This is a genomic window from Ketobacter alkanivorans, from assembly GCF_002863865.1.
Classification (GTDB): domain Bacteria; phylum Pseudomonadota; class Gammaproteobacteria; order Pseudomonadales; family Ketobacteraceae; genus Ketobacter; species Ketobacter alkanivorans.
In genome coordinates, this window is sequence record NZ_CP022684.1 from 4,342,153 (window position 1) to 4,572,838 (window position 230,686).

198 protein-coding genes and 3 pseudogenes (2 of these 201 running past the window's edge) are annotated in these 230,686 nt (G+C 50.4%); 124 read left to right on the plus strand and 77 right to left on the minus strand.

What is annotated here, in order from left to right; genetic code table 11:
• On the plus strand, positions 1 to 667 hold the 3' portion of the coding sequence (locus Kalk_RS18565) for an AraC family transcriptional regulator (RefSeq protein ID WP_101895673.1). It extends 332 nt beyond the left edge of the window; 667 of the gene's 999 nt are visible here — the last part of the coding sequence; its start codon lies beyond the left edge, outside the window; its stop codon occupies positions 665 to 667.
• A gap of 103 nt (positions 668 to 770) precedes the next feature.
• Here the strand turns inward: Kalk_RS18565 and Kalk_RS18570 are convergent, their stop codons facing one another.
• Positions 771 to 2,195: a 3-oxoacyl-ACP reductase gene (locus Kalk_RS18570; protein WP_101895674.1), complete on the minus strand. Its 1,425-nt coding sequence runs from the start codon at positions 2,193 to 2,195 to the stop codon at positions 771 to 773.
• A gap of 340 nt (positions 2,196 to 2,535) precedes the next feature.
• Between Kalk_RS18570 and Kalk_RS18575 the strand changes: the two genes are divergently transcribed.
• The 8 genes from Kalk_RS18575 (at position 2,536) to Kalk_RS18610 (ending at position 12,505) form a co-directional block, all read left to right on the plus strand.
• A complete protein-coding gene (locus Kalk_RS18575) occupies positions 2,536 to 3,816 on the plus strand; it encodes an acetyl-CoA C-acetyltransferase (protein ID WP_101895675.1) in 1,281 nt (426 codons plus the stop codon).
• Between the two features lie 207 nt (positions 3,817 to 4,023).
• The gene (locus tag Kalk_RS18580; RefSeq protein WP_101895676.1) at positions 4,024 to 6,036 is read left to right on the plus strand and encodes an NADPH-dependent 2,4-dienoyl-CoA reductase; all 2,013 of its coding nucleotides are present in this window, start codon (positions 4,024 to 4,026) and stop codon (positions 6,034 to 6,036) included.
• A 183-nt stretch (positions 6,037 to 6,219) separates the two neighbouring features.
• On the plus strand, positions 6,220 to 6,894 hold the full coding sequence (locus Kalk_RS18585; protein WP_101895677.1) for a thermostable hemolysin: 675 nt from the start codon (positions 6,220 to 6,222) through the stop codon (positions 6,892 to 6,894).
• A complete protein-coding gene (locus tag Kalk_RS21720; protein ID WP_101895678.1) occupies positions 6,878 to 9,007 on the plus strand; it encodes an AMP-binding protein in 2,130 nt (709 codons plus the stop codon). Before Kalk_RS18585 ends, Kalk_RS21720 begins: the two co-directional genes overlap by 17 nt.
• Positions 8,994 to 9,794 carry an SDR family oxidoreductase gene (locus tag Kalk_RS18595; RefSeq protein WP_101895679.1) on the plus strand — a complete coding sequence of 267 codons (801 nt, stop codon included), beginning with the start codon at positions 8,994 to 8,996 and terminating at the stop codon, positions 9,792 to 9,794. Before Kalk_RS21720 ends, Kalk_RS18595 begins: the two co-directional genes overlap by 14 nt.
• Positions 9,795 to 9,797: 3 nt before the next feature.
• Positions 9,798 to 10,442: a tetratricopeptide repeat protein gene (locus Kalk_RS18600; protein WP_158643581.1), complete on the plus strand. Its 645-nt coding sequence runs from the start codon at positions 9,798 to 9,800 to the stop codon at positions 10,440 to 10,442.
• A gap of 9 nt (positions 10,443 to 10,451) precedes the next feature.
• A complete protein-coding gene (locus tag Kalk_RS18605) occupies positions 10,452 to 11,111 on the plus strand; it encodes a response regulator (protein WP_101895680.1) in 660 nt (219 codons plus the stop codon).
• Positions 11,111 to 12,505 carry an ATP-binding protein gene (locus Kalk_RS18610; protein WP_101895681.1) on the plus strand — a complete coding sequence of 465 codons (1,395 nt, stop codon included), beginning with the start codon at positions 11,111 to 11,113 and terminating at the stop codon, positions 12,503 to 12,505. Before Kalk_RS18605 ends, Kalk_RS18610 begins: the two co-directional genes overlap by 1 nt.
• A gap of 31 nt (positions 12,506 to 12,536) precedes the next feature.
• Here Kalk_RS18610 and Kalk_RS18615 read toward each other — a convergent pair whose 3' ends face one another.
• The 6 genes from Kalk_RS18615 to amrB form a co-directional block, all read right to left on the minus strand.
• The gene (locus Kalk_RS18615; RefSeq protein ID WP_101895682.1) at positions 12,537 to 14,108 is read right to left on the minus strand and encodes a PQQ-binding-like beta-propeller repeat protein; all 1,572 of its coding nucleotides are present in this window, start codon (positions 14,106 to 14,108) and stop codon (positions 12,537 to 12,539) included.
• Positions 14,109 to 14,296: 188 nt separating this feature from the next.
• Entirely contained in the window at positions 14,297 to 15,499 is a 1,203-nt protein-coding gene (locus tag Kalk_RS18620; protein ID WP_101895683.1) for an acyl-CoA dehydrogenase family protein, read from the minus strand.
• Between the two features lie 26 nt (positions 15,500 to 15,525).
• Positions 15,526 to 16,833, minus strand: coding sequence for an acyl-CoA dehydrogenase family protein (locus tag Kalk_RS18625; RefSeq protein ID WP_101895684.1), 1,308 nt, complete (start codon positions 16,831 to 16,833; stop codon positions 15,526 to 15,528).
• A 179-nt stretch (positions 16,834 to 17,012) separates the two neighbouring features.
• A complete protein-coding gene (locus Kalk_RS18630) occupies positions 17,013 to 17,855 on the minus strand; it encodes a DMT family transporter (protein WP_101895685.1) in 843 nt (280 codons plus the stop codon).
• 59 nt (positions 17,856 to 17,914) lie between these two features.
• Positions 17,915 to 18,469, minus strand: coding sequence for an AmmeMemoRadiSam system protein A (amrA, locus tag Kalk_RS18635; protein WP_101895686.1), 555 nt, complete (start codon positions 18,467 to 18,469; stop codon positions 17,915 to 17,917).
• The gene (amrB, locus tag Kalk_RS18640; RefSeq protein ID WP_101895687.1) at positions 18,466 to 19,296 is read right to left on the minus strand and encodes an AmmeMemoRadiSam system protein B; all 831 of its coding nucleotides are present in this window, start codon (positions 19,294 to 19,296) and stop codon (positions 18,466 to 18,468) included. Before amrB ends, amrA begins: the two co-directional genes overlap by 4 nt.
• Positions 19,297 to 19,434: 138 nt before the next feature.
• Here amrB and Kalk_RS18645 point away from each other — a divergent pair, with 138 nt between their 5' ends.
• On the plus strand, positions 19,435 to 20,394 hold the full coding sequence (locus tag Kalk_RS18645) for a cation diffusion facilitator family transporter (protein ID WP_101895688.1): 960 nt from the start codon (positions 19,435 to 19,437) through the stop codon (positions 20,392 to 20,394).
• Here the strand turns inward: Kalk_RS18645 and Kalk_RS18650 are convergent.
• Entirely contained in the window at positions 20,357 to 20,872 is a 516-nt protein-coding gene (locus tag Kalk_RS18650) for a CBS domain-containing protein (protein WP_101895689.1), read from the minus strand. The genes Kalk_RS18645 and Kalk_RS18650 overlap by 38 nt on opposite strands.
• A 105-nt stretch (positions 20,873 to 20,977) precedes the next feature.
• Here Kalk_RS18650 and Kalk_RS18655 point away from each other — a divergent pair, with 105 nt between their 5' ends.
• Genes Kalk_RS18655 through hypE form a run of 7 tightly spaced genes read left to right on the plus strand, consistent with a single transcriptional unit; the run spans position 20,978 to position 28,446 of the window.
• Positions 20,978 to 22,543, plus strand: a complete 1,566-nt coding sequence (locus tag Kalk_RS18655; protein ID WP_158643582.1) for a bifunctional aminoglycoside phosphotransferase/ATP-binding protein — start codon at positions 20,978 to 20,980, stop codon at positions 22,541 to 22,543.
• Positions 22,544 to 22,596: 53 nt separating this feature from the next.
• Positions 22,597 to 22,929, plus strand: coding sequence for a hydrogenase maturation nickel metallochaperone HypA (hypA, locus tag Kalk_RS18660; protein ID WP_267892404.1), 333 nt, complete (start codon positions 22,597 to 22,599; stop codon positions 22,927 to 22,929).
• Positions 22,929 to 23,690, plus strand: coding sequence for a hydrogenase nickel incorporation protein HypB (gene hypB, locus Kalk_RS18665; protein ID WP_101895692.1), 762 nt, complete (start codon positions 22,929 to 22,931; stop codon positions 23,688 to 23,690). Before hypA ends, hypB begins: the two co-directional genes overlap by 1 nt.
• Entirely contained in the window at positions 23,665 to 26,073 is a 2,409-nt protein-coding gene (gene hypF, locus Kalk_RS18670; RefSeq protein WP_158643583.1) for a carbamoyltransferase HypF, read from the plus strand. The genes hypB and hypF overlap by 26 nt, the downstream gene beginning before the upstream one ends.
• Positions 26,073 to 26,330: a HypC/HybG/HupF family hydrogenase formation chaperone gene (locus tag Kalk_RS18675; protein ID WP_101895694.1), complete on the plus strand. Its 258-nt coding sequence runs from the start codon at positions 26,073 to 26,075 to the stop codon at positions 26,328 to 26,330. The genes hypF and Kalk_RS18675 overlap by 1 nt, the downstream gene beginning before the upstream one ends.
• Positions 26,327 to 27,427 (plus strand): hydrogenase formation protein HypD, encoded by a 1,101-nt coding sequence (hypD, locus tag Kalk_RS18680; protein WP_101895695.1) that lies wholly within the window; start codon positions 26,327 to 26,329, stop codon positions 27,425 to 27,427. Before Kalk_RS18675 ends, hypD begins: the two co-directional genes overlap by 4 nt.
• Positions 27,424 to 28,446: a hydrogenase expression/formation protein HypE gene (hypE, locus tag Kalk_RS18685; protein WP_101895696.1), complete on the plus strand. Its 1,023-nt coding sequence runs from the start codon at positions 27,424 to 27,426 to the stop codon at positions 28,444 to 28,446. The genes hypD and hypE overlap by 4 nt, the downstream gene beginning before the upstream one ends.
• Positions 28,447 to 28,596: 150 nt before the next feature.
• Here the strand turns inward: hypE and Kalk_RS18690 are convergent, their stop codons facing one another.
• The 10 genes and pseudogenes from Kalk_RS18690 to tssI all read right to left on the minus strand — a co-directional run bounded on the left by Kalk_RS18690 (position 28,597) and on the right by tssI (position 38,492).
• Positions 28,597 to 29,112 (minus strand): hypothetical protein, encoded by a 516-nt coding sequence (locus Kalk_RS18690; protein WP_101895697.1) that lies wholly within the window; start codon positions 29,110 to 29,112, stop codon positions 28,597 to 28,599.
• A 22-nt stretch (positions 29,113 to 29,134) separates the two neighbouring features.
• On the minus strand, positions 29,135 to 30,646 hold the full coding sequence (locus Kalk_RS18695; protein ID WP_101895698.1) for a hypothetical protein: 1,512 nt from the start codon (positions 30,644 to 30,646) through the stop codon (positions 29,135 to 29,137).
• The gene (locus tag Kalk_RS18700) at positions 30,639 to 30,824 is read right to left on the minus strand and encodes a hypothetical protein (RefSeq protein ID WP_101895699.1); all 186 of its coding nucleotides are present in this window, start codon (positions 30,822 to 30,824) and stop codon (positions 30,639 to 30,641) included. Before Kalk_RS18700 ends, Kalk_RS18695 begins: the two co-directional genes overlap by 8 nt.
• Before the next feature lie 34 nt (positions 30,825 to 30,858).
• Positions 30,859 to 31,131 carry a hypothetical protein gene (locus Kalk_RS18705; protein ID WP_101895700.1) on the minus strand — a complete coding sequence of 91 codons (273 nt, stop codon included), beginning with the start codon at positions 31,129 to 31,131 and terminating at the stop codon, positions 30,859 to 30,861.
• A gap of 28 nt (positions 31,132 to 31,159) precedes the next feature.
• Positions 31,160 to 31,678, minus strand: coding sequence for a hypothetical protein (locus Kalk_RS18710; protein ID WP_101895701.1), 519 nt, complete (start codon positions 31,676 to 31,678; stop codon positions 31,160 to 31,162).
• Between the two features lie 10 nt (positions 31,679 to 31,688).
• Entirely contained in the window at positions 31,689 to 32,897 is a 1,209-nt protein-coding gene (locus Kalk_RS18715; RefSeq protein WP_101895702.1) for a hypothetical protein, read from the minus strand.
• Positions 32,810 to 33,640: a hypothetical protein gene (locus tag Kalk_RS18720; protein WP_158643584.1), complete on the minus strand. Its 831-nt coding sequence runs from the start codon at positions 33,638 to 33,640 to the stop codon at positions 32,810 to 32,812. Before Kalk_RS18720 ends, Kalk_RS18715 begins: the two co-directional genes overlap by 88 nt.
• A pseudogene (locus Kalk_RS21820) lies at positions 33,534 to 33,866 on the minus strand (bacteriophage T4 gp5 trimerisation domain-containing protein); the annotation flags it as partial. The pseudogene Kalk_RS21820 and the gene Kalk_RS18720, both read right to left, overlap by 107 nt.
• A 133-nt stretch (positions 33,867 to 33,999) precedes the next feature.
• Positions 34,000 to 34,536: a hypothetical protein gene (locus tag Kalk_RS18725; protein ID WP_101895704.1), complete on the minus strand. Its 537-nt coding sequence runs from the start codon at positions 34,534 to 34,536 to the stop codon at positions 34,000 to 34,002.
• Positions 34,533 to 38,492, minus strand: a complete 3,960-nt coding sequence (tssI, locus tag Kalk_RS18730) for a type VI secretion system tip protein TssI/VgrG (RefSeq protein ID WP_101895705.1) — start codon at positions 38,490 to 38,492, stop codon at positions 34,533 to 34,535. Before tssI ends, Kalk_RS18725 begins: the two co-directional genes overlap by 4 nt.
• A gap of 155 nt (positions 38,493 to 38,647) precedes the next feature.
• Here tssI and tagH point away from each other — a divergent pair, with 155 nt between their 5' ends.
• From tagH to Kalk_RS18765, 7 genes are all read left to right on the plus strand, one after another.
• The gene (tagH, locus tag Kalk_RS18735; protein WP_101895706.1) at positions 38,648 to 39,979 is read left to right on the plus strand and encodes a type VI secretion system-associated FHA domain protein TagH; all 1,332 of its coding nucleotides are present in this window, start codon (positions 38,648 to 38,650) and stop codon (positions 39,977 to 39,979) included.
• A 1-nt stretch (position 39,980) separates the two neighbouring features.
• Complete coding sequence (gene tssJ / locus Kalk_RS18740) at positions 39,981 to 40,442, plus strand: type VI secretion system lipoprotein TssJ (protein ID WP_101895707.1); 462 nt, start codon at positions 39,981 to 39,983, stop codon at positions 40,440 to 40,442.
• Between the two features lie 119 nt (positions 40,443 to 40,561).
• Positions 40,562 to 41,896, plus strand: a complete 1,335-nt coding sequence (tssK, locus tag Kalk_RS18745) for a type VI secretion system baseplate subunit TssK (RefSeq protein ID WP_101895708.1) — start codon at positions 40,562 to 40,564, stop codon at positions 41,894 to 41,896.
• A 39-nt stretch (positions 41,897 to 41,935) separates the two neighbouring features.
• Entirely contained in the window at positions 41,936 to 42,904 is a 969-nt protein-coding gene (gene icmH / locus Kalk_RS18750) for a type IVB secretion system protein IcmH/DotU (RefSeq protein WP_101895709.1), read from the plus strand.
• 17 nt (positions 42,905 to 42,921) lie between these two features.
• Positions 42,922 to 46,452 (plus strand): type VI secretion system membrane subunit TssM, encoded by a 3,531-nt coding sequence (tssM, locus tag Kalk_RS18755; protein WP_101895710.1) that lies wholly within the window; start codon positions 42,922 to 42,924, stop codon positions 46,450 to 46,452.
• 8 nt (positions 46,453 to 46,460) lie between these two features.
• A complete protein-coding gene (locus Kalk_RS18760) occupies positions 46,461 to 47,201 on the plus strand; it encodes a PP2C family protein-serine/threonine phosphatase (protein WP_101895711.1) in 741 nt (246 codons plus the stop codon).
• 8 nt (positions 47,202 to 47,209) lie between these two features.
• Positions 47,210 to 49,699, plus strand: coding sequence for a bifunctional serine/threonine-protein kinase/formylglycine-generating enzyme family protein (locus Kalk_RS18765; RefSeq protein ID WP_101895712.1), 2,490 nt, complete (start codon positions 47,210 to 47,212; stop codon positions 49,697 to 49,699).
• 19 nt (positions 49,700 to 49,718) lie between these two features.
• Here the strand turns inward: Kalk_RS18765 and trhP are convergent, their stop codons facing one another.
• Complete coding sequence (trhP, locus tag Kalk_RS18770; RefSeq protein WP_101895713.1) at positions 49,719 to 51,044, minus strand: prephenate-dependent tRNA uridine(34) hydroxylase TrhP; 1,326 nt, start codon at positions 51,042 to 51,044, stop codon at positions 49,719 to 49,721.
• Positions 51,045 to 51,408: 364 nt separating this feature from the next.
• Here trhP and Kalk_RS18775 point away from each other — a divergent pair, with 364 nt between their 5' ends.
• On the plus strand, positions 51,409 to 51,924 hold the full coding sequence (locus tag Kalk_RS18775) for an Hcp family type VI secretion system effector (protein WP_101896396.1): 516 nt from the start codon (positions 51,409 to 51,411) through the stop codon (positions 51,922 to 51,924).
• Positions 51,925 to 52,028: 104 nt separating this feature from the next.
• Here the strand turns inward: Kalk_RS18775 and Kalk_RS18780 are convergent, their stop codons facing one another.
• The 5 genes from Kalk_RS18780 to Kalk_RS18800 all read right to left on the minus strand — a co-directional run bounded on the left by Kalk_RS18780 (position 52,029) and on the right by Kalk_RS18800 (position 55,270).
• A complete protein-coding gene (locus Kalk_RS18780) occupies positions 52,029 to 52,781 on the minus strand; it encodes a hypothetical protein (RefSeq protein ID WP_101895714.1) in 753 nt (250 codons plus the stop codon).
• A 79-nt stretch (positions 52,782 to 52,860) separates the two neighbouring features.
• A complete protein-coding gene (locus tag Kalk_RS18785; protein WP_101895715.1) occupies positions 52,861 to 53,562 on the minus strand; it encodes a DUF6901 family protein in 702 nt (233 codons plus the stop codon).
• A gap of 58 nt (positions 53,563 to 53,620) precedes the next feature.
• The gene (locus Kalk_RS18790; protein WP_101895716.1) at positions 53,621 to 54,472 is read right to left on the minus strand and encodes a M48 family metallopeptidase; all 852 of its coding nucleotides are present in this window, start codon (positions 54,470 to 54,472) and stop codon (positions 53,621 to 53,623) included.
• Between the two features lie 2 nt (positions 54,473 to 54,474).
• Positions 54,475 to 54,918: a YbjQ family protein gene (locus Kalk_RS18795; protein ID WP_101895717.1), complete on the minus strand. Its 444-nt coding sequence runs from the start codon at positions 54,916 to 54,918 to the stop codon at positions 54,475 to 54,477.
• Positions 54,919 to 54,922: 4 nt separating this feature from the next.
• Positions 54,923 to 55,270 (minus strand): YbjQ family protein, encoded by a 348-nt coding sequence (locus tag Kalk_RS18800; protein ID WP_267892406.1) that lies wholly within the window; start codon positions 55,268 to 55,270, stop codon positions 54,923 to 54,925.
• A 134-nt stretch (positions 55,271 to 55,404) separates the two neighbouring features.
• On the opposite strand from Kalk_RS18800, the gene tssA reads away from it, so the two are divergent.
• The 7 genes from tssA to Kalk_RS18835 all read left to right on the plus strand — a co-directional run bounded on the left by tssA (position 55,405) and on the right by Kalk_RS18835 (position 63,996).
• The gene (gene tssA, locus Kalk_RS18805; RefSeq protein WP_101895719.1) at positions 55,405 to 57,003 is read left to right on the plus strand and encodes a type VI secretion system protein TssA; all 1,599 of its coding nucleotides are present in this window, start codon (positions 55,405 to 55,407) and stop codon (positions 57,001 to 57,003) included.
• A 39-nt stretch (positions 57,004 to 57,042) separates the two neighbouring features.
• Positions 57,043 to 57,528, plus strand: coding sequence for a type VI secretion system contractile sheath small subunit (gene tssB, locus Kalk_RS18810; RefSeq protein WP_101895720.1), 486 nt, complete (start codon positions 57,043 to 57,045; stop codon positions 57,526 to 57,528).
• Positions 57,529 to 57,572: 44 nt separating this feature from the next.
• Positions 57,573 to 59,042 (plus strand): type VI secretion system contractile sheath large subunit, encoded by a 1,470-nt coding sequence (gene tssC, locus Kalk_RS18815; RefSeq protein WP_101896397.1) that lies wholly within the window; start codon positions 57,573 to 57,575, stop codon positions 59,040 to 59,042.
• A gap of 60 nt (positions 59,043 to 59,102) precedes the next feature.
• Positions 59,103 to 59,519: a type VI secretion system baseplate subunit TssE gene (tssE, locus tag Kalk_RS18820; RefSeq protein WP_101895721.1), complete on the plus strand. Its 417-nt coding sequence runs from the start codon at positions 59,103 to 59,105 to the stop codon at positions 59,517 to 59,519.
• A gap of 2 nt (positions 59,520 to 59,521) precedes the next feature.
• Positions 59,522 to 61,309: a type VI secretion system baseplate subunit TssF gene (gene tssF / locus Kalk_RS18825; protein ID WP_158643586.1), complete on the plus strand. Its 1,788-nt coding sequence runs from the start codon at positions 59,522 to 59,524 to the stop codon at positions 61,307 to 61,309.
• The gene (gene tssG, locus Kalk_RS18830) at positions 61,273 to 62,289 is read left to right on the plus strand and encodes a type VI secretion system baseplate subunit TssG (protein WP_101895723.1); all 1,017 of its coding nucleotides are present in this window, start codon (positions 61,273 to 61,275) and stop codon (positions 62,287 to 62,289) included. Before tssF ends, tssG begins: the two co-directional genes overlap by 37 nt.
• A gap of 120 nt (positions 62,290 to 62,409) precedes the next feature.
• A complete protein-coding gene (locus Kalk_RS18835; RefSeq protein ID WP_158643587.1) occupies positions 62,410 to 63,996 on the plus strand; it encodes a sigma-54-dependent Fis family transcriptional regulator in 1,587 nt (528 codons plus the stop codon).
• Positions 63,997 to 64,055: 59 nt separating this feature from the next.
• Here the strand turns inward: Kalk_RS18835 and Kalk_RS18840 are convergent, their stop codons facing one another.
• On the minus strand, positions 64,056 to 65,642 hold the full coding sequence (locus Kalk_RS18840; RefSeq protein WP_101895725.1) for a hypothetical protein: 1,587 nt from the start codon (positions 65,640 to 65,642) through the stop codon (positions 64,056 to 64,058).
• 135 nt (positions 65,643 to 65,777) lie between these two features.
• Here Kalk_RS18840 and Kalk_RS18845 point away from each other — a divergent pair, with 135 nt between their 5' ends.
• The 14 genes from Kalk_RS18845 to Kalk_RS18910 all read left to right on the plus strand — a co-directional run bounded on the left by Kalk_RS18845 (position 65,778) and on the right by Kalk_RS18910 (position 80,414).
• Positions 65,778 to 66,518 (plus strand): hypothetical protein, encoded by a 741-nt coding sequence (locus Kalk_RS18845; protein ID WP_101895726.1) that lies wholly within the window; start codon positions 65,778 to 65,780, stop codon positions 66,516 to 66,518.
• A gap of 80 nt (positions 66,519 to 66,598) precedes the next feature.
• Entirely contained in the window at positions 66,599 to 67,120 is a 522-nt protein-coding gene (locus Kalk_RS18850; RefSeq protein ID WP_101895727.1) for a hypothetical protein, read from the plus strand.
• Positions 67,121 to 67,135: 15 nt separating this feature from the next.
• Entirely contained in the window at positions 67,136 to 68,686 is a 1,551-nt protein-coding gene (locus Kalk_RS18855; RefSeq protein ID WP_101895728.1) for a type II secretion system protein GspD, read from the plus strand.
• Between the two features lie 3 nt (positions 68,687 to 68,689).
• A complete protein-coding gene (locus tag Kalk_RS18860; protein ID WP_158643588.1) occupies positions 68,690 to 69,571 on the plus strand; it encodes a hypothetical protein in 882 nt (293 codons plus the stop codon).
• 1 nt (position 69,572) lies between these two features.
• Positions 69,573 to 70,046, plus strand: a complete 474-nt coding sequence (locus Kalk_RS18865; protein ID WP_101895730.1) for a hypothetical protein — start codon at positions 69,573 to 69,575, stop codon at positions 70,044 to 70,046.
• Positions 70,047 to 70,054: 8 nt separating this feature from the next.
• Positions 70,055 to 70,522 carry a type IV pilus biogenesis protein PilP gene (pilP, locus tag Kalk_RS18870; protein WP_101895731.1) on the plus strand — a complete coding sequence of 156 codons (468 nt, stop codon included), beginning with the start codon at positions 70,055 to 70,057 and terminating at the stop codon, positions 70,520 to 70,522.
• Positions 70,523 to 70,527: 5 nt separating this feature from the next.
• Positions 70,528 to 72,294: a GspE/PulE family protein gene (locus tag Kalk_RS18875; protein WP_101895732.1), complete on the plus strand. Its 1,767-nt coding sequence runs from the start codon at positions 70,528 to 70,530 to the stop codon at positions 72,292 to 72,294.
• A gap of 36 nt (positions 72,295 to 72,330) precedes the next feature.
• Positions 72,331 to 72,858 carry a type II secretion system protein gene (locus Kalk_RS18880; protein ID WP_158643589.1) on the plus strand — a complete coding sequence of 176 codons (528 nt, stop codon included), beginning with the start codon at positions 72,331 to 72,333 and terminating at the stop codon, positions 72,856 to 72,858.
• Positions 72,859 to 72,864: 6 nt separating this feature from the next.
• The gene (locus Kalk_RS18885; RefSeq protein WP_101895734.1) at positions 72,865 to 74,034 is read left to right on the plus strand and encodes a type II secretion system F family protein; all 1,170 of its coding nucleotides are present in this window, start codon (positions 72,865 to 72,867) and stop codon (positions 74,032 to 74,034) included.
• Positions 74,034 to 74,555, plus strand: coding sequence for a prepilin-type N-terminal cleavage/methylation domain-containing protein (locus Kalk_RS18890; protein ID WP_101895735.1), 522 nt, complete (start codon positions 74,034 to 74,036; stop codon positions 74,553 to 74,555). Before Kalk_RS18885 ends, Kalk_RS18890 begins: the two co-directional genes overlap by 1 nt.
• A complete protein-coding gene (locus Kalk_RS18895) occupies positions 74,545 to 75,369 on the plus strand; it encodes a type II secretion system protein (RefSeq protein ID WP_101895736.1) in 825 nt (274 codons plus the stop codon). The genes Kalk_RS18890 and Kalk_RS18895 overlap by 11 nt, the downstream gene beginning before the upstream one ends.
• Positions 75,356 to 76,234: a hypothetical protein gene (locus tag Kalk_RS18900; protein ID WP_101895737.1), complete on the plus strand. Its 879-nt coding sequence runs from the start codon at positions 75,356 to 75,358 to the stop codon at positions 76,232 to 76,234. The genes Kalk_RS18895 and Kalk_RS18900 overlap by 14 nt, the downstream gene beginning before the upstream one ends.
• 11 nt (positions 76,235 to 76,245) lie before the next feature.
• Positions 76,246 to 78,279, plus strand: coding sequence for a hypothetical protein (locus Kalk_RS18905; protein WP_101895738.1), 2,034 nt, complete (start codon positions 76,246 to 76,248; stop codon positions 78,277 to 78,279).
• A gap of 116 nt (positions 78,280 to 78,395) precedes the next feature.
• A complete protein-coding gene (locus Kalk_RS18910) occupies positions 78,396 to 80,414 on the plus strand; it encodes a hypothetical protein (protein WP_101895739.1) in 2,019 nt (672 codons plus the stop codon).
• Positions 80,415 to 80,484: 70 nt separating this feature from the next.
• Here the strand turns inward: Kalk_RS18910 and Kalk_RS18915 are convergent, their stop codons facing one another.
• Entirely contained in the window at positions 80,485 to 80,775 is a 291-nt protein-coding gene (locus Kalk_RS18915; RefSeq protein WP_101895740.1) for a PAAR domain-containing protein, read from the minus strand.
• Positions 80,776 to 80,910: 135 nt separating this feature from the next.
• On the opposite strand from Kalk_RS18915, the gene Kalk_RS18920 reads away from it, so the two are divergent.
• The 26 genes and pseudogenes from Kalk_RS18920 (at position 80,911) to Kalk_RS19045 (ending at position 104,903) form a co-directional block, all read left to right on the plus strand.
• The gene (locus tag Kalk_RS18920) at positions 80,911 to 81,174 is read left to right on the plus strand and encodes a DUF4404 family protein (RefSeq protein ID WP_101895741.1); all 264 of its coding nucleotides are present in this window, start codon (positions 80,911 to 80,913) and stop codon (positions 81,172 to 81,174) included.
• 55 nt (positions 81,175 to 81,229) lie between these two features.
• Positions 81,230 to 83,077 (plus strand): flagellar hook-length control protein FliK, encoded by a 1,848-nt coding sequence (locus Kalk_RS18925; RefSeq protein ID WP_101895742.1) that lies wholly within the window; start codon positions 81,230 to 81,232, stop codon positions 83,075 to 83,077.
• A gap of 292 nt (positions 83,078 to 83,369) precedes the next feature.
• On the plus strand, positions 83,370 to 83,864 hold the full coding sequence (locus tag Kalk_RS18930; RefSeq protein ID WP_101895743.1) for a flagellar basal body-associated protein FliL: 495 nt from the start codon (positions 83,370 to 83,372) through the stop codon (positions 83,862 to 83,864).
• 2 nt (positions 83,865 to 83,866) lie between these two features.
• Positions 83,867 to 84,829 (plus strand): annotated as a pseudogene (gene fliM / locus Kalk_RS18935) (flagellar motor switch protein FliM); the annotation flags it as partial.
• 261 nt (positions 84,830 to 85,090) lie between these two features.
• Positions 85,091 to 85,348, plus strand: a pseudogene (gene fliN, locus Kalk_RS21825) (flagellar motor switch protein FliN); the annotation flags it as partial.
• A 5-nt stretch (positions 85,349 to 85,353) separates the two neighbouring features.
• A complete protein-coding gene (fliO, locus tag Kalk_RS21395) occupies positions 85,354 to 85,899 on the plus strand; it encodes a flagellar biosynthetic protein FliO (RefSeq protein ID WP_199767963.1) in 546 nt (181 codons plus the stop codon).
• Positions 85,892 to 86,653: a flagellar type III secretion system pore protein FliP gene (gene fliP / locus Kalk_RS18950; protein ID WP_101895746.1), complete on the plus strand. Its 762-nt coding sequence runs from the start codon at positions 85,892 to 85,894 to the stop codon at positions 86,651 to 86,653. Before fliO ends, fliP begins: the two co-directional genes overlap by 8 nt.
• A 50-nt stretch (positions 86,654 to 86,703) precedes the next feature.
• Positions 86,704 to 86,973: a flagellar biosynthetic protein FliQ gene (locus tag Kalk_RS18955; protein ID WP_101895747.1), complete on the plus strand. Its 270-nt coding sequence runs from the start codon at positions 86,704 to 86,706 to the stop codon at positions 86,971 to 86,973.
• Positions 86,974 to 86,975: 2 nt separating this feature from the next.
• The gene (gene fliR, locus Kalk_RS18960) at positions 86,976 to 87,749 is read left to right on the plus strand and encodes a flagellar biosynthetic protein FliR (RefSeq protein WP_199767964.1); all 774 of its coding nucleotides are present in this window, start codon (positions 86,976 to 86,978) and stop codon (positions 87,747 to 87,749) included.
• Between the two features lies 1 nt (position 87,750).
• Entirely contained in the window at positions 87,751 to 88,887 is a 1,137-nt protein-coding gene (gene flhB / locus Kalk_RS18965; RefSeq protein WP_101895749.1) for a flagellar biosynthesis protein FlhB, read from the plus strand.
• Positions 88,888 to 88,990: 103 nt separating this feature from the next.
• Positions 88,991 to 91,111, plus strand: coding sequence for a flagellar biosynthesis protein FlhA (gene flhA / locus Kalk_RS18970; RefSeq protein ID WP_101895750.1), 2,121 nt, complete (start codon positions 88,991 to 88,993; stop codon positions 91,109 to 91,111).
• Positions 91,112 to 91,153: 42 nt separating this feature from the next.
• Positions 91,154 to 92,653 carry a flagellar biosynthesis protein FlhF gene (flhF, locus tag Kalk_RS18975; RefSeq protein WP_101895751.1) on the plus strand — a complete coding sequence of 500 codons (1,500 nt, stop codon included), beginning with the start codon at positions 91,154 to 91,156 and terminating at the stop codon, positions 92,651 to 92,653.
• A gap of 31 nt (positions 92,654 to 92,684) precedes the next feature.
• Entirely contained in the window at positions 92,685 to 93,506 is an 822-nt protein-coding gene (locus Kalk_RS18980; RefSeq protein ID WP_101895752.1) for a MinD/ParA family protein, read from the plus strand.
• A 41-nt stretch (positions 93,507 to 93,547) separates the two neighbouring features.
• A complete protein-coding gene (locus tag Kalk_RS18985; protein WP_101896399.1) occupies positions 93,548 to 94,258 on the plus strand; it encodes an RNA polymerase sigma factor FliA in 711 nt (236 codons plus the stop codon).
• A 168-nt stretch (positions 94,259 to 94,426) separates the two neighbouring features.
• Positions 94,427 to 94,813 (plus strand): chemotaxis response regulator CheY, encoded by a 387-nt coding sequence (cheY, locus tag Kalk_RS18990; protein WP_101895753.1) that lies wholly within the window; start codon positions 94,427 to 94,429, stop codon positions 94,811 to 94,813.
• Between the two features lie 35 nt (positions 94,814 to 94,848).
• Entirely contained in the window at positions 94,849 to 95,619 is a 771-nt protein-coding gene (locus Kalk_RS18995) for a protein phosphatase CheZ (RefSeq protein WP_101895754.1), read from the plus strand.
• Between the two features lie 12 nt (positions 95,620 to 95,631).
• Positions 95,632 to 97,935: a chemotaxis protein CheA gene (locus Kalk_RS19000; protein WP_101895755.1), complete on the plus strand. Its 2,304-nt coding sequence runs from the start codon at positions 95,632 to 95,634 to the stop codon at positions 97,933 to 97,935.
• A 41-nt stretch (positions 97,936 to 97,976) separates the two neighbouring features.
• A complete protein-coding gene (locus tag Kalk_RS19005; RefSeq protein WP_101895756.1) occupies positions 97,977 to 99,113 on the plus strand; it encodes a protein-glutamate methylesterase/protein-glutamine glutaminase in 1,137 nt (378 codons plus the stop codon).
• 4 nt (positions 99,114 to 99,117) lie between these two features.
• Positions 99,118 to 99,861, plus strand: coding sequence for a flagellar motor protein (locus Kalk_RS19010; RefSeq protein WP_101895757.1), 744 nt, complete (start codon positions 99,118 to 99,120; stop codon positions 99,859 to 99,861).
• Between the two features lie 16 nt (positions 99,862 to 99,877).
• The gene (motD, locus tag Kalk_RS19015) at positions 99,878 to 100,861 is read left to right on the plus strand and encodes a flagellar motor protein MotD (RefSeq protein ID WP_101895758.1); all 984 of its coding nucleotides are present in this window, start codon (positions 99,878 to 99,880) and stop codon (positions 100,859 to 100,861) included.
• Positions 100,862 to 100,870: 9 nt separating this feature from the next.
• Entirely contained in the window at positions 100,871 to 101,674 is an 804-nt protein-coding gene (locus Kalk_RS19020; protein WP_101895759.1) for a ParA family protein, read from the plus strand.
• A gap of 46 nt (positions 101,675 to 101,720) precedes the next feature.
• A complete protein-coding gene (locus Kalk_RS19025) occupies positions 101,721 to 102,680 on the plus strand; it encodes a chemotaxis protein CheW (protein WP_101895760.1) in 960 nt (319 codons plus the stop codon).
• 119 nt (positions 102,681 to 102,799) lie between these two features.
• Positions 102,800 to 103,282: a chemotaxis protein CheW gene (locus Kalk_RS19030; protein WP_101895761.1), complete on the plus strand. Its 483-nt coding sequence runs from the start codon at positions 102,800 to 102,802 to the stop codon at positions 103,280 to 103,282.
• Positions 103,283 to 103,374: 92 nt separating this feature from the next.
• Positions 103,375 to 103,857, plus strand: a complete 483-nt coding sequence (locus Kalk_RS19035; RefSeq protein WP_101895762.1) for a chemotaxis protein CheW — start codon at positions 103,375 to 103,377, stop codon at positions 103,855 to 103,857.
• 12 nt (positions 103,858 to 103,869) lie between these two features.
• Positions 103,870 to 104,280 (plus strand): hypothetical protein, encoded by a 411-nt coding sequence (locus Kalk_RS19040; protein ID WP_101895763.1) that lies wholly within the window; start codon positions 103,870 to 103,872, stop codon positions 104,278 to 104,280.
• A gap of 167 nt (positions 104,281 to 104,447) precedes the next feature.
• On the plus strand, positions 104,448 to 104,903 hold the full coding sequence (locus tag Kalk_RS19045) for a rhodanese-like domain-containing protein (RefSeq protein ID WP_158643590.1): 456 nt from the start codon (positions 104,448 to 104,450) through the stop codon (positions 104,901 to 104,903).
• Between the two features lie 108 nt (positions 104,904 to 105,011).
• Here the strand turns inward: Kalk_RS19045 and Kalk_RS19050 are convergent, their stop codons facing one another.
• The 3 genes from Kalk_RS19050 to Kalk_RS19060 form a co-directional block, all read right to left on the minus strand.
• Positions 105,012 to 105,338, minus strand: coding sequence for an EscU/YscU/HrcU family type III secretion system export apparatus switch protein (locus Kalk_RS19050; RefSeq protein WP_101895765.1), 327 nt, complete (start codon positions 105,336 to 105,338; stop codon positions 105,012 to 105,014).
• Complete coding sequence (locus tag Kalk_RS19055; RefSeq protein ID WP_101895766.1) at positions 105,335 to 107,161, minus strand: flagellar hook-length control protein FliK; 1,827 nt, start codon at positions 107,159 to 107,161, stop codon at positions 105,335 to 105,337. The genes Kalk_RS19050 and Kalk_RS19055 overlap by 4 nt, the downstream gene beginning before the upstream one ends.
• A gap of 64 nt (positions 107,162 to 107,225) precedes the next feature.
• Complete coding sequence (locus Kalk_RS19060) at positions 107,226 to 107,981, minus strand: sulfite exporter TauE/SafE family protein (RefSeq protein WP_101895767.1); 756 nt, start codon at positions 107,979 to 107,981, stop codon at positions 107,226 to 107,228.
• Positions 107,982 to 108,154: 173 nt separating this feature from the next.
• On the opposite strand from Kalk_RS19060, the gene ccmA reads away from it, so the two are divergent.
• From ccmA to ccmE, 5 genes are read left to right on the plus strand one after another with little or no spacing between them, the layout of a single operon-like run.
• Positions 108,155 to 108,814 (plus strand): cytochrome c biogenesis heme-transporting ATPase CcmA, encoded by a 660-nt coding sequence (ccmA, locus tag Kalk_RS19065; protein ID WP_233716720.1) that lies wholly within the window; start codon positions 108,155 to 108,157, stop codon positions 108,812 to 108,814.
• Positions 108,799 to 109,524: a heme exporter protein CcmB gene (gene ccmB / locus Kalk_RS19070; RefSeq protein ID WP_233716722.1), complete on the plus strand. Its 726-nt coding sequence runs from the start codon at positions 108,799 to 108,801 to the stop codon at positions 109,522 to 109,524. Before ccmA ends, ccmB begins: the two co-directional genes overlap by 16 nt.
• 3 nt (positions 109,525 to 109,527) lie before the next feature.
• Positions 109,528 to 110,292, plus strand: coding sequence for a heme ABC transporter permease (locus Kalk_RS19075; RefSeq protein WP_233716724.1), 765 nt, complete (start codon positions 109,528 to 109,530; stop codon positions 110,290 to 110,292).
• 2 nt (positions 110,293 to 110,294) lie between these two features.
• Entirely contained in the window at positions 110,295 to 110,474 is a 180-nt protein-coding gene (gene ccmD / locus Kalk_RS19080) for a heme exporter protein CcmD (RefSeq protein ID WP_101895769.1), read from the plus strand.
• The gene (gene ccmE, locus Kalk_RS19085; RefSeq protein ID WP_101895770.1) at positions 110,471 to 110,914 is read left to right on the plus strand and encodes a cytochrome c maturation protein CcmE; all 444 of its coding nucleotides are present in this window, start codon (positions 110,471 to 110,473) and stop codon (positions 110,912 to 110,914) included. The genes ccmD and ccmE overlap by 4 nt, the downstream gene beginning before the upstream one ends.
• Before the next feature lie 54 nt (positions 110,915 to 110,968).
• Here the strand turns inward: ccmE and Kalk_RS19090 are convergent, their stop codons facing one another.
• Complete coding sequence (locus Kalk_RS19090) at positions 110,969 to 111,982, minus strand: putative solute-binding protein (RefSeq protein ID WP_101895771.1); 1,014 nt, start codon at positions 111,980 to 111,982, stop codon at positions 110,969 to 110,971.
• 328 nt (positions 111,983 to 112,310) lie between these two features.
• Between Kalk_RS19090 and Kalk_RS19095 the strand changes: the two genes are divergently transcribed.
• A complete protein-coding gene (locus Kalk_RS19095; protein ID WP_101895772.1) occupies positions 112,311 to 112,982 on the plus strand; it encodes a GntR family transcriptional regulator in 672 nt (223 codons plus the stop codon).
• A 28-nt stretch (positions 112,983 to 113,010) separates the two neighbouring features.
• Here the strand turns inward: Kalk_RS19095 and cysZ are convergent, their stop codons facing one another.
• Positions 113,011 to 113,832: a sulfate transporter CysZ gene (cysZ, locus tag Kalk_RS19100; RefSeq protein ID WP_101895773.1), complete on the minus strand. Its 822-nt coding sequence runs from the start codon at positions 113,830 to 113,832 to the stop codon at positions 113,011 to 113,013.
• A 192-nt stretch (positions 113,833 to 114,024) separates the two neighbouring features.
• On the opposite strand from cysZ, the gene smc reads away from it, so the two are divergent.
• The 6 genes from smc to Kalk_RS19130 all read left to right on the plus strand — a co-directional run bounded on the left by smc (position 114,025) and on the right by Kalk_RS19130 (position 122,547).
• A complete protein-coding gene (gene smc, locus Kalk_RS19105; protein ID WP_101895774.1) occupies positions 114,025 to 117,528 on the plus strand; it encodes a chromosome segregation protein SMC in 3,504 nt (1,167 codons plus the stop codon).
• Positions 117,529 to 117,655: 127 nt separating this feature from the next.
• Positions 117,656 to 118,684, plus strand: coding sequence for a cell division protein ZipA (zipA, locus tag Kalk_RS19110; RefSeq protein WP_101895775.1), 1,029 nt, complete (start codon positions 117,656 to 117,658; stop codon positions 118,682 to 118,684).
• Positions 118,685 to 118,797: 113 nt separating this feature from the next.
• Positions 118,798 to 120,852: an NAD-dependent DNA ligase LigA gene (ligA, locus tag Kalk_RS19115; protein ID WP_101895776.1), complete on the plus strand. Its 2,055-nt coding sequence runs from the start codon at positions 118,798 to 118,800 to the stop codon at positions 120,850 to 120,852.
• A 28-nt stretch (positions 120,853 to 120,880) separates the two neighbouring features.
• Positions 120,881 to 121,498 (plus strand): hypothetical protein, encoded by a 618-nt coding sequence (locus Kalk_RS19120; RefSeq protein WP_101895777.1) that lies wholly within the window; start codon positions 120,881 to 120,883, stop codon positions 121,496 to 121,498.
• Positions 121,482 to 122,324: a polyphosphate kinase 2 family protein gene (locus Kalk_RS19125; RefSeq protein WP_101895778.1), complete on the plus strand. Its 843-nt coding sequence runs from the start codon at positions 121,482 to 121,484 to the stop codon at positions 122,322 to 122,324. The genes Kalk_RS19120 and Kalk_RS19125 overlap by 17 nt, the downstream gene beginning before the upstream one ends.
• On the plus strand, positions 122,308 to 122,547 hold the full coding sequence (locus tag Kalk_RS19130) for a YheU family protein (RefSeq protein WP_158643592.1): 240 nt from the start codon (positions 122,308 to 122,310) through the stop codon (positions 122,545 to 122,547). Before Kalk_RS19125 ends, Kalk_RS19130 begins: the two co-directional genes overlap by 17 nt.
• A gap of 12 nt (positions 122,548 to 122,559) precedes the next feature.
• Here Kalk_RS19130 and Kalk_RS19135 read toward each other — a convergent pair whose 3' ends face one another.
• The 3 genes from Kalk_RS19135 to mnmC all read right to left on the minus strand — a co-directional run bounded on the left by Kalk_RS19135 (position 122,560) and on the right by mnmC (position 127,252).
• Positions 122,560 to 124,734: a two-component system response regulator gene (locus Kalk_RS19135; protein WP_101895780.1), complete on the minus strand. Its 2,175-nt coding sequence runs from the start codon at positions 124,732 to 124,734 to the stop codon at positions 122,560 to 122,562.
• A gap of 87 nt (positions 124,735 to 124,821) precedes the next feature.
• Positions 124,822 to 125,211 (minus strand): rhodanese-like domain-containing protein, encoded by a 390-nt coding sequence (locus Kalk_RS19140; protein WP_101895781.1) that lies wholly within the window; start codon positions 125,209 to 125,211, stop codon positions 124,822 to 124,824.
• A gap of 16 nt (positions 125,212 to 125,227) precedes the next feature.
• Positions 125,228 to 127,252, minus strand: coding sequence for a bifunctional tRNA (5-methylaminomethyl-2-thiouridine)(34)-methyltransferase MnmD/FAD-dependent 5-carboxymethylaminomethyl-2-thiouridine(34) oxidoreductase MnmC (mnmC, locus tag Kalk_RS19145; RefSeq protein WP_101895782.1), 2,025 nt, complete (start codon positions 127,250 to 127,252; stop codon positions 125,228 to 125,230).
• Between the two features lie 29 nt (positions 127,253 to 127,281).
• Between mnmC and Kalk_RS19150 the strand changes: the two genes are divergently transcribed.
• Complete coding sequence (locus Kalk_RS19150; protein ID WP_233716726.1) at positions 127,282 to 128,190, plus strand: AEC family transporter; 909 nt, start codon at positions 127,282 to 127,284, stop codon at positions 128,188 to 128,190.
• Here the strand turns inward: Kalk_RS19150 and Kalk_RS19155 are convergent.
• Positions 128,187 to 129,041 (minus strand): hypothetical protein, encoded by an 855-nt coding sequence (locus tag Kalk_RS19155; RefSeq protein WP_158643593.1) that lies wholly within the window; start codon positions 129,039 to 129,041, stop codon positions 128,187 to 128,189. The two genes, Kalk_RS19150 and Kalk_RS19155, sit on opposite strands and share 4 nt — an antisense overlap.
• A gap of 295 nt (positions 129,042 to 129,336) precedes the next feature.
• Here Kalk_RS19155 and Kalk_RS19160 point away from each other — a divergent pair, with 295 nt between their 5' ends.
• The 3 genes from Kalk_RS19160 to Kalk_RS19170 all read left to right on the plus strand — a co-directional run bounded on the left by Kalk_RS19160 (position 129,337) and on the right by Kalk_RS19170 (position 134,888).
• Positions 129,337 to 131,223 carry a diguanylate cyclase gene (locus tag Kalk_RS19160; protein ID WP_101895785.1) on the plus strand — a complete coding sequence of 629 codons (1,887 nt, stop codon included), beginning with the start codon at positions 129,337 to 129,339 and terminating at the stop codon, positions 131,221 to 131,223.
• A gap of 56 nt (positions 131,224 to 131,279) precedes the next feature.
• Positions 131,280 to 133,928 (plus strand): phosphoenolpyruvate carboxylase, encoded by a 2,649-nt coding sequence (gene ppc / locus Kalk_RS19165; protein ID WP_101895786.1) that lies wholly within the window; start codon positions 131,280 to 131,282, stop codon positions 133,926 to 133,928.
• Positions 133,929 to 134,015: 87 nt separating this feature from the next.
• Positions 134,016 to 134,888, plus strand: a complete 873-nt coding sequence (locus Kalk_RS19170) for a hypothetical protein (protein ID WP_101895787.1) — start codon at positions 134,016 to 134,018, stop codon at positions 134,886 to 134,888.
• An 80-nt stretch (positions 134,889 to 134,968) separates the two neighbouring features.
• On the opposite strand, the gene Kalk_RS19175 is transcribed toward Kalk_RS19170, so the two are convergent.
• A complete protein-coding gene (locus Kalk_RS19175; protein WP_101895788.1) occupies positions 134,969 to 135,190 on the minus strand; it encodes a hypothetical protein in 222 nt (73 codons plus the stop codon).
• Between the two features lie 422 nt (positions 135,191 to 135,612).
• Between Kalk_RS19175 and Kalk_RS19180 the strand changes: the two genes are divergently transcribed.
• The 4 genes from Kalk_RS19180 (at position 135,613) to amrS (ending at position 141,716) form a co-directional block, all read left to right on the plus strand.
• Positions 135,613 to 136,824, plus strand: a complete 1,212-nt coding sequence (locus Kalk_RS19180; RefSeq protein WP_101895789.1) for an acetyl-CoA C-acetyltransferase — start codon at positions 135,613 to 135,615, stop codon at positions 136,822 to 136,824.
• Between the two features lie 17 nt (positions 136,825 to 136,841).
• On the plus strand, positions 136,842 to 138,986 hold the full coding sequence (locus Kalk_RS19185; RefSeq protein WP_101895790.1) for a 3-hydroxyacyl-CoA dehydrogenase NAD-binding domain-containing protein: 2,145 nt from the start codon (positions 136,842 to 136,844) through the stop codon (positions 138,984 to 138,986).
• 160 nt (positions 138,987 to 139,146) lie between these two features.
• Positions 139,147 to 140,571, plus strand: a complete 1,425-nt coding sequence (locus Kalk_RS19190; RefSeq protein ID WP_101895791.1) for a tetratricopeptide repeat protein — start codon at positions 139,147 to 139,149, stop codon at positions 140,569 to 140,571.
• Between the two features lie 56 nt (positions 140,572 to 140,627).
• Positions 140,628 to 141,716 (plus strand): AmmeMemoRadiSam system radical SAM enzyme, encoded by a 1,089-nt coding sequence (gene amrS, locus Kalk_RS19195; protein WP_101895792.1) that lies wholly within the window; start codon positions 140,628 to 140,630, stop codon positions 141,714 to 141,716.
• On the opposite strand, the gene Kalk_RS19200 is transcribed toward amrS, so the two are convergent.
• Positions 141,706 to 141,987, minus strand: coding sequence for an acylphosphatase (locus Kalk_RS19200; RefSeq protein WP_101896402.1), 282 nt, complete (start codon positions 141,985 to 141,987; stop codon positions 141,706 to 141,708). The genes amrS and Kalk_RS19200 overlap by 11 nt on opposite strands.
• Before the next feature lie 127 nt (positions 141,988 to 142,114).
• Here Kalk_RS19200 and Kalk_RS19205 point away from each other — a divergent pair, with 127 nt between their 5' ends.
• Positions 142,115 to 142,873, plus strand: a complete 759-nt coding sequence (locus tag Kalk_RS19205; protein WP_158643594.1) for an SDR family oxidoreductase — start codon at positions 142,115 to 142,117, stop codon at positions 142,871 to 142,873.
• 41 nt (positions 142,874 to 142,914) lie between these two features.
• Here the strand turns inward: Kalk_RS19205 and Kalk_RS19210 are convergent, their stop codons facing one another.
• A complete protein-coding gene (locus Kalk_RS19210) occupies positions 142,915 to 143,760 on the minus strand; it encodes an SDR family oxidoreductase (protein ID WP_101895794.1) in 846 nt (281 codons plus the stop codon).
• Between the two features lie 369 nt (positions 143,761 to 144,129).
• Between Kalk_RS19210 and Kalk_RS19215 the strand changes: the two genes are divergently transcribed.
• Positions 144,130 to 145,404 carry an alginate export family protein gene (locus Kalk_RS19215; protein WP_158643595.1) on the plus strand — a complete coding sequence of 425 codons (1,275 nt, stop codon included), beginning with the start codon at positions 144,130 to 144,132 and terminating at the stop codon, positions 145,402 to 145,404.
• A gap of 56 nt (positions 145,405 to 145,460) precedes the next feature.
• On the opposite strand, the gene can is transcribed toward Kalk_RS19215, so the two are convergent.
• The 10 genes from can to Kalk_RS19265 all read right to left on the minus strand — a co-directional run bounded on the left by can (position 145,461) and on the right by Kalk_RS19265 (position 156,938).
• Positions 145,461 to 146,105 carry a carbonate dehydratase gene (can, locus tag Kalk_RS19220; RefSeq protein ID WP_101895796.1) on the minus strand — a complete coding sequence of 215 codons (645 nt, stop codon included), beginning with the start codon at positions 146,103 to 146,105 and terminating at the stop codon, positions 145,461 to 145,463.
• A 94-nt stretch (positions 146,106 to 146,199) separates the two neighbouring features.
• The gene (lon, locus tag Kalk_RS19225; protein WP_233716913.1) at positions 146,200 to 148,566 is read right to left on the minus strand and encodes an endopeptidase La; all 2,367 of its coding nucleotides are present in this window, start codon (positions 148,564 to 148,566) and stop codon (positions 146,200 to 146,202) included.
• A gap of 180 nt (positions 148,567 to 148,746) precedes the next feature.
• On the minus strand, positions 148,747 to 149,655 hold the full coding sequence (locus tag Kalk_RS19230) for a MerR family transcriptional regulator (RefSeq protein WP_101895798.1): 909 nt from the start codon (positions 149,653 to 149,655) through the stop codon (positions 148,747 to 148,749).
• Between the two features lie 39 nt (positions 149,656 to 149,694).
• A complete protein-coding gene (locus Kalk_RS19235; RefSeq protein WP_101895799.1) occupies positions 149,695 to 150,444 on the minus strand; it encodes a hypothetical protein in 750 nt (249 codons plus the stop codon).
• 40 nt (positions 150,445 to 150,484) lie between these two features.
• Positions 150,485 to 151,744 (minus strand): SAM-dependent methyltransferase, encoded by a 1,260-nt coding sequence (locus Kalk_RS19240; RefSeq protein WP_233716728.1) that lies wholly within the window; start codon positions 151,742 to 151,744, stop codon positions 150,485 to 150,487.
• On the minus strand, positions 151,741 to 152,493 hold the full coding sequence (locus Kalk_RS19245) for a DUF1365 domain-containing protein (protein ID WP_101895800.1): 753 nt from the start codon (positions 152,491 to 152,493) through the stop codon (positions 151,741 to 151,743). The genes Kalk_RS19240 and Kalk_RS19245 overlap by 4 nt, the downstream gene beginning before the upstream one ends.
• Complete coding sequence (locus tag Kalk_RS19250; RefSeq protein ID WP_233716730.1) at positions 152,463 to 153,767, minus strand: NAD(P)/FAD-dependent oxidoreductase; 1,305 nt, start codon at positions 153,765 to 153,767, stop codon at positions 152,463 to 152,465. Before Kalk_RS19250 ends, Kalk_RS19245 begins: the two co-directional genes overlap by 31 nt.
• A complete protein-coding gene (locus Kalk_RS19255; RefSeq protein WP_101895802.1) occupies positions 153,757 to 154,527 on the minus strand; it encodes an SDR family NAD(P)-dependent oxidoreductase in 771 nt (256 codons plus the stop codon). Before Kalk_RS19255 ends, Kalk_RS19250 begins: the two co-directional genes overlap by 11 nt.
• Positions 154,524 to 155,948, minus strand: coding sequence for a cryptochrome/photolyase family protein (locus tag Kalk_RS19260; RefSeq protein ID WP_101895803.1), 1,425 nt, complete (start codon positions 155,946 to 155,948; stop codon positions 154,524 to 154,526). The genes Kalk_RS19255 and Kalk_RS19260 overlap by 4 nt, the downstream gene beginning before the upstream one ends.
• Positions 155,949 to 155,972: 24 nt before the next feature.
• A complete protein-coding gene (locus tag Kalk_RS19265) occupies positions 155,973 to 156,938 on the minus strand; it encodes a YbgA family protein (protein ID WP_101895804.1) in 966 nt (321 codons plus the stop codon).
• A gap of 596 nt (positions 156,939 to 157,534) precedes the next feature.
• On the opposite strand from Kalk_RS19265, the gene Kalk_RS19270 reads away from it, so the two are divergent.
• From Kalk_RS19270 to Kalk_RS19280, 3 genes are read left to right on the plus strand one after another with little or no spacing between them, the layout of a single operon-like run.
• On the plus strand, positions 157,535 to 157,831 hold the full coding sequence (locus Kalk_RS19270; protein ID WP_101895805.1) for a PepSY domain-containing protein: 297 nt from the start codon (positions 157,535 to 157,537) through the stop codon (positions 157,829 to 157,831).
• Between the two features lie 6 nt (positions 157,832 to 157,837).
• The gene (locus Kalk_RS19275; RefSeq protein ID WP_101895806.1) at positions 157,838 to 158,512 is read left to right on the plus strand and encodes a response regulator transcription factor; all 675 of its coding nucleotides are present in this window, start codon (positions 157,838 to 157,840) and stop codon (positions 158,510 to 158,512) included.
• Between the two features lie 12 nt (positions 158,513 to 158,524).
• Positions 158,525 to 159,838, plus strand: a complete 1,314-nt coding sequence (locus tag Kalk_RS19280; protein ID WP_101895807.1) for an ATP-binding protein — start codon at positions 158,525 to 158,527, stop codon at positions 159,836 to 159,838.
• Here Kalk_RS19280 and Kalk_RS19285 read toward each other — a convergent pair.
• Complete coding sequence (locus Kalk_RS19285; RefSeq protein WP_101895808.1) at positions 159,827 to 162,226, minus strand: hybrid sensor histidine kinase/response regulator; 2,400 nt, start codon at positions 162,224 to 162,226, stop codon at positions 159,827 to 159,829. The two genes, Kalk_RS19280 and Kalk_RS19285, sit on opposite strands and share 12 nt — an antisense overlap.
• A 296-nt stretch (positions 162,227 to 162,522) precedes the next feature.
• Here Kalk_RS19285 and Kalk_RS19290 point away from each other — a divergent pair, with 296 nt between their 5' ends.
• Positions 162,523 to 163,116, plus strand: a complete 594-nt coding sequence (locus Kalk_RS19290; RefSeq protein ID WP_101895809.1) for a hypothetical protein — start codon at positions 162,523 to 162,525, stop codon at positions 163,114 to 163,116.
• A gap of 20 nt (positions 163,117 to 163,136) precedes the next feature.
• Positions 163,137 to 166,076 (plus strand): Dyp-type peroxidase domain-containing protein, encoded by a 2,940-nt coding sequence (locus Kalk_RS19295; protein WP_101895810.1) that lies wholly within the window; start codon positions 163,137 to 163,139, stop codon positions 166,074 to 166,076.
• Positions 166,077 to 166,085: 9 nt separating this feature from the next.
• On the opposite strand, the gene Kalk_RS19300 is transcribed toward Kalk_RS19295, so the two are convergent.
• The 6 genes from Kalk_RS19300 to Kalk_RS19325 all read right to left on the minus strand — a co-directional run bounded on the left by Kalk_RS19300 (position 166,086) and on the right by Kalk_RS19325 (position 174,847).
• Complete coding sequence (locus Kalk_RS19300; RefSeq protein ID WP_101895811.1) at positions 166,086 to 169,307, minus strand: adenylate/guanylate cyclase domain-containing protein; 3,222 nt, start codon at positions 169,305 to 169,307, stop codon at positions 166,086 to 166,088.
• A gap of 163 nt (positions 169,308 to 169,470) precedes the next feature.
• Complete coding sequence (locus Kalk_RS19305; RefSeq protein ID WP_158643596.1) at positions 169,471 to 169,680, minus strand: hypothetical protein; 210 nt, start codon at positions 169,678 to 169,680, stop codon at positions 169,471 to 169,473.
• A gap of 326 nt (positions 169,681 to 170,006) precedes the next feature.
• Positions 170,007 to 171,218, minus strand: coding sequence for a GAF domain-containing protein (locus Kalk_RS19310; RefSeq protein WP_101895813.1), 1,212 nt, complete (start codon positions 171,216 to 171,218; stop codon positions 170,007 to 170,009).
• A gap of 123 nt (positions 171,219 to 171,341) precedes the next feature.
• A complete protein-coding gene (locus Kalk_RS19315; RefSeq protein WP_158643597.1) occupies positions 171,342 to 173,012 on the minus strand; it encodes a M12 family metallo-peptidase in 1,671 nt (556 codons plus the stop codon).
• Between the two features lie 50 nt (positions 173,013 to 173,062).
• A complete protein-coding gene (tcdA, locus tag Kalk_RS19320) occupies positions 173,063 to 173,869 on the minus strand; it encodes a tRNA cyclic N6-threonylcarbamoyladenosine(37) synthase TcdA (protein WP_101895815.1) in 807 nt (268 codons plus the stop codon).
• Positions 173,870 to 174,049: 180 nt separating this feature from the next.
• The gene (locus Kalk_RS19325; RefSeq protein WP_101895816.1) at positions 174,050 to 174,847 is read right to left on the minus strand and encodes an alpha/beta hydrolase; all 798 of its coding nucleotides are present in this window, start codon (positions 174,845 to 174,847) and stop codon (positions 174,050 to 174,052) included.
• 226 nt (positions 174,848 to 175,073) lie between these two features.
• On the opposite strand from Kalk_RS19325, the gene Kalk_RS19330 reads away from it, so the two are divergent.
• Positions 175,074 to 175,397 (plus strand): ArsR/SmtB family transcription factor, encoded by a 324-nt coding sequence (locus tag Kalk_RS19330; RefSeq protein ID WP_199767965.1) that lies wholly within the window; start codon positions 175,074 to 175,076, stop codon positions 175,395 to 175,397.
• On the plus strand, positions 175,397 to 176,674 hold the full coding sequence (locus tag Kalk_RS19335) for a serine hydrolase domain-containing protein (protein ID WP_101895817.1): 1,278 nt from the start codon (positions 175,397 to 175,399) through the stop codon (positions 176,672 to 176,674). Before Kalk_RS19330 ends, Kalk_RS19335 begins: the two co-directional genes overlap by 1 nt.
• A 16-nt stretch (positions 176,675 to 176,690) precedes the next feature.
• Here the strand turns inward: Kalk_RS19335 and Kalk_RS19340 are convergent, their stop codons facing one another.
• Positions 176,691 to 176,927 carry a TM2 domain-containing protein gene (locus Kalk_RS19340; RefSeq protein WP_101895818.1) on the minus strand — a complete coding sequence of 79 codons (237 nt, stop codon included), beginning with the start codon at positions 176,925 to 176,927 and terminating at the stop codon, positions 176,691 to 176,693.
• Complete coding sequence (locus Kalk_RS19345) at positions 176,917 to 177,492, minus strand: DNA-3-methyladenine glycosylase I (protein ID WP_101895819.1); 576 nt, start codon at positions 177,490 to 177,492, stop codon at positions 176,917 to 176,919. The genes Kalk_RS19340 and Kalk_RS19345 overlap by 11 nt, the downstream gene beginning before the upstream one ends.
• A gap of 468 nt (positions 177,493 to 177,960) precedes the next feature.
• On the opposite strand from Kalk_RS19345, the gene Kalk_RS19350 reads away from it, so the two are divergent.
• Positions 177,961 to 178,701, plus strand: coding sequence for a response regulator (locus Kalk_RS19350; protein ID WP_101895820.1), 741 nt, complete (start codon positions 177,961 to 177,963; stop codon positions 178,699 to 178,701).
• 36 nt (positions 178,702 to 178,737) lie between these two features.
• On the plus strand, positions 178,738 to 180,363 hold the full coding sequence (locus tag Kalk_RS19355; RefSeq protein WP_101895821.1) for an ATP-binding protein: 1,626 nt from the start codon (positions 178,738 to 178,740) through the stop codon (positions 180,361 to 180,363).
• Here the strand turns inward: Kalk_RS19355 and Kalk_RS19360 are convergent.
• The 4 genes from Kalk_RS19360 to Kalk_RS19375 form a co-directional block, all read right to left on the minus strand.
• Positions 180,360 to 181,289, minus strand: a complete 930-nt coding sequence (locus Kalk_RS19360; protein ID WP_101895822.1) for a LysR family transcriptional regulator — start codon at positions 181,287 to 181,289, stop codon at positions 180,360 to 180,362. The two genes, Kalk_RS19355 and Kalk_RS19360, sit on opposite strands and share 4 nt — an antisense overlap.
• Positions 181,290 to 181,372: 83 nt before the next feature.
• A complete protein-coding gene (gene glpD / locus Kalk_RS19365; RefSeq protein ID WP_101895823.1) occupies positions 181,373 to 182,971 on the minus strand; it encodes a glycerol-3-phosphate dehydrogenase in 1,599 nt (532 codons plus the stop codon).
• A 211-nt stretch (positions 182,972 to 183,182) separates the two neighbouring features.
• Positions 183,183 to 185,429, minus strand: a complete 2,247-nt coding sequence (locus Kalk_RS19370) for a multiheme c-type cytochrome (protein ID WP_101895824.1) — start codon at positions 185,427 to 185,429, stop codon at positions 183,183 to 183,185.
• 137 nt (positions 185,430 to 185,566) lie between these two features.
• Complete coding sequence (locus Kalk_RS19375; protein WP_101895825.1) at positions 185,567 to 187,105, minus strand: arylsulfatase; 1,539 nt, start codon at positions 187,103 to 187,105, stop codon at positions 185,567 to 185,569.
• 263 nt (positions 187,106 to 187,368) lie between these two features.
• Between Kalk_RS19375 and arfB the strand changes: the two genes are divergently transcribed.
• From arfB to Kalk_RS19405, 6 genes are all read left to right on the plus strand, one after another.
• A complete protein-coding gene (gene arfB / locus Kalk_RS19380) occupies positions 187,369 to 187,782 on the plus strand; it encodes an alternative ribosome rescue aminoacyl-tRNA hydrolase ArfB (RefSeq protein WP_101895826.1) in 414 nt (137 codons plus the stop codon).
• 163 nt (positions 187,783 to 187,945) lie between these two features.
• Positions 187,946 to 188,350, plus strand: coding sequence for an ectoine synthase (locus tag Kalk_RS19385; RefSeq protein ID WP_101895827.1), 405 nt, complete (start codon positions 187,946 to 187,948; stop codon positions 188,348 to 188,350).
• Between the two features lie 213 nt (positions 188,351 to 188,563).
• The gene (locus Kalk_RS19390; RefSeq protein ID WP_101895828.1) at positions 188,564 to 189,790 is read left to right on the plus strand and encodes an ATP-grasp domain-containing protein; all 1,227 of its coding nucleotides are present in this window, start codon (positions 188,564 to 188,566) and stop codon (positions 189,788 to 189,790) included.
• A 54-nt stretch (positions 189,791 to 189,844) separates the two neighbouring features.
• Positions 189,845 to 191,842: a hypothetical protein gene (locus Kalk_RS19395; protein ID WP_101895829.1), complete on the plus strand. Its 1,998-nt coding sequence runs from the start codon at positions 189,845 to 189,847 to the stop codon at positions 191,840 to 191,842.
• 155 nt (positions 191,843 to 191,997) lie between these two features.
• Entirely contained in the window at positions 191,998 to 193,584 is a 1,587-nt protein-coding gene (locus Kalk_RS19400) for an ABC-F family ATPase (protein WP_101895830.1), read from the plus strand.
• 32 nt (positions 193,585 to 193,616) lie between these two features.
• Positions 193,617 to 194,159 (plus strand): DUF2058 domain-containing protein, encoded by a 543-nt coding sequence (locus Kalk_RS19405; RefSeq protein WP_101895831.1) that lies wholly within the window; start codon positions 193,617 to 193,619, stop codon positions 194,157 to 194,159.
• Positions 194,160 to 194,169: 10 nt separating this feature from the next.
• On the opposite strand, the gene pdxH is transcribed toward Kalk_RS19405, so the two are convergent.
• Together pdxH and Kalk_RS19415 are read right to left on the minus strand one after the other, a co-directional pair.
• Positions 194,170 to 194,805 (minus strand): pyridoxamine 5'-phosphate oxidase, encoded by a 636-nt coding sequence (pdxH, locus tag Kalk_RS19410; RefSeq protein WP_101895832.1) that lies wholly within the window; start codon positions 194,803 to 194,805, stop codon positions 194,170 to 194,172.
• An 18-nt stretch (positions 194,806 to 194,823) separates the two neighbouring features.
• Complete coding sequence (locus Kalk_RS19415) at positions 194,824 to 195,762, minus strand: radical SAM/SPASM domain-containing protein (protein ID WP_101895833.1); 939 nt, start codon at positions 195,760 to 195,762, stop codon at positions 194,824 to 194,826.
• A 312-nt stretch (positions 195,763 to 196,074) separates the two neighbouring features.
• On the opposite strand from Kalk_RS19415, the gene ubiT reads away from it, so the two are divergent.
• A complete protein-coding gene (ubiT, locus tag Kalk_RS19420; protein WP_158643598.1) occupies positions 196,075 to 196,581 on the plus strand; it encodes a ubiquinone anaerobic biosynthesis accessory factor UbiT in 507 nt (168 codons plus the stop codon).
• Here ubiT and Kalk_RS19425 read toward each other — a convergent pair.
• Genes Kalk_RS19425 through Kalk_RS19435 form a run of 3 tightly spaced genes read right to left on the minus strand, consistent with a single transcriptional unit; the run spans position 196,578 to position 199,977 of the window.
• Positions 196,578 to 197,540, minus strand: coding sequence for a U32 family peptidase (locus Kalk_RS19425; RefSeq protein WP_101895835.1), 963 nt, complete (start codon positions 197,538 to 197,540; stop codon positions 196,578 to 196,580). The two genes, ubiT and Kalk_RS19425, sit on opposite strands and share 4 nt — an antisense overlap.
• On the minus strand, positions 197,465 to 198,463 hold the full coding sequence (gene ubiU / locus Kalk_RS19430) for a ubiquinone anaerobic biosynthesis protein UbiU (RefSeq protein WP_101895836.1): 999 nt from the start codon (positions 198,461 to 198,463) through the stop codon (positions 197,465 to 197,467). The genes Kalk_RS19425 and ubiU overlap by 76 nt, the downstream gene beginning before the upstream one ends.
• The gene (locus Kalk_RS19435) at positions 198,454 to 199,977 is read right to left on the minus strand and encodes a UbiD family decarboxylase (protein WP_101895837.1); all 1,524 of its coding nucleotides are present in this window, start codon (positions 199,975 to 199,977) and stop codon (positions 198,454 to 198,456) included. The genes ubiU and Kalk_RS19435 overlap by 10 nt, the downstream gene beginning before the upstream one ends.
• Before the next feature lie 100 nt (positions 199,978 to 200,077).
• Here Kalk_RS19435 and Kalk_RS19440 point away from each other — a divergent pair, with 100 nt between their 5' ends.
• Positions 200,078 to 200,692: a UbiX family flavin prenyltransferase gene (locus Kalk_RS19440; RefSeq protein WP_101895838.1), complete on the plus strand. Its 615-nt coding sequence runs from the start codon at positions 200,078 to 200,080 to the stop codon at positions 200,690 to 200,692.
• Complete coding sequence (locus Kalk_RS19445; protein ID WP_101895839.1) at positions 200,679 to 201,800, plus strand: NAD(P)/FAD-dependent oxidoreductase; 1,122 nt, start codon at positions 200,679 to 200,681, stop codon at positions 201,798 to 201,800. Before Kalk_RS19440 ends, Kalk_RS19445 begins: the two co-directional genes overlap by 14 nt.
• Before the next feature lie 7 nt (positions 201,801 to 201,807).
• Here the strand turns inward: Kalk_RS19445 and Kalk_RS19450 are convergent, their stop codons facing one another.
• Positions 201,808 to 202,599 carry a DeoR/GlpR family transcriptional regulator gene (locus tag Kalk_RS19450; RefSeq protein WP_101895840.1) on the minus strand — a complete coding sequence of 264 codons (792 nt, stop codon included), beginning with the start codon at positions 202,597 to 202,599 and terminating at the stop codon, positions 201,808 to 201,810.
• 164 nt (positions 202,600 to 202,763) lie between these two features.
• Here Kalk_RS19450 and glpK point away from each other — a divergent pair, with 164 nt between their 5' ends.
• Together glpK and gss are read left to right on the plus strand one after the other, a co-directional pair.
• Complete coding sequence (gene glpK, locus Kalk_RS19455) at positions 202,764 to 204,251, plus strand: glycerol kinase GlpK (RefSeq protein ID WP_101895841.1); 1,488 nt, start codon at positions 202,764 to 202,766, stop codon at positions 204,249 to 204,251.
• 25 nt (positions 204,252 to 204,276) lie between these two features.
• On the plus strand, positions 204,277 to 206,184 hold the full coding sequence (gene gss, locus Kalk_RS19460; RefSeq protein ID WP_101895842.1) for a bifunctional glutathionylspermidine amidase/synthase: 1,908 nt from the start codon (positions 204,277 to 204,279) through the stop codon (positions 206,182 to 206,184).
• Positions 206,185 to 206,188: 4 nt separating this feature from the next.
• Here the strand turns inward: gss and Kalk_RS19465 are convergent, their stop codons facing one another.
• The 5 genes from Kalk_RS19465 to Kalk_RS19485 form a co-directional block, all read right to left on the minus strand.
• Complete coding sequence (locus Kalk_RS19465) at positions 206,189 to 207,079, minus strand: radical SAM protein (RefSeq protein ID WP_101895843.1); 891 nt, start codon at positions 207,077 to 207,079, stop codon at positions 206,189 to 206,191.
• Positions 207,080 to 207,163: 84 nt separating this feature from the next.
• Entirely contained in the window at positions 207,164 to 208,972 is a 1,809-nt protein-coding gene (locus tag Kalk_RS19470; protein WP_101895844.1) for a methyl-accepting chemotaxis protein, read from the minus strand.
• Between the two features lie 68 nt (positions 208,973 to 209,040).
• Complete coding sequence (locus Kalk_RS19475) at positions 209,041 to 210,093, minus strand: ABC transporter ATP-binding protein (RefSeq protein WP_101895845.1); 1,053 nt, start codon at positions 210,091 to 210,093, stop codon at positions 209,041 to 209,043.
• A 6-nt stretch (positions 210,094 to 210,099) separates the two neighbouring features.
• Positions 210,100 to 211,014: an ornithine carbamoyltransferase gene (gene argF / locus Kalk_RS19480; protein WP_101895846.1), complete on the minus strand. Its 915-nt coding sequence runs from the start codon at positions 211,012 to 211,014 to the stop codon at positions 210,100 to 210,102.
• Positions 211,015 to 211,044: 30 nt separating this feature from the next.
• Positions 211,045 to 212,226, minus strand: a complete 1,182-nt coding sequence (locus tag Kalk_RS19485; protein WP_199767967.1) for an aspartate aminotransferase family protein — start codon at positions 212,224 to 212,226, stop codon at positions 211,045 to 211,047.
• A 252-nt stretch (positions 212,227 to 212,478) separates the two neighbouring features.
• On the opposite strand from Kalk_RS19485, the gene Kalk_RS19490 reads away from it, so the two are divergent.
• The 3 genes from Kalk_RS19490 to grxD all read left to right on the plus strand — a co-directional run bounded on the left by Kalk_RS19490 (position 212,479) and on the right by grxD (position 216,634).
• Positions 212,479 to 214,095: a hydantoinase B/oxoprolinase family protein gene (locus tag Kalk_RS19490; RefSeq protein ID WP_101895847.1), complete on the plus strand. Its 1,617-nt coding sequence runs from the start codon at positions 212,479 to 212,481 to the stop codon at positions 214,093 to 214,095.
• A gap of 42 nt (positions 214,096 to 214,137) precedes the next feature.
• Positions 214,138 to 216,234: a molybdopterin oxidoreductase family protein gene (locus Kalk_RS19495; RefSeq protein WP_101896406.1), complete on the plus strand. Its 2,097-nt coding sequence runs from the start codon at positions 214,138 to 214,140 to the stop codon at positions 216,232 to 216,234.
• Between the two features lie 76 nt (positions 216,235 to 216,310).
• The gene (gene grxD / locus Kalk_RS19500) at positions 216,311 to 216,634 is read left to right on the plus strand and encodes a Grx4 family monothiol glutaredoxin (protein ID WP_101895848.1); all 324 of its coding nucleotides are present in this window, start codon (positions 216,311 to 216,313) and stop codon (positions 216,632 to 216,634) included.
• Positions 216,635 to 216,712: 78 nt separating this feature from the next.
• Here the strand turns inward: grxD and Kalk_RS19505 are convergent, their stop codons facing one another.
• The gene (locus tag Kalk_RS19505) at positions 216,713 to 219,094 is read right to left on the minus strand and encodes a putative bifunctional diguanylate cyclase/phosphodiesterase (protein WP_158643600.1); all 2,382 of its coding nucleotides are present in this window, start codon (positions 219,092 to 219,094) and stop codon (positions 216,713 to 216,715) included.
• Between the two features lie 202 nt (positions 219,095 to 219,296).
• Between Kalk_RS19505 and Kalk_RS19510 the strand changes: the two genes are divergently transcribed.
• The 3 genes from Kalk_RS19510 to Kalk_RS19520 all read left to right on the plus strand — a co-directional run bounded on the left by Kalk_RS19510 (position 219,297) and on the right by Kalk_RS19520 (position 222,205).
• Positions 219,297 to 219,605, plus strand: coding sequence for a hypothetical protein (locus Kalk_RS19510; RefSeq protein WP_158643601.1), 309 nt, complete (start codon positions 219,297 to 219,299; stop codon positions 219,603 to 219,605).
• A 96-nt stretch (positions 219,606 to 219,701) separates the two neighbouring features.
• A complete protein-coding gene (gene asnS, locus Kalk_RS19515) occupies positions 219,702 to 221,102 on the plus strand; it encodes an asparagine--tRNA ligase (RefSeq protein ID WP_101895851.1) in 1,401 nt (466 codons plus the stop codon).
• A 176-nt stretch (positions 221,103 to 221,278) separates the two neighbouring features.
• The gene (locus tag Kalk_RS19520; protein WP_158643602.1) at positions 221,279 to 222,205 is read left to right on the plus strand and encodes an alpha/beta fold hydrolase; all 927 of its coding nucleotides are present in this window, start codon (positions 221,279 to 221,281) and stop codon (positions 222,203 to 222,205) included.
• 5 nt (positions 222,206 to 222,210) lie between these two features.
• On the opposite strand, the gene Kalk_RS19525 is transcribed toward Kalk_RS19520, so the two are convergent.
• The 3 genes from Kalk_RS19525 to tpx all read right to left on the minus strand — a co-directional run bounded on the left by Kalk_RS19525 (position 222,211) and on the right by tpx (position 225,155).
• Positions 222,211 to 223,818 (minus strand): flagellin N-terminal helical domain-containing protein, encoded by a 1,608-nt coding sequence (locus tag Kalk_RS19525; RefSeq protein ID WP_101895853.1) that lies wholly within the window; start codon positions 223,816 to 223,818, stop codon positions 222,211 to 222,213.
• 70 nt (positions 223,819 to 223,888) lie between these two features.
• Positions 223,889 to 224,641 (minus strand): class I SAM-dependent methyltransferase, encoded by a 753-nt coding sequence (locus tag Kalk_RS19530; protein ID WP_101895854.1) that lies wholly within the window; start codon positions 224,639 to 224,641, stop codon positions 223,889 to 223,891.
• Between the two features lie 19 nt (positions 224,642 to 224,660).
• A complete protein-coding gene (gene tpx / locus Kalk_RS19535; RefSeq protein ID WP_101895855.1) occupies positions 224,661 to 225,155 on the minus strand; it encodes a thiol peroxidase in 495 nt (164 codons plus the stop codon).
• Between the two features lie 225 nt (positions 225,156 to 225,380).
• Between tpx and rluF the strand changes: the two genes are divergently transcribed.
• The 3 genes from rluF (at position 225,381) to Kalk_RS19550 (ending at position 228,804) form a co-directional block, all read left to right on the plus strand.
• The gene (gene rluF / locus Kalk_RS19540) at positions 225,381 to 226,322 is read left to right on the plus strand and encodes a 23S rRNA pseudouridine(2604) synthase RluF (protein WP_101895856.1); all 942 of its coding nucleotides are present in this window, start codon (positions 225,381 to 225,383) and stop codon (positions 226,320 to 226,322) included.
• 160 nt (positions 226,323 to 226,482) lie between these two features.
• Positions 226,483 to 227,598 carry a ferredoxin reductase gene (locus Kalk_RS19545; RefSeq protein ID WP_233716732.1) on the plus strand — a complete coding sequence of 372 codons (1,116 nt, stop codon included), beginning with the start codon at positions 226,483 to 226,485 and terminating at the stop codon, positions 227,596 to 227,598.
• 18 nt (positions 227,599 to 227,616) lie between these two features.
• On the plus strand, positions 227,617 to 228,804 hold the full coding sequence (locus Kalk_RS19550; RefSeq protein ID WP_101895857.1) for a fatty acid desaturase family protein: 1,188 nt from the start codon (positions 227,617 to 227,619) through the stop codon (positions 228,802 to 228,804).
• A gap of 80 nt (positions 228,805 to 228,884) precedes the next feature.
• Here Kalk_RS19550 and Kalk_RS19555 read toward each other — a convergent pair whose 3' ends face one another.
• Complete coding sequence (locus Kalk_RS19555; RefSeq protein WP_101895858.1) at positions 228,885 to 230,285, minus strand: SDR family NAD(P)-dependent oxidoreductase; 1,401 nt, start codon at positions 230,283 to 230,285, stop codon at positions 228,885 to 228,887.
• 150 nt (positions 230,286 to 230,435) lie between these two features.
• Here Kalk_RS19555 and Kalk_RS19560 point away from each other — a divergent pair, with 150 nt between their 5' ends.
• Positions 230,436 to 230,686: the 5' end (the start) of an alpha/beta fold hydrolase gene (locus Kalk_RS19560; protein WP_101895859.1), read on the plus strand. The gene runs 730 nt beyond the window's last position; only the first 251 of its 981 coding nucleotides appear in the window; it begins with the start codon at positions 230,436 to 230,438; the stop codon falls past the right edge of the window.

A 230,686-nucleotide genomic window follows, 5' to 3' on the forward strand; every position in this document is an offset into this window, starting at 1 on the left:
GAACGCCACGTTGGAAGAAGATGAAATCGGCTTGTATGTGGGCAATATCAGCTTCACCGGCGGGTTTCGTCATCTGACCGAATGCGTGGTCATAGCGGTCATCAAATTCTTCAATTATGTGACAGAAGGGGCTTTTCAGCCTTTGGAAATCCATTTTGAACATGCCATGGGCGATAACCTGGAAGAATATAAGCGCGTGTTCCCATGTCCGGTGAAATTCGAGCAGGCCGGCAACCGCATTTATTTTACCCCAGAGAGCCTGAAGGTGCCTTCCAGTCACGCACAGCCCGAGTTGCTAAAGCTGCATGAGCAGTTGGCGAATGAGCATGTGGCCAAGCTGGAAAAGCAGGATTTCATTGATCAGGTGAATCGTTTGATCGGTGAATTGCTGGAATCCGGAAACGCAAATTTAGAGACAGTGGCGGAGCGTCTTGGTATTAAACCCCGTAGTTTGCGAACCAGGCTGGCGGAGGTTGATACCAACTTCAATCAGCTGTTAGCCGATTATCGATGCAACCTGGCTAAAAAACTGCTGGCGAGAACGGATGAGTCCATTGATGAAATCGTCTACTTAACCGGTTTTTCAGAGCCCAGCACTTTTTATCGCGCCTTTAAACGCTGGGTAGGCCAAACGCCAGTGGAATACCGCAAAGCCAAGCAGAGATGATAAAAAGATGTATTAGAACCACAAAAAAGCCGACGTGTTATGTCGGCTTTTTTGTGGCTGATAGCTGTTAAGCGTTTGGGCGCCAGCAAGCGCCCGGCAGGAATTACGCCCCCAGCAGGTTCTGGCCACATACGCGAACAGTATTGCCGTTTACACCAGCAGAGGCTGGGCTGGCGTAGAAGGCAATTGCCTCTGCCACGTCAACGGGTTGTCCACCTTGCTTCAGCGAGTTCAGGCGGCGTCCGGCTTCGCGGGTAGCAAACGGAATCGCAGCAGTCATCTGGGTTTCAATAAAACCAGGAGCAACGGCATTGATGGTGATGTCTTTCTTGGCCAGGATCGGTGCGTACGCATCAACCATACCGATAACGCCAGCTTTGGATACGGCGTAGTTGGATTGGCCAAAGTTACCGGCAATACCGCTCATGGATGAAACGCATACGATACGGCCGCCTTCTTTCAATACTTCTTTTTCCAGCAGTGCTTCGTTGATGCGCTCCTCTGATGACAGGTTGATGTCGATAACCATGTCCCACAATTTTTCTGGCATTCCACCCAGAGTTTTATCGCGGGTTACACCTGCGTTGTGAACAACCACGTCTACACCGCCGTATTCTTTCTGCAGGGTGTCTGCAATGGTGCCCGGTGCCGCAGGGTCGGTGATGTCGATGGCAATCATGCCACCGTTCAAGCGATCTGCTACTTTTTGCAAATCTTCTTGGGCTTGGGGCACATCCAGGCATACAACTTTAGCGCCGTCGCGGGCCATTACCCCGGCAATGGCCTCACCAATGCCGCGTGACGCTCCAGTCACCAGAACCACTTTATCCTTCAGAGGCTGGCTCCAGTTGAAATCAGCTTCTACGGATTTGGCTTTGCTGACGCGCAATACTTGAGCGTCTACAAAAGCAGATTTAGGCGACAGGAAGAAACGCAGTGCAGATTCTGCTGCTTTTTCAGCTTGTTTGGCCACATACACCAGGTTGCAGGTTGCGCCCTTCTTGCCGATTTCCTTCGCTACTGAGCGAACAAAACCTTCCAGTGCGCGCTGAGCAATTTGTTGGCGTGGGTTGGATTTGCAGGATTCGGGAGGCAAACCAATAACAACAACCCGAGCGCAGTCGTTTAACTTGCGAATGACGGGGTGGAAAAAATTGTGCAGTTCACGGGTTTGCTCGCTGGTTTCGATGCCGGTGGCATCAAATATCAGAGCTTTGAACTTAGCGGCTTCAGCGGAGGAGTCCACAGCGGTAAGCGTAAGCTCCGCTTTTTCTCCGGCGGCTTGGATTTCTGCCAGGGCGCTGCCATTATTTGGGGTTTGAACCGTGGCGTTGCTGGCCTTCAATGTGCTGGCAATGGACTCAGCCATGCGGCCACCGGGGGCTGCGCCAACAAGAACGTTTCCGGTTACGAATGAAGTTTGAGCCTGTGAGTGACGTTCCAGTTGGGTGGGAACGGGCAGGTTCAAAGAAGAAAGAAGAGAACGTCCAACGTTGCTGCTGAGCATGGATTCGTAAACATCGGCCATCGGTCAGATCCTGTGTGTTTGTGCGTTATATGGTATAGTTTCGCCCCTTCGCGATCAGCTATTGCCTGATTGATCAGGTAATAATCGGCGACTTGGCTTGGTAGTCGGCACGTATATTAAAGTAGTTGCGTTGAAAATTGAATTGACCCGCATTAAGAGCCTGCAGGTCAGTTGTGCCAATGCGAGACAGATTAGTCTGGGTAGACTAGCCTCCCACGAAGTTTGCGTACGTTGACGACGGCTTCCAAGCCGATTGTAGCCCAATGCGATTTCTTAAATTGTAAGCAACTCAACACGTTATGCTCCCTGATGAGGAGCGCATTCAACAGGAAGCCATTCCATGAAAGTAGATAAAGTTCGTAAAGTAGCCATTATTGGCGGTAATCGAATTCCTTTCGCCCGTTCCAACTCGGCCTATTCTCATGCTAGCAACCAGGACATGCTGACCGCAGCACTGAATGGATTGGTGGATCGTTACAATCTGTCGGGCGAACTGCTGGGCGAAGTTGTGGGTGGCGCTGTAATGAAGCATTCCCGCGATTTCAACCTGGTGCGCGAATCTGTTCTGAGCACCCAGTTGGCACCGGAAACCCCTTGTTATGACATTCAACAGGCCTGTGGCACCGGTTTAGAAGCCGCCATCCTGGTTGCTAACAAGATTGCACTGGGTCAGATTGATAGTGGTATCGCTTGTGGAACCGATACCACGTCCGACGCGCCTATCGGTGTGAGCGAAGGTTTGCGTAAAATTTTACTGGAGTTGAATCGCGCCAAAACCACTCAGGATCGACTGAAGCTGATCGGTAAGATTCGCCCCAAGCACCTGATGCCTTTGATTCCTGCCAATTCCGAGCCGCGTACTGGTTTGGCCATGGGCGATCATTGCCAGATCACCGCTAAAGAGTGGAATATTCCCCGTGATCAGCAGGATGAACTGGCGTTTAACAGCCACAAGAATATGGCGAAAGCCTACGAAGAAGGCTTCTTCGATGACATGCTGACGCCATTTATGGGGCTTGAGCGTGACAACAATATGCGTGGCGATACCTCGTTAGAGAAGCTGGCCTCACTGAAGCCTTGCTTTGATAAAGAAAATGGCACCATGACGGCTGCCAACTCCACACCACTGACCGACGGTGCTTCTTCTGTGCTGCTGGCCAGTGAAGAGTGGGCAAAAGAGCGCGGCCTTCCGGTGCTTGCGTACATCACCTTCTGCGAAACAGCCGCGATTGACTTCGTTGGTAAAAAAGAAGGCCTGTTGATTGCGCCTGCTTATGCCGTACCCCGTATGCTGGATCGCGCTGGTATCAAACTGCAGGATTTCGACTTCTATGAAATCCACGAAGCGTTTGCTGCACAAGTACTGTATACCTTGAAAGCCTGGGAGGATGAAAAGTTCTGTAAAGAGCGCCTGGGTCGTGACGGTATTCTGGGTAGCATTGATCGCAGCAAATTGAACGTCAAAGGCTCCTCGTTGGCCGCAGGTCACCCCTTTGCTGCCACCGGTGGCCGTATCATTCATACACTGGCCAAGCTGTTGAATGAGAAAGGCTCCGGTCGCGGTCTGATCTCCATTTGTGCTGCAGGTGGTCAGGGCGTGACAGCCATTTTGGAGAAGTAATACTCTTCAGGGTAAGTAAAAAAGGCGGCTGTAAAGGCCGCCTTTCTTGTATCTGGGGGTTACATTTCCCCGGAGCAGCTTGAATTTTACGTTCCGCAAACGAAAGCAAGCAGACTGTTCAGTCGGGTTACTATTCCTGGCTACCGAATTCAGATAGGTGCGCTAGGATTGCATCAGCACTTACGAAAGCCTGTTTCAGGAGATAACATGAACAAGCACTATCCTCACATGCTTCAACCATTGGATCTGGGATTCACCACGTTGCGCAATCGCGTCTTAATGGGATCCATGCACACCGGGTTGGAGGATCGTTTCTACCATATCGACAAACTGGCTAATTACTTTGCCGAGCGCGCCCGTGGTGGGGTGGGGATCATTGTTACCGGTGGTTATTCACCAAACCGCCGGGGTGACCTTCTGCCCTACGGTTCCAGCATGAATAGCAAGGTGACAGCAGTGCTGCATCGCCACGTGACCGGTAAGGTTCACAATGAAGGCGGTAAGATCGCACTGCAATTGCTGCACGCCGGTCGTTACGGTTATACCCCCTACAGCGTTTCTCCCTCTGGTATTAAATCGCCCATTACGCCTTTCAAACCGGCAAAGATGAGCGCTAAAGGAGTGCAGGGCACTATAGATGATTATGCCCGAGCTGCTGAGTTGGCTCAGTTTGCTGGCTACGACGGTATAGAGATTATGGGCTCGGAGGGCTACCTGATTAACCAGTTCTTGGCCGAGCGCACGAACAAGCGTACTGATAAATGGGGCGGCAGTGCTGAGAACCGCATGCGTTTCCCATTAGAAGTCGTGCGCGCAATTAGAAAAGCGGTAGGTTCCCATTTCATAATTATCTACCGCATTTCTCTTATGGATTTGGTTGAGGGAGGGCAAACCTGGGATGAAGTGGTCGCCCTGGCCAAATCTTTGGAAGCAGAAGGGGTCAACATTTTTAATACGGGGATCGGTTGGCATGAAGCGCGCGTACCCACCATTGTGACGTCGGTGCCTCGTGGTGCTTTTGCCTTTGCCACGGCAAAACTGAAGCAAGCTGTGACCATTCCTGTGTGCGCCAGTAACCGCATCAATACACCGGAGCTGGCTGAAGAAATCATAGCAAATGGTCAGGCCGATATGGTCTCCATGGCTCGCCCAATGCTAGCAGATGCATTCTTTGTTGCTAAGGCAGAAGCGGGCAAGGCCGATGAAATCAACACATGTATCGCTTGTAATCAGGCCTGTCTGGATCACACCTTTAAAAATAAACGGGCCAGCTGTCTGGTCAACCCTCGTGCCTGCCATGAAACCGAGCTGCGTTATATTCCTACTCTTAATAAGAAAAAGTTGGCAGTAGTGGGTGCCGGGCCGGCGGGCCTGGCAGCGGCAACAGTCGCGGCAGAGCGAGGCCACGATGTAACGCTATTTGATGCCGATGATAAAATTGGTGGCCAATTTAACATTGCCAAGCAAATTCCCGGTAAGGAAGATTTCGATGAAACCTTGAGATACTTCGGCGTCATGCTGCAGAAGCATAATGTTAGCGTCAAGTTAAGCTCATATGTTCAGGCTGATGATTTAGCTGAATTTGATGAAGTGGTTGTGGCAACCGGTATTGTGCCTCGTACTCCTGCCATACCGGGCGTGGATCACGCTAAAGTGTTGTCTTATCTGGATGTGATTGCTCACAAGAAACCGGTAGGAAAATCAGTCGCTATTATTGGCGCAGGCGGCATCGGCTTTGATGTGGGGGAATACCTCACCCACAGTCATACCGACGACGATAAACAGCAGTGGTATAAAGAGTGGGGTGTGGATACAGCGTTGGCACACCGCTCAGCCATGGTGGAGCCGCAGGTTGCCGCCAGTCCGCGTCAGGTATATCTATTACAGCGTAAGGATTCGGCCTTGGGCAAAAACCTGGGTAAAACCAGCGGCTGGGTGCACCGCGCTCAGCTGAAAAAGAAAAATGTGGAAATGCTGGCGGGTGTCAGTTATGACCGTATTGATGATCAAGGGCTTCACATTACCGTAAAAGGTCAGTCGCGCATACTCCCTGTGGATAACGTTATTCTGTGTGCCGGACAGGAACCCCAACGGCAACTTGCGGACGCGCTCAAAGCCAAAGGCAAGCCCGTGCATATAATTGGTGGTGCTGATATTGCCGCAGAGCTGGATGCCAAGCGAGCCATTCGTCAGGGGTCGGAACTGGCCGCCCAGCTGTAGCCCCCATACGCAGGGGGCCCCCTGTAAGCCACACTGAAAACATGAGTCGGATCACGTAACTACACTGATTCGGTTCATGTTTTTTTGCTTTTAATGGCCCCTTAAGGTTGCCTTAAGTTTTCTTAAGTTTCAGTTAAGCATGTCCATCTAACCTGACAGTACTTAAATAGCGAGGGTACTGTTGTGGTTGCTGCTGTATTTCCCGATCAAATCTTTGCACAACTTTCTGTGGGCGAGGTTCCTCTTCGTGTAGTGGGTTATCTGGCCTGGCACGATGGCAGGGCTCGAGTTGAACGCTTTATAGCCCATCGTTTTCAAGAACAGCATCAAGCTAAGATCAGAGCTTTTCTTCCTATGTTGGTTGCGCTGGAATCAGTCAGTGGTGAAATCTACGCTGCCATAGGTGTACGCAGCGCCAATGCAGAAAAGCTATTTCTAGAGCAATACCTTAATAACCCAATTGAAGCAGAGATTGCACGATACAGCCGCACTGAATGTGGCCGTAAAGATGTTATTGAAGTGGGTAACTTGGCAGCAGGTCAGCGCGGTATCAGTCGTTACTTTTTTGCCGTGTTGACAGACGTATTGTTGCAATGGGGAGCGCGCTGGTTGGCTTGTACTGGTACTCCGGATGTGGTGAATGTGTTTCATCGCCTGGGTATGCAACCTCTGGAAATTGCTGGTGCTAACCCTGACTGTCTACCGGATCGTGGATCCCAGTGGGGCTCCTATTACAGCCATAACCCGATTGTTATGGTGGGCGAAGTGGCTCGTGGTCATGCTCTGATTCAGAAATCTGGGTTCTTGCAGCGCTGCAATTATAGGCGCTCGGAGGTGAGCGATGTCCTTATTGCTTAAGCGCGTGGCTTGCTTGTCTGAATCAGTGCCTGAGTCCATTGCACTACGAGATGCTACCTGTGAGATCTCCTACGCAGGATTGCTGAAAGTACTGAATGCATTAAGAACGGAGTTTTCACCCCTGGAGGGCGCCTCTGTAGCTTTGGTTGGCGATAACTCTTTAGCTTGGGCTGTTGTGGATTTGGCATTGCTGGCGTTGCCGGTAAGGCTGGTTCCAATACCCGCCTTTTTTAGTGCCGAACAGGTACGGCATGTATTCCAGCAAGCAAGTGTTCAGTTTGTTTTGGGTACAGCAGATTCAGTTATGAAATACGGAGATGCATGCCGGTTACTGTCCGATCCGGACGTTGCTTTGTGTGCTGTGGGGGCGGCAGGTGAAGCGATCAGTCAGTATGAAAAAGTCACATTCACCTCTGGTAGCACGGGTAGCCCAAAAGGTGTGCGGCTTGCCTTATCTACTTTGGAGCAGACGGCGCAAGCAATAGCAGCAGCCATGTCTGTAGTGAACGTGGATTCTCATCTTAGTGTATTGCCTTATGCCACGCTGTTGGAAAATGTTGCAGGTCTTTATGCGCCGCTATTGCAGCAGGTCACCATCAATATTCGCCCTTTGCAACAGTTGGGTTTTAACGGCGCGAATCAGTTTAACGTATTTGCGCTGTTGCAGCAGTTGCAGTCCGTCCAGCCCCAAGCATGTATTTTGGTGCCGCAACTGATGATGGCATTGGTTCTTGCCTGTGAAAAAGGCTTCCCGGTTCCACATCATTTCAAATTCATTGCAGTGGGTGGAGGCAAGGTTTCAGTCGATCTTTTGAATCGCGCTGAGGCTCTTGGGCTGCCGGTATATGAAGGTTATGGGTTGTCTGAATGCGGATCGGTTGTGTGCCTGAATCGCCCTGGAGCAAGCCGTATTGGTAGTGTGGGTAAGCCTTTGTCCCACGCGCACGTCCACCTTGGTGATGATGGCGAAATATTGGTGTCTGGCAGCACCATGCTGGGATATCTGGGTGACGTGAACAATTTGGATGTCATCGCAACGGGTGATCTTGGTTGGCAAGATGAAGATGGTTTTATCCACATTTCCGGCCGTAAGAAAAATATGTTTATTACCGCATTTGGCCGCAATGTTAACCCCGAGTGGGTGGAAGCAGAATTGATTGCATGCCCTGCCATTGCGCAGGCAGCCGTGTTCGGCGAAGCCATGGTGGAAAACGTGGCCATCATAACCGTGCGCCATGGCTTTCAATGGTCGGATGTTGAAGAGGCTGTCGCTTTGGTCAATCAAGGTTTGCCTGACTATGCGCGGGTCTCACGAATTATTCGCTCCAGCGAACCGTTTACGGTTGGAAACCAGATGGCAACCGCTAATGGTCGTAACCGCCGTCTGGTAATAGAGCAGCACTATTTAGCTGAAATATCTAAAGGAGAACAATCCGTGGCATTTTTTGATGTGCTTAATGAGCAAACCGCTGAATCTCGAGAATACTTGCTATCTGCCCCGGTTATTGCCGCGGTACCTGAAGGTCGTTTTCTTGTAGCTGGATATGAATACTTTCTTGAGCAAGCTTTTCATCATGTGAAACATACTGTTCCTCTGATGATGGCCTGTGGAGGCCGTTTACCTCAAGAGAAAGAGTGGGTAAGACAAGCATTAGCCGAATATATTGAGGATGAATATGGGCATCAGGAGTGGATTCTGAATGACATCGCAGCGTGCGGAGGTGATAAGGAATCTGTGCGCACAGGGCAGCCCCATTTTTCCATCGAGCTGATGGTGTCATTCCTGTACGACCAGATTCAGCGTAAGAATCCTATGGCATTCTTTGGCATGGTGATGGTGTTGGAAGGCACCAGTATTAAGCTTGCTACACAGATGGGCAGGATCGTCCAGCAGAAGTTAGATCTGCCAAACAATGCCTTTAGCTATTTGTATTCGCATGGTGAATTGGATGTTGATCATTTTGAGTTTTTCCGCAAGCTGATGAACAGAGTTGAAGATCCAAAGGATCAAGAGGCGATCATTCATGGTGCCAATGTAGTCTATCGGCTATATGGCGATATGCTCCGCAGTGTCCCTCTACAACAACAGGAGCCCGCACATGAAGCTGCATAGTAAGAAAGTGTTATTGACCGGTGCATCTGGTGGAATTGGGCGTGCAGTTGCAATATCCCTTGCACGGCAAGGCGCTAGGTTATTGCTGGCCGGTCGCGATATGGCGGCCCTTGAAAAGCAGAAAGTAGCCATGGCGGGAGCCGATGTCAGTATTGAATTAGTAGAGCTGGATCTGGCATCAATTGAATTAAGTGAACAGGTCGATCAGTTAATACTTAAGCATCCAGATGTGGATGTTCTGATCAATTGTGCTGGAGTGAATCTGTTCAAGGCATGCGATGCGATGAGTTCGGAACAGATTTCCCAGATGCTTGATGTTAATTTAAAAGCTGTTTTGGTGCTGACATCAGCATTGCTGCCGCTATTGAAGAGGCGCCCGCAGGCGGCAGTTGTGAATGTCGGATCTACGTTCGGCAGTATTGCCTATCCAGGTTTTGCTGCTTACAGTGCAAGTAAGTTCGGTGTACGTGGATACACGGAGGCTCTGCGCAGAGAATTGGCGGGAAGCAATGTTCAGGTGTTCTATCTCGCTCCACGAGCAACCAAGACCACCATGAATGAAAGAGCTGTCCTGGAAATGAATCAAGAGCTGGGTAACGCCATGGATGATCCTGCATGGGTGGCAGATCAGTTAGTCAAGGCTATAGAGCGGGATCGCTTTAAGCTATTTTTGGGGTGGCCGGAAAAACTGTTTGTGGTTATTAACAGTGTGTTTTCAGTGCTAGTTGATAGAGCATTGATAAAGCAACTACCTACTATTCAAACCTATTTGAAACGGGAGATCTAAGGCATGAAGATAATATTTAGATTGTGTTTGATGTTGTTGGTAGTCAGTGCCAATTCCTGGGCTTTGCCAAGTTATGATCAACAACTATTGATCTTGCAGGAAAACTGGGCCCACGTGAACTATGAAATGCCGGAAAAAGAGCAAGAGAAAGCCTTTGAAAGCTTGGCTGCTGAGGCTGAGCGGTTTGTTCAGGCGCATCCTAACCGACCAGAACCATTGATCTGGAAGGGCATAATAGTGTCCACATGGGCGGGAGCCCGTGGGGGGTTGGGCGCACTCGGATTGGTGAAGGAGGCAAGGTCATTGTTCGAAAAGTCAATTGATCTGGATCCAAATGCGCTGTCCGGTTCAGCATACACGTCTCTGGGCAGTCTGTACTATCAGGTGCCCGGTTGGCCAATAGCATTTGGTGATGATAAGAAAGCCAGAGAATTATTGGAGCACGCTGTAAAAATTGACCCAAATGGCATCGACAGCAATTATTTTTATGCCGATTACTGGCTGGAAGAGGGCGACTATAGCAAAGCTAAAGTATACTTTGAAAAAGCGATGCAAGCCGACCCAAGAGCGACCCGGCCCATTGCAGACAGAGGTCGCAGGAATGAGATACTGGCCAAGCTGGATGCGGTAGAGAAAAAATTACACTAAGGCGATTTGATGCGGCTGCTACTGATTGAAGATGATGCCATGCTAGGACGTGCGGTATTAGGTGGATTAAAAAAGGAAGGTTACTCGGTGGATTGGATGTCCGCTGGGCAGAGTGCCCTCCAGTGCCTGGAGGAAGAAGAATACGATCTTGTGGTTCTGGATTTAGGGTTACCGGATATGGATGGCACGGATGTACTGAAGCTTATGCGTATGGCCGGAACCACAACCCCAGTAATCATCCTTACTGCCCGTGACAGCATTGCAGACAGGGTCGGTGGATTGGATCTGGGGGCGGATGATTACCTCGCCAAGCCATTTGACCCTGATGAGCTAATGGCCCGTATCCGTGCGCTTCTGCGTCGGCGCAGCGGGCGGGCCGATAAGATTATTCACTATCGTGATATTACGCTTTTTCCTGATTCCATGCGGGTAGAGTATCAAGGGGTGGATGTTGTTCTATCTCGTAGAGAGTATGTATTGCTTCAAGAGCTGCTCACCAATACTGGCCGTGTTTTAACGCGAGATCAACTTGAAGAGGCTGTGTATGAAATGGGGCAGGATGTGGCCAGCAATACTATAGAGGTCCATGTCCATCATTTACGCAAGAAATTCTACAATGATTTGATTCGTACTGTTCGTGGTGTTGGCTATCTGGTTGAGAAGGCCTGATGAAATCCATCCGCAGTTATTTGATGATCGCCGTTTCTATTGTGCTTGTGACAACCTTTGTCACAGCGATGGCAATCAGCTATTTCGAGGCGCGCCACGAAGTGGATGAGTTGTTTGATGCTGAGCTGGCCCAGACTGCACGATTGCTGAAGTTCTCCTACCTGAAAGTAGGTGGGCTAGAATCTCCGACGGTGGGAGATTCCCGTACTAAGCCTCATTCACCGGACCGGCTGCCTGATATTGACTCCGATCTGGAGCGTACGCTCTATGGCCATCGTTACGAACGTAAAGTCATGTTTCAGGTTCGGCAAGGGGGGCGGGTTTTGTTCGAATCGGAACATGCCAGCTTTGCTTTGAATTCAGCGCCTGAGGTTGGATTTAGCGAAGTGGTTGTCGATGGGCAGCTATGGTATTTGTTTACTTTGAAAGAGGGCGGTTTGAGTTTCACTGCGGGAGAGAAAGCAGATATTCGTGACGAGCTGGCCGAAGAAATTCTGAGTAGTTATATGATCCCGTTGGTAGTCTGTTTACCACTCGTTCTGGTTTTAACGCTTTGGGTGTTGACCCGTGGATTAAAGCCTCTCCAGGAGCTTGCAAATAATATTGGTAAAAGGGGTGAGAATAATCTTGCGCCAATTATTATGGAGGATACTCCTGAGGAAATCAGGCCGGTACTCAGTGCTTTGAACCATCTCTTTGATCAGGTTCATAATTCTATTGAAATGGAGCGGCGTTTTACCGCTATGGCATCCCATGAAATGCGGACACCCATTTCAGTTCTTAAAGTTAATGCCCAAAATGCACTAAAGGCTACCTCGGAAGAGGAGCGTCAGCTTTATTTGAATGATCTGGATAAAGGGGTTGATCGAGCCAGCCGCCTTATGGAGCAGCTTTTGACTCTGAGTAAATTAGAGCAAACAGAGTTGGCATATGAGCGACAAATTATCGACCTTCTGCCTTTGGTGCGGGAGGAAATTGCGGCAATGTACCCGTTGGCAGCGGGGCGGGGTGTTCAGGTTAGTCTTGATTGCGGTCTAGATACGGCAGAGTTGAAATCAGTTCCCCAGTTGGTTCCTGTTGTGGTGCGTAACTTGATTGAGAATGCAATCAAATATGCGCCAGATGGAGGCGAGGTTAAAGTAACGATTGTACGAGCACCTACCCATCTGCATTTGATTATCGAGGATAATGGTATTGGTGTGCCTGAACCAGAGCGTGAGAATATCTTTAATCGATTCTATCGCTTACCCAATGCAGCAGTGCAGGGTTCCGGGTTGGGATTAGCTATTGTTCGACGGATTCTAGATATTCTAGAAGCAAATATTACGTTAACAGAAAGTACGGTCCTGGGCGGATTGATGGTGGATATTGCCTTTCCGCAAAGTGAGCAATAGGCAGGGGGGCATATGCCCCCCCGTTGTGGAATTACAAAGAGTGTTTCTGAAGATAGATGTGGCTGGGAGAGTCTATAGAGAAGTCTCTTGACTCAGCCCATCTATCCTCGTCTTGATCTAGAAAACTCAGCGCCTGCGCGCCCATTTCTAGCCAGTTAGTGGTGCCTTCCCAGGTATCATCCCCCACAAGAATCAGCGTGTTGTTTGGTGCCAGAACGGCAGCGCTGGGATAATCCTCGTCGTAACGACTGCCGCTGGATCGCTTGCCGGTTTCAAGGTTGTAATACAGTGTTTTGGCATAGGCGTCTGCGATGGAATCCAGCAAGCATTCATTGTGAGGCGGCAGTACACCTTCTACAACTAGGTCGTTGCAGATGGCTGGTGAAGTGCTTGTTGCCGGAACGCGACCAACATAGTGGCCCCGAAACCCTCGCACTGTTACCTGTAATTTACCGTTGGTGACGGATGCAAGCATGGGGTAGTAATAATCTGCAGTAACCCCGGTTTCCGTTGCCGTCAGAAACGCATTTACGTCATCGGACCACAGCCGTTCACCGGTTGCCCCATCATACTTTATTACCAATGCATCGCTTTTTACCAGCGAATATGAAGACCCGGCGATTATGAGGTTTCCGATTTGTCCTTCGAACAGCACTGCTCGCGCAGTGGATATGTATAGGTTATTGTCGTCATCGAAGGATGTTTGGCTGGGGCCATGTTCGAAATAATACAATGAGTCGGAAGAGGTGGATTCGAATAAGTTGGCGTAGCTGGCGCTGAATCGCAGTGTCCCATTGGCGTCCAGCTTGCTGAATGCGCTGTCGCACTTGACGATGATGTCGTTATTGGAATCAACCGCGATGTCATTGCTTTCATACGTACTGAATGAATGACAGTCAAGGTTATGCAGTTCGTCGGATGTCCACTGTATGCTGAAGTCGGAATTCAGTGCGTAGAGTCTCAATCCGCTGTCCCATCCGTTCCGGTTCAAAAGGTAGATGGAGCCATTGGGATTGTTTTTGATTGCGTAGGTCGTACCTGAGATAGCGCTCGTATGAATCAGTTCTCCCTCTGTATCGTAGGCAAGCAGTTGGTAGCCGGAATTCGGATCGTCAGTTTGTTGACTGACGAAATAGGCTTGGTTTTGCCCCACAGCGGAGTAACTACTTTTTGTGTGATTGGGGTCTGATAATAGTTCTTTGATCAGGCTGCCATCTTGTGCCGAGGCCAAGTAGAAGGTGCCACTGGAGAGCGTGCCGGAGGGCCCACCTTGAGTGCCCGCTATGATCAGTTTTTCTTCACCAAGGGGTGTGGCCGTCATCAGGTGGGTTAATTCTTCATATTCCCTGGACCACTCCAATTGGCCATCGGCTGAATACTTCAAAAGCAATCCACGGTAATCGAATCCGTTGCTCTCTGGGTTCGCTCTGCTGGTACCGGCGATATAAACGGAGCCAACGGGGTCCACCGCTGCACCTATAGCAATGTTGGCACTTGCCGTGCTGTAGTTTGTTTCCCATAGTAGGGTTTTAGAACAGGCCAAAAGTATTACGCCGACAGCGCTCAGCCCCAATAATGTGCTGGTTTTTATTAATCGTTCCATCGATTTATCTCGTTGTAGTTATATGACATATGTGGTCGGGCAGTGTGTGACTTGCGCCGACGAACCAGTATACATTAGGTCGCTTTTAACTGCACAGGCAGGGAAGTGGAGTGATGGATCTATCAATTTGGAGATTCAACACAATAAAGGGAGCCGAAGCTCCCTTTATTGTGTTGCGCAGGTTCAGTTTATTTGAGTTCAGCAGAACTCAGGTTCAGCAGTCTACGTGCCACGATAAGCTGCTGTATCTGTTGAGTACCTTCGAATATATCCAGTATTTTTGAATCTCTAGACCACTTCTCCAGTAACTCATCTTCTCCGTAACCCATGCTGGAGCACAGCTCGACACATTTCAGTGTAACTGCATTACAGGTGCGGCCCGCTTTGGCTTTAGCCATCGATGCTTCCATGGAGTTAGGTTGCCCGTTGTCGGCCATCCACGCAGCTTGCAAAGTCAGTAATCGAGCCGCTTCCCAGTCTGCTTCCATTCGATAAATTTCAGCCTCTGCAGATGAGACAGTATTGATCGGCGCTGAATAATCACACTGGGTGTATTCTTTTAGCAGTTTCTTGGTGTGGTCAAGTGATGCTTTGGCAACACCGACAGCCATGGCTGCAACCAGAGGCCGTGTGTTGTCGAAAGTTTGCATAACGCCGCCGAAGCCTTTCTTGGTGTCGATCTCCGGGTTGCCCAGCAAGTTATTTTTGTGCACTCGGCAATCATTGAAGCTGATGGAGGCGGTATCAGATGCTTTGATTCCGAGTTTGTGTTCGAGGCGTGTGACTTCCATGCCGGGTGTGCCCCGTTCTACAGCAAAAGATTTGATGGCCGCTCGGCCCACACTCTTATCCAGTGTCGCCCACACTACGATAATGTCGGCTCGAGAACCGGCGGTGACGAAAATCTTTTCGCCATTCAGTACGTAATGGTCACCATCCAATTTAGCGGTTGTGCTGATGTTGGCGGAATCGGAGCCGGTACCTGGTTCGGTGATTGCCATGGCTGCCCACTTATTCTGGAAGCGTTTGGCTTGCTCCTCATTGGCGACAGCACCGATTGCTGCGTTACCCAGGCCTTGACGGGGCAGGGTTAGCAGTAGGCCCACGTCTCCCCAGCAAAACCCCTGAATACCAACGCATGCTGCCATATTGGCACCATTACGTGTGCCGGTTTTTTCTTCCGATTTCTGTTTAGATTGGTCGGCACCCACGCCGGCACCACCTTCGCCAGCGTTCATACCGTCCAGCATGGAAGCAACCAGGTCCAGTTCTTTCGGATACTCATGTTCCGCCAAGTCATATTTTCGAGATATTGGGCGTAGCATCTCAACGGATAGGTTGGTTGCCATATCACCCAGTACTTTTAGTTTTTTCGGTAGTTCTAAATACATATTCGTTCACCCTTCAACAGATTCGGTTAGAGATGCAGTCCGCCGTCCATTACGGCAATGGCGCGCAGATCGCGATACCACAGCTCAACGGGGTGTTCTTTGGTAAATCCGTGTCCGCCAACCAATTGAACGCCATTTGTACCGATTTCCATGGCCTTGTCCGCACAGATAACGCGAGCCAGGTATGCCTCTCGAGCGAATGGCTTGCCTCGTTCTGCAAGTGCTACGGCGCGTTGGGTCATCAAACGCATGGAATTTAACTCGATACCGATGTTAGCGATCATGAAAGCAACGGCCTGACGGTGGCTTATGGGCTCACCAAAAGCGACGCGTTCGTTGCAATAGGGAATAACGTAATCTAAAACCGCCTGAGCAGTACCTACGGCCAATGCACACCAGCCAAGACGGGCCATGTTGATGAAGGCTTCATAGTCAAACTCTTCGTCACCCAACAAAGCATCCTTACCCAGGGAAACTTGTTCGAGTCGAAGCTCGCCCATCGCTGCTGCCCGCACCCCCATGTTCGGTTTGTTAGCAATGGTCACGCCTTCGGTGCCACTTTCAACGATGAACAAGCGAGGCTTGCCGTTCAGGCTCGCAGCCACCAGGAAAAGTTCGGCATTCTGAATCAGCGGCACCATGGTCTTCTCGCCATTCAGCAAGTAACCGCCTGACTTTTCAAGTGCGGTGGTGGTCAGCTCGTTGGCATTGAATAGAGGGCGTTTTTCATTAATGGCGATTGACGCTTGTAATGTGTTTTCGTCCAAAAACGCAGGAAGATATTTGGATTGCTGCGCTGCTGTGCCCCACTGGGTTAGCGCATTGGCTACACCTATGCTGGAAAGGATCGCGACAGCTTGGCCCATGTCGCCGTAGGCCAGGTCTTCGGCTATCAACATGCTGGTAACCGGGGATCGCTCGGTGGCGGCACCACCGAGATTTTCAGGTACTGCGAAATAGGAAAGCCCCAGCTCCGCAGCCTGGGCCAGTACTTCCGGGCTTGCGCAACAATCATCATTGCTTTTGGGTGCCGCTGGCCGCAATACTTCTGTGGCAAACGCGCGCACACTATCACGCATCATCTGTTGTTCTTCGCTGATGCTAAGATCAAATTGGTTTTTTGGTTGAGCTGGCGCTTCCAGCCGCTCGGGGCGTAGCAACTGAGTGACGCTCTTAAACTGTCGGGAAGCCGCTCCTAGCGCCTGAAAACCGGTTTTCGTGCCTTGGTAGGTCAGTTTTTCTATGGTGGTGCGCCAGCCCATTTTTTCAACAAATGACGAACTGGCAATGCGGCTCATTGTGGCCATGGCCAATCCGATTGGATCACGACTCATTGGCTTCTCCTCAATAGTACGGCTAAGTAAAGTGTTATTGTGATTGTAATTCATCATGCTTATATCAGGTCAGTAAAGCATTGGCATTTTATAGGGTACCCACCGGCAATACAGTCAATGATGCTAAAGTATATAGGTAAGCTGTGCCACCTGTTCTGAAGGGTAAAAAAGTGTCTAAATCAGCGTGATTTCATGTTCAGAATACCTGCGCCGATGATAAGTGCACTGCCTATGAGTGTTGTTATTACAATGACCTCATTCCAGAACACCCAACCTAATAGTGCTGCGTAAATTACGGCAGAGTATGTATATGGGCCAACTTTGCCTGGATTAGCAATCTGATAGGCTTTAGTCATCAGCAACTGGCCAATGGTGCCAGCCAGTCCAATGGCTGCCAGCCATGGCAATACCTGCAATGATGGTGTTTCCCAGCGCCACAGTAGGGGAATGGCTGACACCAAAGTCGCTAAAAATCCGAAGTAGAAAACAATGCGATAGCTTGGCTCTGTTTCGGCCATATTCCTGATCGTTACTTTTGCCAGGCTGGCCAGCGCGGCCGCCAGGATGCCGACCAGTGCCACAGGTTGAAAGGTGTCGCTACCCGGTCGTAAGACAAATACTACACCGATAAATCCAATGATGATGGCCCAGAGTGTCTTATGACTGATCTTCTCACCCAGCCAGATCAGCGCGATAAGGGGCAGAAAAAATGGCGAGGATAGTTTTACCAGAGCAGCTTCGGCTAGCGGCAGATGGGTAATAACGTAGAAGTAGCCATACATAGCGCAGACACCCACCACCGAGCGCACAAGATGTTGCGAGAATCGCTGGGTTTTCAGGTTGCGCCAACCTTGATGATAAACGATAGGTAATAGGAACAGGAGGCCAAAAACATTACGGGCAAATACCAGCATTTCGTGTGACACGTCACCTGAGAGATGCTTAATAAGAGCAGCCATCACCGAGAGCATGAGCTCTCCTGTCAGGAGAAAAATCGCTCCTTTGCGTAAATCGTCAGACATTCCTGCGCTCGCATCCAAAAGCAAGAGTATATAGAGCAGTATGATCCGTTGTCAGGTTGTTAGCTGAATTTTTCGACTCGGTATCGTTGGAAGTGTAGTGAAGTGCTCCAGTAATTGCTGGGCAAACCTGCTTTTTCTTTCAGGTGGGCCAGAAATAAATGGGGAGAAGGCAGCTGCTCCCAAACCTGGGGTAGGAAAGTGGCGCGATGGAGACCATCCTCCAGCAGAACGCCATCCTCACCGGGGATCAGTTGTTGCAATAAATCTTGTTCGTTTGCGGCATGGATTGGTTCCGGGTTGGTCAGTACAGATATCTGTATATGCAGGTCAGGCAACTCGGCAGGTTGCAGCGGGGCAAAACGAGTATCTCGAAAGGCTGCTCCATATGCGTTATTGGCCACGTCTTCCGCCAATGGGCGGTAGGCCTCTATGCTGCCAATGCAGCCGCGCAGCTGATTGTGGGTTTCGAGAGTTACAAAGCTTGCGCCGCGAACCAATAATGCATCAGGAACGTTTGCGATTTGCGTCAAGGGGCCGCCATGATCCAGCCCGTGTTCTATGGATTCCCGTGCCAGCTGTAGTAGCCACGCTTTGTTCTGGGAGGAGAGGCTCATTGCGTTTCCCAAAGCGCCCACGCCCCGTATCCCACAACTCTGCTTTTATCCCCGGAGGTATCGCCGGAGTTACACAAGCCTAGAGTTTCAACGCGCATGTGTCGGTGACGGGCGACTTCGAGCAATCCATTCAAAGGGTTTCTTCCGCAAGCCTGTTCGTAGTGGATGTCGTCTGGCTGTAGAAACTCGATCGCTTCGCAGGTGCGGTTGTCCATGCTTTGCGCCGTGATGTAATCATTGTAGTGGCTGAGGTCTGAGCTGATCACAAACAATGTTGAATCATCGCCCCATAAACGTTCGATGACAGCTGCAACTGCAGTCTTGTCGGCATCACCAACCACAAGTGGCACAACTTTAAAATCCGTTAGCACTGTTTGTAGAAATGGTAATTGTACTTCCAGGCTGTGCTCCTGTTCGTGGGCGCTATCCATCAGGCCAACTTGCGGCAAATCTGATATGGCCACAACAGCTGAATGATCGACCGGTACGTCACCCAGTGGAGTTCTGAAATAGTCAGCACTGCAAAAAGCAATGCCCCTAAAACCAACCCTGTGGCTTGGCCCAAGCAAAATAACTCTTTTTATCTTGTTGCCGACCCGGGTGAGTTGGTGGAAGGCCCTTCCCGCAGTTGAGCCGGAATAGACGTAGCCAGCGTGGGGCACGATGATTGCCTTAGGTGAAGCAGCCAATCCTGAGGATAAATAATGTTCATTCTCGTTCTCATTTGCGGATGATTGGTATACGTATTCATCAACTGTGCGTGTCAATATTTCTGCACTATCTGGATAAAAAAGCCCTGCCACAGCGGGTTCTCGAACAGATCTCATTATCTGGCCTCTTTATTAGGTTCAGGCAAACTGCGTCTTGCTTTATAATGCGGGTGATATTTCGAAATTCAATTGAAGATGCCCCCCTGAAGCGCTGTTTGTATAGATTAAAATGCAGGAACCATAGATGAATCTGTTATGAGTAGTGCCTATTCCTCCAGCCACAAAGAAAGGCGAATGTTGCAACTGGCAGCCAGTGCGTCGGTGTTTACTGCAATTTTGCTGTTGGTGGTTAAAGTCTACGCTTGGTGGGTGTCTGGTTCGGTCAGCGTGTTGGCCTCGCTGGTGGATTCTCTGATTGACGCATTTGCGTCCTGTGTGAATTTTGTGGCGGTTCGCTATGCCTTACAACCAGCAGATGAAGAGCACCGCTTTGGTCATGGTAAAGCAGAATCGCTGGCAGGCCTCGGGCAGTCTTTGTTGATTATGGGGTCGGCAGTCTACCTTTTTGTGCAGGCAATAGATCGCATGGCCAACCCACAACCCCTGGAGCAACTGGACGTGGCAATTGGGGTTATGGGGTTCTCCATTGTGGCGACGTTTTGTCTGGTGATCTATCAGCGCTGGGTGATCAGTAAAACCCATTCAGTAGCGATCAAGGCGGATTCTCTTCACTATGTTTCTGATTTGCTTACTAATGTAGGTATTGTGATTGCGTTGCTGCTAACTCAGTTTGGCTGGCAGCAAGTGGACCCACTGCTGGCGATAGCTATATCAATCTATATTTTCTATACCGCTATCATGATTTGGAGCGAGTCTATTCAGCATTTGCTTGACAGGGAGCTGCCCGAGGAAGAGCAGCACCGAATCGAGCGAATTGCTATGGGCCATGTGGAAGTGTTGGGGGTACATGAACTGCGAACGCGGCAGTCGGGCCGCGTTAAGATCATTCAGTTGCACCTGGAACTGGACGGTAATATGCCGTTATGGCAAGCGCATGATATTTGCGAAGAAGTTGAGCGAGAAATAAAGGAAGCTTTTCCCTCTGCCGATGTGCTGTTGCATCAAGATCCATTTCGACCGGATCCTGATGCCAAACCAATTCGTAAAAAAAAGCCCCTTAGCGCGTTACGATCTGCAAAATATCCAGTGCGCTGACGACACCGATAATTTTGCCAGCATCACTGACAAATACTCGATGAAGACCATTGGCGACCATTTCTTTAGCGACACGTTTTACCGATGTACTAGCGTCCACATCGAAAACGCTGGGGGTCATGATGTCTGCAACTGTGGATGCTTCCATGTGGGGTTCAGATGCTTCTTCCAGGTAATCAAAGCGAGTATCAAAATCCAGGCTGTCTGTATAGTAGCCGTGATGTCCCCGTTTATCGTCTTCCTCCCGATCCATGCTCGCAAAACGGGCTACATCTGTAACCGACACAACGCCCACTAATTGTTCGTCGTCATCTACTACTGGTGCGCCGGTAATGCCATTGCTTACCAGAAAATGGGCCAGTTCTGATACTGTCCAGGCCTCGTGAGCCGCCAGTAAAGACGAGGTCATGATCTCTCTAGCCGTGTATTCCTGAATAGGCTTTTGTGGTGCGTTGTTAGCAATCGTCGTATTAGCCATAAGCCAGTGTAACCTCGTGGTGATATTGTATAAGATGGTGCTATAGGTTGTCGGACTCTGTGTTGATGTGAGTCAATGGCAGTTCTCTATAGACAAGGATACAGCATGCGTGCGGAAGATCTTAATCGGCCAGATCAGTTTCCTCATCCCACCAGCACAATTCATTGGCGTGAGACCCACATTTCCCTGGTTATCCTGACCGGTGAGTGGGTGTATAAAATCAAAAAACCGGTGAATTTTGGTTTTTTGGACTTTTCAACGGTGGAACTGCGTAAGCGCTATTGCGAGGAAGAAATCAGGCTTAATCGCCGCACTGCACCTGGATTATACATCTCAGTGGAGCCGCTGTATTGTGCGGATGGAGATTATAATTTTTGTGGTAAGGGTGATGTCGTAGATTATGCAGTGAAAATGCGACAGTTCGATCCAGATGCCTTGTTGCAGAACTGTATGCCACAGGTATTGATGGAAGATGACTTTTTTCAGGCGTTAGGGTATGCGCTGGCCGGGTTTCACGATGAGGCTGCAGTCTGCGGAGAGGGTTCTGAGTTTGGGAATGCTGAATCGGTCCTGTTCCCTGTACAGGAGAATTTCGATCAGATAATTGACGGGGTTAGCGATGAAGTTGACATTAAACGCCTGAAAACAATAGAGGCTTGGAGCCTTGAGCAGTATAAGAATATTGCTGAGGTGTTTGATCAACGTAAGCGTGAGGGAAAAATAAGAGAGTGTCACGGTGATCTGCATTTAGCCAATATTGCGTTAGTCGATGGCAAGCCGCTTATGTTTGATTGCATAGAATTCAATGAGCGATTTCGCTGGATTGATGTGGCCAGCGATTTAGCTTTTCTAATAATGGATATGACTGTCAAAGGCTATGGTTATCAGGCCAATGTGTTATTGAACAGCTATCTGGAATACAGCCTTGACTATGAGGCGCTGCAGGTTCTGAACTTTTACGTGGTGTATCGTGCCATGGTACGGGCGAAGGTGTCGGTTTTAACAATGAGGCAGGCGGCGGAAGCTGATCGGCTTCAGTTATTGACGCAATTCAGGGCCTACATGGATTATGCGTTAACCTGTATGGATTCACCTCATCGATATCTTGCCATTACCTGTGGGGTGTCGGGATCCGGAAAAAGCACGTTGGCTCGTAAAGTGGCCGCTCATAGTGGTGGAATACGTTTGCGGTCTGATGTGATCAGGAAGCATTTGGCGGGTTTAAAGCCACTTCAGTCTAGTAGATCCCATGATCCTGATTCTGAAAACGCCATATACTCGCGTAGTTATAGCATCAAGACATTTGAAACACTTGAGGCGTTATCACGGAAGGTGTTGAACTACGGTTATCCTACTTTGGTGGATGCTACTTTTATAAAAAGTCATACAAGGGCACCATTCTTTCTATTGGCGAAAGAGGAGCATGTGCCTTTCTATGTTCTGTTTATGGATGTTCCGACTGAAGTGTTAAAACGGCGCATTTTGTTGAGGGAGCGAGAAGGGCGTGACGCATCAGAAGCGGGAGTGGCCGTTATGGAGCAGCAGTTGCTTCACTGCGATGGATTTTCTGCTGAGGAGGAGAGCTGCGTGATTCGCTGTGATGACAATGTGGATTCAGACTCTATAAGTGAGCTGGTTAAGTTTATGATTTCCAGCACGCCGTTACCCTGAGTATGTTGGTTTTTGATTGATTCTTCTGGTTGAGTTGTCTGAGTATGCATGAAATGTCTCTTTGTGAATCAATTTTGCAGATTGTTGAGGAAGAATCCATTCGGCAATCGTTCCGTAAGGTGTCTGAAGTGCATTTGGCTATTGGCGCCTTGGCAGGGGTGGAATTGGAGGCATTGAAGTTCAGTTTTGATGTGGTGGTTCAGCATAGTCTCGCCGCTGGGGCGGTGCTGCATATTGAAATTGTACCAGCTATCGGGCATTGCCCTGTCTGTGGTCAGAAGGTTGTAATGGAATCTCGATATGATGCTTGCAGTCGATGTGGAGAGTATGGGCTGCAGCTTGAGTCAGGCAATGATATGAGAATCACTCATCTGGAGGTGCAGTGATGTGCAAAGTGTGTGGATGTAGCGAAGGAAATAGTCGGGTTTCAGGTTTGGCATTGCAGCCGGTTAGAACCCACGCGGCTGGGCTCAGCCCGTCTAGAATGGTTTCTATTGAGCAAGATATTCTTAGTAAAAATGACTCGTACGCTAAAGAAAATCGTGACCGACTGGCAAGGGATAAAGTGTTTGCGGTGAATCTGATGTCTGGCCCTGGTGCGGGTAAGACCAGTTTGCTGGTAAAAACTTTATCTGATTTGCAGGGTAGCATTCCTATGTGTGTGATCGAAGGTGATCAGGAAACATCAAATGATGCAGATCGGATTCGCGCTACAGGTGCTTCTGCCATACAGATTAATACCGGTAAGGGGTGCCACCTAGATGCACACATGGTTGGGCATGCTTTGGATAAGCTTAATGTTGCGTTAGGTTCCACGCTATTTATTGAAAATGTCGGTAACTTGGTGTGCCCGTCGGGCTTTGATTTGGGGGAGCGGCAGCGGGTTGCCATTCTTTCTGTCACAGAGGGTGATGATAAACCGCTTAAATATCCGGATATGTTTGCCTTCGCCAATGTTTTGCTGCTGAGTAAAATCGACTTGCTTCCCTATGTGGATTTCAATATGGATCAGTGTATAGAGTATGCACGACGCATTAATCCTTCTATATCGGTCATACCCGTATCTGTAAAATCCGGTGAAGGCATGGAGCAATGGTATGGCTGGCTGCGATCACATAACAATGATGCAACAAGTACCGTTGTCTGACGGCAAAGCCCTTAATACTGTTACCATTTGCGTGAAAGGAGTGGTGCAGGGCGTGGGTTTTCGCCCTTGGGTTGTGGGTCTTGCTGAAAGTATGGGTGTTTCTGGCCGTGTGTATAACCATCAAGGTGCAGTGATAATCGAGTGTCGTGGTGATACTTCATCACTTAGTGATCTAATTGAACATATACAGAATCGTCCTCCTGCCAGAGCGCATGTGACGTCTGTGGATGTACGGGAAGGGCTTGATTTAGCTATTTCTAGCGGCTTTTCTATCGATCAAAGCATTACGAAGAAATGTGTGTCACTGCCTGAGGGGTTGCTGCCCATCACGTTGGATTTTGCCCCTTGCGATCTGTGTTTGCGTGAGTTGCTTGACCCGGATGATCGGCGTTATCGCTATCCGTTTATAAGCTGCGCTGATTGTGGCCCGCGTTACAGCATCATGCAAAGCGCGCCATTCGATCGTGAACGCACCAGTATGTCTCGGTTTGTTCTTTGTCATGCCTGTGCGGAAGAATATGGTGATCCACGTGATCGGCGATTCCACGCGCAAACGATTTCATGTCACCAGTGTGGGCCAAAATTACGGTATATAAATGGTCGTGGTACAAGGATAGACGGCGATCCTATTGGGTTGGCAAATGCAGCATTAAAGCGAGGCGAGATCGTCGCGCTGAAAGGTGTTGGTGGGTTTCAGTTGGTTGTGGATGCTAGTAATGGTTCTGCGCTGGATCGGTTGAGGAAGCGTAAGAATAGGCCGCACAAGCCCTTTGCGCTAATGGTGCGTAACGTTGAATTAGCGAAACAGATAGGGCAACTCTCACGCGAGGATTTAAATGCTCTAACCTCAGTGACGGCGCCGATTGTACTGATAAGAGCACGTGATAGCGGTAAGATGTTGCCTGATGCTATAGCGCCTGGGCTAAGGCGAATCGGAGTCATGCTTCCCAGTTCTACCTTGCATTGCCTGTTGCTTGGGGAGTGGGAGACGCCATTGGTTGTGACCTCAGGAAATGTCAGCGGCGCTCCCTTATGTGTTGACAACAATGCAGCACTTGTAGAGCTGGCATCGATTGCAGATGGCTTCCTGCTTTATGATCGTGATATTGAGCACCGCCTGGATGACAGCGTGGTTCAATGTGTCAACGGTGATGTTGTGCCGTTGCGTTTGGGGCGAGGATACGCCCCCGGGTATTTTTCTCTACCGCCAGGTTTTGAGAAGGCGCCGTCGGTGTTGGCGATGGGGGCCGATCTTAAGAATTCTGTATGCCTGTTGGATAAGTCAGGCGTAGTACTGTCACCTTATAATGGTGACTTTTCCGATGCGCGAGTAATTGAGTCTGGAAGCACACGCGCGGATGAATTGTTGAACCACTATGATCACCATCCCTCTGTTGTTACGGTTGATGCCCACCCCAACTATTTCTCAACGGCTGAAGGGTTCAAGCGAGGGGAAGTATTAGGTGTGGAGGTATGGCCGGTTCAGCATCATCATGCCCACCTTGCTGCTTGCCTTGCCGACAATGGTTGGCCAAGAAGTGGTGGAGCTGTTTTAGGGGTGGTGTTAGATGGTATGGGGTATGGTCCACCTAATGATTCTACCGACTACAATGCTGTTTGGGGCGGGGAGCTACTGCTGGGAGGGTATGAGCAATGCCGACGGGTAACCCGCTTTAAGCCAGTGCCACTGCCTGGAGGTGATATGGCAGCAAAGCAACCGTGGCGAAACGCACTTGCACACCTTCATGCTGCAATTGGCTGGACTAATGTTCAGGCGGATTACGGCAGAGTTTCAGCCATTCAACGGTTGTCCCTGTTTCCGGTTGACGCTGTATTATCAATGATGGAGGCCAAGATTAACTCTCCGTTGAGCTCTTCATGCGGTCGTTTGTTTGATGCGGTGGCCTTTCTGTTGGGTGCAGGTTCAGATGAACAGATGAGTTATGAAGGGCAAGGTGCCATGTATGTTCAAAGCCTCGCCGAAGGATATATAGGTGATGAGTTGAGCGGATACTCGTTTGATATAGACAATCACTCGGATCTTAGAGAGGTTGTGTTTACCAATTTTTGGCAGGAATTATTGTGCGATTTGCGAGCGAGTATTAAGCCAGAGATTATGGCCCATAAATTTCACCTTGGTCTGGTGGAAGTGCTTGAGCAGAGCGTTAGGCAGGCTGGGGATGAGTACGATTTTAATGCTGTAGTATTGAGTGGTGGTGTGTTTCAGAATGTATTGATCACACATGAGTTGATCAGGCGTTTAGATAAAGGTGGCTATAACGTGTTGACGCATAAAAATGTACCACCTAACGATAGCGGGATAGCTTTTGGTCAAGCGATGATTGCTGCAGCGAGGTGGATTGGCATGAAGGAGAGCGCCTGATGTGTTTGGGAGTGCCTGGGCAAATTGTTTCGATTTCTGATCATAAAAGCCACCTTGCGGTAGTTGATATTTCTGGTGTTAAGCGAGAAGTAAATGTCAGTTGTGTCATCGGCGAAAGGGAACCTATCATGGAATTGATTGGCGTTTGGGTGTTGGTCCATGTCGGATTTGCGATGAGTCGATTGGATGAGAATGAAGCCAGGCGCACTTTAGCGCTTCTGTCTGATTTGGGTGAATTTCAGGAGAGCCTGTCATGAAATACATTGACGAGTTTCGTGATCCTGATCAAGCCAGAATTCTATTGCAACGTATTACGAAGCTCGCTGATCAGGTTGCATCCCTACGGAGCACTCCCTTGCAAATAATGGAGTTCTGTGGCGGACATACACATACGGTCTTTCGTTATGGAATCGAGCAGGTTATACCAAAAAGCATTGAGCTGGTGCACGGCCCGGGATGCCCGGTGTGTGTGTTGCCAAGAGAGGCGGTAGATCACTGTGTTGCGATAGCAGAAAGGCCGGACGTGATCATGACAACCTTTGGTGACGCTATGAGGGTTCCCGGCTCTAGAAAAAATTTGTTGCAAGCAAAAGCGGAAGGGGCTGATGTGCGCATGGTGTATTCGCCGCTGGATGCACTGTCAATCGCTCGTAATTCACCTGATAAAGAGGTGGTGTTTTTTGCGCTGGGGTTTGAAACGACCATGCCAAGTACGGCGCTCACACTGCAGCAGGCATATGGCGAGCGGTTGCAGAATTTTTCCGTGCTATGTCATCACGTGACGACACCTCCTGTATTAACCGAAATTCTGCAGGATAATCAATTGCAGCTAGACGGCTTTATTGCACCCGGGCATGTAGCTATGATTATCGGAGAACAACCTTTCCAGTTTGTGGCATGCGATTATGGTAAGCCTTTGGTCATCAGTGGGTTCGAGCCTGTTGATGTTTTGCAGGCAATGCTTATGCTCCTAACCCAAATTCACCAAGGGCGATCTCAAGTAGAGAACCAGTATCTTCGGGTAGTTCGCCAAAGTGGCAATGCGTCGGCTCAGTTGGCTTTATGTGAAGTGTTCGAAATAGGGGAGAAAGTGACTATTCGAGATCGCTATGCTCCTTTTGATGCAATGGTGAGGTTTGCTGGTCATTGCCAGTCTGATGCGCTTCCTGAATCGATATCAGAACCGTCATATTGTGCTGAGGTCTTGAAAGGGCGCATACGGCCTTTGCAATGCCCACTTTTTGGGAAGCATTGTTCTCCAAGCGATCCTCAGGGTGCACTTATGGTGTCGTCTGAAGGTGCTTGTGCCGCTTATTATCAGTATGGGAAAGCAGAGGCAATGGCTGAAATATGAAGGAGATTATTACTCTTGCCCATGGTGCTGGTGGTAAGGCAATGGAGAGTTTGATTCAGCAAGTTTTCGTGCCTGCCTTTCACGGCGTAGAGCACGCGGTATTGGAAGATCAGGCAAGAATACCGATGCGGTTGTTGGCGGAGCATGGTGACCGATTGGCATTTACCACCGACAGCTATGTGGTTGACCCTATTTTCTTTCCTGGTGGTGATATAGGTATGCTTGCTGTAAACGGTACGATTAATGATCTTGCAGTTGGCGGTGCGATGCCTCTTTATATGAGTTGTGCCATGGTTTTGGAAGAAGGCCTGCCGATAGAGATATTGCAACGTGTTGTCAACTCAATGGTTGAGGCCGCTAATGCTGCACAGGTCAGTATCGTAACCGGCGATACAAAAGTGGTTCCCCGAGGTCAGTGTGACAAACTCTATATTAACACAACTGGAATTGGCGTTATTAATTCAGGCGTTCAGATCAGCTCGCAGCGAGCATGCAAAGGGGACGTGATCATTGTAAACGGCTCCGTCGGTGATCACGGTGCTGCAATAGTCAGCGCCAGAACAGATCTGAAGCTTGAGGCATCAATACAGTCTGACACGCAATCGTTGTCTGAGTTGGTGCAGATCATGTTGCGGGTTTGCCCTGATATTCATTGTATGCGAGATGCAACGAGAGGTGGGGTGGCTGCGGTTCTGAATGAGTTGGCCGATGCCAGTCGGTGCACGATGTATGTTGATGAGAAATCTATACCCGTTAGCCCGGATGTAAGAGGCGTGTGTGAGATACTTGGCTTTGATCCGCTGTATTTAGCCAATGAGGGAAAGCTAATTGCAATCGTGCCTGAGTCAGCTGCCGAATTGGTTCTTTGTGCGATGCGACAGCATCCATCAGGTGCAGGGAGCGTTGTTATCGGGCAGGTTGTTGATCAGCAAGGAAGTGCTGTTGTTATGGAAACCCAATTTGGCGCCAAGCGTGTAATAAATCGTCTGGTGGGTGAGCAGTTGCCCAGGATTTGTTAGGGGTGTGAGATATTTGAACTTTGCTGATAGGTTTGCGTGCTTCAAGCGTTGTGGCTCATTGTTGGCCTTTCTGGATTGCAGTGTTTGAAGTCGATAATAACTTTCTGACCAATACGATCATAGCCAATAATTTGTGTGCAAGGGGGAATGCTATAGCGTGCCATTTTTTATTTTTTCTGCGGTGATTTTGAGTAAATCGAAAAAGCCGTGTTCGAAAAGGAAGGAGTCGGTGAAGTTCAGATATTTTCCCATTCGTTCTCCTGGTTCGGGCCGGGAAATCGTTTTAATGGTGTAGCCTGCCTCTCGATTCTCTCCACTACCTAGTGACATGGCACGGGAAATTCCGAGTTCTTCTCCATCTACTACTTCTTCATAGTGACGTACATCAGCTGGCAATCCACCTTCATGGGAAAGTTTAAAGAACTTATTTTCCAGAGTGTTGACAATCCAAGGGATGCCGGATTTAGGCATTTCCAGTTGGTAGGTGAGCCATTCGGATTCTCCAGTTTCACCGTCCGTAAACCAATTACACACTGCAATAAGTGCGTAATCTTCAATTATCAGTAAATAAATTGTACGTTGAGGTTTTCGGTTGTCGACAAGGCTACCCACTACATAGGGGTTCTGCTGGATGGTAAGTGGGTCGATATCGGAAAAGTTTTTCATGTGTGAATCCAGATAAGTTCATTTAGTAGGAAGTTAAGCCGACACGCGTAAGAACACCAGCCTGCTCAAGATCGCCTAGTAGGCCCGGCTTTTTATCCAGGCTATAAGTCTCCACGATACCCAGGCCATCGGGGGAGTTGACGTCTTTGGTAATGCCGATGCCCAGAAATTGCTCGTTGGCGCCGTACTTATCATTGATTACTTGGCGAGCTTTTAGAAGCTCTGTATCATCAGGAGAAAGCCCTTGGCTTTTGGAAAATCTTTTTAATTCATCTGCTTCTGATAAATCCACTTTCTTTGCTCTGGCCTTATCAAATAACTCCGCATACCGATCAGAATACTCAGGCGTCATCACCTGATCAATCAAATGTGGGTCAACATCCGTCATCTCCGATTTGGCCATTCCACCAATCCGGTCATAGGTTGGGATTATCGTAGTTATATCGCCCTGTTTGGCTGCAGCCTCGGCATCGATCACTAGTAGGGTGTAATCTGCCTTAGGATCGTAAGTCGTACCGACAGCTTTGGCAATCAACTCGGCGTCTTTGTCAGCATATTCCAATTGGGTGTAGGTTGTAGTCCAATAATTGGAACGGCTCGTATCCGGGTTTACCCAGCCGATATTGCCGGTGTCTTTGGCGTAATCGGTTTTGATTACGCGAACAATGTACTTTTCCTGCAATCCGGCTTCCACAATTTCCAGTTTATCATCCAATGTGTAAGGGGATTGGGGTAGCGGTGTGCCGCTGGCCCGCGCTTTTTGCACTTTTTGGGTGGCGTCATCCATGCGTTTCATAACCTCATCCATGGATTGCGGCAATGAGGGCAGATGACGTGGTGAGCTTGCGCTGAAATCAGCCTCTTGTTGTTTCATCAACGTCTGCCTGGAGCTGCCCTCCACACTGTTGTCTGCCTGCTGTTTTAGCAAGTCATCCAGTTTAGCTTCCAGGTCAACGGTGATTTTACTGAACATTTCATCGATCTGGTCGCGAATAATTCGCAACTCAGCAATCAAATCACTGATATTCTTATACAGGTCACCGGCCCAACTAGGAACATAGGAAAGCGCTTCTTTTAGGGTGTCGATGATGTTATCAAATACCTGTTTCAGCATGCGAGCGGCTTCGTCAGCATGTTGCCGAAGTTCACCGGCCCTAAGCTTTTTCAGCCACTCCCAGGCATTGCCTTTGGCCAGGGCATTAAACACCTTGAATATTTCATCCAGTTTGGCGCCTCGGTAAACCAGCTTGAGCACACCTTTTAAGAGTGATCCCAAAGAGGGAATCAATCCAATTAAGGTGAAGAACAAGCCGAGCCAGACTGCCATTTCGTTATAGCGTTTGTCCCAAATCAAGGCTTTGAGGTTGGCCACAAGATCGCGACCATCCGCCACTTGGTCTACCAGTGGTATGGCCGTAATGGCGGCATTCGTGATAATTTGCCCTATTGTCGGGTTTTCATTAAAGTCGCCTTGTAAAGCTCCCCAAATCCAGTCCAGGGTGCTTTCTTCCGTTTCGATTACGTCCTCAGTCACTGCCGGATTCCTTGCCTTTGTTCTGCATCATGCGTTGTAACCATCCATCCGGGGCCGCTATTTGTTGCGCAGTCGTTGGTTTGATTTCAGCGGCTGGGGCCGGGTCGCCATGGTATTCCACGCGAATATTGGTTTTATCCAGCGGTAACTGTGTTCTCGCGCAGCCGTTGCTATCCAAGGTGCCTTCCTTAATGAGCTCATTGGTTGCCGCGTCATAGATGCTGTAGCCGGCGCTGGCGACGCCGTATCCGTCGGTGTGCTGCAGCGCTGGCGGCTCTCAATTTGGCACCGGGTGCGTCGTTGTCTGCTTCGGCGGGGTTGCCGGGTTGGGTGGGATTTGCTGCCTGGGCGGAGCCACCGCCACCGCCTTCGTTGATGCGCACCAGAGGCCCCATGACACCGGCCCCAGCTTTTACTGACGGGCTTGTGCCGCCTTGCAGAATGGCTTTGCTGCCAGCTTTGATGTGGATGGCGTTGCCGGTCACTCAGTGATAAACGGATACCTGCTATAGTCTATAAGGCTTTTTCCTGGTAGCGTTTGCTGATGTCTTTCAACAAATCAAGCATTCCGTCTTCTCGCAGCAAAGTATAGGGTAGTTGAACTTCCATCCAATCAACATAGCGGCCTTTTCGGCTGTAATTTTTAAGAGTGAAACCCTGAATTCCTTCGTCGCCACAGTTTGGTGAAAATCGAATCCTGAGTTCTTCTCCTTCTATCTCGCTATCTACGTGCAGCACGTCACCGGACAGCCCTCCTTCGCTAGCCTTTTTCCAGAACTTATTTTCGATCGTATCAATTAACCAAGGCAGTGCGCTTATGGGAAGTTCGAACTGGTCAAGGTTATAGCCTGGCTCATCGGTGTCATATGAGACGCCTTTCACAAGCATTGGTTTAGACGGGTATTTGATTAAAATGGAAAGTACATCTTTGCCAGCGAATAGCAAAAAAAATTCGCCCGGATTATGGGTGTAATCAATTTTTCCTAGCGGCCTCAGATCGTCGCTTAAGTTTTGAGTATCGATTAATTGCATGAAGCTGGTCCTAATTTGATCGAACGGGTTTGGCAGGAATGCGCAGTATGGCGCCGGCTTTTTCCAGTTCGGCAATGGTAGCAGGGTTCTTTTCAAAGGTGATGGTTTCCAGCGTGCCGTGCTGTCCTTTGGGTAAGTATCCGCTGTTTCCTGTCGATTTCGTTAGACCATCTCCTGAAAAATGCTCATTGGTGCCAATCTCCATTGTGAATTCATGACGCGCAAGGAAATCGGATTTGCTTTGGGGATCATTCATATACGCTTTTTCGGCATACTCTTTTACTTTTCTCTTGTCATAAGGTGAATCACCAGATTGTTTATAGTCTTCCATGATTTCTGCATACTGCCTCGAGTATTCTGGTGACATAACACGGTCAATCTGTTCAGGGGAGATTTCTTTCCCAAACTCTTGTTTACCGAGCTTGGCTGTATTTTCATAATTGGGAATAAATGTCAGGCCGCCATCTTGTTGGTAATATTTACCTTGATCGATCACGATGATTTCCCATTCTGCATCAGGGTCGTATTCCATACCGTTTGGATCACAAAGTAGTTCGGGGTCGGTATCGGCTTTTTCCATTTGGTCTATGGTGGTTGTCCATGTGGTGGTTCTTCCTGAGTCCCGTTTATATCCTACGGTTCCTTCGGGTGCTTTTTTCTTCTGTAAAGTTACCACATATCGCTCGTTGAGCGTGCCTTGCTCGACCATGTGTTCCAGTTCCGCCTGGGTGTACTTGGGGTCATATTTTTCGGTGTTTTTTAACTGGTTGCGTGAATCGGTAAGTAACTTGGATACTTCTTGGAAACTTGCAGGGTTAACCCGCTTTCGCTGAATGCTTTCGTCCAGCGCCTTATTTCTTATAGCATCTACATCAAGAGCTTCCGGCTTCCCTAACTGCTCCGGAATTTCCCCACCGGTCTGTCCGGTTTTCTTGCCTTTCTTAAACAGCTTCTTTCTGATATCTGCCAGCTTCTTGAACAGAGGGCCCAGTTTCTTGAATTTATCCAGATAATGCAACTTGGTACCTGCGATTAAGGCTGCCCCAGCTCCAGCGGTCAGGGCGGTTATGACAACATCAATGGCGATTTCGGTGGCAGCTCCTGCCCCAAAGATAAACTGGTTTAATGGTGTCAGGTCGTTGGCTTCTTTGAGGAAGGACAGCAGCCCGAGAACTGATTTTCCTGCTCCTCGAGCTTTGGCTTTTCCTCTTCCCACCATTGGCCGAGAGCGCCTTGTTTCGCGTATGCTGCGTCGATGGCTGTTTTCTCTTGATATTCACAGGCGATGATGTCTGTCAGAACACCTGCTATTTCTTTTCGGGTTGCCTGAATCTCTGCTTCGTCGGCATCGCTGGTATATTCAACAGTGGCGTTGCCGGGGGTAACGCCGGATAGCTGGGCTTTGCCTTCTGAGTTCAGTGTGCCATTGCGAGTGCTACCGTCCGCCAGAGTTACGGAGTAGGGCAGATTGGCCGCGGGGCTGCCATCGGCGTCTATACACACTAATCCCAATGTATCAGATTCTTCTTCCGCCTCAGGGACAGCTTCGCCTGCCGCCAACGCCCCTTGCTGCTGAGTAAACAGTGCACATTCAGGGCATTCCTCCACAAAAGGCGCCTGCATGGCATCAGCTTGTTGCAGTGCGGCCAATTGCGCTTTGGCGCGATCGAAATCAATGGCCGCGGGCAGTGGTGTGCTGGCAGCGCTGGCGGCTCTCAATTTGGCACCGGGTGCGTCGTTGTCTGCTTCGGCGGGGTTGCCGGGGTGGGTGCGGTTTGCTGCCTGGGCGGAGCCACCACCACCACCGCCTTCGTTGATGCGCACCAGAGGCCCCATGATGGCGACGCCGGAGGGGTCAAGGGTGATGACACCAGCCCCGGCTTTTACTGACAGGCTTGTGCCGCCTTGCAGAATGGCTTTGCTGCCAGCTTTGATGTGGATGGCGTTGCCGGATTCGATCACGTGGGCCACTGATCTTCAGGTGCAGATCAGTGCCTGTGGTGATGGAGAGGTTTTGTCCCACGTCGTCGTTCTGGTTGGCGCCGATGGTGCTGTTTAAGTCTTTGCCGATTTCTTCCGAAAGTTGTCCGCTGACACTGAGGTGCTGGTCTTTATCCGTTTGGGATTTAAGGTCGTTTAGTATTCTTAAGTCGAGATCTTTTTCTGAACGGATGAAGATCTGTTCGCTGCCTTTTTTGTCTTAGTGTTTTGCAAATGCTTTGGTGTGTTCGATGGAGGAGAGCTTTCTCATTAATGTCGCTTCTTCGGGGCTGATTCAAAACTTGGGGACCTGTTAGATATGCCATATTGTATCTCAGTTTTTAAAGTTCTCCGCGTTCGTATTTTTCGCCCAGGGATTTCCATAGGTCTAGAAAGCCAAGTCGATAGAGGAAATCGTAGCTGAGGGAGATTTCGATAGGCATATAGTACTCCTCAGCTTTGTAGTCATCATAGCTATGGTCATTACGGGATCGATTAGTCAAACAGTAGCCGCTAGTGGTGCTACCCACCGCCAGCATTTCGCCATCCACGTCCACATCCACGCTCACCATAGCTCCCGCGTGAAGGCCACCTTCAGCGGGCGGTTTACGGAATTCATCCAGTGCTTTTGGAAACCAGCTTAGGGTTTTGAGGGGGAAGTCGTACTGTTTGCAATAATATTGATCATGGGGGCCAGCATGATAAGACGTTAAAACGGATAAATGGTTTTTGTGAGTTACGAGAGTAAATAGTTTGTCTCGTCCCGACGTGTTGTCGAGGCATTGACCTAAATTGACGGTTCCAAATGGAAGCTGGTCGTGTTGTTGAATAACCGGCAGTGGTTCCAGAACAGGGTAAGGAGGTGTTACATAACTCATAAAGGGGTCAGTCCAGTAATGATGTTAATGGCTCCGGCGTCTTGTAACTGTTTGAGGTTGACTTCCCTGCGTTCAAAATTGAGGGTTTCTACTGCACCGAATTCGTTGGCGGAGTTGGGGTTCAGGTCTTTGGTCAGGCCGTTGCCCAGATACTCCTGATTATTGCCGATTTTGTCATGCATTTGCATCCGTTTGAGCATAATGTTTCTTTCTTCTTCCGGCATGCCGGTGGATTTTAGATAGTCCTCAAAACTTGCGGTATCCTTCGACCACTGATCGGGCAAGTATTTTTGATCTACAGCAGTCTGATACTGTTCAGCATACTTGGTCTGAAACTCCGGCGTCATCATCTCGTCGGTAAGATTTTTCGGGAAATCCTTAGGCAATTCCGTATTGGCGAATTCACTAACCTTCTCAAAGGTGGCTGGTACGCTTTTCACACCGGTCAATGAGGTAGACTTCTCTGTATCCACGATCACCAAAGCATATTTCTTGTCTGGATTATATTCCAGACCTAATTTTTTACTGATCAGTTTCGGGTCGGTATCGGCGTCTTCGATTTGGTCGAGACTGGTGGACCAGTATTTGGCGCCTTTGCCTGTTGCGCCTTCCATAGTCACGCCCATTTTCCCGCTGAGCGCTTGATCTGGTGTATCTCGATCATTCAAGTAGCCTTCGTCCATAAAGCGGACTTGGAAGCGTTCGTCTCCCACATCGCTATGCTGCGCCATATGCGCTAATTCTTCATCGCTGTATTTGGGTTTATAGCCTTCAGAAGCGATTTGCTTGCGACGTTCTTTCAGTATATTTCCAGCATCTGCCAAGCCCGTTGGTGCAATCCGTTTGCTGTTGACGCTTGAATCCAATTCATCGGGTGTGCGCTTGCGTTTAAGCTCAACGGCTTCCGGTTTCCCTAACTGCTCCGGAATTTCCCCACCGGTCTGTCCGGTTTTCTTGCCTTTCTTAAACAGCTTCTTCCTGATATCTGCCAGCTTCTTGAACAGAGGGCCCAGTTTCTTGAATTTATCCAGATAATGCAACTTGGTACCCGCGATTAAGGCTGCCCCAGCTCCAGCGGTCAGGGCGGTTATGACAACATCAATGGCGATTTCGGTGGCAGCTCCTGCCCCAAACTCCAGTATCTCCAATTTGTGTTGGGCAGCGATGTAGTCGCCACCGAACTGTATCAGCAGTTTCTGGGTTTCGGGATCATCCCAGACAAAGTTGGCCATGGCCCAGGCGTTGGCCAGGTCTTCACGGCTGATACTGCGTGGATCAAAGCCAAGCACGTCGGCGGTATCTTTGAATTGGGACTCGGTGAAGTTGTCGGTGAAGCGTTGCAGGTAGGGGCGGTCGTCGGTATTGCGCCAGGAATCCCACGCCACTTTGTGCGCATTGATAAACTGGTTTAATGGTGTCAGGTCGTTGGCTTCTTTGAGGAAGGACAGCAGCCCGAGAACTGATTTTCCTGCTCCTCGAGCTTTGGCTTTTTCCTCTTCCCACCATTGGCCGAGAGCGCCTTGTTTCGCGTATTCTGCGTCGATGGCTGCTTTCTCTTGATATTCACAGGCGATGATGTCTGTCAGAACACCTGCTATTTCTTTTCGGGTTGCCTGAATCTCTGCTTCGTCGGCATCGCTGGTATATTCAACAGTGGCATTGCCGGGGGTAACGCCGGATAGCTGGGCTTTGCCTTCTGAGTTCAGTGTGCCATTGCGAGTGCTACCGTCCGCCAGAGTTACAGAGTAGGGCAGATTGGCCGCGGGGCTGCCATCGGCGTCTATACACACTAATCCCAATGTGTCAGATTCTTCTTCCGCCTCAGGGACAGGCTCGCCTGCCGCCAACGCCCCTTGCTGCTGAGTAAACAGTGCACATTCAGGGCATTCCTCCACAAAAGGCGCCTGCATGGCATCAGCTTGTTGCAGTGCGGCCAATTGCGCTTTGGCGCGATCGAAATCAATGGCCGCGGGCAGTGGTGTGCTGGCAGCGCTGGCGGCTCTCAATTTGGCACCGGGTGCGTCGTTGTCTGCTTCGGCGGGGTTGCCGGGTTGGGTGGGATTTGCTGCCTGGGCGGAGCCACCACCACCGCCTTCGTTGATGCGCACCAGAGGCCCCATAATGGCGACGCCGGACGGGTCAAGGGTGATGACCCCGGCCCCGGCTTTTACTGACAGGCTTGTGCCGCCTTGCAGAATGGCTTTGCTGCCAGCTTTGATGTGGATGGCGTTGCCGGATTCGATCACGTGGGCGCCACTGATCTTCAGGTGCAGATCCTTGCCTGTGGTGATGGAGAGGTTTTGTCCCACGTCGTCGTTCTGGTTGGCGCCGATGGTGCTGTGGTGATCTTTGCCTGTTTCTTCAGCAAGTTGTCCGCCTACGGACAGGTGCTGGTCGTTGTCGGTATGTGATTTGAGATCGTTTAGTATTCTTAAGTCGAGATCTTTTTCTGAACGGATGAAGATCTGCTCGCTGCCCTTTTTATCTTCAAGGCGCAGTTCGTGATAGCCGCCACCACCGGGACTGGATAGGCTTTTGAGGGCGGAGCGGGTCTTGTTGGCTGGTAGTGTGTAGGGTGGCAGGTTTTGTCCGTTATATACACGCCCGGTCATCACCGGTCGATCAGGATCACCATGTTCGAAATCTATAATGACTTCCTGACCAATGCGAGGAAGGGCAATGCCTCCCCATTGGACACCCGCCATAGGTTGATTGACCCGTATCCAGCAGCTGGTATTTTCATTGCCTTGGCCTTCGCGATCCCAGTAGAACTGTGCTTTGATGCGCCCGTATCGATCGGTATAGATCTCTTCGCCTTTGGGGCCGGTGACGATGGCATTGTGGGGGCCGGATACCATGGGCTTTACATGGCCCCAGTAGGGGCGAAAGGGCGTTGTAAATGGAATGCAGCGCAAACGGCTGATGCACCGTGGTGGCTTATTACTGGCACCTGAATCCAATGATTGCGGTTGCTCGGCGATGAGTTCGCTGTGAATAATCAGATAGCGTTGATTCAGTTTTGCGTTGGGGTGCTTTTCCAGGGACATCCATTGCCCTGCTTCGCAATGAATGGAGTGGGTTTCCATGTCAATGAGGTGGAGTTGATACTCAGCCTGTTCAAGATAGCGCTGGGAAAGCTGCTTGCCGCGACCTGGTTCCATGAACTGCCCTGGATGGTGATAATGCTCCAGTTGGCTGAATTGCCCTTTGCTGATTGCCTGCAGGCCTAAGGTAGGTTTTTCGAAGTTGAAATCACTAATACGGATTGCGCCGGTGGTGAGATCGTATCGGCTGTTCAGTTGGTGAACGCATTCTTCATCCTGTGGCCGGCTGCTTTCTTGCTCATAACGCAGTGTTTCTGAGCCGTTTTTGGTGTTGAATACCTTGTTGGTGTCCCCCAGGATCAGGATCTGCTTCTGATCGGTATTCTGAAAGTGGTAATGCCAGCCTTCTTCTTGCATCAAACGGGTGATGAATGCGTAGTCAGATTCGCCGTATTGAACACAATAGTTGCGCTGTGGTGCAGAGCTGGTTTGGTCGCTGAACAGGTCGCCCTGAATACCATGCTCTTTCAGAATCTGAGTAATAATGGCGTTCGGGGTTTGTTCCTGAAAAATGCGAAAATTGTGTTTTTGGGTACACACCCAAAGAGCGGGCACGACGGTGAGGCGATATTCGCTGTATTCTTTGCCCTGGTTGAGATAGCTGGCTTCGCTGACGATACCCCGCAGAAATCGAGGCGCTTTGCCGCCACTTAGATCATGAACTGTCACCAGCACCGAATGATTGAGCAGGTCTTCAAGTTTGATTTTTTGGCTTTTACTTGCGCAGCAAATGTCATATTGGTACAGGTCACCAATGGCGGACGCTCCTTTCAGGGCCGTCAGGCGGAATGAATCGTCCATGCCATGAATGGCAATGCTGAAGCGGCTGGAGTTGGCTGGGCTGGTTGTCATAGACTGGCTGGCTTGAGTCGGTTATTGGATTGTTGTTGAATGTTCATGTCACCCTATAGAGACTCTTTAGGGTAAAAATTCCAGCCAAACTTCTGCGGGGCGTTTAGACTATGATGAAATATATCGATTCGGTTGAAATTTTAGGCAGTTAGGCAATGGAATTAGTGATTGAAGTGGTGAGCACGGAAAAGCACCTGATGGGCAGTAGGGCTCGCCACGTGTTCTATCCTGCTGGCGGTGTAATTGGGCGGTCAGCTGAGTGTGATTGGGTGATTCCTGATCAAACTCGGCATATGTCCGGGCGTCACGCCATTATTTCCTATGAGTCAGGGCAGTTCTTTATTACCGATATCAGTACCAATGGCGTGTTTTTGAATGGGGTGGAAGCGCTGGGTAAAAATCGGGCGATGCCGCTGAACGATGCCGACCGTTTGTTGATGGGGCAGATCCATTTTCAAGTGCAGGTGAACGCGGCGGCAGGCCATGAGCAGCCTGCTGCCGTTGTACAGATACCGCGACCCACGTTGGGAAACCGGCCTGCCATGAACAGCACCAATAATCCGATGGAGCAGGTAGATCAGTGGGCGGCTGAGCAAGCCAAGGCTACCCCGAAAGCCGAAGGCTGGCATCAGAAATCCCATTCCATGCCCGATGATGTAGCACCGCAAAACACCCCCTTTACACCGCCTAAGACTGAATCGGATACCGGCTTGCCGGAGAACTGGTGGGAGGAGCCGGCAGAACCGGCTGCCACGAAAACCGAGCAGCAAGCAGAACCAGAGGAGCCGTTGCCTGGTAAGGGCGTTATTCCGCCACTGCCTGATTGGGACGAGGGTGCAATGCACACCGCTATTGCACCCATTACCGAGGCGCGCAGAGAGGATCGAGAGGGGCCGCTGCGGGCGTTGGCGGAGGGGCTTGGGGTTCAAATGTCTGAAATTGAGCAGGCTGGCGGGGTGGATTTCCTGCGTCGTGCCGGTATGCTGCTGCGGCTTTGTATGCGGGGCTTGGTGTCTGCATCCCAGGCTCGAGCCAGTATGAAGAATGAGTTTCGGCTCGATATGACCTTGGTCAATATGAAGGACAACAACCCTATCAAGTTGTCCGCCAATGGTGAGCAGGCTATCAAGCATATGCTGGCGGAAGATCAGGGTTCGTTTCAGCCCATGGATCGAGCCATGCAGGAGTGTTTTGATGACTTTCAGGAGCATCAGCTGGCCATGATGGCGGGCATGCAAGGCGCTTTTCTGGAGTTGATGGACAGCTTGTCACCCCAGGCATTGGAAAAGCGCTTTGACAAAGGTCGCAGTAGTGGGCTCTCTATTGGCTCAAAAAATGCGCGTTATTGGGAAAGTTATCGAGAGCTGCATCGGGATTTGTTGGCCGAGGATGATATCTTTGCCAGTATGTTTGCGGAGCCATTTGCCCGAGCTTACGATGAGCAAATGTCCAAACTCAAGAAGACCAGAAATCCAAAGGGGAAGTAAGATGAAGTTGGGGTTTAAAGTGATCACATTGCTGCTGGCTGTGTGGCTTGGCGGCTGTTCATACTTTATGTCCGATCTTACCAAGGTGGATATGCGAATTGTGGCAGGGGGCGATGTAAACCCGGATGATAATGGGCGCCCCTCTCCAGTGGTAGTACGGGTTGTGGAATTGAAGTCCCCCGCAGTGTTTGAGAGCTCAGAGTTTTTTGCCTTGTATCAGGATGAGGCGCAGACCCTGGGGAGCGATTTGGTGGCTACTGAGGAGTTCGAATTCAAGCCCGGTGATGTCCAGGATATGAAGTTTGCGCTCAAGCCTGAGTCCAATTATGTCGGAATACTGGCGGCCTATCGCCAGCTGGACAAAGTGAACTGGCGATTGGTGTTGCCTCTTACTCTCAAGGATAAAAATCAGCTTACTGTGCTCCTGAATCGACGGGGAATCGAGCTGGCTACACCTCGTTGATCCGGCAGCATCCTTTGATCTGCACAAAATAGTGTAATTTTCTGCACACAACCGGCAGTTTTTTTGCGGTTGGCCTGTCTCTCTAAGCAATAAACCCATGTTTAGGGAGAGTTCGCTCCATGCCGTCGCATGACAAGGTAGTCTGGAGTGAGGGAATGCTTCTGCGCCCTCAGCATTTGCAACAGCACGATCGATATCTGGATCAACAGTTCCGCACCCGTGGCCGGATGCTTGATCCGTTTGGCTGGGGTATCAGTCAGTTACAGGTAGATGAGCAACTATTGCAGCAGGGCGCTTTTGCTATCAGTCGTGCGGAAGGTGTTTTTCCGGATGGAGGCCTGTTTGCAACCAACAGCCGCGTGCAGCGATTGCTGATGGAGGTGCATCCAGGCAAGCAGAATGTATTGATTTATCTGGCATTGCCGGTAGTGCTGCTGGGTGCCGACGAAACGGCCCCCGCCCAGGATGATAACAGCCTGACGCGCTGGATCAGCAGCGAAGAGGACGTCCAGGATAGCAATTTGGGCAGCAGTAAAACGGTTAACATCAGCGTTGCCCAACCGCGCCTTAAGCTTTTGCTGGAAGAGGATCTCACCGCTGATTACACCAGCATTCCCATAGCACGAATTAAAGAAAGCTATGTGGATGGTCGTATTGAACTGGATGAACAGTACATCCCACCCTGTTTGAATGTGACTGCCTCACAGCGGCTCACGTTCTTCCTTAAGGAAACCCTAAGCCTCTTGTCGCATCGAGCCGAAGCCATTGCGGCTCGGTTGTCTTCCGCATCTGGCCGTCGCGGCTCCTCAGATATCGCAGATTTTATGTTGCTGCAGTTGGTGAATCGCTACAAAGCGGGGCTGCGTCATTATGAATCCATCCAACAGATACATCCTGAGACTCTTTATCATCAGCTGGTGATGTTAAATGGAGAGATGGCCACCTTTACTGCTGAGAGCAAATTAGCAGCACAGGACATTCCCTACGATCACAAAAATCTCACGCACTGTTTCAACTTATTAATGGGTGAGATGCGTCAATCTTTGAGCTTGGTATTCGAACAAACCGCAGTGGCTTTGCCTTTGCAGGAGCGCCGCTTTGGCGTTCGGGTCGCGCCGATTCAGGATCGGGCATTGCTGGATCAGGCGCAATTTTTCCTGGCAGTGAAAAGCGAATGGAGCCCAGACAGCGTACGAACGCGCCTGCCCAGCGTAGTCAAAGCTGGAGGAGTAGAGCAGTTGCGTGAGCTGGTAAACCTGCAGTTGCCCGGTATCAGTTTGATACCTCAACCGGTAGCTCCCAGGCAGGTTCCATATACATCGGGCTGTACTTACTTCCAGTTAGAGAAAACGCCTGAGCACTGGTTACAGTTAAAGAAATCCGGCGGTATTGCGTTTCATTTTTCTGGTGAAGTCCCTGGTTTGGAATTGGAACTATGGGCTGTAAAGGGCTAAAAAACACCAAATTAGGGTTAACTAAGGGCAAGACACATCATGAGTACGGAAGATAAAACCCTGGTACAGATTCGCAATGCCGATGGAGTTAGCCAGGCAGCCCATCCCATCGCGGGTGGCTTTGCGCGCCCCAACCCGGGAGGGCGCTCCAAACCGCCACCGGTATCACCACAACCGGAGCCTGCACCGTCGCCTTCCTGGCCACCACCATCATCACCGCCGCAAGCAGCGGCAGGTAATAGTGGCTTCTTTCAGCCTGGATCTCAGGCGGGTGTAATTGCGGGGCAGGGTTGGGGTTATGGTGTTCAGCAAGGGCGAGCGTTGGACAATCCATTGCTGGCGGCTTCCTCTGGGTTACTTGAGAGAATGGCTCAGCTATCTGCACAGAATGAAGCTCATGATGTGATGTCCTACCGCGATGGCTGCGTGCAGCAATTGCAGATATTTGACCAGCAATTGCTGCATAACGACAGCAGTGAAGAAACCCGTTATTACGCCCGTTATGTACTGTGTACAGTCATGGATGAGTTGGTCAATAAAACTCATTGGGGCAGTGGCGTATGGAGCAATCAGTCCCTGCTGAGTCAGTTTCATGGGGAAACCGGCGGTGGTGAACGCTTCTTCCAGTTACTTGAGTATCTGCAACAGTCCCCGGCGAAAAACCTGCATTTGCTGGAGCTGATGTATGTCTGCCTTGGCCTGGGGTTTGAGGGAAAATATCGCCTTGATGCACGAGGTTATGCGCAATTGGAAGCGCTGCGTGACAATCTTTTCCACCTGATACGTATGCAAAAAGGAGAGCCAGAACGGGATCTGTCACCCCATTGGCAGCGCGTAACCCAGCGACGTAACCCTCTGTCCCGCTATCTGCCGTTGTGGGTTGTGGTTGCTGTGGTGGGCGTGTTGATGCTGGGCACCTATTCTGGCTTTTCCTATTTGTTAAACGAACGCAGCAGCGCGTTGCTCACCGAGCTGGAGCGCCCTCTCAGCGACGACGCAAATCACTGAACAAAGGCTAAAAACGGATGTTAAAACAAAAGTGGTTTATTACTCTGATTGGCGTAATCGCTCTGTCAATTCTGGTTTGGTTTGGCGGCCCTTATATTGCCATTGCCGATAACAAGTTTCTGGAAAGTGAAGTGGTGCGTCTGCTGATCATCATGGTGCTGCTGTTGGCGTGGGGCTTGAATAATCTACGTATGACCATGCAGGCCAAAGCGGGTCATGAAAAGCTTGCCAATGATTTGCAAGGCGAAAGTGCCAACAAAGATGCCTCCCAAGCCGGCGAAGTGGCGCTGCTCAGTGCCCGTTTCAAGGATGCCATAGAAACATTGCGCAGAAGCAGTAGTAACAACAGTCGCTACAGTAAAAACTACCTCTACGAACTGCCGTGGTACATCATCATCGGGCCACCGGGTACCGGTAAAACCACTGCGTTGGTCAATTCGGGATTGGATTTTCCGTTGGAAACTCGATTTGGGCGCGGTGCAATTCAAGGGGTTGGAGGAACGCGAAACTGTGATTGGTGGTTTACAGATCAGGCGGTATTGATTGATACCGCAGGTCGATACACCACTCAGGATAGCAATGCCAGTGCTGACGCGGCTGCCTGGAAAGGGTTTATCGGCCTGCTGAAAAAATACCGTAAACGCCGCCCAATTAATGGTGTGTTGGTGGCTATCAGTGTTGATGAGTTGGTGAATAAAACCGAATCGGAGCGAGTTGCCAACGTTAACGCGGTGCGGGCACGTTTGCAGGAGCTTAAAGATCAGCTTGGTGTGAACTTCCCGGTTTATCTGCTGATTACCAAGAGCGACCTGATGCCCGGTTTCAACCAGTACTTCGACATGATGGGCAAGGAGGAGCGCAGCCAGGTATGGGGTATGACCTTCCCGGATAAGCTTGAGGCCCATCAAACCTATCATCAGCTGTTTGAAGATGAGTTTGATCTGGTGGCAAAACGGCTCCACGATGGGGTTTTGGGTAAATTCCATTTTGAGCGAGATGTGCGTCGTCGTGCGGATATTCTTGGGTTTCCTTCCCGCTTCGAACAGCTGAAAACACATTTTTCTGAGTTTGTCGGACGCACATTCAGCGAGTCCCGTTTTCAGGATCACTATTTGTTGAGGGGCGTATATTTTACAAGCGGAACTCAAGAAGGCGCTGGCATGCAGCGCATTATGCAAAATATGGCAGGGCAGATGGGCTTTGCACAGGATGCACTGGTCGGTGGGCCAGCCCAGGGGAAAAGCTATTTTCTGAATAGCCTGTTTCAGAAAGTGGTGTTTCCTGAGTCTGAGCTGGCAGGAGCCAACCGCCGCTACGAAAGTAAATTACGTTGGGCCCGTAACCTGGGGTATGGGGCTACTCTGGCCGGTGCTGCCGCGACCACGGTAATGTGGTCCACCAGTTATGGCCTTAACGAATCACGGCTGAATGTGGTGCAAGAGCACCTGGAGCAATACACCCGACAGCGTGCTCAGTTGCTTGGTAATGAAATGCCTGAACAGGTAGTTCAGACCATGCAACCACTGCTTGCGCTGCGTGATGTTTATCGCCCCGATAACGACGGTTGGCAAATAGGTGCCGGGTTATATCAGGGCGATGCCTTTGCTGAACAGTCGGAAACTGAATATCAGATTGTTTTGAATCAGGAATTCTATAAGTCGTTGCAAAAGCAGTTGGCAAGCCAGATACAGCAGAATCAGGATTTGCCGGAATACCTTCACCATGCTTTGAAAGCCTATTTAATGCTGAGCCTGCCACTACGGCTGGATAAGGCCTATGTGGAAACCTGGCTGCGGGCAGACTGGCGCAATCGTTATGCCGATCAACCGGAGCAGCTGGAGGCTTTAAACCTGCATCTTACCCGCTTGTCGGAGATGGATTGGCCAGCGCTTGAGCCAGATGAGCTGTTGGTGGAAAAAAGCAGAAGAGTATTGCGCCAGGTGCCTTTGGCACAGCAAATTTATGCCTCTTTGCAAGATAAAGCGCGTCAACAGGCACCAATGGATTATCGGTTCGATAGTCAGGTTGGGCACGATATTCACTATGTGTTTGAAGGTGAATTTCTGGCGATACCCTGGCTGTATACGGTTGAGGGCTATCACGATTTCTTCAAGCCCCAGCAAGCCAATATCATAGAAGATCTGGCCGATGATAGTTGGGTAGTGGGCAGCCGTGGCGAAGACATGAGCGATATGGATCTGGCCAATGTACAGGCAGAGATAGAGAAGCGTTACCTGGACGATTACATTGGCTATTGGCGTTCAGCCTTATTCCAATTGCGTTTGCAGAACTCCTTGTCTTTAGATGAGCACGTCCGTTTGCTCAATGAAATGCTATCCGGCAGCTCACCTCTACGCAGAGTTTTGGATGAAGTGGTCGTGCACACGCAATTATCTAAACCGCTGGTTGATCCGAGCGTAATTGCCGATAACGTGGCCGGTGCGGGCAAGTTAGCGCGTATGGCCGACCCCAAGGCAGGCAAAATTGGGCGCATCGCCAGCATGGCTGGTCGTAGTCGTTTGATGCAGCTTCCTGAAAACCCAGCGACCCTCGTAGACAAGCGGTTTGAGCCCTTGCATGATTTGATGTTGGCGCAAAACGGACAAGCAGCACCGTTCGATCGCGTTACCGCGGCGTTAACCGAGCTGCAATTCTACCTGGAGGGCATCACCAGCTCCGGTTCCACCAGCCAAGGGGCTTTTGATGCAGCGGTTGCGCGTATGAGTAACGGCCGATCCGACCCGATCGGGCGCTTGAAAGTCGAAGCGCGGCACTTACCGGAACCGGTTAAACAGTGGGTAGAATCACTTACAGATCGTGCGTGGGGGCACACCTTGGGAGCGGCTCGCGGCCACATCGCAGCGGAATACGATGTCATGGTCCGGCCTTTCTATAATCGCAGTCTTGCCGGGCGCTATCCATTGGACAAGCGCGCCAATGTGGATGTGACTCTCGCGGACTTTGCCGAGTTTTTCAAGCCTGAAGGTATCGAACACCAGTTCTTTGAGAATTATCTGGCTCCATTCGTGGATACTCGCAGATCGCCATGGCGTATGGTGTCTGTGGATGGGCAGGGATTGGCCTTGAGCAAACAGACTTTGGCGCGTTTCGAACAAGCTGATCAGATTCGCAAAGTGTTCTTCTTTGACAGTGATGCACCTCAGGTCAGCTTCAAACTGCGGGCTACCTATCTAGATGCCAACATCAACCGTTTTGAACTCAGTATGCTGGGTGAGCGCCTTGAGTATCGTCACGGGCCTGCCCGTCGCAACGAGGTTACCTGGCCGTCAGAGGTCAGTCAGGATAACGTTCGCTACGTCTTTGAGGATCATTACGGTGTGCAGTTTGCAGATCAAGTGAACGGAGCCTGGGGACTGTTCCGATTGCTGGATCGATTCCCTCTTAAAAAGACGGGTTACTCGGATCGCTATCAACTTACGGTGAAAGATCAAGAGCGCAAAGCGGTCTATGAGCTGCATGCCAGTAGTGCACAAAACCCGTTTGGTCGAGATTACCTTGGTAACTTCAATTTGCCCAACAAACTATAGGGGTCAGAATGAATTTGCGTTATCAATCTGCTGCCCTGAGCCACGTAGGTAATGTACGGGAACTGAACGAAGATGCGTTTTGCGATGATACGGGCAGCGGAGTGTGGTGTGTCGCCGATGGCATGGGTGGTTATGACGCCGGAGAGGTAGCGTCAGCCATGGTGGTAAATGCCGTGACTCAGGCAGCGTCGACTCTAAATGACACTCCCACCCTGCAACAAAAAGTAGAGGCTATATCCAACGCCATCCAGTCCGTTAATGATCAACTTACCCAAGAACGAACCTTAACTGCAGACAGCTCGATGATGGGGTGCACAGTAATTGCGTTGATGACGCAAGAGCAGGAAGGTGCCTGTGTGTGGGCAGGGGATAGTCGCTTGTACCTATTGCGGGATAATGGGCTGTATCAGCTTAGTAAAGATCACAGTGTGGTGCAGGAGCTGTTGGATAAGGGCGTGATCGCCGATCAAGACATAGGTACGCATCCGCAGCGGCATGTTATTACCCGAGCTGTCGGGGCGGATGTCAGTTTGGAGCTGGATTATCTGGCCATTGACCTGCTGCCGGAGGATGTATTGTTGCTATGCAGTGATGGGTTGTATTCGGAATTGCAGCCAGATCAGATTATGTCCGTGCTCTCAGCCCCGGTTGAGTGCGAGGAGAAAGCATCCCGTTTGATCGAGGCGGTCTTGTCGGGCAATGCCAGTGATAACGTCACCGTGAATGTGATTGCAGTGGAGCAGGGATAGCCCACGGAATGAATCAACGGAATGATAAAACGGTAGTGCAGCGCCCTGCTGATGCAACACAAGTGCAGGTGTCTAATGAGGATGCGGGTAAAACCGTGGTGGCTGGCATGCCGGGCCTGGATAGTGCAGGGGCAAAAGTTGCCGCCCGCAGTGCCAGTGAAGGCATGGTGCTGAAGCAGCGTTTTGAGTTGGTGGAGCAATTGGGTTCCGGGGGGATGGGTGCCGTATTCAAAGCTCGTGATTTGCGTCAGGTTGAAGCGGGTGATGCTGATCCCTGGGTAGCAGTCAAGGTGATCAATGAATCCTTCTGCCGCCACGAGCATGCCCTGGTCAGTCTGCAGCAGGAGACTAAAAAAACCCAGCGTCTTTCTCATCCCAATATTGTCAGTGCATACGATTTTGATCGTGATGGCGATGTTGCTTTCATGACCATGGAGCTGTTGCAGGGCCAATCGTTGGATCAGTTGTTGAGAAAACATAAAACCGGGCTCAGTCAATCCAGAGCCCTGCACATTCTGCGACAGATAACCGATGCAATCATCTACGCTCATCAGCAAGGCGTTGTGCATGCGGACTTAAAGCCTGCCAATATATTCATCACTCAGACGGGGCAGGTAAAAGTGTTGGATTTCGGCATCGCGCGTGCGATATATGCAGAATCTACAGCACTGGATGTATCTTCCATTCAGGCATTTACCCCGGCCTATGCCAGTGTAAACGTATTGTGTGGCGCCAAGCCCCAGCAGCAGGATGACCTGTATGCGTTGGGCTGCATATTTTACATGCTTTTTACAGGGGAGCACCCCTATAAGCGTTGTAAAGCCACAGAGGCTGATGCAGCGATGATGAAGGTGCCGCGAATAGGCGATCTGACGCGCGCGCAATGGAAAGCATTGAGTCTGCTGTTGGCGTTCAATCCCCAGACCGATCTTACTATTGAAGGGTTCCGTCAGCGTTTCTTCGGTGAATCCTCTCGTCGCCCTCGTCAGCTTGCATTAATATCCAGTGCAGCGCTTATTCTATTGGTGACCGGTTTTTTTCTGTTGAATTGGGTTTCTCATCGGGAGCATCGAGCGGTTGAGTCGTTATTGGCTCAGCCTGACTTTAAGTCTGTGCAAAAGGGTACGTTGCGTTTAAACGAGTTTAATAAGCAGGATACGCTGGTGATTTTGCAAAGTGCCCGTGACGCGGTACTGCATAACCTTGGCAGTCAAATGCAAGGTTTAAAATCGGCAGATGATTTTCAACGTGTTAGCCAATTGTTTGATCTGCTGATGCCGTTGTACGCTGACTCTTCGGCGTTACAGGATTTGCAGAGCCAATTTAACCGTCTTCGAGATGCTTTTTTGTCGCAGCTGGCGGGTGATATTGAGCAGATAATCGAAAGTCGTGATTATCAAACCAGCCAGCCTGATTTTCAGACATTGATCTCGGATCTTCAAACAGTGGAGCCAAGCCACCCATTGTTCGAGCGCTATGATTTTAAACATCTTTTAGCCAAAGAAGCCGGTTTGGCTGTGTATCTGGGGCAGCAAGCGATGGCAGAGGCTATTGTTGCACAGGCATCGGGGTTGTTTCCCAATGAGGCCTCGCGTTTTCAGGCTATCCTCACTCGACAGGGGCAGGGCAGTTCCGTGCAAGCAGATTCACTCGGGAGCAACTCTGATTCTACCGCATGGCTTCAGGAGTATCGTGAGGCTGTCGCTTTGGCGCAACAGCAGAGGTTGGAGAGTGGCGATGATGTCAGCGAACTTATGCACAAGTTGCAGCAGGATAACCCAGCCATGTATGGCGTGCTGAAAGCCAGTTTACGTCACTTCTATCAGGATGGGGATGTTCAGGATTTGGAGTTATTGGCGTGGAAGAAGCAATGGTTGCCGGTAAGATCAACGGCGGTTGCGGTTAAACGTTATGATCCTTGTCGGGCTCAGTCTCGCTGCCGTGATCAGCTTGCACCTAATGTTCAGGGCCCTGAGTTGGTCGTTATTAAGGGGCTGCGTGCGGTGCCCGGTTTTGCTGTTAGCCGTACGGAGGTAACGATCGCGGATTATAATCACTACTGCCGAATGTTTCGGGCCTGTTCGTTGCGCGCAGGAGCGGGGCTGCCCATCACCGATATTAGCTTTCAACAGGCACAAAACTACGTCGCTTGGTTATCGAAAATGAGTGGCCACCAATATCGCATTCCTACTTTGCAGCAGTGGAAGTTGATGGCAAAAGACGACAGCGGCATTCGTGATCATAATTGTAAAGTCTACGCCGGTGGACGTTGGGTAAGGGGTGGTAGTTTGCGTTCTGCCGCTGAGGGGTATCAGAACTCATTGGGTTTGCAGAATTTGTTTGGCAACGCCGGGGAGTGGGTGCGTGATGGCAGCAATTTGCTTACCGTTGGCGGTGATGCGAGCACTGAGCTGGATGGATGCAGTGCAGCGGCAATCACCCAGGGCGCCCCTGATGGGGGCCCCTTACATGGATTTCGTGTAGTAAGAACGCTTTAGTGTGATCAGCAGGTGTCGTTTAGCCGCCTGCCGCCTTGTTACGCATTAGCATGGCGTATTCGGGATCGAAATCTGCCGGGGCTGGGATGCGCACAGTCCAGCCGTCGCCTTTGGCCACGTCCACAGTCTCACCTTTGGTGGTCTCTATGTGATTGAGTGTAAAAACATGATCGCCCGCTGGGGTCATCAACTCCAGCTGGTCACCCACGGCAAACCGGTTTTTCACGGTGATTGTCATCAGGCCTTTGCTGCGGTCGTATTCTGTAACCTCCCCTACAAACTGCTGAGTGCCGGAATTGGAGCTGTTCTCCTCGTAATTCTGAAATTCAGCTGGCAGGTGGCGACGATAGAAACCTTCCGTGTAACCGCGGTGGGCCAATCCCTCCAGTTGATCCATCAGCGTCCAGTCGAAGTCTGCCTTGTTTGCAGCATCGTCTATGGCGCGGCGGTATATCTGTGCGGTTCGAGCCACGTAAAAATGAGATTTGGTGCGGCCTTCGATTTTTAATGAGTGAATGCCCATTTCAGCGAGCCGCTTTACATGTTGCACTGCTCGCAGGTCTTTCGAGTTCATAATATAGGTACCATGCTCATCTTCATAAGCGGGCATGTATTCCCCTGGCCGGCCTTCTTCCTGCAACAGGAATATCTTATCCTGCGTGGATTGGGTTGCCATCGGGTCAAATTTTTCCACGGCGACGATATCACCTTCTGGCGTTTCTTTGGCCTCGTGGGTGTCGTATTTCCAGCGGCAGGAATTGGTGCAGGCTCCCTGATTAGAGTCTCGGTGCGTCATGTAGCCGGATAGCAGGCAGCGCCCTGAGTAGGCGATGCATAGCGCGCCATGAACGAATACTTCTAACTCCATTTCCGGTACCCGTTGACGGATTTCCTCAATTTCATTCAGAGATAATTCGCGGGATAAAATCACGCGAGATACGCCTTGCTGTTGCCAGAATTTCACGGTTGCCCAGTTGACTGCGTTTGCCTGTACAGAGAGATGCACAACCTGATCGGGCCAGTTCTCCCGCACCATCATGATCAGGCCGGGATCTGACATGATGAGGGCATCCGGTTTCATGGCTACGATCGGTTCCATATCGCGAACAAATGAGCGGATTTTGTCGTTGTGTGGTGCCAGGTTGGTGGCGAGATAGAATTGTTTGCCTAAACGGTGAGCAATGTCGATCGCTGTGGCCAGGTTTTCCTCTTTGTTAAATTCGTTGTTGCGTACCCGCAGGCTGTAGCGGGGCTGGCCTGCGTAGACTGCATCGGCGCCGTAGGCGAATGCGTAACGCATACTTTTGAGTGTCCCGGCGGGGGACAGTAATTCCGGTTTGAGCATAAATCTGATTCCAGTATCTGTTTGCAGGACAAATAGGGCGGTGGATTCTAGATTTTTTGGCGTACTAAAGTATTAATCCAGGTCAAGGTGGCGGTGGTATGTACACATATACAAAATGTTGCGCAAAAACCTGCTCAAATTGCCCGTTGGAATAACGCTGAATGCGGGTCAAACTACTGAAAAAATTAAAAATATTCTTTTATATCAATTAGATATGATTGTTGGCACAAGCCTTGATATATATCTACTGTCAGCGCAGCGCTGGCCAATAGGGGTTAATGCTACCGAATGTGTGGGCTCGGTTTCCTGCGGCGGTAGTAACCAAAAACTAGATTTTAAACGGATTTTTAAAGAGGTATCGGTCATGCCAACACCCGCGTATATGAGTATCGAAGGCGAACTTCAAGGTTTGATTACCGCTGGCAACTTCACTGAGGCAAGCGTTGGTAACATTTACCAGGAAGGTCATGAAGATCAGGTTCTGGTTGAGGCGTTCAAGCACAACATCATCCTGCCACGTGATCCACAGAGTGGTCAGCCTACTGGTCAGCGTGTTCACCAGCCAGTAACCATCACTAAAATTTTCGATAAGTGCTCTCCTTTGCTGTATTCCGCGCTGACTTCCGGTGAGCGTATGGTTGGTTGCAAAATCGAATGGTGGAGAACTTCCGCTACTGGAACTCAGGAGCATTACTTCACGATCGAGCTGGAAGACGCCATCATTGTAGACATCAAGGCTTATATGCCTAACTGTCAGGATCCTGGTCAGTCTCACTTTACTCACCTGGAAGACGTGTCCTTTACTTACCGCAAAATCACGTGGACTCACGAGATTTCCGGTACTTCCGGTCATGACGACTGGCGCGTACTTAAAGTGTAGTCCTGATCTATCAGGCACAAAAAAGCTGGCTGCCGTTATGGCGCCAGCTTTTTTTATGTCGATGCTAAACTAACGATCATCAGCCCCGATTATGTCCAGCTCATTCAAAAACAGGCAGTAATGTCCTCTATTGCGCGGTGATACAGTTTGCCGTATTCCTCTTCATCATTGTGTGATGCTTTGATGATCCACCCAAGGCTGACCGGGTTAAAGTTCTGCGCTTGGTAATTGGCGTTGTAATCGTTTTGGAACAGGTAATTGGCATTGGTGGTGCTGGAGCCGATGTGGTCATCCTGATCCCACAAACCTAATTGGGATTTCGGCGTGCCTTGCAAGGTATCTATAATATAGTGGTTTTGTTCTGGCGGCTGATAGATCAACACGCTTTTTTTGCCGTAGTTCAATATTGAGAACTGATGTGAGCCGCAGTGTTTAGGAAAGCGGTAACTGCATTGCTGCAAGGTACCCTTTTCTTTACCCCAGAAGCTGTTCTCGGTGGTATTGATTTTGTATGCCAGCGGCTGACAGTGAATTCGCGCGGTTTTCACGATCTTGTCGATTATGCCTGGGTGCCCGTACCGCACCATATGGGTGCCGGTAGTAGCGGGGCGGTTCGTGGTTCCGGTGATGCGGGTGGTTTCGCCGGGAAAATCAGGAACAGAAATGCCTCCTGTATCCAGTTGCGAGGCCTGATTGCCGAACTCTTCTTCAGCGTATTTCTGCACCTGTTTGGGTGTTTGCTGGCCGATGGAACGATACGAGCCATCGTCTATTTTGGTGTTGCTGGTACAGCCAGCCAATGTCATCAAGCTGACTATGCCTATATAGGGTAAAAAATTAAATGGTTTCTGTTCCATGACGGGTTCCAACCTCGACGTATTCCTGTATGTAGACAGAAAGCACGCAAAAGAGATTGGAATTTGCGGGAAAGTAAATCTAATTGAACAGATTTTTGTGGCTTTCGAAAAGCTGTTTTAACTCGGTCAGGTCTTCATCGACAGCGATGGGCAAGTCGTTGGTGATCAAATCCAATAATACGATGGCGTTGAGGGCAGAGTCCGTATCGGAATAGTTTTTGATGCGGGCAGCAATGTGTACATTGATTTGGTGAATGTTGATGTAGATTTTCTTCAAGGCTTCGAAGTTGAGCTTTTTGCCGTCGCGGTTATGAAGGAAATTCGAAAAAAGATAGGTTGTGCAAGCCCGGTACATGGTTTCCTCTGGAGTGGAAAACGGGTTGTGATACCAGGCCATAGGCTTGAAAAATCGAGTGTGAGGGCAGCCGCTGGTGGCCATCACCAGGCCCAACAATGAACTGAACGCCTCTTGGGCCGACGTTTCTGCCAGTACGGTTTTGTTGTCCATGGTGACTTCGGCACGGACATCGTCGTATGAGTTGCAGGCGGGCAGCTTGACGAACGGAATCAGCCGCACGGCCAACGGGCAGTACTCATGCCAGATGTCGTTCAGAGTACAGTTGGGGCATTTTTTAAAGGCGAGTTTGCACCAGTCGGGTATGTCTTCTTCAGGGGCGGCGTGCTCATAGGTATCGTCGTTCAGCTCGATGGTCTGATCGAACACATAATCCTGTGTCTTGAAAAATATTTGATAGCGGATCGACTTTTCTTCTGTGCTCATTGGGCCCCACTCCTACCTAACAGGTTAAGTGTAGCTCATGATTTCTACCTTACTGCAGTTATCTCTGTTTCAGTGCCAAAACAAATTCTGGTAGCGCAGTGGCCACCGCTGGCGAGGTGGCTGGGTGTTCTGTGCGGAAAGTGAGCGCCTGTTCTATACGGGCCTCTGGGTTGGGATGGCTGCTGAGAAACTTGGGCGGGTATTTGCCTTGTTTACGCTCCACTACATACTGGAAAAAGCTGTCAGACCACAGGGTGTGGCCATAGTAATCCTGTAGAGTCCGCAGGGCCTCTTTGTCGGCAGCGCTTTCCTGCTGGCGGGTGAAGCTTAATTGGGTCAGGGCGCTGGTGGTGCCGGCCAATTGTCCAATGCTGCCGCCGGGATCGGCCCCAACCAGGTTAGATAGGGCCATTCCTACGGTAATAGCTCGACTGTAAGCCACGATAGGGTCGCGATGTTTAATGTGCGCTATTTCGTGGGCGATAACCATGGCCAGAGCGTTTTCGTTGGGCACGTTTTCCAGCGCGCCTCGGAAGATCATAATATGGCCACCGAGGCTGGCAAAAGCGTTCACCATCGGGCCATCGAAGTAATGAATCTTTACCTTCATGTCTTGAGGCAGTGCCTGGCGCGCGGCCAGGGCGTCTGCCAGGCCTTGCAGATACCTTTCAATACGCTCATGGTCGGGTCGATCCCTGCTTTCCATCAGCTTGTTGATGGACTTATCAAGCAGGCGGGCTTCCCAAGAATACGGAATATGCTGAGCCAACGCTCCGGCCAGATAGGACAAAGAGAGAATGGTGATCAGTATCAGCGCCACAAGTCCGGTGAACAGCCAAGCGAACTCCTTAAGTGGATGAACGGGCGTAATATTGGAGCCTTCAGGTATGCGTGGATTTTCGTATTCCATGATCAGCGCGTCAGAGCAGTGCCGTAGGCAATGACTTCCACACAGCCCATACTGTTTTGAATGCCCTGAGAAATGGGGGAAGTTTCGGTTTTAACGTTGATAATCATATCGGCTCCCTGGGCCTTTGCTGCCTCCTTCATGCGCAGGAGTGCTTCCCGCCGGGCTCGCTCCAGCAGTGACTCATAAGAGGTCACCGGGCCACCAAACAGGTTGCGTAGGCTGGCTACAAACCGTTTAAAGTAGTCTACCGATATCACCACGCTACCGGTTACCAGTGTGGTGCTTGCAGGGATGCTATCCGGTGGGCAGTAGCGAGTACTGAAGATCAGGATATTCTGCAGGCTTCGCTCGCGCTTGCGGATAGACTTAAAGTGGCGAGTTTCCGCCAGGCGCCCAAACGTGTATCCCAACACCATCAATACAACAAATATGATCAGTTGATCCATAGCGCTATTCGCTCTCCAGCACCACGGCAGTGCCGTAGGCGAACAGCTCCGCCGCCCCTGCCGTGATCGAAGAAGTCGAAAAGCGCACATTCAGCACCGCGTTGGCACCGATGGCCGCAGCCTGTGCACACATTCGCTCGACGGCCTCGTCCCGCGCTTCTTGCAGTAACTCGGTGTAGCCTTTCAGCTCGCCGCCAAACAAATTCTTGAAATTGGCCATGATGTCGCGGCCAACATGCTTGGCTCGCACGGTATTGCCCTGAACCATTCCCAGATGCCGTGTAACACGCTTGCCTGGAATGGTCTCAATATTGGTCACCAGCATGGTGAAACGGCCTCCTGATGGCGTCAAAAAACTGAAATAAGCATGCCTGCCTGCAAATCTTTAAACAAGTGAAAAGATTTTCTGAAAAACAGGCCGGTTTTTTAACGGTCAACCGTCTCTATTTACATAAATCTGCACACTTTGACAGAAACGGAGCCTGAATGAGCCTGCTGACGGCGGAAGAAATCAGCCTATTGGCCACGCAACCCATTGCGGGGGATAACCCGGCAGGGGAGAACGTGCGTCTGGAGCTGGCATTTGAAGCGATTGAGCAGGAAATTGCCAAGCTGGATTCCTTTACGTCAGAAGACCCGGTGCGCTGGAACGATATCACGGCCACCGCTCGCCAGATCCTGCTAGAAGAGTCCAAGGACTTTCTGGTGGCTTGCTTTCTTACCCGTTCCCTATGCGAGGTGGATTTGCTCGATGGCCTAAATCAGGGCTTGCAGATCGGAAAAGGCATTGCTGATACCTTTTGGGATCATGCTTTCCCCCCCAAGAAGCGCTTGCGTGGACGCTCCCAGGCATTCGAGTGGTTAGTCGAGAAATGCCATCCCTTATTGGAAGAGTTTAACCCTGGTGCAAATGATCTGGAACGCATCAAGGCGCTTGAGATTAATTTGGGCGCATTGGATGACTTGCTGTTGGAAAAAATGGCAGAGAATGCGCCAAACATGGCAGAGTTTCGGCAAACGTTTCGCCGTATGCGCCAGGGGCTTGAAGTTGAACAGGCAAACAAGCAGCAATCCGCTGCTGCTCCGTCCGGCTCTCAGGCATCCGCAACTCAAGTAAGTCCGGAGCGGGCTACCCCCAGTATTGCCCCTGTTAGTGGGCCGGCCCAGGTTGCCAGTGATCGAGACCTGATGGCAGTGTATCGCGCCTGTCAGGAGCAGCTACGTCATGCCAGTCAACATATCGCGTCTAAAAACCCGTTAGATAGCGAGGCCTTCCGCATCAACCGTTTCATAACCTGGTTGGGCGTGAATCAGCTACCTCCGGCCATGGCTACCAAAACCCAGTTACGACCAGTATCCAAAGAGAAAATGGACGTGCTGAATGCGCTATATCAAGAGAAGCGGTGGCAGGATCTAGTGGTGGAAATCGAGCAAAGCTTGGTGAAATCACCGTTTTGGATAACCGGACAGCGCATGGTGTGTGAAGCGCTTGAGGAGTTGAATGCAGAAGGCCCTGCGGACATGGTTAAACAAAGCGTGCGGAGTTTTGTTAAGCGCTTCCCGGATGTAGTCACACTGACATTTAATGACGACACGCCCTTTGCAGATGACAAAACGCGCCAGTGGGTACAGGCCCTCGGGCAGTCCAGTGGCGGCAGCGCTGGCTCGGCGTTGGTGATCGATACCTCCGAAATCAGCAAAGACTGGGAGGACGCGTATAGACAGGCCCAGGATCTTGCTGGTGAGAAGAAAATGCGAGAAGCACTGGCGCTGTTTCAGAGTGGAGTGTCCTGTTCTACGTCGTTACGGGAACAGGCACTGTGGCGTTTTAATCAAGCGCGTTTTTGTTTCGAACAGGGCATGCAGGCGTTGGCCTTGCCATTGTTGGAAAGCCTGGATAACCAGCTCTCCCAACAGGGAGTGGAGGAGTGGGAACCCCAGGTATCAAAACGGATTCTTGAATTACTGTTGCGCTGTTATCAGCAGAATGAAGTTACAGATGACAGGAATCAAAAGATAGAAAAGCTGCATGCCCGGTTGTGCAAACTCGATCTGGCGTTGGCATTCGATCTAACCAACCATTAACCAGAAGTTAATTAACGACTAACCAGGAAAGGAAACGTTATGTCTAAAGAGGGTACGGTAGCGCCAAAAGAGCGCATTAACATCAAATATCGCTCAGAACATGGAGGGGCGCAGGAGTCAGTAGAGCTGCCCTTTAAAATGATGGTTGTGGGCGATTTTACCCAACGCGAAGATGATCGGGTTATTGAGGCACGCAAGCCCATTAATGTTGATAAAGACAACTTTAACGATGTGCTTCGCAACCAGAAAATCGGCGTGGACATGACCGTTGCAAACCGTCTGTCCGATGAAGAAGGCGCAGAGATGGGGGTCAGCCTTAAGTTTGAGTCTATGAAAGACTTTAGCCCTGAGAATGTTGCCCGCCAGGTACCAGAGCTGAAAAGCCTGCTGGAATTGCGTGAAGCTTTAGTGGCCCTAAAAGGTCCTCTTGGCAACGTGCCTGCTTTCCGCAAAGCGATTGAGAGCATTCTGGAAGACGATGAACAGCGCCAAGTTGTGCTGGGCGAACTGAAAATTGAAGGTTAATAAGTTCTACTAATCAGGAGAGTATCATGGGCAACCCCGAACGCATGGTACAAAATGGCGAAAACGCGCTGGAAGTTACCGAAGGCTCGTTGCTGGACCAAATTGTATCCCAAACCCGAATGAACCCAGGCGATGAAGGTTATGATGTCGCCAAACGTGGCGTTGGCGCTTTTATAGCCGAGCTGTTGCGTCCAGAAAACAAAGAAGAGCGCGTCAATAAAAACCTGATTGACCGAATGATTGATGAGCTGGATGTGCAGCTCAGCGCGCAAATGGATGACATCTTACATAATAAGGATTTCCAGTCCCTGGAATCTGCGTGGCGTGGCCTGAAGTTGCTGGTAGATCGCACCGATTTTAGCCAGAACATCAAAATCGAAATGTTGAATGCCTCCAAGCAGGATTTGTATGACGATTTTGAGGATGCTCCCGATATCACCAAGTCAGGACTCTACAAGCTGGCCTACACGGCGGAATATGGTCAGTTTGGTGGTGAACCGGTTGGGGCTATCATATCCAATTACGAATTCAACCCCAGCTCAGCAGACATGAAAGTGGTTCAGAATACCGCTGCCGTTGCGGCGGTTTCTCATGCACCCTTTATTGCTGCTGCAGGCCCGAAATTTTTCGGGTTGGATGAATTTGAAGGGCTACCAAACCTAAAAGAACTGAGTTCCATATTTGAAGGTCCGCAGTTCGCAAAATGGCGCAGCTTCCGCGAATCAGAGGATTCAAAATACGTTGGCCTGACCCTGCCACGCTTCTTGTTGCGTTCACCTTATCACCCGGAAGAGAACCCATCCAAAGGTTTCAACTATACCGAAACCGTAAGTGGATCCCATGAAAACTATTTGTGGGGAAACACCTCATTTGCGTTCGCAACCCGGTTAGCTGAATCGTTCGCAAACTTCCGCTGGTGCCCCAATATCATCGGGCCACAGAGCGGTGGTGCGGTCGAGGATTTGCCTGTTCATGTGTATGAGTCCATGGGTGAGCTGGAATCCAAGGTGCCTACCGAAGTTCTGATTTCTGATCGAAAGGAATTTGAACTCTCTGAGGAAGGTTTTATTCCCCTGACCATGCGTAAGGGCAGTGATAACGCGGCGTTCTTCTCCGCCAACTCCGTACAGAAGGCCAAGTATTTCGGCAACAATGAAGAAGCTAAGGCCAAGGAGCTGAATTTCCGACTCAGCACCCAGTTGCCTTATATGTTTATTGTTAACCGGTTGGCGCACTACTTGAAAGTGCTGCAACGGGAGAACATCGGCACCTGGAAAGATCGAGTTGAGCTACAGCGCGAGTTAAATCATTGGATCAGTGCCTACGTGGCCGACCAGGAGAACCCCTCTGCTGCAGTTCGCAGTCGACGACCTCTGCGCTCTGCACAAATTGTTGTGGAAGATGTGGAAGGCCAACCCGGTATTTACCGCGTAGACCTGAAAGTACGTCCCCATTTCAAGTATATGGGCGCGGATTTTGAGCTCTCGTTAGTGGGTAAGTTGGAAAAATCCTGATGATGCAGGCCGATACCTTTTGGGTGTCGGCCTTTTAGCCCACACGTCGAGTTCGAATATATGAGAAAAGAGCATAGCTTGTTGGATCGGTTGGACAACGAAGTCCTCCCGGCCAGTTACACTACCAAGTTTGATTGGAACGCTTTTCTCGATAGTGTGACTTTGAATATTCAGAATATGCTGAATGTTAGGGTGGGCAGTGTTAAAGCGCTACACCAATTCGGAATGCCGGATTTTAATGACGTAGTGAATCAGTTTCCCGATGCTGTGCTCTATATTCGCAACGCGATACAGCATTTTATCGAAGAATACGAACCGCGATTGGAGAGCGTCAGTGTTTATTATGTGCCCGATCCGGATCAGCCCCTACATATGAAGTACGCCATCGAAGGTACTTTGCGTTACCAGGAACAGGTTTCCCGAGTAGCATTTGATACTGTGCTGACCGGCTCCGGTCAGGCAACGGTCAGGATATAACGGTGTCGTTCAACAAATATTTTCATGACGAACTAACCAACATCCGAGAGCTGGGGCGCGAGTTTGCAGAGCGTAATCCAAGATTGGCACCGTTTCTTACGGTGGAAGGCCAGGATCCGGACGTTGAGCGATTGCTGGAAGGTTTCGCTTTTCTGACTGGCCGATTACGGCAAAAACTGGATGACGAGCTGCCGGAGGTAACTCATTCGCTAATGGCGTTAATGTGGCCTCACTTTTTACGTCCGATTCCAGCCATGTCGATGCTCCAGTTCACGCCGTTATCCACGCTGTCAGAGAAGCAAACCATTGCAAAAGGTATTGAAGTGGAGTCGCGAAGAGTGGATGGCACCGCCTGCGCTTTTCAAACCTGTTACGATGTAGAGCTTTTGCCTCTGGAAGTGTTATCGACACGGCAGCACCAAAGGCCATCAGGAGCCAGTGTGTCAGTCTTGATTGGCCTCACGGCTCATGTGTCTTGGCAGGATATCAAACTGGATAAGTTGCCTGTATATCTACATGGCGAGGTCCATGTGGCGCAGCTGCTGTATTTATGGTTGTTTCGTTATCTGTCGGCTATCGATGTAGTGGCCCACACCAACGACGGTGATGAGATACTGGTAACGCGCTTGTCGGAGCAGTCGGTTACGCCGACTGGTTTTGGTGATCATGAGAACCTTCTGCCGGTATCTCCTTATCTATTGAATGGGTACAGGCTCATTCAGGAATATTATGCGTTACCTGAAAAATTCCATTTCTTCCAGGTAGAAGACCTGCAGTGCATTCGTGAACGCGCTGCGCGGGATGAGCGGGTTGCAACAGCGAAATCCATTGAACTGAAATTTCAGTTTGAGCGGGCGCTGGATACCCACGTAAATATCAGCGAGGACAATTTCAGGTTGTTCTGTACGCCGATAGTAAATTTGTTCAAGCATGACGCTATCCCGGTGCGGGCAGATCACAAGAAAACGGAATACAGAGTGGTTCCCAGTGGAGAAGACCCGTCCCACTACGAAGTTTTTGATATTACCAATGTGCAGGGGTGGGGGCATCGGAGCCACCAAAACCAGCTATTCAAACGCTTCGAATCATTTGAGCATTTTGAGACGGCACCAGTCGATAACCACAAACGTTATTATCGTGAGCGTCAAAAACCGGCGGTGACGGGTTACGGGCTAGATAGCTATCTCAGCTTTGTTAATCAGTACGAGCATAGCGTATTTCCGGAGACTGAAACGGTTTCAATCGACTTAATATGCACAAACCGACATCTGCCAACGTTGCTGGGAGTCGGTGACATTTGTGTAGAAACTGGCAGCAGTCCTGAGTATGCCACCTTCGAAAACATTACCCATGTCACGCCGTCGTTTGCTCCACCGCTGGATAAAGGCTTCCATTGGCGGCTCATATCTAACATGTCGCTCAATTACATGTCCCTCACCAATCTAAAGTCATTGAAAGCGGTGTTGTCCACGTACGATTACAAAAGCTACTACGACCGTCAGCAGGCGTTAACCAGTCAGCATCGGCTCGATGCATTTGATGGAATTCAAGGCGGGTTTGAAGATCGTATCCATCGCGGGTTGCCGGTGCGTGGCCGTAAAACAGTCTTGAGACTGAAGGAGAGCCACTTCGCCAATGAGGGCGATATGTTCATATTTGCTTCGGTTTTGAATGAGTTTTTTGCATTGAATTGCACAATGAATTGTTTTCATCACCTGTATGTGCATGGTGTTGAGAATGGCGAGATATATGAATGGAAACCAAAAACCGGCTCGTACCCGCTACTATAAACGGCGAATTGGAGCAGGTTCGGGAGTATTCATTCTTCCAATTGAACGCTCTACTACGCCAGTTTTGTGAAATATACAACCAGACAAATGAGCAAGGTTTGGCGTTGCGTTATCGTGCACTGGCAAGCTTAGGCTTTCCTGCATCTGATATTGAGTCAGGGGGCTGGCTGGGTGAAGCAGACAAGCAATTTATAGAGCTTACCGTCAGTTTTATGGGTTTGTATGGGCCTGCTTCGCCATTACCTGTGTATTACACCGAGCGTGTGTTGCAGTCATCTGATCCCAGGCACCCAAGCCGGGATTTAATGGATCTCTTCAATCATCGCCTGATCAGTTTGTTGCAGAATTGTTGGGAAAAGTATCGTTACTACATCCAATACGGTGCGGATGGTGCGGATCACTATTCTCGTTGGCTGTTATCTCTTGCCGGGTTGGATCAGGCCTTGCTTACTGATCAAGCCACGTTGAAGTGGTATCGATTGCTTCCTTTTGCCGGGTTGTTGGCTAGAGGCAATGGCAGCGCCGATGTGATCACTAAAGTGATTGCTAATTATTTTAAAATTGCTGTGGTTGAGGTCGAGCCCTGGGTGCCACGTGTTATGGCTGTTCCTGAATGCCAATGCAACGAAATGGGGAAAACTAACGCTCGGTTGGGTGATGATCTCATCATGGGGGACACCATCCAGGACTCTAGCAGCAAGTTTTTACTGCACCTTAGAAGTTTGAGCCCTAATCAATACCGATTATTTCTACCGGGAACATCTGGCTTTCGCGAGTTGGTTGAGCTGGTGCAATACCTGATAAAAGGTGCACAGGATTATGACATATGTCTGCATCGGAGCAGTTCATTCGATGTGAATATGGACCAATCACAATCCGATATGGCTGAATTGGGCTGGAACCTTACTCTTGGTGATAGAGCCAATCAGGATACAAACGAACCGACGCGAATATGTGTGTCAGATTATCATTCTATTTAACCTGCGACTGTCTTTGTATACATGAACGATATTGGAAAGCTCGTAAAATCGCTTAGTTTTATTGAGGAGTTTGTGGAAACGACAACCTCTCTCGCAACAGAGCGAAATGTACAAAGCCTTTTGAGCAAGGTGCTTCTGTCTGCGCGCAATTTTACCAATTGTGACGCCGGTCGAGTTTACGTATTGGATGTCACCAAGCGGAAGCTGCAACTGCGCATATCCCAGTGGGATGATGGGGAGCCCAATGCCGCGTGGTATCAGGTGCGTGACTTTGGGCAAGTGGGCGCACAGACAACGAATGATCCATTGATGTTCTGTGGTATGACCGGCTCGGTTGTGCTGATAGACGATGTGTACAGCTATAACGGATTTGATCTGGACTATGTCTACAGCCATGATCAACTATATGGTACTCGAACCCAGTCCCTCATTTTGGTGCCTTTGCGTGATCACGATAAGCAGACCATTGGAGTTCTTGAGCTCATTAATGCCAAAGATGCCTACAATCGGCGCTACGTGTCGTTCAAGTCATTGGAAGCCATCATTTGCGCATTTGCCGCTCAGGCCGCGGTATGCATTAACAACGCTTTACTGATTGAGACTAATAATCATTTGATTGGCTTATTGAATGATACCAATCAGCGTCTGGAAAAAGAGAACAAGCTTTTAAAAGAGCGAGGCAGCCGCAAGCTTGATTACAATATCATCGGTCAGAGCGATGCCATGCAGCAGGTATTTGGGCTGATGGAAAAGGCAATGGATACTGGGGTCAGTATTCTGTTGACGGGTGAAACCGGTACAGGAAAAGAGGTGTTTGCTCGAGCAATTCATGAAAACAGCATACGTAAGGCCAAACAGTTTATTACTCAAAATTGTGCGGCCTTGCCTGAACAATTGCTGGAAAGTGAGCTGTTTGGGTACAAGAAGGGTGCATTTACCGGAGCCGTGACTGAAAAGAAAGGATTGTTTGAACTGGCCAACTGCGGAACCATATTTCTAGACGAAATTGGCGATATGCCGATTAACCTACAGAGCAAGATCTTACGAGTATTGCAAGAAGGTGAGGTTAGGCCATTGGGCGCAACTGAGTCAGTGAAGGTCGATGTCAGGGTGATCGCGGCTACCCACTGCAACTTACATAGCAAGATCCAGAAAGGTGAGTTCAGAGAAGACCTGTATTTCCGGCTCAACGTGTTTCCCATAGCTCTTCCCGCTTTAAGGGAAAGGAATATTGATGTAAAACTACTTCTGGATCACTTTATTCGTAAATATACCAAGCAATACAGCAAGAAAATTACCGGCTTATCGCCAGCTGCATTGGATGTTCTGCTCAAATATCGCTTTCCTGGTAACGTAAGGGAGCTGCAAAATGCAATCGAGCGTGCTGTTTTACTGTGTGAACATGATGGCTCAATTCTGGTAGAGCATTTGCCGGACGCAATGCAGCAGGTTGGGGCCAGTGCAACCATGGGGGGGAGAACCGGCGGCACCAGAATTACGCCCTTGCTGAATGATGACCGATTTTCGTCGTTAAAGAATGCGGTTAATGCATACGAAATATCTGTCATAGAGCAGCATTTGCAGGCTAACAACTGGAATCAAACACGGGCGGCTGAAACCCTACAAATTCCACGCAGAACTCTGATTGATAAGATGAGTCGGTACAATATCAAAACACCTGACAAAAAAAGCGCGCAGCGCCGGTAGAGGCGTGATGCTGTAGGGTTGATACTTGAGGTTCCAAATGTTTTACCGATAGGGTTTGATTATGCAGACTGCTTTCGGCGGGGTTTGGGGGCTTCGGTTTGAAACTCTTCCAAGTTATCCTTCATTTGATTAATCAGTACAGCGATAGCCGCATTTGCGTTGGCGGCATTCTGATTAGAAGCCCCCGCTTGAGAGTCATGCAGCATTTCCTGCCAACCTTTTTTAACCCGAACGCGTACTTCGTCTAAAATGCGATCTGCCCTCAGACAGTGCGTTAGCAGGCTTTTGGCAGCATCACTGTTGTTCCAGTTTAGTGCGTTAATTTTTCGCTGCAAACCTTCAAGTTCTGCCTGTGCTTTAAAGGTAAGATTCTCAATCGGGCTTGTATCAATGCTGATATTGGGTAATGCCCTATCCTCGGCTGAGTCTGCATTTGTCTTATCCAGCCGTGCTTGTAGTGTGTAAACTGTTTTACGTAGAGCTTCTATTTTAAGTATTAATGCTTCCCGGCTTTGGTTTAGGCATCTGGCCAGATCGCCAGTCGATTCCAGATGTTCGTCTGCCCGGATATAAAGAATACCTTCACCTAATGGGCGAATATCGTTCATCAATTTATTCTTATCAGTTTTCAACTGGTTCAGATAGTGGCTGCTGGTTTGCTCGCTCGCAGGTGGTGGTATTGCGGCTGTGTTCGCAGCGGATGTGTTGAGGCTGGATGGTGTCGAATGCATTGTGTAGAACGTTATCCCAGCGATTAACCCCAACGCAGATACCCAGCAGACAAGACTGACCAGCAGGAGGGGGGAGCCTTCTGTTTGCAGGTGATCAGAAAGAGTTTGTAAGGTTAACGACAGCGGTTCTTGGGTTTCTGTGAGGGCATCAAGGCGCGTGCTGATGGATTGTTTAAGCTCGTGATGCTGTGCAATTGAGGGTGAGTAGGTGTCAAAGCCTTCTAAATCACTGAGCAAATTGGCAGCGCTGCGCCTGATGATCGCCGATGCGGGTGCAGACTTGCCGGTCGATAGATTTTGCAGGGATTGCCGAGCTTGCTCCAGATCAGGAGATTTGTACGCACCTTGGACATCAAACGCCTGCATAACACTTAGATAATGGTTGTTCAGTGCCATAGCGAGGCTATAGCTGGCTGCAATGTGTTCACTTGCCCCGTCAATCTGAAGCAGCCCCTGAGCCAGACTGGCTGACTTATCTGCAAGACTTTTTGCTGCCAACACCACCGTTTCTCGGCTTTCTGAAAGTTTTGTCACGTTTGCTCTATCTTGAATCAGCGCCGCCGCCGCAGAGGAAAACTGACTGAATTGTGACGTGAGTGTTGCCAGATCCTGGATCTGTGTGGATTGTAGCGGTGCGATCCCCAGTTTGAGACTGCCTTGGTCGATGATCTGATAATACACGATATTCAGGTCATGCTGTTTTTGCACGTTGCCGAGTTTCTTGTCGTCCAGAAGTAGCTTTTGGGATTCCGCCACCAATAGCTCGATGCCATCTTGCAGCTTTTGCAGTAACAACAAATGTTGGGTTTGTTCATTAGCAGCGTGTTGATAGTGGAACTGGCTCCAGATCGCAGCAACTATCAATAATGAAGCTGAAATAGCGGTGATCAAAAAGGGTTTTGCCGTACGTTCCATCTGCATACTCTCCGAACAGTCTCATAAATAGACATCGACGGGTAAAAAGGAGGCAGATAAATGGGCATTTTTTTAACCCCTGCCTGTCTTCCATTTAGAGAAAACTGTAGATGTCATAGATCAGGGTGGCTTGGAATGGTAAAGAATATTGCTTTTGCAGGGGTTGCTGTCAGCTTGTTGGCGGGTTGTTCATTGTTTGGCGAGTTCGCGCCGGCTGAGGATCAGGGATACTTCGAGCCAAAATCTGCCGCCGCTCAAGATCCTTACTGGCAGCGATTTTATGAATTGGAACAAGAGATCGCGCGGTTGAAGGCTAAGCTTGGCGAGCCTTCTACACCGGTGGCCGCGCAGGCCAGCCCCCAGGCATCCGAGTCCGTTGCGGACGACTTCCTAGCGCGACTGAGGCAGAAGGCGGATCAAGCGGTTAAGGTTATTGATAAAGCGATCGCGTCCATTGATCAGCTCCCGGTACAACAGCCAAATCAGGATCCAGCGCCCTCTCATGAGGTTGATTACGCTGTCACTGAAATATCACCACAAATAGCGGTTGCGGGAAGCGTGCAGCGCAATCGCGAGGGTGACGTCGTCACCCAGGTTACTTACACCCAATCCCGTCAGCCTCAATACAACTACTCATTGGTCTATATCTATCCGGAACCCAAGCCCTGGAATGATATGTGGGACAAGCTGGAAGCAGCCAACGAGCAGGATAAATGGCGCGGATCAAACCCTGATAAGCCAAGTTACTTTATATATGTTGGGGCTTATCTGCATGAGGGGGATGCTGTGAAGCGCCATGATTCATTGGTAACTATCTTGGGTGAAGGCCCACAGGTACGCACTAATGTGCAATCGGCTGCACTAGCGGCCAATTAATTGCGCAGATTTTCGCTAAATCTTTGCGTGCTAACCGTCTTATATAGCGTTTGTTTGGAAATCTTTTGGAGTAATTGCTCATGAATCGTTCTGTTGCGTTAGGGTTGACGCTTATTGGGGTGCTGTGTGGAGCAAACACAGCAATGGCTGTGCAGGATTCTGCGCAAGCGGCGGAGTTGGAATCGGTCAGGCAGGAGCTGATTGATGCAAAAGCTGCAATAGAAGAGGCCAGACAAATCGCCGAACAGATTGTGCTGGATGCCCAGAAGCAGGCGAATCAGATAAATCAAAGCTCAGTGGTTAATGATTCGCCTGTTGATCTTAGCCCCATAGAAATCCAGCGTGGCCAGGTTGCGGTTGAGATTGCTGCCGGAACCGTTGAAGAGATCGCCACCGCGATAATGCCTAATGACTGGCGCATTATGGTGGATGTTAACAACAAAGAGATTCTGCAGAAACGCTTTCAGTACGTGAGCACTAAAAGTCGCGATCAGGCGTTACGTGATCTGCTGTCCCCAATTGGTTTAAAACATCAATACTTCTTCGATCTTAAAGATGAGCAGGGCACCAAGAAGCCCTTACTCGTCATCAGTCAGCGCTAACAGGGGATTTTTATCATGTCATTTAATATCAAAGTTGCTTCCTCCTCTTTTGTGCTGGCTGGCTTGCTGGCGGGTTGTGCGGTAACACCTTACAACGAAGACGAAAAATACCAACCATTGCAGGACAAGCCAACTCAGCTGGTAGTTGAGCGCAGTGACACCTATATACGGGAAGTCACCCCTGAAGAGGCAGTGTATAACAGGCAGGTTAGTTTTAGTGGAAAGGTGGCGTTGATTGATGCCATTCGCAAGCAATTGGATGATGTCAATATTGTCCCTGGTGATCAGAACGTCCAGTTAAACCGTGAAGTCAGCGTATTTGCACAGGGCATGTATTTGAAAGACTATTTCAAATACCTTGAAGCGGTGAGCGGTTATGACATCGAATACAGCAACGGTGTGGTTACCGTGCGCTCTTTCGTGCGTAAAGAATGGAATGCTGCTGCCTTTGCTTCCCATCGCACCGTTAAATTGAAAGTTGGCTCAACCTTCAATACGGAATCGACCACCACTCAGTCTGATGGAGGCAGCTCCTCCAGTGGTGGCAAGGATAACGCGATTGAGAGCCGATATACCGATGATGAGTGGTCGATCCTGGTAGATGGGGCCCGCAACATCCTTAATGCGACAAAGAAAAAGTCGAAAAAAGACGAGACCTCGGAGCTTGAGCCCTACGTACAGGCGGTTCGTTCTGTTGGCACCATAAGCGTAGGTGGGCAGGCTAATCGTGTGAACGCATTGGATGAATTTATCTCTAATTTGATCACTCGGGGGCAGCGTCAGGTCAATATCAATGTGCAAGCCTACGATGTCACCCTCAATGATGATCGTGGTGCCGGTATAGATTGGACTCAGTTGGCATTGAAGGATGCCACCATTAATGGCAATCCGCTGGATTTCAGCCTTAATAGTATTCTCGCCAACGCAAGTGGTTCTTCATCCAGTAAAAACGTAGTGAGCGATACCAACGGGATCTTTTCGGCCAATGTTGGCTATGAAAGCAGTTCAGTGAATGCAGACGCCATTGTTCGGTTCCTGAGTGAATATGGTGAAGTTGAGCTGCTTACCCAGCCCAATGTGACCGTTCGTAACGGCTCCTACGCCTATATTTCCACAGGTGAAGAGATCACCTTTATAGGCGAAATCGAAACCAAAGAAGGCGATGACAACAATGACCGTACTACGGCAACTCTGAACTCAGTACGTGTGGGTGTAACCTTGGCGGTAACCCCCAGAATTCTGGGTGATGGTCGAATCATGCTGGAGATATGGCCAGTCATCAGCTCCATCTCCGGCAGTAAAAAATATACCTTCCAAGGGCTGGAATACGAAGTCCCCAATATTGCATTGAACGAGCTTTCTACTGAGGTTATCACCGAAAGCGGCAAGCCAATCCAGTTGGGTGGCTTCATTCGTCGCTCCGTGGCCAAGAGCCTGCAGGATCTTCCCTGGAAGGATGCCTTTACTCAGGCAGTGGTTAATCCATTGTTCAGATCGGAATCTAATGAGCTTAGCCGCCGTGAGTTGGTGCTGACTGTGACCCCCACGATCGTAGAGGGAGTGTAGTTGGTGAGTTCACTGGCGGATTACATTAAACGACCCGTTACCATTCAGGGCAGGGAGGTTTTACTTGTACCTGATTTGGTGGGGCCGGTACCCATTAGTGAGCAGCACCAGTATGTCGAGTCCTGTCCTGCAACCAATACATGCCCAGCCATACACGTGCGGGAGAGCGATATCGAGGAGATGCGAGAGCGTTACCCTGATTATCCGGTGTTTGGTATGTGGCATCTGTTGATCAAAAGCGGGCTTGTTTCATTTAAACGCACGCTGCAGATCATTCCCATCACTCAGGAAGATGGCTACTACATTCACTGTGATCTAGGTAGGGCAGAGTATTCAGGCATATACGAAGCTGGATTTTTTGCAGCAGACGCAGGCTTTTCTTTGGATGAGGCCCTGTTGGTTGAAGCGGATATTGAGCAGTTGGTCTTGCCAGAGCAAGAGGCAAAGCTGGCCGCTGAATTGCGCTTCGAACGGCAGCTGGTTACCCGCAAGGGGTGGTCATATCTTGTGATTTCTATGGTTGTGGTTATTGCCATTGCATTTGGGGTGAATCTGATCTTAGGCAAAATTTATGATCGTGCCCACCAGCAATTAGCCAGTAAGAGCGCCATGCTGTCGGATTTGCAAAGCGGTTTGGACAAATTGCGTACCACGCGATTGACCGAAGTGCCAAACGATCAAGAGACTTTGGAGCGCTTGGCGGTATTGTGGAAAGAGTATCCCAATATAGAAACTACGGGTAAGCAAAGCATTGATTCAAAATCGATCACGCTGACTTATCGTAGTGAAGAGGGGTTCAAGCCGCTATCTGATCTTAACTGGATCACCAGTCAATATGATCCCAAAGGTATAGTCACCATCAAGATGAAAACTCGGGGTGGTTGATATGAAGAACGCATTGACCAACATTGGATTTGTTCGCCACTGGACCTGGGTGCATTGGGTTGCGATAGGAGCGGTACTGTTTATCGCTTCCAAAGAGGTCTATGAGAGCCAGACGGCTCGTCTGCGGTCTATTGATAACCAAAATGTCCAGGTTATCGAAGAGAATATTCAGGAATTCAACACCATGGCAGAGCGATTGGCGCAGCTTGAAGTGTTGCCTCCGGTACAGAATCAATGGAAATACATTCCAGCGATCGCCACCCGTTATGGCGTGGAGGTCAGCGTGCTGGGAACCAAGCACAGCGACATGTACGACGGGCCGTTGCAGGCTTGGCATGGTGAGTTGAAGGGGCGTGTTGGATCAGTGTTAGTGGCGGCGCTGGAGATCCAGCAGACCGTGCCTACATTTTTATATCAGATTTCGATTAAAAACGGTGATGCCACTCTTGGTTTTTCCGTGCTGGGAAGTGAATAGGTGATGCTATGAAACGATATATTGTTTTGGGGTTAATGGGTGTGTCTGTGTTGGCGCAGGCAGAAATGGACGGTTCCAAAATTTTGATGGAAGAAGCTGAACGGGCCAAGGAGGTTCAGCGTTTGGAATATCAGGCAGAGTTGCTCAAGCAGCGTGCAGAGATTGCCAAATACGTTGAAGAGATCCAGAAATACGGTGGTGATGTATCAGATCTAGGGGTTCAGGCACCTGCATCGGCATCAAAAAGTTCGTCTACTGACAAGCAGGCTTCCGCCAAATCCAAAAAGAAGGATGCAGTACCCAAGGTGCTACATATAGAAAACGATCGTGCGGCATTTGATACCCAGGATGGCAAGGTGTTTGGCAAGGTAGGTCAAACACTGCCGGGCGGCTATCGTGTTGTTGCCATCAGCATGCGTGATGGCGTGCGATTGCACAAAGATGGCATGCGCTACGATATCGACATCGTTTGGTAGATTAAATGACAGAAAAACAGCATTCGCGATTACACCAACAGTTTGATCAGTTGCTTCAGGAGCTGACCAATCGGGCGGCGTTGTCTGAACAGTCTTCCCGCAACCTGCCTTTGCCCACTGAGGCAGGTGAGATCGTGCCACGTTTGTGGGAGGCAGGCATCGATGATGTCAAGCTGGCGCAGGCGCTGTCTGCCCTGTTCAAACGTGAGCTGTTTAACGGCATAGTAAAAGATCGTGATAGCTTGGTACGCAGCAGTAATGATCGTTGCCCCTGGTTGATTGTGGATCGGGTTCTGTATGTGTCGAACCCCTATGATCGAGCCCAGATTGAGCCGCTGATGCGGCGCAAAAATGATCCCAAAGATAAACTCAAATTCGAAAAACTCGGCATTTTGGCCATGTCCGATTTCGACTCCGATCTGGTGGTGCAGGCCAGTTACGATCATGGGGTATCCGTAGCAGAGGTATCCGGGGCCTGGGCCAAAGGCTTTGTGGATGAACTGCTGAACGAAGCCATCGCTCTGCGTGCCAGTGATATTCACATTAATCCAGAATCCCATGGTGGCGTGATTAAGTTTCGGGTAGATGGCCGTTGCCAAGTGTGCCGAGTGCCTGGGTTGCAAACCATCGAGCGGGAACGCTTTCGGCTGGTATCCAACAATCTGATGGAGCGAGTCGGCAAGCAAAACAACTATCTGGAACCCACCAGTGGGTATTTGGTGTTTCAATCTGCCCATAAGCAAGTAAGCATGCGGCTTGAAATGGCACCTGTTAAGATTTATTCAGAAATCCAGCCCAAAATCACCATTCGATTGCTGAACAACCAGCGTGGCGTGAACAAGCTTGAAAGTCTGGGCTTAAGCCCCCTGCATGTAGCTCAACTACGTAGTTTGGGCCATCGTGCCAACGGCATGCTGGTGGTAACGGGCCCCACCGGTAGCGGCAAATCCACCACACTAAAAGCCATACTGAAAGACATTCGTGACAGCTTCCCTGAAAAGGCCATCTACAGCATTGAGGATCCGGTAGAGGATCAGCTGGATGGCATTACCTCCCTGGAAGTCACCAAGCATATGAGTTTTGCCAAGGCCCTGCGCTCACTACTGCGTCACGATCCAGATGTGATTATGGTGGGGGAGATCCGTGATGCCGAAACCGCAGAGCTGGCGTTGCGTGCCAGTATGACTGGGCACTTAGTGCTCACCACTCTGCATACTAACGATTCTCATGGTGCCATTAACCGCTTGCGAAACCTGGGGCTGGATAATGCCCTGATGGCAGAGAACTTGATGGCGGTCACCGCGCAACGTTTGGTGAACAAAGTTTGCCCGCATTGCTCAAGCATGTTGCCCATTACGCAATCAAAAGAGCTTTGGGCCAAATATCAGCACGTTCCGGAGCTAAAAAACCCCGATATATTAGTGCCTGTTGTGTCTAATAAAGAAGGATGCCAACACTGTAATTTCGGTTACACCGGACGGCATTTGGTGTGTGAACTGTTTCTTAATGATCCACTGGCCGAAACAGAGATCATCGAGGGCGTTCCCTCCAATGAAATCCGGCGTCAGCAAAGTCAGCGCGGTGTGTTTAATGATCTATGGGATGACGGTATCCGGTTGGTGAAAGAGGGGGTAACCACTCTGGAGGCGCTGGAAAACAAAATCAATCCCATTCGGGTAGCGCGAGCCTATCGCAAAGCCGATTACGGTAAACCGGTAGGCCGAGCCTACACCAAAGCAGATGAAGCTCTGCTGGATATAGAGCAAGCTTAATTCAATTATTCTGACCAAATGGATAGAGGATATAACATGGGCAACAAGCAGTTGAACAATCGTGGTTTAAACAGCAAGGGCTTCACGTTGGTGGAATTGATCGCAGTAGTAGCGATCATCTCTATGATTGCAGTGTACATCACCATCGAGATCAACCAGTCTAGTGATGATGCCAAGATTGGCTTGGCTACCGCGTTTCTGACCTCAAACGTACCCGGTGCTATTTCTTCGTTTAGAGCGCGCCATATGTCCAGTTGTCGGGCTATTGATGATGAGTTCACCATTGGAGACGAGACATACACAGCAGGTGGTGAGGCAACCAAAGCCAACCTGGTGAATCGAGGCCTTGCGGCGAATACTCCTTGGGATGATGTGTGGACTGCTGAATTTAATGATGATACTCGAGAGATCACGATTGAATTCCCTTTGGTGGGGACCAACGCCGATACCGTGCAGGCTGACTTGGAAGCAAACCTTACAGGTCGCGCTCAGGTAGTCAGTGTTACTGGGGGCGCGGTGGGAGATGCAAGCAGCGGCTTAATCATCGTTTACAGCTGCTCATAACGCTCCATGTACTACGTTGTTCAATACTTAGACGCTAAAGGCGAGCAGGCCTCCATTAAAGTGGAGGCCGCCACTCGAGAGGAGGCGCGCTGGCAGTCCCGCATTCCCGAACGGCGCATTATAGCTGTGCGGGAGGATGTGCTGGGGCAACTGGCGTTTGCCTTTGAGCCACCGGGGCCAGATCGTAAAAATCAGGCGTTGTTTATGCAATCCCTGAGCAGCTCCCTGTCCAGTGGTAAAACGGTCAAGCAAAGTGTTGATCAAATCATTAAAAAAAATCGCTGGCTTAAAGCCAAGCAGGAAAGTATCGACGAATGTGACAGCCTGGCCGACTACATGGAGCTGTTTCGTTTCGATCATTTTGCCATACTGATGGCCAGAGCCGCAGAAAAAGCTGGTGACTATTCCCATGCTTTACGTCAAGCGGCTCAATTTTTGCTGGCGCGGGAAAAAATCAAATCTGAGGTTAGCTCAGAGCTGAAAACGGGCCTGATTTATATCTTTGTGGGGTCTGCCTTCTTTTTTGTGGTGCCAGCCTTTCTGGATAATTCCCTGCAATCCTTGATGGGGGTGGGCAGTAACGGCTTTGTAAAACCCAATCGTTTTACTAATCTCCTGATGGGGATGGGGCAGTTCACCAAGCTCTATGCCTGGATCATTCCACTGTTGTGTGCGGTGGCCTTGCTGTATCGCAATTTGGTGTGGAGCGTATTGAAGCGGTTTCCTCTGTTCAACCTGATAGAAACCAAGCGCATTCAAGAGCGATCCATTGAATTTATTTCAGTCTATGAAATGTTGCAAAAGGCGGGTTACGTCGATTCCGAAATCGTCGCTGAGCTTATGCGCTCAACACGAGGGCCGTTGCGTTCTACCTACCAGCGAGTATATGCCCATTTAGCCAAATCTGAAGAGCTATCCAGTGCATTGTCGGAAGAGGATTGGGATGATTCACTGATCGAGGCCATGCAGGTCTTCAACGAAGTAGATGACGAACAGCAAGGGTTTATACTGGCTTCAGTGAAAGAAACACTGCATCTAAAGAACGTTCACACCAGTCGACAGATTTCCAAGTTTTTATCACGAATAGGCTTCGCCATGATGGTGCTGGCGGCCGTGGTTGCCGTGTTAGGCTTCTATCTGCCTCTGGCAGGTGCCGCCTCTAATGTAGGTCGCTGATGCAGAATCAATGTAAAGGTATGACCCTTGCTGAGATCATGGTTGTAATCAGTATTATCGCATTGGCGGCCACCTTTGCGCTGCCGGTTATATATCAAGAGCAAGAGTACCAAGATGTTGCTTCTGCAATAAACACCGCCCAGCAGCTTGCAACCGCCATTGAATACGGCCGATCCATTCAGCAAGCCGACCTGTTTGACGGTACCTTGAATGAATTTATTGTCAGCCACAATAGTCGGATAGATCGCTATATGTCCACGGTCGATGACGACTTCACGGTAGTGGGTCGTAATCCTGGATCACTTTTTAGGGTGGTGGTGAATCAGTTCTCTGTTTATGTGTCTTTTTCTTTGACTGGATCAGAGTATTCCGATTTCAATTTTCCATCTGCCCGTAAAGAGATTCTGGTTGACGAAGTAGATGAAGAGGAAGTGACCACAGTGCGTTGGACGGTTGGCCCGTCAGCGGGCAGTGGTTTAGCTATCGCGTACGGAGTAAATCACTACATCAATGCAGACTAATTCATCTGATTATCGTTTTAAATCATTATCTGGCTTCACCTTGGTGGAAGTGTTGGTATCGGTTGCTCTGATATCGACCATGGCGGTCTATTTTATTCAGGCTCAGATTCAGCAAGTACAGGATCGGGTTATAGAGGCATTGGCACAAGATGTATTAACTTTGGCTAATGCCTCCATGAGTTACTACTCGCAGATAAGTAGGTGGCCAGCACAGGAGGTGGATGACTGCGCCAGTTTGGTGCAGGATCTGGCCGCAATGGGCGCTTTTCCTGTTGGGCTTAATGGGTATGAAGGAATGGATGGCGTTGCACTACAAACTACCTGTGCAGACGTTGATGATATAGGCCGAACTCTCAGAATATCCGTTGTATTCCCTGTTGGTGATCAAGATTCGGCTGCAATGTTACGCTCCTATCTGCCAACATCGGCGATGCCAATTGTCGCGGCCGATCAACCGCCGATGGTTGTACATTATGTCGCTACGCCTCGAAAAGCTTCCCAGCGATACAACTTTGAACGGGTTGTGGTTGGGGCTGGCGGCTTGTTTACTTTGCCAAAGCCTGATTGCCCCGGCAATCGAAATGATCCTGCCCATATTCTTTTGCCCCAGTCTATTTGTATTAATAATGCAGAGCATGGGTTGGGTGGTTTTCTATTTAACGATGAGAGCAATAATAGGGATGACTTTTGGACGCTTCGACTTATGGTGGCCGACGGTGACGAAAACGAACATTTGAATGACTTTGCTGGTGTGTCCAGCTGTGGTGGTAGTGCGATTGAGGTAGGAGCGATTACATACTGTGAGACCAATTAAAACACAGCAAGGAATCGCACTGGTTTATATCGTCCTGCTGATCAGCGGGCTCTCAGTCATGCTTGTCCATCACGCTTACGTTTCAAAAATTCGGGCCGAGCGTAGCGCATTCACCTTCACGATTTCTCAGATTCATCATGTTCTTAACCTTGCGTACGCTCATCGGTTGTCGACGGGGCATTGGCCCAGATCCAATGACGGTGTCTGTCAGACGCCAGAGCAATATATTAATGATGCCGAAACGCCCAATAACGGCTGGGGATATCCGTTGGAAGGGCTTGATGAGTGTGGTGGTGCAAGTGAATCCTATGTGATTCAGCAGATTATTCCTGATAGTTATTTTCAGCTGTTCGAAGAAAGCCTAGAAGAGGAGCTTGAAAGAGATTATACCGGTGTCGCCGATGGCATGGTTCGGATGAGGTTGGAGTTGCCGCTGTCTTTAGTGGAGCAGCAGCGAATACATATTGGGAAATTAACAAACAGAAATAGTGATCCTTTGAGTTTTGACCGAATTGTCTGCTCCTTGGGTGGCACACCTAGATATGTTGGTGGGTTGGATGGGGTGTGTGGGTCTGCTCCAGCTCCTGTGCCAGGAGATTCTAACTATATTCCTTTTACATACCCGCCGCCTGATTCAATTTTTGTAAATATTGGTCTCGATATTCGTCAGCGTTTTGATGAAACAGAAGTTCGCTACGGTATGGGAGTTATAGATTCCTATCGTTATGATATAAATGATGAAGGGCGTCCATGGTTTTTTGATTATGATGACGATGGGCATGATTTTGCAGATGAGCAATGCCCTAGAGACCGCCATCACCAACGCTATACCATAGATGCCGTGCTGTTGGCATGGTGCGAATAACAGGAGTAGTTATGAAATACCAAGGATGCGTAATAAGTTTTCTGTTGGCTTTAATGCTATATGGTTGCGGCGGAGGGGGCGGTGGTGGAAGTGATACTGCCCCGGCCAACGTCGATACACCCAATCCCGAAACACCGGAAGAACTCCAAACAGGCATGTTCACCGATGCCCCAGTCACAGGTTTACGTTATACCCAGGGCAGGCGTGAAGGCTACACAGAAAGCGGCCGCTTTACCTACGATGCCAGAAGTAGCGATCCAGTGTGCTTTTTTGTGGGTGAGGTGCGATTGGGATGTGTTGCAGGGGGTGCTGTTGTTACCCCATACCATCTCTCGTCGCCAGGGCAGCCTGCAGGGTTGCAGTCAGGCTACAACATCTCTCGTCTGCTGATCAGTCTGGATGAATCTACGGGCCCGGAGATAACACTGCCGCAAGCAAGCCGAAGTGCTCGAGGCTATGTCGATTTCTCATTGTCGGATGGGTTGTTCGCAACCGATCCAGTAGTCAATGATTTGATCGAACGCCATGCCCCTGAGGGCAGTCTGTCATCCCGTGAGGATGTTGATGTTCATATTGCTGATAACGCCGACGTACAGCAGTCTATACAAGCATTGACTCAAGCATTGGATTCTGAAATCTCCAGTATTTCCATTCGCTGGAATTCCACTTTGTCGGAGGCCGGTGTGCTGGCCCACATTGAAGCCCGATCCGGCGGCGAGCCACAACAGACCGAGCACCTGTATTTGGAGGTGTCTCAAAGTAACACTCAGCTGTATCTGTCTAACCTTACCTACATTGACCCGAACGGTGAATACACTCAGGTACGAGTAGGGCGCAACGGTCAGCCAACCAGAATAGCCGATAGTGATCAGGTTCAGGCCTACCTCAATTTGATAAATACCCCCGTAGGGAGTTGGTTTGCTACGTCCAGTTATCAGCCAGAAAGATCAGGCAATTTGATTGGAAATTCTGGCCTACAGAGCAGAGTAGAGACGCGTTACGTGACACAGCAGATGGCAAATGAAGTTGTAGAGATGGCAAGTGAGCTTGGCCGTCAGGAACTGTCACCCTCCAATTTTCTGCGAATGGCCAGCTATGCAGCAGCACTTGTTCAATCGATAGAATGCGCTGGCTCGGTGGATGATACCTGTGGCTCCAAGCTGCAGGAGGCATTGTTGATGGCGCAAGTCAATACAGGCTACGAATCGCGCATCCTGAATTGGGTTTCGGACGACCTGTCCCCAGATCTGTGTTTGCCATTGCAAGGCGTGCCAGCGAGTGAGAATTGTGGCTTTGCTCCAAACCTACAAGAGTTCAACGTGGTGATGTCCAATCGAATATCCGAGTTTTCGGGGGTTAGGATACCTGCGTGGGCAGATTCTGATATGATACTTTTTAGAACTGCTCCTTTCATTTTGCACGACTGGGTGGGTGATGTACAAGTAGCTTTCGGTTTCAGTTGCAACGTCAGCAGATCTTATTATCAGTTTGCTGATGGTGGCTACTATGGTCAGGTCAAAGGTGAGAATGTTGTGTGCACAGAGGAGCGTTTAGAGGTGTTGAATTACAATATCTATGCCTGCGGTATTGAGTCCATTGTTTGTAATGATCCTAGTTCTGATTTTAGTTTTGGTCTTGATATGCCATCAGATTGGCCTGGTTTTTCAGCTAAAAGGAATCTGGCTTTCAGGGTGGCGGAGCGCATGCTTTCCTCCGGTTATGGCGCAGAGATGAGTTACCTTGGGACTCGTGATTTCAGGGGTTCTCGACGACGATTCTACGGTGATCCTAGACTGCCGGAGAGTTGGAATCAGTTCAGCTCGTATTCTGCCTGGTTCGAGTCTTTACCCTTTGATCGTTCTGCCGAGGATTTTTTTGCGTCAGGTGTTTTTATCTATAATGATTTTGTGGAACCACCACCATTTTCTATTGGCGTTTCCATAGTCGAAGATACCAATGAACTGTATAACGTACTGGATCATGGTTTCATGAACTTCATGGATCGGGATGGAACGGAGATAATGCTACGGATTATGTTTTGGTAATGCGGTGAAAGCGACGGCCACAATTATGCCGATGAACAATGCCCCAGAAACCGCCATCAACAACGTTATACCATAGATGCTGTGCTGCTTGCATGGTGCGAATAACAGGAGTAGTTATGAAATACCAAGGATGCGTAATAAGTTTTCTGTTGACTTTAATGCTATATGGTTGCGGCGGAGGGGGCGGTGGTGGAAGTGATACTGCCCCGGCCAACGTCGATACACCCAATCCCGAAACACCGGAAGAACTCCAAACAGGCATGTTCACCGATGCCCCAGTCACAGGTTTACGTTATACCCAGGGCAGGCGTGAAGGCTACACAGAAAGCGGCCGCTTTACCTACGATGCCAGAAGTAGCGATCCAGTGTGCTTTTTTGTGGGTGAGGTACGATTGGGGTGTGTTGCCGGTAGTGCGGTGGTTACCCCTTACCATCTTTCGTCGCCAGGCCAGCCTGCTGGGTTGCAGTCCGGGTATAATATATCCCGCTTGCTGATCAGTCTGGATGAATCGATAGGCCCGGAAATAACGCTGCCACAAGCAAGCCGAAACGCACGGGGTTATGTGGATTTTTACCTGTCCGATGGATTGTTCGCAACCGATAGCGTTGTTAACGATCTTATTGAGCGTTACGCCCCTGAGGGTAGCCTGTCAACTCGTCAGGATGTCGATGCTCACATCGCCGACAATGCGGATGTACAACAGTCCATACAGGCACTGACTCAAACATTGGAATCTGAAATAGCAGATATCTCCATTCGCTGGAATTCTACCTTGGCTGAGGCCGGTGTGCTGGCTCATATTGAAGCGCGATCTGGCGGCCAGCCACAGCAGACAGAACACCTGTATATGGAAGTGTCACAATATAACACCCAGCTGTATCTCTCCAATCTGACTTACATCGATTCAAACGGTGATTACACCCAGGTACGAGTAGGACGTAATGGCCAGCCGACCAGAGTGGCTGATCGTGATCAGGTTCAGGCCTATCTCAATATGCTGAACACCACTCTAGAGAGCTGGGTAGCAACGTCTAGTTACCTGCCAGAGAAATCAGGCTATTTAATCGGGGGTGCAGGTTTACAAAGCAGGGTAGAGACACGTTACCTATCGGATGATATGGCCGGTGAAATTGTAGAGATTGTTGGCGCTATGGGTAGCCAGGGATTGTCAAGCACAAACCTGCTTAGAATCGCCAGTTATGCAGCAGCTATAGTTCAGTCAGTGGAATGTGCTGGATCATCAGGCCCTGGCTGCGGCTCCAAATTACAGGATGTTCTGTTACTGGCTCAAGCGGACTCAGGTTACGAATCACGAGTTGTCAGCTGGATACCCGAAGCCATGTCTTCAGATTTGTGTTTGCCGCTAGCGGGCGTTTCCGTAAGTGATAGCTGTGGAGTGGCACCAAATCTGCGGGATTTTAATGTGGTGATGTCTAATCGGTTAGATGATTATTCTGGCGTTTTTGTGCCGTATTGGACTGAGTTAGCTGATGATGCGAACGATTTTCTTGCCATATCGATGGTTGATCGGATTGGAGAAGTTACAGTGGTATATGGACTTTCCTGTCGAATAAATCCTACATCTTACCGCTTTAATGATGATGTCTACTACTTTGGCTTTCCAGCATCTGATGCAACTTGTGAAGAGTTAACTGGTGACGATGCAGCCTACCTATTTCAATGTGGAACAGAGCAGAGTGTTGAGCTATCAGATTGCAATGATTTTGGAGTTGACCTTCCCGGAGACTGGCCAGGTTTTAGTAGGAAGAGGTCGTTGGCTTTTACTGTAGCAACAAAACTAATTCGATCCGGTTATGGAGGTTTCGCACATTATTTCGACACCAACAATGAATTTGAACGAAGATACCTTGATGAGCTAAGTATACGAATGATTAACGAAAGCATCCCAAATGAAAGTGTCTTCACAGAGTTGGGAATTAATGTGGATGAATCTGAATTTTATTCGAGTGGTACAGTTCCATACATTTTAGGTTTTGCTAATCCTGCACCGTTAACCTCGGTAGCGACCATTAGTAATGAGGGTTATTTCAATGGTTTTTTGAGCTTTCTAAAATACAGGAATAATGATAATACAGAGGTTTCGCTTTATATTGCTGCTAGGATGGAATACTGATGTTGCCGATTTTGTTTGGTTGGGTTCCATTTTGAGTGTTTAAGGTTTGAACGTGTTGATTGGGTGGCCCCTATCCCCCAATCAACACCGTAGGAGCCCCCATAACCACCACCCCACCATGAGCCGTACTATCCCCCATGCGGGCGGCTGGCTTGTTTCCAATCAAAACCGATGAGCTTCCCTTTGCAATTTTGTCCGGTGGCCCTATGCACACGGCCATGTCGCCGAGTCGGGCGGCTGGCATACCTTGTACTAATACAGTCGGCTGACCCATCACCACTGGGCCACCTACGTGGGGTACTGGCCCAGGGTTGACCTTGGGGCAAACGTGAAAATCTCCGATTCGTGCTGATGGCGGCATACTGGCTCCTTTTTTAGCAGTCTATATAAGCAGACAGAGCATGGGCAAATAATCGCTGCCCTTTTCGCTGATATTTGTCAGGTTTTATCCTGCAGGCAGTGGCGTATAATGGAACAACACTAACAGAGGTGCATTATGCCAAAACAGACGCTCAAAAAATCGGTATCGGAACTGAAGGCTCATTTGGAAGACAACAGCGAGGTGGTTGGGGGCGACAAGGAGGCTCTGACCGATTTGGCTGTGAGGCTTGAGGTGATGATCAACGGTACCTCCGAGCACTGGGAAGAAGGCTTGGTTGATGAGCTGGAGAAGCAGGTGATTCAATACGAAGAGGCTCATCCGGTGATTGCTCGCGTTATTTCCCAGATCATTACCACTCTGAACGGCATGGGGTTGTAGTCGCTGGCACAGCCTTTGCTCTCCTTCTTCGTATAGTGAACGAAGGAGGGCGTACATGCGCACCGACAACCTGCCAACTAACATCTCTCAGTCCAGCTCCCTGACCGCCAAGGCTCAGGGTATTAGCCTTTCAAATCAACTGCTTGGCTCCAGCGATAACGCAGACTCTTTTGATCGGGTACTCAATTCCCAGGTGGATGCCCGCGAGTCGAGATCGTCTGCCACACAGAGTACGTCTGCTCAAGAGGCGCGGCAAGAGGCAAGCCCACGGTCTGAAAGCGGCAAGCGCTTGCCGGATGACAGAGCTGACCGTCTGCAGGATAAACAGCAGGCAGATAGGCGGCGACAAGCTGACGCTTCGGAAGCTCGCCAGGCAGAAAACAGTCGTGATGGTAAAGAGCGGGCGGCAGAGGCCCGTAATGAGCAAGGCCGTCAAGCGTCTGACAGGCAGGAGGACGCACGCCAGAATGATCAAAGGGCTTCCAGGGAGCGAGTTGTTGCTCAAGGCGAAGCAGGGCGCGCTTCAGAGAATCAGACCCACCGAGAGAGGGCTGAGCCGCTAACAGCGGATGCTCCGATCTCTGAGGTAACGGCTGACGAGGGCGGGATTCCTAAGGATGCGGAGACGTCAGCGCAACAGTTGGCCTTCGCGCTACAGCAAGATGGTGAGCAGGCTGATAACCTGGATGATTTTCTCACAACGCAGGCAGCCTCTACGCTCAATAAAGAGGCAGGGCTAAAAGATCAGTCATCTGACATCGTTATATCACCTGAATTGCTGGCCAATGTCAGTACTATGGAAGAAAGCATTATTGATGCGCCACCCTCAGAGGCAGAGTTGGCATTGTTGGCTGATCTCAGCGATGAGGAGCGTTTGGCTTTAGAGGAAGCCTCCGTTACGCCGGTTCAGATTGAAGGCGAGGGGTTTGCGGATCTGGAAGCAGATGTTGATCCTGAAGCTATCGCATCTGTGATGAACGATGGGTTTGCCAAAGCCTCGACAGCGACTCAGGACGAGGCAAGCCGGGCGGACATGGCATTGTTTGGCACTAAGAAAGAGAGCCCTAAGCCGGTGATCACCCCATCGATGAGCCCGAGCGCCATGGCAGATGCTGAAGAGGGTGGTCCGGCGGGGGCTGCAACTAAGCCCGGTAATGCCGAATCCGTGTCCGGTGAAGAGCTTGCTGGCTTTGAAGCAAAGACCGAAAAAAAGTCAGATCTTGGTGTGCTGGCAGATAAAATGCAGTCCATCAAACCCATGGCGGGTGAAGGAATAGTAGCTTCACCGGTGCAGGAGCGCTTGGCCGCGCTAGCCAAAGCATTGGATAAGGCGATGGACAAAGCGGCATCATCGTCAACAGCCGGTCAGGGGGCTGCTAAGCCTGCGGAGGCTCAGGACGGTGCCAAGGCTACGCCTTTTCAGCGCAGCCTAGAGCAAATGAGCAGAGCCCCGACGAATATAGCCAAGCCGTTTGGAACCAATATCCAGGCTCCATTACAAAGTCGAGAATGGGCCGGTGAGGTGGGGCAGCGATTGATGATGATGGTCAGTTCCAGGCTGAACAGTGCTCAGATCCAGCTGAATCCTAGGGAGATGGGCCCAATTGATGTGAAAGTGTCGGTTCAGCATGATCAGGCCAGCGTTGTGTTTACCAGTCATGCTGCACCTACGCGTGAAGCTTTGGAGCAAGCGTTGCCCCGGTTGCGTGAGATGATGGAGCAGAATGGCGTGGCGTTGGGTGATGTGGATGTGCGCGATCATGATGCTCATGAGTCTGATCAGCGTCGTGGGCAAGATCATCGACAGGGTGGATCGGCTGATGCGGAGGTGGCCGCAGTGGATGAGAGTTCCAGCGACCGTATAATTCAGCAAGCAGTGGGGTTGGTGGATTATTACGCCTGAAGCTTAGGCCAGCCTTTTTTGAGTTACACCTTTTAATTCCTTTCCTCTGGCGTGTGGTAATTATTTGATTGCCGCACGCTGCATTCATTTTTTTCAGACATTTCCAATACTTGGCGAGATTTTGACAGGCGTGTCCGGAAATCTTGTCTAAACTTCTCTGTGCAGGCCGTTTTTTTGACGTTTATCGTTTCGGGAAAGCTGTAATGTCGATAACGTGTTGAAAATTATAGATTAATTGTATTGGTACGAGCCTTGCTAACAATTAAATGCAACGTAATCCAGAAGGTGTTTTATGGCGGACGATGACAACACGAGCAGTGAAGAACAGGAAAAACCCAAATCAAAAATGTTGATCATCATTATTGCCGTGTTGGTGGTGCTGTTGATCGGCGGTGGCGTAGCGGCCTTTTTGATGATGTCCGGCGGGGATGAGCCAGCCTCTGAAGAGCCAGCAGAACCTGTTCAGCAACCTGCAATTTACTACGATTTCAAGCCTCCTTTCGTTGTGAATTATCAGTGGAAGGGGCGTCAACGATATGTACAGATGAGCATGTCAATCATGACTCGTAATGCCGCAGCGATTGACACGATTAACACGCACATGCCGCTGGTGCGAAACAATCTGGTGATGGTGTTGGGCTCGCAGGATTTTGAAATGCTGCGCACGCCAGAAGGCAAAGAGGCCTTGCGCCAAAGTGTGTTGGAAGAAATTCAAAAGATTTTAACAGAAGAAATGGGTGAACCCGCTGTCGAGCAGGTTCTCTTCACCAACTTTGTGATGCAATAGCGATGGCCGTACAGGATCTATTATCACAGGACGAAATCGATGCGCTCTTACACGGCGTAGACGATGGAGACATTGAAACCGGCGGAGATGAGCCAGGGGATGGGATACAGTCCTATGATCTGAGTACTCAGGATCGGATCGTGCGTGGGCGGATGCCCACGCTGGAGATGATCAATGAGCGCTTCGCCCGCTATACCCGAATCAGCATGTTCAATCTACTGCGCCGCACGGCAGACGTATCCGTTGGCGGCGTTCAAGTAATCAAGTTTGGCGAGTATGTGCATAGCCTGTATGTGCCGACCTCACTCAATATGATTCGGATCAAACCACTCAAAGGCACAGCCCTTTTTATTCTGGATGCGAAACTGGTATTCAAACTGGTTGATAACTTTTTTGGCGGAGATGGCCGTCACGCAAAGATTGAAGGGCGGGAATTTACGCCCACAGAAAACAGAGTGGTGCAGATGGTGCTGGAGCAGGCTTTTATTGATATGCAGGAAGCCTGGAAAGCGGTTCTGCCCGTTAAGTTCGAGTTTCTGAGTTCGGAAGTAAACCCGTCCTTAGCCAATATTGTAAGCCCCAGCGAAGTGGTGGTGGTGAATTCTTTTCACGTTGAATTGGATGGTGGTGGTGGTGAGCTGCACCTGACTCTACCCTATTCAATGATCGAGCCTTTAAGGGAAGTGCTCGATGCGGGCGTACAGAGTGATATTGGTGATCAGGATGAGCGCTGGATGAAATCCCTGCGCGAGGAAATCATGGGAGCGCGGGTGCAATTAAAAGGCAAATTGTGTCAGAAAAAAATGCGTCTTACGGAGCTGGCCAAATTAAAGAAAGGGGACATTATCCCCATAGAAATGCCTGATAGTGTGTTAATGCTGGCCAATGGTATTCCGGCTTTTCGTGGCAAGTTGGGTGAAGCTAACGGAAATTTGGCGCTGCAAGTGATGAGTAAGGTTGAACGGCCCGAATCGGATAGTGGTAAGGAATCACGTTTAACCTGGATGAAAGAGCAAGCTGGTGGCGAAAACGAAGAGAAGGCCAAGGCCTAACTGTGAAGGGTGTGAGTTATGACAGACGAAGATAAACCCGTTGATGACGAGGCGCTGGCAGACGAGTGGGCTGCTGCATTGGCTGAGCAGGACAGCCCTGAAGAAGAGGAAGTTCAGGCGGCTCCCCTTGAGAAGCTGAGCGATAGATCTATGCCGATGTCAGCTGAAAACAGTCCTAATATGGATGTCATTCTTGATATTCCGGTGACGCTCTCCATGGAGGTGGGCAGTACCAATATCAATATTCGGAATCTATTGCAGTTGAACCAGGGCTCGGTAATCGAGTTGGATCGATTGGCGGGAGAACCCCTGGATGTGCTGGTTAATGGAACGTTGATTGCCCACGGCGAGGTAGTAGTAGTAAATGAAAAGTTCGGCATTCGATTAACGGATGTTATCAGTCCTACAGAACGGATCAAAAAACTGGGATAACTTCCATGAAGCAATTTGTCGCAATGCTGGTGAGCTTGTTTATCGTTTTACCCATTCATGCCCAAGATGCAGTTTCGGAACTGGCTGATGGAGAGATTCAGCAGCAGGTGGATACCGTTTCAACAGCAGAAGATGCGAACCAACAGGTTCAGAGCAAGCCAGTGTTTCGCCTGAAAGACGAGATTGAGAGCGCTAATAACACCAAGAGTGGCGGCGACTTGGGTGAAATGGTGCTGGGGCTAATGGCTGTACTTGCTATTATCTTTGCCCTTGCCTGGCTGAGCAAACGTTTTAACTTGAATATGCCCGGCAGCAGTTCGAATATGAAATTGCTAAGCGCAATGAGCGTTGGACAAAAAGAAAAGATCATGCTGGTGGAAGTGGAAGGGGAGACCATGCTGCTTGGTGTTACGCCGCATCAGATTAACCTTCTGAAGGCATTCGATACCGGCAGCGTCACACCGGAATCGGAACAGGATAATGGGCGTAAAGGTGAATTCGCTACCCGCATGCAGGCTTTGTTGAAGGCTGAGGTGTCACCAAATGGCTAAGCGATTTTTGCCACATATAGCTATGCTGGCTGCCGCCTTGTTGTTTGTGCAACCAGTTTGGGCGGCTGATCCATTTTCGATGCCTGCGTTAAGTGTTACCAACAGCGATGATGGTGGCCAAAGTTACTCAGTGACGTTGCAGGTGGTCATCTTGATGACCATGCTGTCTTTCATTCCTGCCATCATTATGATGATGACTGCATTTACCCGAATCATAGTGGTGTTTGGCATTCTGCGTCAGGCTATTGGTTTACAGCAGACACCTTCCAACCAGATCCTGATTGGGTTGGCGCTATTTTTGACCGTGTTTGTAATGGCGCCGGTTTTCAAGGAAATACACAAGACAGCCATTGAACCTTACATGAATGAGAAAATGGGAGCGTTGGAAGCTGCTGAGGTTGCCAGTGTGCCGCTGCGCAAATTTATGTTGGCGCAGACGCGGGAAACCGATTTGAATCTGTTTGTTGAATTGGCAGGTGATGACCAGAAGTTTTCCTCTTTGGACCAGGTTCCGTTGACGGTTGTTATTCCTGCTTTTGTAACAAGTGAATTGAAAACGGCGTTCCAGATAGGTTTTCTGTTGTTTATTCCTTTTCTTATTATCGATCTTGTCGTAGCCAGTGTGTTGATGGCAATGGGGATGATGATGCTGTCACCCATGATTGTGTCATTACCTTTTAAAATAATGTTGTTCGTGTTTATTGATGGCTGGGCCATGGTGGTGGGTACAGTTGCCGCCAGTTTTGGCTTGTAGCTTTTCTGCCCGGCTCGCACAGAGCAACCAGATACAGCGAGGGATGGATTATGTCACCGGAAGTAGTATCAGATCTGATGCGTGAGGGGTTGTTTATCGCCATGATTCTGGTGTCGGTGATTATCATTCCCAGCCTGTGTGTGGGTTTGGTGGTGTCGGTTTTTCAGGCGGCCACGCAAATTAACGAGCAAACCTTAAGTTTTCTGCCACGGCTGCTGATTACACTCGCTACGCTGGTGGTGCTGGGGCCCTGGTTGGGGGGCTTGGTGCATGACTTTGCCGTTAAACTGATTATAGATATGCCCACGATGTTGGGCTGATCATGTTTGAGATCTCAATCGACCTATTATACCAATGGATCGGCCAGTATTTTTGGCCGTTTTGTCGTATTGCTGCCTTTTTTACTGCCATGCCGGTGCTCAGTACCCAGCTTGTACCCACCAGGATTCGCCTTGGCCTGGCTGTGGCAGTCACCATTGTGGTTGCTCCTGTGCTAGACCCGGTGCCACTGATCGAGCTGCTGTCGATGGAATCATTTCTCATTATTCTTCAGCAAGTATTGATCGGTGTGGCAATGGGGTTTGTTTTACAGCTGTTGTTTCAGGTGTTTGTTGTGGGTGGGCAGATTGTAGCCATGCAGAATGGTTTGGGGTTTGCAACGTTGGTGGATCCGGTTAATGGTGTCAACGTGGCATCCATAGGCCAGCTCTATCTAATGACGGTCAATCTACTGTTTTTTGCGTTCAATGGTCACTTGGCTGTGATGTATTTGATTGGCAGTAGTTTCGAACATCTGCCAGTGGGTAATGTGGGGTTGCCTGTCGACAATTATCTTGAATTGGCTCGGCTTGCCAGTTGGATGTTTACAGGGGCGATTTTAGTGGCGCTGCCTTCTATTATCGCTCTTTTAGTCGTAAACGTTTCGTTTGGTGTAATCAGCCGGGTTGCACCACAAATGAATATTATTGCCGTGGGCTTTCCTTTTACTATGGTATTAGGTTTGGTAATCATATGGATCACATTATCCAATGTCCTGCCTCAATATGAGCGATTGAGTGCGGATGCCTTCGACTATCTCAGCGAAATGGTGAGGTAGCATGGCTGAGAGCGAAGACGGGCAGGAACGCTCAGAAGAACCCACCCAGAAAAAAATACTGGATGCCCGCAAGAAGGGGCAGATTCCTCGTTCCCGCGAGCTGGGGGGGGTGGCTGTAATGATTTTTGGTGCCGCGGGCCTGATGATGTCTGGTGGGTTATTGTTTGACGCGGCCGAGCAAGTGTTTGAGATGAATTACAGTTTGCCGCGAGATGAGTTGCTTAATCAGGACGTGATGGTGCGCTCGTTGATTAGCTCCGCCAAGACAGCTTTTACCGCATTAACTCCTTTCTATATTGCTGTGCTTATTGCCGCATTGATGATTCCACCTATGGTGGGTGGAATGAATTTCTCTGCTGAATCTATAAGACCAAAATTAAGTAAGCTGAACCCGCTTTCAGGCTTGAAAAAGATGTTTTCTGCGCAATCGCTTATGGAGGTGGTAAAGGCGATTGCGAAGTTTGGCTTGGTGTCTGCGGTGGCACTGATGATTCTGGATTACAACAGCACTCGTTTTATGGCGCTCGGTTTTATGCCTGCGCATGAGGCGATGGCGGAAGGTATTTCCATCGTAGCGTGGGCGTTGTTTATTCTATCTTGCACTTTGCTGGTGGTGGCGGCCATCGATGTACCCTTTCAGATATATCAGCATAATAAACAATTAAAAATGACCAAGCAGGAGGTAAAGGATGAATACAAAGACACGGAAGGAAAACCAGAAGTAAAAGGCAAAATTCGATCCAAGCAACGTGAAATGGCTCAAAGCCGTATGATGTCAGCGGTGCCTGACGCTGATGTGGTGATTACCAACCCGACCCACTTTGCCGTAGCTTTAAAATATGATCCGAAAAAAATGTTGGCACCGATACTGGTGGCAAAGGGTGCAGATCACATTGCACTGCAGATCAAAAAGGTGGCACTGGCAAACGATGTCATGATATTAAATTCACCCCCGTTGGCCCGATCCATTTACTACCATACGGAGCTGGAAAGGGAGATTCCACAAGGGCTGTTTCTGGCGGTTGCTCAAGTGTTGGCCTATGTGTACCAGTTGCAGCAATTTCAGGAAGGCAAAGGCCCCAACCCTGGCGTGGTGCCAGATTTCCCCGTTCCAGACGACCTCAAGAAAGACGAATAACCCGCTGTTTCAATAATTTATCCATTTAGGCATGATCTTTGCGATCTAACACTAAGGCGTACTTAATGCGTCAAATATTTGTTAGTGGCAGAGCGAAGGTGTTATGGCAGCAGGTGTGGCTACTCAATCCGGAAATATCCTCAAGCAAGGCAATTGGGGCGCACCGATCTTTTTGCTGATCATCATGGGCATGATGACCCTGCCCATGCCGTCTATTCTGCTGGACGTATTGTTCACCTTTAATATTGCTTTGGCGTTGGTGGTGCTACTGGTTTCGGTATACACCATGCGACCATTGGAATTCGCCATATTCCCGACGGTGCTGTTGATTGCGACTTTGCTGCGCTTAGCTTTGAACGTGGCGTCCACCCGCGTGGTATTGCTGCGCGGCCATGAAGGTGGCGATGCTGCTGGTAAGGTCATTCAGTCATTTGGTGAAGTTGTGATTGGGGGCAATTACGCAGTGGGTTTGGTGGTCTTTATGATATTGGTGATCATCAATTTCGTGGTGGTCACCAAAGGTGCCGGCCGTATCTCGGAAGTGAGTGCTCGATTTACCCTGGATGCGATGCCAGGCAAGCAGATGTCCATTGATGCTGATCTGAATGCCGGGGTTATTGACCAGGAGGAGGCCAAAATACGTCGAGCAGAAGTGTCCCAGGAGGCGGATTTTTACGGTGCAATGGATGGTGCCAGTAAGTTTGTTCGTGGGGATTCGATTGCCGGTATCCTGATTTTGATTATCAATATTGTGGGTGGCCTTGCTATTGGTATGGCCCAATACAATCTTGGTTTTGGTGATGCGCTGCGAGTGTATGCTTTGCTCACTATTGGTGATGGTTTGGTCGCGCAAATCCCTTCTTTGTTGTTATCCACTGCTGCTGCGATCATCGTTACCCGCGTAAACAGTTCCCAGGATCTGGGTGATCAGGTGATGGTCCAGATGTTTGGTTCACCTCAGGCCTTGGCGATCGCTGCGATCATTCTGGTCATCATGGGGATTATTCCGGGTATGCCTCATGTTGCGTTTTTAGGGCTGGCTACGTTGTGTGGTGGCGGAGCGTATTGGATTCATTATCGTCGTGAGGCTTCTGGTGGTAAGGAAGTGGAAGACGAGAAAAAGGCGCAGAAAATGGAAGAAATCGCCGCCCAGCGTGACAACGAATTCAAGGAGCTGGGTTGGGATGATGTGCAGCCAGTGGATGCGATTGGCCTGGAAGTGGGATATCGGCTGATACCGCTTGTAGACAAGGCCCAAGGCGGGCAACTACTGGGACGTATCAAGGGTGTGCGTAAGAAACTGTCTCAGGATTTGGGGTTTCTTATGCCGTCTGTTCACATCCGGGATAATTTGGATCTACTGCCTAATGCTTACCGCGTAACGCTAATGGGGGTGGCGATTGAGGAGGCAGAGATTCATGCAGACCGTGAGCTTGCTATCAACCCCGGGCAAGTGTTCGGGGCGATCAATGGTATCGAATGTAAGGATCCCGCGTTCGGGCTGGATGCCGTTTGGATTGAGCCAAGTCAGCGTGATCAGGCGCAAACCATGGGTTACACGGTAGTAGATGCAAGTACGGTTGTAGCTACGCATATAAATCAGGTGATGTTACGGCACGCCCATGAACTGCTTGGTTTTGAGGAGGTGCAGAAGCTGCTGGAGAATTTGCAGAAAGCATCGCCGAAGCTGGTGGAAAACCTGGTGCCGAATCCCTTGCCCTTAAGCAAGTTGCATAAAGTCCTGCAGAATTTATTGCAGGAAGATGTACCGATTCGGGATATTCGCACCATTGCCGAAGCCTTGGCGGAGATGGCACCAAAGAGTCAAGACGCTGACGCTCTCACCTCTGCCGCCCGTGTCTCGTTATCCCGCTTGATCGTCCAGACCATATACGGTGTGGGGCGTGAGCTGCCTGTTATCACGCTTCAACCGGAGTTGGAACAGTTGTTGCTACAAGCTGTACAGCAGGCCATAAATTCTGGCGGTACTGCCAGCGATGCGGTGATCGAGCCGGGCTTGGCGGAAAAACTGCAACGCTCCGTATCCAATGCAGTTCAGAAGCAGGAGTTAGCAGGTAATCCACCAGTTTTGTTGGTTTCGGCGGGCATCCGCCCCATGCTGTCGCGCTTTTTGCGGTTCAGTGTTCAGGGCTTAAATGTACTGTCATACAACGAAATACCGGATAACAAACAGATTACAATTACCGCTTCTGTGGGCCAATAACCAGTAAACGATGGCGACTGAAGCAGCGAGGATACGACGATCATGAACACAAAAAAATTCATAGCAGCGGATATGCGTCAGGCTTTGAAGTTGGTTCGTGAAGAGTTGGGTGCAGATGCAGTGATTCTCTCCAACCGTAAGGTGGCCGGTGGCATTGAAATTGTTGCCGCCGCCGACTACGACGAATTTGTTGAGCAGCACAAAGCCCGCGAGCGCAAGCAGAATCATATTCCTGATTTCATGAGCGATAGTGCCAGTTCACCAGCGTTGGGGGATCCGGCTCGGTTGTTGAATGACAGGGGTGGTTTTGCTCCTACCGCCGAAGACAAGTCAAATTTGATTGAAGCGTTGCAGCGTCGTGAGCAGGCCAATCAGAAATTCAATGAAATGTGGCTGAAGCAGTTAAACAGTCGAGAAGAGCAGTCTGATCGGGATGTCGAGGTTCGGTTAAGTCAGCAGGCCAGGGTGCAGGCGGATGTGGCCGCACCAGCTCCTGCCACAACCGCGACTCCTGAAGTGGCTGCTGTGTCTTCTCCTGCTGTTACAGTTGCTTCCGCTGCTCCTGCGCCGATTGTTGCAGCACCTTCTGCGGCCAGCCCTGAATGGGCTGAAATGCGAGGAGAACTGAACCAGTTGCGTCAGATGCTGAATGTGCAGATGGCTAATGTTGCCTGGGGCGATTTTTCTCATCGCCATCCACTGGAGGCTTCGGTATTCAAAAAATTGGCTCGTTTGGGCTTATCCCCTGCGCTGTGCCGAAAGCTGGTGAGAAACCTGAAGCCAGGCACTGATCTTAAATTGGCTTGGCGCGAGGCATTGCTGGAGCTGAGCGATGACCTGCCGTTGCTGGGTGAAGACATAGCCGCTCATGGGGGCATTTTTGCCTTTGTTGGGCCTGCAGGGGTGGGCAAGACCACCACCATTGCCAAGATTGCTACCCGCTTTGTGCTGGAGCATGGTGCCGAGAATTTGGCGCTTATTACCACCGACAGTTACCGTATTGCCGGACATGAGCAGCTGAGCACTCTGGGGCGTATCCTTAAAGTGCCGGTTCGAGTCGTGACCGAGCAGCAGAGTCTTGATCAATTATTGCGCTCTTTGTCCCGTAAGAAGCTGATTTTGGTGGATACTGCCGGTTTGAGTCATAAAGATCAGGTACATCAGGAACAAATGACTATGCTTGAGAGCATGGGGGCAAATATTCAACGTTGGCTGGTTCTGTCCTCTACCAGTCAGCGACGTATTCTGGATAAGGCTATCAATGAATATAAACAGTTGAATCTAGAGGGCTGTATTCTCACAAAACTGGACGAATCGGCCAGTTTGGGCGAGGCTTTAAGTGTCGCGATCGAATCGCAGCTACCTATTGCCTATATCACGGATGGCCAGAACATCCCGGACGACATAGCCCGCCCGCAAGCCACCCGCTTGATCAATCATGCCATCGCTCTGGCGAAGGAGTATCGCATGGACGATGCATTGGTAGCGGATATGTACAGCGACGCCATCTCCGAAATGGAACCGGATCTGGCTTACGGATAAAAGACGACACAAGGTGCACACAAAAACGTTTATGAGTAATCATCCCGTACAGGTAATCGCCATCACCGGCGGCAAAGGTGGGGTAGGCAAGAGCAACGTCTCAATTAATCTGGGGATGTGCTTGTCTGAAATAGGCCGCAGAGTCGTGTTGCTGGATGCCGATCTCGGGTTGGGCAATCTGGATATTCTGCTGGGTATCAGCTCCCGTGAGAATCTTTCCCATGTATTAAAAGGTGAGTGCGGCATCAAGGACATCCTTGTAGAGGGTCCTGGCGGCATCAAAATCGTACCGGCTTCGTCGGGTACGCAAGAACTGGTGAGCATGGGGCCCCGTGAACATGCCGGTTTGATCCATGCTTTTAGCGAACTAAGCGATGATGTGGATGTGCTGTTAATTGATACAGCAGCAGGCATTTCGGAAATGGTGATGAGCTTCGTGACCGCTGCACAGGAAAGCCTGTTTGTGGTGACCAACGAGCCGACCTCTATTACTGACGCATACGCCATGATGAAGATTCTTAACCAGAAGCACGGTATTTACCGCTTCAACGTGGTGGCCAACATGGTTCGCACGCAGCAAGAAGGTCGCGAAATCTATAATAAGCTTACCAAAGTGACGGATCGGTTTTTGGATGTGGCTCTGCAATTTTCGGGGTGCATTCCATTTGATGACTACCTGCGTAAGGCGGTCATGCGGCAAAAGCCAGTAGTGGAGGCCTATCCCCGCAGTAAAGCGGCGCTGGCATTCCGCTCGCTGGCAAATAAAGTAGACAGCTGGCCATTACCCACAACGCCTCGAGGGCACCTTGAGTTCTTTGTGGATCGGTTGGTGCAAGGAGCGGTTGCCCGTTAGGACGCCAGGTTACCCCGATGCAGGGCATGAAGCGACAGGCTATGTATAACGATGAATCGGCGCCACAAATAGATGTCCTGGTGGAGCAGCATACTCCGCTGGTGAAACGCATCGCCCATCATCTTTTGGCTCGAATGCCTTCAGGCGTGGCGGTGGAAGATTTGTATCAGGCTGGCATGATTGGTTTGCTGGATGCGTTGAAGCGCTATGACAGCAGCAAAGGCGCCAGCTTTGAAACCTACGCAGGCATTCGCATCCGCGGAGCCATGGTGGACGAAGTTCGCAAGGGTGAATGGGCGCCACGTTCGGTACATCGTAACGCTCGACGTATCCAGCAAGTGATTCGCGATATTGAACATGAAACAGGTGCCGATGCACGGGATCGGGATATTGCAGATCGCCTTGGCATTTCCATGGAAGAGTACCACGCCATGTTGCAAGACAGCATGGCGACACGGCTGTTCAGCCTCAATGAGCTTGAATCCGTCGAAGACAACATTACCACCGGGTTGCAGCAAGAACAGGCTCACAACCCCCTGGATGACCTCCAAAGTGGGGTATTCCGCACCCACCTGGCCCGCGCGATTGAACAGTTACCTGAGCGGGAGCAATTGGTCATATCCCTTTACTACGACGAAGAACTAAATCTTAAGGAAATCGGGCAGGTACTGGGAGTTAGCGAATCTCGTGTCAGCCAAATTCACAGTCAGGCCGCCCAACGATTGCGCGCCCGTCTACAAGAGTGGCTTTGATTCTTCTACAAAAACTGGATCACACCAAATCTGCTACTAGACTTAAGCGGTAGAGACTGTTGAAAGGCCCGGAAACCGTCAGCTTATCGCTGGTTGGGGCATTTAACAGCCAGTTACAGCAGTAGTTTGCTTAACAGACGTAGTGAACTGGGTTCATTGGAGGCAACCTTGGACAAGAATATGAAAATTCTCATTGTTGATGACTTTTCCACGATGAGACGCATTATCAAGAACCTGCTACGCGACCTTGGGTTCACCAATACCCAGGAAGCCGACGACGGAAGTTCTGCTTTGCCATTACTGAAAGCCTCGGATTTTGACTTTCTTATTACAGATTGGAATATGCCGGGAATGACGGGTATAGACCTGCTGAAGGCGGTGCGTGCGGATGAAAAGCTGCAGAGCCTACCTGTATTGATGGTGACAGCTGAAGCCAAGCGAGAGCAGATCATCGAAGCCGCGCAAGCTGGCGTTAACGGCTATGTTGTGAAGCCCTTCACCGCTCAGGCATTGAAAGAAAAGATCGAGAAGATCTTTGAGCGGGTAGATGCATAGCACTATTCACCGTTAACGGCAGATGTGAGATTAGCATGACGGAGCAAGCTCAGCAGGACAGTTTGGTGGAGTACGCCAAAACCCTGGTTGAACAACTGGAAAGTGGTGATGCGAAGGAGGCGATGCGAACCATCTCCTCTTTGCACCAGCAGCGGGATCAGGTGTTGTTTCAAGAAGTTGGAAAGTTGACCCGTAGCCTGCATGAGTCAATCAAAAACTTTGCGATTGATACCAGTGACAGCGTGATGCGCGATGAAATGTCGCGTATGCAGGATGCATCCCAGCGATTGAATTATGTCATCGAAAAAACAGAACAGGCGGCTAACAAAACTATGGACATGGTGGAGCACACCATGCCGGTTTCTGGTCACCTGCGGGAAAGTGCCCAATCCCTGAAAGAGGAGTGGGACAAACTTATGCGCCGTGAAATGAGCGCAGATGAGTTTCGACAGTTAACGAAAAAAGTGGATGGTTTTTTAGTAACTGCAGTGGCAGATGCATCCACAATTGACTCCAATCTTTCCAACATCATGCTGGCGCAGGATTTTCAAGATCTGACCGGTCAGGTGATCAAGCGAGTCATTCAGCTAGTAAAAGAAGTAGAAGATAACCTGGTGAATCTGGTGGCAATGGCGAGCACCATTGATCAGATTACCGGTGCTAAACATGAACTTCCCCAGAAAGACATGAAGGCTAATGAGGCAGATATTGGACCCGAGGGGCCAATTATGAATCCAGAGGCGCGAGAAGATGTTGTCTCGGGTCAGGATGATGTGGATGCCTTGTTATCCAGTCTTGGGTTTTAGAGGAGTTAGGGGATGAGCTTCGAAGGTGATGAAGAAATACTACAGGACTTCCTGGTTGAGGCCGGGGAGATACTGGAAGTACTGTCAGAACAACTGGTTGATCTGGAAAACCGACCCGACGACGCTGATCTTCTAAACGCAATATTCCGAGGATTTCACACAGTAAAAGGTGGGGCAGGGTTTCTGCAATTGGACACCCTGGTGGATCTTTGTCACGCGGCAGAAAACATATTCGATTTGTTGCGTAATGGAAAGTTGTCGATCAATGCAGAATTAATGGACGTAGTGTTGCAGGCGCTGGACGCTGTGAACAGTATGTTCGAGCAGGTTCATGGCCGCCAGTATCCAGATCCTGCTGATCCTGCCTTGATGAATGCGCTACATGCCATTTTGCAGGGTGATACACCGGCTGCTCCTACAGCGGAGCCTGCAGCTGAGGAAGCTCCCGTTGCCAGTGAAGCGGCTGATAAAGGCGATATCACTGACGAAGAGTTCGAGCAGTTTTTGGATGCGCTGGACGAAGGCAAAGACAAGGCACCAGCAGCACCGGCTACCAATACATCAGATGGAATAGATTTGTTTGGCGAAGATGATGAAGTCGCCGCCGCCTCGGCTTCAACCTCTGACGAAATCACAGAAGATGAATTTGAAGCGCTGTTGGATCAGTTGCATGGTAAAGGCAAGATTGGTGGAGCTGCTGCTGCGGCCGCCGAGCCAGAGCCGGCTGCTGCAACTGGCTCCGACGAAATATCAGATGACGAATTTGAATCCCTGTTAGATGAATTGCATGGCAAAGGTCGACACGGCGGTACACCAAAAACTGAGGGCGATGAAGGTGAACCTGCAGCGGCAAGTACTGATGGCCAATTAATCAGCGACGATGAATTTGAATCCCTGTTAGATGAGTTGCATGGTAAGGGTAAAGGGCCTACTACCGGAGCAGTCGAGGAGAAAGCACCAGCTGCACCTGCCGCAAGTAAGTCAGCGACACCTGCCCCTGCCGCAAAAGCGCCTGCACAGCCATCATCGCCGCCTCAGGCTGCGCCGAAAAAAGCAGAGGCACCCACTGCCAAGCCTGCAGCCACTGCCAGCCCAGCCAAAAAAGAGGCTGTTGCCCGCGGAGCCGCGCCGCCAAAAGAGGCTCCGGCTGCTGCAGAAAATACGGTTCGCGTTGATACCAAGCGCCTCGATGACATCATGAATATGGTGGGCGAGCTGGTATTGGTACGAAACCGCCTGGTGCGTTTAGGCTTGCGAACCGCCGATGAAGATCTGGCAAAAGCCGTTGCCAACCTGGATGTGGTCACCGGCGATCTGCAAACCGCAGTCATGAAAACCCGGATGCAGCCGATCAAGAAGGTATTCGGTCGCTTCCCTCGCGTTGTTCGGGATTTGGCACGTAACCTGAAAAAAGAAATCACCTTGGAATTGGAAGGTGAGGAGACGGATCTTGATAAAAACCTGGTGGAGGCTTTGGCTGATCCACTGGTTCACTTGGTTCGCAATAGCGTTGACCATGGTATTGAGGCACCCGATGTACGTGAGAGCATGGGTAAGCCTCGTATGGGTAAAGTGTTTCTTGCTGCGGAGCAAGAAGGTGATCATATCGTGTTATCGATCACCGATGATGGCGGCGGTATGGATCCGGATATGTTACGCCGAAAAGCCGTTGAAAAAGGTTTGATGGACACTGAGGCGGCCGATCGGCTCAGTGATCCTGAAGCGTTCAATTTGATATTCCATCCTGGGTTTTCCACCAAAGATCAGATTTCCGATGTGTCTGGTCGTGGTGTGGGTATGGACGTAGTGAAGACCAAAATCACCCAACTCAATGGCATGATCGAGGTTCATTCCGAAAAGAATGTCGGCACTCGTATCGCTATCAAGGTTCCACTTACGCTCGCCATCATGCCAACGCTGATGGTCATGCTGGGAACGCAGGCGTTTGCGTTGCCGTTGGTTAATGTGAATGAAATTTTTCACCTGGATCTCTCCCGCACCAATGTGGTGGATGGCCAGGAGGTTGTGGTTGTGCGTGAAAAAGCGCTGCCGTTGTTTCACCTAAAACGCTGGTTAATACGTGGTACCACCGGTAAGGATACTGAAGCCCATGTGGTGATTGTGAGTGTGGGCACGCAGAAGGTGGGTTTTGTTGTGGATCAGCTTATCGGCCAGGAAGAAGTGGTCATCAAACCTTTGGGCAGGATGCTGCATGGCACGCCTGGTATGGCAGGCGCCACAATCACGGGAGATGGTCGTATTGCCCTAATACTGGATATTCCCAGTATGTTGAAAGCCTACGCGCAACGGAGTTGATTGCAAATACGTGTAATACGTTGCCGTTTTGGAGATGTTGAATGCCAACTAATGTGCTTGTCGTAGACGACTCCGCATTTTTCCGTCGAAGAATCAAAGAAATTCTGGAAAAAACACCCGAATTGAAAGTGATAGGGTTTGCGGAAAACGGCAAGGCCGCTGTAGAGCAATCCAAATCACTTAAACCCGATGTCATTACTATGGATTATGAGATGCCGCTAATGGATGGCATCTCTGCGGTGCGTTTGATTATGTCTGAACGGCCGACTCCTATTTTGATGTTTTCCTCTCTGAGTTATGAAGGGGCTCGGGTTACGCTGGACGCCTTGGAAGCCGGTGCTCTGGATTATCTGCCAAAAAGTTTTGAATCCATGTCGGGTGATCCTGGTGATAGCGCCAAATTATTACAGGATCGTGTCATTGCGATTGCCCGGCGTGGCGCATTTATGCGGCGTGCGGCTGCACCTGCACCTGTTGCTTCAGCAACAGCAGTGCCTGCTGCAAGTCAGCCGGTTCCAAGGCCGTCTGCCCCCAGTAAACCGTCATCCAAATCTGACCTGCGGCCACCAGCAAAGGCAAGGGGTGGTAAAAGCCCTATAGAATCATTGCAAGGTGATCGTCCGCGCATCATTTTAATTGGCGCTTCCACCGGTGGCCCGGTGGCTCTGCAGAATATCCTTACATCATTACCTGCAAACTATCCTTTTCCCATCCTGTTGGTGCAACACATGCCGGGGACATTTACTTCCGCTTTTGCGGAAAGATTAAACCGCCTGTGCAAGATTAACGTGAAAGAAGCTGCGGACAATGATCCTATTCGACCGGGGACAGCGCTGTTGGCTCCGGGTGGCAAGCAAATGTTGGTGGAAGGTAATGGGCAAACGGTGTCCATAATCGACGGCAACGACAAAATTCAGTATCGACCCAGTGTTGATATTACGTTTGGATCAGCGGCGAGAAGCATAAGAGGCAAGATTCTTGCATTGGTGTTAACAGGAATGGGTACCGATGGACGTGAGGGGTGTAAGCTGTTGAAGCGAAACGGTGCAACAGTTTGGACTCAAAGCGAACAAAGTTGTGTTGTTTACGGTATGCCCATGGCTGTAGAAACCGCAGGCTTATCCGATGCGGTAATTGACATCAAAGATGTAGGTAATACTTTAGGCGAGCTGCGCTGACACTATGGATATCTTGAGTATCACAGGCCTGCTGATTGGCATCGTTGCCATCATAGGCGGAAACGCTATGGAGGGAGGGCACCTGTCTGGCCTGGCCAATGGGCCTGCTGCCGTCATTGTGATTGGCGGTACGCTTGGTGCCGCGATGTTGCAAACCCCCATGGCAACGTTCAAGCATTCCTTCTCTGTTTTACGTTGGGTGTTCTTCCCGCCAGCCATTGATATGAAAGAGAATATCGATCGGGTGATACATTGGAGCCTGACTGCTCGCAAGGAAGGCTTGTTGGGTTTGGAAGCGATAACAGAAAATGAGTCGGATGGGTTTTCTCGTAAAGGATTGCAGTTGCTGGTGGATGGCGGTGAACCGGAATCCATCCGTAATATTATGGAAGTGGAGCTGATCGCCCAAGAGGATAAGCACCTGCATGCAGCAAAGGTGTTCGAAGCCATGGGAGGTTATTCGCCAACCATTGGTATTATTGGTGCCGTTATGGGCCTTATTCACGTGATGGGAAATCTGGCAGACCCCAGTAAGCTGGGTGCAGGTATTGCCACGGCCTTTGTTGCAACTATTTATGGTGTGGGGTTGGCGAATCTTATATTTCTGCCGATTGCCGCCAAACTAAAATCCACAATCAAAGCGCAAAGCAGCCAGCGAGAAATGGTAATCGAAGGCCTTATTGCCATTGCCGATGGTGAAAACCCAAGAACCATCGAAATGAAACTCGAGGGATATCTGGACCAGTGATCCAGCGGGGTGGGCTATGCGACGACGACAGGTGGAAGAACACGTAAATCATGAGCGCTGGGTAATTTCCTACGCAGATTTCATTACGTTGCTGTTCGCATTTTTCGTGGTTATGTATTCGATTTCCTCAGTAAATGAGGGCAAGTATAAAGTCTTGTCCGATTCCTTGGTGAGTGTATTTAACGCGAAACCCAGAACCCTTGATCCACTCACCGTGGGTGATAAGGATGTCCATAAAAGCAATGATCAGTTGATCAAGCTGCCGGTGCCCGGTGACTATTCCAGTAAAGAAGATTATCAATTCAGTGTGGAAGGCCTGTTTGATGATGTGGAAAATCGAGCTGCTCGTCAGGGCGATATGCGCGACAACGAAGTCGATCACCTTTCTAAAATAACCGAGCAATTGGCTACCAAGCTACAACAGCAAATCGACAGCAATGACGTAGAAATCCGTGGCAATGATGAGTGGATTGAAGTGAACATTAAAGCCAGTGTGCTGTATCCCAGTGGCAGTGCAACGCTTTCCGCTGCTTCGAAAGATGTATTGGATAAAGTAAGTGATGTTCTGAAAGGTAAACCTAATCCAATTCATGTTGAAGGTTACACTGATAATGTACCGATCGAGACACGTCAGTTTCCTTCCAACTGGGAGCTGTCTGCATCCCGAGCCGCCAGCGTGGTTCGATTTTTTGAAGGCCGAGGAATCAATCCAGCACAATTAGCGGCGGTGGGCTATGGAGAATATCACCCTGTGGCCGATAATGAAACGGAGGATGGGCGTTCCCGTAACCGCCGAATCGCATTAGTGATCTCTAAGGCTGAAGCAAAACCGGTGAGTGATGTGGTGGGTGCAAAAGCGGCGGACTATAAAATGGGAACCGGTTCGGCTGGCGTCAGTAAAGACAGGCGTGATCGTGCTGAATCTGAAGTTCCGCTCAGAATTATTCGATTACAGGATGGCGGTTTGCTGTTTTCAGCAGATGGCCAGACAAAAGAGTAGGGTAGCTAAGTGAAGATCTGGGCAGTGGCGAATCAGAAAGGTGGTGTGGGTAAAACCACCACCGTGGTAGGGCTGGGTGGGATTCTTGCGCAGCAAGGGCATCGGGTATTGATGATCGACCTGGATCCTCATGGCTCACTGACCAGCTATTTCAAACAAAACCCGGATGAAATGGAGCTGTCGGTTTATCAGTTGTTTCAACATAAGGGGGAAGTGCCTCAGCAGCTACCGCGCCAACTGATTTTAAACACCGGTTTTCCGGGGCTGGATTTTACACCGTCTTCCACATCCTTAGCCATGCTGGAGCGCCAGGCGGTAAGTCAGGGCGGGGCAGGTTTGGTGATATCCAAGACCATTGCGTGGTTGTGGGACGATTACGACTATGTGTTGATGGATACTCCGCCCATTCTGGGTGTGTTATTAATCAACGCGTTAGCTGCCTGCCAGCAGCTACTGCTGCCAGTGCAAACTGAGTTTCTGGCCATCAAAGGGTTGGAGCGCATGATGCGAACGTTGCAAATGGTGATGCGTTCGCAGAAACGTGAGCTACCCTATCTGGTGGTGCCCACTATGTTCGATCGTCGTACTCAGGCTTCTGTAGGTAGCCTGCGATTGCTGCGTCAAACTTATGACGGCCATATCTGGCCCTCTGCTATACCGGTAGACACCCGGTTTCGGGATGCCAGCAGAGCGGGTGTGCCACCCAGTAACTATGAATCAGGTTGCCGAGGGGTCTTGGCCTACGGCTCTCTGCTAAAATATCTAATGAGCCACGAGCCCGATTCGAGTATTAAGCACCAAGCCTCTTCTTAATCAGGTTTGGATTCCGAGTCCCATTTCGCAAGCAGTAGCGAAGGACATGAACGACGAGAAGCAAGACGATCAACCGATCAATGCAGTGGATCGAGTGATATACGATTATCTGGATGAGATGCTCCATGACCCGGCGGCAGACGAACCTGTATCCAGTAATCTACCAGTGCGGCGTGTAGTTCCTGATAATGTTGCCCATTTTGATATCAGTAAGAAGAAATATCCTGTGGCTTCGGCCCCTGTAAAGCAACCCTCAGCGATGGTTGTTGATAAGAAGGAATCAATGCCCTATTCGGTTATGGATCGCCCAGCTTTGTTGAGTGAATCCTTGCTGCGCATTGCCCCCGAAACGCCTGCCGTTAAGCCTAAAGAAGTTGCCCCAGTAGACACCACCCCGGAAAGCATTCCGGAGGCCAAGGTGTCGATGCCCGCGCAGAAACCCGATCCGGTTGTTGAACCGGTTGAAGCTGAAATCGAACCCGACGATCCACAGGATAGCGCGCTTGAAGGCGTTGATATTAAGGGACAAAACCAGTGGTGTGCGAATGGCCGCCCTGTTTGGGCACAGTCCCGTTTCGAATGCTTGATCTTTAATGTGAATGGGCTCAAGTTGGCGGTGCCTTTGATTACGCTGGGCTCAGTTCATCAGATTGATCGTAAGTTTAACGCCTTGCCAGGCCAATTTGACTGGTTTCTGGGGATCTTGCAAACCCCCAGTGCCGGAAATATCAAAGTGTTGGATACCGGGTTGTGCGTGATGCCGGAACGTTATGATCCAGCCAGCCGAAGCTCGCTGGCTTATGTCATTACAATCCACGGTTATTCATGGGGCTTGGCCTGCCATCAGGTTGAGAGATCCATCACTCTGGAGCCTGATCAGGTTAAATGGCGTAGTCAACGGGGTAAAAGGCCATGGCTGGCCGGCACAGTGGTCGAGTATATGTGCTCGTTGGTGGACACAGACGGTTTTCAGGAAATCATCAATATGGCTGAACAGACACAATAAACCTCATTGCCCCCTCCAAATTGAATCCTCGATACTGGCGCTGTGTCTTCCCTGATCTATAGTTATAAAACAACCAGTTAAACTGGCCGAAGTGTCATCAAATTCAAGTGGCATAAATTATGGCAAATACAGCTCAAACTCGTTCCAGTGACGATCCTGTTATCCAGTGGGTTACCTTTCGTTTGGCCGGTGAAACCTACGGAATTAATGTAATGCAAGTGCAGGAAGTGCTGCGCTTTACCGATATTGCCCCGGTTCCCGGTGGTTCCCACCACGTGCTGGGCATTATTAACTTGCGTGGCAACGTGGTTACAGTAATTGATACTCGCTTGCGCTTTGGGTTGCCCAAAGGTGATATCAATGACAACACCCGTATCGTCATTACCGAAGCAAGTGCTCATGTTATAGGCATTTTGGTGGATAGCGTGGCGGAAGTGGTGTATTTGCGCCAGTCGGAAATCGATACGTCACCTAACATCGGCAACGATGAAAGCGCACGATATATTCAGGGTGTGTGTCACAAGGACGGCGAACTGCTGATTCTGCTGGAGCTGGACAAGATGCTGACCGATGATGAATGGGCCGAACTGGACTCAGTATAGGTTCAGCGGTTGGCATGTTAGCTGCATCGACAGAATAACCACCCAAGGCGATGTAATTTTGACGTTAAGGAACACATCAGGAGTCTTTGACTATGGCCAGAAATGAGGCCGCCTCAGATGATCAGGTCACACAGTGGGGAACATTTCGGCTAGGTGACGAAATTTACGGTGTGAGCGTAATGCAGATTCGTGAGGTGTTGCGATACACCGAGATCACACCTGTGCCCGGAGCACCCTATTACGTACTGGGCATTATTAACTTGCGTGGTAACGTTGTTACCGTGATCGACACTCGCACCCGCTTTGGTTTGGGTGCAGGTGAAATTAATAACAACACTCGAATTGTCATCGTAGAAGTCGAGAAACAAGTGATTGGCATGCTGGTGGACAGTGTGGCAGAGGTGACTTATCTCAACGAATCAGAAATCGAAAAAGCGCCTAATGTCGGTAATGATGAGACGTCCAAGTTTATTACCGGTGTTTGTAACAAGCACGATGAGCTGCTGATTTTGATTGATTTGGAGCGCATGATTGAGACAGCCGGTGGCGGTGTTGGCATGGCGATGGGGTTTTAGGGTGAATTTTCCATGTATGTAGATCAGTTCTGGTTAGGCGTGTTGATTGCTGTATTTCTAACGGCGGGCATGGTGCTGCTGTTGATGCAGGTTCAGAAAATGAAACATAACCAGCTGATGTTGCAGGATGAGAAGAAAATGCTGGAGGCGCGGATCAAGAGCCTTGAGAGCAAGATAGAATTTTTAAACACCGGTTCATTGGGCATCGGTCAACGTTTGATGAACACCGAGAAGCGTCTTAATCAGGCCTTAGAACGGCAGGATGATCTGGCGCAAAGTAATTCAGAGCATCTATTCCGGCGTCAGGCTGATCGGGTTCTGAAAGGTCGCGAGCTTGAGTCTGCTGATGAAGATGATGGCCCTTCCCGCACCGAAGCCAAATTAATGGCATTGGTGAACAAGCAGAAGCACACCAAGCCCTAACCAACTTAGATTTGCTGTTTTTGTTGACGCTTTTCCATAAATACTTCTATAAATTTCAATATCTTGCGAATAGAATGCGCAATTCTTAGAGCCAAATATTCCAACCGCAAAACGCCCTGACACCTATACTCAAAATGAGTTTTCAGCGACCTGTTTGGGTGTATCGTATGAACGTTTTTGCGAAGGTAGTATGTAGTCTGGTCTTGATGTTGTCCTCTGCTGTAGCGTTAGCAGAAGCCCCTGATGTTGTAATGGGGGCGAATACAGTTGATCTGGAAAAAGCTAAAACGTTGTTTGACGATGGGGCTGTGTTTATCGATGTACGTGACGCACAGTCTTGGAGTCTGGGCCATATTCAAGGTGCTGTTAATTTGGATTTTAATGCCAGTGAGTTTGCGGTGCTGTATATATCCAAAGAACTTGATCGAGCCACTCCCATCGTTTTTTATACCAGTAGCCCCTTGAATGTAAGCAGTGCGATGGCCAGTTTCTTCGCCTCTAACTGGGGTTACAGTAATGTTTACTATTTCCGTGATGGATTTTATTCATGGATGGCTGCAGATTTACCGGTGGAGTTGAAGATGGCCGGTCGCAGTGTTCAGGTTGATAGCGTAATTCAGTAGTTTCCTGTCAATCCGTTGTGCTCGTGTAGAAACGGCCTCCTTGGAAGGGGGCCGTTTTTTTATTCGCAGGCCTAGTGCCGCAATGATCCCCAGGCTGCCTGGTGAATTTTATTCGGCGGGCCCTTGAATTCGATTTTGACCGAAGGTGCTGTTTTCTGTTCGGCCAAACCCGTCCGGTGTTTTCCCTTTTAGCATGTACACAAAGGCGATGATTTCTGCGATGGTTCGGTATAGAAGTTCGGGTATTTCGTCGCCCACTTCCAGTCGCGCGAGAATATCTACCAGCTGAGGGTTTTCGTAGATGGGAACATCGTTTTCGCGAGCAATTCGAATGATCTCCTGGGCCAATTCCTGGCTGCCAGAGGCGCTTACGAAAGGTGCGCTTTTTCCGTCGTAGGTCAGTGCGACTGCCTGATTGGATTGGTCTTCGCTCATGTGTGGATGTCCACCAGTTGATTTTGCAAGATCGCCTGTTCTGTTTTGGGGATGCCGAGGTGTCCTTGCAGCTTTTCTACTTTTAACCCCATTTCGGTCAGAACCTTTTGCAGGTAATCAAAGTGATTGCGGGTGTGCTGAAGGGTGTTTTCCCACTCCGCCCAGAATGAAACAGAGGCGGAATGACCCACTAAGCTGATCTGACACAGCATCGGGCCAAGCCCTTCGATATCAAATGCCATTTGTACAACCCAGCGCTTGCCTTGCTTTTTCTCGTTTTGATCGGAGTCAGGCTCCCTTTCTTCTATCAGAAATTGAAAAATCTGCACTTGGTTTTGATGCAAAATGGGCAGTTCGAAGCTGAGTTGCGGCTGGGGCGCGGTTGGATCTTGGTTGCGGGTATGTGACGCCAATTGATGCAGGGTGATGCGGCTTAAAGCCCCTTTGACCTGTTTCAGTAGGATCGAAACCAGAGCATCGGCCATGTCACCCGCGGCCTGAAGCTTTGCACGTGCCTGTGGTTGCAGAGTAATGTTGCCCGGCAATGGTGGCAGCAGGAAGGTCTCAGCGCTGGTTTTTGACAGCGGGTCTGCGCTGTTGATGACTGAGCTGCTTTGAACCGCGCTGTAACCGTGGGTTTTGTTGGGGGCGGGCCGGGTTGGAACGAATGCCGCCTCATGGCTGTTTGTGGCGCCTGAGCGAGGTGGGGAATAGGTGGCTGCGGTACGTTCAGATTTGTTTGTCAGGCTCTGATTGTTGGGGGGTGTTCCAGGCGTGGGGGCTGATTTTGCTGAGGCTTCACCCTTTTCTGCTGTTGTGCCTACGGCTGTGCCTGGTGGCGTTATGCCCGCAGCACCGCTTGCCCCGCTGCCGGAGAGTGTGTTGGTTGGCTGCAGATTGCTTGTTGCTGCATTCTGAATGTTCGATTGAGCCGTTTCCAAGCGAGCCTGCAAGCTTATCAGTTGCTGTTTGATGTCGTATTTAAGCACAGGCCCCAGATCCACAGAGGCTCCCTTGGCCGAGGTGTCCTGCACGGTTAACGGGCGCTTGTTTACCGCCTCTTTGACCAGCGTGGTTAATTCTTTCAGGCTTTGGCTCAGGGGTGTTTGGGTGGCAGATTTTGCCTGCACAGTTTGCACCAGAGCCTTTTGTATTTTGTTCTCGAGAAACAGTCCACTGTTGTTGAGTGCGTTACGCAGTTGTTCGGCTGTTTTCAATTGTTCCAGTTTTGGAAGTAGTTGGATCAGCGTGCTAAGTTGCGGCTGAATCGCTTTTGGCAGTCCGCTGATGGGCTGAGCGGATATCTGTTCCACCATCCTGAACAGGGGGCTGAGGCTTTGCTGTTGGGGAACCAGTTGTTTCAACGCCTGGTTAATGGTGGCCGCCAGTTGGGGGGGTAATATCCGATGCAGCACTACGCCTTTTGTCGGTGAAACGGTCGCTAATAATTGCGCCCCTGGCTGCAAAGGGAATTCTGCAGCTGTTTTTATCAGTATGCTTTGGCCCTGTCTTAGCAAAGTAATGCTATTGGGAGTGATTTGGGTAAGCGGCGCTGGATTGGGCGTTGCAGGTGTTACTGCAGAGCTGGTCGCCGTGGTATTGAGTGGCGGGTTGCTGGCCAGTGCGGCGCTGGCCTTCAGTAAAATTTCATACACCGGTTTTTGGGCTGTTCCGGCCTGCTGGCGCAATGTGCTCTCCAGCACCACTGCTTCGATGGCCTGGCTGGTTTGCATCCTGGCCAGTTCTGCCGGACGAATCTCTGCTGCGGGGCTGGTGGCTCCTGCCTGGCTGGAAGGGCGTGCCCCTGGTGGCAAGTCAATCATGGATTAACCCGATAGATCTTGTTCATGTTCCTAGTATAGTTCGGGCGACTGGATACGGTGATTTTTACTTAAAGAGTGCTGCCAAGCACACCAGCATGGCCATGCTCAGCAAAATCCACTTCAGGGTGCTCTGTTTGGCTGAAATAGCGAATTTCACACTCAGCTGCACGCCAATGATCGATCCCACCCCCACAATCAGGCCGGGAATCCACAGCACTTGATCCTGATATATGAAGACCGCCAGAGCCACGGCACTGAACACCAGCGTGCACATCATTTTCAAAGCGTTTGCCCGCAGCAGGTCATAGCGTAATACGCCTGCCAGCGCGGTGAGCAGGATAAAACCTACTCCTGCCTGCACAAATCCACCATAAAGGCCCGCAAGAAACAGCCAGGCTGCCGCAGATGGCCGCTGCTGCATACTCATTACGGGCTCGTTTGTGTTGGGGATGGTGCTGGGCCTGAGCACAATAAGCAGGGTCATGGTCATCATGGTGCCGAGCAGTACCGGTTTTAAAACTTCCGCAGGAATGACCGACGCGACGGAGGATCCGATCAGCGAGCCGATTATCGTTGGCAGCAAAATGGGCAAGATGGCGCTGTGATCCAGCATCTCATGACGATTGAAGCCTCGCACGGCGGCTGCCGACTGCATGAGCACACCTACGCGGTTAGTGCCGTTTGCGACATCAGCGGGCATACCCAGCAGGATCAGCGCAGGCAGCGTAAAGATCGAACCGCCACCTGCGACGGTATTGACAAAACCTGCAGCAACGCCGGAAACGATCAGCAGTATCAGGTGAAAAGCATCAATGTCCATGAGGACTCCGACTGATCAAGGGCAGGAGGGCTGCGTGGGGCAGCGGTGCCAATGGTAGGGGATGGTTTCGTGATCTGCAAACCGGCGCAGTAAATACAGCGCGGCAACCTGCGCGAACTTTGGTTATAATGGGCCGCTTTCACCACCCTACCAACAACAATTAGGCTGAGTTTGTGGCAACACCATTGATGCAGGCAGAAGGTCTGTTCTGCGAACGAGATGATCGCATCCTGATCAAGGATTTGACGTTCTCCCTACAGGCGGGAGAGGTGATGCAGATTGAAGGGCCTAATGGTAGTGGCAAAACCACGCTGCTGCGGGTGTTGTGTGGATTGTCTGATGATTTCGAGGGGCAGATTCATTGGCAGGGGCAACTGCGCCGTAATGTGGATTCCGACTTCCGGCGCGATACGCTGTATTTTGGACATCTCACGGGTATTAAATCGTCTCTTACCCCAAGGGAAAACTTGCGTTGGATTCTGCAGTTAAAGGGCATTTCCCCTGCTGAGGCTGGGCTGGAAGCCAAAATCGAAGCCGCTCTCAAGTCAGTGGGGTTGTTGAGCTACGAAGATGTACCGGTTTATAGCCTTTCTGCGGGCCAGAAGCGGCGGGTGGCATTGGCGCGTCTTCATGTGGAGCCTGCGCACCTGTGGGTGCTGGACGAGCCCTTTACCGCCATTGATCGCAAGGGCGTTGCAGAGCTTGAAGGCCTGATTCAGAACCATGCCGCCAGAGGTGGTTCCGTGCTGATCACCACTCACCATGCGCTGGATCTACCGATTCTCCGTAAACTGCATTTAGGTCTGGGGAAGGGAACATGGCAGATCCAGTAGTGTCTCATTCTGTGCCGAATGCAGAACCGCCATCAATGTGGTCCGGTATGATCGCAATTCTGAAACGGGACCTGTTAATTGCGTTTCGTCAACGAACGGATATGGTGAATCCCTTATTCTTCTTCATCATGGTGATTGCCCTGTTTCCTCTGGGGATCGGGCCGGAGCCGGGGACATTGCAAAAAATCGGCCCTGGAGTGATTTGGATTGCGGCCTTGCTGTCCACATTGTTGTCGGTAGACAGCCTGTTTCGGCAGGATTTTGATGATGGGTCGTTGGAGCTGTCTCTGTTAAGCCCTCAGCCGCTGTTTATTATGGCCTTTGGTAAAGTTGTGGCTCACTGGCTGGTGACCGCGCTGCCCCTGATTTGTGTGGCACCGGTACTCAGCGTCATGTTGTTTATGGACGCAGCCACGGTGAAAGTAACGTTGTACAGCCTGTTATTGGGCACTCCCATCCTGAGTATGATCAGTGCAATTGGGGCGGCGTTGACAGTAGGGTTGAGAAAAGGCGGGGTGTTAATCGCGGTGATCGCACTGCCCCTGTATATTCCGGTGCTGATTTTTGGCACCAGTGCGGTAGAGGCCGCGTCGATGACGTTGCCTTATGTCGGGCAGCTGGCCTATCTGGCGGCCTTTCTGGTGTTGGCGCTGACGTTTGCGCCTTTTGCTATTGCAGCGGCCTTACGTATCAGCGTAACCAGCCAATAGAGTGTGAGTGAAATTGAGGTGCTCGTGTTTGAAACCATAAAACGGCTATATCATAAATTCGGATCACCCCGTTATTTTTACGATTTAACCAGCAAGATGCTGCCCTGGTTAGTGGCAGCAACAGTGTTGTTGCTGATTCCCGGTTTGATTTATGGCCTGGGCTTTGCGCCGCCAGAAAAGTATCAAGGCAACAGTTATCGGGTTATCTACATTCATGTGCCTGCGGCCAGTATTGCTATGGCTGGGTATTTTGCCATGGCGGTTGCGGGGGTGATTGTGCTGGTCTGGCGTATGAAAATGGCCGAGATGGTGGCCAAGTCCATCGCGCCTATCGGGGCATCGTTTGCTTTTATCTGCCTGGTTACTGGCTCCATATGGGGTAAGCCTACCTGGGGTACATGGTGGGTGTGGGATGCCAGGCTGACCTCAATGTTGATACTGTTGTTTCTGTATATCGGTGTGATTGCCCTGAACGCCGCCATTGAGAATGCCCAGTCGGCTGCCCGTGCAACTGCGGTGCTGAGCATCGTGGGAGCGGTAAATCTTCCCATCATCAAATATTCGGTGGAGTGGTGGAACACGTTGCATCAACCGGCATCCATCAGAATGACCAGCTCTGCCATCGATATGGAAATGCTGTATACGTTGCTGAGCTGTATCGGCGGATTTTATTGCTTGTTTGCAGTGATGCTCATCCTCTCTACCCGCTGTGAAATCCTCTTGCGCGAACAGCGTAGCAGCTGGGTGAAAAAACTGGTGGGAGTGTAATCATGGCTTTTGAATCATTTGCAGACTTCATCGCAATGGGCAAGCATGGCCCTTATGTGTGGTCGGCCTATGGCATCACATTGGTGGTGGTGCTGGCTAATATCGTGGCCCCACTTATTCGTCGTAAAGGGCTGGTGGACGACATTAAACGTAAAGCAAGGCGGGAGCAGGCAGAATCATGAATCCAAAACGCAAACAAAGATTGATCATTGTGCTGGGGGTGCTGGCAGCGGTGGGGCTGTCAACGGCGTTGATGATGTTCGCGCTTAAAGAAAACATAAATCTGTTTTTTACGCCCACTGAAATCGCAGAGGGCAAGGCACCGCTGGAGCGTCGCATTCGTGTGGGTGGTTTGGTTGTGCCCGGCAGCGTCAAGCGGGGAGAGGATCTGCAGGTAACGTTTGATCTAACCGACAATGCCGAGCAGATCACCGTGCGTTTCTCCGGGATACTGCCCGATCTGTTTCGGGAAGGGCAGGGTATAATCGCAAACGGCAAACTGATTGGTGGCACTTTGGTTGAGGCTGATGAGGTATTGGCCAAGCACGATGAAAACTATGTGCCGCCAGAGGTGCAGGAAGCGTTGGAGAAAGCCGGACACCCCAAGAAAGAGAAATCCTGACGGTAATAAAGTAACAAGCCCGGTGATAACCGGGCTCCCTCTACATGCTATAACTTACAGTGCATCCCGTGGCTTGGCGCACTCCGCGCGGGTGGGGTCGAATTTGCAGCGCACCCGGCGTTGCAGCTTAATCATGTCGCCGTCCCAATAGTCTGCTTTCACCGCTTCGATACGCACATCATCCATTAGCTTTTCATAGTTGGCCTTGTCGGCTTCCGGTATCTCAACCCACCACTTGGTATCAATGGCTTTGGTGGACATTTCAATTTCCTTCATGATGCGATCAAACTGAGAAAAATGAAATTCCCGTGACTTTTGGCCAAAGTCCTCAGGAAAGCGATCATGCCAGGTGATCAACTGGCCTGAAATCTGTGCCAGAGGGTAATGGATAATACCGCCGTTGGGCTCCAGGCCTTTGTAGAGTTCCAGCGGGTTATAGGCAATTGCCGGTGCTGGTAATACATCGACGCCCCCGTTGTTGAACATGCTGCCCGCTGTGGCTTCGGTCACGGTGATAGGGGTGCCGCCGATTAATTCCACCATCTGCTGTTGATAAATGTCGTCACCCAGCACGGCGATCTTGCGGCCTACTGCTTTGTCGAGGCTATTAATACTGCGATCGCGCACAAATACATACACCTCGCCTGCGGGTGCGATACCGGCAATTTCAAACGGTCCCTGGCGCATTTTGTCGGCCATTTGCGGCGATGCCAGAAGCTGATGCATCAGGCGCAGGTGCCGTTCCTCTGGCATGGCCCCCACAGCGTACAGCGAGCCAGTAAATTTGATAAAGTTGCGGATGCGTAACTCCGATAAAAAGGCCGCATCGCACTGCTTGGATCGGAACTGTTCAACGATTACTTTTTCGCTGGAGTTCACAATCAGCTCCAAGTCCACACCCCATTTGGTCGCCTCCAGGTTGAACTCTTCCACTGCCTGAGCGATGGGGCCACCGCGGCCAACGATATCCCAAACGCATATGGTTCGCTTGATGTAATCTGCGGCCTGGGCCGGAATCACCGTGGCGGCAATTAAAACCAGTAGTAGTCTTTTTATATTGGTATACATGAAGTTGTCCCTCTTAAATAAAACAAGCCAAATAAAAAACAAAATAAAAGCTTCTGAGAAGAGCTACTGTATATCACACTTCGAGTTGGGGAGGATTGGCCGGAAGAATGATGATATTCGGTTGTTTTTCTTAGTGAATTGAGTCAAAAAATTAATTCTTTGCATTGCTTGTATGATTGTAGGACGATATGGCAATTGGTCTGCCGTGAATTGATTGTGGTGGAAATACTTGACGGGGTTGTTGTCAATGCGGAAACTCCACGCTGACATGCAGTATTGTGTGTTTAGGAAACATAATTCACAAAATACAAGAAGTAGCCTCACCAACATGAGCTTTAAAGCGCCAGACAGTCTTTCCGAGCAGATTGCTCAACATCTTGGGCAGTTAATTATTACCGGCGAGTTGAAAGCCGGAGACCGCATACAGGAGTTGCGGGTCGCCAGCGAGTTGAACGTGAGCCGTGGCTCCGTGCGGGAGGCCTATCTTATCCTCGCGCGCCGTTACCTGATCGATATTGTGCCGCGCAAGGGTGCAGTGGTGTCTGAAATGACCCCTAAGCACGTCCGTGATGTCTACGAAATGAATATCCTGTTGATTGGTCAGCTGTGTCGTCGGGCTACCGAAGCCTGGAAGGATGACGAGCTGGAACCGTTCCTTGAGCTGCTCCAGTTGATGGAAGGTTACGTAGCCAACGCCCAGGTGATGAATTTCTACGATGCAACCTTCAATTTTGCCCGTATGGCATATCAGTTTGTAGATAACCCTTATCTCGAAGATATGCTTGAAGATCTGCAGCCTGCTGTGCGTCGTACCTACTATTTTGCGATTAACCTGAATCAGGCTGAAATCGACAAGTCCATGGTGTTTTTTCGCGAACTGATGGCCTGCATCGTTGCGCGCGATGTAGATGGAGCAGAGCAGAAGCTGGTGCAGTTTGGTGAGTATCAGCGTGAAACGGTATTAAAGCGTCTTGAATCCAGCGAGGCTGCCTCTATCTGAGGCAGCCAGTTGGCGAATTCCGGCGCTCTTAGTTCAGCTCAGGCTGGATCTTGCGCACCCAAAACACCACCCCGCCACACACCGCTACCGGAATAATGAACAGGTTGATGATGGGCAGGGAGGTGAGTGCCATAACCACCGCACCAAACGCCATCACTGCCGCTCGATGCTTGCGCATGAGAGCCAGTACTTCCTGAAAGCTGCGGCCATTGTTGTCGGCGGGCACGTCCAGATACTGCATCGCCAGAATCCACGATCCAAACAGGAACCACAGTACTGGCACCACAGCGTTAACGCCGGGAATAAAATACAGCACCAGGGACACAACACCCAGGCCCACCGCCCGCACAATCCAGTAGATCAGCTTGCGGAACTCTCTGGCCAGGGTGCGCATCGCAATCTGTCCCAGAGTATGCTGGGGATAGTTTGGTTCATGCAGTTCCAGTTCGGCTTTTTCACCCAGGATGCCAATAAAAGGCCCTACCACCAAATGGGTGAACATGGTGAAAGTCGAACCCATTACAAACAACAGTCCCAGAATGATGACAGCAAAGATCACCCACTTCAAAGCGCCTAATAATTGATCAATGAACGGCTCGAGCCAATCCAGCCAGCTCCATAAGTCTACAGCGGTGGTCCAGCCAGAAATCCATTCATAGGCATAGCTGGTTACCAGGTAGCCACTGATAGTGAACAGCAAAATGTTGGTGATCAGTGGCACTATCATATAGGGCCGCAGACTGCGCCGTTTAGCTAGATTGAAGCCTTCCGAAACACAGTTCACCCCATCCTTTAAATCCTGAATCATGTGTTGTTGCTCCTGCTTGGTCAATGCGCGAAACCCTATCATATTCTGACGCCCGATGCCTGCGTCAGAGATTTAAGCCCCTATAAATATTCGGTATTTTTACTCTGTCCCCAGGGTGGTGCTGGCGCTAAAACCCGTTACAATAGGCCGTTTAAAATTAAGGCCTGTGCTGGTTAAAAGCAAAGCTGATTTGTATAGCAGCTAAACAAATTCCAATAAGGATAAAGACGATTCATGCGCCTGAAATCGATCAAACTTGCCGGATTTAAATCGTTTGTGGATCCCACCATGGTGTCGTTCCCCAACAATCTTAGTGCCGTTGTAGGCCCTAACGGCTGTGGTAAGTCCAACGTGATCGATGCCGTTCGCTGGGTAATGGGCGAAAGTTCTGCCAAACACCTGCGGGGCGAATCCATGACCGACGTTATTTTTAACGGCTCCAATTCGCGTAAACCCACCACCCAGGCCTCGGTGGAACTGGTGTTCGATAACAGCGATGGCACGTTGCTGGGCGAGTACGCCAATTACAGTGAGATCGCCATCAAGCGTCAGGTAACCCGTGATGGTCAGTCCAACTACTACCTAAACGGCACCAAGTGCCGCCGTAAGGACATTACGGACATTTTTCTTGGTACCGGTCTTGGCCCTCGCAGCTACGCCATCATTGAACAAGGCATGATCTCTCGTCTGATTGAGGCTAAGCCGGAAGAGTTGCGGGTATACATCGAAGAGGCCGCTGGCATCTCCAAATACAAAGAGCGCCGCAAGGAAACCGAGCATCGCATGCGCCGCACCCGCGAGAACTTAGAGCGCCTGGAGGATTTGCGGGAAGAGCTTGGCCGCCAGCTGCAGCATCTGGAGCGACAGGCTGCCGCAGCGGAGAAATACAAGCAGTTCAAAGAAGAAGAGCGCTTGGTTCGCGCCCAATTGCAGGCCCTGAAGTGGAAATCACTCAATGACAAAGTGCAGGGCAGCGAATCCAATATCCGTGATCTGGAAGTAAAGCTGGAGGCCTTCATTGCCGATCAGCGTGCTATGGATGCCCAGATCGAGCAGCAGCGCGATCAGCACCATGAGCTGAGCGACAAACTCAACGAGGTGCAGGGGCGCTACTATGGGTTGGGTGCCGACATCGCCCGTATTGAACAAACCATTCAGCATACCAAAGAGCGCGGCAATCAGCTGCGTACAGATTTACAGCAGACCATTGAGGCCTGCAAAGCGGGTGAAGAGCAGATTCGCTCCGATGAAGAACAGTTAGAAGAAGTCACCATCGAGCTGACCGAAATCGAGCCGCAGTACGAGCTGGTGCGTGAGGAAGCCGACGCCGCCAACGAAAACCTGCATGAAGCAGAAGAACGTATGCAGCAATGGCAATTGGAGTGGGATGAATTCAACCACAAAGCCAACGAGCCTCGGCAGCGTGCTCAGGTGGAGCAATCACGCATCCAACATCTGGAACAATCCGTTGAACGTTTGCGGGATCGAATTGAACGCTTAAAAGGCGAACAGGAAACCCTGTCAGCCGGTCCGTTGGAAGAAGAAGTGGCCATGCTGGAAGAGCGCATGGCAGAAGCGGATATGAAAATCGAAGACATGCAGGCAAATCTTCTGGGCGTTCAAGAAGACATGAAAGCCAAGCGTGAGAGTAATAACCAGGTGAGCCACGATCTGGATCAGTATAAAAGCGAAATGCAGACCCTCAAAGGGCGTCATGCATCGTTAGAGGCGCTGCAACAGGCGGCCATGGGCGAATCGGATCTGGTGGAATGGCTGGCTCAGAATAATCTGGATAGCAATCAGCGCCTCGCCCAGAAAATCAGCACCGAAAGTGGTTGGGAAAAAGCCGTAGAAACGGTGCTGGGCGATTATCTGCAAGCAGTGTGCATTAATGGTTTGGATGCGGTCACTGCCGTGGTCAGCAGTTTGGAAAAAGGCGTGGTGTCGTTTCTGGACACCAGTCAACAGCCCGCTGTGCCAGTCAATCAAAGCCTGCAAGCATTGGCCGACAAAATACAAGGGGAGGCCTCCGCCAAAACGCTTACCGCCGGTGTGTATGTGGCCAATGATTTGGCGCAAGCGCTGCAGTTACGCGGACAGCTGGGTGGTGGTGAATCCTTGATTACGCCGGATGGCATCTGGATTGGCCCCAACTGGATGCGCGTTGCCCGTGATACCGATCAGGAGGGCAGCGTTCTCAAACGTCAAAAGGCATTGGAAGAAACCACCGCCCGGCTGCAGGAGCTTGAAGCCAAAGTAGAAGATTTTACTGATCAGCTTACCGAAGGCCGCGAAGTGTTGCGTGAGCTGGAAGAGCGCCGTGAAGAAGCCCAGCGTGAGCTGACAGAATACAACCGTTCCATCTCTGATCTGAAAGCCCAGCTCAGCGCCAAGCAAGTGCGCCTTGAGCAGTTCAGCATGCGTCGTGATCGTATCAGCAAGGAGCTGGATGAGTGCCGCGAGCAGCAAGCCCATGAGCAGGAAAGCCTGGGGGAGGCTCGTTTGGTGTTGCAAGAAGCCATGGACGTGATGACCCAGGATACCGAGCAGCGTGAAGCGTTGTTGAAACAGCGTGATGCAAATAAGGATCGTCTGGATCAAGTCAAGCAGGCGGCGCGTGGTGGTAAGGATCGAGCCCACCAATTGGCATTACAAGTGCAGCAGCTGAAATCCAGGCAGGATTCTTTCAAGCAGGGCCTCGAACGCTTGCGACAGCAATTGGCTACCATGCAGGAGCGTCGCACCGGCATCGAAGAACAACTGGCATTGGGTGACGACCCCTTCGTGGAGTTGCAGGCAGAGTTGGAAGAAAAGCTGGAAGCCCGCCTTACGGTAGAAGAAGAGCTGGCTTGCGCGCGTCGCACTCAGGAAGAATGTGAGCATAATCTGCGCGCCGCTGAGAAAAAACGTGGAGAAGCCGAGCAGTCTGCTCAAAGCGTGCGTTCCGAGCTGGAGCGTCACCGCATGGATTGGCAGGGTATGCGTGTGCAGCGTGAAAATTTACAGGCGCAGTTGGCTGAATCCCAGTTTGATCTGGAAACCATCGTAAATGAATTGCCGCAAGAGGCAAACGAAACCGATTGGACCTCCGAACTGGAGCGGATAGGTGCCCGAATTTCTCGCTTAGGGGCCATCAACCTGGCGGCAATAGATGAATTCAAATCACAGTCTGAGCGCAAAAACTACCTGGACGCTCAACATGACGATTTAATGCAGGCGTTGGACACACTGGAAAACGCCATTCGCAAAATCGACCGTGAAACGCGTACCCGCTTTAAAGAGACCTTCGACAAGGTTACCTCCGGCCTTTCGGAATTGTTCCCGAAAGTATTTGGGGGTGGTCACGCGTATCTTGAACTCACTGGTGATGACTTGCTGGATACCGGTGTGGCCATCATGGCTCGCCCGCCAGGTAAAAAGAACAGCACAATCCATCTGTTAAGCGGTGGTGAAAAAGCGCTGACAGCCATCGCGCTGGTGTTCTCCATTTTCCAGCTCAATCCTGCGCCGTTCTGTATGCTGGATGAGGTGGATGCTCCGTTGGACGATGCCAATGTTGGGCGTTATTCCCGCATGGTGGAAGAAATGTCCTCCAAGGTGCAATTTATTTACATCACCCACAACAAGATTGCCATGGAAATGGCGCATCAGTTGATGGGTGTGACCATGCACGAGCCGGGGGTGTCGCGCCTGGTAACCGTGGATGTGGAAGAGGCCGCTGCGATGGCAGTGGCTTAATTTACGAATTTTTGACGTAATAGCTTTATTTTTAGTGGATTTGCTCTATGTTTCTGATAGATGAGAAAAAACTGCGATCAGGGTTTGATCAAGCAGAAACCGCAGAGAAGACGCGAGGATTCGATTAATGGAATTCGGCCTAAGAGAAGTCTTGATACTGGTAGGTTTGGTAGTCATTGCAGGGATTTTGTTTGACGGCTATCGCCGCATGCGTAAATCCAAACTGGGCGAGCTTGAGTTGCCTTCCGAAATGGGAGGCAGCTGCGAAGATGATTGGGAATCATATAAAGGGGAGCTGCCAAATGGTGGTGCCCGTAAAATTCCGTTGAGTGTACGTCGCTCCATTGGAGCGAGCGAGCCGGTTGCCACGCGCAAGGAACCCGAAATGGGTGATAGCTTCGGCTCGGCTCTGGATGAAAACGATATATCATTCAATGAAGAGGTTGTTGCGGAACAGCGCGCTCCGCGCCAGCCGGTGGAGCCAAAGCCTGCTCGAGTTGAAGCCAAGCAGAAGCCCCGTGAGGCGTCTCCGGAGCAGGAGTACGTGGATGACTTGGTGGGGGCTGAAGGCGATGCCCATACCCAGAACGATCTGTTTGACGACGACGATCTATTGATCGCTACTCGGGCAGAGCAGCAGGCGCAACTAGCGAAGAAAACAGGCGGCAAGCGCCGGGAAGAGAAATCGGCAGAAGTGGAAATTGACCCAGATTTACAGGAAGTGCTGGTGATCAACGTGATGGCGCGCTCCGGGGAGCTGGAAGGTAACGATCTGCTTCGGGTGATGCTGTCCTGCGGATTCCGTTTTGGAGAAATGAACATATTTCACCGTTACGAGCAGCACAGTGGTAAAGGTAGTCTGCTGTTCAGTGCGGCCAATGTGGTGGAGCCCGGTGTGTTTGACGTGGATCGAATGGAGGAGTTCAGCACGCCAGGCATCTGCATGTTCATGAAGCTGCCTGGCCCGAAACGGCCGATCCATTCCTTCGAGATCATGATGGACTCTGCGCGCAAGATTGCAAACCTACTGGATGCTGACGTGAAGGATGAGCATCACAACGTGATGCGACAGCAGACCGCTGAGCATTATCGTCAACGGGTTCTGGATTTTGAGCGCCGCTTTCTTTCCTACAAAGCCAGTCAGAAGCAACACTAACCGGTTGTTGGTACTGTGGCGCAGTGCAGCGCCACAGTAAAGTTACCGTTCGAGAGTCGGGCATCTGACGTGTATAATTCCAACCAGGAAATCGTAACAGGTTGGATTCATGCATGGCCTCAACAGACCATCAAACAGAACAGACAATAAAACAGCAGATCGATCAGCTGCGGGAGCAGCTCAGAGAGCACAACTATCTTTACTATGTGTTGGATGAGCCCTCTATTCCTGATGTGGAATACGATCGTTTATTTCAGCAGTTGAAGCAGCTGGAAACAGCCCATCCTGAATTGATTTCGTCAGATTCACCTACCCAGCGTGTTGGTGCCCAACCTCTTGCTGCTTTTCAGCAAGTGCAGCACCGCATTCCTATGTTGTCGTTAGACAACGTCTTTAACGAAGAAGAATTGATCGCTTTTGATCGCCGAATTCGTGAGCGCCTGAACGTTGAGGGTGAAATCCAGTACGTCTGTGAGCCCAAGCTGGATGGCTTGGCGGTGAGTCTTTTATACGAAAACGGTGTACTGGTGCAGGCGGCTACCCGCGGTGATGGCCAAACAGGTGAAGACATCACCATGAATATTCGTACCATCGAATCTATTCCATTGCGGTTACGTGGCGACGATTACCCGCAGATTTTGGAAGTGCGTGGCGAAGTGTTTATGCCTAAAGCCGGTTTTAACCGGCTCAATGAGAAGGCCATCGAGCGTGGGGAGAAAACGTTCGCCAATCCTCGTAATGCGGCGGCGGGGAGTTTGCGGCAGCTTGATTCCAGCATCACCCGTCAACGCCCATTGGATATGTATTGCTACAGCGTGGGTTATGTGGAGGGCGGAGATTTAGCGGACACCCATCACGGTAATTTGATGCGCTTAAAGGGGTGGGGAATGCGGGTTAATCCAGAGATAGAGGTCGCCACTGGAGCCAATGAACTGCAATCCTACCATGATCGTATTCTTGCCAAACGCAATGCACTCGAATACGAAATTGATGGCATTGTGTATAAGGTCAATGACCTAAAACTACAGCGTGAATTGGGCTTTGTCTCCCGCGCGCCACGCTGGGCAACCGCCCATAAGTTCCCTGCCCAGGAAGAACTCACTACGCTATTGGGCGTAGAGTTTCAGGTAGGTCGCACCGGTGCCATTACGCCGGTGGCACGATTGCAGCCAGTGTTTGTGGGTGGGGTAACCGTCAGCAATGCCACGTTGCACAATATGGATGAAGTGGCGCGGATGGACGTGCGCATAGGCGATACTGTCATCGTGCACCGCGCTGGCGATGTTATTCCAAAAGTAGTAAAGGTGGTGCTTGAGCGCAGGCCAAATGATGCCGAGCCTGTGCTTATGCCCAGCGTTTGTCCGGTTTGCGGTTCTGATATTACCAAAGCAGAGGGCGAGGCGGTGGTCCGTTGTTCGGGTGGCTTGTTCTGTCAGGCGCAGGTAAAAGAAGCCATCAAACACTTTGCCTCCCGTAAAGCCATGGATGTAGATGGGCTGGGGGATAAACTCGTAGAGCAGATGGTGGATCAAGGTTTGATCGCCCATGTGTCGGATCTTTACCGCTTGAAAGCCGAACAGCTCGCTGCCATGGAGCGCATGGGTGATAAGTCTGCCCACAATCTGATTACAGCGCTGGAGAACAGTAAATCCACAACGTTGCCTCGATTCCTGTTTGCGTTGGGTATTCGTGAGGTGGGGGAGGCTACAGCCCTCAACCTGGCGAATTACTTTGGCAATCTGGCCGCACTCAAGCAGGCCGATGCCGATACTTTGCAGCAGGTTCCGGACGTCGGCCCAATAGTGGCTAATCATATAGTAGCGTTCTTTCAGCAGGATCATAATCTGGAAATCATCGACGCATTGCTGGCCGCTGGTGTGCACTGGCAGGAGCAGCAGGCAGTAGATCGGGACTCTTTGCCACTGGCGGGGCAGACCTATGTGCTAACCGGAACCCTTACACAAATGACGAGGGATGAAGCCAAGCAATATTTGCTTGATTTGGGAGCAAAAGTCAGTGGCAGTGTGTCGAAGATGAGCGATGCTGTGGTGGCTGGCGAAAAAGCAGGCTCCAAATTAAGCAAAGCAGAATCCCTTGGTGTTCCTGTTTTGGATGAGACTGCGTTTATTCAGTTATTGCAAGAGCACGGAATTCAGCCAATTCAGTAACGTTTCACCGTAATCATTAGGAGGCAGTGTGTCCGATCAGACTCAATCCCCCATCGTGACATTAAAGGAAAACCGGTTTCCGTTGTTCAGCTTGGTGCTGGTGATATTGGCGTTCTGTCTGACCGCCTACGTCGTTTTCCTGAACTATGAGATGACCAAGGTGACGGGTGCTCAGCTGCTGCGTGCGCAGCAGATGCAGGAGCGTGCACAATCAAAATTCCTGGATCAGTATTCAACGTTTTTGTTCCAGCAGGCCCAATCAGCTCGCTTTGAGCGCACATTCGAAGTGCGGCAAAAACATTACTCCGATTTTATGGGGGCATTGTCGGATGCCTGGGGTAGTGTGGGGCGCAAGGACGGCAAAGGTCTTGAAAATGCGCTGCATCAGCTGGCTAAGTCATATTATGCGTTGGAGCCCTTTCTGGATGCCGGTAGCCGCCATTATATGCAAAAACGCATCGCCATCTTTCACAATCTCGCCAAGCAGTTGATGGGGTATGAGAAGGAAAGGCGCGGTATCATCATGGAAGATAAAACCACCATGGATCGCATGATTCAGGATTTTCAGGAATTCCTGTATCCGCTGTTGTTCGAGCCTTTGGACAAAAAGGAGGAAGGCCGTGAAGGTGATGAAGCTGGTAGGTGATCCGGTTAAGTTAAAAGACCTTGGCACCCGCCCCAAACGCAAGATCGACAAGCCTCGCGAAAAGATTGATGAATTGCAGCTTGAGCTGCTTCGAACTCAGCAGGCGTTATTCCGTGAGAAAAAGCGGGTTATTATTCTGATCGAAGGTACTGATACCGCCGGGAAGGGGGGTGTTATTCGCCGTTTGACTCGTCACCTTGACCCTCGGGGCGTGCGGGTTTGGCCGATTGGTGCCCCCGCGAAGTGGGAGCAGTCCCGTCATTACTTATATCGCTTTTGGCAGAAGTTGCCCGAACCAGGTGAAATCACCATTTTTGATCGTTCTTGGTATGGCCGAGTGTTGGTGGAGCGAGTGGAAGGTTTTGCCAGTGAAGCTGAATGGTCACGCGCCTACGGTGAACTGAAGGATTTTGAGCGACAGCTTACAGATGATGGTGTGGTGTTGATTAAGTTGTTCCTTAATCTGTCAAAGGAGGAGCAGTATGATCGTTTTATGGATCGTTTGCGCGAACCCACCAAGCGTTGGAAGATTACCCCTGCCGATTTGAAAAGCCGCCATTTCTGGAATGATTATCAGACAGCCTATGAAGATATGCTGAATAAAACGGCTACTAAAACGGCCCCCTGGTATTTGATTCCTGCCGATGACAAGCAATTCTCGCGTGTTAAATGTCTGTCTGTGATTGCGGATCAGTTGCAGCAGTTAGTGGATTCTTCTCGTGTAACCTTGCTGGATCCTTCTGTGATTGCTGCAGTCGTAGAAGAATTCGGTGAGGATGTTTTGCGAGTGCAGATGGCGGAAGGTATACATGGAAAACATGATTGAGGTTCCCTGGGATCAGTTGGCCGCAGATACATTGCAGGCACTGGTTGAAGAGTTTGTAAGTCGAGACGGCACAGATTATGGTGAGCGCGAGATCGCGTTGGCGCAGAAGGCAGAGCAGGTTATTCATGGCATAAAGCGAAAACAGTATGTCATCGTATATGATCAGGAGGCCGATAGCGTTCAAATCGTAACGGCGCAAGATTGGAAAGCGTCTGGTTACTAAGAGTGTTGTGAGTCAAGCCTTGACGTTGTCTTGTAACAGGGCAATCCAGGATTGACGCTGGATGTAATGGCTGAAATCCTTGGCGCTTAATGCGGGGCTGAAATAGTGGCCCTGTACCACATCACAACGATGATCTAGCAGAAACTGTAGTTCTTCTCGGGTTTCAACGCCTTCAGCGACCACTTCCAAATTCAAATTTTTGCACAGTTGAATAATGGTGTGAATGATGGCGGCGGACTGTCCGTGTTTCACGCATTGCGATACAAAACTGCGATCGATCTTGAGAGTGCTGAAGGGAAACCGGGTCAGATAGATCAGCGAGGAGTAGCCGGTGCCGAAATCATCCAGCGCCACTTTGACGCCTAGATTGCGGATGCCCTCCAGTGTGCGGATTACCCGGTTGGTATCTTCCAGCAGCACGGTTTCGGTGATCTCCACTTCAAGTTGTGACGGTGCAATGCGATAGGTAAGCAGTGCATTGCGAATCATCTGAACCAACGAGCCTGCCCGAATCTGGATAGGGGAGAGGTTAATCGCTATCCGTATCGCCGAGAGCCCTTCATCATTCCAGCGCTTGGCCTGCATGCAGGCTTGGTTAATCAACCAGTCTCCCAGTTCATTGATCAGGCCGATTTCCTCAGCCATGGGCACGAATTGTGAGGGGCTAACGAGCCCTCGCACGGGATGATTCCAACGCACCAGCGCTTCGACTGAATGAACTGTGCCGCTTTTTAAATGCAGTTTGGGTTGATAGTGTAGCTCTAGCTCATTGTGGCGAATGGCGTGACGCAGGTCATTCTCAACCGAAAGCCGCTCTTTGGATTTGAAGTCAATGTCACTGGAATAGAAGTGGAAGTTGTTTCGCCCCTGGGACTTGGCAAAGTGCATGGCCGCATCGGCGTTGCGCAGCAACATTTCAGCGCCCAGCCCGTTCACCGGATACAGCGCGATGCCCGCACTTGCAGTCAGTACAATATTGTTGCCCTGTAGTGTGAATGGTGTAACCAGCTGCTTTAATAAGCGCTGCACAAACAGTATGACATCATCCAGTTTGCCGAACTGATTCAGCAGAATTGCGAACTGGTCGCCTTCCAGGCGGGCAATTTTGTCTGACATGGGCTCCTGAGGCGCTTGTGGATCAATGGCCTGCATATTCAACGTGGTGCATTGGGTGTTGTCGAAGGTTCGTAGCAGCCGGTTGGACACTTTTTTCAATAGCTCATCACCGGCTTCATGGCCCAGCGAGTTATTGATACGGGTAAACAGGTCAAGATCCAGCACGGCAACTGCTAACAGGTGGCCCTGTTTGCGTGCCAGCCTGATGGCGTGTTCCAGATGAGTTTTGAAAAATGTTCGATTCGGTAGCTGGGTGAGGGCATCGTAGTAGGCCAGTTGTAGAATCTGATCTTTGTGGGCCACTTCATCGGTAATATCGTGAATGGTGCCGTAAACCGAGTAATCTTTGTCGTTGTGCAGAATGAAACGGGCTTCGTGACGCAGGGTGCGGCCAATACCCGCTTCACTTGGAACCCTGTGATGCAGAGTCAGCGTGCCTTGGTGCTTACTGTCGTGCTGCTGGAAATACTCCATGATTTTCAGGCGTTCGGATTCCGGCAGGCGGTGCAGAACGTCTTTAACCCTGGTTGAGCGCTGCTCTTCAAAACCAAGAATACGATTGAACTCTTTGGAAACGTACAGGCGGCTGCTTCTGCTATCCCACTCCCAGCTGCCCATTTTGGCAATCCGTTCTGCGTGCTCAAGTATCCGTTCCCGGCGTGTAAGTGAGATAAGATTTTGACGGGCGCGTATTTGATAACGGCTGCGTTGAATCAGGATCAAGTAGTCTATGGGGTGGTGCACAAAGTCCGAGGCGCCTGCATCAAATGCCGCGGCCGCGAGCTTTGTATCGTTGTGGCGGGAAAGCACGATGACGGGGGTGTTGGCTTGATCGGCGCTACTGGCGAGTTCGGTGCACAGCTTCAAGCCACCTGCGGTATCAGGCAGATCCAGATCCATCAGCACCAGATCCGGGTTGATCTGATTGAAATACAGCTTAGCCAGCTTGCTGTTTTTGGCTTCAACCGTACCGAGGCCAGCGTTATCCAGGCTGTCGCTGATGGCGATCCGACTGTGGTCGTTGCCATCGACTATCAGAACGGTGAATGTCTGCTGATCAATTTTGTTCAAGCGCGACTCTGTTTGTCATTGTTATGATTAGAACGCGATCTTCGACTCGAATGCCTGCGCAGTGTAGTCTCACCCCATCTTGCCAAGCTATTTTTCTACCGGCAACTGGTTTTTGTCCCATTCCATCATATCGCCCTGCAAGTGGTAGAGCTGGCTGAACCCAAGCTCGCTCAGGGTGGTTTCGGCCATGTCTGCCCGGCGGCCGCTGCGACAGTAGAGCAATACGGGTTTGTCTTTCAGGTGCTTTATCTGTTCCAGTTGATTGCTGATGTTGTCATGGGGAATGTTAATCGCCCCTGGCACATGCCCCTTGCTGTATTCTCCGGCGGATCGCACATCAATGGTGGTTATAGTGCCTGCGGTCATTCGTTCTTGCGCTTGCTTTTGTGTCAGTTCGCCTTGATATTCGGCGCCAGCAACGCTGGCAAGCAGGAAAAACAGGCCAGCGGTGATGATTTTGCTCAACATGGTATTCATATTCCCTCCAGGTACATTAACGGCTTCTTCTAATTATATTGCGAATCAGGAATCGTGCAGGGTGTATGGCAAACAATACATCCTTGTCCGCTATTTGGGGCTCCCCCGACAGGTAACTGGCGATGATCTCTGCCCCAAAGCAGGTTGAGGTTATGCCGCGAGAGCCGTGGCCGCTGCTTACAAACAGCCCCGGGAGTGTTTGTCCAACAGGAAAGGTGCGCTTGAGAAAGCCTTTGCTGAGATCCTTATACTGATCCTGGAAGTATTCTTGATTGGGCAGTGGGCCCACCACGGGCAGGTAGTCTGGGGTTTGGCAGCGAAAACCTACACGTCCCTGCAGCGGGTGGGCGTCGGGTAAACACAGCTGATCGGCCAAATTGGGCAGAGTGCTGATAAGTTGATCACAGTTCCATTGGTGATCTTCTTGCCGCTGCTCTGGCGTGCCCAGTTTGGGGGTGAATGTTGCCCCTAGGCAATGAAAACCCTCTCTGGCCGGGTTGATGTAGCCATTGTAGTTGATGGCATGCCGCAGATTGCTGGACTCTTCAGTCTGGGGGACAAAGCTGATTTGGCCTCTTACCGGCTTCAGAGGAAGGTGGCCGGTTTGGCTGTAGTGGCTGCAATCGAATGCGCTTGCCAGAACAACTGCGTCGAAAGGTCCGTGATCATCCAGAAACCAGCGTCGATCTTCGAGGTGTAGCTGATTAATGGCGTGCCCGGTGTGTAACGATATATCAGGCTGCTGCAGTAAGGTGTGACACAGTGCTGCAGGATTCAGCCAACCCCCGCCATGCAGCATTACACCGCCCAGATCCGTGACCAACCCGGTGATCTGGTGAATTTGCTCGGGCGTCAGGGGTTGCATCAATTCCGTCGGCCAATATTGAGCATCCAGCAGCGCAGCCTGATCGGCCGCTTCTTTTTCGTTGTAGGCCAACCGCAGTACCCCGTTGAAGCGCCAGTCCTTGCCTTCCTTTATGTTCAGGCGTCGCAGGGTGTTACTTAGATAGCGGCAGGCGTAGAGATAAGCTGACTGATAATAGCGGTTCTGCGGTGTGTCGTGCAGGCTCAATTTGGTGAACGTGATGCCGCTGGGGTTGCCCGAACCGTGGCTGGCGATTTGGGCTTCCTTTTCGAATACGCTGACCTGCCAGCCACGACGGGCCAAGCTGTTGGCCGCAGTGGCTCCAGCCAGGCCTGCGCCAATAATGGCCACTTTGCTCGGTATTTTGCATTGCTCCCGATAGGCGTAATGAAACCAGGGTTTTTCTGCATGTGAAAGGTTTTGCGCGGCGGGCTCAGGCGTAGCGATGGTGCCTCGCAGCATGTCTCGCTTGCTGCCAAAACCTGGCACCTTTTCCATTTTAAAACCGACTGACTGCAACCCCCGTTTTACTACGCCTGCCGCCGTAAAGGTGGCTGCCGTTGCGTGTTCATGGCTGAGTCTGCCTATGTGTTTGAACAGCTCCGGCTGCCACATGTCGGGATTCTTGGCCGGTGCAAAGCCATCCAAAAACCAGGCATCCACCAGACCTTCGAGTTGCTGAAAGCTGTTTATGGCCTCCCCATAAATCAGGGTGAGCGTGATATTGCATTCAGGGAAGTACAGGCGATGGCTGCCAGCCACGGGGGCAGGGTATTGTTGTAGCAGGCAGGTGCTAAGCCAGTTGTATTGTGGATGCAGCTGGCAGGCGTGCTGCAAGTCGCTCTTGGACAACGGATACTTTTCCACACTGACGAAGTGCAGGTGAGCATTAGGCGACAGCGCTCCGCTGAGTTTGGTTGTGCGCCACAGATCCGCAGCGCACATGAAATTCAGGCCGGTACCAAAGCCGGTTTCGGCAATGGTAAAGCTGGTGAGCTGTTGGCTGTGCCAGCGTTGCGCCAAATGATTGTTGTCTAAAAACACATAGCGTGATTCAGCCGCCCCGCTATCGCGGGAAAAGTACACATCACCGAACTGTTCAGATACCGGCGTACTGTTCTGCCATTCAATTTTTGCGGGTTGAATGATTTGCGAGTAAGTGGAGGGTTGCTTCATCAAGACAATTCGAAACCTTGGGTTATACTGTGCGCCATCATATCACAGTCGAAACAGGGCTTATGCTGCAAACGCTTTTACCCATCACCGGTCCGGTGATGGTGTGTGTACTGGTTGGTTTTATCTGGAAGAAATGTAAGGTGCCCTACGACACTGACATGGTGTCGCGCTTGGTCATGTGTGTGGGGGCACCGTGCCTGGTGGTGTCTGCCATGACCGGCGCTGCCGTGTCGCGCTCAGTGATTGAGGAGATGTTTGGGGTGACTCTGGTGATGATTATGGCCACGCTATTATTGGCGGCCATTGTGATTGCCTTGGCCCGCCAGCCATTGCGAGCCTATCTGGGGCCGTTGGTGTTTCCCAATGCGGGCAATATGGGGCTTCCGGTTTGCATGTTTGCATTTGGCGAGAAAGGATTGGTGTTGGCTATTGCTGTGTTTATGATGCTGTCGTTGGTGCATTTTACCTTGGGAATAGCTCTGGTAAGCGGGCGATCCGTATTTCAGGAGATGGTCCGAAACCCGATCATTTATTCTATCTGTGCCGCACTGGTGATGATTTATGGTGATATATCGTTGCCAAAATGGGGGCAGAATACGGTCGCCTTGCTGGGTGATATGACGATTCCGCTGATGCTGATCACCTTAGGGGTTAGCCTGGCTAATATGCAGGTCAATCAGCTCGGTAAAAGTGCCGTGTTTGCGGTTGCGCGCCTGACGATAGGAGTGACAGTGGGCTGGGGTGTTGCCACTGGCTTCGGTTTAAGTGGTGTGGCCAAAGGTGTAGTCATATTGCAAAGTGCCATGCCGGTTGCTGTCTTTAATTACCTGTTTGCCGTACGTTACGGGCGTGAACCTCAGGTGGTAGCAGGCATGGTGGTGGTGTCTACATTGCTTTCCTTCATATTACTACCGCTGTTGCTGGTTTACGTAATTTAGTTTGCATCCATCGACAGGCGTTCCAGCATCATTTGATTCATCTCATAGAGCTGATCCCTGACCACTGCGTTCGCTTGATCCATCACGGCCAGATGCCCATCTATTATTTCGGTGCCCATTAAAAACAGCTTGTGACTCGGCACTTTGAAGTTTCGTTCCGACACCATCTCATGCCCTAGTAAACTGATAAAATAGTTGAGCTTCATGTTCAGATTGGGCAGGGATTTCAAGCCGGGTATGCAGGGTAGATACTGGCTGGATACCAGTTGGATGTTCTGGTCGAAGCGTTCTTTTCGATAGCGAAACTCCTGCAGCCAGAAAGATACTTTACTGCCTAGTTCTTTATCTGTATGGCCAATAACGGCCATATGAGTGCCCAAGCCGCGGATGCGGGCCAGATATTCCACCAATTCATACAAGTCAATCACACAGGTTTGGGTAAGGCTGTGCAACGGGTAGGTAAAACTGTTGTCCACCCGGCTGCGCAGGGGCTCGTTGTTCTCCAGCCCTTCAGGAGTGGCCAGAACCCGTTCGGAAAGCTGACGCGATATGCGGATAATCAGCTCCAATAAATGCGAGTGAAACTCAAAGCTGTGGTGCAGCTCATCGTTTTCCCAGTCTTTGATGATGGTGAGCCAGCCCAGGTTAAGCTGCTCATAATCGCTTTCTGTTAAGGGGTTATCGGCAGATTGATTCAGGCATTGCAGATATTCGAATTGAGCGGATGTCTGTTTTTGGAGCGTTTCCACCTGGGTGCGGAAACTATTATCGCCCCCTAATAGGGCAAGGGTTGCACCGCGATGGCGCTGAATGAACCGGCTCAGGTTCAAAATGGTTACCATCAGATCCAATTGAGCTACCCGTAAAGTATGCATTTTGAACAATTTAGGCGCTAAATGCCCATTTTCTGGGGTGTTTTTGGGGATCACGTTTGTTTGTAAACAGTGTTCTACTTGGCCCATTGTGCTCATTAACCTGTAAAAAATATGTCGTTTGACTTCTTACATAGGTACAACGCAATTGTTATGCCAGAGTGGGTTGGTTAATAATTACACAAAGTCAACAATTGAAACAATATCTGTATACCCCTTGTTTGGCATTTTGGGGTAGGGTTGAGTTAGAAGAATAAAATTAAGATAGGAACTCATGATGTATTTGATTCTGCGCCCAGTTGTTTTGGGCGTAATGTTCTTACTATTGCCATGTATAGCGATGGCCGGCCAGGCAACCGAGTTTCGGGTGTGGCCGAGCCATGGGGTTCTGCTGGATACAACCGGGGAACTATCCGTGCACGATATTCTGTCGGAGAAAGCAGAATGGGCCACCATGCAGAACACTCATTCGGCACAGCATGGCTATCAGACGCAGCCTGCCTGGTTTCGATTTACTATCAGCGCCAGCACGGATAAACCCGAGCAGATGTACCTGGAACTGGGCACCCCTTTTCTGGATTACGTGGATTTCTATTTTGTTCAGGTTACACCACAGGGCAAGAACATCCTGATGCATTCCGTTGCCGGAGATCAGCAGACATTTCTCAGCAATGTTTTTGGGCATCGCTTTCCTGTCTTTCCCTTCGAAGTGGCTCAAACTGGAGACTATCAGGTCTATTTACGAGTGCAGAGTAGCAGCGCTTTGATCTTCCCTATGAACTTCCATGTTACCAACGGCTTCTTTGCCGAGGAATTCAAGGCGCAGGCATTCTACGGACTTTTTTTCGGCATGATGGCGGTGCTGGCGTTTTACAACGGTTACGTATGGCTTTTCATGCGCGACCGAGCCTACCTTTACAATATGGCCTTTATTCTGTCCGCCATGCTGTATCAAGCCAGCATCAGTGGTTTTGGTTCGCAGTATTTGTGGGGGCAGGGGAGTTTTCTGAATGATAAAGGCTACGGTATTGGCATATTGGCAACGATATTTTTTGCAGGCCGTTTTGCTGTAAGGTTTATTGATCTCAGAAACCGTTTGCCAGCACTGGCGAAGTTCACCGACATAACAGTGTCTATTTTTGGATTATTGCTTCTGCCCGTTGTAGTTTTACCCGAGAATCAGATTTTGCCGGTTATCTACGTAATGGAGCTGCTGATATGCCTCTATGCCATTGGGGCGTTGCTGCACCAATGCATGACCGGTAATTACTGGGCCCGCTACCTAATGGCCGGTTGGTCGGTGCTGATCACAGGAACCCTGTTTTTTGTTGCCTCACAAATGGGCTGGATTGCTCACAATGTTTTGATTGAATACATTCATGCGGCCGGTTTGGCGCTCGGTAACGTAATGGTCACCTCTGCACTGGCAGCTCGAATGCAGCGAGAGCGTAGTGAGAAAAATAAGGCCATGAAGAAAGTGCTGGATCTGGCGCAGGAAGTGACTGAGCTTACGCGAGAGAAAGAACAGATCGCCGCGTCTGCCCGGGATGAACTGGATCGCAGAGTCGATCAGAAAACCCGAGATCTTAGTATCATGCTGGAACAGCTCAAAACCAGTAACGAGAAGCTGGAACACGCCACACTGACGGATGCGCTCACCGGGGTGGGCAATCGACGTTATCTGGACAACATGTTTCCCGAAATGATCAAGCAATGTCAGCAAACTCGTACATCGCTGGGTGTGTTGGTGATCGATGCGGATCACTTTAAAAGAATAAATGATGAATTCGGACACATCATGGGTGATGAATGTCTTAAAAAGATTGCGGTTATATTGCAGCGTTTTTCACGTCGCAATCTTGATGTGCTGGTGCGCTACGGTGGTGAGGAATTCATCCTATTGCTACCGGCCACTGATGAGGGCGGTGTGCTGAAAGTGGCCGAATCCATTCGTCATCATATTCAATATGCTTCCTTCTGGTGCAACGACCAGCGCATCCCCGTTACAGTGAGCATCGGTATGCATGCAGGCGTGCCAGCTGCCCATGTTACCGCTGAAAGTCTATTGGTGAAAGCTGATGAAGCCCTGTATCAGGCCAAGAAAAACGGTCGCAATCGGGTAGAGCTTTATCGTGCCCGTTACGAATCTGCAAACGCTTGATAAACCTGTCTGTTCTCTTCATTATGTAAAAAACCTGAGAACACAGGATGCAGCCCATGTCTGAAATTGATGCCCATGCTCCATTGCGACAGGATGTTCGCATGTTGGGGCAGTTGTTAGGGAATACCTTGCAGGAGCAGGAAAGCCCGGTGTTGTTGGAGTTGGTAGAAGAGATTCGTCGCCTTGCCAAGCACGCCCGCGCCGGTCACGAAGAACACTCCCAAAAGCTGTCTGAGAAACTGTCCCGTCTGGAGCCTGAGCTGCTCGTGCCTGTGGCTCGCGCCTTCAGTCATTTTCTTAACCTGGCAAATCTGGCAGAACAGTACCATCGGGTGCGTCGTCGCCATGCCTATCAACAGAGTCAACGTAAAAATCAGCGGGCAACCATGGCCGAGCTGCATCCCCGGTTGCAAAGAGCAAAGATCTCCGATGATCAGCTTTTCGATACCTTGCAAGATCTATCAATTGATCTTGTGTTGACCGCACACCCGACAGAAGTCACCCGTCGCACCCTCATTCGTAAGTACGATGACATCACCGACTGTCTGGAGCGGTTGGACTCCGTTAACCTGAGCGATATCGAGCGCAATCGGGTAATGGCGACTCTAAAACGAAAAATCGTCTCTGCCTGGAACTCGGATGAGATTCGGCAGGAAAGGCCCACTCCTGTGGATGAAGCGCGCTGGGGCTTTGTCACCATCGAGCAGACCCTTTGGAACGCTGTGCCTGAATACCTGCGCGAGCTGGACGAATGGTGTCAGGCTAACATAGCCCGTAGCTTACCGATGGACTTTACCCCTTTCACCTTTTCATCCTGGATGGGCGGCGACCGAGATGGCAACCCTAATGTCACCGCTGAAGTAACCCGCGAGGTGGTAACACTGGCCAGATGGATGGCCGCAGATTTACTCAGTCATGATTTTGAGAACCTGCACATGGAGCTTTCCATGCTGGATTGCAATGAAGAGTTGCGCCAATTGGCAGGTGATGGTCGTGAACCCTATCGCGCAGTGATCAAGCCTCTGAGGGATCGATTGATCGCCACCAAAGGATACCTCAACGCACGTTTGGCAGATGAGGAATGGCACGGTGAGCAGCCGATCTTGTCTAAGGCCGAATTAATGGAGCCACTGAAACTGTGTCACCGCTCTTTGATGGAGTGCGGCATGTCGGAAATCGCCAATGGAGAATTACTGGACACCATTCGTCGTCTTAACACCTTTGGCGTTACCCTATTGCGCTTGGATATCCGCCAGGAATCCACCCGTCACGCTGATGCGATGGCTACCATCACCCAAGCCATTGGTCTGGGTGATTACACTCAATGGGAAGAAACCGAAAAACAGCGGTTTTTAATCAGCGAATTGACCAGCGCTCGACCGCTGATACCTCGTCATCTGCAATGCGATGCGGACGTGCAGGAGGTTCTGGATACCTTTCGTATGTTGGCCGAGCAGTCCATTGATTCCCTCGGAGCCTACGTGATTTCAATGGCCCATGTGCCGTCTGATGTGCTGGCAGTGCTGCTGTTGCAAAAGGAAGCGGGCATGGAGACCCTCATGCGGGTAGTGCCTCTGTTTGAAACACTGGATGACTTGGAGCATGCACAGGCAACCTTGCACCGCCTGTTTGAGATAGATTGGTATCGGCAACACATCGAAGGCCAGCAAGAGATCATGATCGGCTATTCCGACTCGGCGAAAGATGGTGGTTTTCTGGCGGCGGCCTGGGTTCAGTATCAGGCGCAGGAACAACTGACAGCCCTCTGCAAGCAATACGATGTGCGGTTGACGTTATTCCATGGTCGAGGTGGTTCTACCAGTCGAGGAGGCGCGCCGTCCTATGAGGCGATTCTGTCGCAACCCCCTGGAGCAGTGAATGGGCGCATACGGATCACCGAGCAGGGGGAGGTCATTCGCGCAAAATTTACGCCTTTCGGCGTAGCAATTCGAACACTGCAGCGATATGTGGCAGCCACATTGGAAGCCACATTGCTGGAGCAGCCAGCCCCGAACCCTGAGTGGCGCGAGATCATGGGTGAACTGGCAGAAACCGGCATGCAGTCTTATCGTAAGCTGCTGAGAGAAGATCCTCGTTTCCTCAGTTACTTTCGCCATGCAACCCCGGAACAAGAGCTACAGAGGCTGCCCCTGGGGAGTCGGCCCGCCAAGCGGCGTAAAGATGGTGGGATTGAAACCCTGCGTGCGATTCCCTGGGTATTTGCCTGGACCCAAATGCGGTTGATGTTGCCTGGTTGGCTGGGTGCAGATGAAGCATTCCAGAAAGCCCTGCAGAGTGGAAAAGGTGGCTTGTTGCATGAAATGTATGAGCGCTGGCCGTTCTTTCGTATGATCGTAGGGATGCTGGAAATGGTGTTGGCCAAGTCTGACCCGCAGATTGCCGCCTATTACGAGCGTCGCCTGGCACAACCGGAAGACCGTAAGCTGGGTCAGGAACTGCACAGTCGTTTGGCTGATATGGTTGATCTGGTAAACAGTATCACCGGCCACAGCATGTTGCTGCAGAACAATTCAGTGATCCGGCGGTCTATAGAGGTGCGCAACCCATATCTGGACCCGCTGCACATGCTGCAAGTGGAGTTAATGAGAGCCGGGCGCCTCAAGACAGAAGAGCGCCCTGAAGAGACCAGAGCCCTGATGATTACCGTGGCCGGTATAGCCGCCGGGATGAGAAACACTGGGTAGGTTGAGTTTTTCGGTGTTGACTGATTAAATGCACCGCCTTGGGCCTGTGGTTTGACGCCGCAGGCCTAGTTGATTTTGGAGAGTTGAATGAATTTTAAGCATGGCATGGTGCTGGCTGGAGTTGCTTTGGTAGTCTCTGCGTGTGGCGGTGGTTCGGATGATAAAAAAGAGCCACACGAACCGTATGTCAATTTTCAGGTTGAAGTGGATAGCGACTACGATGGTCGCGTCAATAATATCTTTATCATGGGTAGAAATATGCCCAGCGAGATAACGTTGCCTTGGGGGCAGCGTGATGCGGATGATGAATACGATTCCTGCGATGAAGATATCTATGAGAACGCTGCTACGGTAAGAGTGTCCGCCCCGAGTTACTGCGTTACCGAGCGCAGCTTTGTTTCGGTGGCTTTCAAGTTCCAGTACACCAATTCAACATATGAAAATATTGATTTAGAGTTTGAAGGCCTGGGCTACGAAGTGCGCATTTATGAGTACGATAGCGGTGTTGTTGGCGATGAAGTGTGGAATTCAAGCTACGCAGCCCAACGCGTTGTGGATGACTTCAGGGGTAAATTCCCAGACGAGACAGTGAATAATTTTGATCCGTTGCTCACGACAAGCCAGGTTTTGGACGCTTCTGATTCCTATCCGTCCTATGGGAGCTTTAGCGGGGTAACGTTTGCGGGCGACTCAAATTTCCAGCCAGGTTACGCCAGTTATGACCCTGACTACCTGTTTAAGAATCCTGATGAGAGTACTGAAGAGCTATGTGACTGGACTTTGGTCTATAACCCAACCAGCGGGAAATATACCAAGGTGCTTTGCTTTGGTGACAACTCGCTGCTACCAGCGCCGGGATCGACAGACGACGTCCAGTTTTTGGTCAGAATAACCGTTAACTTTAACGACTACGTACAGCAGCCGCAGGACATCATTCTCACCTTCACCTCACCTAACTGAGTGGGGCACAGGCTGAGTAAGTGAAAATACCAATGTCGCAGCCACGCAGTGTTTTCATGCGTTGGCCGCGACCAAGGTTCTTACGCAATCAGCTTATGCGTAGCTTCGTTAATGTCCTTGCCGAGGTAATATGTGCTGCTCAGCATGGCAGGAACCATCAGCAGTCCGAACACTACCATTGTGAATAAGGATGCGTTCACCAGGAACAACCCCCAAAATCCACCAACGGTCAGCGCCAAAACAGCCATAAAAGACACACTATCAATTGCTAATTGTCTTACGGTTGATGTTGCCAGTTTCATAGTGAACTCCTTCGTTTATCTGACGCAAACATTGAATAAGCCAGATCTATCACTCTTTAGGCCCACTGGTTTTCAGTGTCAGGATTAATTCTAGTGCTTTAAATTAGAATAATCCGCCTAATTCAATCTTACCAATGCTGCGTTTACCGTTTAATGAAAGGCTAAGTCACTTGCTTTTATGCCTTCATTGTTTACAAGTGTACACTAGTTTTTTGGGAAGTCTAGTAACCAATTCACGTTTTTTATGTTTCTTACAGTAACACATTTTGTAACTGTTACCCTTGGTCGTTTTGGTCATAAGCCCTGAGCTGTGAGGTCATTGCGCTAAAATGGCAAAAGGAGCAAGGTATGCAACCTGAGTGTCCAGCGGGTCACCGAACTATCTGGCTGGGCTCACTACCAAAAAAAAGAGGAATGGTTGAATGACTAATGAAGCCTATGTCTTTGATGCGGTTAGAACTCCGCGCGCAAAGGGCAAAAAGGATGGGTCGCTGCACGAAGTGAAGCCGGTTGACCTGGTCGTAAATCTGCTTAACGCACTGAAAGAGCGTAACCCCGGCCTGGATACATCCCAGGTAGACGACGTAGTAATGGGTATCGTTAGCCCAGTGGGTGATCAGGGTGCAGTGTTACCTAAAACAGCATTGATGAAGGCAGGTTGGGACACCAAAGTTGCCGGCGTACAAATCAACCGTTTTTGCGCTTCTGGCTTGGAAGCTGTGAATCTGGCTGCCCAAAAAGTCGCATCCGGCTGGGAAGACCTGGTGGTTGCAGGCGGTGTTGAGTCTATGTCTCGCGTTCCTATGGGCTCCGATGGCGGCGCCTGGGCGATGGATCCACAAACCAACCTGCAGACTGACTTCATTACTCAGGGTATTGGCGCTGATCTGATAGCGACTATCGAAGGTTTCAGCCGTGAAGATGTCGACAACTTTGCCTACCAGTCACAAATGAAAGCGGCAGATGCCCAAAAGAGCGGCCGTTTCGACAAGAGCATGGTTCCTGTAAAAGACATGAACGGCCTGACCATTCTGGATAAAGACGAATTCCTGCGCCCGGAAACAACGAAAGAAGGTCTCGGCAGCTTGAATCCTTCCTTCTTAATGATGGGTGAGATGGGCTTTGATGGTGTGGCGCTGCAAAAGTATCACATGGTTGAGCGCATCAACCACGTTCATACCCCTGGTAACTCCTCTGGAATAGTAGATGGTGCCTCGTTGGTGTTGATTGGCTCCAAGGCCAAAGGCGAAGCGCTGGGTCTGACCCCTCGTGGTCGTATCGTTGCCACGGCCATCACCAGTACCGATCCTACCATCATGCTGACCGGCCCAGGCCCCGCGGCAGACAAAGCGCTGGCCAAGGCTGGTTTGACCTATGATGACATCGATTTGTTCGAAGTAAACGAAGCCTTTGCTTCCGTGGTTATGCGTTTTATGAAAGACACCGGCGTGCCCGCCGAGAAGATAAACGTGAATGGCGGCTCTATAGCGTTGGGACATCCACTGGGTGCTACCGGCGGCATGATTCTGGGTACCGTTCTGGATGAGTTGGAGCGGCGTAATTTGAAACGCGGTCTGTGTACTCTGTGCGTGGGTGCAGGTATGGGTATCGCAACCATCATTGAGCGCGTTTAAGGGCCAGGAGAAGAACAATGAGTGAAGCTATTCGTTACGAAAAAGACAGTGATAACATCGTCGTATTGACGATGGATATGCCAGGCCAGTCTGCCAATACCATGAATGCGACCTACAAAACGTCCATGGATGATTGCATTGACCGCTTGGAAAAAGAAGAAAATCTTGCTGGAGTGGTTTTAACCTCTGCCAAGAAGACGTTCTTTGCCGGTGGCGACCTGAATGATCTGATCAAGGCGACTCCAGAAGTAGCGCAGGAGTTTATGGACGGCGTAACAGCAGTGAAAGATCAGCTGCGTCGTTTGGAAAAACTGAAAGCGCCAGTGGTTGCTGCAATAAATGGTGCTGCATTGGGTGGTGGTTATGAAATCTGCCTGGCCTGCAACCATCGAATTGCAATCAATGATCGTAAAACCAAAATTGGTTTGCCGGAAGTGACATTGGGATTGCTGCCGGGCGGTGGTGGTGTGGTGCGTCTGACCCGACTGCTGGGTTTGGAAGCAGCAGCGCCGTTCCTGCTCGAAGGTAAGCAGGTCAACCCTGAAGCGGCGTTGAAAGCCGGTTTGATCCATGAATTGGCAGATAATGCGGAAGACATGTTGGCGAAAGCCAAGGCCTTCTGTAAGGCTAACCCCAGCGTTCAGCAGCCCTGGGACACCAAAGGTTACAAGGTTCCTGGTGGTACGCCGTCTCATCCTGGTCTGGCTATGAAGCTGCCGATGATTCCGGCCATGCTGAAAAACAAAACCAAGGGCTGTTACCCTGCACCAGAAGCGATTTTGAGTGCGGCAGTGGAATCCTTGCAGGTGGATGTGGACACGGGCTTCAAAATTGAAGGTCGTTACTTCACTAGCCTGGCTATCGGGCCGGTTTCCACCAATATGATTAAGGCATTCTTTTTTCAGCTGCAGCAGATCAGCAAAGGCAGCAGCCGTCCTAAAGGTTTCGAGCACCACACTACCAAGAAAGTGGGTATCCTCGGTGCCGGTATGATGGGGGCGGGTATTGCGTATTCCTCTGCTATGTCTGGCATTGAAGTGGTGCTGAAGGATGTATCTGAAGAAAACGCGCAGAAAGGTAAGGACTACAGCAAGAAATTGCTGGATAAGGCGATCTCTCGCGGCAAGATGACCAAAGAAAAAGCCGAGGGTATTCTGAGCCTGATCAAGCCTACTGGAAATGCCGAAGACCTTCAGGGCTGCGATCTGGTGATCGAAGCGGTATTTGAAAAGGTTGAATTGAAAGCGGCTGTAACTCAAGAGGCAGAAGCGCAGATGCTGGCTACCGGCGTGATGGCTTCTAACACCTCAAGTTTGCCCATTACCGGGTTGGCGCAAGCATCCAGCCGTCCTGCCAATTTCATTGGCCTGCACTTCTTCTCTCCTGTCGACAAAATGCCGCTGGTTGAGATTATTTGCGGTAAAGAGACGTCTGATGAAACTCTGGCTAAGGCACTCGATTACGTATTGCAGATTCGCAAGACTCCGATTGTGGTTAATGACGCCCGTGGTTTCTTCACTACCCGTGTTATCGGTACATACGTGAATGAAGGCTTGGGTATGTTGGCCGAAGGGCTGAATGCTGCCTCTATCGAGATGGCTGCTGCTAAAGCTGGCTTCCCGGTAGGCACCTTGGCCATAAGTGATGAGCTGAACCTGCAAACCATGCGTAATATTCGTTTGGCAACAGAAGCTGCTTTGAAAGCAGAAGGCAAATCCCTGCCAAAAGGCGCTACTGACGGTGTCATTGATCGTATGATCGATGAATTCGATCGTGGTGGTAAGTTGGCCGGTAAAGGCTTCTATGACTATCCGCAAGGTGGTAAGAAGACTCTATGGCCGGGCTTGAAAGAAGCCTTTGGTGCTGGCAGCAAAGAGATTCCCTTTGAGGATATGCAGGAGCGTTTCTTGTTTGTGCAGTCTCTGGAGACAGTGCGTTGCATGGAGGAGGGCGTGATTGAGAAGGTGGCTGATGCCAATATTGGTTCCATTATGGGTATTGGTTTCCCTGCCTGGACTGGTGGAGTGGTTCAATACATCAATCAGTATGGCTTGCGCAAGTTTGTTGCCCGTGCCCAGGAGCTGGCTGATAAGTATGGCGAGCGTTTCAACCCACCTGCGCTGTTGGTTGAAAAAGCTGAAAAAGACGAAACCTTCGAATAAATAATTCGAGCAAGTTGTAAGGTTTCAGATTAAGCCCGCTACTGGTTTCCCGGTGGCGGGCTTTTTATTGGGTGTTTATTTGGGCTCTGGGTGTGCCTGGGTGGAAAAGCTTTGTCTCCGCAGTGACGCTGTGTCTATACTTTGCACATAAGGGGGACACATGGCACGTCAATTTTGTAAATATCATCCACTGGAACCCGCGCTTTGGTATAGCCCGAAGCGGCATATTGCCTTTTGCGAACGCTGCGTCGACAGCGGCGAGACGCTGGGGGGTATGGGGCAGGCCCGTTGTTTCGTCAGTGGTGAAGAGCTGGACTATCTGGGCAGCGCTAATACCGCTCAGCCATTCTGGGATAGGTTGGGGGCTTTCTTCAGGTACCCATTTAAACCAGACAGTCTCATTGTTATTGGCGTGTTTGTGCTCGTAGCTTGGGCCTTGGTGGGCTTAATGGATCTGACGTCGCTGCCGATTATGCTGATCGCGGGGTTGTGTCTGCTGGCCTGCATTACTCGTTATGGGTTTATGATCATAGAGTACAGTGCCGAAGGTCGGTTTGATCCGCCAACGTTGCAGGAAACTTTTTCTGAATCCGGTTTCAATGTGTTAGTTCAGCAGGTTGTGGTGCAGCTGATCTTCGCCGGGTTTACCATCGCGGTAGCGCTGCTCAACAGTGATTTTTTGAATGTGCTTGCAAACGCACTGGTGCTTTTTGTGGCCCCGGCCAGCATGATGTTGCTGGCTACAGAGAAGACTATTGGCGCGGCTATTGTTCCAGGCAGTATTGCGCATCTGATTCGCAGCGTTGGCTGGTCTTACCTGTTGCTGTATGCATTTCTGTTTTTGCTATTGGGGGCAGAGGCGGCCTTGTTTGAGGTCTTTGTTGAAGAGGTTCCCCCGCAGTACTTTGTGCCGTTGTTTGTCGGTGTCACTCTGTATTTCATGATGGTTGGCTATCATTTGATGGGCTACGTTATTTTCCAGTACCAGTCAGAAATTGGCTTTGTGGCAGAGGATCAGATGGCGCGTGAGAAACGGCGGCTCAATATTGATCCTGTGGATGCCAAGACCGAACTGTTGGTTAAAGACGGGCAATATCAGAAAGCGGCCGATACCCTTACCCGTCACTTGATGGCCAACCCGAAAAGTGTTCGCCACCATGAAAAACTGTCTAAGCTGCTGCTTGCGCTTCAAGACAAGGATCAGGCATTGGCCCATGGTCAACGCTTCATGAGTGTGTTGCATGAGTTAGGGGATGAATCCAGGCTGTACTTTTTATTCTGTGGTTATGAACAGTTGGAGCCGTCATTCAAACCGGAAGATCCGGATGTGTTATTAAGCCTGGCAGATCAGCTTTATAATCGTGGCAAGTTTCAGCAGGTGTGCCATTTGCTGGCTAATCTGCATAAGGTGGCGCCCCATTTCAAGCGCGTGCCTGATGCCTATTTGATCATGGCAAAAGCGCTGCTTGAAGGCTTTAAAGACAGCTATAAATCCTCCCAATACTTGAAATATATCAAGGCTAAGCATCCTGATTTCAAACAGTTAGCAGAAGTGGATCGATTATTGGCTCAGTGTAGCACTTGAAATGCAGTAACTTGACAACCATATAGAGGGTAGTTGTTTCTAACGCGGGAGCCGCAATGGTTGGTACTGATCGCTCTTTTCTGCACGCTACTGAGTTTTGGCACTTGTTATCCGATGGCCGCGTGCAGTGTGATGTTTGCCCACGTGAATGCAAATTACGTGAAGGACAGCGCGGCCTGTGTTTTGTGCGGGCCAATATTGGTGCAGAGATTGTCTCAACCACCTACGGTCGATCCAGTGGATTCTGTGTCGACCCCATCGAGAAAAAACCTCTTAATCATTTTTACCCCGGTTCTTCTGTGTTGTCCTTTGGAACAGCCGGTTGTAATCTTTCTTGTAAGTTCTGTCAGAACTGGGATATTTCCAAATCCAGAGAGACGGATACGCTGGCCAGTAAAGCGACACCTGAAATGATTGCGCAGGCGGCTTCAGAGGCTGCCTGCAAAAGCGTGGCATACACCTACAACGATCCGGTGGTGTTTCAGGAATATGCGATTGATGTGGCGCAAGCATGTAAGGAGAAGGGGGTGTTATCGGTGGCGGTGTCGGCGGGCTACCACAACCCAGCAGCCCGCAAGGCATTCTATCAGCACATGGATGCGGCCAATATTGATTTGAAGTCCTTTGATGAGGCGTTCTATTGGAAGCTTACTGGTGCTCACCTGGCACCAGTGCTGGAGACGTTGGAATATATACAGCATGAAACGGATTGCTGGCTGGAAATCACAACATTAGTTATTCCTGAACATAATGACTCGAATGCTGAAATTGAGGCAATGAGCCGCTGGGTGGTGGATCATCTGGGGCCGGGGGTTCCTCTCCATTTTTCGGCGTTTCACCCTGATTATAAGATGATGAATGTGTCTGCCACTGGCTTGCAGACACTGGTTCGGGCCAGGGATATTGCAATTGAGCAGGGCCTGAAATACGTTTATACCGGTAACGTCCATAATCGCGAAGGTGACACTACCTATTGCCCTGAATGCCACAAAGCGGTTATTGAGCGTGATTGGTACGAGCTTTCACGATGGGAGCTCGTTGATTCCGGAAACTGCCGTTACTGCGGAGCCTGTATCGAGGGTCGCTTTGATGAGCGCCCTGGAGACTGGGGGCGTAAGCGCATGGCGGTTCGTTTTAGCGAGTAATTTGAAAGGTCTGTTCCCCTGGTAGAGTTGCAATTTCAATGCGTTTAGCCTGCGTAACCTGAGCATGTTCTGGCCCTTTTTTAGCCCATGTGACCAGTTCTTCCACGGCATGTGCAGGGCCCTGGGCTTCGAATTCAACCCTGCCGTCCCGGAGGTTTCTCACCCAGCCAGTGAGTCCCAGCGTCAACGCCTTCTCCCTTGTGGATGCGCGGAAGTATACGCCCTGAACCGTGCCCTCGACGATCATGTTTACCCGTTTGCTCTCACTCATTTGTGGCTCCCGTATCTCTTCAGCAGTTTGTTGTCTGGCTGGATTTCAATATACTGTAATGTATCGTTTATGTGCCAGACAGAAAGCTGGTAAAGCATCCGAAGTTCAAAATCAGGGAACCCAATCGATGAAAACAATTATGATCACAGGTGCCGGTTCTGGCATTGGCCGTGCCGTTGCCACCATTATGTATGAGCAGGGTTGGCACCTGGGGTTGCTGGATGTGAGCCGGGAGCCTCTTAAGACGTTATCTGCGGATTGGGATAAGAGTCGATACACCATTGAGGTGGCGGACGTTACGAATGCGGATATGGTCTCTACGGCCATCAATAGCTACATGAAGGGTGTCCAGCAACTGGATGTATTGTTCAATTGTGCAGGCGTACTTGAGATCGGGGATTTTGAATCCATTGATTTGCATCGCCATCATCAGATATTGGATATTAATAATCGCGGTGTGTTGAATTGTTGCTACTACGCCTTCCCTTATTTGCGGGATACAGCAGGTGCCAGGGTGATCAATATGTCGTCGGCTTCTTCATTGTTTGGCGTGCCCGGCTTTGCCAGCTATTCCGCATCAAAATTTTGGGTAAAAGGCTTTACTGAGTCTCTTAACGTGGAGTGGGCCCGTCACGATATTACGGTGATGGACATTGAACCGCCCTTTGTAAAAACACCGATGCTGGAAGGAAAAGAGAGCAAAATCATCAGCCGTTTAGGTGTAAAGCTGGATGCTAATGATATCGCATTGCAAGTGTTTGAAGCCGTATCTGCCAGCAATATGCATCGACCGGTTGGGTTGGAATATAAAGTCCTCAGAACGGCGAAAAAGCTGCTGCCTGATATTGCCACCCGAACTTTAATGAAAGTGTTGTCCGGCTATTAACCGGCGGGGCGGCCGTTGCACAGCCGCCCGCGGCCAGTCATTTAATCTATAAAGAAGTCGGGGATCAGTTGGTTGGGCTCCAAGGACTGGTCTACCTGGTAGTGACGCAGGTCGGTAACACCGGCTTGCGCCATGACTTCATCATCAATAAAGAAGTTGCCGCTGCATTCACCGCTGGGGCGCTTGAATATCTCATAGGCTGCATCCGCCATTATTGCAGGTAGCCGAGACAGTTTAACGGTTGAATCCCCCCCAAGATGGTTCTGCACCGCAGCAGTGGCGATAGCAGTGCGAGGCCAGAGCGCGTTAAAGGCGATTTGGTCGCGGCTAAACTCCTCGGCCATGCCCAGCACACAAAAGCTCATTCCAAACTTGGCCATGCTGTAGGCGAGATGGGGTCCGTACCAGCGTGGGTTGGTGCTGATAGGCGGTGCAAGATTGAGCACATGGGGATTTTCTGCATTTTTTAAGTGCGGAATGGCGAGCTTGGAACAGAGAAATGTGCCCCGAAAATTTATTTGATGCATCAAATCGAAGCGTTTCATATCAACGGCTAAGGTGCCGGTAAGATTTATTGCACTAGCATTGTTCACCAGAATATCGATGCCACCGAAGGTATCCACAGCTTTTTGGATCGCGGCGGCTACCTGATCTTCCTCTCTTACATCCACCACCAATGGCAGGGCTTTGCCCCCGGCAGCCTCAATTTCCTCAGCAGCTGAGTATATGGTGCCTGGTAGTTTTGGATGGGGCTCTGTGGTCTTTGCGGCAACCACGATGTTGGCTCCGTCTTTAGCGGCTTTCAGCGCGATCTCCTTACCAATTCCGCGACTTGCGCCGGTGATGAAAAGTGTTTTGTTGGCCAGGTTTTGCTGTGGCTTTGACATGTTTTTGTACCTCAGTTTTGGGTGCTTTCAGCCTTACTATAAAACACATTTTAGATCGGAAAAGCCGGATGCATAGCAGGGTGAATGATTTGTTAATTTTGGCCGTTACATCCTGGTGCAGGTCGATGCCCTGATTTTGGGCGCTAAATTCTGGCCCGACTATTGCTTTTTGGAGGCTGTATTGTTGCAAAGTGATGACAGTCGGTTTGCTGCAGTGTGGTATTTAATTTAAATCATGCAGGCCAATGAAACGCTTTTGAACGTTTTCAGCATGGTGATGAGTGGGGGCACAGAGCAATACGTGTATGAGTTTGAATTTGTTTCATGTGAATTTTGATTGTTCTTTGAATGTATCTTAGGAGTACAACCATGGCTAACACCAAACCAGTGGCAAAAGTGATTGCGATCAGCTCTTTGTTGAGCGCAATGGGCGTTGCAATTCCCTATAACGCGATGGCAGCTGACACCATCGAGGGCGCGTTGAAAGAAAGCACAGTGAAGCTCAGTTTGCGTCCGCGTTATGAAAAGGTTGATACCGAAGCGCTTGCCACCGGCACTGAAGCCAGCTCAGAGGCGTTTACGTTGAAAACCCGTTTAACCTACACCACGGGCAGTTTTTTTGATGTTTCTGCTGTGCTTGAATTTGATGATGTGACGTCGTTAAAGAGTGTTGATTACAATGATGGAACGGGCAATGGTGGCGATAATCCAGCTATAGTGGATCCTGAAGGCACTGAAGTGAATCAGGCGTATCTCTCGTTTAAAGGCTTATCCGATACTGACTTTAAATGGGGGCGTCAGCGAATATTGCTCGACAATCAGCGTTTCGTTGGCGGTGTTGGTTGGCGGCAGAACGAACAGACCTACGATGCATTTTCTGTCGGTAATACCAGCGTGCCTGGGTTAACGGCTTTTTATGCTCACATCTCGAATGTAAATCGAATTTTTGGTGAGCAGGCCGCGGCAGGTGATCACCATCAGGATACCAGCCTACTGAATGTGGGCTATCAATTTGATGGTATTGGAAAACTGAGTGCCTATTACTACGATATCGATAATCAGGACCCAACCGCACTGGGACTTGCCAACACGACCATGGGGATTCGCTTTGCCGGTGCCGCAGATCTTGATGCAGTTAAAATCGATTATGAGCTGGAATACGCGGATCAGGAGGAAACGGGAGACAACCCCATAGATTACTCAGCAGATTATACTCTGATCAGTCTGTCTGGCACCATGAGCGGGTTTACATTGGGGATTGCCCAGGAAACATTGGGTGCGGATGACCAGGCGGGCAAGGGTTTTACCACCTCGTTGGCCACGTTGCACAAGTTCCAGGGTTGGGCTGATGTCTTTCTGGGCACACCTGCCAGTGGCGTAGAAGATATGTACGTAACCTTTAAGGCTGGCTTGCCTTGGGGTATGGCCTTCATCGCTATGTATCATGACTTTGAAAGTGCAGAAGACGTAGCCAGCGGGTCTGATTTCGGCTCTGAACTGGATATGGCGCTGACCAAGAAGTTCGACAATGGCGCAACGCTACAATTGAAATATGCTGATTTCAGTGGCGAGGAGGATGCAGCTTTCGCCGGGGCTACCAGTGATGTGACCAAGGTTTGGTTCACGGCCACCTATGCTATTTAGTCAGTAGTTTGGTTTGAGGGTTAATGGGCACCCTGACACGGTGCCCATTGATGTGCTTACTCTTCGGTTGAATTCACTACACGATATTCGTCCGCCAAATCATCTGGGGAGTGAATATCAACGCCAAGATCATTTACCAAGCCATCCTTCAGGCTATAGATCCAGCCGTGAATGGTGAGATCCTGGCCTTTATCCCAAGCATCCTGAACTACATGGGAGTGGGCCACGTTCTTGACCTGCTGCATGACGTTCAGTTCACATAGATAATTATGGCGCGCTTCCTCGGAACCCAGAGAGTCCATACGGTACTTGTTGCGATAGTAGGTGTTCTTGATGCTGTAGAGCCAGTTATCAATCAGGCCGTGAGAGGTTCTATCAATTGCAGCCTTTACGCCGCCGCACCCGTAGTGCCCACAAACAATAATGTGTTTGACTTTTAGCACCTTAACCGAGAATTCGATAACTGACATACAGTTAAAATCTGTATGCACCACCAAGTTGGCAATGTTTCGGTGAACAAAGATCTCACCGGGTAGCAAACCGACGATTTCATTGGCCGGAACGCGGCTGTCTGAACAGCCAATCCACAGGTATTCAGGGCTTTGCGCTTTGGAAAGCCGCTCAAAAAACTTGGGGTCTTCTTGAGTGATGCTTTCTGCCCATTTTATATTGTTATCGAGTAATACTTGAAGCTTATGCATGTTCTTTGCCTAACCGGTATCCAAACGTATCCGCCAATGATAGAGATCCGTGGCTGTGCTGTCGATCTTTGATGAGTGACAAAATTTTTCAAGGCTATTTCGAGAACACTACCTGATAAACGTCGTTATAATGGCTTGCGAAATGTACGGTTAAACCCTTGCGAATATAGTCGGGCAGTTCATCGTAGTCCCGCTGGTTTGCGGCAGGCATGATCAGTTCTTTTATTTTCTGACGTCGTGCGGCGATGACTTTCTCTCTGATACCGCCAACAGCCAGTACTTGTCCGGTCAGGGTGATTTCGCCCGTCATGGCAATGGGGCGTTTCAGCTTTTTATTGCACGCCAGTGAAATAAGAGCTGTCGTCATGGTTATACCTGCACTGGGGCCATCTTTGGGGGTTGCGCCCTCTGGAACGTGCAAGTGAATCGAGGCCTTTTCAAAGAAGTTCTCGCTGCCTCCATAGAGGTCGATGTTAGAGGCTGCATAGCTGTAGGCCAATTCCGCCGACTCTTTCATCACATCGCCCAGTTGGCCGGAGATTTTGAAACCAGCGCTGCGGTTGTGAACCACGGTTGCTTCGATAGGCAGGGTCGCGCCTCCAAGAGACGTCCAGGCCAAGCCGGTAACGACGCCAACGCCACTGATGGGGGTTTCATCACGAAAGATCGGCGGCCCCAGATATTCTTCCAGATTGGCTGGAGTGATACTGATTTTACCCTGAGGATCTTTCAGTAGCTTGACGACAGATTTGCGCACGATTTTATTTAGGGTTTTTTCCAGGTTGCGTACACCTGCTTCACGGGCATACCCCTCGATAATGTTACGCAGGGCGGGGTTGGAAATTTTAAGCAGTGATTTTTTGACGCCTGCGCGCCCCAGACATTTGGGCCAGAGATGGTTGCGAGCTATGGCCAGTTTTTCTTCGGTGATGTAGCCAGAGAGGCGAATCATATCCATTCGATCCAGCAAGGGGCCGGGAATGGTGTCAAGTTGGTTGGCGGTGCATACAAACAGAACCTTGGAAAGATCCAGTCGCAGATCCAGATAATGATCCAGAAACTCTTTGTTTTGCTCTGGGTCAAGCACTTCCAGTAGTGCGGACGCGGGGTCACCCTGGTAGGAGGCACCAATCTTGTCGATTTCATCCAGCATGATGACGGGGTTGCTGACCTCTACGTCTTTAAGCGCCTGTACCAGTTTGCCTGGCATGGCACCGATGTAGGTGCGGCGGTGCCCTTTTATTTCTGCCTCATCGCGCATGCCACCCAGGCTAAAACGATAAAACTTTCGATCCAGTGCTTCGGCTATGGATTTTCCGATAGAGGTTTTCCCCACACCGGGAGGGCCAATCAACAACAGGATTGAGCCACTTATCTCGCCTTTATAGGCGCCCACGGCTAAAAATTCCAGGATGCGATCTTTTACGTCATCGAGGCCATCGTGGTACTTATCCAGTGTGGTGCGGGCGTGTTCCATGTCGAGTTTGTCGTCGGATGTGACGCCCCAGGGTACCGAGGTAGCCCAATCGAGATAGTTGCGGGTTACTGCGTACTCGGGTGATCCGATTTCCAGCATGGAGAGCTTGTGAAGCTCATCCTCAATTTTTTTCATGGCTGCTTCCGGCACCTTGCATTTTTCCAAGCGCGCCCGAAACTCATCTACATCACTTTCTTTGTCATCCTTACTAATGCCCAGTTCTTTCTGAATAACTTTCAGTTGCTCCCTCAGAAAGAAGTTGCGCTGATGATCCTCAAGCTTGGCGTTTACCTGACGATTGATCTGCAAGTGCAGGCGTGCGACTTCAAGCTCTTTTTTCAGCAACAGCAGCACTTTTTCCATACGCTTTAGCAACGGAACCGCATCCAGCACTTCTTGCAAATCGTCTGCTTCTGCAGTGGTGAGCCCTGCGGCGAAGTCGGTCAATGGCGATGCGTCATTGGGGCTAAAACGATCCAGATAGTCGCGCAGTTCCTCAGTGTAAAGCGGGTTTATAGACACCAGCTCTTTGATAGAGTCGATGATGGCAATGCCGTACGCCTTGATTTCCTGAGCGTCTTCTTCGCGGGGGTAGGGGTAGGTAACACTGGCCAGCAGGGGTGGAGATTTGTGCAGCCACTGGTGTACCCAGGTGCGGCGAATACCCTGCGCTATGAATTGGATTTTACCTTCATCGCGCACCACATTGTGAATGCGCACCACGCACCCCATGCGCTCAAAACGATCGGTGAGCAGTGCGCCATCATCAGGCTCCGGTGCATAACACAGAGCCAGACAGCGGTGCGGAGTCTTGGCGACACGTTCAATGGTTGTGGCCCAAGGCTCCTCATCCACTACGATGGGTTGAACCTGTGCAGGAAAGAAAGGCTTGTTGGATATTGGAATGACGTAAAGCCGTTCTGGCAAGGATGAGTCGGGCAGGGCAAGACCTCGTTCCAGCTGTTCTTCAGTTACTTCAATGATATCTGGATTGTCGAGTTCACCGAATTCGTCATTTACCACGTGGGGATCCACCAATTATCTGATTGCAGAGAGATTTTCGTTTATATCGGTGCAACTGCGGAAATTTCAAGAGCTAAGGGCATCTATTTGTAACAATAGCTGCCCGTTGGTGGAGGGTTGTCAGGGGTGTTGATGAAATCGCTAGCGAATGCTGTCCAGCGTTTTGGATAAGGTTTCGAGATCTTTCATTTCCAGCGCGCCCATGCGGGCCAGGAGGCTGCGATATCGATCAGTACCACTGCCACCCACCAATATTCGGCACATTTCAGGAGCATCTGCTCCTAATTGCTCAAGCATCATGGGAATCTTTGGGTCATCTATAGGGTAGCCCAGGCTGATGCCAACGGCTTTGGCTTCTTTACAGTCAGCTGTGAACAGTATCTCCTCCAACGGTACGCAAGCACCCAGATAGATCACGTTCCAGCCCCCCTGAGCGGCTACCACGGCGGACATAGTAGCCCCCAATTCATGCATTTGGCCTGGCAGAGTGGCAATTATAATACGTGGGCCTTTGGGGTCGCTGTTGGCTTCTAGCATATAACGGCCCAGAAACGAACGCACATGAGCGCTTGAAAAGTGCTCCTGGCAGGTACGGACGGCGCCGCTGCGCCAGAGATTGCCGACCTGATCCATAAGCGGAGAGATGAAATTCATCATAAACCCCACCGAGCCAAGACTGACGAAGGCATGCTCCAGTATCCGTTCGAACTTGATAGGATCAAGCTCAATAATGGCGGATACGGCCTCGTTTTTGCTCTTTTCTATGTCCAAATCCGAATCCGCCAGAGGGCGAGTTAAGTTGGAGAGCGAAGGAGAGGCTCCGGCGATGTCTTTTAGTTCTTCGGTACTTAGGTCGGCGATAGCGCTAATGCGGCGGCCCTGCTCGGTAACACGGCGAAGCAGGTTAAGCCGCTCGATGTCCTTGTCAGTGTAGAGGCGCTGGTTTGATGGCGTGCGCTCGGGTGTGACCACGCTATAACGGCGTTCCCATATTCTTATCACATCAGGGGTCAGCCCGGTTTTTTCTGCAACGGATTGTATGGTGTGCACAGCTCTTACCTCAGTGTTGATGGGCTCTATTGTAACCGTTCAAAACAGCATCACAATCGGTTTGGTATGGTGTTTAGGCTGATGTGTTGTGTACTCGTAGAAAATATCCGCAACCAAGGGATCTTGTCCATCCAGGCTCATATTGGTCAGCCCGCTGTAATGCAGTAGCCTGGGTAGTCGGTTGAGCTCATCAGGGAGTTGATAGGTGAGCATAACTGGGTCAACCAGCCAGCGTAGAACTGTGTTGGCAGGAGCGACTTTTACCGTAATGGTAGTGCTGGTGTTGCCAATGGCTGTAGCTGTAAAGCGGAACCAATCCAGCCTGGCCGGGTTGAGGAAATTGAAGCGGAGCGTTTGACCCTGTTGCAAAGGTGTGAGTTGATCTTTTAAAAAAGCATCAAAACCTGCATCTGCAACAGCAGGCTCCGGTATGTTTATGATCTTTTCTTCCCATTCCCTGCCTGAGTCTTTGCGTTTGACCAGCACTTTGTTATCGTCAAGCCATTCTATGCTCTCGATATAGTTGGCGGTACGATTATCAAATGTGAAGTCAGGAGCGTATGGGTGGTTGCTGTAGTCCAAGGTTTTCAGCGCCAGTATATCTTTCTTCGGCGATGTGTATTGAACACTGCTTTGAAGCAAAAGCCCATTGGTATCGTAAACCGATGCGTACGTTTCCATGTAGCGAAGATTCGACTTTCCCACATCGTATGCATAGCCAATGATCGTATCTGGCTGAGCGATGGTGCAATTAGCAATCAAGCCCAGTACTAACGCTAACAATCTCATGTTATATGCTCCTAATTTTATGCAGACGCACAGGGTATCGTTAGAGGTCGCCTAATACGGACTGGCCTCGATACAGGGGTTTAGAGAACAGCATTTGCACATCTCCAATGACGTGTTCTGCAAAGCCCCCTTCGCAGTAACAGAAATAGTAATCCCACATACGAATGAATTCCTCGTTATACCCAAGCGCCCGTATTTCTTCGGCATGGGCAAAGAAGTTGTCTCGCCATAACTTAAGAGTGCGTGCATAGTGAGGGGTTATATCTTCGAGATGTTTGAGTTCAAGATCGCTGTGTACAGAGCTTGTGTGAAGCAGTGCCTTAATGGAAGGCAGGCAAGCACCGGGGAATATGTAACGTTGAATCCAATCGATATCGTTTTTTGCTTTTTCATATCGTTTGTCATCAATGGTAATTGCCTGGATGAGCCCCAGTCCATTGTCTTTTAATAGTGAACTGAGAGTGCGAAAGTAGTCGGGGTAGTACTGATGTCCTACTGCTTCAATCATCTCAATGGACACAAGCTTGTCATACTTGCCTGTAAGATTCCTATAGTCAGTCTTCAACAGGGTAATCAGATGACCTGCACCGGATTCGTCGATGCGCTGCTTGGCATAATCGTATTGTTGTTGGGAAATGGTCGTGGTGGTAACACGGCAGCCGTAGTTTTTGGCGGCGTAAACGGCCATGCCTCCCCAGCCGGTACCGATTTCCACTAGGTGATCACTACTTTTAAGGTCTAGCTTTTTACAGATTCGCTCCAGTTTGTAGAGGGAGCCTTCCTCCAGGGTCGAGTCTTGCTGCGGAAAGATGGCAGATGAATACATCATGGTGGGATCGAGGAACAGTTTAAACATCTCGTTGCCCAGATCATAGTGGGCCGCGATGTTACGACGTGACCCTTTAGGCGTGTTTCGATTCTTTAGATGGTAGGCGAGCTGTGCAGGTTTGGAAAACCATGCTGTACCAGAATCAAGGCGCTCAACCGCTTTAAGATTGAGGCTCATAAACCGGATGACATCGGTTGTATTGGGTGATGTCCAGTCGCCGCTCATGTAGGCCTCGCCTGCGCCAATACTGCCACCCAATAGCATATCCACATAAACCGATGGATCCTTTATTTCTAAAAAAGCATGCAATTCGTCTGGTTTTGATTTTCCAGAGAACGTGTGTTCGCCCTCGCTATCTTGAATCGTGATGGTGCCATACTCTACCTGCTCGAATACTTTGAACAGTAGATTTTTGCATATCTTTTTGAAGCCCTTGAGAGGGGCCGATTTGGTCATGGCTGAAGTGGTCATAGTGCTTGGTCCTCAGAAGGTTTTGGATGGTTGTTGAATCGAGCGCCTTTAAGCCATAGGCGCAGGGCCTGCCAGTATATTCCCCCAATGGTTTTCAGGGTCACAGCTGGGTACTGAAGTAACATCAGGTTCATGTTTTTTGCGCTGGCCTCTACTTTGGTTAGTTTCAAGCCCGCGCTGAACACTCGTTGATTGTTCTGGAAATTGGATATGTATAAACGCAGGTGATCCCCCGGCGTTTCGATTTTCCATCGATATTCCATATCCATTGCCAGGAACGGTGAAACATGGAATTGCTTTCTGGTGGTGAAGTTATGGACGTTATCGTCGGCCTCACAACCGAGTACGTAAGTGTGTCGTTCCTGCCAGGGAGTGTTTGTTACTTCCGTAACCACATATCTAAGACGATCACCCTCGAAACAGAAATAAAATGTTGCCGGGTTGAAATTGATTCCCAGGTATCTGAGGTGAGTTAGCATAAATACGCTGCCCTGAAAAACTCGACCGGTTTTTTGCATGATTTCATGAGCTACGGCTTGTTTTAAATCTGGGATGTTTGGGTTGAGATAATCGGTTCGATAATAACTCGCCCAATTAAAGCGCTCCTTAGACCACAGCAGAGAACGATTAAAGAAACCATCAATATCATCAAGATCCAGATAGACCATGAATAGAGGGTAGCGAAACCCATGTTGGATGGAGTCGCTGCGACGATGGTTTATGACGCCTTTATAGATTTTGCTGCGCATGGTATCACCACATTATCGAAGTCTATATTAAGCGATTTCGCCACCCGTATTGCGCTGTTGACGCCATCTTCATGAAAGCCGTTGAACCAATATGCGCCACAATAGAATGTGTTCTGCTTTCCGTTAATGGAGTTGAAACGTTGCTGGGCGTGTACGCCCTTCAGTGTAAATGCAGGGTGACTATAGTTGTATCGCTTCAAAATAAGTTCTGGGTCAATGTGATCATCCTGATTCAGGCTGACGCAGAAGGTGGTGTCAGCCTGAAAATTCTGCAGGATGTTCATGTTGTAGGTCACGGTGACGGGTTGATCCTTGCTGGCGGGGATTCGATAGTTCCATGCGGCCCAGCCGCGTTTGTTGCGTGGCAGCAGGCTTTTGTCAGTATGCAGGATTACACTGTTGCTGTCGTATGGGATTGCTTCCAATATCTCTGTTTCATCAGCGGTGGGCTGTTCCAGTAGGGATAGCGCCTGATCACTATGGCAGGCGAATATTACGGCATCAAATTCCAACTCGGTGCCTTGGTGGTCTACTAGCGTGACGCCACGATCGTGACGTTTTACCGATTGTATGCCATGGTTAATATGTACGGGGCCAGATAGCCGTTGTTTAAGTACATCCACATATGATCTGGAACCGCCAGAGATGACACGCCATTGCGGACGGTTATCAATAGACAGCAGGCCGTGATGATGAAAAAAACGTACAAAGAACGCGGCTGGGAAGGCCATCATATCAGACTCTGATGCTGACCATATGGCAGAACCCATCGGGATAATATAGTAACGACCAAATTCATCCCCATAACCGTTGGATTTAAGGTATTCGCCAAGCGTGATGCCACTATCAAGGCTGCCGTTCTGGTAGGCGTCGGTAGCTTCTTTGTTGAAGCGTATAATGTCTTTTATCATGCGCCAGAAGCGCAGATTGATAAGGTTTCTACGTTGACAGAATAAACTGTTAAAGCTTGCGCCGTTGTATTCCAAATTGGATTTGTCACAACGCACACTGAAACTCATATCAGAATTTTCACTGGCTACACCCAGGTGGTCCATCAGACGGATGAAGTTTGGGTAGGTCCAGTCATTAAAGACGATAAAGCCTGTGTTTACCGGGAATACCTTGCCTTCAGCTTCGATGTCCACCGTGTTTGTGTGGCCCCCGAGATAATCTTGCTCTTCGAATAAGGTGACTTCATAGCCGTTCTGCAGTAAATACGCGCTGGTAAGACCGGATATACCGCTGCCGATCACCGCTATCTTTTTATAGTTCATGCTGTACATTCCTCGACAGGATCGACGTAATTCGATGACGGATAAAGTAGGGTGTTGCTTTCAGGCAGCGCAATATCCAGGTCAACCCTTTCGGGAACTCGATGTTGAACCTGCCTTTGCCTAAGTCGCTAATGATGCGCTTTGCAGCATCTTCACTGCTCATCAATAGGGGCATTGCGAAGTCATTTTGTTGCGTGAGCTCAGTATCGATAAATCCTGGATGAATCACGCTCAACATAAAGCCTTCTGGCTTTAGATCTGCGCTCAGGGATTCCATGAACTGGCTGATTGCAGCTTTGGATGCGCTGTAGGCTTCGGCTCTTGGCAGCCCTGCAAAAACGGAGCTGCTGCTCATGGCTACAATATGAGGCGTTTTAGACTTTCGCAGCAAATCCAAGCTAGCCTCTAGGGTGTAAATAAATCCCATGTAATTGGTATCCATCATGCGTTTAGCAATGCCGCTGTCGAACTGCTTAACATCCATGTACTCACAATGGCCCGCATTGGCGATGACCATGTCTATTTTGCCAAACGACTGATCAATAGCTCGGCATGCAGAGATCAGCTCTTCAGGTTTGGTAACATCGGCTTGTTTGATTACTATGCCAGCGGCCTCCGATCTAAGCTGTTGCAGTTTTTCCTGGTTTCTAGCACTGGCGATAACGGTGTTATTCTTTGCCAATTGCAGCGCCAGGCTTTTACCAATTCCGCTGGAGGCACCGGTGATCCAGATGATTTTGTTTTGGATAAGGTCGCTCATATTGCCTCCATCGCTTGAGCCATCTTGAATGCCTGTTTGACGTGCTCTACAGACTCTCGGTGATCTACCATAGTTGCCGGGTAGCCGGTCGTTTGTCGTTCAAAAGGGTTAGGATCAAATATTTGCTTTGGCCCCAACTGGCTAAGCTCAGGCACCCAATGCCGGATGAAATCACCTTTTGCATCGAATCGCTCTGCTTGTCTGGTGGGGTTAAAAACTCTGAAATAAGGCGCCGAATCCGCTCCTGTTGACGCCGACCACTGCCAGCCACCGTTGTTGGCTGCATAATCGCCATCAATCAGCTTTTGCATAAAGTAGGCTTCGCCCAGATGCCAGTCGATAAACAGCTGCTTGGTTAAAAACATGGCGGTGACCATACGCAAACGATTGTGCATCCAGCCGATGGTATTCAGCTGTCGCATGCCTGCATCTACCAGCGGGAAGCCGGTTAGGCCTTCTTTCCATCGAGTGAAGTGCTCCATATCGCGTGACCAAGGAATCAGCGCGGTTTTTTGATTAAATGCCGCCCCTTTACTGAGTTCGGGGTAGTGACAGGAAAGATGCTTATAGAATTCACGCCAGATCAATTCGTTGATCCAGGTTAGTATGCCTTGACTACCGGAATCCCATTCGAAGTTGTTTGCAAGTAATGCCTGCAGCATGCAGCTGCGCACTGAAATCGCACCTACTGCCAGGTAGGGGGAGAGCTGACTTGTAGCGGTAAGACTGGGGTGGTCTCGTTCATCCCGGTAGCGCTCTATAGCGGTTGCCGTAAATTCCTCAAGACGCCTGAATGCTTCTTGACTGCCTGGCTTCCAATACTGATTTGCGTCTACAGGGGCCTCCCAGGAAAGAATTTCTTCCGCTGAGGTCGACACTGCGTTGGTTTTGGGGCGGGCCGTTGGTAGGGGTAAACTTTGCAGGCCTGTTTTTTGTATTGTTTTAATCCAGGCGCGTTTGAAAGGCGTGAAGACGCGGTAAGGCTTCGATGCACCAGTTAATATATCTTGTGGAGACAGGATTGTTTGATCTTGAGAAAAGCAAATAGTAGATCCAATTTTATCAAGCTCCCGTGTAGCTTGATGGTCTCGAATTTGCTCATTAAGTTCTATCTCACTGTTGGCGAACACCTGCCTTACGTTATGTTGTTGACAGAGTTTTTTGAGCAGAGCGACGCTGCTGCCGTAATCGCTGGCAAGTAACGCTACCAGCGGGATGTTCAACTTGGCCAAATCGTGTTTCAGTTCTACCAGGTTTTCCAGCATGAATCGCAACTTCACGCTTCCAGTATGATGCTTTCGATGCTGATCCGGTGTAAAGAAATAGAACGCAATAACGGGATCATTGCTCTCACTGGCTGCAATGAGAGCTGGGTTGTCATAGATCCTTAAATCGCTTCTAAACCAGATTGCGTTAGTCATACTGTGAACCTTTGAATAGGGGTTTCAGTGAATATGGCTTCTAAGCCCAAGCTCATGGGGGTACGGTGCAAGGTAGAACTGATTAAGTGGGTATTGGTGCTGATCAGAACTGCGCTCGAAATGGTGCCGTAACAACGCAATGGGGACTATCAGCGGCACAATGCCAGTTCGATAGTCTTCTATGCTGTTGAGCAGCTCTTTTTTGTCTTGCTTATCGATGTTTTGCTTCAGGTAGCCCATAAGATGTTGGAGCACATTGCAGTGCTTGCCCCGCTCCGGTGGTGCTGAGATTGCGCTCATCAAGGTTTGAATATATTCATCTGCGATCAATTCGATATCGCTGCTGCCAATGTCTGCAATCATTCTTCCCAAGGCTTTGTAAGCGTTGTAGTTGTGAGACATCAACAGATACTTATGACGGCTGTGGAAGTTGATGATGGCACTCGGAGTAATGCCTGCTTCTTTCAATGCTAACCAGCGTTGATAGGTGTATACCCTCATGATGAAGTTTTCACGTAAGCCGGCGTCGTTCAGTCGACCCGATTCCTCGACGGGAAGCAGAGGGTTAGCCTTGCGTAAGGCGGCGCTGAAGCGGCCTTCTGTTTTATTGATCGGGTTTCCGTTTGGCAGATACAGCTTAACTCCAAACACGCCGCAGCTGGGGGAGTTTGGTGTGGCGATGAAACCACATATCTGCTTGTGTGACTGGGTGAAAGAAGCGCCCTTTTCGGTTAGCGCATCGGTGTAGTCTTTGCTCGCATCGTCGGTTTCCAGCGCGCGGATGTCTCCGTCCAGGTCAACCAATCGGATGGGCTTTCGAGGCACACCCATGCCTATTTCTACCTCGGGGCAGGTGGGCACGAATTCGAAATAGTCCGCCAGCACGCTCGTGCAAAAGCGATTGTGCTTGTGGTCACCGTTGTACCTGACGTTGTCACCGAGCAGGCAGCGACTGATGGCTACGGGGATCTTTCTTTCTGGTATCGACATGTTTGTTGTCCACTCTATGTCCTAGACGAGAACATAATAGACCTGTTTTTGTTGTTCTGTCAATGTCGTGTCCAAGAATTGTTTGTAGTTGTCTTTTGTTCAGTAACGTGCTGAAAAATAACCAAAAAAAAGCCAGCGAGTGCTGGCTTGAAGGGTTTGGCGGGAAAAAATGTCAGGTTTTGTACAACAACAGAGTAGCAAGGTTAAGCGAAATACATGTTCTCGAGGTATTCTTTCAACGCGCAGAAGCCCGCGGCTTGCTCTGGATGAGTGATTTCGAACAGAATGTTTGCAGATTCTTTGATGCTCATAACGTGCCTCCAGGCATATAAACGTAAAGAGTCGGACATTGCGAAGAATAGGGCGATGCAAATCGCGGTAAAATAATAGTTCGCATATTGTATACAGCAACGCTCGTGCCAGCTTTTCCAAGAAATCTGTAAGGGATTGAATAAATTAGAAAAACCTTCTTCGTTTGGGAGGTGCTTGCTGTTTTCTCGTTTAGTGTGATGGTTTAATTGAGAGCAGGCAGTTCAGTGAGAGTTCACAAAGGGTGCGTTATGGTAGGCCGATTATCAGTAGGATTACGTTGTTTCATGAAATGGTTTAACCGGATGGTGAGGTCAAGATTTTCCAAGGCGGGGGTGCTGGCTTTGGTGATTGCGTGCGTTGTGTTGCAGTCACCGGCGGTGATTGCCGCGCCTTTCTTGTTAGCGGAAGTTTCGGCATCTGATGCAGCCTCATTGGTGGTTAAAAAAACTGGTGGCAAAGTGCTTAAAGTGACGGAAGAGGAGCGCGACGGGCGGTGGATGTATCGAGTGAAAGTCCTGCTTCCGCAAGGCCGGGTTAAAACCATAATGGTAAATAAGGAAACAGGCAGTGTTGGGGGGTGAATTGGCATGCGTATTTTAGTGGTGGAAGATGAACAGCATCTAAGAGACCAGTTGAACGTGGCGCTTACCAAAAAGGGGTACAGTGTCGACTTGGCAGCTGATGGTGAAGAGGGGCGTTATTACGCCAAAGAATACGCTTACGATGTTGCGATTATTGACCTGGGCTTGCCGAAAGTAAACGGAATAGAACTTATTCGTGAGTTGCGTGCTGACGATTTCAATTACCCGATTTTGATTTTGACTGCCAGAGGGCATTGGCAGGATAAGGTGGATGGCCTTGAGGCCGGTGCCGACGATTATGTGGTTAAGCCATTTGAGATGGAAGAGGTTTTGGCGCGTCTTAATGCTTTGATTCGGCGATCAGCTGGGCATGCCAAGCCGGTGTTATCGGTGGGTGGTATTGAATTGGATACTGCCGGTCAGCAGGTTTCACTTAATGGTGATCGGGTAGAACTTACCAGCTTTGAATACAAAGTGTTGGAGTATTTGATGCTGCGCCCCGGAGAAGTGGTTTCCAAGACCGTTCTCACCGAGCATATATACGCCCAGGATTTTGATCGTGATAGCAATACCATTGAGGTTTTTATTGGCCGTCTGCGCAAAAAGCTCGACCCTGATAATCAGCTGAAGCCTATTGAAACCTTACGTGGGCGGGGCTATCGCTTCGCGCTGGGGTGCTAGGGTTTGCTCTCTTTGCGCGTCCGCTTTGTGCTGGTTGCCGCCTTGATTCTTGCAATGTTTTCCGTCAGCGCGGGCTGGATACTGCGGCAGTCTTTTCAGTCCAGTATCGCAGATCGGGCCAGCGAGCAACTTAAGTTGCAGCTGTACAGCTTCATAGCAGCCGCCGATTTCGAAAAGGGTGTTTTGCTGCTGCCTGATACATTAGCTGATCCACGTTTTAATCAACTTAATTCCGGCTTGGTGGCCATGGTGTGGCATCAAGGTGAGGTGGTGTGGAAATCGGCTTCAGCCTTGTTGGAGCAGTTTCCAGAGGTTGAGGACTCTGACCCTGGGCAGTGGATGGAGCGACAGGTACAAGATCAAAGTGGAAGCAGGTATTACCAGCTCAGTATTAGCGTTTATTGGGATGAGGATGCGCAAGCCCAACCCTATACATTTGTTGTATGGGAGTGGGATCGACCTTATGTGGCACAGATTCGCAGTTTCGAAAACACGCTGTGGGTATGGTTGGGAGGATTGGTGCTTTTTTCTATTGTGCTGGTATTTATCCTGCTCAATTTGGGGTTTCGTCCATTTCGGCGTCTGGCCAGTGAATTGAATGGTGTGGAGCAGGGCCGTCAACCCCGGATCGAACGGATTTATCCTAGTGAAGTCATGCCGGTTGTGAGCAATCTTAACCAGCTAATTGAGCATGAGCGTGCCATGCGTGAACGCTATAAGAACAGTTTGGGCAATTTGGCCCATAGCTTGAAAACTCCTCTGGCCGTGTTAAAAGGACTGGATGACGCATCCGCCACGCCCGCGTTGCAGGAGCAGTTACAACGCATGGATGACATCGTTAATTATCAGTTAAAAAGAGCAATTTCTGCTGTTCCTCAGGTAAGCGGGCAGGGTGCTGTATTGTTGGATATGTATACGCGCATGGTGGCAGTGTTAGGTAAAGTCTATGCCGAGCGTTCCATTGAGTTTGTTCAGGATATCAGGCCTGGTTTACGCATGCCCTGGGATGAGGGCGATACGTTGGAGGTGTTGGGCAACCTGATGGATAACGCGTGCAAGTACGGCGGCAGTAAAGTGCGTGTGACCGGGCGTATTTTGGCGGGCCAGATTCGTGTTACGGTAGAAGACGACGGCCCTGGTATTGCTGCCGGGGAAGAGGAAAGGGTGCTGAGTCGCGGTGTTCGCCGTGATGAGCGTGCCAGTGGGCAAGGAATCGGCTTAGCGGTTGTGTCTGATATTGTGAAGGCGTCTGGAGGTATTGTTCAGATTGAGCGATCTAAGCTGGGAGGTGCTCTCTTTTTGATATCCTTGCCGTTAAGTAGGTAAACCCTGATCGGTGTCGTAACTTAACCAACGGTTGATGGCCCCAATCAATATAGCTTGGTTAAACGGCTTTTTGATGTAATCGTTCATACCTGCCGCGATGCAGTTCTCTCTATCGCCTGGGTTGGTGTTTGCCGTAACGGCAATAATTGGGATCGATGCATTGCGATTGTTGAGCAGCCTTATCTGTCTGGCTGCTTCAAATCCGTCCATAATCGGCATTTGGCAATCCATGAAAACCAAGTCGTATTCCCGCTTTTCTACCATGGCAACGGCTTCTTTTCCGTTACCGGCCGAGTAGACCTGAAAACCCAGTTTTCGTAATTGTCCTTCCATCACCAGCTTGTTGACGTAGTTATCTTCCACCACCAGGATGTCGATGTTCTCGGGCTTAATCGTGTGGGATATCTGGTTAGCCTGACGGAACTGATCCTCTGCTGGTCGGAATGGCAGAGTCAGAACTACTTGAGTGCCTTCATTTACCACGGATTTGAATTCCAGTTTTCCTGCCAGGATGTTGACAATCTTCTGGCATAGCGCGAGGCCTATACCCAACCCGCCTTTGCGCCGTGTCAGCGATCCATCTGCTTGCTTGAATGAATTGAATATGTCCGATTGCAACGATTCCGGGACACCGCAGCCAGTATCTCGAATCACAAACTGCAGCTTCTCTTGATCTGAATCCGTGGGTTGCAAAAGGCTGACTTCAAAGCAAACGCCGCCCTGATCAGTAAATTTGAAGGCGTTATCCAGTAGGTGATCCAACAGTAGTTTTAATTTGTCTTCATCCCCTTCCAGCGTGATGGGGATGCTGCTATCCAAGTTAAAATCGAATGTAAGATCCTGCATGGAGGCTCTGCCACGATAATGCATTGCCATCTCTTGCAGGCATTCCTTAATACGGAACGGGTAGTTGTTGGGTGTGGCGGTGCCTGATTCCAGTTGGGTATAGGTCAGTATGTTTTCGATCATGCCGATCATGTCCCGACTGGAGCGGCTTATGGTGCTGAGATATTTGACTTGCTCTGTGTCCAGATCGGTGTGCTCCAGTAACTCATATGCACCGAAAATGCCGTTCATGGGGGTACGCAGTTCATGGCTGACGGTCGATAGAAACTCATCCTTAAATTGGTTGCTGGCGGCTAGCTTGATGTTACTGTCCTCCAGTTTGCGTTTGGCATCTTGCTCTACCTGTATACGCTCAGCCTGCAGCACGTTGATGCGATCACCCAGGGCAAGGGCAAGTAGAACGGTTTCTACCAGGGCGCCCATGTGAACACTGAACAGCGTGAATTTGTTGAGAGGAAACACGCCAGAGATAGTAAGCACCCAGCAAACGGTTCCTATGATGACCGAAAGCCAGGCGATCAAAAAGAAACGCGCCGTTTTCAATCCGCTTAGCAAGCCTATTGTTCCGGCAGACAAGCCCACGAGGCAGAAAACCATGGTCAGGAGATTGGCGGAATTGGGCAGCAATACTTTGCCGTTCACAACGATCAGTGCGATATCGATGCCACCCATCAATATCAAAAATGAAAACGCTTTATGGTGCAGGGGCATGTTGTCCCGGGTTTGCAGGAACTTTTGACAGAACAGGGCCCCCATACACACACACAGCAATGTGAGGATAAAGTGGGTTTTATAGGATGCCAGCCATGCATTGTTCATGAACAGCAGTTCTCTCAGCAGGCCGTCGTGGGATAAGGTCCACAAACCCAAAGAGGAGATATAGGCGACATAGTAAAGGTAGCTGGTCTTCTTGGTTGAAAAGTAGATAAACAGGTTAAACAGCCCCATTACCATAAACGCACCATAGAACAGAGCGGATAAAGCCATCATGGTCCGTTCGCTCTTCATTTGATGGTTGGCGTCGCGCAGGCTCATAGGAACAAACAGGGGGGAGTCACTGCTGACTCTTAGATACAGTGTCTGGATGCCCTGAGATGCGGGTATCAGAAAGCAGGGGCGTGAACATTCGAGTGTGCTGGTGGGGCTGTCACCGTAGCCTGATTTTTGTTGGTCGACCAGCTCATCTTCAATGAAGCGAAACAAGCTTATATGTTTTAGATGGGGGTAACCCAGTTCCAGTACGACGTCGGAATCGTGTGCATCGAAGTCCAGTTGAAAGCGAAACCAGTACACGGAGTGGGTGCGACCCAAATACGCTGTGTCAACGAAAAGCGGTTCGAATTGTCCGGCGATATCGGGGGAGCGGAGGTCTTCCACCAGGAGCGTTCCTGACGGATCTTCAAGCAACAGCAGGTGTCCGCCAAGACGCATGTCTTGAACGTTTTTTGCCCCGATAGGAGCATAGTTGGAACTTGCGAGGCTGAAATTACAGCTAAGCAAAAATACCAGCAGCAAGGGTTGAATCAAAAGGATTCTCAACATGCCCCCCGGCGGTCTTTGCACGTAATGCGAAAGATCATGTTGGTCTGTCAAATTGCATAAGTTGATGTAAGTGTAGTAAAAATTTTACACAGTGAGTTATTTAAAATGTTATTTTTTGCACGTTTATTAGGCATTTGTTTCTAGTATTGGATACAGCTTGCTCGCGTAGCCGAAAAATACACAAAACAGGAAACTTGTTTACATTTTAATCCCCGGGTGTTTTGATTGACCCGTAAAGGTGAAGTTGTTCTCATTTTTATCGCTATATTTCTTCAACCAGCTTAAGGATGTTCTGAATGGACAGCGTTCAGGATTCTCGTTATCTGGGTGGTGTGAATGAAATCACCATCATCACGACAATCAAAAAAGGCAGAACCTCCGAAGGTGTAATGACCTATAAACAGAGGTTGCAATCGGTGCTGGACTCTATTCAGAACCGGGAACTCAAGGGTATTCCTACCCCGATACGGCTGGTTCAGACTATCCACTTTGCCCGGTGGGTGATTTGGACAGACCCTGGCTCCGGGGAAGACAAGCTCATATTTACCTCCAACTACGACGGCAGTATGTGGCAATACTTGCGCGACTTTTCGACACTGATCGCGGACGATATTGATCGGGTGTGGAATAACTGCGTTGATTATCCTCAAGGAGGGTGTCGGGATTTCGATGCGTTCTGGCGGTATGTGACCTCGAACCAGGTGGAGACCAGTGCCTTTTACGCCGCTATCCCGGATGAAACTCTGATCAGAAGACAGTCGTTGCGCCGCTTTAAAGCCAATTTTGATCGGTTTCTTGAGGATCACCAAACCAGAAAGCGCGATGAGCGTGCTTTTAATGAGGCTTTTGACCAGTTCGTGCTGGAAAATCAGAGTTATCTGAACCTATAACAAGAAACGGGAGTGCATTCGTGACCCCAGTGAAAAACCAGCTTCAAGTTGATGATATTCAAGCCCACCTAATCCGCAGTGCACGCCCTGCCGCTGCACGCTACTTTTTTCTGACGATTACCGATCCGATGGTTTTTTCCCGCTTTATCACCTCTCGGGCGTTTGGTCAGTTGCTGCTGTCGGACAGTGATATCCATTTAAAGCAGGGGGCTCATTTGCACAACCCTTGTTTTATCAATATCGCTTTTTCTTTCAGTGGGCTGGTGCGTTTGGGGTTGCCTGCTGATGTGTTGTCTCAGTTTTCACCTGCGTTCAAAGCGGGAATGGCAGAACGAGCTTCCTTTATCGGTGACCAATGGCAGGATAGCCCTTATAAATGGGAGGGGTTCTATGGTAGTCGCCATGTTCATGCATTGCTGGCAGTGAATTATATGCCGTGGCTGGCTGAGGATTTCGTGGTGCCGGAACAGTGGAGCGAGGAGGAGCAACAAAGGCATTTTGCCTGTCTGGATGAATGCGTTGGCCAACTGCAGCAGGCCCAGGAGTTTCCCGGGAGTCAGTGTTTATGTGTCGAGCAGGCTCATGTGATACGGCACCAGTTTCAGGTTAAGGAGCACTTCGGTTTTGCTGATGGTGTTTCGCAGCCACGGATTTACGATGGTATGCCCGGTAGTGGCGTGGCGGGGAAAAAAGTAACCAACGATGGCCCCTGGGAGCCATTGGCAGCCGGTGAGTTCGTCATGGGATATTACGATGAACTGGGCCTGAAGAATCAGCGAGAGCAGGGGGATGGCAGGCTGAACCCGGTATTGCCTCCTGCGCGGGATGCCGCGATCGCTGCGTTCAATCGATTAACCATGAATGGTTCGTTTTTGGTGTATCGCAAACTGGAGCAAGATGTGGTGGCCTTTCGCACTACGTGTGCATCGGATCCAGGTTTGGATGAAAAGCTGGTAGGGCGCAAGTTGGATGGCACGCCGCTAATTAATGGCAAGCCTGCCCCTAAAGAGAACGACTTTGATTTTGCTGATGACCCCCATGGTGAGCAATGCCCGTTTGCCTCTCATGTACGCAGGGTGAACCCGAGGTTGACGTTGAATGCGGAGCTGGACAATGGCACTGCACTGGTGGATCAGCATCGTATTATTCGTCGTGGTATGGCCTATGGCCCCTTTATTGAGCCTGGTGCCTGTGTCGATTCTGTGTCCGCTGAGCCCAGAGGGTTGCACTTTTTCTGCTACAACACACGCATCGATTCCCAGTTTGAGTTTATTCAAAAAAATTGGATCAATAATTGTGATTTCATGCATATGACCGGCCCGATTCTTGATCCCATCGTGGGCTGTCGCAGTGATCAGGACGCGGGTCAATTTACATTGAGCCGCAAACAGGAGCCTAAGTTTGGCTTGAAGCAGTATGTGCATCTCAAAGGCGGCGAATATTTCTTTACCCCCGGCCGGAAGGCCTTGGGGTTGATAGCGGGGCTGGCGCAACCTTTAAATCCGTTTCAAATGGCCAAGCAGCATATCGAACCTTTTGATTCAGACAACGGAGATCCATTGGATGTCCGCCGTTATGTGGATGCCGCTCAGCTAATGGGCGGCAAGCGTTTTGTGAAGCTATGGGTTAAGGCAGGCACTCAGCAAACGCCTTATTATTATTTTGCACACCCAGACGATGTTGTGAGCATTCTTGGGCAGCCTAGCCTGTTTACCAATGATCTTTATGCCAAGCGTATTTATCGGTTAACAGGGGGTGAAATGCTGTTATCGCGCGCTGATACTGCAGATCGCCAGCAATTGAAACAGCAGAGTTGGAAGCGACTGCAGCCCCAGGGGTATGCTGCCAGGTTGAAAGCGGTTCTGCGGCCTGCACTGGATGATGTTGTCAGCGAGTTTACCCGCACTGGGATGTTGGATCTGGTGGAAGGTCTGGCCCGGCGCTTACCTCTTGCGGTGCTGAATGGGTATTACGGTGTGTCGTCACCGCAGGGTGATCCAGGGCAGCTGTTGTCTAAAACGCAATTGGCTCACTTCTATGATCGTACTGATTTTAATGATTTACCGCGGGTGTGGCAGCAGCGTTATGCTGATTATGGTTTCAGCTCCACGCCGGATCAAACGTTGATGTTTTGGGTGCGAATGTTGTTTCTGGAAGTGTTTTTGAATCAGTACAACGTGGGCTTTATTTCTCGGCTGGCCAAAAACGCCACGGCAGAGTTGATACCCCATCTTGAGCAACAGATTCTGCTGCGCATTAACGCAGGCACTGAATCAAGTGCTGAATCATACACCCTTATGCAGGGGCTTATCTCCATGTATAAGCAGGATTATGGGTTATCCGGTGATGCTTTGGTCAAGGCGGTGGGGCAGAGCCTGCTTGAGGTCATGGTAGGTAGCACCGATACCACCGCCAAGGGCATCACTATGGTGGTAAAAACCCTCTTGGATTTGGGTAAGGATCTGGTAGGTGGGCTGAAGTTTTTGATTCGGGATAATAAACCGGGGGTGTCATTGCTTACCCAATGGTTAGGGGCGAAAGACCAGCAGCGGGCGGCATTGGAAGACTTGGTGGATACCGCGTTGAACCAGGTTATTGTTACCTGTCTTCGGATTAACCCTGTTGCTCCACTGCTGCCGCGTTATTGCACGAATGGGGCTACGTACACGACATCGGTTGGCGAAGTGTTGAATATCGAAGCCGGTGCGGTGGTGTGCCTGGTACCTCAGGTTACGTTGGGAAGCCATTTACACATGAAGGTCAGTTCAGAGCATGAACGCTTTATCTTTATGGATGACACGCCCCATGCCTGTATGGGGCATCAGATTGCTATGTTGGAAATCAGGGAGGCGTTAAAGCTGCTGTTGCGGCTGCCTCAGGTTCGGCCAGCGGCTGGGGTGGCGGGTATTATGACTGAAAAATACCGTATGCCAGCCAGTATGATGTTGCGCTGTGGTTGATGTGGCGGTCTACACTATTCGTTCTTTCAGCTGGCTGAGTTTATCCTGAAACAGGCGGTGATCGGTACGAACGGCAAACTCGCTGGCTAATTCCAGATACACCTGACTGTTATCGAGATCCTCCCGTTTTTGGAGTTGTTCGACTGCGTAGGTTGCGGTGTTGAAGCCGAGTAACGCCATGTTCTTCTGGTTTGCAATATCCAGGCTGATGTCGATCAGTTTGTCGGCCTGTAGTTGTTGATCCATGGCGTTGTGCACCTTGGCCAGGGTCAGGCAGGCCCAGCCATGATGAGCCTTTTCATTGGTTTCTTTTGTGATGGTGAAGGCCTTGCGAGCATACAGATGTGCCTTATCGTAATCTTTTAACGCCAGTTGCAGTTCTGCCATGGCCTTGAACAGGTAAAACCATGTATAGCGTCCACCTTTTCGGTAACAGCTCGGTTGTACGGTGTGTTCCAATATTTTTTCAGCCAGCGTAAGTTCTCCGCTGCCGATCAAAGCTTCCCCCAGTTTTGCGGAAACGGCGGGTACCATGGTGTGGATAGCAAACTCATCGCAAATGGTGAGGGCGCTGTCCAGGATGCTGCGTGCCGACTGATAGTCGCCAATGGACAACAGGTAGTAGCCATAAGTATCAAAAATCATGGCTTTGGAGTAGGGGTGTTGTGCGCCTTCGGCAATCTCGATGCCTCTGCGGATCATTTTTTCGGCTTCCGTCAGCTGTCCGAGTTCTACCAGGCTGTTTCCGTAAAATGTACGACAGAACACGCTGGGGTAGCCGCTCCATCCCAATCGGCTGACTTCCATATCACCGGTTAACGCATTCAATATGCGCTTTTCCAGGTGGATACAGTCTTCGAAATCCCCCATGGCATGATACACCATGGCCAGGTTGTAATCGGCTGCGATTTGCAACGGCGTGTGGTGGATTTCGTGGGCAAGCTCTACGGCGCGGCTGGACGCAGTGAAGGCTTCGCCATGTTTGCCCACCATCCAGAGCGCATTGGTAAGCTGACACAAAATGGAGCATGTGCGTTTGGGTTCACCCACGGCATCGCACAGTTTTTCTGCCTCCTTCAGGTCGCGTACCAGGCGATCTTGTTCACCCAGTGGAATGAGGGCGTTCATTCCCACCGCCAGAAAATCAATTCGCTGGCCCAGTGTGTCCTTGTTCAGTGGAAGGTGGCGCAATGCCTCCAGCCCACGATCCAGTAATAATACCGCTTGGTGATGTGAGGAGCGGCCAATGGCGTGATAGCAGGCTTTCAGGTAGTACTCTACCGCCTTATGCCAATACTGGCCCAGGTAGGCGTGCTCGGCCAACCGGTAAATGTGTTCTTCGAGGCGCTCTTTGAAAAGCGATTCAATGGCATTGACCAGGCTGGCGTGGGTGAGTCGCTTGCGTTCTCTGGGAATGGAATCATAGGTTACTTGATGTACCAGGGCGTGTTTAAACTGGTAATCATCATTGATCAAATCGTTAACCTGGACCACTAACCCGGATTCCACCAGTTCGTCGATGGCGTGTTTTGCATAATCACGGGGGATGTCTGTGATGTAGTCTAACAGGGTGGTGGAAAACCGCTGTCCAATGGCTGATGCGGCTTGCAATATGTTTTTGGCCAGCTTGGAGCGCCGATCAATGCGGGTTGATATTACCGAGTGGATGGTGAGCGGCAATGAATCCGGCAGGCTGTCCAGGCCCGATGTGTAGTGTCCCGGCTCGCCCCATATCAAGTTGCTGTCCATGAGGTGATGGATCATTTCTTCAATATAGAGTGGGTTGCCTTCACAGCGTTTACCGATTTCGCTGCGTAAGGAGGCAAGGCTGCCGTCTTTACCCAGTACACCTTTCAGGTAATCGCTGGACTCCAGGTCGGTAAATGGCTTCAGTTCCTGGAGGCTAACATTGTCATTAACCCAGCTGGCCTGGTACTCGGGTCGATAGGTCACTATCAACATGATGCTGTGCTCGTGTATCGATTCGATCAGTTGTTCCAGCAGGGTTTGGCTCTCACTGTCGATCCAATGTAAATCTTCCAGCAGAATCACCAGCGGCTTATGGCTGGCCAGCTCCTCCAGCAGGGCCCGGAATGCTTTGCGCGCCTGTTGGCGTTTTTGTACCGGCTCCAGACTGTTCCAGCTCTTGTTCTGTATGGGTAGATCCAGCAGAAAATGATAGACAGAGAGGTGCTTGGTTACGGTCTCACTCATGTGGGAGACCCGGTCTCTGAGTTTTTGGGCGATGTCTAATTGTGAGTCTGAATCCTGTACGTTGAGCCAGCAGCGCATGATGTCGGAGAAGGGCAGATAGGCTGTACTGCGATTATGTGAATCGCAGGCGGTGCCGAGTATATTGAACTGAACTGGGTCTATCTCCTGCAAAAAGCGTGAAACAAGTCGTGATTTACCGACTCCTGGTTCGGCACACAAAGCAACGCAGCGACCCCCATGTTCACGAGTGTCATGCAGGTTCTGGCGGAACAGGTTCAGTTCTTTGATTCGGCCGACAAAGGGTGTATCCCCTAGTTTGCTGTCGTGTTCGCCTTCCTGTCGGATGCGGCTTTGTATTTGGTATATCTCTACCGGGCCTTCCAGCCCTTTTACCTCGGTTGGGCCGACCTCTATGACGTTGATCAGTTTCTGAGCGGCACGATAAGTCTCTTTGGAGATCACCGCCGTGTTGGGGGAAGCCAACACTTCCATCCGATGGGCCAAGTATACGGTTGGCCCCAGGGCTTCATAATCCACCGAGAAGTCATTGTAAAACGGCTTCATTAATACTTCGCCGGAGTGAATGCCTATGCGGACAGCTATACGGGTGTTTTCGAATTCTGCTTGTATGGCCTTGAGCATATCCAGGGCTGCGTAGCACGCCCGCACAGCGTGATCTTCATAGGATACCGGGGCACCAAAGATCACCATCATGCCATCACCGTCAACGCGATTGATCATTCCGCCATAACGATGGGCGTTTTGCTTGAGGGTGGTAATGGTGGGATCCAGGTAATCGGCGCTGTCTTCGGCTTTCAGTTTGTGGATCAGGTGAACGGAGTTGGTGATGTCCACAAACAGGATGGAGACTTTTTTCAGCTCGGATTGCAGATCTTTAGTCAGAGGTGCAGAAAACGCACCATCGGCAGTGGGAGGCTGTACAGATAATGTGCTTCCACACTGATAACAAAAGGTGTGAAAAGCGGGGTTATCAGACCCACAAGTTTGACATCGCATAGAAAGCTCTCGAATCCTGTCCTTTAGACTCGCGCAGCGGATAAGCACCGTTTAAGACCCCAGTATTCGGCGAGCGGGATCATTATTGCACTAGTGGTATTAATGTTCCTTGAGTATAAACCGGGGGACTTAGGATGCCAATCGTTGAAATCAGCCTTGCAGCTCAGCCTGTAGTTTGGCGAAAACTCACAGGAAATCCGTAAAAATAAGACGGAACCGGGGCGGTTATTGCCGCGGGGTTGCAGTTGGTGAGGACAACAATGATGTGCCCGTTGGGTGTGCGGGAGGCCTGAACATGGACAATACCCTCATACTGTAACCAGCGTTGGGCTTGTTCCAGAGCGGACTGGATGTCGAGTTTTACTGCTTGCATGATATTACCTGTAATGAACTCGGTATTATCCCCAATAAGCCGGACCCATTTTATAGAGTTAAAAAAGTGTTGGTAAGGGGCTCGCATCCCTTACCAACACGATACTGGCCGTGCCAGAGCATCCGTACTCATGGCCAGTTGGTGCTCGCATAGTTGTGATATCCCCAGATATGAAACCCAGGGAAGATACTCAAGAACGAAGGTGCTCGCGGTGTTCTTAAGCATCTGATTTACATGGTAGTAGTATTTGTCGGTGTTTTTTATTAGCAAAGTACCGCTGCATTTTGTGAAAAAATACCAAAATTGCAGAATGGGTTATGTTGTGATCACTTTTGCCCCGCGCCAGACCGGGTTTGCGGCTGATCGGGTTGCCCATGCACCAGCATGTCGTTTTCCAGCGTCATGGCTGCGTAAGATGCCAGGCCATTCACCAGTGGTTCCAGGGTGGGAGAGAAGGGAATAATCTCTTGAGTGAACGTATTGCGGGCATTGATCAGTTGCATAACCCCGATGACTTCCTGGGCATGATTGAGCAGTGGCACGCTGAGGAAAGATTTCGAGTGATAGTTGTACTGCTGGTCGAAGTTCCTCATCCCGGAGAAATCAAATGTGGTGTTGTTATAGGCATCATCAATGTTGACCACCTGCTTGCTGATGGCGGTGAAGGTGGCCACATTCTGCAGGTTGGGTTCGCCGTTCTCTGTGAGTAGCAGCGGGGCGATGTCCTGTGTTGCGGATTCCAGCGCACTATATGACAGGTTAAGGGAGGAGTTCTTCAGTGCGACAAATTCCAGGCGGGCAGGGGCATCCTGCCGGAACCAGTAGATGGTGCCGCCGTCGGCTTTGGTTGCGCGCATGGCTTCATCCAGCACCCGTTCGAAGATGGCGTCGGTTTGTTTCGGTTGAGACAGACGCACCAAGAGCTCCCCCTCCGCGTGCTCGAGCTTAGCGCTTTCCAGAATCGTTGCCAGTAGCGCTGCCAGCGCTTCGATGACAGAGATCTGACTGTCGGAGTAGTGCGCCACTGTGCCTGACAAGGGGTTTTGCGGGTTAACAAGCTGGATGACGCCCAGTACGCGCTTGTTGGGTTTGATAATCGGGACTGACAGCACTGAACGGGTCCGATAATCAAACAGGTCGTCAAAGGATTTGATGCCGCTGATGTTGAATTGATTGGAGCTATACACGTCTTCTACGCACACCGATTTGCCTTGCAGGGCGCAATAGGCCGCAATGCTGTGGGTCTGGTTGTTGTCGGAGTCGGTATCGTGGATCTGAATTGGCGTTAGCGCAGACTGTCCGGGTTCGCAGAATTTTTGACTGAGACCCAGAGAGTTGTTCTGAATCATGGCGTAGTCCAATCGTGGACCGGCTTCGTCTTCTTCCAGCAAATAGAGCGTGGCACCATCGCAGTGGGTGATTTGCTGGCATTCATTGAGGATGCTGCTGAACAGCTTCCATTTGTCCGTTTCAGTGGAAAGGGAGCGTGTCAGGTTAATAAGACGCCAGAAGAAAGCGTCTTGATGGAAAATGGCCATGGGGGACTCCTGAATGAGCTGATGTCATCAGTTTAGTACGTGATGACGACTTCAGGCGTTCCCCAGTGTTAAATTGCTCACTTAGACATAATCCCTGCTCGTAGTTTGAGCAATATTGTGACGTTAGTCACGAGCAACGAAATTCCTGATAGGTAGCAAAAGCAATAGTCCCAGGGTGAGCCAGCCGAGGCTGCCACCGCCACCACCGCCACCACCGCCGCGGCTTTCAAGCTCCGGCTCAGAGCGTGGGGTGCAGTCACTTGCTCTGGGGAAGGTAACGCTCTCACTGAGCTGGTTATTGCCCGGATTGACTTCGTATTGGTCGGTGGTGAGGGTCGCCACTTGATGGCTCATGGTGACATCGGGTACCGCACTTTGAATGCCAAGTTCGAGGGTGTGGGAGCTGGCACCGTTGATGGTGCAAGTGTAGGTGGTATTGCCGTTGCTGAGCGTGCAGGGGGTTCCATCCAGGCTCGCAGATAAGTAGGTGGCAGAGCTGGTGATGCTGCCGGTGACTTCCATGTTGGTAGACTGGGCACGCCTGGATCGGTTGGTGATGGTGTAGCGATTGATAAACTCGTCTTCTGCTTCGGCTGCATAAGGGTTGCAGGCATCAGCGCTGATGGATTGATCGGTAGGAAAGTCGAAGCATCGTTCAATGTCGGTGCCTGCGATGCTGCCGATACCATTGATATTAGATCTCAGCGTTTCGCGGGAGCAAGTGGAAAACCGGCTGGCACCGAGGTTTAGTTGCGCCCCCATTATATAGCTGCTTGAGGAGCAGCTGTCAGCGCCTTCACCCGGTGCACCATCGTGCACGAAACCAAAGTTGTGGCCAATTTCATGGGCCACGATCAGCGATGTATAGGTTGCCACGTTAGAGCTTGATGGAAAAATCTGGGATGTGCCTACTGCTGCATAAGTACACATTACAGGGTAGTAGGGGGTGGGATAATTATCGTATAACGGGCCGTTTGCGATGCCAACGGTTGTGCCATCGAAGCTGCGACCGGTAACCAAGTGCATGATTGACTGCTCGTTAGGGTCAAATGGGTCGGTTTCATCGTAATAGCGTTTCTCTGCAATATCATCCAACAGCGCTTCACTGTCGGTGGTATTGTCGAAAATATCGCCTGAGCCGAACGCCATTTGCAGTCGGTTAAAGGCGATGTTGAAGTTGTTTCGATAGATAAGGTCTACGTTCTCCACAATGGCAATAGCCTGGGACTGATAGCTGGCACCAAACTCGGTGCTGAACGCTGTATCGAATACCATGGTGAGTTCGGCAACCAGGCAGACACCGCCTACCCGCTCCAGGCAGAAACTATCGTAATTGATTCGGGTTGCTTGAGGATTCAAACTGCGCAGATTGATTTCACTGGCACTTTGGGTTGGCATGATGGATGCCACACCGCAGGCACCGAGGTTGAGATCCTGCTCCAGTTTTTGTGCATTCAGTTTGGAATCGCTTGTCAGGTGTTGTGGGTCTGTCGTCACATTGTTAAGCAGGTGCATTGCACCATTGCGCAATAACAGGCCCTGCCATTGTCCATCAATGTAGGCTAATCGCCCCTTGCTTTGAGGATCATCCTGCACTTGCACATCATAAAAACGGTCATTTTCCGCTAGGTCCACAGCGCCATATTGGCTAACGTCCTTGGCTGTGAGAAGCAGTGCTAACGGCTGGTTGTCGACGAGCACGTAATACACGGTGCTGGCTTTGATAGAGGCTGATAAAAGCATCAGCAGTAGGGAGGTAACGGTAAAGACGACTCTTATTGTATTCGACATCATTAGATATATTCTCAACTGCCTGGTTTTCATACTGCCTTGTATACCCCCAACTATGACTTAGTTTGGTGGGCCTTATCCAATAGTTTTCTGATGATACGTGAACTGGCCACAAAACCAAAGCTGGCGGTGACGCAGGTGGATGCCCCGATGCCCCCTGCGCAGTCCAGTCGTACGCTGGAGTCAGTGCCTGTGGAGGGGCGTGTTGAGCATACGCTGCCATCGGGTTGTTGGAACATTACGGGCTCGTCGGAGTACACGCACTCGATGCTGAAACGGCGTTTCAGATTGCTGCTGTACCCATGCTCCTGGCGCAGCTTCTTGCGCACCAAAGCCAATAAGGGATCTTGTTCGGCGCGGGTGATGTCGGCGTAGTGAATGCGGGTTGGGTCGGTCTGGCCTCCCGCGCTGCCTACCACGTAGATAGGGATTTTGTTGCGTTTACAGTACACAATCATGGCTACTTTGTGCTTGACGCTGTCGGTGGCATCCAGCACAAAATCGAAATGTTTGCCCATTTTGTCGGCGACATTGGATGCGGTCACAAAGTCCATGTCTTCGTGACATTTTATGTCTGGGTTGATGGCTCGAAGTCGCTGCCCCATGACCTCCACCTTAAGTTGACCGTAGTGCCCGTCGCTGGCGTGGATCTGGCGATTGGTGTTGGAAATGCAGATATCATCCATATCGATAAGGGTGATTTCTCCTACGCCGGAGCGGGCAAGAGCTTCTGCAGCCCAGGAGCCGACCCCGCCGATACCGACAACGCATACGTGGGCTTGCTGAAGAATGGATAAGGTGCCAGCACCGTACAGGCGCTCAATGCCGCCAAAGCGGTTTTGGTAACTGTCTGGGAGCATGTTGGGCTCGGCTAACTAAAGTGGTTGATCGAGGTTAAAGTCGCGCATTATAGGGGGTAAAGCGCCCGGAAAGTAGCTGCAAGTGTGGTAAGCGGGATGACGGGGGGCGATCTATATCGGAGATGTGCCCTAACTGCTCAGTCCGGTCCAGGGAGCGAACTGAGCAAACTATTCAGAGTGCTACAGGTTGTTCTCATTCACTTTTACAGCGGAAGGTGGATTCAGAAGTGAGTTCAGCGCACTTCCGCTCCCATTCAGGTTGTAGTCGACCCATGCACTGATCATCTGTTTGGCTGCAACGGTGTTGGTGCTGCTGCCGGTATTGCCCACCCATTGCAGATGGCCAAAATTGTCCAGTTTCATGAAGGCCTTGTTAATGCCATCAGGCAGGTTGCCATAAGCGCCTTCGGCGTAGGCAGGTGATGCAACAATATCGTTTTCACCGACAATGGCCAGCGTATCGGCTGTCACGTCGCCGAGGAACACAGACGGCTCCCAAGGTGCCATGGCAACCACGGCATCCACCTCAGAGCCCAGGTCGTGGGCTGCATTCAACACGGCACCACCTCCCATGGAGTACCCCATCAGAGCCAGTTTATCCAGGCGCAAGTAAAGCGGGCTGGCTGGGTTGTTGCGCTCGCTTTCGATCATTTCCACAGCGCTTTTATGGGCCCGTTCATAGTTGCCTACACTGGTGTTGCTACTGGCGCTGATGGCAAATACCACCATATCGTTGTTTTCTACCAGGTGGCCTGCCAACCAGTACATGTTCTCCTTAGTGTTTGATAGGCCGCCGGACAGGGTTGTGACATGGTGAAGTTCGGAGCTGTTTTCCATACCGCAGGGGTAAAATACCCTGGCGGAACTGACAGAGCCATAAGAATCCATATTGTAGTAACAGTCGGAGCCTCCGCCGCAACCCGCCAGCAATGCAATGGGGATCAGCGTGATCAGGAACTTCAGGGGATGTATGTTCATAGTTTCACCTTAATTTGCTTTTTGTTATTCGTATAGACGGGTGCGGGCCGTATTTTTTTTGCTCGCAGAGGGAAAATTAGGCCAGCCCTCAGCAAAATGCTTGTATGAAGTACGCACGTTGCCCACATCAAGGAAATTTGTTGCTGAGTGATGAAAAGGGCAGGGGGTGCAGTGGATAGGATATAGTTTTATACTTGTCGAACTATAAACCCTTTGGAGTAGCGGTTTGGTAGATCATCGCAAATTGGCCAATGCCTTTAAGGCCCTGTCTCATCCAAACAGATTGCAAATTTATTTGGAGATCATGGAGCGCCGTACTTTGTCATCCCAGGCGTTGGCAGGCTGCGCCCTTACGGATTTCATCAATTCCCTGAATGTGGGGGCCCCTACGGTGTCTCACCATATTAAGGAGTTGGTCAACGCCGAGCTGATACGAGTCGAACGTAACGGCAAGTTTCTCACCTGCTATCTGAATGAAAGCATGTGCGATTATCTACATCGTTTTTTCCGACCCGATATGATACCCACCAGGCAAGAGGTGAATGAGTGATGCAATATCAAGGTTATGTGCACCCTGGATTCAGTGCGGTAGCGTCCGAGTTCATCAGTCAGATCTCAGATGATGGCAGAAGTGGGGCAGCCCTTGCGGTATATCATCAAGGGCAAAGCGTGGTGGATATCTGGGCAGGAAAGCGGGATCACGATGGCAACCCTTGGCTGGAAGACACCCTGGCGTTGTCTTTCTCTACCACAAAAGGCGTGGCCTCGGTCATGATGCACATCTTGGTGGATCGTGGCTTGATCGAGTATGACCGGCCTGTCTCCTATTATTGGCCGGAATTTCATGGTGCAGGCAAACATGACATCACCATTCGGCATCTGCTGTGTCATCAAAGTGGACTCTACGATATTCGTGGCATGATCGACGACGCCATGCATATGGTCGATTGGGAGCGAATGATCGATACGCTGGAAAAGGCAACGCCGAGCCATCGTCCCGGTGCAGCCCACGGTTATCATGGCCTTACCTATGGCTGGTTGCTGGGGGAGGTGATGAGCCGGGTAACAGGTAAACCCTTTTCTGAGCTGTTGTTTGAATTGCTGGCGGGTCCGTTGGGCTTGGATGGGATGTATGTGGGGTTGCCCGAAGATCAAATGCAGCGGCGGGCGTTACTGGCAAATCAGGCTCCGGAATCCCGAGAAAGATCAGGTCAGCCGCGACGCAAGCGCAAGGCCAGTCTTGTGAGGCAGGCTCAGGGACAGATGATTAATGGAGCCTTTCGTATGGTGGGTCTGGACCCTGGCGATTTTGCCGCCGGCTTGGCCCCCAGAGGTATCGGGCGTTTCAGTTTTAACGATCCACGAGTGGTCAAGAGCTGTATTCCCGCAGCCAATGGCATGTTTACCGCACGCTCCCTGGCGCGTATGTACAGCGCAGTGGCCGAAGGCGGTGAGCTGGATGGTGTGCGCATCATGTCACCCCAGCGCGTGCGTGCCATGGCGCAGATACAAAGCCGACGCGTAGATAAAGTGGTGCCCATCCCTATGCATTGGCGCCTTGGTTTTCACCGCGTATTCACCACAGGCCCAAGAACACCAGACGCATTCGGCCATTTTGGTTGGGGTGGATCTGGCGCATGGTGCGATCCCTCGCGCCGTTTAGGGGCCGGGTTTATCGTCAATGGTGGGGGTGGAACATCACCTTTTGGAGATACTCGCATCATGCGGTTAAACGGCGCCATTATACGCTGTGCAGAGCGAGTCGAAGGCAAGCGGGGGCCGCTTCAAAACATCATCACCGATCGATTTTATGATCTGGTAAATTAATCAGGCTCGATAGTTATCACGCCCAGTCCTTCAATGGGGCGCCTTCTGCGTCCCTGAACTTTCCCGATATCAGGATTACAGCATCAATCAGCACCCACAGCCCTAAACCTCCCAGTGTTAGCATCTGTAAAATGCCGGTGCCCACTTTACCGGTATAAAAGCGATGTGTGCCAAAAAAACCGAATACCAGGCACAGTAGCAGTGCTGGTAAGATCTTGCGGCGGGATCTAATACGCTTACCTTCAGCGGGCATTCTGGCATTCCTTGAATCGGTAGCAGCTGGTCAAATGATCATTCACCATGCCCATGGATTGCATATAGGCGTAACAGATGGTGCTGCCTACAAAATTGAAACCCTCTTTTTTCAGCGCCTTGCTCATGGCGTCCGATTCTTGGGTAGAGGCAGGGACTTGTTTCATGGTCTTCCATTTGTTTTGAATGGGCTCACCATCGACAAATTGCCAGATGTAGTCAGAGAACGAATCATGCCGTTCAAGAATGTTGAGGTAGGCTTGAGCATTGCGCACAGCGCTTGCTACCTTTAAACGATTGCGAACGATGCCCGGGTTTTGCAGAAGGGACTCGATTTTCCTGGGTGTGTAGCGGGCAATTTTTTGCGGATCAAATTGATCGAAAGCGGCGCGATAGTTTTCCCGTTTACGCAGAATGGTGATCCAGCTAAGCCCCGCCTGGGCACCTTCCAGCAGCAGAAATTCAAACAGGGTGGGGTCGTCATAGGTGGGTAGCCCCCACTCATGATCGTGGTAATGCTGATAAAGCGGATCATCACCGCACCAGTCGCAACGCTGTATCGTCATTGTGTATCCCATTTCAAGGCAGACACGCATCATAACCAAAATTGCAGCGTTAACTCCAATACCAGTTGTTGGCACTACGCAAAAAAAGCCCCGCCATCGCGGGGACGAGGCAGGGCATGATTAGCGCGGTTTTCGGTTGTTATAGTTATTTTGGGTATAGCGTAAAGCTTAGGAGGTAGCACTATATCTTGTTGCTTGATAACTATAGAAATACAAGATAGTGCGTGTTTAGGGTCTTATCAAGGCGATCCGGGGTGGAAAAGCTGTGGATAAAGTGTGTGATTCCTGTGGGATAAGAAATAATTACCTAGATCAATTAGTAGCTGCTGTTATACCCTATGGATCATTATTTCACGGCTGTGCTTGATAAAACTGGCACAGATGTCGTATACAACCTATCTTTGTATCTAAGTCGTTAAAAAAACATAATATTTTTATAGAGATAGCAGGTTCAAGAGGTCGCTGCACATGCGCACAGATACCACAGAAAGTACCCAGCCCTATGTGATTATCGTCGAAGATGACGAGCGTCTCGCGGAGCTTACGGCAGAATACCTTCGTAGCAATGGATTAAGGGTCGAAGTTATTGGCGATGGCAGTGTTGCCATTGGCGCCATCATAGATCGCCAGCCGGATATTGTAGTGCTGGATTTGATGTTGCCCGGCGCAGATGGACTGGAGGTGTGCAAAAGCGTACGCGACAAATTCAGAAAACCCATTCTCATGCTGACTGCCCGTACCGATGATGTGGATCAGGTGCTGGGCCTGGAAATGGGCGCCGATGATTACGTCGCAAAACCGGTTAAGCCTCGAGTGCTGTTGGCCCGTATTCGCGCATTGCTGCGACGCTCTGATAGCGCCGATGCACAGCAAGAGAAAAACGGCAACGAATCTACGCAGAACCGCCTTGAGTTTGGTGATCTGGTCATTGATAACAGCGCCCGTGAAGTATGGTTGGGAGGTGAGGCGGTTGACCTGACCAGCGCCGAGTACGACTTGTTATGGCTACTGGCTTCAAATGCCGGCACCATCTTGTCACGGGAGGAAATCTTCGAACGCCTGCGCGGTATTCAGTATGATGGCCAGGATCGTTCTATTGATGTGCGCGTGTCACGGATTCGTCCCAAGGTGGGCGATGACCCTATGAATCCCCGTCGTATCAAAACGGTCAGAAGCAAAGGCTACCTGTTTGTGCGGGATCTTACCTGAGCTGATGCTTCGTTCTGTTGCGAAGGTTGAACGCGTTTGAACAGTATTTTTCTTCGAATATACGGTGGCATGGTCTTGGTCTGTCTTGTGATCGGGGTTGTCTTCTACCTGTCGCTCGAGGCCATCAATTTTTTCCGCCTGCAGTATTTCCGCACCACGCTGGTGACTGGGCCTGTTCAGCTGATCGCTGAGCTGACCCAGAATCAGCCTGAGGATTATCGATCCCGCTGGGTTGAGGAGGTCGGCCGTTTACTGGATGCCCAGATGCAGCTGGTGGATCGCAGTGCTGTGGAGCTGTCTCCTTCGGAAGAGAACGAGCTGAGTGAAAACAAGGTTCTGTTGCGGCTGATCGATGAATTTAATCGAGAAGGTGAAGCCATTGTCGCTATTCCTGATCGCGACTCGGTGCGTTATCTGGTGGCACGAGGCGAATATCTTACGGAGCAGCAGGGCCGGGGAACGGCGGAGCTGGTTGCCCAGTACCTATCCCGTTATCCGGTGGATCAATGGAATGGTCAGCTCGCACGTATCAACAAAGTTTTTGGGTTTCCTGTCCGCAGAATCGCTCCCTTTGAAGTGAAGCTGGATGATGACAAAAAGCATCGCTTGTTCAATGAAGAGCAGGCCGTAGTCAATTTTGAGGGCAACCGTGGCAACAACACGCAAATTACCGCGTATAAACTGCTGAACGAAACCGGTGAAGTGTTGCAGCTTGGCCCCCAGAACATGTTCAACTGGTATCCGTTTGAGCTGATGGCGGTGATGGTGGTGATTGCTTTGGGTATGGTGGGCTTTGCAGTCTATCTGTTGGTGAAGCCGTTGGAGAACCGCCTCTCTAATCTGGAAAAAGCGGTATTACGCATACGGGGCGGAGATCTGAATGCTCGAGCCCCTGTGGAAGGATCCGATGCGATTGGTCAGTTGGCAGGTACGCTCAATGGTATGACCGAGCACATTCAGCGCTTACTGAATTCACAAAAGGAATTGACCCGAGCCGTATCTCACGAGCTGCGCACCCCGGTGGCGCGGATTCGATTTGGCCTGGAAATGCTGATCGACGCCGATAACGATGAACAGCGTCTGCGGCAGGTTGACTTGATTGATCTGGATATCGAGCAACTGGACAAACTGATTGATGAAATCCTTACATACTCGAAGCTGGAAGAGGGTACGCCGGTTCTTGATTTTGTGATGATCGACCTGGATGCACTGATGCGTCGAGTAGAGCAGGAGAGCAAAGCGCTGTCCGGTGATAAGCAAGTGGTGTATGTGCCACCGGATCTGCCGGAAGAGCGCTGTTACGCAGAAGGCGAAGAGCGCTATGTGCATCGGGTGGTGCAGAACCTGGTGGGCAATGCATTGCGTTATGCCCAGGGCCGGGTTGAAATCACGTTCTCTGCCATGGGGGATGTGTTCCGCATTGATGTGCACGATGATGGGCCTGGTATTCCGGAGTCTGATCGCAAGCGTGTATTCCAGCCCTTTACCCGCTTGGATGACAGCCGCACCCGTGCCTCGGGTGGTTATGGGCTGGGTTTGTCCATCGTGAATCGCATCGCCTATTGGCACGGTGGCCGTGTGCGGGTGGGCGAAAGTGAGCTTGGCGGAGCAAAATTCAGTTTCCTGTGGCCCCGCTTGCAAAGCCTGCGGGAATCGAATTAAAACTCTTCTGGTTCCAGAATCCCGCGAAGATTTCTTTGGCTGCACTCTCTGGCCGTGTTAATAAACTCCTCCATATACGGGGCGTCGGCGTGATCGTCCCGGATGGCAGCATAGAGGTTCGTCCAAATACCATCCTCTCCCAATGATCGGGCCACAACATAGCCTTTTTCCAGATAGTCAGTGATGCCCCAGTTAGGCAAGGCACATACTCCGCGCCCGGACGCCACCAGTTGAATGATCATAATGGTCAATTCGGCTGTACGAATGTGGGTGGGCAGTACATTGGCGGGTAACAAAAAGTATTTGAATACATCCAGCCTGGAGTGTTCAACCGGATAGGTAATCAGGGTTTCAGTGGCAAGATCTTGCGGTGTGATGACAGGCTTTTTAGCAAGGTCATGATCTTTGGCGACACAGAGCAGCGCTTCATATTGAAAAAGCGGCACATAACGAATGCCGGGTAAATTTTGTGGATCGGATGTGATCACCAGATCCAGCTCCGCCCGAGCCAGCGCCGGCAGTGGATCAAAGTTGAAGCCGCTGATCAGATCAATTTCCACATCTGGCCAGTCTTCACGATATTCATCGATGGTGGGCATTAGCCAGTCAAAGCAGCTATGGCACTCGATGGCGATATGCAGGCGCCCCTGTTTGCCTTCCGCCATGCGCACTATATCCTGTTCTGCCTGTTCTACAGCAGGCAACATCTGATCAGCCAACTGCAAAAGGCGCTCACCGCTCTTGGTAAACTTAATGGGCTTGGATTTTCGGATCACCACAGGTTGCCCCAGACGATCCTCCAGCTCTTTAAGTTGGTGGGAAAGGGCTGACTGAGTCAGATGTACCTGTTGGGCTGCGTCTACTAGGCTGCCGCAGTCCCTTAGGGCTGATAGTGTGCGAAGGTGTTTGACTTCTATGCGTGCCATAATGGGATCGTCGAGGTGCGTTTGCGAGCTTGGATATCACCATTGTCGCCCATGGAAGCAATAAAAAAAAGTAAGCCCTAACCCTAGACTGCGTGTTTAAGCTTCTCGTGGGGGGCGCTTTTTGCCTCAGGCGTATTCGCCGGCGCAATGGAGCCTTCCGCTACATAGGCACTCAGAGCGGCAATCTGTTGCGGATCAAGTCGCAACCCTAATTTACTGCGACGCCAGATGATGTCTTCGGCGGTGTTGGCCCATTCCTGTTGCATCAGGTAGTCCACTTCCTGTTGGAACAGGCCTGCACCAAAATGATGGCCCAAGTCATCAATATGTCGGCAGCCGCTCAAAAGCGAATGCATTCGGGTGCCGTAAGTGTCGCACAGGCGCTTGCAGCATTGGCCATCCAGCCATTCGTACTGTTGTTGTACTAATGCGACCCATACATCGTAATCGGTTTCGCCAATGTCCCCACCGGGTAGAGTGGTGTTTTCATCCTCCACATTATTTATTTCAGGAAGATAAGCTTTCAGGGATTTCATGGCAGCCAATGACAGGCGGCGGTAGGTGGTGATCTTGCCACCGAATATGCTCAGTAATGGCGCCTGTTTGTTCTCATCCGCCTCGATATCCAGTGTGTAGTCACGGGTCATGGCTGAAGGGGAGTCGGACTCGTCATCACACAGTGGCCGCACGCCAGAGTACTTCCAGAGAATGTCGTTGCCAGTAAGCGGCTGTTTAAAATGGGCGTTGACGATATCGAGCAAGTAACGCTCTTCATCAGCATCCATTTCTACGTTCGAGGGATCACCGCTATAGACTTTGTCGGTAGTGCCTATCAGTGTGAAATCATCCTGATAGGGAATCACAAATACAATGCGCTGGTCTTCGTTTTGAAGAATGTAGGCCTGGTCACCTTCGTAGAGTTTGCGGGTGACAAAATGGCTGCCTTTGATCAGATTAACTTTGCGTGGTGAGCGCGTATGCAGGCTTTGTTCAATAAAGCGCTGAGCCCAAGGGCCGGATGCATTCACGAGGGCCTTCGCAGTACAAGTGGATTGCTTCCCGCTGCGTTTATCTTCAAGGCGGATGTGCCATAAACCGTCCACGCGTTTGGCGCCCACGCAGCGGGTATGAACCTGTATGTGCGCACCTTTGTCTCGCGCAGCAATCGCGTTGGTGATCACCAGTCGTGCATCATCCACGCGGCAGTCATAATACTGGAAGCCTTTGTTGATGCTGTTCAGCAGTGGGTTGTTGGTATCCTCATTTGCGAACGTGAGCCCTGTTGAACCGGGTATTTTGTTGCGGCGAGTCAGGTGATCGTACATGAATAAGCCGATTCGGATCATCCAGGCCGGGCGCAAGTGAGGTCGATGTGGCAGCACAAAGCGCAAAGGTTTGATCAGGTGTGGTGCCTTGTGCAAAAGAATTTCTCTTTCTGCCAGCGCTTCCCTTACGAGTCTGAACTCATAGTGCTCCAGATAGCGTAGACCACCATGAATAAGCTTGCTGCTGGCAGAGGATGTGGCGCTGGCTAGATCGTTCTGCTCACAGAGCGCCACTTTTAAGCCTCGGGTACTGGCTGCATCCGCAATGCCCGTACCGTTAATGCCTCCGCCTACGATGAACAGATCGTAGCAGCCTGAGTCTGCTGAGTTGCCTTGATGTATATCGGCGGATTGCATATTGGCTGCACCTGATGTCCGGTCTGGAGGTAAATGAAATATAGCTAATACTCTGAAGTGTATTTGTTTTCGCAAATATTCGCAATACAAATAAAACGAACTTTTACGAACCTGTCAGAATAAGGAGCGCAATACGAAAGGGCGCAGCATGTGCGGCACCCTAATTAAATTAGTGTAAGACTTGTTCGCTTGGGGTAAGGGATGCTTATGTTCAGGGGGTTTTAGCACGAAGCCGCTCTACGCGGTCTTTGATTGCTGGGTCATTGGGAGCAATTGCCGAAAGGGTCGAGAGATAGGGCCAGCTTTCTGCTTCGCGTTGAGATTTTTCCAGGTACTCCACCAGGGCCAACAAAATATTGTAGTGATTGGGCCAGCGCTGATTGGCTTGTTGAAGGGTTTCAATGGCTTGCTGGGTTTGCATGACTGAGTCCAGCGCCACTGCATAAACGTAAAAAAAACGTACTTGGGTCGGTTCAACTTCGGTTGCTTTGCGCAGATATGCCAGCGCGTTTTGAGTCTGCTTTTGTCTGATAAGGAACAATCCATAAGCATGCTGAACTGCGGCATTGTCGGCGTCTAGGACAATGGCCTTATCCAGATACTGTTTTTCCAGTAGCGGTTGATGCTGGCTGCGGTAAATGTCAGCCAAATTAAGATGAGCCGGAAGATAGTTTGGCTCAATGTTCAGCGCACGTTCTAAGCTGGCAATGGCGTCTTCGGGCTTGCCCAAAGCGAGTGCAAAGTTTGCAATGGCTGCTTGCCCCGATGCCATGTCTTCCGATGCGATCATTTGGGCATGGTGTTCGTTGAGTAATTTCTGCAGGCGCGCAGCGTCGCTGCTGTTTAAATGCTGCAAGGTAGGAGCCAATTGCTCTGCAACGGAAAATCGCACGTCCGCTGCTGGGTCATCCATATGTGGGTTTAACAGTGACCAGCGCATATCCAGAGGGAGGAAGCGGCTGGCATCGACGGCACTGCGTCGCAAAAGTGCATTTGTGGATTGTAACTGTTGCGTGATGGTTTCTACGGTCAGGCGCGCAGGCATTTCAGCGGCCAGATCCAGTAATGTCGCTTTTCGAATGTCAGGGTACTGTGGGGAGTTGATGTAATTGTTCATATCCCTGAGGGCAAGTGTATCGGCTTTTCTGGCGCGATCATTCAGGCTGCTAAATACATCGGTGTATTTGCTCCATCCCTGTATGCTTGAATCATGGCACTGCTGGCAAGCATTGGGTGTGTCTGCGTCATGAGCGGCGCCCGGAACGCTAAAGCTGTGATCTCGGCGAGGGTCAACACCCATATAAACGGTCTCTGGCATATGACAGTTCACGCACTGGCTGCCCGGTGAATCGGCTGAATGCTTATGGTGTTGAGGTGTGGCATAGGTATTGGCTGCATGGCACTGAGAGCAGAGTGCGTTGTCTGGCAGGAGCGTTTCGCCACTATGGGCATCATGGCAGTGAGTACAGGTCACACCTTGTTGGTACATCTTTGATTGCATAAAAGAGCCCAGAACAAATACTTCATCCTGTATCTGGCCATCAGCAAAATACAAAGGGTCATGTATCAGGGAGAGGCGGAACTGATCATGGTAGGGTTTGGCGGGATCAATAGAGCCAATAACCTGTCTGCGTGAATGGCAGCCACCACACGCGTTTACTTGTTTGGATTGTTCATCCTTCGCTTTTTTGCCGTTTATAGGTTGTGCGATGGGGGAATCGTTCGTGAACTGAAATGGAATAACCGCGGTGAGCTGGGTGCTAAACCCGGTATTTTCGGACTTTTTGTATTGGTTCGTCTGCACCAGCTGTTGGTGTAGAGAGCCGGGGCCATGGCAGGCTTCGCAACCGACATTTATTTCTTCAAAGCTTGTTTTGTAGCTTAAAGAGTCGGGATCATAATTCTTGTCAACATTCGTAGAATGACATTCTGCACAGCGGCTGTTCCAATTATACAGATGTCGATCCCAGTTGAATTCGCTATTGGCAGCATTGGCTTGATCCTCTAATAACTGGAACCAGCGCTGACCGCCTGCAGATGTTGGGCGACTGTCCCACGCGACATTATATGCCTGAAGTTTGCCGTTACCGATATCCAGTAAGTATTGCTGCAGCGGGTAGAATCCAAAGGTATAAGCAATCGGATATTCTTGTGTCGGCCCGTTATTTTCTGTGACTGAAATGAAAAAAGTGTCTCCGCGACTGGAAAATGTCGATTTAACGCCCTTGTGCAGATACGTTGTATTGCTGAAGTTCCCCAACACCGAGGTTTTATTAGGGGGCTCCATGGCTTTGAAGTGATGAGACTGTTGCCATTTATTGTATTGCTGCTGATGACAAGAACTGCACTGCTGGCTGCCGATGTAAGATGTTTCGGTGGATTCTTGAAGGGCCAACCCCTGGAAGGACAAAAGGCAAAGAATCAGGAATAGGCATTGTTTGGTAATGGTTCTTAGCATCGGAGGTTGGCTTCTTTACCCATGATTTATCGCTGGCAACGTTACTATGAATGCAGTATGAGAAGCAACGCTTGGGTGGGGTATTGAGCCGTCAGAAAGGTCTGGTGCCCCTTTCTGACGGTGTTACTCGATAGAAATCAGTTGTGGATGGTAGTGTTCAGGTTTTCCATAAGCTGATCTAAGCTAAAGCTTGCAGCTTTTTGGCGCGGTGGAAATTCCTTAAAGGTGGATAGGAAATTTCCAACGTATGTTTGGGCCGGTACCAGCAAATAAGCCCGATCAAGTAGCCAGTCGTAGTAGGTGTTAGAGGTGATCTGTGCTTGCTCGAACGGATCGCGGCGCAGATTAAAGATAAACGGAACCCGTAGTGGTACAAAGGGTTCTTGCCATACACGTAACGTTCCAGTTGCTTTCTGCTCCATGAATATGGCTTTCCAGTCGTTGTAACGTAAGGCCGTCAGGTCGCCATCATCCGAGAAGTAGAAAATTTCTTTACGTTCGGCTTTCTCGGATTTGCCACTAAAGTACGGTAGTAGACTGTATCCATCCAGATGGACTTTGTAGCTGCGGCTAATGGATTTAACACCACCTTTCATCAGGCGTGCTTTTATGTCTTTGCCACCTGCAGCTTCTACAAAGGTAGGGAACCAGTCCATATGGTGCACGATCTCATTGGATACGGTTCCAGCATCAACCAAGCCTGGCCAGCGTACCGCTGCTGGCACTCTCCATCCGCCTTCCCAGTTGGAATTTTTCTCATTACGGAACGGGCTGGTGCCTGCGTCTGGCCATGTGTTTTTATGGGGGCCATTGTCTGTGGAGTAGAACACTACGGTGTTGTCCTTGATGCCCAGATCATCAACTTTTTTCAGTAGCAGGCCAACATGGCGATCGTGCTCTACCATGCCATCTGAGTATTCGTCCTGGCCGGAGATGCCCCTCAGCTCTTCTTTGACGTGGGTGCGGAAATGCATCCGGGTAGCGTTCCACCACAGGAAAAATGGTTTCTGATCTTTAACGGCACGCTCCATGAACTCTTGTGCGGCAGCTACTGTCTCATCATCAATGGTTTCCATTCGCTTCTTGGTAAGCGGTCCGGTATCCTCTATCTTGCCGTTTGCAAAGGAATGGATGACGCCCCTGGGACCGAATTTTTTGCGAAACTCAGGGTCTTTCGGGTAATCCTCATTCTCGGGTTCTTCTTCTGCGTTCAGGTGATAAAGGTTACCAAAAAATTCATCAAAGCCGTGGTTGGTGGGTAGGTGTTTGTCTTTGTCACCCAAGTGGTTTTTACCGAATTGCCCAGTGGCATAGCCGTATGCCTTCAAAATACCGGCTATGGTGGGGTCTTCCTCTCGCAGCCCCAGTTCAGCGCCTGGCAGGCCGACTTTTGACAGCCCGGTTCTAAACACGCTTTGGCCAGTAATAAATGAAGAGCGACCCGCAGTGCAGCTTTGTTCACCGTAATGATCTGTGAACAGCATGCCCTCAGCTGCGATGCTATCAATATTGGGGGTATGGTAGCCCATCATTCCCCGCGAGTAGGCACTGATATTCCAGTACCCAATGTCGTCTCCCCAAATTACTAGAAAATTTGGTTTATCTGCTGCGAAAGTGGTACTGGCTAAATTAGTAAAAAATAACCCTGCCAACAGGTATTTAATCGTACGGCTCATAACTGATCCCTTTTATCCCTAAATTTGTCAGATGAGGCTTTAGTATACAGCGTCAAGGCGGGAGTTGTGACACTAATATCGTTGTCGATGAAATGTTATTGCAGTATAGATTTAGTATAGAGCAGGGCTTTCGGATAGAGCGCTAGGCAATGTGCGCCTGGTTGTGTTTTGTTCAATATCAATCAGCCTTCTGGTGCCATTGGGAGTGTATTACGGGAGTATTTCAGCAATAATAGGCGGCTTTGAAATATTAAGGTCTTCCTGTGTTATCTATATCGCCCAGTCTGAACATACCAGACGACGAAATCGAGCTTACCGCTATCCGCTCCCAAGGGGCTGGTGGCCAAAATGTGAATAAGGTTTCGTCTGCAATCCACTTGCGCTTTGATGTTGCCAGTTCATCGCTGCCCGAAGTGTTCAAACACCGATTGTTGCAGCTGAATGATCGGCGCATCAGCAAAGACGGTGTTGTTATTATCAAAGCCCAACAATTCCGCACCCAGGAAAAGAACCGACTGGATGCGTTGGAGCGGCTGCGGGATCTGGTTAAGAGTGTCACCATCGTTCAGGCACCGCGTAAACCTACCAAAGCAACGAAAAGCTCTCAACGAAAGCGTGTGGACAGCAAGGTCCAGCGTGGCAAAACCAAATTGTTACGGGGTAGGGTGATCGAGTAGCCCGGTTTTCTGTAGTGGATTCGATGCACGCCAAGTTGGCGTTTGGGCCTATTGGCATTAGCTTGACACAGCAGATGGAGGAAGGATATCTTCGAGACATGCCTTCCACTTAACGACAGGCCGTGCTGGTCGAGCTATACAACTAACGGAACAGGCAGGGTTTATGATCGTAAGACAATTGTCAAAAGCCAAGCAATCCAGCCGCAGAATCGTATCCCCTGATGGAAACTGGGAAAGTACACGGCTTCTGCTAAAAGATGATCAGATGGGCTTTTCCTTTCACATCACCACCATCTACAAGGGAGCTGACTTCCACATGCATTATCAGAATCACCTTGAATCGGTGTATTGTATGTCTGGAAGAGGCGAGGTTGAGACCCTGGCGGATGGTAAAAAATATCCTATCGAGCCAGGAACGATTTACATACTAGATCAACATGATGAACACATATTGCGTGCCTTTGAAGAAATGAGCATGGCATGTGTTTTTAATCCACCGCTCAGCGGAAAAGAGGTACACAATTCAGAAGGTGCCTATGATCTGGATGCGGAAAAAATCGAAGACTGAATATACGCACGCTCTTTGATTCTGTGTCTTTTGAATCAGCCATGCTATGAGCGAACCTTTTAAGTATTGGGAACATTAGCACAATGCTCGGGGTTCGCATTTAATAACAAGTAGTCGTGAGCCGGCCTCTACCCTTTCAGGTAATAGTCGACGCATTGCTAAATGAATGGCAATGCGGGGATGTGTCCTGCATGCCCCCAAAGGGAATGACAGATGAGCAAAGATCCGAGTAAAGGGTATATCGCAATTCTGGGCTGGGCTATCAATGCAGTGGAAGCGGCAGCCTCGTTCGATCGCCGTTATGTGATTGTTGCCCCAGAGTGGGCAGAAGAATACTGTACAGCCCATGATATCCCGTTTGTGCCATGGAACTTTGAACGGCTCAACGATCGTTCATTGGAGATAGCCCAAACACTGAAGGATATGGGGGTTGATGTCGCTATTCCCATGTTCGAGGAAACTGTTGAGTGGGCAGGTGCGATAAATTCGGTGCTGCTGGATAATCCGCGCTTGTTCGGGCAGTCCATGTTGATGCGGGACAAATCGCTGATGAAGCGTCGTGCGCAGCTTGGCGGCATTCGCGTGGGTATTTTTGAAGAAGCACATGATCGCGATGATGTGATTCGGTTTCTCAAGCGCGTAAATCAAACTTTGCTTAAGCTCGACGGTGACCCGAATGATCCAATTCACCTTAAAGCATTCGATAAGGCAGGTTGTCTGGGCCACAGGGTGATTCGCACACCTGATGAGGTGGATGCCATTCCTGATGAAGAGTTTCCTTCATTGATGGAATCCCACCTTGATGGCTGGGAATTCGCAGTCGAGGCCTGGATACACGATGGAAAGATTGCCTTCCTGAATATATCGGAGTATGTGCGTCTGGGTTACTCTGTGTATGTGCCTGCATCTCCGGCGTTAGAGGAATACCGCCCGAAGATTGTTGAACAAATCAAAAAGTTGATCAAAACTTTCGACATTCAATTTGGTATGATTCACCCGGAATACTTCGTGACCAACGATGGTGAAATGTACTTCGGCGAGGTTGCCTATCGGCCGCCAGGCTTCAAGGTGTTCGAACTTCTGGCTCGTGTCTACAAGGGTTTCAACGCCTACCATGCGACTATGCTGGTATTTGATCCAAAGTCCACAGCAGAAGAGATCGCCGCTTATTTTCCGACAGAAATCGTGGATGCCACCGGATACGCTGGCTGTTTTGGCGTGTACCCTCGCCGTCGAGTCGTTAGCAAGCTGGAGATCCCGGCAGAAACGGAGGAACATCCGTATTTCGAGTCCCATGAACTTACCACGCCACTGGAGGAGACGGTGACCAAACGCACAGCTTTTGGTACTCACTGGGGGCTGATCTACTTCGTTGGTGATGATGCGACCGAGATGCATAAATTGCTTCAACGGCAGGAGGAGTTAGACTTTTACGTCTAGTGCTGACCGGCCATCTCCGGGATGACCAGCAATCATAAAGTGTAGGAAACGTGCATGGCCGATAGTGATACCCAAAGTAGTTTAGATGACAGCAAACTCGCGTTGCTGTTGTCTTTTTTCGATGAGGCCATAGCCTTGCTGGAGCAGGCGCCCGAGTTTGCTAAGCCTGGCAAGCTCGGACGTGTATTTGATACCGCGCGTCGAGTGCTGCTGCATCCGCAGGGTTGTGCTGCGCTTGAGCATCGAGCTGTGGTTCTGGAATCGTCTGGAGTGTTTCTTGGTTCTGACTGGGCTCATCCCGAATCTCTGATACCCGCACTCACACCGCACACCCTGGCTAGCAGTGATGCCAACACCCTGGTGATCGAAGCACTAAGCGAACTCAGGTTGCTAGCCGTTGCGCGCGGGCAATATCAGCATGCGACGATATCAAGCGATCAGGCGCATCATTTTCTGACGCAGGTGCTGGCGAGCAATCTGTCCTACCTGTTTTCAACTGCCAGCGAAGCCGAAAGGGAAACCCAGGGCAAGCTGGCGGAATTGCCGCGTAATCTGCTCAAATACCTTGCAGTATCCGTTGGCTATGAGCATGTCATTGATCTGCTTATCAACGAGATCTGGCGCATACTCCAGCAACGTCCGATTCAGGTGAACCCTGTCAAACACATGGTCACCCAAATTGCACTCTGCCAGGCTAACCCTGAAATTGATCTTGGCACCAGCGGCCAGGGCGCGGATAGGCTGGTCAGCAGTCTGTTTGGCCCCACCCAGGCCTGCCGCGAAGATCCGGGTATTACGATCTATCAGGAACGGCTCGACTTCATGGACAGTGCGGCATTGCAAAGTGAGGCTGCGGGCTTTGCACGGGCAATGCATGATACGGGGCTGGCATCTGCGTATCACGCGATATTGGTGCGCCACCTTCTCCGTCAGGGCGAGCACCTGCTACCTGAGGCGATGGGGCTTTCGTCAACAGGTCGGGATTGCATGCTGTGCTATCAGGAACTGGTTCTCGCCTTGATCGATAAAGGCATTCACGCGGACACCCCGCAGGCTATTTATGGTCTGGCACTGATGCTGGAGCGCGGTATCCTCTATCAGCCTCCAGTCGCTCCGGCTCTGTGGCGTCAATTACGATTACCGCTGTCATCGTGGTCGCGTGAACGATTGGTCGCGGCATTTGGTTCCTCCGTTGACCCTGAGGCAGTGCTGCTTGAAGGTGTGCTGTGCATATTGGGGCAGCCTCTTGGGGTCGGCCAGGGTAATAATCCGACATGCCAGTCAGCGCGCGCGCTTTCTATGTGGGCGTACAACGACCCTGACTACCTGCTGCAAATGGTCACTTGGGCGGCTCGTGACGATGAAATCATCATACATTTTGAGGGGGAGCCGATCTCCTCCAGAGAGAGTTTGGGCGGGGTTGCGGTTACGCTACCGATCGATCTGGACCCTGTCTCCTTGCTGGTCGTGCCGCATCTGGACCGAATTTATGCTGAGATGGGGCGGCGTTGCATTGGGCGTGAAGGTGATCCCCATCGCTGGGTCAACCCTGAATTTCATGGTTGGTGGTCGGGGCGAGGGTTTTGTCTTAATGTCGACGTACCTACCGGCAATCTGGTGGATCTTGATGACTTTCTGCGTCACTTCTATGCCGTCTATCATCCCTACCATAACGGCAATCAACCGTTGATTCATCCACAGCCAGCTGGCATAGCGGTGACCGACAGTGCTGCTAGATTCATCGGCTGGCATGCAATCACGATTCTACGGGTGAATCTGGATCAGAAAGAACAGATGCGGGTTTACTTCTACAACCCCAATAATGACAGTGGTCAAAACTGGGGCGACGGTGTGACCGTTAGCACCGCTGGTCATGGTGAACGCTTCGGCGAGGCCTCTTTGCCATTTGCACAGTTTCTTTCTCGCCTCTACATATATCACTATGACCCGCTGGAGCACGGCGAACCGGCGTCAATTACCCGCCAAGAACTGGACGAGGTGATAGGCTACATCGAGCGCAGTTGGGGTGTGGGTCGCATGCCTGCAGCCTAGCCTGCTTTCTCAAGGGGCTATCAGCTCCACTGGGAAATGTTGAGCAAATTCCTCTTGAAAATGCTACTATGCCGCCCCTTTGAATTGAGTGGGTGTGTGTTTAAGTATATATAAAACAGACACTTAAGATAACTTTACCTATCAGGATTAGTTCGTTGATCTCTACCGCAAATATTACCATGCAGTTTGGTGCCAAACCCCTTTTCGAAAATATCTCGGTGAAGTTCGGGGATGGCAATCGATATGGTTTGATCGGTGCCAATGGCTGCGGCAAATCTACTTTCATGAAGATTCTGGATGGTAGCCTTACACCTACAGCAGGCAATGTCTCCATCAGCCCGAATGAACGGGTGGGCAAGCTGCATCAGGATCAATTTGCTTTCGAGCAATTCAGCGTGGTGGATACCGTAATTATGGGGCATGCCGAGTTGTGGGCCGTGAAGCAGGAGCGGGATCGACTCTATGCATTGCCAGATATGTCTGAGGATGAAGGCATGAAGGTGGCGGAACTGGAAGTTCAGTTTGCCGAGATGGATGGCTACAGCGCTGAAAGTCGGGCCGGGGAAATTCTGTTGGGCGCGGGCATTGCGGAAGCGTTTCATTTTGGCCCTATGAGCGAAGTGGCCCCCGGCTGGAAATTGCGGGTACTGTTGGCGCAGGCGCTGTTTGCAGACCCTGATATTCTGTTATTGGACGAGCCGACCAATAACCTGGACATCGATACCATCCGCTGGCTTGAAACCGTGCTCAACGAGCGTAAAAGCACCATGGTGATCATATCTCATGACCGTCATTTCCTGAATTCGGTCTGCACTCATATGGCGGATATTGATTATGGTGAACTGAGAGTATATCCAGGTAACTATGACGATTTTATGCTTGCAGCCACTCAGGCGCGTGAGCGATTGCAATCACAGAATGCTAAGAAGTCGGCGCAAATTGCTGACCTGCAACAGTTTGTCAGCCGGTTTTCTGCTAACGCATCCAAGGCAAAACAGGCTACTTCACGTGCCAAGCAAATCGAGAAAATAAAACTGGATGAGATAAAAGCCTCCAGCCGGGTAGCGCCTTACATTCGCTTCAACCAGGATAAAAAACTTCATCGACAAGCACTGATTCTGGAAGGGTTGGAGTTTGGTTACGAAAGCCAGCCCTTGTTCAGCAAGGGTGAGCTGATCTTGGAGGCGGGCACCCGCTTGGCGGTAATCGGTGAGAACGGTGCCGGTAAAACGACCTTGCTGCGTTGTTTGATGGCCGAGCTGGAGCCAACCCAAGGTACAGTTAAGTGGGCAGAAAACGCTACCCTTGGTTATTGCCCGCAGGACAGTACCGCAGATTTTGATGTGGATATGACACTGTTCGACTGGATGGCACAATGGCGCAAGCCCAGGCATGATGATCAAATCGTGCGGGCCACTCTGGGGCGTTTGCTGTTCTCGGCTGATGACTTCAACAAAAAAGTTAAAGTATGCTCCGGTGGCGAGAAAAATCGCTTGTTGTTCGGCAAACTGATGATGATGGATAATAATGTGCTGGTGATGGATGAGCCCACTAACCATTTGGATATGGAAGCCATCGAAGCACTGAACCTGGCGTTGGAGCACTATGAAGGCACACTGATCTTTGTCAGCCATGATCGTGAATTTGTATCGTCTCTGGCGAATCAGATAATTGAAATTAAGGGGCAGCGGCTGGTGTATTTTCAAGGTACATACGATGAGTACCTTGCCAACCAGCAGTAGCGCTGCAGCAACGAGTTAGCGGAGGGCTGTTTATGGCATCACTTCAGGATCAATTGCTTAAGGCCGGAATGGTCGATGCAAAAAAAGCCAAAAAGGTACAGAAGGAAAAAAGCAAACAAAACAAGCTGGCACGTAAAGGTCAGGCTGAGATAGTTGATGAAGCAAAAGAGGCGGCACGTCAGGCACAGTTGGAAAAGGCCGAGAAAGATCGTGAAATCAACCGTCAGAATCAGTTGCTGGCAGAGCGCAAGGCGATTGCCGCGCAAATCAAGCAACTGATAGAGACGCATCGTCTTGATCGAGCGGGCAGCGATATCGGCTATCAGTTTGTGGATGGCAAAAACATTAAAAAGATCTACGTGACGGCGGCCCAGCAGAAGCAGCTGGAATTGGGTCAGATCGCCATAGTGGCTTTGAATGGTGACTACGAGTTGGTTGCAACCGCTATTGCGGAAAAGATCCGACAGCGTGATGACACAACCGTTGTTGTGCTCAATTCACGAACACAGACAACCGACACTCAGGAAGATGATCCTTATGCCGATTATGTGATTCCTGACGATCTGATGTGGTAATTCTGTTTGATCAAGGCTGGAGGCGCTGCGTTGTCCAGCCCGACTCTTCTTTTAGATATTCAAAGCGGTCGTGCAGTCTATGGGGCCGCCCTTGCCAAAATTCGATTCTTTCCGGAACTATCTGGTAACCTCCCCAGAAAGACGGCAATGGAATTTTGCCGTCGCCGAATTTTCGCTTCATTTCAGCCAGTTTCTGTTCCAGTAGGCCTCTTGAATTGATGGCCTTGGATTGATCGGATACCCAGGCACCGATTTGGCTTTCCCTTGGTCGAGAGGAAAAGTATTTGAAAGACTCCGCTTTGCTGATGCGTCGCACCTTGCCCTGAACGGACACCTGACGGTTTAGGCCGATCCATGGAAACAGGGCAGCCGCCTGGGGGTGAGCTTCAATATTCTGTGCTTTGCGGCTTTCGTAATTGGTGAAAAACACAAAGCCATGCTCATCAAAGTATTTTAATAACACGGTGCGTAATGTGGGTTGGCCTGTGTTATCAACGGTGGCCAGTGACATTGCATTTGGCTCCAGAATGCCAGCGTTACGGGCATCCTGGAACCAGTTCTCAAATTGAATGATTGGGTCTTGGTTCAGATCTTCCTCATTCAGCCCGGAGCTTTCGAACTCCCGGCGCATTTCACTTATGTCCACTTACTGCATTCCGTAGGGTCAGTTATAGGCTGCGCAATTCTTACAGGGAGTATCAGATACATCCCGTTTCAGGTGCGCTGAGCGCAGCGCCTGGAAAGAATCCGAGTGCCACGCATCCATAAAGGGAGTGGTTTTCAGATCCGCCATATTAAAATCTTTTGAGTGATCGAAACAGCAGGCGCTTAGCATGCCGTCAAATGTCACTCGTGCTTCAGTAAACACAGCCCAACAGGGGAGTGGTTCACGCATGTTGTCAGCCCGGCCCGGGTTGCCTGCGCGAACCTCCCAACCCCTTTCAATATTGTCAGATCCTGTCAGATCTGCCTGTGAATACAGTGGCAACGCATAGGACTGGTCGAGATAGGGCTCCAGCTCGTCCAATACTGCCTGCATTTTATCTGCCTGGTCTCCATTGTATCGGATATAAGACGCGTACAAACCGCAATTGTATCCTCCGCGCTCGCGAATTTCATGTGCTGCGCGAATATTGTCGAGCATTTTATAGAATAAAGACTTCTTGACTCGGGCGATCTCGGTAAACTGCTCTTCATCGGAGTAATTAAGGGAGAACTTCAGCGAGTCGAGTCCCGCTTTCATGCAAGCTTCTACCTTTTCGGGCGTGCAGAGCGAGCCGTTGGTTGTCAGGAACACGTATTCGAAGCCCTGATGTTTGGCTTCGGCGATGGCTTCCGGTAACCAGGGTAGCATAAAGGATTCGCCCAGATAGAACATGCCTACTTCTTCTACGCCTGCCTGCTTCAAGTCCTTGAGCAGTGACACGTAAAAGTCCCAATCCATATCCTGTTTGTCGCGTAATTTATATCCGGTAGCGCAGAATGCACAATTGAAATTACAGCGCGCGGTGAGTTCAATTTTTACCGCTTTTGGGCAGGGTGGAGTGGGGGTCTTCTGGTTGGGTTTGATGCCGGTAATGTTGTCTATCTTGTCTGTGATCATGGGTATGTCTCCTGGGCTACATAATGGATAGCGGCCGTGACCTTGAAAAGTTGATTGATCTTAGTCAATGGTTTGGCATTGGCTTCGATAGTTGTGAGAAATGCAGAAAATACGCCAGATCAGCAATCAGAGAAATTAGGGTGAATTTTGTTGATCCAGATCAGAAGATCGGGGGTAAGTGAAAAACACGGGGGAATGAATCTGCCGCTCTGGCCACTAAAGCGGAACGAAGGTGTGTGTGAATTGATGGTGATCAGTGCCTGCACGTGACATCGGCTTATAATGACCTCGATTTTGAGAGGGGGGAGTTATATGTCAAAGTCCACACGGGTACCTGTCAGTATATTGCCACACCCGATTGCAGTGATGCGAAGAATACATCCGTTGATGAAGCGCCAGGCTCGATATATTCCTTTCGGGTTGGTGCGTACCTCTATTGAGGCAGTGATGCGAGGGACATTACAGGAACCTATTAGAAACGGTGAATTGGAATTTCTAAGGGGGCGATGGCTGCAGCTGCACGTTGTGGATCTCGGTGTTAGGTGGAATATCACCCTCGGGTTAATCGGGCCTATCCTGGTACAAAGTGCCGTGCGCCCTGATGTTACGATAACGGGAGACTTGCGGCACTTTGTTGAGATGGCAAACGCTGAAAATGATCCTGACACTTTCTTTTTTCAAAGAAAAATCCGTGTAGAGGGAGACACCGAAATGAGTCTTTGGGTAAAAAATACATTGTTCGCGTCGGAAAAGCCCCGTTGGGTTCAGGTAATCACTGAGAGGCTGGGGCGGTTTCTTGTGATGGTCGAAGAAGGTTAGGCATCAATATTGAATTCCATTCCAGGCTTTCCGTGCCAATATCCATTGCAGAGCGACTCATCTTGCAATGAAATACGAGGGCTGTCGGTGCTTGCGTGCAACTGGTTGATGATGTTCAGTGTGTTGTTGTCTTCTGCGTAGAAGCGAACCATATCTATGCCCATATTGGTAATGGTGTTCAGGTAGGGAATCAGATTACATCGTTTATAGGATTGAATTTGAATGCCGTTTACTTGAAACAGGGATTGCTTATCCTGGGTTTGCATAGTGAACCCATCATGGTGTGCGATGCAGCGGGTTTCGCACTGGTCTTTGGGTAAATTGGCTGCTCGAGCGGTAAAGCAGCGAGCCGCGTGGGAAAGGGCGAGTCGGCCATAAATCTGAATTTCTGTTTCCAAACGTTGGAGTGATGCATCTTCCTGCATGGCGACAAGCGTTTCTGATAGGCTGGACGCACTCATTTCCAGCGGGGCGTGCCAGCGCACCATGCCTTGCTTAGCCAGAACACTCAGAGTGTGCGTGTTGTATATATTCAGGTTACTACCGGCTACAAAAGGGCGCTTTAATTCCCGGGCAATCTGAACGGCTGCGTAATCATTTGCTTCAATCCATAGTTCAGAGCGTTTTATCATGGAGCGCAATGCACTGACCTCCGACTCCGATTCAATTAAGGTCAGGCTGGATAGTACACAGTGTTTGCCCAGTTTTTCCAGTTGTATGGCCAGGTCGATCCAATCTTGGGTGCTCATTGAACGCCGTTTGGAACACACGGTTTCTCCTAGATAGATTGTGTTGGCGTTTGATGAAGCTGCTTCTGCATAAAAATCCAGAATAGTCTGCTTGCTCCAATAATATTGGATGGATCCCAGTGAGATTTTGGGTGTTATTGCCATGACCGATGATATGCCCCGTAGGTGGTTTGTGTGCCTTCTGCCAGTGCTGCCAACGCATGGTTCCATTGTTCATGAGGCGTCCATGTTGAGTTGTTTGATTGCTTGAAGTCGTCAATGGCCTTTCGCCATATGGTGGTGACCTTGGCAACGTAGGCTGGTGAACGCTGACGCCCCTCAATTTTTATGGCCTTTATTCCATAACTGCTGAGTTTTGGAATCAGCTCCATGGCGTTGAGGCTGGTGGGTTCTTCCATAACGTGATATGTGTTTTCTTCAGCTCGGAATCGGCCTTTGCACAGGGTAGGGTAGCCTGCGGCCTCACCCGGTAGAAAGCGATCAATCACTATGTTGTTAAGCCGTGTGGTCAGTGTGCCACTGGTTTCCTTCCAATCTACAGCATGGGCAGGTGAGCATACGCCACAATTGTTGGGTGAGTCACCAGCCAGGTAGGAGGAAAGATAACAGCGTCCTTCTACCATGATGCACAAGGAACCAAACCCAAAGACTTCGAGCTCAATGGGCGTTTTGTTGGCAAGCCTTTCGATCTGCTTAAGTGAAAGTACTCGCGGTAGCACAGCCCGTTTTATGCCAAAAGTATTGTAGTAGAACAAGAGCGATTCATGGCTGGTAGAGGAGGCCTGTACCGATAAATGAAGGTTGGTTTTGGTGTTACGACTGGCCGCATAATCCATTACTCCTACATCGGCGATGATGAGCGCATCCACAGCGGTATCAATTCCGCAATCCACCGCGTTACGCCAGTGTTGCCAGTTTTCTTGCTGTGGAAAGGTATTGATGGCCAGAAAGACGCGAGTGCCTTTGTTGTGGGCGTAATCGACCGCGCGGTGCAGGTTGTTGTGGTTGAAGTTAAGACCGGGAAAGTAGCGGGCGTTGGTTTTATCGTTGATGCCGATGTATACCGCATCCGCTCCGCTATCAACAGCCGCTTTCAATGATGCGAAATTACCAGCCGGGCATACTAGTTCCATGAGGGGACTCTTAGGTTTGGTGAAATGTCGTTGTGTGTACCTTTTTTAATGGGTATGGCAAGCTGGCTCCAGATTTCATCGATTCTCTGTACGATGGCTGGATCCTGAGAGATTGGGGAGCCCCACTCCCGCCTGGTTTCTTCCACCCATTTATTGGTGGCATCCAGACCCATTTTTGAACCCAACCCTGCTGTCGGCGATGCGAAGTCCAGATAGTCGATAGGCGTGTTATTGATTAGGGTTGAATCCCTTTCTGGATCGGTGCGGGTGGTGATGGCCCAGATTACGTCATCCCAGTTGCGAATATTTATATCTTCATCCACTACAACAAGATATTTCGTGTACATGAACTGGCGTAATACCGACCAGATCCCCAGCATGATGCGTTTTGCATGCCCAGGATATTGCTTGCGAATACTGATAATAGCCATACGGTAGGAACATCCTGCCGGAGGCAGATAGAAATCGATGATTTCGGGGAAGTAGGTTTGCAGGATAGGAATAAACAGTTCGTTCAGTGACATCGCCAGAACAGAAGGTTCATCCGGCGGGCGTCCGGTGTAGGTGCTGAGGTAGATTGGATCGTCGCGGTGGGTGATCCGATCCACTGTCATCACCGGAAATGGGGCCTGTTCATTATAGTAGCCGGTGTGGTCGCCGAAAGGGCCTTCCTGCGCGGTGTCGTTCGGATGTATATGTCCTTCTAATATATATTCTGCAGTGGCAGGTACCGATAACGGGTTGCCAATACATTGTGTGATCTGGGATTTCTGACCTCGCAACAGTCCGGCAAAGGCGAACTCTGACAATGTGTCGGGAACCGGTGTTACCGCCGCCAGTATCGTGGCTGGATCTGCACCAATGGCCACGCTGATGGGGAAGGGCTCTGTTGGATGAGCCGTTACCCAGTCCTGATAATCAAGTGCTCCACCACGGTGAGATAGCCAACGCACGATGAGCCGATTTCTGTCAATCACCTGCATACGATAGATGCCGATATTGAGCCTGGGTTTGCTAGGGCCTTTGGTGATGACCAATGGCCATGTGATCAGTGGCGCGGCATCACCTGGCCAACAGTTTTGAATCGGCAGTTCGCCCAAGTCGACGCAGGCCCGTTCGATGCGGTTCTGCTGGCAGATTGGATGATTGGTGTATTTGCATTGCATGTGTAGTGCGCTTTTTAGCAATGGCAGTGATTTGAAAATATCCTGCAGACGTTCTGGTGGTGTGGGTTGTTTCAGTTGGGCTAACAGCTTTCCTATTACACGTATGTCTTCACTGCACGTTACACCCATTGCTTTGGCGATCCTGTCCTGGGTGCCGAATAGATTGGTCAGTGCAGAATGTTGATAGCCCGGAAGGTTGGTGAACAGTAATGCCGGTCCCTTGTTGTGTAGAACTCGGGACGAAATTTCTGTCATCTCCAAGTGTGGGCTGACCGGGTGGTTAACTTTGTGTAACTCATCGGCGTTTTGCAAGTGTTGGAGAAAATGTCTGAGGTCAGAGTAATGCATGTCGCTCCCCCGTAAGGCGCAAACAATATAGGTCAGTCAAAGTTCGGCAATATTGATCTGTAGCAAGTTTTTGCGTTGGGCGCTGTGTGAGTATGCGGCCATGAAAAAATCATTCACGCTTGCTGTTACCGGTGCCAGTGGTGTGCAATATGGAATGCGTTTATTGCAGGTTCTGGCACAACATTCTTTATCGGTATTCTGTGTTATGTCCGATGCCTCAAGGGTGGTACTCAGAACGGAGTATCATCCGGAATTCCCTCTGCATAATGAACAAGCGCGGGGGTTTCTTGCCTCCCTCTGTCATCAATCGTTTGATAGTGTCACGTTTGTGGATAATGATGATTGGTTTAGTTGTATTGCATCGGGATCGGCTGCACCTGACACGATGGTGGTTTGTCCATGCAGTATGGGAACGCTAAGTGCTATTGCCACCGGTGCCAGTAATTCGTTACATGAGCGAGCGGCCGACGTTGTTATAAAAGAACGAGGTAATTTGATTCTGGTTCCCCGCGAAGCGCCGTTATCAACGATTCATCTGCGTCATATGTTGATGCTTTCTGAGTTGGGTGTTTGCATGTTGCCCGCATCGCCATCATTTTACAGTAACCCTGAATGTATAGATGATCTTGTAGACACGGTTGTACAAAGAATCCTGGATCAAATGAAAGTGGATATATCCCTGGTGAAACGGTGGGGGGAAAATGATGGTCGATAGCTTTTCGAAGCCACATGCGGATCGTAATCATATAGCGGTAATTGGAGATGGAGTTATCGGGTTGCTCACTGCCTTGGAGCTGCTGAAACGAGATTGTCAGGTTACGCTATTAGGGCGGGGATTTGGTGAGGGCCAGGCATCCTGGGCCAGTGGTGGCATTTTGTCGCCTCTTTGCCCCTGGCAGGCGCAGCCAAGTGTTCAGGCGTTATGGTCTTGGTCCAGCTGGCTATACCCTGAGTTATGCGATGAGCTGTTGACCTGTACCGGTACCGACATCGAGTTGATGCAAAAGGGGATGTTGTGGCTGGATGCGCCGGATCAGGAACGGATATCATCCTGGGCCGATGAGGATCAATGCCGCGTTGAATGCCTGGGGCGAGAGCAGGTCAGTCAGCGTATCCCAATGCTGGATACGGAGTTCGGGCAGGCGCACTTTCTACCTGCGGTGAGTCAGTTACGAGCGTTGCGGTTGATGATGGCATTAGCCATGCGTTTGCAGCAGTTTCCTTATTTTCAGATGAAGGTACCATCGCAACTCAGGCAAATACGGGAGCTGCCGTCAGGTAGCATGATACTGGAGACTGACGCGGCCTCGCTGTCGGTGGATCAGGTGGTGGTGTGTGCAGGGGCGTGGACCAATCGAATACTATCCTTATTGAATGCAGAACTGCCGATCATTCCGGTCAAGGGGCAAATGTTGCTGTTGGACGGTGATGGCGTTCAACTTAGCTGTATCGTGATTAAGAACAACAAATATCTTATACCTCGTCAGGATGGGGGGATTCTGGTGGGTAGTACCATCGAATCGGGGATAGATGACGTGGAAGTGACCGAAGCGGCGGAAACTGTATTGAAAGCTGCCGCCGTTGATCTGATACCTGCTCTGGCAGTAAACAAGGTGCGACACCAATGGGCTGGTGTGCGGCCTGGGTCTGCCAACGGAGTGCCATATATTGGTCGGTTAGCAGGTTATCCATCCCTTTGGGTTAATGCGGGACATTACCGCAACGGGATCAATATGGCACCGGGTTCGGCCCGTCTTGTTGCGCAATTGATCCACTGCGAGCCCCCCGGTGTTGACCCGCAGCCTTATGTATGGATGGCGTAACAGGGCTCTAGGTTGCCTCTTCCAGATCTTCGTCTGCAATAAGGGTAGTAACGTCACTATCATTGAGTAGGGTGACGAAATGATCTTCCGGTGCCCGATCGGTTACGAGGATGTTAATGTCGCTGAGTTCCCCCAGCTTGATCATGGCCTGACGGCCGAATTTGGTGTGATCGCAGGCCAGCAATACCTGGCGTGAGTTCTTGATGAGAGCCTGGGCTACACGCACTTCCTGATAGTCGAAATCCAGCAGAGAGCCATCGTCATCAATGCCTGAAATACCGATGATGCCAAAATCGGTTCGGAACTGGGATACGAAATCCATAGTGGCTTCACCAATAATGCCACCATCGCGGCTGCGGACCTTACCGCCTGCAATAATGACTTCAAAGTCTTCTTTACCACTGACAATGGCAGCAACATGCAGGTTATTGGTGATGATTTTGAGGCCGGTGTGACTGAGCAGTTCTTTTGCGATGGCCTCATTGGTGGTGCCGATGTTTATAAACAGTGAGGCATGATCCGGAATATGCTGTGCTACCAGTTTGGCAATGCGATTCTTTTCCGGCGACTGTTGTAACTTACGCTGCGCGTATTCAGTATTCTGGGTGCTGGGGGCAGCGCTTGCGCCGCCATGAAAGCGTCTGACCCGGTTCTCCGTGGCCAGGGTGTTGATGTCCCGACGCATGGTCTGAGGTGTTACATCAAAATGACCGGCCAGATCCTCTACCGAGACAAAACCTTTGGCTGTGACCAGCTCTACTATTTGTTCGTGTCGGGCAGTTTGAGATAGATTTGCCACGTTACTTTCTCGCTTCTTATTAAAATTATTCGTTTCTCATGTAATGATACACCAAATGGTGACTGATTCCGTTTCGGTTCGAAAATCGTTTATCATCCCTTTGCCGCCGCTCTATGGCGCCGTCACCCAAGAAATACCCGTATACATACAAGGAATTCACAAGCATGAGCCAATATTTGCTGTCCATTGACCAGGGAACCACCAGTTCCCGCGCCATTATATTCGATCAGCGCGGGGCTATTGTAACGTCGGCGCAGCAGGAATTTACCCAGTTTTTTCCGGCAGACGGTTGGGTGGAGCATGACGCTGAGGAAATTTGGGAAAGTACGCTGGCGGTGTGTCGGCAGGCTCTGAAAAATGCCCAGTTACCGGCGTCATCTATTGCTGGAATCGGTATTACCAACCAGCGCGAAACCACTATTATTTGGGAGCGCGATACGGGTAAGCCTATTCATAAAGCCATCGTTTGGCAGGATCGACGCACTTCGGCCACCTGCCTGGCTCTCAAGCAACAGGGCCATGAGCAGGCGGTGCAAAGCGCCACCGGGTTGTTAATTGACCCTTATTTTTCGGCTACGAAGGTAGCTTGGATTCTGGATAATGTAGAAGGTGCCAGGCAGCGGGCGGAGCAGGGGGAGTTGGCTTTTGGTACCGTGGACAGCTTTCTGTTGTGGCGACTTACCAATGGCGCCAGCCATAAGACGGACGCTACCAACGCTTCCCGCACCCTGTTGTTCAATATTCATAGCCAGGGCTGGGATGATGAACTGCTAAGGTTGTTCAGGGTTCCTAAGGCGATTTTGCCTGAGGTGGAGGATTCTGCTGCGGACTTTGGGAGTGCGGATGCTCAATGGTTAGGTGCCCAGATCCCGGTGGCTGGCATCGCTGGTGATCAGCAGGCTGCTTTGATTGGCCAGGCCTGCTTCAAGCCTGGCATGATCAAAAGCACCTATGGCACCGGCTGTTTCATGATCCTCAACACCGGCTCCGAGGCCTTGGCCTCCACCAATCGCTTGCTGACGACGGTGGCCTACCGCCTCAACGGTGAGGTGACCTACGGTTTGGAGGGCAGCATCTTCATCGCCGGTGCTGCTATCCAGTGGTTGCGAGATGGCATTGCTTTGATCTCTCACGCCCGCGAAACCGAAGCCATGGCGCAAGAGGTGGGGGTGGAGCACGGTGTCTACATGGTGCCAGCCTTCACCGGGCTGGGGGCACCATATTGGGACCCGGAGGCTCGAGGAGCACTATTCGGGCTGACCCGCGATACTGGCATTAAAGATATTGTTACCGCTGGCCTGCAGTCAGTTGCTTATCAGACTAAAGACTTGATTCACGCTATGGAAGCCGATGGCGCCGGTAAGCCTACCACGTTGCGGGTAGACGGTGGCATGGTTGCCAACAACTGGGTAGTGCAATTTTTAAGTGATGTGCTGAACGTCAACGTTGACCGCCCTGCCATCATCGAGACCACGGCTCTGGGTGTGGCCTATTTGGCGGGCTTACAGGTGGGTGTCTATCAGTCACTGGACGACATCTCTTTGCTTTGGCATTGCGAACGACATTTTTCACCAGAAATGTCGGATGATCTCAGAAACGATCTTTATAAGGGCTGGTTGAAAGCGGTTGAGCGGGTGCGTACTATCGATTAAACAATGACTGAAACGGATAACGATTTTGACACAATCGAACAAGCATGCGGCTAAACCGGTAGAACCATTTGGAACTTTGCTGGGGTATGCGCCAGGCAATGTTGCTGTCTACTCTTCCGACTACGCTAGCGCATCCGCTAGTGAGTATCCCAAGCGAAGCTCTTATCGAAGTTACTACGATGGAGTCTACATGGGGTACAAGTGGCAATGTGTCGAGTTTGCCCGGCGCTGGATGTACATCAATAAGGGCTACATATTTAATGATGTAGCCATGGCCTATGATATTTTCGAATTGCGCAGTGTTCGGGATGTCACAGAAAACCTATTGCTGCCTTTAAATGCGTTTGCCAATGGCAGTCAACGCCATCCGGTTGCGGGCAGTTTGCTGATTTGGAAAGAAGGCGGCGAGTTTGAGGATACGGGGCATGTGGCTATTGTTGTGGATGTAACGGCCGACTGTATACGCATAGCCGAGCAAAACGTGGGCCACGGTCTTTGGGATGAAGGCAAGAGTTATTCCCGAGAGTTGAAAGCCACCGTGACGGAAGAGGGTGAATACTGGATTACGTGCTCTTATGGAGACGCAGAAATTCTCGGCTGGATGATTCAGACAGACGATGCTGAATACGCTGAGCCATCACCGGAATATGACCCTGAATTAAACCGTATTAAAAGTCGACGCATTGATATTGGCCAATCAAAAAAACGATCATGGTTGAATATTGCCAACAACGATGAAGCGGCTTTTGTTAAAGCCATGGGTGGTCATTTTCTTACTAATATAGAAGCTGAACAAAATCGCTATTTGATTTTATCCCAAACAATTCATGATGAGTTGGAACATGCCAGCAATGAACTGCATGGCCTGTTTATGCATGCAACGGAGTACGTGCTTTCTAACGATGAATTGTTAGCTAAGTTTAATTTGCCCGCTGCAGTTTTGCCCAAAATCCGTCAATCATGGAACAATCGCTTGAATGAAGTCATTACCAGTCGCTTTGATTTCGCGTTAACCGAGCAGGGGCTGAAGGTGTATGAGTATAACTGCGATTCTGCATCCTGTTATATGGAAACCGGCAAGGTGCAGGGGAAGTGGTTAAACCACCATGACTTGCATGATGGAGAAAATGGCGGAAAGGATTTGTTTAACGATCTGGTGAAGGCGTGGAAACGAAGCCACGCCAAAGATCTTGTACACATTCTGAGGGATGATGATCCAGAGGAAGAGTATCACGCTCTGTTTATGCAGGATGCAATGCGTGCTGCAGGCTTGGAAAGCAAGGTCGTTGTTGGGCTAACCGGGCTGAGTTGGGATAATGAAAACAACATCATCGATGCGGATGGTGAACCGGTGCGCTGGGTTTGGAAAACCTGGGCCTGGGAAACCGCACTGGATCAGATCCGCGAAGAATGCGAGGCCGAGGGTGTGCATGAAGAAGGCTATGAGCCGCGCATGGTGCCTGGCAAGGCTTTGGGTTTGTCGGATGTGCTGTTTCGTAAGAATGTTATGGTGTTCGAACCTCTCTGGTCGCTCATTCCCAGCAACAAGGCCATCCTGCCAGTATTATGGTCATTGTTTCCCAATCATCCTTTGTTGTTGAACGCTTCGTTTGAGTTGACGGATGAACTGAAATCAGGAGGCTACGTTACCAAGCCGATTGTTGGCCGTTGTGGCGCTAACATTTCTTTGTTTAATCAGAACGAGGAGTTGCTTGAAGCCACTGCTGGCGGCTTTGCTGAGCAAGATAAGGTATACCAGCAGTATTTTCCATTACCCATAATCGATGGTGTGTATACGCAAATATCGACTTTTATGGCCGCAGGTGTTTATGCGGGCAGCGGCATCAGAGTCGATGTTTCTCGGGTTATTAATAAAGACAGCGATTGTCTGCCGCTGCAGTTTATGGCGGATAGTCAGTTCTTGAAAATATGATTTGTCATAAGCCCCGCATCCACTCAGGTCGTAATGGTATGCGGCCTGGTTGATGAATCGCGGTGTCGATGGTGTCCAGCATATGGGCCTTGTCGGCCCCCAAGGTACCTTTTAGGACTAGATAATTGGATGCGTGATCCGAACGGAACACAGTGCTGCTGAGTTCAAGGTGCTCTACTAGGGTGCGGATTTCCTGAAATAGCTCCATTTGGCTTAGGGGTTCGAATTGTCCGTTAAAGCCGGCCCGAAAGCGCTCTTCTCCTAATGGGAAAGATACTACCAGAGTGGATAGGTATTCAGGTTGAGCTTCGTTCATCAGCCGGGCCGAGTTAATGGCATGCTGCTGCGAAAACGTTCGGCCACCTAATCCATTAAGAATCATTACCGACGACTTGATGCCAGCCTGCTTGAGTTTTATCAACGCGGCTTTGGACGATGCGAAGGTTTCCCCTTTGTTAACGTAGCCTAATACTTCGTCGTCTCCGGATTCGCAGCCCACGTAGACCATGCCCAGGCCAAGTTTGCGTAGAGCTTTCAGCTCTTCTACAGATTTCTTTTTGATGTTGCTGGGGAGGCAGTAAGCCGAAACCCTTTCCACTTGTGGCATGCGGGCTTGAATGGCCTCAAGTATGGTGGTCAGGCGTCGGCTGGAAAGCACCATGGCATCACCATCCGCCAGAAAAATTTTACGTACGGGGGCCTTGGCTACGGCGTCGATCTCGGCCAGTACGTCTGCTTCAGGCTTGGGTTTGAATTTCTTTTGTGGCGCAGTGTACATGTCACAAAAAGTGCACTGGTTGTAAGAGCAGCCGTTGGTAACCTGCAGGATCAGTGAGTGAGCCTCAGACGGAGGGCGAAACACTGGTTCAATGTAGTTGAGGGGAAACTGGGCCATGGCGGAATACTCTATTCAGGAAACCGGTGCAGTTTATCATACATGGAACCCCATCGGCTGAAGAGTACGGAGGCTGGACCAATATTAGCGCTGACTTGTTAATGTGTCGCAGATTCTGAGAGCAGCGTCCCGATGGCTATTGGATTCCTGCTGGCTAAGTATTTGCTCCAGTGTTTTCAGTAGCTCATGCTCCAGTGATTGCAGCTGGCCCTGAGTGTGTTCTGATTGCTCGGATGCCTGGTGGGCCGTCGTGTGCATGTTGGCAAGCTCGTTGCGCACAGTGTTGATGGCAGCGGCTACATGCTGAAGGGTTGTTGCTGTGGTGGCGGATTCTTCTACCCGCTCGCGCACCATCTGTTGGCTGCGTTCCATCATGCTAACGCTGGCTTTGGCTGATTTCTGGATTTCTTCCACTTGGTTTTTAATGTCCACTGCAGCGCTGGCAGTTTTGGTGGCCAGTGAGCGGACCTCGTCGGCGACTACAGCAAAGCCACGGCCGTGTTCTCCGGCTCGGGCAGCTTCAATGGCAGCGTTCAACGCCAGCAGGTTGGTCTGACTGGTGATATTGGTGATCATGTCAACAACGGTGCCGATTGATTGGCTGTTCTCTGCCAGTTCGGTAATGTGACGGGTTGCGTCGCCGATTTGATCGGTTAATTGCAGGATGTTTGCGGTTATGCCTTGCAGCAAGGCTTCCCCTTCATGGGTGTGCTGGATGGCTTCTGAATTGGCAATGTTGGAGTTGTCACAATCGCGGTCGATGTTTTGAAAAGCCTCTAATGATCGCTGGTATTGCTCCCGTATATGGGCGATACGTTTGCTCAGTGCAGCGCTGGCTTTGGGGTCTATTTTGATGGTTTCCGGCTGTTGCAGTGTTTCACGCAGTTGGCTGAGAAGCGCGTCGCGTTCATGGCGTTCGCGTGCCAACTTTTTCAGCAAGTCTTTCAGTTGATCCAGGTTTTGCATGGGGGCATTGCTGATGGAAATGGCAATGGAAAGCAGCTCTTTTTGCTTGCGTTCAAAACCATGGGTGATGGTGGCAAACAGAAAGTAGACGCCGAAGGCGATGAGAATCAAGGTAAGTACAAACATCAGTTCCACCGACCAGGCTTCGTTGCGGCTGTTATCTCGTTCAATTTGGTCTGCGAAGTCAGCGCTCAAGGGGGATAGGGCAGCAAAGGTGTTTTCCAGATCTGTTTGCAGTGTGCTGACTTGTTTGAGTTGTGTCTGCAGTGTTTTGAACAGGGTTTGCTGCTTTTGCACTTTTTGTTTGGCCGCTGCGTGATCTTCTGTTGGCAGCTCGGATGCAGGGATTTCTTCAATCAGTTTGGCGGTGATGTTGTTGGCTTCATCTGCCCGTGTGGTATCCAGGCTGATGCGGAATCCTAATTGTTGCGTCTGCATGTCGGTGAATAAACTGAACAGGTAAACGGCATTTTGTTCTTTAAGATACGTAGCCAGGCTCTCGGTTTCTGTTTGCAGGTCAGTTTGTGTTTTCAGAGCTTGTTCTTGCAAGGACACCAACTCGTTCAGCTTTTTCTGATACTGCCCGAGCTGGTTAATTAAGCCTAATATGGCGTTCTCGAGATACTCATTGGAGCTTTTAAATGAGATTGAAGCCACTTCTGCCAGAGATTTATTGTTCTGTTGGAGTGTTTTCAGCAGGGTGCGGTTGGCTTCGGGGTTGCTGCCGGTACGCAGTTGCTGCAGCTGGATCACCTGATTCTGGATCTGGTTGGTGCTGCTTAAAAATCGCAGCAATTGCTGTTGGGCATCAAGCCGTTCACGGGCGGCATTCTGATTGCTGATGTATAGCGTACTGAGCAGGGCGATGGCCCCCAGTACTATGGCCGTGATGAACTTGACGCGGGTGGATGTATTGGCTTGCAACATTGGTCTATGACTTCCACAAGTGATCCTTGTTTAAGCATAGCACTATAGCTATTCCCTGCTATTGGGGTTTATTGCGTAGGTGAGGGGAATGCCACCAGGTGGTCTGCTTCCAGCCTAATGCCCACCGAGGTGCCGATTTCGTGGTCATTATGGCTGGGGAAGAGGGCCTCCACGATGCTGCCAGTGGGCAGTTGCAGTTTGAACAGCATGGAGGCGCCGGTGAAGGTCTTTTGCAGTACTTTGGCCTGCAGGGGGCTGTCTGGGTCTGGCAGGATGTCGTCAGGTCGCAACAGAATGTCGATTGGGCTATCGGCTACCCAGTTGTAGGCTCTATTGCCGTGAATGATGCCCACTTCGGTTTCGACCAGCTCAGGGCTCAGCGCTTTGCCACGAATGAAGTGCCCCTGCCCAATAAAGTTGGCGACAAAGCGATTCAGGGGTTCGTGGTATATGTTGTATGGGGTGTCCCATTGCTGCAGGACGCCTTCATTCATTACACCGATTTTATCTGCTACGGCGAAAGCTTCTTCTTGATCATGGGTGACCATGAGCGCCGTGGCACCCTGCGCTTTCAGTATGTCGCGCACTTCCAGGCTCAGGCGGCGACGCAGATCCACATCCAAGTTGGAGAAGGGCTCATCCAGCAGAATGAGGCTTGGCTCCGGTGCCAGGGCTCTGGCCAGGGCTACCCTTTGTTGCTGGCCGCCTGAAATTTCATGGGGATAGCGGTTTGCATATTGTTCCAGCCCGACTAATTCCAGCATTTTTGCAGCAGTGGAACGGCGCATGGCGGGGCTGGCTTTACGCAGACCAAAACTGACGTTGTCACGAATCGTCAGATGGGGGAACAGGGCGTAATCTTGAAATACCATGCCCAGATGGCGCTTTTCCGGAGGGGTGAGCTTTTTTTGCACCGAGACGTGTTTGCCATCCAGTATGATGGCGCCTGCGATAATGGGCTCAAAACCGGCAATGGCGCGCAGGGTGGTGGTTTTACCACAGCCGCTGGGGCCTAGCAGGCAGGCAATGTCGCCTTTGTTAATATGGAAACTGAGGTTGTCGACCACGTTGGTCTGGTCGTATGCACAACTCACCTCTTCCAGTCGCAGCAGCGTATCCATCGTGGATCAGGGTTTCCAGGTGCCTAGCAGATATTCCATCAGGGCTTTCTGTGCGTGCAGGCGGTTTTCGGCTTCATCCCATACTACCGAGCGGGGGTCTTCAAGCATGTTCTCGCTTACTTCCTCACCCCGATGGGCGGGTAGGCAGTGCATGAACAGCGCAGACTCATGGGCTTTATCCATCAGCGCGGGCGATACCTGAAATTTAACAAAGGCAGCACGTCGCTCGGACTGTTCTTGTTCCTGGCCCATGCTGGCCCATACGTCGGTGACCACCATATGGGCACCGTCGACCGCCTGTTCGGCAGTGGCGGTGAGGGTGACGCGATCGCTGTTGTTGGCCACTAATGTGGTGTCCGGTTCAAAGCCGGAAGGGCAGGCAATGCGCAGCTGAAAGCCGAACTGACGGGCTGCGTTGATGTACGAGTGGCACATGTTATTGCCATCACCGATCCAGGCGACTGTCTTGCCTCGGATGGAGCCACGATGTTCGATGTAGGTCTGGATGTCTGCCAGCAACTGACATGGGTGATAGGTGTCGGTAAGCGCATTGATTACCGGCACGCGCGAGTTGCGGGAGAAGGTTTCGATTTTCTCATGCTCGAAGGTGCGAATCATGATGATGTCCGCCATGCGGGACAGTACTTTTGCGGTATCGGCTACCGGTTCGCCCCGGCCCAATTGGGTATCTCTGGGAGACAGGAATATTGCGCCACCGCCGCACTGGATCATGGCACTTTCAAAGGACACGCGTGTACGGGTGGACGATTTTTCAAAAATCATCCCCAGTACCTTGTTCTTGAAGGGCTCGTAGACAACCCCCTCCCGCAGCATGCGTTTGAGCTCGATCGCCCGGTGCATGAGTTTTTCCAGCGTATCTGGTTCGATATCCAATAGTGTCAGAAAATGCCGTGTCGCCATGGCTTACATCTCTTTAATAATCAATTTTGGTTATTGCTGCGCAGCCCAATCCTTGATGAGCTGACTGACAGAGGCCACCATGCTGTCGGCCTGTTCATCGCTCATTACCAGTGCAGGCAGCAATCGCACTACTTTGTCTGAGGTAACGTTAATCAACAAGCCTTGTTCCATGGCTTGGCCCACCAGTTCTGCACAGGGGCGATTCAATTCAATACCCATCATCAGGCCTTTGCCGCGAATCTGTTTTACTGCTTTATTACCCGCCAGTGCAGTTCGGAAACCGTCCATTATTCGCTGGCCAAGCTCTCCGGCCCGTTGTGGCAGGTTTTCGTTCACCAGAGTGTTCACTACGGTTAGTGCGGTAGCGCATACCAGCGGATTGCCTCCGTAAGTGGAGCCATGATTTCCGGGCTTTAAGGTATTGGCGGCTTCACCCTGGGCGAGGCAGGCACCGATTGGCATGCCATTGCCCAAACCTTTTGCCGTGGTAACCACATCCGGCACAATATCGTGCTGTTGGTAATGGAAATAGGTTCCGGTACGGCCGTTTCCGGTCTGGATTTCGTCCAGAATCAACAGCCAGCCGTTGTCATCACATATCTTGCGCAGGCCTTTCAAATAGTCGTCTTTGGGCACATGGATGCCGCCTTCTCCCTGCACCGGTTCAACCATTACCGCAACTACGCTGGGGTTGTTTTCGGCGATGGTGCGAATGGCCTCAAGGTTATCGTAAGGCGCGCGGACAAATCCCTGTACCAGCGGTTCAAAGCCAGCCTGAACCTTACGGCTGCCGGTGGCGCTCAGTGTGGCCAGGGTACGGCCGTGAAAGGAGTGATCTGCCACCACTATGGCCGGTTTCTCTATACCTTTGTTGTGGCCATACAGCCGCGCTATCTTGATGGCGCATTCATTGGCTTCGGCACCAGAGTTGCCAAAAAAGCAGGCTTCCATGCCGCTCACTTCTGCGAGCTTGGCACCGAGTGCTTCCTGATGGCTGATGCGGTACAGGTTTGAAGTGTGAACCAGGCGGGCAGCTTGATCCTGAATGGTCTGAGTAACCCGAGGATGGCAATGACCCAAACCACATACAGCGATACCGCTGATGCAATCCAGATACTTTTTGCCGTCTGTGTCGTATAACCAAACCCCGTCACCTTTATCAAAGGTAACTGACAGGGGTTTGTAAGTGGTCATCAAACCGGATGCTGCCATAGTTGTGTCCTGCAAACAAAAAAAGGCAGCGGTAGCTGCCAATGGAACCGATAATCATAGTCTTATAGGATGACAGTTGCAATCTCAGAGCCCTGGGCGGTGATTCAATTCGCAGGCATTTCACAGACTTAACCCCAAACCTGTCGTTTTTCGCCGTTGAACCCCGAGCGCGATTGGGAAACCATGGTGTAATGATTGAGTTAAAAATCGCACGATAAAACCATAGAACAATGCGAGCCCGACAGTAGCGTTATGAGCCAGACCAAGAACCCCATTGAATTAAGCCTGTTTTCCAGTCGGATTGAGTCAATCTGCGATGAGATGGGAGCCTCTCTCAAGCGCTCGGCGTTTTCCCCTAATATCAAGGATCGGCTTGATTTCTCTTGCGCCATTTTTGATGCCGCAGGCCAGCTTGTTGCCCAGGCCGCCCATATCCCTGTTCATCTTGGCAGCATGGCTTATGCCATGGCACAGATAGTGTCGGCTGTTGAGTGGCAGGAACAGGACATGGTGGTAGTAAACGATCCGTTTATGGGCGGTACTCATCTGCCGGATGTGACGGTGATTGCACCGGTGTTTGCAGGCGGCGACTTGCAGGGATTTGTGGCTAACCGGGCTCATCATGCCAATATAGGGGCCTCCGCGCCGGGCTCTATGCCGGTGTCGCGTTCTCTGCAAGAGGAGGGGGTTATCATTGCTCCCACCCATTTGATTCGTGCCGGGCAATGGTGCCAGCCGGTGCTGGAGCAGTTGGCTGGGTTAACGCCGGGAGCATTGCGTGGGGGGGCTTTGGAAGAGATTGGGTCGACCTCCGTTGGTGCTCACATAATGGCAGCGATTGGCGATTTTACCGCTCAGGCCAGCGCCAATCGCACCGGGCTTCGCCGCCTGATGGAGCTGATTGATTACTACGGGAGTAATACCTATCAGTCGATGCTGGAACGGTTGAATGATTATGCTCACCTGTTGGCGCAGGAAAGCCTGAAGCGGGTTCCTGACGGCCAGTATTCTTATCAGGATCAATTGGATGATGATGGTGCCGGAACACAGAATATTCCGATATGTGCCGCCATTACCGTGAATCAAGGACGGGTTTGCGTAGATTTCAGCGGCACATCAATGCAGGTGGCAGGCAACGTGAACTGCCCACTATCGGTAGCGGCTGCTGCCGTGTTTTACGTGTTTCGCTGTCTCATGCCGGAGCATACCCCGGCCTGTGCCGGAGCGTTCCGCAGTATTGAGCTGAAAGCGGAGCCGGGCAGTCTGCTTAACGCCTGCTATCCTGCCGCAGTGGCCGCCGGTAATGTGGAAACCAGCACTCGTGTGGTTGATGTGGTGCTGGGGGCCTTGGCTCAGGCTATTCCTGAGCGCATACCGGCAGCGAGCCATGGCAGTATGAATAACGTTGCCATGGGGGCCATTGAGTCAGATGGCAGTCGTTGGGACTATTACGAGACCATGGGGGGTGGAATGGGGGCCTCTGCGGCGGGAAATGGCCTTCGGGCGGTTCAGACCCACATGACCAACACGTTGAATACGCCGGTGGAAAGCTTGGAATTGCACTACCCTGTCCATGTGACTCGCTATGAAATTCGCCGGGGCTCAGGTGGTGACGGCGTTTATCGGGGTGGTGATGGTCTGCTGCGAGAATTGCGTTTCAATAAGCCTGCTACTGTCACTTTGCTCACGGAACGGCGGTGCTCTAAGCCTTGGGGCTTGAATGGTGGCGACAGTGGTTGCGCTGGCCTTAACACGTTGAATGGTAAGGCATTGGCCGCTAAAACCACGTTTCAAACCCAGGCCGGGGATGTGCTGACCATAGCCACGCCCGGCGGTGGGGGATGGGGCAAGGCAACTGACAACGAATAATAACGATACGATTTGAGAGAGGATTCGGGAATGTCGGAGCAATTGGAAAAGCAGGTGCACTACCGGGTTTGTCACCTGTGTGAGGCCATGTGTGGACTTGAACTCACCACCCAGGGTGATCAGGTGTTAACGGTAAAAGGCGATGAACAAGACCCGTTCAGCAAAGGGTATGTGTGTCCAAAATCCACAGCTATCACGGATATTCATGAAGATCCTGACCGAATTCGTCAGCCCATGCAACGGGTGGGAGATCGCTGGCAGCCCATTGCCTGGGACAAGGCTTTCGATCTAGTAGCCAAGCGTTTGGTGGACATTCAGGCGCAATATGGCAATAACGCAGTCGGCATCTATCTGGGAAATCCCTCGGTGCATAATTGGGGCATGCTCACCCATGGTTCCAATTTCTTCAAACCGTTGAAAACCAAGGCCCGTTTCTCTGCCACCTCGGTGGATCAGTTACCTCATCAATTAATGTGCTACTGGATGTACGGTCATCAAGTCCAGGTGCCGGTGCCGGACATTGATCGCACCGATTACCTCATCATTGTGGGTGGTAACCCTATGGCGTCCAACGGCAGCCTGTGGAGCGTGCCTGGGTTTCGCTTACGGGCCAAGGCATTACAGAAGCGGGGCGGTAAGTTGGTTGTGATTGACCCCCGTCGCTCTGAAACGGCGGCAATAGCGGATCAGCATGCGTTTATCCGCCCCGGCACCGATGCCTTCCTGCTGCTGGCCATGGCGCGCGAGATCTTCGTCAACGGATGGGTGAAAACGGGACATCTTAGTGAGCATCTTGCTGATTTGGATCGGGCCGAGCAGGCGGTAGCCCCGTTTACCCTCGAGCTGGCCGCTGACAAAACTGGCGTTCCGGCAGCAACAGTTCGCCAGCTGGCCTATGATCTGGCGCACACTGAAAATGCGGTGATCTACGGCCGTATGGGCATTTCTGTGCAGCAGTTTGGTGCCATCTGCCAGTGGGGCATTCAGCTGCTGAACATTATTACCGGCCATCTGGATGTGCCCGGTGGTTACACCCTCAGCCTGCCTGCGGTGGACATGGTGTGGGGGCCGATGAATAAGGCTGGCCATTTCGATGTGTGGCAGACACGGGTGCGAGGGCTGCCTGAATTCGGTGGGGAGTTACCCTGTAGCGCGCTTGCCGAAGAGATCCTGACCCCTGGTGAGGGGCAGATCAAAGCCATGATTACCGGTGCTGGCAACCCGGTGCTGTCTACGCCTAATGGTGAGCAACTCGAAGCGGGCCTGGAAGGGCTGGAATTCATGGTGTCCATTGACTTTTACATCAATGAGACCACCCGGTTTGCCGATATTATTCTGCCCCCCACCAGCCCCTTGGAACACGATCACTATGATCTGGCGCTGGCACCTTTCGCTGTACGCAACATCGCTAAATACAGTCAGGCCGTGTTCGACAAGCCAGCGGGCGCGTTGCACGACTGGGAGATTCTTTCTGCTCTGGGTGAGCGCGTCAGTGCATTGAAAGGGGTGCAACCGGCACCGGTGTTCCCACCGGAAATGGTGTTGAATATGGGCCTACAAAGTGGCCCGTATAAAGATGAGCTTAATTTACAAGTGTTGAAGGATAACCCCCACGGTCTGGACATGGGGCCTCACGCTACCCAGTTTCCCGAGCGTTTGGTTCATGGTGACAAGTTGATTCGCTGTGCACCAGAGCCCGTGTTAAAGGATCTGGAGCGGTTGCTGGAGCAGGAACCCGACAGTGAAGACATGCCGTTTCGCTTGATCGGCCGCCGCCATGTGCGCAGCAACAATAGCTGGATGCATAATTACCAGCGTTTGGTTAAAGGTAAGGGGCGTTGCCAGCTTATGATGCATCCAGATGACGCCACCAAACTGGGTTTGCAAACCGGGCAGGCCGTGAAAGTCAGTTCCCGGGTGGGTGAGGTAATTGCCGAGCTGGAGGCCACCGACGAAGTGATGCCCGGTGTGGTGAGCTTGCCCCATGGTTGGGGCCACGGCCGCAAGGGGGTTAAAGCGGGTATTGCCCAGGCCCACCCTGGCGTGAGCGTAAATGACCTTACCGATGATCAGTTTGTGGATGAATTGTCCGGTAATGCGGCTCTTAACGGGGTGCCAGTGGCCATTATTGGGGCCTGAAACCACAAACTGTCTATGGTGTTAGCAAGGCTGTGTTTTGCTACAATAGCGCAACTTTTACATTGGTAGGTGCAATATGGAAACGCTTGACGTCATTAAAGATCAAATCAGTAGCAACCCGGTGTTGTTGTACATGAAAGGTTCACCGCAATTTCCTCAGTGTGGTTTTTCCGCCCGCGCCGTGGAAGCATTGATGACGGTGGGTAAGCCTTTCGCATACGTCAATATTCTTGAGCACCCTGATATCCGGGCTGAGCTGCCCAAGTATGCTAATTGGCCGACATTCCCACAGCTATGGGTGGCCGGTGAACTGGTCGGTGGCAGTGATATCATTCTGGAGATGGCTCAACAGGGCGAGTTAAAAACGATTGTTGAAGAAGCGGCTGGGCAGACTGAATAACCGTTTGCACTGTGCCTGATAAAAGAGCGCCTAAAGGCGCTCTTTTTGGTTTTAACTCCGATGACATGCCAGTGTAACTTAGGCGCCGATGCGATTAAGCCCGGCCAGGTGAACCCTGCTTTTGTTTCGAAAGTGTTCTTCAAAAAAGCGCATGGCCTCATCCGGTTCGGTTGGTCGCGCAAAGTAAAAGCCTTGAATGTAATCACACTCACGTTGTTGCAGCAGATCCAGTTGTTCTTTGGTTTCCACTCCCTCCGCCACTACATGCAGATTCAGGCTTTTTGCCAAACCGATAATGGCTTCCAGAACTTTCAGTGATTCTGGCTGGGAATCAATATCCCGAATAAAGGTGCGATCAATCTTCAAGGTATCGATCGGGAACTTCAGCAGATAGGCCAGGGATGAGTACCCTGTACCAAAATCATCCAGGGCAATACGAACCCCCAGAGCCTTGATCTGATTTAACAATTCTACGGCGTGTTTTTCGTTCTGCATCAGGCCGGATTCGGTGATTTCTACCTCTAGCTGATGGGGCTCGATGTCATAGGCATCCAGCGCATCCTTAATAGTTTGCAGCGGGTTGCCGTAGTTTAATTGCACTGGGGACAGGTTGGTGGAAACTGTGATGTTCCTGAACCCTTTTTTGTTCCAGTATTCGATCTGACGGCAGGTTTGCTCGATCGCCCAGTCACCTAAATTCTGAATATAGCCGGTATCCTCCGCCAGCGGGATGAAGACACCGGGGCTAATCATGCCTTTTTCGCTGTGATTCCACCGCATCAGGTTTTCAAACTCAAAGCGCATTTCACCGAACAGGGGCACTTTTGGTTGATAGTGAAGAACGAATTCATTGTTCGCGAGGGCAGAGCGCATCGAGGCTTCCAGCTCAATCCGTTCCAGCACGGGTTTGTTCATTTTGGAATCGTAGAAACGGGAGTTGTTCTTTCCACTGGCTTTTGCCGCATACATGGCAGTATCAGCATTTTTGAGCAGAGCTTCCGGGGTGCGGCCATCTTTCGGGAACATGGAGATACCGATACTGGCGCTGGTAAATACTTCATTTTCGTTGAGGTTAAAGGGCTTAGACAGTTTTTGCAGAATACGGTTGGCCACTTTAGCGGCTTCTTCCGGGGAATTGATTTTGGATAGCACCAGTGTGAATTCATCGCCACCCAAGCGCGCAATCATGGATTCTTTCTCACGCAGTGCCAGCGGGTGGGTAGGTGCCACCATATCGTGACTGCGAACGCACTCTTTGAGGCGACCGCTCACCCGCATTAAGAGTTCATCACCCACTTCATGGCCGAGCCCATCATTAATGTGTTTGAAGTTATCCAGATCAAAAAACAGTATCGCGACTTGGTGCCCGGAGACTTGCGATTTTTCAATCAGCTGTTGAATGGTGTCGATAAAACTTACTTTGTTGGGAAGCCCCGTAAGCGCATCGAAGTAGGCGAGTTCTTCAATGTGCTGGGAAGTATCGTGCAGGTGTTCTCGCATGGATTCGAACGATTGCGACAGCTCGCCCAGCTCGTCGGCGCGATTCAGCACTTTGACGGCATTAAAGTTGCCATTGCTGATATTGGTAACCAGGCTCTGCAGGCGTCTGAGAGGATTGGTCACCAGAACGGCTACGCTGCGATGCAGTATCAACAAACTGAGCAGCCCAGCAGCAATAGCGACATAACTCAGCATGTTATTCAGTGCTTCGCTGGCGGCGTCCATATCAACCATTGGAGTGAGGGAAATCATTTGCAGAGAATCAGCGATGTTACGAGTGTTCACCAGATAGCGGTTGCTGTTCCAATGAATGGTGTTGCCATCCTCTATCTTGGCAGTGGAGATCAGCTCTCTAATAGACCGGTCTTCTGTCAGGATCGTTTGTTTGGCCAGCAGTATCAACAGGACATGCGATGCACGTCGAGTGTTTTGTATGAAGCTTTCCAGTTGCTCAAGTTGTACTACGGTTCTTATTTTTAACCCAGAATCAGCGCCGTACTGGGTGATATATGACTGTGTCAGGGCAAGGTACAGATGTTGCCCGTCGTTGAAAAACATAGATGGCTGATTGGTCCAGCTCTCTGGTATGGAAAAGCCTTTTGGTAATTCCGTAGCTGCCAGCGTCTGTTTGGAGTCAGACAGAATTTCGGCAAACAGTAGCCTGGGGTGGTGGGCGTGAAACTCGCGCAATGTTTGCTGCAGTTGATCCGGCTGGTTGGCAGCCTGGCTGATAGCCTGCGCCATGTGGGGGTATGCGGCAATTTCATCCATCAGTTCGTGCCCTTGCCGCGTGGCCACCTTGATGCTCCAATGAACCTGATCGCTCAGTATTCGGCTCTGCTCCTGAGATCCGCTCATCATCATGTTTTCAAAATGAGAGCGGGTGATGAAGGCGTTCAATAGCAGCGGAACCACTACCAGAGGAAACAGAATGGTGAGAAATTTGGTTTGAAGTTTCATATACCAGCAATTACCAGCAACAGCATAAATTTGGGCGCTGTGTTCAGTATAGAGAGCCGAATAGATTAACGTGGGGCTATTGAGCCGCTCACGCATAGAAAATTCGATGCTTTAGAGCTAATTGCTTATTCCTAAACAGTTTTTCGGTTTTTCTTTCAATTCTGATAGTGTGAAGTTCGTCACAACTTGGAGGGTGAACCCTATGCCGACTTCTCGGTTTCTTCACGACGTACGCATCTTTGATGAGCATGGTACGCATGTTATAGGGCACGTAATGTCGGTGGATGATGGCGGGTTGCTGATGCTGTCTGATGTTGCCATCGAATCCGAACAAGAACTTTCCTTTATGCTTGAGGATGTTACCCGCATGGAGTCAGGCAAGATGGCAATGTTTTCTGCCACTTGTGGCTCTTGCGAAGTAGTGCAAAGCATACTGGATATGTATCAGGTCCGTTTAAACTTTACCCATCTGTCGGCGGCAGCAGGTAAGGTAACCAAAGCGTTGCACTGAGCTGCACTTAAGAAATTCCGCTGTGGGGCTTGACGAATTCCAGTTGCTGATAGAGTCTAACTGGATCAATAACTCCATGGTTTATTAAGGAATTTTATGGACTGGCCGGTTCAAGTTGTGGATTGCCTGGCGGGCAAGATCGCCGTTGGGGAAACGCTTACTCTCAAAGGGTGGGTGCGTACGCGCCGTGATTCCAAAGCGGGTTTTTCGTTCATTAATCTTCACGATGGCTCCTGCTTCGATGGTATACAGGTTGTTGCTGATGGCAGTTTGCCCAATTATGAAACCGACATTCTCAAGTTGGGTGCAGGGTGTAGCATCACGGTCAGTGGCGAAGTGGTGGCCTCCCAAGGCAAAGAGCAGGCTCTAGAGATTAAAGCTGTGGCAATTGAGGTTATGGGCTGGGTCGACGATCCGGAATCCTATCCGGTTGCCAAGAAACGCCACACCTTTGAGTATCTTCGTACGGTTGCCCACTTGCGGCCTCGGACCAATACCTTCGGTGCGATCGCCAGAATTCGCAATACAGCGTCTCAAGCCATTCATCGTTATTTTCATGAGCGCAATTTCTATTGGGTAAATACGCCAATTATCACTGCAAGTGATTGTGAAGGGGCCGGAGAAATGTTCCGGGTCAGCACCTTGGACCTGCTCAATCTTCCCAAAGACGATAAGGGTGGTGTGGACTTCTCTCAGGATTTTTTTGCGGATGAAGCGTTCCTTACCGTTTCCGGCCAGCTCAATGGTGAGGCCTATTGTACGGCTCTCTCCCGCATTTATACCTTTGGCCCCACGTTTCGGGCGGAAAACTCCCATACCAGCCGTCATTTGGCCGAGTTCTGGATGGTGGAGCCGGAGCTGGCTTTTGCGGATCTGCAGGATAACGCCGATATGGCCGAGGAGTTCCTGCAGTTTGTGTTTAAGGCGGTGCTGGAAGAACGCGGCGATGATATGGCTTTCTTTGCCCAGCATATAAACCCGGGTGCCATCAGCAGATTGGAAAATGTGGTGTCGTCCCAGTTTGTGCGTATGGATTATTCTGAGGCAATACGGATACTGGAGAACTGTGGCAAAACGTTCGAGTACCCGGTGCAATGGGGCCTCGACCTGCAGTCAGAGCACGAGCGTTATCTGGCCGAAGAGCATGTTGGCAGACCGGTTATTCTCATGAACTATCCGCAAGAAATTAAAGCCTTTTATATGCGGCAGAATGAAGACGGCAAGACCTGTGCTGCGATGGATGTGCTGGCTCCGGGCATTGGTGAGATCATCGGTGGTAGTCAAAGGGAAGAGCGCCTGGACATCCTGGATGCAAAAATGGAGGCATTAGGGCTGGAAAAAAATCTGTGGTGGTACCGAGACTTACGACGCTACGGCACCATTCCTCATGCAGGTTTTGGCCTGGGCTTTGAGCGGTTATTAAATTACATCACCGGTATGGAAAATATTCGAGACGCGATTCCGTTCCCTCGGGTTCCGGGCAGCGCGCAATTTTAAGGTAGAATATTCATCTGGGCGGCCTAATTAATATAGCTATTTTGCAGGCAGAGCCAGCGTCACATAACTATCCTTATGACACACAAAAAGTATACGGATAATGTGCTTTTTGTGTGTCAATATGCCGCCATATTTATCTATAAGCCCCGCTGTTGTTGTTCGAGGTTGAAACCGATTTGAGTTTTTTTGAATCCCAGGAATTGAAAAGTCTGAGTCGCTATGTGCGTGGTTATCTTGGAGGGCTGCGCTCTCTGTGTATGGATATCGAGGGCGAAGAATTCAAGTATTTAGAAGGCGGAGAAGGGGATACCCTCATCTTTTTGCACGGCGTGATGGGCTCAAAAACCCAATGGCGTACCCTGATGCAAGCCTACACCAGCCATTATCATGTGGTTGCAGTGGATGTGCCCGGCTTGTGTTTGCATCAATCATTTGCACAGAAAAAACATACCTTACGCCAAATTACATTATGGCTAGAGCGGGTGGTAACTCGCCTGCGGGCGGATCGTGTGCATTTGGTTTGCCACTCCCTTGGTTGTGCGGTGGGCGCGTATTTTGCCGCGACTCGTCCAGAGATGGTGAAGTCTGCGGCCTTCCTGTCATTCCCGGACGTGTTCAGCAACAAGGGCCAAGTGTTTCGCAATTTATTGGCAGAGATGGATAACGTAGTGAGCACGGCGGATATAGCCCCTCTTGCCGACTACTATCGTCGCTCCTATGCCAACCCGCCCAGCATTCCTAATATTGTATTGCGCTACAACCTAAGAGAAGTGCGAAAGCAGCGAGACCGGGTGTTGCAATCCATGCGGGAGTTTAGTGATTCCGGGCCTTTATTGATGGCGCAGATTCGGCAGATCAAAGTTCCCTGCCTGATAGTGAACGGAGATGTTGACAATATCTCGCCCCTGTTCGATGAGAGCTTTTGGCAGCTTAATGTGCCCGGTCACTACTTTGTTGAGCTGAATGAGTGTGGACACTTACCCCATTTGGAAAAACCCGATGAGGTGATCTATGAGCACCGCCGTTTCATTGAGCGCGTGGGTAAAACTGAATACCAAGGCCCCTCCGACGATACCGGTAAGTATGGCATCATTCTGGACTGATTTTTTCACGACAGCAAAGACAGCACCTGTTGTGATAGCGCATTGGCTTGTGCCTGTAATGCCAGCCCGGCCTGTCGCTTGATTTGTTGCTTGGACAATTCAGTTATCTGCGCAGCAAAATCTGTATCTGCGATGCGAGAGCGAGCTGCCGTCTGTGATTCAGATACAGAAGACAGGTTGCGTATATTGGATTCAAAGCGGCTTTGGATAGCACCTAACGATGCTCGATAGCTGTCAATTCTATTAAGGGCCGCGTCTACGGTATCCACGGATGCCTGAGCCTGTTCAGCGGTGTTGACGCTGATGTTCGCCAACGTACCTGTGGCTTGCACGTTCTCTTGCTGCAAAGAATCCAAGCCTGCTTGGGCTTGGTCTGAACCGGAAAACGTCAGAGTATCTTCACCACTTATAGTAACCTCGCCGCTGATGCGTAAGTCCTGAAACGCGTCGCTAAAGCGGTTTTCCGAGCCGCCAAAGATTCGGTTGCTGACAGCCGTCGAAGAGGTGCTCACGATAACGTCACGACCATCTTCTGCACTTAAGATCAGTTCACCTTGATCATTGGTGGAGGCCGTCACCCCGGTGACATCGCTCCTGGCGTTAATGGCGTCGGTCAGGCTTCCATCGGCATCATTTGTGTTGAAACTTACCGGGCCAATATCAACACCATTGATGGTTAGGTCGCCACTGATTAACGCGCCGGAGGCTACGTTGGTTGCCGCGTTGTTGTTCACGGTGCCGCTGTAATCACTGCTTTGAACTGCACTGGCATTGAACTCGGTACGAGCGCTGGCGTAAACATTATCAAGCCCCGAGCCTTCGGTTTCCCGCACGGCGTTAACACGTTCTGCTATTGATTTTGCCAGGCCTGATCCGTAACTGAGGCTATTGCGGTCGGTTAACTCTGAGGTGGCCTGCACAGTGTTGATGGCACCACCAAACGCATCATCTGCAATGTTTACGGCATCTTCACTGCCAACGCTGATACCCAAGTCGGTAACGGCAGCGGTATCTGCATCCCCCTCCTGAATGCCCTGACTGCCGGCATCGCCACTGCCCAGTTCAGCACGGCTGCCCGTGGATTGAACCTCTCCCGGCAGACCTCCCAACGCCGAACTGCGCGCATCAAAACCACGGATGGAAACGCTTTCTCCGGCATTGGGGCCAATCTGAAATGACTGACTGCCCAGGGAGCCATCCAGCACTTTCTTGCCATTGAAGCTGGTTGTTTCTGCAATTCGATCGACTTCACTTGAGAGCTGATCGATTTCTTTTTGAATAGCGCCACGATCCGAGGCCGAAAGCGTGCCGTTTGCGGCCTGTAAAGAAAGGTCACGAATACGTTGCAAGGCACTGGTGGTTTCTTCTAATGCGCTTTCTGTGGTTTGTGCGTACGAGATACCGTCATTTGCATTGCGGCTGGCAGTATTCAGCCCATTGATCTGAGCACTGAAACGGTTAGCGATAGCCAGCCCCGCGGCGTCATCCCGAGCGCTGTTGATGCGTCTGCCTGAAGCTACTTTTTCCAGAATCTGATTGAGGTTGGTTTGAGTCTGGCTCAGTTGGCGCAGCCCCACCAGCGACGACAGGTTAGAGTTGATGTTCTGCGGCATGGCATAGTCCTCCTCAACGGTAAACTATACTCCTGTCGAAAATGTATGAATATTAATCAATTTAGGCTGTTTAGACCGATTTCTTCCCAACGTAAAGGATTAAAGGCCAATAGATTTCTTGGGTCGCTTTACTGTCTCCCCATGCGGATTCAATTGCTTTGAAATGAGTTTCAACTGGGTTATGGCCCAGGTGTTTCTCATACTGTTTCACAGCAGACCAGGTATTGAGATAGCCGATCAAATGGGAAAGCTGCCAGCGGGCGCGCATGAAGAATTCCGGGGCCGGTTCCCGCGCATAGGGGAACGCAATGCGGGTGTAACCGTTGTCCAGTAACGCGCGCTCAGGCGGCCAGTATGGGCCCACAACGTTGCTGTGAAAATCTTCTATCACAGCATCCAACGCCGTATCGGTATACAGCAATTGATAGCCCCACACTGCCAGTACACCCTGAGGCTTAAGTACACGATCTACTTCTGCAAAAAAGTCAGGATGTCGAAACCAGTGAATCGCCTGGGCAACGGTTACCAAATCCACACTGTTGTCAGCGCTCTGTATCTGCTCAGCGGGGGATACGTGATAGGTTACGTTAGCCGTAGGGATGGCGTGCTCAACCTGGGTGGCACTGGCATCGCTCGCCCGCACATGTTCGAACTGTTGGGCAAGTTGTCTTGATGCTTGCCCATTGCCGCAGCCTACATCGAATGCAAGTTGAGTTGACGGTGCGATGGTCGCAAGGTATTGATACAGCGCTTCCGGATACTGGGGCCGGAAGCGCTTGTAGTCATCAGATGCGGTTGAGAAATAATCTTTGAATTCAGCCATATCAGTTCGGATTGTGAATTTACAGTACCGCTAATGCCGCGTCGTAATCGGGCTCATCGGCAATTTCCGCAACTTGCTCAGCATGTAGCACCTTGCCGTTCTCATCAACCACCACGACTGCACGAGACAGTAAGCCAGTTAAAGGGCCGGTTTTAAGTGTTACGCCGTAATCATCACCAAAAGTGGAGCGGAAGCTGGAACCCACTTTTACATTTTCAATGCCTTCAGCGCCACAAAAGCGAGTCATGGCGAACGGCAGATCTGCCGCGATGCAAACTACCACAGTGTTGTCCAAAGCGGCGGCTTTTTGATTGAAGGTGCGAACAGACGTTGCGCAGGTAGGTGTGTCGATAGATGGAAAAATGTTCAAAATAACGCGCTTGCCCTGCAGTGAATCGGAAGTGAGATCTGACAGATCCCCCTGTACCAAGTTGTACTGAGGCGCTTGTGTACCTGCTGCAGGCAATTCACCTACGGTTTCGTTGGGGTTGCCACCTAGTGTTACCGTTGCCATATCTAATTCCTTGTTAATGTTGTGGTTTATGCCGTTGCGCTGTCCAGCGCCGAATTAACGCCGGTAATAATATCATCTTCACTGCCAATATTAATGCTTAAACAAATGATTCAACATGCATTGCTGCGTGTATTCCATAACTTTTGATTGTTTGGATGGGGTGAATGGGGAAGAATATTAGCTGTACCATAAACACCTCTGCCGTAATAGGAAAGTAATTCATCAATGCCAGTCGATTCGTCAACCCGCCTCAATAAATTCATCAGTGATAGTGGTATGTGCTCCCGTCGCGATGCCGACCGATATATTGAGCAAGGCAATGTATTTGTCAACGGCAAGCGGGCGAAAGTGGGGGATCGCGTATTTCCGAAAGATCAGGTGAAAGTAAATGGCCAGTTGATCGAAGCCCCCGATGCTGATGATTTGATCTTTATTGCGCTTAACAAGCCGGTGGGTATTGTCAGCACCACAGAACACGCCGAAAAAAGTAACATCGTGGATTTTGTGAATCACACCACGCGCATTTTTCCTATTGGTCGTTTGGACAAAGATTCCCAGGGCCTGATTTTTCTCACCAACGAAGGCGATCTGGTTAATAAAATTTTGCGAGCAGGTAACAATCATGAAAAAGAATACCTGGTAACCGTGAACAAACCTATTACGGACGCTTTTATTGAGGGCATGGCTAAAGGCGTGCCTATGCTGGGCGTAGTCACTAAAAAGTGCAAAATTGTCAAAGAGTCCACTTTCGTATTTCGTATCACATTAATTCAAGGATTAAACCGCCAGATCCGGCGTATGTGTGAACACTTTAAATATGAAGTGACGAAGTTAGAGCGCGTGCGCATTATGAACGTCAGTCTAAAAGGATTGCCGGTGGGTGAGTGGCGTGATCTGAATGATGATGAGCTGTCTGGCCTGTTCAAGATGATCGAGCATTCCTCTTCAGAAGCGCCATCTTCGAAAAAAAATACCACTGCCAAAAAAGTGCCAGCCAAAAAAGCCGCAGCTAAAAAAGTACCAGGCAAGAAGACATCTACCCGACAGGGTCAAAAGCCGAAAACCCAGGCTCATCCCAAAGCGAAAGCAAGAGGGGGTCGAGATGAAGGTGCTAGAAATGCCCCCCGTCAGAAGTCAGGCCCGAAAGGCCGAAACAAGAGGAAATAGGTTTAACGAATTCGTTTCCCTATAAGCCTTACAGCGCTATAAAAATACAGTCTCCATTGAATGGTTGTACTAAGCTGGTTACAGAGCCTGGCCTATATTTCGATTGTGGGCACGCCTCAAAAGCGTTATTAATGGTAACCGCACATTGGAGGCAATCAGTTTGTATACTAATAATAAGAACAATGAAAATAGCTGGCTGAACCGTCTGACCACCATCACGGACATGTTCGCATTCCCCCTTAAAACTTCCCATTATGTTGAATTAGTAAATCCTCTGTGGACCACACATAAGATGCAGGCCCAAGTGGTTGAGGTTTGGGATGAAACCAAAGATTCGCGCACTATCACCCTGAAAGCAGGTGCCAACTGGCGAAAACACAGAGCAGGTCAGCATGTTCGAGTGGGTATATCGGTGGATGGTCGGCAATATACACGCACCTATACCATATCGTCGCCTCCTGAGCGTGATGACGGATGTTTTACCATTACGGTTAAAGTTATTGATGGCGGACGTATATCACGCCATATCGTGCGCAATCTTAAAGTGGGAGATTACATTCCAGTAGGTTTGCCGCAAGGTGATTTCTACTTGCCGGATGCTTCTCCGATTCAACCGCTGTTTATTACAGCAGGTAGTGGAATTACGCCTGCAATGAGTATGTTGCGCAGCTTGATTGCTCAACAGCGTTTACCCGATTCTGTTCATATCCATTTTGCTCCCAATGAATTTGATGTGATTTTCGCAAGAGAGTTACGACAAATGAGCATCCAGCAGAAGTACTATCATCTGCACGAGGTACACACTCGCGATTTCGGTGAGGATAAGCAGACCAAAGCTTACTTCAATCTTGATCAGCTGCAGCGTTTCTGCCCTGACTGGAAAGAGCGTGACTGCTATGCCTGCGGCCCAGCGTCGCTATTATCTTCGTTGGAAAAGGTGTGGGGTGAGGCTGGTCTATCCAACAAACTGCATATCGAGCGTTTTCTTGCGGAATTTGCAGAGGTGCCCAGCGATGCAGTGGGCGGTAAAGTACGTTTTGCTAAGAGTGGCATTGAAGTTGAGGCGGACAGCGAGACCAACTTGCTGCGCATCGCAGAAGATGCAGGGATGAACCCACCCCATGGTTGTCGTATGGGTATCTGTCACACCTGTAACACCAAGTTGAAATCAGGTTGTGTACGTGATCTACGTACCGGAGAGTTGCTGAACGAAGTTGGCGCTATTGTGCAAACCTGCGTTTGTGCCACGGCTGGTGATTGTGAACTCGACCTTTAATAATAAACGAGACTGATTATGCCTACTGCAAAGCCCTTACCCGTAAACCTAAGTAATGATCAGATCGATGAATTTGGTCGTGAGATGGATGCCATTTATGAGGAAACACTGGCCTCCCGCGGGGAAAAAGATCGACTGTATATTTTGCGTTTGATCCGTACCCAACGCAGCATGGCCCTTGGCGGACGTATCCTTATATATCTTGGCTTGCTTTTTCTGCCTGCGTTTTCTCATGCTTTAGCCAGTTGGGGCAGCGCACTGATTGTGATGACGTTGGGCGTAGTGTTGCTCGGAATCGCTAAGATATTGGAGAACATGGAGATTGCCCATAACGTGCTGCACGCACAATGGGATTGGATGAAAGATCCGGAAATTCAATCCAACACTTGGGAATGGGATAATATGAGCCCGTCTGATCGTTGGATGCATTCTCACAATGTGGTTCATCATACTTGGACCAATGTAGTGGGAAAGGATCTTGATGTCGGCTATGGCATTATGCGGGTTACCCCCATGCAGGAATGGGAACCGAAATTTCTCATGCAACCAATATGGTTTGTGCTGTTGATGCTGTTATTTGAGGAAGGTGTCGCGTTGCATGAGCAGGTTATAATTGATGTGGTTGAAGGTAAAAAGGATTCCAAAGAATTACGTCCTATTATGAAGCACATTGGTCGTAAGGTATGGGGGCAGGTTCGTAAGGATTATATTATGTGGCCCCTTGCGGCTGCGCTGATGGCATTGCCAGCAGCGATGTTTGTGTCTGTTTCCCCGATCAGTATTTTTCTACTGGTAGCTGTCGCTAACGGGGTTGCCAATATCATTCGCAATGTGTGGGCGTTCATCATCATATTTTGCGGCCATTTTCCTGAGGGTGTCTACAGCTTCACCCCTGATCAGGTAGAGGGCGAATCCAAGGGGCAGTGGTATCTGCGTCAGTTGTTGGGCTCTGCCAATATTCAGGGTGGCCCTCTGTTCCACGTACTGTCTGGAAATCTAAGCCATCAGATCGAGCACCATCTGTTTCCGGATCTTTGCAGCAACCGCTACCCTGAACTATCGCCTCGCATTCAGGCGCTTGCAGCCCGCTATGGATTGCCTTACAACACAGCTTCGATATGGCGGCAGTTTGGCACCACTTGGCGTAATAATCTTCGATTGGCGTTACCTGGCGGCAAGATGCCACCGAAAGTTGCAACGGTGTGAAAGGTTAGCCACAGTTTTTTTCGATAACAAAAAAGGGGTGGGCTGTGAGACGCCCACCCCTTTTTTATCGGCCACATATTTTATGCTTTGGCGAACAGTCGCTTTAACAGGCCAGGTTTCTTTTGGGCATCCAGCTCTGCTTGTTGTGCACTTTGTTGTTTGGCCAGATCAGATTTTTCGCCAAACACTGGGCTGCCCATAAACGCGCAATCCATTACCGTTTTGCCCATCAAGGTACCAACAACTTTACCTTGGAGTTTTTGGTCTTTATCGACCTGGCCAGTATAGGTGAGCGTCATCGGCACAGGTTTGGTCAGCTTGCACTTCCAAACCAAAGCATCACCGTTCTCGATCTTGCCATCCAACACGATCTGATTGCCGTGTTCTTCATTGAGCACATGGCCTTTAATTACTCCGCCGGATGATTTCAGTACCAAACGACTGAACTGATCGCCCACCGGTGATTTAATGGTGATATCCCATACGTTATCAACGGTGTCGATAGGAACGGCTTCAATCGGCCCTAATTCTGCCTGCGTGGCTGTCATGTCGTAGAACATCTGGCATTCGTCATCGGAAAAACCAAGGTTCTTCAAATCATCGAAAGTTGACTTGAATATTTTCAGTTTGCTGGTGTCGTCGACCATCAGGTTCTGCATCTGCGTCTCCACAGACTCAATGCTCATGTCTACGGACACAGCATCACTTGATGCCAATACAATGCGAGAGAATTTGCCTCCGCCAATGGAAAAAATTTCTCGTGAGACGTCGCTTTTCTCATGGCAGAGATAGGCCACAACGGGCGCCAGCTTCTCTGGTTGGAAGTCTTGTTCTAAGTGATCACGGAAATCACCTTGTGGCAGCAGTGCGGACAGCCGTGTAAAGGCTGCCGGCATAATGACATTCACATTGATATTGTGGTCGGCACCTAGCAAGCCTGCATTCCGGGATAAGCCAATGAGAGCGGACTTCATGGAGGGGTAGGTGATCTGAGGGCTGAAACCCAACACGGAATCAGATGCAGTGTTAATTATGCGACCGAATTTTTGTTTAACCATGTGTGGCCAGGCCGCGCGCATAGTATTGATGGCGCCCATGACGTGAACGCCAAGGTGTAGATCCACTTCTTCGCGGTCTACCTCGGGAAACACCGAGGTGCTGGCGATGCCTGCGTTGTTGATGATGATGTCGATGCGCCCCCATTTCTGTATGGCGGCATCCACCATGCGTTGCGCGTTTTTGAATTCGGATATGTCATGGCCGTCTGCCATGGCTTTGCCTTTTCCCAGGTTGTTTATTTTAGTAGCGGCAGCATCGGCCACTTTAGAGCTGGGTTTGCCATCATAGCCGAAGGTGCCGCCACCCAGATCGTTAACAATCACATTAGCACCCAGCTCCGCCAGATATTGAGCATAGGCATAGCCCAAGCCACCGCCTGCACCTGTCACGATGGCTACCTTGCCTTTGAAATCAAATGCCATTCTGTTCTCTCCCGGTCTGTACTTGTTTTGAATTTGTTGTTTTGGATTGTTGTTTTGTGAATCGATAGTCACTAGTATACGATGTATACCAAAAAAGAACAGCCCTGAAATTTAATTATAAAAAACAAAGGATTAGGTTGGAGATGTGCGATGCCAGACTTTAATAAGCCGGAAATGATTGCAGTGAACGATATTCAGTTAGCCGTTTACGAGGCTCGTCCAGAAGGCCCTGCGAAACCCTGGCCGGTGATTCTTTGTCATGGGATGCCCGAGCTTGCGTACTCCTGGCGTTATCAGTTTAAGCCGTTGACCGAGGCGGGGTTTCACGTGCTTGCACCGGATATGCGTGGAGTGGGGCATTCATCCGTTCTGAAAAATAAATCTGATTACACTCTGGGTAA

Excerpts from the sequence above, each read along its gene's own strand:
- Kalk_RS19350 (WP_101895820.1), top strand. The coding sequence starts at position 177,961 with ATGCGCACAGATACCACAGAAAGTACCCAGCCCTATGTGATTATCGTC.
- Kalk_RS19125 (WP_101895778.1), top strand. The coding sequence starts at position 121,482 with ATGAAGCTGGTAGGTGATCCGGTTAAGTTAAAAGACCTTGGCACCCGC.
- Kalk_RS19440 (WP_101895838.1), top strand. The coding sequence starts at position 200,078 with ATGAAAAAATCATTCACGCTTGCTGTTACCGGTGCCAGTGGTGTGCAA.
- Kalk_RS19285 (WP_101895808.1), bottom strand. The coding sequence starts at position 162,226 with ATGTTGAGAATCCTTTTGATTCAACCCTTGCTGCTGGTATTTTTGCTT.
- Kalk_RS19035 (WP_101895762.1), top strand. The coding sequence starts at position 103,375 with ATGGCCAGAAATGAGGCCGCCTCAGATGATCAGGTCACACAGTGGGGA.
- Kalk_RS18855 (WP_101895728.1), top strand. The coding sequence starts at position 67,136 with ATGTCATTTAATATCAAAGTTGCTTCCTCCTCTTTTGTGCTGGCTGGC.
- Kalk_RS19325 (WP_101895816.1), bottom strand. The coding sequence starts at position 174,847 with ATGAACATACATCCCCTGAAGTTCCTGATCACGCTGATCCCCATTGCA.
- ccmB (WP_233716722.1), top strand. The coding sequence starts at position 108,799 with ATGGCAGATCCAGTAGTGTCTCATTCTGTGCCGAATGCAGAACCGCCA.
- Kalk_RS18785 (WP_101895715.1), bottom strand. The coding sequence starts at position 53,562 with ATGAGCACAGAAGAAAAGTCGATCCGCTATCAAATATTTTTCAAGACA.
- Kalk_RS19290 (WP_101895809.1), top strand. The coding sequence starts at position 162,523 with ATGGACAGCGTTCAGGATTCTCGTTATCTGGGTGGTGTGAATGAAATC.
- Kalk_RS19270 (WP_101895805.1), top strand. The coding sequence starts at position 157,535 with ATGAAATGGTTTAACCGGATGGTGAGGTCAAGATTTTCCAAGGCGGGG.
- hypE (WP_101895696.1), top strand. The coding sequence starts at position 27,424 with ATGAAGGAGATTATTACTCTTGCCCATGGTGCTGGTGGTAAGGCAATG.
- Kalk_RS19375 (WP_101895825.1), bottom strand. The coding sequence starts at position 187,105 with ATGAGCCGTACGATTAAATACCTGTTGGCAGGGTTATTTTTTACTAAT.
- cysZ (WP_101895773.1), bottom strand. The coding sequence starts at position 113,832 with ATGATAGGGTTTCGCGCATTGACCAAGCAGGAGCAACAACACATGATT.
- Kalk_RS19045 (WP_158643590.1), top strand. The coding sequence starts at position 104,448 with ATGAACGTTTTTGCGAAGGTAGTATGTAGTCTGGTCTTGATGTTGTCC.
- Kalk_RS19475 (WP_101895845.1), bottom strand. The coding sequence starts at position 210,093 with ATGGATACGCTGCTGCGACTGGAAGAGGTGAGTTGTGCATACGACCAG.
- flhA (WP_101895750.1), top strand. The coding sequence starts at position 88,991 with ATGGCAGCAGGTGTGGCTACTCAATCCGGAAATATCCTCAAGCAAGGC.
- can (WP_101895796.1), bottom strand. The coding sequence starts at position 146,105 with ATGCATAAGCTTCAAGTATTACTCGATAACAATATAAAATGGGCAGAA.
- Kalk_RS18865 (WP_101895730.1), top strand. The coding sequence starts at position 69,573 with ATGAAGAACGCATTGACCAACATTGGATTTGTTCGCCACTGGACCTGG.
- Kalk_RS19040 (WP_101895763.1), top strand. The coding sequence starts at position 103,870 with ATGTATGTAGATCAGTTCTGGTTAGGCGTGTTGATTGCTGTATTTCTA.
- Kalk_RS19060 (WP_101895767.1), bottom strand. The coding sequence starts at position 107,981 with ATGGACATTGATGCTTTTCACCTGATACTGCTGATCGTTTCCGGCGTT.
- tssK (WP_101895708.1), top strand. The coding sequence starts at position 40,562 with ATGCCGTCGCATGACAAGGTAGTCTGGAGTGAGGGAATGCTTCTGCGC.
- Kalk_RS18930 (WP_101895743.1), top strand. The coding sequence starts at position 83,370 with ATGGCGGACGATGACAACACGAGCAGTGAAGAACAGGAAAAACCCAAA.
- Kalk_RS19200 (WP_101896402.1), bottom strand. The coding sequence starts at position 141,987 with ATGAGTGAGAGCAAACGGGTAAACATGATCGTCGAGGGCACGGTTCAG.
- Kalk_RS19170 (WP_101895787.1), top strand. The coding sequence starts at position 134,016 with ATGAATTTTAAGCATGGCATGGTGCTGGCTGGAGTTGCTTTGGTAGTC.
- ppc (WP_101895786.1), top strand. The coding sequence starts at position 131,280 with ATGTCTGAAATTGATGCCCATGCTCCATTGCGACAGGATGTTCGCATG.
- tssM (WP_101895710.1), top strand. The coding sequence starts at position 42,922 with ATGTTAAAACAAAAGTGGTTTATTACTCTGATTGGCGTAATCGCTCTG.
- ligA (WP_101895776.1), top strand. The coding sequence starts at position 118,798 with ATGGCCTCAACAGACCATCAAACAGAACAGACAATAAAACAGCAGATC.
- tagH (WP_101895706.1), top strand. The coding sequence starts at position 38,648 with ATGGAATTAGTGATTGAAGTGGTGAGCACGGAAAAGCACCTGATGGGC.
- Kalk_RS18725 (WP_101895704.1), bottom strand. The coding sequence starts at position 34,536 with ATGAGTTATGTAACACCTCCTTACCCTGTTCTGGAACCACTGCCGGTT.
- Kalk_RS19095 (WP_101895772.1), top strand. The coding sequence starts at position 112,311 with ATGAGCTTTAAAGCGCCAGACAGTCTTTCCGAGCAGATTGCTCAACAT.
- pilP (WP_101895731.1), top strand. The coding sequence starts at position 70,055 with ATGAAACGATATATTGTTTTGGGGTTAATGGGTGTGTCTGTGTTGGCG.
- Kalk_RS18605 (WP_101895680.1), top strand. The coding sequence starts at position 10,452 with ATGCGGCTGCTACTGATTGAAGATGATGCCATGCTAGGACGTGCGGTA.
- Kalk_RS19415 (WP_101895833.1), bottom strand. The coding sequence starts at position 195,762 with ATGATCACAGACAAGATAGACAACATTACCGGCATCAAACCCAACCAG.
- Kalk_RS19235 (WP_101895799.1), bottom strand. The coding sequence starts at position 150,444 with ATGAGATTGTTAGCGTTAGTACTGGGCTTGATTGCTAATTGCACCATC.
- Kalk_RS18920 (WP_101895741.1), top strand. The coding sequence starts at position 80,911 with ATGCCAAAACAGACGCTCAAAAAATCGGTATCGGAACTGAAGGCTCAT.
- ubiU (WP_101895836.1), bottom strand. The coding sequence starts at position 198,463 with ATGGAACTAGTATGCCCGGCTGGTAATTTCGCATCATTGAAAGCGGCT.
- Kalk_RS18760 (WP_101895711.1), top strand. The coding sequence starts at position 46,461 with ATGAATTTGCGTTATCAATCTGCTGCCCTGAGCCACGTAGGTAATGTA.
- Kalk_RS18895 (WP_101895736.1), top strand. The coding sequence starts at position 74,545 with ATGCAGACTAATTCATCTGATTATCGTTTTAAATCATTATCTGGCTTC.
- Kalk_RS18890 (WP_101895735.1), top strand. The coding sequence starts at position 74,034 with ATGCAGAATCAATGTAAAGGTATGACCCTTGCTGAGATCATGGTTGTA.
- Kalk_RS18570 (WP_101895674.1), bottom strand. The coding sequence starts at position 2,195 with ATGGCCGATGTTTACGAATCCATGCTCAGCAGCAACGTTGGACGTTCT.
- Kalk_RS19530 (WP_101895854.1), bottom strand. The coding sequence starts at position 224,641 with ATGGCTGAATTCAAAGATTATTTCTCAACCGCATCTGATGACTACAAG.
- Kalk_RS18985 (WP_101896399.1), top strand. The coding sequence starts at position 93,548 with ATGTATAACGATGAATCGGCGCCACAAATAGATGTCCTGGTGGAGCAG.
- tssB (WP_101895720.1), top strand. The coding sequence starts at position 57,043 with ATGTCTAAAGAGGGTACGGTAGCGCCAAAAGAGCGCATTAACATCAAA.
- fliR (WP_199767964.1), top strand. The coding sequence starts at position 86,976 with ATGTTTGAGATCTCAATCGACCTATTATACCAATGGATCGGCCAGTAT.
- Kalk_RS18925 (WP_101895742.1), top strand. The coding sequence starts at position 81,230 with ATGCGCACCGACAACCTGCCAACTAACATCTCTCAGTCCAGCTCCCTG.
- Kalk_RS18780 (WP_101895714.1), bottom strand. The coding sequence starts at position 52,781 with ATGGAACAGAAACCATTTAATTTTTTACCCTATATAGGCATAGTCAGC.
- Kalk_RS19265 (WP_101895804.1), bottom strand. The coding sequence starts at position 156,938 with ATGTCGATACCAGAAAGAAAGATCCCCGTAGCCATCAGTCGCTGCCTG.
- Kalk_RS19445 (WP_101895839.1), top strand. The coding sequence starts at position 200,679 with ATGATGGTCGATAGCTTTTCGAAGCCACATGCGGATCGTAATCATATA.
- Kalk_RS18650 (WP_101895689.1), bottom strand. The coding sequence starts at position 20,872 with ATGGCTAATACGACGATTGCTAACAACGCACCACAAAAGCCTATTCAG.
- Kalk_RS18600 (WP_158643581.1), top strand. The coding sequence starts at position 9,798 with ATGAAGATAATATTTAGATTGTGTTTGATGTTGTTGGTAGTCAGTGCC.
- hypB (WP_101895692.1), top strand. The coding sequence starts at position 22,929 with ATGTGCAAAGTGTGTGGATGTAGCGAAGGAAATAGTCGGGTTTCAGGT.
- Kalk_RS19370 (WP_101895824.1), bottom strand. The coding sequence starts at position 185,429 with ATGCTAAGAACCATTACCAAACAATGCCTATTCCTGATTCTTTGCCTT.
- ccmD (WP_101895769.1), top strand. The coding sequence starts at position 110,295 with ATGGCTTTTGAATCATTTGCAGACTTCATCGCAATGGGCAAGCATGGC.
- Kalk_RS19490 (WP_101895847.1), top strand. The coding sequence starts at position 212,479 with ATGAGCCAGACCAAGAACCCCATTGAATTAAGCCTGTTTTCCAGTCGG.
- Kalk_RS18980 (WP_101895752.1), top strand. The coding sequence starts at position 92,685 with ATGAGTAATCATCCCGTACAGGTAATCGCCATCACCGGCGGCAAAGGT.
- Kalk_RS19550 (WP_101895857.1), top strand. The coding sequence starts at position 227,617 with ATGCCTACTGCAAAGCCCTTACCCGTAAACCTAAGTAATGATCAGATC.
- Kalk_RS19505 (WP_158643600.1), bottom strand. The coding sequence starts at position 219,094 with ATGAAACTTCAAACCAAATTTCTCACCATTCTGTTTCCTCTGGTAGTG.
- fliO (WP_199767963.1), top strand. The coding sequence starts at position 85,354 with ATGAAGCAATTTGTCGCAATGCTGGTGAGCTTGTTTATCGTTTTACCC.
- Kalk_RS19340 (WP_101895818.1), bottom strand. The coding sequence starts at position 176,927 with ATGCCCGCTGAAGGTAAGCGTATTAGATCCCGCCGCAAGATCTTACCA.
- tssE (WP_101895721.1), top strand. The coding sequence starts at position 59,103 with ATGAGAAAAGAGCATAGCTTGTTGGATCGGTTGGACAACGAAGTCCTC.
- argF (WP_101895846.1), bottom strand. The coding sequence starts at position 211,014 with ATGGCGACACGGCATTTTCTGACACTATTGGATATCGAACCAGATACG.
- Kalk_RS19215 (WP_158643595.1), top strand. The coding sequence starts at position 144,130 with ATGGCTAACACCAAACCAGTGGCAAAAGTGATTGCGATCAGCTCTTTG.
- Kalk_RS19180 (WP_101895789.1), top strand. The coding sequence starts at position 135,613 with ATGACTAATGAAGCCTATGTCTTTGATGCGGTTAGAACTCCGCGCGCA.
- glpD (WP_101895823.1), bottom strand. The coding sequence starts at position 182,971 with ATGCAATCCGCCGATATACATCAAGGCAACTCAGCAGACTCAGGCTGC.
- Kalk_RS19310 (WP_101895813.1), bottom strand. The coding sequence starts at position 171,218 with ATGGCCATTTTCCATCAAGACGCTTTCTTCTGGCGTCTTATTAACCTG.
- Kalk_RS19335 (WP_101895817.1), top strand. The coding sequence starts at position 175,397 with ATGCAATATCAAGGTTATGTGCACCCTGGATTCAGTGCGGTAGCGTCC.
- Kalk_RS18995 (WP_101895754.1), top strand. The coding sequence starts at position 94,849 with ATGACGGAGCAAGCTCAGCAGGACAGTTTGGTGGAGTACGCCAAAACC.
- motD (WP_101895758.1), top strand. The coding sequence starts at position 99,878 with ATGCGACGACGACAGGTGGAAGAACACGTAAATCATGAGCGCTGGGTA.
- tssJ (WP_101895707.1), top strand. The coding sequence starts at position 39,981 with ATGAAGTTGGGGTTTAAAGTGATCACATTGCTGCTGGCTGTGTGGCTT.
- hypA (WP_267892404.1), top strand. The coding sequence starts at position 22,597 with ATGTCTCTTTGTGAATCAATTTTGCAGATTGTTGAGGAAGAATCCATT.
- Kalk_RS19010 (WP_101895757.1), top strand. The coding sequence starts at position 99,118 with ATGGATATCTTGAGTATCACAGGCCTGCTGATTGGCATCGTTGCCATC.
- Kalk_RS19250 (WP_233716730.1), bottom strand. The coding sequence starts at position 153,767 with ATGAACTATAAAAAGATAGCGGTGATCGGCAGCGGTATATCCGGTCTT.
- tcdA (WP_101895815.1), bottom strand. The coding sequence starts at position 173,869 with ATGCTCCCAGACAGTTACCAAAACCGCTTTGGCGGCATTGAGCGCCTG.
- Kalk_RS19205 (WP_158643594.1), top strand. The coding sequence starts at position 142,115 with ATGAAAACAATTATGATCACAGGTGCCGGTTCTGGCATTGGCCGTGCC.
- Kalk_RS19405 (WP_101895831.1), top strand. The coding sequence starts at position 193,617 with ATGGCATCACTTCAGGATCAATTGCTTAAGGCCGGAATGGTCGATGCA.
- Kalk_RS18790 (WP_101895716.1), bottom strand. The coding sequence starts at position 54,472 with ATGGAATACGAAAATCCACGCATACCTGAAGGCTCCAATATTACGCCC.
- Kalk_RS19030 (WP_101895761.1), top strand. The coding sequence starts at position 102,800 with ATGGCAAATACAGCTCAAACTCGTTCCAGTGACGATCCTGTTATCCAG.
- fliP (WP_101895746.1), top strand. The coding sequence starts at position 85,892 with ATGGCTAAGCGATTTTTGCCACATATAGCTATGCTGGCTGCCGCCTTG.
- Kalk_RS18575 (WP_101895675.1), top strand. The coding sequence starts at position 2,536 with ATGAAAGTAGATAAAGTTCGTAAAGTAGCCATTATTGGCGGTAATCGA.
- Kalk_RS18955 (WP_101895747.1), top strand. The coding sequence starts at position 86,704 with ATGTCACCGGAAGTAGTATCAGATCTGATGCGTGAGGGGTTGTTTATC.
- glpK (WP_101895841.1), top strand. The coding sequence starts at position 202,764 with ATGAGCCAATATTTGCTGTCCATTGACCAGGGAACCACCAGTTCCCGC.
- mnmC (WP_101895782.1), bottom strand. The coding sequence starts at position 127,252 with ATGAAGCAACCCTCCACTTACTCGCAAATCATTCAACCCGCAAAAATT.
- tpx (WP_101895855.1), bottom strand. The coding sequence starts at position 225,155 with ATGGCAACGGTAACACTAGGTGGCAACCCCAACGAAACCGTAGGTGAA.
- Kalk_RS18765 (WP_101895712.1), top strand. The coding sequence starts at position 47,210 with ATGAATCAACGGAATGATAAAACGGTAGTGCAGCGCCCTGCTGATGCA.
- flhF (WP_101895751.1), top strand. The coding sequence starts at position 91,154 with ATGAACACAAAAAAATTCATAGCAGCGGATATGCGTCAGGCTTTGAAG.
- Kalk_RS18675 (WP_101895694.1), top strand. The coding sequence starts at position 26,073 with ATGTGTTTGGGAGTGCCTGGGCAAATTGTTTCGATTTCTGATCATAAA.
- Kalk_RS19435 (WP_101895837.1), bottom strand. The coding sequence starts at position 199,977 with ATGCATTACTCTGACCTCAGACATTTTCTCCAACACTTGCAAAACGCC.
- asnS (WP_101895851.1), top strand. The coding sequence starts at position 219,702 with ATGGACTGGCCGGTTCAAGTTGTGGATTGCCTGGCGGGCAAGATCGCC.
- Kalk_RS18710 (WP_101895701.1), bottom strand. The coding sequence starts at position 31,678 with ATGCAATTAATCGATACTCAAAACTTAAGCGACGATCTGAGGCCGCTA.
- Kalk_RS18915 (WP_101895740.1), bottom strand. The coding sequence starts at position 80,775 with ATGCCGCCATCAGCACGAATCGGAGATTTTCACGTTTGCCCCAAGGTC.
- icmH (WP_101895709.1), top strand. The coding sequence starts at position 41,936 with ATGAGTACGGAAGATAAAACCCTGGTACAGATTCGCAATGCCGATGGA.
- Kalk_RS19260 (WP_101895803.1), bottom strand. The coding sequence starts at position 155,948 with ATGACTAACGCAATCTGGTTTAGAAGCGATTTAAGGATCTATGACAAC.
- Kalk_RS18615 (WP_101895682.1), bottom strand. The coding sequence starts at position 14,108 with ATGGAACGATTAATAAAAACCAGCACATTATTGGGGCTGAGCGCTGTC.
- trhP (WP_101895713.1), bottom strand. The coding sequence starts at position 51,044 with ATGCTCAAACCGGAATTACTGTCCCCCGCCGGGACACTCAAAAGTATG.
- Kalk_RS18715 (WP_101895702.1), bottom strand. The coding sequence starts at position 32,897 with ATGGTGGGAAGAGGAAAAGCCAAAGCTCGAGGAGCAGGAAAATCAGTT.
- zipA (WP_101895775.1), top strand. The coding sequence starts at position 117,656 with ATGGAATTCGGCCTAAGAGAAGTCTTGATACTGGTAGGTTTGGTAGTC.
- Kalk_RS18850 (WP_101895727.1), top strand. The coding sequence starts at position 66,599 with ATGAATCGTTCTGTTGCGTTAGGGTTGACGCTTATTGGGGTGCTGTGT.
- amrA (WP_101895686.1), bottom strand. The coding sequence starts at position 18,469 with ATGAGCCTCTCCTCCCAGAACAAAGCGTGGCTACTACAGCTGGCACGG.
- Kalk_RS19555 (WP_101895858.1), bottom strand. The coding sequence starts at position 230,285 with ATGGCATTTGATTTCAAAGGCAAGGTAGCCATCGTGACAGGTGCAGGC.
- tssG (WP_101895723.1), top strand. The coding sequence starts at position 61,273 with ATGGAAACCAAAAACCGGCTCGTACCCGCTACTATAAACGGCGAATTG.
- Kalk_RS19300 (WP_101895811.1), bottom strand. The coding sequence starts at position 169,307 with ATGCGATGTCAAACTTGTGGGTCTGATAACCCCGCTTTTCACACCTTT.
- Kalk_RS19140 (WP_101895781.1), bottom strand. The coding sequence starts at position 125,211 with ATGAATACCATGTTGAGCAAAATCATCACCGCTGGCCTGTTTTTCCTG.
- ubiT (WP_158643598.1), top strand. The coding sequence starts at position 196,075 with ATGTCAAAGTCCACACGGGTACCTGTCAGTATATTGCCACACCCGATT.
- Kalk_RS18885 (WP_101895734.1), top strand. The coding sequence starts at position 72,865 with ATGTACTACGTTGTTCAATACTTAGACGCTAAAGGCGAGCAGGCCTCC.
- Kalk_RS19425 (WP_101895835.1), bottom strand. The coding sequence starts at position 197,540 with ATGGAACCATGCGTTGGCAGCACTGGCAGAAGGCACACAAACCACCTA.
- Kalk_RS19345 (WP_101895819.1), bottom strand. The coding sequence starts at position 177,492 with ATGACGATACAGCGTTGCGACTGGTGCGGTGATGATCCGCTTTATCAG.
- Kalk_RS18875 (WP_101895732.1), top strand. The coding sequence starts at position 70,528 with ATGACAGAAAAACAGCATTCGCGATTACACCAACAGTTTGATCAGTTG.
- Kalk_RS19160 (WP_101895785.1), top strand. The coding sequence starts at position 129,337 with ATGATGTATTTGATTCTGCGCCCAGTTGTTTTGGGCGTAATGTTCTTA.
- Kalk_RS19090 (WP_101895771.1), bottom strand. The coding sequence starts at position 111,982 with ATGTATACCAATATAAAAAGACTACTACTGGTTTTAATTGCCGCCACG.
- Kalk_RS18690 (WP_101895697.1), bottom strand. The coding sequence starts at position 29,112 with ATGAAAAACTTTTCCGATATCGACCCACTTACCATCCAGCAGAACCCC.
- hypD (WP_101895695.1), top strand. The coding sequence starts at position 26,327 with ATGAAATACATTGACGAGTTTCGTGATCCTGATCAAGCCAGAATTCTA.
- Kalk_RS19510 (WP_158643601.1), top strand. The coding sequence starts at position 219,297 with ATGCCGACTTCTCGGTTTCTTCACGACGTACGCATCTTTGATGAGCAT.
- Kalk_RS18625 (WP_101895684.1), bottom strand. The coding sequence starts at position 16,833 with ATGAGTCGTGATCCAATCGGATTGGCCATGGCCACAATGAGCCGCATT.
- Kalk_RS18595 (WP_101895679.1), top strand. The coding sequence starts at position 8,994 with ATGAAGCTGCATAGTAAGAAAGTGTTATTGACCGGTGCATCTGGTGGA.
- Kalk_RS19050 (WP_101895765.1), bottom strand. The coding sequence starts at position 105,338 with ATGAGCGAAGACCAATCCAATCAGGCAGTCGCACTGACCTACGACGGA.
- tssA (WP_101895719.1), top strand. The coding sequence starts at position 55,405 with ATGAGCCTGCTGACGGCGGAAGAAATCAGCCTATTGGCCACGCAACCC.
- Kalk_RS18630 (WP_101895685.1), bottom strand. The coding sequence starts at position 17,855 with ATGTCTGACGATTTACGCAAAGGAGCGATTTTTCTCCTGACAGGAGAG.
- Kalk_RS19130 (WP_158643592.1), top strand. The coding sequence starts at position 122,308 with ATGGAAAACATGATTGAGGTTCCCTGGGATCAGTTGGCCGCAGATACA.
- Kalk_RS18610 (WP_101895681.1), top strand. The coding sequence starts at position 11,111 with ATGAAATCCATCCGCAGTTATTTGATGATCGCCGTTTCTATTGTGCTT.
- amrB (WP_101895687.1), bottom strand. The coding sequence starts at position 19,296 with ATGAGATCTGTTCGAGAACCCGCTGTGGCAGGGCTTTTTTATCCAGAT.
- Kalk_RS19055 (WP_101895766.1), bottom strand. The coding sequence starts at position 107,161 with ATGATTGACTTGCCACCAGGGGCACGCCCTTCCAGCCAGGCAGGAGCC.
- tssI (WP_101895705.1), bottom strand. The coding sequence starts at position 38,492 with ATGACAACCAGCCCAGCCAACTCCAGCCGCTTCAGCATTGCCATTCAT.
- Kalk_RS19210 (WP_101895794.1), bottom strand. The coding sequence starts at position 143,760 with ATGTCAAAGCCACAGCAAAACCTGGCCAACAAAACACTTTTCATCACC.
- Kalk_RS19395 (WP_101895829.1), top strand. The coding sequence starts at position 189,845 with ATGGCCGATAGTGATACCCAAAGTAGTTTAGATGACAGCAAACTCGCG.
- Kalk_RS19255 (WP_101895802.1), bottom strand. The coding sequence starts at position 154,527 with ATGAGCGACCTTATCCAAAACAAAATCATCTGGATCACCGGTGCCTCC.
- Kalk_RS18840 (WP_101895725.1), bottom strand. The coding sequence starts at position 65,642 with ATGGAACGTACGGCAAAACCCTTTTTGATCACCGCTATTTCAGCTTCA.
- Kalk_RS18795 (WP_101895717.1), bottom strand. The coding sequence starts at position 54,918 with ATGGATCAACTGATCATATTTGTTGTATTGATGGTGTTGGGATACACG.
- Kalk_RS19470 (WP_101895844.1), bottom strand. The coding sequence starts at position 208,972 with ATGTTGCAAGCCAATACATCCACCCGCGTCAAGTTCATCACGGCCATA.
- Kalk_RS19485 (WP_199767967.1), bottom strand. The coding sequence starts at position 212,226 with ATGGCAGCATCCGGTTTGATGACCACTTACAAACCCCTGTCAGTTACC.
- Kalk_RS19305 (WP_158643596.1), bottom strand. The coding sequence starts at position 169,680 with ATGCAAGCAGTAAAACTCGACATCCAGTCCGCTCTGGAACAAGCCCAA.
- Kalk_RS19025 (WP_101895760.1), top strand. The coding sequence starts at position 101,721 with ATGAACGACGAGAAGCAAGACGATCAACCGATCAATGCAGTGGATCGA.
- smc (WP_101895774.1), top strand. The coding sequence starts at position 114,025 with ATGCGCCTGAAATCGATCAAACTTGCCGGATTTAAATCGTTTGTGGAT.
- rluF (WP_101895856.1), top strand. The coding sequence starts at position 225,381 with ATGCCAGTCGATTCGTCAACCCGCCTCAATAAATTCATCAGTGATAGT.
- Kalk_RS19240 (WP_233716728.1), bottom strand. The coding sequence starts at position 151,744 with ATGACCACTTCAGCCATGACCAAATCGGCCCCTCTCAAGGGCTTCAAA.
- Kalk_RS19275 (WP_101895806.1), top strand. The coding sequence starts at position 157,838 with ATGCGTATTTTAGTGGTGGAAGATGAACAGCATCTAAGAGACCAGTTG.
- Kalk_RS19245 (WP_101895800.1), bottom strand. The coding sequence starts at position 152,493 with ATGCGCAGCAAAATCTATAAAGGCGTCATAAACCATCGTCGCAGCGAC.
- Kalk_RS19360 (WP_101895822.1), bottom strand. The coding sequence starts at position 181,289 with ATGGCACGCATAGAAGTCAAACACCTTCGCACACTATCAGCCCTAAGG.
- Kalk_RS19005 (WP_101895756.1), top strand. The coding sequence starts at position 97,977 with ATGCCAACTAATGTGCTTGTCGTAGACGACTCCGCATTTTTCCGTCGA.
- Kalk_RS18905 (WP_101895738.1), top strand. The coding sequence starts at position 76,246 with ATGAAATACCAAGGATGCGTAATAAGTTTTCTGTTGGCTTTAATGCTA.
- Kalk_RS19390 (WP_101895828.1), top strand. The coding sequence starts at position 188,564 with ATGAGCAAAGATCCGAGTAAAGGGTATATCGCAATTCTGGGCTGGGCT.
- Kalk_RS19175 (WP_101895788.1), bottom strand. The coding sequence starts at position 135,190 with ATGAAACTGGCAACATCAACCGTAAGACAATTAGCAATTGATAGTGTG.
- Kalk_RS18845 (WP_101895726.1), top strand. The coding sequence starts at position 65,778 with ATGGTAAAGAATATTGCTTTTGCAGGGGTTGCTGTCAGCTTGTTGGCG.
- Kalk_RS19000 (WP_101895755.1), top strand. The coding sequence starts at position 95,632 with ATGAGCTTCGAAGGTGATGAAGAAATACTACAGGACTTCCTGGTTGAG.
- Kalk_RS19185 (WP_101895790.1), top strand. The coding sequence starts at position 136,842 with ATGAGTGAAGCTATTCGTTACGAAAAAGACAGTGATAACATCGTCGTA.
- tssC (WP_101896397.1), top strand. The coding sequence starts at position 57,573 with ATGGTACAAAATGGCGAAAACGCGCTGGAAGTTACCGAAGGCTCGTTG.
- Kalk_RS19465 (WP_101895843.1), bottom strand. The coding sequence starts at position 207,079 with ATGGCCCAGTTTCCCCTCAACTACATTGAACCAGTGTTTCGCCCTCCG.
- hypF (WP_158643583.1), top strand. The coding sequence starts at position 23,665 with ATGATGCAACAAGTACCGTTGTCTGACGGCAAAGCCCTTAATACTGTT.
- Kalk_RS18775 (WP_101896396.1), top strand. The coding sequence starts at position 51,409 with ATGCCAACACCCGCGTATATGAGTATCGAAGGCGAACTTCAAGGTTTG.
- Kalk_RS18655 (WP_158643582.1), top strand. The coding sequence starts at position 20,978 with ATGCGTGCGGAAGATCTTAATCGGCCAGATCAGTTTCCTCATCCCACC.
- Kalk_RS18645 (WP_101895688.1), top strand. The coding sequence starts at position 19,435 with ATGAGTAGTGCCTATTCCTCCAGCCACAAAGAAAGGCGAATGTTGCAA.
- Kalk_RS18580 (WP_101895676.1), top strand. The coding sequence starts at position 4,024 with ATGAACAAGCACTATCCTCACATGCTTCAACCATTGGATCTGGGATTC.
- Kalk_RS19190 (WP_101895791.1), top strand. The coding sequence starts at position 139,147 with ATGGCACGTCAATTTTGTAAATATCATCCACTGGAACCCGCGCTTTGG.
- Kalk_RS19315 (WP_158643597.1), bottom strand. The coding sequence starts at position 173,012 with ATGATGTCGAATACAATAAGAGTCGTCTTTACCGTTACCTCCCTACTG.
- Kalk_RS19525 (WP_101895853.1), bottom strand. The coding sequence starts at position 223,818 with ATGCCGCAGAACATCAACTCTAACCTGTCGTCGCTGGTGGGGCTGCGC.
- Kalk_RS18910 (WP_101895739.1), top strand. The coding sequence starts at position 78,396 with ATGAAATACCAAGGATGCGTAATAAGTTTTCTGTTGACTTTAATGCTA.
- Kalk_RS19385 (WP_101895827.1), top strand. The coding sequence starts at position 187,946 with ATGATCGTAAGACAATTGTCAAAAGCCAAGCAATCCAGCCGCAGAATC.
- Kalk_RS21720 (WP_101895678.1), top strand. The coding sequence starts at position 6,878 with ATGTCCTTATTGCTTAAGCGCGTGGCTTGCTTGTCTGAATCAGTGCCT.
- ccmE (WP_101895770.1), top strand. The coding sequence starts at position 110,471 with ATGAATCCAAAACGCAAACAAAGATTGATCATTGTGCTGGGGGTGCTG.
- Kalk_RS18880 (WP_158643589.1), top strand. The coding sequence starts at position 72,331 with ATGGGCAACAAGCAGTTGAACAATCGTGGTTTAAACAGCAAGGGCTTC.
- grxD (WP_101895848.1), top strand. The coding sequence starts at position 216,311 with ATGGAAACGCTTGACGTCATTAAAGATCAAATCAGTAGCAACCCGGTG.
- amrS (WP_101895792.1), top strand. The coding sequence starts at position 140,628 with ATGGTTGGTACTGATCGCTCTTTTCTGCACGCTACTGAGTTTTGGCAC.
- flhB (WP_101895749.1), top strand. The coding sequence starts at position 87,751 with ATGGCTGAGAGCGAAGACGGGCAGGAACGCTCAGAAGAACCCACCCAG.
- Kalk_RS18620 (WP_101895683.1), bottom strand. The coding sequence starts at position 15,499 with ATGTATTTAGAACTACCGAAAAAACTAAAAGTACTGGGTGATATGGCA.